This is a genomic window from Streptomyces sp. NBC_00691 (assembly GCF_036226665.1).
Lineage (GTDB): Bacteria > Actinomycetota > Actinomycetes > Streptomycetales > Streptomycetaceae > Streptomyces.
On the sequence record NZ_CP109007.1, the window covers coordinates 1,428,121 to 1,658,806 of the forward strand.

A 230,686-nucleotide genomic window follows, 5' to 3' on the forward strand; every position below is an offset into this window, starting at 1 on the left:
TGTCCTCGGTGGTGGCGTCCAGGGCCTCGATGTCGGCGGTCACGCCGAAGGCGCCCCACACGGCAGCGAGCTGGGCGCGCCCGGTGGTCTCGTCGCACGACATGGACACGTGGTCCGCGTCGACGCGGAAGAGGTTGACACCGGCCTCACGGGCGGCGGCCACGACCGCGTCGGCCTTGCCGGGCACACGGGCGGTGAGGGTGTCGAAGAAGGCACCCTGGGTGAGCTCCACGCCCCCGGCGGTGAGGCCGGCGGCCAGGATCGCGGCGTACCGGTGGGTGCGGCGCGCGATGCCCTGCAGCCCCTCGGGGCCGTGGTACACGGCGTACATACCGGCCATGACCGCGAGCAGCACCTGAGCGGTACAGATGTTGCTGGTGGCCTTCTCGCGGCGGATGTGCTGCTCGCGGGTCTGGAGGGCCAAGCGGTACGCGCGGTTGCCGTCGGCGTCGACGGAGACACCCACGAGACGGCCGGGCAGGGAGCGGGCGTGCTTGTCCTGGACGGCCATGTAACCGGCGTGGGGACCGCCGAAGCCCATGGGAACGCCGAAACGCTGCGTCGTACCGACGGCGATGTCGGCGCCGAGCTCACCGGGCGAGGTGAGCAGGGTGAGCGCGAGCAGGTCGGCGGCGACGGTGACGATCGCACCGAGCTCGTGAGCGGCGTCGATGAGCGGCTTGATGTCCCGCACGGCACCGGAGGCACCGGGGTACTGGAGGAGCACACCGAAGACACCGCGCTCGGCGACCTCGGCGGGGATGCCTTCGCTCAGGTCGGCGACGACGACCTCGACACCGGTCGGCTCGGCGCGGGTCTCGATGACGGCGATCGTCTGCGGCAGGGCGTCCGCGTCGATGAGGAAGACACCGTTCTTGACCTTGCCGACGCGCCGGGCGAGGGCCATGGCCTCGGCGGCGGCGGTCCCCTCGTCGAGCAGCGAAGCGCCGGAGGTGGGCAGACCGGTCAGGTCGGCGACGACGGTCTGGAAGTTCAGCAGCGCCTCGAGGCGCCCCTGCGAGATCTCCGGCTGGTACGGCGTGTACGCCGTGTACCAGGCGGGGTTCTCCATCACGTTCCGGAGGATCACCGGCGGCGTGAAGGTCCCGTAGTAGCCGAGACCGATCATGGGCGCGAGGACCTGGTTGCGGTCGGCGAGCGTGCGCAGCTCGGCGAGCACCTCGGCCTCCGTGCGCGCGGCCGGCAGGCCCAGCGCCTCGGTGTTCTTGATGACGTCCGGCACCGCGGCGGCCGTGAGCTCGTCGAGGGAGCCGTAACCGACCTGGGCGAGCATCTTGGCGCGCGCCTCGGCGTCGGGCCCGATGTGCCGCTGCTCGAACGGGATGCCCTGTTCGAGTTCGGAGAGCGGAATGCGGTTGGCGGTCATGTACGGAGGCCTCCTGGTCGTCACGACCTGCGAGGGGCACCACGGCGCGGGTACCCGGACGGCCTCCCCCTCTGTCATCTCAACCTGAGAGTTTCACCGGCACGCCTAGGGCACGCCGGCTTTCACCGTCGGTGAGAGCGCATGCCGTGGACACCGCTCTGCTTTCCAGAGTGACCTCGTCCGCGCGGTACAGGGGCCTGAGAGATTCCGGGGAGGATTTGCTCCTTCGGCGCCCTCCGGAAGGTTTCTCCGGGGGACTCTCCCGCACAGGGTCGACAGCCACAGCCAGCCTACCAGCGCGGTTGCGGCTTCCATCGCTCAAGTGGCCGACATCCCAGTTGTGCACTTTCGTAGGGGTGTAGAGCAGTTGCGACCAGTTGGAGGGACCGTGCAGACCGATATCGATCCGCGCAGCCTGATCGGCCGCAAGGCGTACGACCGGAACGGACACAAGATCGGAACCGTGGACGAGGTGTACCTGGACGACGCGACCGGCATCCCGGAATGGGCAGCGGTCCGCACGGGCCTGTTCAGCCGGGACGCCTTCGTCCCGCTCGAACCGAGCGAATTGATCGACAACGGCCTCCACATCCCGTACGAGCGAGCCCTGATCAAGGACGCGCCCGACTTCGGCGTGGGCCGCCATCTCTCCCCGGAACAAGAGCTCCAGCTCTACCGCCACTACAGCCTCGCCCTTCCCCCACCCCCCACGGACACCCCGGACACGGACTTCGGCCACCTGGCAGGCCAGTAACGGCCCACAGCCCCCTCCCCCGGCGGGGGGCAGAGCCCTGCCGGGACCAACGAAGTCCCGCCCCCGGGCGGGCCCATCGGCTCACCCGGCCAGAACCACCCCTCGATCCGGCCCGGCCGCCAGGCCGGGCACACCCCTGACGCCCGGCCGCCACCCCCCTCACCCCCGGTCCACCAACGGCAACGGCTCCCCCGGCTCGAGATCCGGATCGTCCACCGCGAAGGTCCGCACCCGCCCCGGCGCCGACCCCGGCTCCTCGAACCGCACGGTCACGCGTCCGACCCCGCTCCCCTGCACCCACCCCGCGCCGTACACGGCATGCCGCACGTCATGCCCGGGCGTCCAGCGCCGCTCCACGGGCTCAGGCGCCTCAGGCTCGACGGGAGCGGTCACCGCCGGCACGACAGGCACGGAGGACGCGGAGGACACGCCGGCACCCGCCTCGCCCTCCGCGCCCACCACCGAAGCCGCGGCAGCAGCGGCGGCCTCCGCGGCCGCCCCCTCCGCCTGAGCGAACAGATCCTCCTGCGTGTAGTCCGCGAGCCCGCTCACCCCGACCCCCAGCAACCGCACACCCCCGGTCGTGTCCACCGCCTCCAGGAGCCGCCCCGCCGCTTCCCGCACCACCCCCGGGTCGTCCGTGGGCCCCCGGAGCGTCTCGGACCGCGTGAGCGTCGAGAAGTCGAAGCGCCGCACCTTGAGGACGATGGTCCGCCCGGAGTGCCCGGAGGCCCGCAGTCTCCCCACGCACCGCTCCGCGAGCCGTTCGACCTCGACCCTGATCCGCACCCGGTCGTGCAGGTCCACGTCGAACGTGTCCTCGACCGAGACCGACTTGGCGTCCCTCTCGGCCACCACAGGCCGATCGTCGTACCCCTGGGCCATCAGGTACAGAGAGGCCCCGTGCGCCCGTCCCAGGAGCCGTACGAGCTCGTCCTCGCCCGCTTCCGCGAGATCGGACACGGTGGTCATCCCCGCCCGACGGAGGTGCTCCCCCGTCGCCGGCCCGACACCAGGCAGGATCCGCACCGAACGCGGGGCGAGAAGCTCCCGCTCGGTCCCGGGTTCGATCAGCACCAGGCCGTCGGGCTTCGCCTCCTCGGAGGCGATCTTCGCAATCATCTTGGATCCCGCGAGCCCCACGGACCCCGAGAGCCCCGTCGTCGCCAGGATGTCGACCCGCAGCCGCTCACCGGCCGCTCGCGCGCTCGCACTGTCGTCGGCCACGCCCCCGGCCTCCAGGTCGACGAAGGCCTCGTCGAGGCTGAGCGGCTCCACGAGCGGGGAGAGCCGTCCGAGCAGCTCCATGACCTGCTCGCTGATCGACCGGTAGAAGGAGAAGCGGGGCACGAGGTAGGCCGCGTTCGGCGCGAGCCGCCGCGCCTGGCCCATGGGCATGGCCGAGTGGACTCCGAACCGGCGCGCCTCGTACGAGGCGGTGGCGACCACACCCCGGGGCCCGAGACCCCCGACGACCACGGGCTTTCCGCGCAGACTGGGCTTCGACGCCTGCTCGGCGGCGGCGAAGAAGGCATCCATGTCGAGATGCAGGATGGTGGGCGCGGCTCTCACACGTCCGATGCTCCCTCACACCACTGACAACGGGCCCCACCACACCGCACGGCCCGAGCCCCCGACCGGAACACCGCGGCGGACCGAGACGCCTAACCCGACCAGGCACCGCGGCCGGACCGAGGCGCCCCACCGGACGGGCCTCTCAGACCGCCCGGTCCCGCCGCCTGCGCGCCAGCTCGTCCCCCGGGTTGTGCCCCACGAGCGTCTCGCCCGTGTCGACCCGTTCGCCGTGCAGCTGCGAGAGCGCCGCCTCGACGTCCCGCCAGACCACCCCGACGGCGATGCCGAAGACACCCTGCCCGCCCTGGAGCAGGTCGACGACCTCGTCCGGCGAGGAGCACTCGTACACCGTGGCCCCGTCGCTCATGAGCGTCATCCGCTCCAGATCGCGGAAGCCCCGCGCGCGCAGGTGCTGCACCGCGGCCCGGATGTTCTGGAGTGCGACCCCGGTGTCGAGGAAACGCTTGACGATCTTCAACACGACGACGTCGCGGAAGCTGTAGAGCCGCTGGGTCCCGGACCCGTACGCGGGCCGCACGCTGGGCTCCACGAGCCCCGTGCGTGCCCAGTAGTCCAGCTGTCGATAGGTGATCCCCGCCGCCGCGCAGGCGGTGGGGCCGCGATAGCCGACCACCTCGCCCGCCACGCCGGCACCTGCGCCGGAGGCATCCCCCGGCCCTGGGGCCGAACCCGCCCCCGAACCGACGTCCATACCGGTACCCCTACCCGTACCGAAGTCGCCCACACTGCCGTGAAGCGGATACGGACCGCTCTCTCCGGACACGCGTCCGAGCGAGCTCCCTGCCGTACCGTCCGCGCTGCTCATCACGCCGACCCTCCGTCCTTGACCTGCCCACACGAAGGTAGGCAGTCACTCGGGGTGCGTCAACGATCGCCACACTCGGCACGCCGAGTGATAATCACCCTGAGAGTGGTTTCCCGTCTCTCTCGCCGGGGAAAGGCTACTCGAATGCTCTGACAGCACCCCGCGAACGGCCGGTGGCCGCGCCGCGTCGGCTCACTGACTGTTGGTCCCGAAATCCTCCGGTGAGATCTGGTCGAGGAACTCGCGGAACTTCTCCACCTCGTCCTCCTGCTCGTCCGGAATCGCGATGCCGGCATCGTCCAGCACACCGTCACTGCCGTAGATCGGCGTTCCGGTCCGAAGGGCCAGTGCTATCGCGTCCGAGGGCCGCGCGCTCACCTCGACACCGCTGGCGAAGACCAGTTCGGCGTAGAAGACCCCGTCACGCAGATCCGTGATGCGGACTTCGGTGAGTTCCTGCCCCACAGCCTCCAGCACGTCCTTGAAAAGGTCGTGCGTCAGCGGCCGCGGAGGGGCCATCCCCTGCTGGGCGAAGGCGATCGCGGTAGCCTCACCCGGTCCGATCCAGATGGGGAGGTACCGATCGCCTCCCACTTCACGCAGGAGCACGATCGGCTGGTTGGAGGGCATTTCCACCCGGACACCCACAACGTCGAGCTCGTTCACACAGCAACCCTAGGACGTGCCCGACCGGTTTGGATAGTCGGGCCCTCCCAAGCGGGCCCCCGGACAGCCTCCGGCTCACCGCGAACCGGGCGTCGATCCGGCACGAACCCGCCCCGGAGAGCCCCTCACGGACTCACTGCGACCGAATGCCCAGCGCCGTCTGTACGAGTGCGGCGTGCAGTCGCACCGACTGTGCGGCGAGTTCCTGCGCGGTGGCCTCCGCATGGGCCCTGGTCTGCGGGTTACGGTGCCGGCGCAGCGGCGCGACGACCTGCTCGATCAGTCCGGCCTCGCGGTCCGCGGCGGCCTTGACGGCCCTCAGGTGCCGGGGTTCGAGGCCGAAGCGCCCCAGATCCGCGACGAGCCGCGCGACGGTCACGGTCTCGGGGTCGTAGCCGCCGCCGTCCGTCTCGGAGATCAGTCCGTACGACTCCCATTCCAGGAGCTCGGTCTCGGTGACCTCGGCCGCGGCCAGCAGTTCGGCCCGCCCGATCCGGGCGGCGGTGGGCGGCTCGGCATCCTGCTCCCAGGCCCCTTCGAGCAGGTCCCGCCGACGCCCGGGGGCCGGGAGCTTGATCTGCTCTCCCCTGGCGAGGGCGTCGAGGTGCTCACGGATGACCTTCAGCGGAAGGTAGTGGTCCCGCTGCATCCGCAGGATCTGAGCGAGCCGCTCGACATCCTGCGGGCTGAACTTCCGGTACCCGGAGGCCGTACGTCGGGGCTCCACGAGCCCCTCGGCCTCCAGGAACCGGATCTTGGAGATGGTCACTTCGGGAAATTCGTCGCGCAGCTGGTTCAGCACCGTGCCGATGCTGACCAGCCGGTCGCCCGCGGTGGCGGTGCCGGATCCGGCACCGCCCGTCGGTGTTCGCAGCATGGACCTTCCCTGAAGGCTTCTCCGAGGCGCTACATGCCCCGCTGGCTGGAGTAGAAGACCAGGCGGTACTTACCGATCTGCACCTCGTCGCCGTTCGACAGGACGACCGATTCGATCGGCTCGCGGTTGACGTACGTGCCGTTGAGGCTGCCGACGTCGGCGACGGTGAAGCTGCCGTCCTGGGCCCGCCGGAACTCGACATGGCGCCTGGAGACCGTGAAGTCGTCCAGGAAGATGTCGCTCTGCGGGTGACGGCCGGCCGTCGTCAGCTCACCGTCGAGGAGGAACCGGCTGCCGGAGTTCGGCCCGCGACGCACCACGAGGAGCGCGGAACCGGACGGCAGGGCCTCGACGGCCGCCAGCGCCTCCGGAGAGAGCGAGGGCAGCTGGGTCTGGCCGGTGACCTCCGCGTCGTAGGCCTCGAGGCCCGAGATGGAGATCGTGGACGTCGTCTCGGAAGCGCGCTCGGGGGCGACTCCGCCCCGCAGCGGCGTACCGCAGTGGGAGCAGAAACGGCTGTCCGCCGCGTTGCGATGACCGCACCTCGTGCACACCGGCATGGACGCATCCTCCTGCCGCGGCTGCCCCGCGGAGGTCTGTGTCGCGTACGGATCGGGGGTAAACCCTCCACCCGTACCTGAGGTTGATGGTTCCCCGAAACCTATGCGGGCGGCCCCGGCGGGGTCAACAGACGACGCGCCGTACGCGCCCGGAGCCTCACCGCCCTGGCCGCCGACCTCGTCGCGGAAGAGCGGGCGCTCGCCGCCCTGCTCCTCGCTCTGGGCGTGGCGAGACGCGCGGTGCTTGGCGTTACCGTCGTCCTCGCGTCCGCTCTTGCCGAACAACTTCGCAAAAAAACTCACGGGCGATTCCCCTTGACCGAAACAGACCCGCCCGTGGGGCAGGACGAACCGAGATCCATCACACCTGCCGACCCGGACACCTTCACAACGTCCGTATCCTCCGGACAGTTTCCACCACGCACCACCGATGTGGTGCGCCGACCCCCCGCAACGTCTTGCGCTTGTCGCGGGACCCCCCTGTGTCTCCCTCTCACTGCGAGGACGACTGAGCGTAGTCAGGCCGCTTCGCGGGTCGCAAGGCGTCGACGACGATCTTCGCCGACCGCTCCACCGTGGCCGTGGCCTGCTCCTTCTCCAGGGTCTGCACGACACCGCCGGGGATGTTGAGCGCGGGCTCGAGATCCTCCGGCTTGCCGATGACCTTGAAGACGTACGGAGCGGTCACCTTCGTTCCATCGATTCGCATGTCATCGCCGCCACCGGTGAAATAACTGTCCGCGACCACCCGGACACCGTTGACCTGGATCGCCTCGGCGCCCGCGGCGCGCAGCTCCTGGATGGCGTCGAGCAGCATGTCCGACTCGACGGCCCCGCTCGGGTCGCCGACGGTCAGCGTGATGCCGGGTCCCTCGGCCGCGACGGTGCCGGCCAGGATCCCGAGCTGCTGCTCCTTCTCCTGGGTCTGCTTCCGCGCCTCCTCGGCCTGGTCCGAGCTGGACTCCAGCTCGGTGCGCTGCTTCTCCAGGCGGGACTTCTCGTCCTCCAGTCGCTGCGTCCGGTCGTCGAGTTCGTCGAGGATCCGGACCAGGTCCTCCTGGCGCGCCCCGCGCAGCGCACTGTTGTCGCTGGTCGAGGAGACCTGGATGGCCAGGCCGAGACCGAGGACGAACAGCAGCAGCGCGACGACGAGTTGGGCCCGGGTCACCCGGGGCGGCCACAGCGCGGAGGCGAGCCGCCGACGCCCGCTCTGCTCGGCCGCGGGAGCGACCGGCGGCACGGGGACGCGGACGCCGTGGTCCGCGGTCGCGTCATGGACGGAGTCTGAGGGCCCCTCGGGCTCCCCCGCCGTACCGCCCCGCGCGGGCTCGCCGACGCCCTCGGGCCTCCCGGCGCTCTCGGACCTGTCGGCACTCTGCGGCTTCCCGGGGCCTCCCGGCTCCCGCTCGTTCCCGGAGTTCGAGGGAATCGACGGGTTCGACGGATTCGGGGAGTTCGCGGGGCCCGGAGAGTTCTCGGGGTCCCGGGGGTCCCGGGGGTCCCGGGCGTTCTCGGAGTTCTGCGGGTTCTCGCTCATCGGCCTCACGCCCGGAAGACATGGCGCCGGATGGCGGCCGCGTTGGAGAAGATCCGGATGCCCAGGACGACGACCACACCGGTCGACAGCTGCGCGCCCACGCCCAGCTTGTCGCCGAGGAAGACGATCAGGGCGGCCACGACCACGTTGGAGAGGAACGAGACCACGAAGACCTTGTCGACGAAGATCCCGTCGAGCATGGCCCGCAGACCGCCGAAGACCGCGTCGAGGGCGGCGACCACGGCGATCGGAAGATAGGGCTCGACCACCGCCGGAACCTCGGGGCGGACCAACAGTCCGACCACGACTCCGACGATCAGGCCCAGTACGGCGATCACGATGTGCCCTTCCCTGTGTCGGCCGTGGCCCGACCGGACGGCGTCGCCGCCCCGGCCCCCCTCGGCTCTGCGGTACGTACGGTCAGGCTCGGCGCGGCCGGCAGGCGTACGTCGCCCTCGGCCGTGATCCCGCTCCTGATCCCGAAGTTCTCCACCAGCGCGTGCAGATACTGCCCGTCGGCGCTGTCCTGGAACGCGGTGCTCAGCTTCTGTCCGTCCCCGATCGCGAGGATGGTGTACGGCGGCACCAGCGGCTTGTTGTCGACCAGTATGGCGTCGCCCGCGGCCCGGATCGCGGACAGCGAGGTGAGCCGCTGACCGTTGATGGCGACCGCCTCGGCGCCGGATTCCCACAGCCCGTTGATGACGCGCTGCATGTCCCGGTCGCGTACCCGGCCCGTGTCGGAGAAGCCGCTGCTCTCCCGCGGCCCGCCTCCCCCGGTGTCGGTGTTCTTGGCGTCGTTGACGACGAGTTTCACGCCGGGGCCGTGCACGGGCGTCGCGCCCGAGAGGAGCCCCACGAGCTCGGCCTGGTCGCCGCCGTGCTGCTGGAGTGCCTGCCGCTGGCGTTCGCCGACCTCGGACCGGATCCGCTCGACGTCCTGCTCCAGCTGCTCGGCCGAGGACGTCTCGCCCTCGATCCGGTCGATCAGCTCCTGCCGCTCCTTGGCGACGACGGGCGCGGAGATCCGCGCCTCGGCCGCACCCACGGTCACGACGGCGGCGGCGAGCAGCAGGCCGGCGGCGACACCCAGCTTGGCCCGCAGGCTACGGGGCAGCCCACCGCCCTCGGCCGCGCGCCGGGCGGTCGCCTCCGCGTAACCGTCGTCGAGCGCGTGGTCTATCACGTTGTTCAGCAGCGACATGGACGCGTCCGGGCGCGGCGGCGGTGATCCGGTGCTCCGAACGGGGGGCTGCTGCGACATGCCGCACATCGTCGCACGTCGCACGGCCTACCGCCGAATGGCCCCTCCAGCCGGCGGGGAGGCACCGCGTGGGTGCTCCCCGCCGGCCGGTCCGATCCGCTCAGCGACCTGCGCTGTCGACCACTTCGGCCCACTCGTCGAGCAGGGCCTGGGCGGAGGCGTCGTCCGGTCCCTCGGCCCACAGATGGGTGACGGCCTCGGCGGGGTCGGGCAGCACCATCACCCACCGCCCGTCGGCCTCGACCACCCGCACGCCGTCGGTGGTGTCCACGGAGCGGCTGCCCGCCGCCTCCACCACCCGGCGCATCACGAGCCCCTTCACGGCCCACGGCGTCGCGATGTCCCTCTTGAGGACGTGCGCCCGCGGAATCCGCGCGTCGATCTGGCTCAGCGTGAGCTGGGTCCGCGCGACGAGACCGATGAGCCGCACGAAGGCGGCGGCACCGTCGAAGACGCTGCTGAACTCGGGCACGATGAATCCGCCACGCCCGTCGCCGCCGAAGATCGTCGACTCCTCCCGCCCGACCCTCGTGAGGTCGTCCGGCGAGGTCGTCGTCCACTCGACCTGCGTGCCGTGGTACGCGGCGACCTGCTCGGCGATCCGTGTGGTCGTCACCGGCAGCGCGACCCGACCCGACCGCCGCTCGGCCGCGACCAGATCCAGCATCACCAGGAGCGCCCGGTCGTCCTCGATGATCCGTCCCCGCTCGTCCACGAGCGAGAGCCGCTCACCGACGGGGTCGAACCGCACGCCGAAGGCGGCCCGCGCCGAGGCCACGATCTCCCCGAGTCGTACGAGCCCGGCCCGTCGGCTCTCGACCGACTCGGTGGGTCTGGACTCGTCGAGCCCGGGGTTGATGGTCAGCGAGTCGACCTGGAGCCGTCCGAGGAGGCTGGGCAGTACGAGCCCGGCGCTGCCGTTGGACGCGTCCACGACGACCTTGAGTCCGGCCTCAGCGATTCCGGAGGTGTCGACGTTGCGCAGCAGGGAGCCGGTGTACGAGTCGAAGACGCTCGCCGGGAAGGAGAGGTCGCCGATCTCTCCGGGGAACGCACGCCGGTACTCCTGCCGGGCGAACACCCGGTCGAGCTTGCGCTGCCCGCCCTGCGAGAGGTCGGCACCCCGCTCGTCGAAGAACATGATGTCGACCGAGTCGGGCACTCCGGGCGAGGTCCGCACCATGATGCCGCCGGCGCTTCCCCGCGCGGTCTGCTGCCGCGCCACCGGCAGCGGCACGTTCTCCAGGTCCCGTACGTCGATGGCACTGGCCTGCAGCGCCGAGATCACCGCCCGTTTGAGGGCTCGGGCACCCCTGGAGTGGTCACGGGCCGTGGTGACGGTCGAGCCCTTCTTCAGGGTCGTGGCGTACGCCCCCGCCAGCCGGACGGCCAGCTCGGGGGTGATCTCCACGTTGAGGATGCCGGAGACCCCTCGGGCCCCGAAGAGATGGGCCTGCCCTCGGGACTCCCAGATGACCGAGGTGTTGACGAAGGCGCCGGCCTCGATCGTCTTGAACGGGTAGACCCGCACGTTGCCCTGCACGATCGATTCCTCACCGATCAGGCACTCGTCCCCGATGACGGCTCCGTCCTCGATCCGGGCGGCCCGCATGATGTCGGTGTTCTTCCCGATCACGCAGCCGCGCAGATTGCTCTGCTGTCCGACGTAGACGTTGTCGTGGACGACGGCCTTGTGCAGGAAGGCGCCGCTCTTGACGACGACGTTCGAGCCGACGACCGTGTGCTCACGGATCTCGGCGCCCGCTTCGACCTTGGCGTAGTCACCGATGAAGAGCGGTCCCCGCAGCACGGCGTCGGGGTGGACCTCGGCGCCTTCGGAGATCCACACACCCGGCGAGATCTCGAAGCCGTCGATGTCGACCTGGACCTTGCCTTCGAGGACGTCCGCCTGGGCCTTCACATAGCTCTCGTGGGTGCCCACGTCCTCCCAGTAGCCCTCGGCGACATAGCCGTAGATCGGCTTGCCGTCCTTCATCAGCTGCGGAAAGACATCACCCGACCAGTCGACCGACGCATCGGCCTGGACGTAGTCGAAGACTTCGGGCTCCATGACGTAGATGCCCGTGTTCACGGTGTCGGAGAAGACCTGGCCCCAGGTGGGTTTCTCCAGGAAGCGCTCGACCTTGCCCTCTTCGTCGACGATCGTGATGCCGAATTCCAGTGGATTCGGCACTCGGGTGAGACAGACCGTGACGAGGGCGCCCTTCTCCTTGTGAAAGGCGATGAGATCGGTGAGATCGAAATCGGTGAGCGCGTCCCCCGAGATGACGAGGAAGGCGTCGTCCTTCAACGCTTCCTCGGCGTTCTTCACGCTTCCCGCGGTACCGAGTGGTTTCTCCTCGTTGGCATACGTGAGCTCCATCCCGAGCTCCTCGCCGTCGCCGAAGTAGTTCCTGACGAGTGAGGCGAGAAACTGCACGGTGACGACGGTCTCGTTGAGACCGTGCCTCTTGAGCAGTCGTAGGACATGCTCCATGATCGGCCGGTTCACCACCGGCAGTAGAGGCTTGGGCATGCTCGAGGTCATGGGGCGAAGGCGTGTTCCTTCGCCACCGGCCATCACAACGGCCTTCATGTCGGAAGCGTCCTCCTTGAAGAGACGACGGTCCTGCCGACTTCACCTGTCCGCTCAGTGGCCCTCGGACGTCCACGTTGTTGCCGGCGACGCTGCTCGGCACAGGACGGACGGGCTCAATCGGCCGCGGTATCCGCCTTCACGAGTCGACGGACCTGGACCACGTAGAGGATCCCTGCCCACCAATACAGAGTTGTACCCCATCCGGCGAAGGCCCACCCGAAAACTTCAGCGAGTGACGAAAGCCAGCCCGTTCCGTCACTGAGAAGCAGCAACGGGAACGCGTACATCAGGTTGAAAGTCGCAGCTTTGCCGAGGAAGTTCACCTGCGGCGGCGGGTAACCGTGCCGCCGGAGGATTCCCACCATCACGAGGAGCATGGCCTCGCGCGCCAGGAGGGCCGCGGTCAGCCACCACGGCAGGATCTCGCGCCAGGTGAGGCCCACGAGAGTGGACAGGATGTACAGCCGGTCGGCGGCGGGATCGAGCAGCCGGCCGAGGTTGCTGATCTGGTTCCAGCGCCGTGCCAGTTTGCCGTCGAGATAGTCGCTGACGCCGCTGAGCATCAGGACGAGAAGCGCCCAGCCGTCACTGTTGGGGCCACCGAACTCCGGACGGAGAATCAACCACAGAAACAGCGGCACGCCGGCGAGGCGCGCCATGCTGAGAATGTTGGGGATGGTGAGGACCCGGTCGGTCTGAACGCGGGTCTCCTGGACCTCCACCCGGGGGCCTCCTGCTGGGAACGTACGGACGATGCCCCCTGACCTTACCCTCAGCCACGACACCCCGATGCACAGGGGCAGCCGGCCGGGCCCAGAACGCAAAAATGCCTCAACCCCCGGACATGGTCCGGGGGTTGAGGCTAAAAATTGTTCGGCGGCGTCCTACTCTCCCACAGGGTCCCCCCTGCAGTACCATCGGCGCTGAAAGGCTTAGCTTCCGGGTTCGGAATGTAACCGGGCGTTTCCCTAACGCTATGACCACCGAAACTCTATGAAGTTAACCAACCGGATATCGGCACAGTTCGTTACTTCAGAACTAACACAGTGGACGCGAGCAACTGAGGACAAGCCCTCGGCCTATTAGTACCGGTCAGCTCCACCCATTACTGGGCTTCCACATCCGGCCTATCAACCCAGTCGTCTACTGGGAGCCTTACCCTCTCAAGGAGGTGGGAATACTCATCTCGAAGCAGGCTTCCCGCTTAGATGCTTTCAGCGGTTATCCCTCCCGAACGTAGCCAACCAGCCATGCCCTTGGCAGGACAACTGGCACACCAGAGGTTCGTCCGTCCCGGTCCTCTCGTACTAGGGACAGCCCTTCTCAATATTCCTGCGCGCGCAGCGGATAGGGACCGAACTGTCTCACGACGTTCTAAACCCAGCTCGCGTACCGCTTTAATGGGCGAACAGCCCAACCCTTGGGACCGACTCCAGCCCCAGGATGCGACGAGCCGACATCGAGGTGCCAAACCATCCCGTCGATATGGACTCTTGGGGAAGATCAGCCTGTTATCCCCGGGGTACCTTTTATCCGTTGAGCGACGGCGCTTCCACAAGCCACCGCCGGATCACTAGTCCCGACTTTCGTCCCTGCTCGACCCGTCGGTCTCACAGTCAAGCTCCCTTGTGCACTTACACTCAACACCTGATTGCCAACCAGGCTGAGGGAACCTTTGGGCGCCTCCGTTACCCTTTGGGAGGCAACCGCCCCAGTTAAACTACCCATCAGACACTGTCCCTGATCCGGATCACGGACCGAGGTTAGACATCCAGCACGACCAGAGTGGTATTTCAACGGCGACTCCACCATGACTGGCGTCACGGCTTCAAAGTCTCCCACCTATCCTACACAAGCCGAACCGAACACCAATATCAAACTGTAGTAAAGGTCCCGGGGTCTTTCCGTCCTGCTGCGCGAAACGAGCATCTTTACTCGTAGTGCAATTTCACCGGGCCTATGGTTGAGACAGTCGAGAAGTCGTTACGCCATTCGTGCAGGTCGGAACTTACCCGACAAGGAATTTCGCTACCTTAGGATGGTTATAGTTACCACCGCCGTTTACTGGCGCTTAAGTTCTCAGCTTCGCCCTGTCGAAACAGAGCTAACCGGTCCCCTTAACGTTCCAGCACCGGGCAGGCGTCAGTCCGTATACATCGCCTTACGGCTTCGCACGGACCTGTGTTTTTAGTAAACAGTCGCTTCTCGCTGGTCTCTGCGGCCACCCCCAGCTCACGGAGTAAATCCGATCACCAGACGTGGCCCCCCTTCTCCCGAAGTTACGGGGGCATTTTGCCGAGTTCCTTAACCATAGTTCACCCGAACGCCTCGGTATTCTCTACCTGACCACCTGAGTCGGTTTAGGGTACGGGCCGCCATGAAACTCGCTAGAGGCTTTTCTCGACAGCATAGGATCATCCACTTCACCACAATCGGCTCGGCATCAGGTCTCAGCCTTAATGTGTGACGGATTTGCCTATCACACGGCCTACACCCTTACCCCGGGACTACCACCGCCCGGGTTGGACTACCTTCCTGCGTCACCCCATCGCTTACCTACTACCACCTTGGGTCAGCGGCTCCACCACTTTCCTTTCCCCGAAGGGTCCGGAACGGCTTCACGGCCTTAGCATTAATGGGCTCGATACTGGGCGTTTCAAAGCGGGTACCGGAATATCAACCGGTTGTCCATCGACTACGCCTGTCGGCCTCGCCTTAGGTCCCGACTTACCCTGGGCAGATCAGCTTGACCCAGGAACCCTTAGTCAATCGGCGCACACGTTTCTCACGTGTGTATCGCTACTCATGCCTGCATTCTCACTCGTGAACCGTCCACAACTCGCTTCCGCGGCTGCTTCACCCGGCACACGACGCTCCCCTACCCATCACAGCGGGCGTTGGCCCTCATGCTGCAATGACACGACTTCGGCGGTACGCTTGAGCCCCGCTACATTGTCGGCGCGGAATCACTTGACCAGTGAGCTATTACGCACTCTTTCAAGGGTGGCTGCTTCTAAGCCAACCTCCTGGTTGTCTCTGCGACTCCACATCCTTTCCCACTTAGCGTACGCTTAGGGGCCTTAGTCGATGCTCTGGGCTGTTTCCCTCTCGACCATGGAGCTTATCCCCCACAGTCTCACTGCCGTGCTCTCACTTACCGGCATTCGGAGTTTGGCTAAGGTCAGTAACCCGGTAGGGCCCATCGCCTATCCAGTGCTCTACCTCCGGCAAGAAACACACGACGCTGCACCTAAATGCATTTCGGGGAGAACCAGCTATCACGGAGTTTGATTGGCCTTTCACCCCTAACCACAGGTCATCCCCCAGGTTTTCAACCCTGGTGGGTTCGGTCCTCCACGAAGTCTTACCTCCGCTTCAACCTGCCCATGGCTAGATCACTCCGCTTCGGGTCTTGAGCGCGCTACTGAATCGCCCTGTTCGGACTCGCTTTCGCTACGGCTTCCCCACACGGGTTAACCTCGCAACGCACCGCAAACTCGCAGGCTCATTCTTCAAAAGGCACGCAGTCACGACCCATTGAGTAAACTCAATGAGCGACGCTCCCACGGCTTGTAGGCACACGGTTTCAGGTACTATTTCACTCCGCTCCCGCGGTACTTTTCACCATTCCCTCACGGTACTATCCGCTATCGGTCACCAGGGAATATTTAGGCTTAGCGGGTGGTCCCGCCAGATTCACACGGGATTTCTCGGGCCCCGTGCTACTTGGGTGTCTCTCAAACGAGCCGTCAATGTTTCAGCTACGGGGGTCTTACCCTCTACGCCGGACCTTTCGCATGTCCTTCGCCTACATCAACGGTTTCTGACTCGTCTCACAGCCGGCAGACTGTGAAAGAGAGATCCCACAACCCCGCATGCGCAACCCCTGCCGGGTATCACACGCATACGGTTTGGCCTCATCCGGTTTCGCTCGCCACTACTCCCGGAATCACGGTTGTTTTCTCTTCCTGAGGGTACTGAGATGTTTCACTTCCCCTCGTTCCCTCCACATGCCCTATGTGTTCAGGCATGGGTGACAGCCCATGACGACTGCCGGGTTTCCCCATTCGGAAACCCCGGATCAAAGCCTGGTTGACGGCTCCCCGGGGACTATCGTGGCCTCCCACGTCCTTCATCGGTTCCTGGTGCCAAGGCATCCACCGTGCGCCCTTAAAAACTTGGCCACAGATGCTCGCGTCCACTGTGTAGTTCTCAAGCAACGACCAGCCACCCATCACCCTGATCCATAAAGAATCAAGTTCACTGGGGCCGGCATCGCGAAGATACAAACCTTACGGCCGTACCCTCAGATACCCAACAACGTGCCAAGCACGACCCGTCGGCCCATCATCACGTTCCACGCCGAAGCAGTACTTGTGAAGTGATCCTCGAGATCGTGCCAACTAATCAACGTTCCACCCATGAGCTGACCGTGCAGAACATTTGCCTGCAATCGGTACTGTGCTCCTTAGAAAGGAGGTGATCCAGCCGCACCTTCCGGTACGGCTACCTTGTTACGACTTCGTCCCAATCGCCAGTCCCACCTTCGACAGCTCCCTCCCACAAGGGGTTGGGCCACCGGCTTCGGGTGTTACCGACTTTCGTGACGTGACGGGCGGTGTGTACAAGGCCCGGGAACGTATTCACCGCAGCAATGCTGATCTGCGATTACTAGCAACTCCGACTTCATGGGGTCGAGTTGCAGACCCCAATCCGAACTGAGACCGGCTTTTTGAGATTCGCTCCGCCTCGCGGCATCGCAGCTCTTTGTACCGGCCATTGTAGCACGTGTGCAGCCCAAGACATAAGGGGCATGATGACTTGACGTCGTCCCCACCTTCCTCCGAGTTGACCCCGGCGGTCTCCTGTGAGTCCCCATCACCCCGAAGGGCATGCTGGCAACACAGGACAAGGGTTGCGCTCGTTGCGGGACTTAACCCAACATCTCACGACACGAGCTGACGACAGCCATGCACCACCTGTATACCGACCACAAGGGGGGCACTATCTCTAATGCTTTCCGGTATATGTCAAGCCTTGGTAAGGTTCTTCGCGTTGCGTCGAATTAAGCCACATGCTCCGCTGCTTGTGCGGGCCCCCGTCAATTCCTTTGAGTTTTAGCCTTGCGGCCGTACTCCCCAGGCGGGGAACTTAATGCGTTAGCTGCGGCACCGACGACGTGGAATGTCGCCAACACCTAGTTCCCAACGTTTACGGCGTGGACTACCAGGGTATCTAATCCTGTTCGCTCCCCACGCTTTCGCTCCTCAGCGTCAGTAATGGCCCAGAGATCCGCCTTCGCCACCGGTGTTCCTCCTGATATCTGCGCATTTCACCGCTACACCAGGAATTCCGATCTCCCCTACCACACTCTAGCCTGCCCGTATCGGATGCAGACCCGGGGTTAAGCCCCGGGCTTTCACACCCGACGTGACAAGCCGCCTACGAGCTCTTTACGCCCAATAATTCCGGACAACGCTTGCGCCCTACGTATTACCGCGGCTGCTGGCACGTAGTTAGCCGGCGCTTCTTCTGCAGGTACCGTCACTTTCGCTTCTTCCCTGCTGAAAGAGGTTTACAACCCGAAGGCCGTCATCCCTCACGCGGCGTCGCTGCATCAGGCTTTCGCCCATTGTGCAATATTCCCCACTGCTGCCTCCCGTAGGAGTCTGGGCCGTGTCTCAGTCCCAGTGTGGCCGGTCGCCCTCTCAGGCCGGCTACCCGTCGTCGCCTTGGTAGGCCATTACCCCACCAACAAGCTGATAGGCCGCGGGCTCATCCTTCACCGCCGGAGCTTTCAACCAGCTCCCATGCGGAAGCCGGTGTTATCCGGTATTAGACCCCGTTTCCAGGGCTTGTCCCAGAGTGAAGGGCAGATTGCCCACGTGTTACTCACCCGTTCGCCACTAATCCACCCCGAAGGGCTTCATCGTTCGACTTGCATGTGTTAAGCACGCCGCCAGCGTTCGTCCTGAGCCAGGATCAAACTCTCCGTGAATGTTTACCCGTAATCGGGTGACACTCGCGTTGAGCGGGACAGTCATGCCGGAATAAGGCCGACTGTCCACAGCGTCCTCGCTGTGTATGTTGCCTGCAGAACCACAAGGGCCCGCAGGACTTTCAAAGGAACCTCGCCATCCGAAGATGGACGGGGTATCAACTAATCTGGCGTTGATTTTTGGCACGCTGTTGAGTTCTCAAGGAACGGACGCTTCCTTTGTACTCACCCTCTCGGGCTTTCCTCCGGGCTTCCCTTCGGTATTTCGTGTTTCCAGCCTAGCAGATCCGATTTCCCGTTTCTGCCACCCGCTGGAGCGGGTTTGCTGGGTAGGAATTCACTTTCGTGTTTTCCGTTCCCGGCGGGTTTGAACACTACCAGGCTTTCTCGGTCCCCCCGACCACGTCCCCTGCGAGCATGCAGAGGTGTAGACCACTGAGGTTAGGATCTGGCTTGATAGGTGCTGCCGACCCGCGACTCAATGCCGCGTTGGGGTCAGGCAGGAGTACGACAGTACATCCCACCGTCAGTCGAGGCAAATCGTTTCCGGTAGTCCCTAGCTCCGCCCAACTGGTACGTCTCGTGCGGAACTAGGACTTCTTATGACTTACGCTTCACAGCAGTACGCCGTCCAGGACAGGTAGTGACGGCGCCTACACAATCTCCGCCCCTGGGAGGCTTCCCATGACAACCGTGACGTCGCCGCTTGCCGGACGCGCCATCGGTCTCGCCGCAGTTCCCGACCCGGTCTTCTCCGGTGCGATGGTCGGGCCCGGCACCGCCATCGATCCCGTACGTGAGCCCTCGGAGGCCGTTTCCCCGATCGACGGGGTCATCGTCTCCATGCACCCGCACGCCTTCGTCGTGGTCGACGGTGAGGGCCACGGTGTGCTGACCCACCTCGGCATCGACACCGTTCAGCTCAACGGGGAGGGCTTCGAGCTCCTCGTGAACAAGGGTGACACCGTCACGCGCGGCCAGGCCGTCGTGCGCTGGGACCCCGCCGCGGTCGAGGCCGCCGGCAAGTCCCCCATCTGTCCCATCGTGGCCCTCGAGGCCACCGCGGACTCGCTCTCCCAGGTCGTCGAGGACGGCGAAGTGAAGGCCGGCGACCAGCTCTTCGGCTGGAGCTGAGCCGGATCGTCCCCGTGACGACCGCGAGTTCGACATTCAACGCGGCGGCAGGTGCCGCCGCTCAATCGGAGACGGGTGAGATGGAGACAACGCTGCGAGGCGTCGGCGTCAGCCACGGTGTGGCGATCGGCGAGGTCCGGCACATGGGCACGGCGGTTCTCGAACCGCCGGCCAAGCAGATTCCGGCGGACGAGGCGGAGCGCGAACAGGGGCGCGCCCGTCAGGCCGTCGAGGCTGTCGCCGCCGACCTCAACGCGCGCGGCAACCTGGCCGGCGGCGAGGCCCAGCACGTGCTCGAGGCCCAGGCGATGATCGCCCAGGATCCGGAGCTCATCGCGGATGTGGACCGTCGCATCGCCGTGGGCAGCACGGCCGAGCGCGGTATCTACGACGCCTTCTCGCACTATCGCGAGCTGCTCGCCGGTGCCGGTGAGTACATGGCCGGGCGGGTCGCCGACCTCGACGACGTGCGGAACCGGATCGTGGCGCGCCTCCTCGGTGTGCCGATGCCGGGTGTGCCGGACAGTGACGAGCCGTACGTGCTGATCGCGCGGGACCTGGCGCCCGCCGACACCGCACTGCTCGACCCCACGCTGGTGCTCGGTTTCGTCACCGAGGAGGGCGGGCCGACCAGTCACAGCGCGATCCTCGCGCGGGCGCTGGGTGTGCCGGCCATCGTCGCGCTGCCGGGCGCGGGCGAGCTCGCCGAGGGCACGATGATCGCGGTCGACGGTTCGACCGGTGAGATCTTCGTGGACCCGAGCGAGGAGAAGAAGGCAGAGCTGACCAAGGCAGCGGCCGCGCGCAAGGCCGCGCTGGCGACGTCCAGCGGTCCGGGCGCCACCTCGGACGGGCACAAGGTGCCGCTGCTCGCCAACGTCGGTGGTCCGGCGGACGTGCCGGCGGCGGTGGAGGCCGGTGCCGAGGGTGTCGGTCTGTTCCGTACGGAGTTCCTCTTCCTGGACGACAGCAAGAACGCGCCGTCCGAGGAGAAGCAGGTCGAGGCCTACCGCAAGGTGCTCGAGGCGTTCCCCGAGGGCCGTGTGGTCGTGCGGGTGCTCGACGCCGGGGCGGACAAGCCGCTGGACTTCCTGACTCCGGCGGACGAGCCGAACCCGGCGCTCGGTGTCCGGGGTCTGCGGTCGCTCCTGGACCACCCGGAGGTGCTGCGGACGCAGCTGACCGCGCTGGCGAAGGCGGTCGAGGGGCTGCCGGTGTACCTCGAGGTCATGGCGCCGATGGTGGCCGACCGTACGGACGCGAAGGCCTTCGCCGACGCGTGCCGTGAGGCGGGGCTGCGGGCGAAGTTCGGTGCGATGGTCGAGATTCCCTCGGCCGCGCTGCGGGCGCGCTCGATCCTCCAGGAGGTCGAGTTCCTTTCGCTGGGCACGAACGACCTGGCGCAGTACACCTTCGCGGCCGACCGTCAGGTCGGTGCGGTGTCGCGACTCCAGGACCCGTGGCAGCCGGCGCTGCTCGACCTGGTGGCGCTGTCCGCCGAGGCGGCGAAGGCCGAGGGCAAGAGCTGTGGTGTCTGTGGCGAGGCCGCCGCCGACCCGCTGCTCGCCTGTGTGCTGACGGGTCTGGGTGTCACCTCCCTTTCCATGGGTGCTGCCTCGATTCCGTATGTGCGGGCGACGCTGGCCAAGTACACGCTGGCGCAGTGCGAGCGTGCCGCGGCAGCGGCGCGTGCCGCGGACACGGCGCACGAGGCGCGCGTGGCCGCGCAGGCGGTGCTGTCCGGGGAGTGATTCCCGGGGGCGCGTGAACGAAGGGGCTTTCCGTCACCGAGGTGGCGGGGAGCCCCTTCGGCGTGTCAGGGGTCAGTGGTGGGTGGTCCAGTCGTCGTCGGGGTCGGGAGTGACGGGGAAGCCGGCCAGGTGGTCGACGCCCGGTTCCGGGGAGAGGGGTTCTCCGGTGCGGGCGTCGGTGCAGTAGGCGGCGAAGACCTCGGCCTCGGTGAGAGGGGTGAGGGTGCCGCCGGTGAGGCGCCAGCCGTGGAGTCGGTCGCGGGCGCCTGGGGCGGTGGTGCGCAGGACGAGTCCGCCGGGGGCGCCGAGGACGATGCCCGCGGCGAGGACGGCGGTGAACTCGGCGGCCGCGACGTCCTCGACGTCCGTGGCCGGGGTGGTGCCGTCGGCGTGGAGGACGGCGATGAGTTGGTCGTCGGCGGCCGGGACGCTGCAGACGAGGTGGTGGGTGCCGGGGCCGGCTGCGTCCAGGAGCCGGGCGAGGAGGCGGGCGGCGCGCTCGAAGGCGGCCCGGCCGATGTCCTTGCCGCAGGTGGCGCAGTCGCCGGCGGTGGCGAGGACGGTGGTGGCGTACTCCCAGGTGGCGTGGCGGACGGCGGTGTCGACCAGCTCGGGGAGGAGGGTGCTGAGGGGTTGCCCGGTGTAGGTGACCCGGGCGCCGGTGGCGGCGAGGTGGGCGGTAAAGCGGCTGCGGCTGGTGGGGTGGTCGGGGTCGAGGGCGGTCTCGGCGCAGTAGGCCGCGTACTCCTCGGGGTCGAAGAGGGTGACGGTGGTGTGGCCGCCCTGGGTGGCGAGGGTCCTGAGGAGGGCCTCGACCTGGCGGAGGTAGGTGGTGTGGTCGTCGAAGGCGAAGGTGCGGTACCGCCGCATGGCCGTGAAGTCGTGCTCGTCGGCGAGGAGGCCGACCGTGCTGGGTACTTCGCGGCGCAGGGCGCGGCGGAGGTTCGCCGGGGTGGTGCCGGTCCGTGTCATGTCTCCCCCTGGAATGCGGTCCGATCAGTGCTCACTCACCGTAACCTTCGCCACTGACAGTGACGTCCTGGGGAGGCGTCGGCGGACGAGGCGGTTCTGGGCGGCGGTGGTGGCGACGAGCGCGGCGCCGAGGAACGGCCAGGCCAGGGGGCCTGCGGCGACGAGGCCGGTCATGAGGAGGGGTCCGACGAAGCGCTGGGTGGACTGGGCGAGGCCGTGGACGCCGAGGTAGGCGCCCTGTGCGTCGTCGGGGGCGAGGGCCACGGAGATCTCCCAGGACGCGATGGTGTGGATCATCTCGGCGAACGTGAGGGCGACGGCCGCGGTGATCAGGGCGACGGTGGAGAGGGTCCGGCCGCCGAGGGCGGAGGCGGTCAGGGCGAGTGTGCCGACGACGAAGAGGACCGCGAGGGGTCGGAGCAGGCGGCGGGCGGCCTCGGTGGAGGAGCCGAAGCGCGAGAGCGGGACCTGGAAGAGCACGACGAGGGCGCTGTTGACGACCATCAGGAGCGGGGCGAGGCCCACGGGGGCCTCGGTGGCGTGGACGATCCAGAGGGGCAGGGCGACCTGGAGGATCGAGTCGTGGAGGTAGAAGACGGAGTCCGCGGCGGTGAAGCCGAGGAAGCCCCGGTCGCGCCAGGGGCTGGAGGGCTTCGTCGTCCGGGTGGCGTCGGTGGAGGCTGCGGCGATGCGGGAGGCGGCGGGGGCCGGGGGTTCGGCGCAGCGGAGGGTGAGCGCGGCCATCACGAGGTAGGAGAGGGCGTCTCCGACGAGGAGGAGGTGGAAGGCGGTGGTGCTGCCGACGGCGAGGGCCGCCGCGGCGCCGAGGCCGCCGAGGGTCCAGCCGATGTTGGACGTGGTGCGGTTGATGGCCTGGTAGCGGATGCGGTCGGGGCCCGCGACCCGGGCGGCGTAGAGCTTGGTGAGGACGTTGGTGGCGCGGTCCGGGAGGGCGCCGGCGGCCGAGAAGAGGACGAGCAGCAGGTAGTCGTCGGTGGTGAGGAGGGCGAGGAGGGCCGCGGCGCGGAGCAGTTGGGTGCAGATGATGACGCGGACGAGGGGGAAGCGGTCGGCGAGGCGGCCGCCGAGGGGTGCGCCGGCGATGCCGGCGGCGCCGGAGACGGCGATGAGGAGGCCGACCTGGCCGAGGTCGAGGCCGGTGACGAAGGTGAAGTAGAGGGCCATGGCCGTGGACCAGAGGCCGGTGCCGCACTTGTCGATGAAGCCGACGACGAGCATGCGGCGCCCGTCCCGGCCACCGGGGATGCGGTCTGTGAAGGGTGTTCGGGTGGAGTGGGTGGCGCGGCTCAATGGGTCCCCCTTGCGAACTGCTTTGTATTGATACATACTTGAGTACGTGGCAGCACAATATTCGATCGAAGGCACGACAGCCAAGGGGATTGCCGCGTCCGTGGAGCGGGGCGTCACCGAGGGTGGACTCTCCCCCGGTGACGCCCTGCCGCCCGTGCGGCGTCTCGCCGACGAGCTGGCGGTGAGTCCGGGGACGGTCGCGACGGCCTACAAGGAGCTGCGGCAGCGCGGCCTGATCGTCACGCGCGGACGGGGCGGGACGGTCGTCGCGGAGGTGCCGTCGGTGGCCTCCCGGCGTCCGCCGCGCGTCCCCCAGGGCCTGGTGGACCTGGCAGGCGGCCATCCCGACCCGGCCTTCCTCCCCGTACTGCGTCCTCCGTCGTCGGTCAGTCCGGTCTACGGGTCCCATCGCGCCGCGCCACGGCTCGCGGCGCTGGAGGAGGTGACCCGGCAGTGGTTCGCGCGCGACGGGGTGCCGACCCGGCACGTGACCTTCGCGCACGGGGCGCTCGACTGCATAGCGCGGCTGCTCTCCACCGAGCTTCGGCCCGGTGACGCGGTGGCCGTGGAGGATCCGGGCTTCCACCATCTGCTCGACCTGGTGCCCGCGTTGGGACTGCGGATGGTCCCGGTGACCGTGGACGGAGAGGGGCTCGTACCGGAGTCGCTGCGTGCGGCGCTGCGGGGCGGGGTCCGCGCGGTGGTGTGCAGTCCGCGCGGGCAGTGTCCGACCGGGGCGTTCTTCACCCGCTCGCGACGGGACGAACTGGTCGCGGTGTTGCGGGACTTCCCCGAGGTGCTCGTCGTGGAGGACGACCACAACGCGGAGATCGGCGGGGCCGCGGCGCACACGCTGGCCGCGGCGGGGCTCGAACGGTGGGCGCAGGTGCGGACCGCTTCCAAGCACCTCGGCATCGACCTGCGGTGGGCCGGCGTGGCGTGCGACGCGATCACGCTCGCCCGGCACGACGGGCGCATGCTGATGACCTCGGGCTGGGTCAGTCACGTCCTCCAGGAGACGGTGGTCGGCCTCTTCCGCGACAGCGCGGTACGGGCGCTCGTGGCGGAGGGCGAGGCGGCGTACACGGCGCGGCGCGCGGCCCTGGTCGACGCGCTCGGGGCGCACCGGATCCGGGCGGTCGGGGCCAGCGGGCTGAACGTGTGGGTGCCGGTGCGGGACGAGTCCGCCGTCGTCAACGGGCTGCGGACACAGGGCTGGTGGGTGGCCGCGGGGGCGCGGTTCCGGATCACCGCCCCGCCGGCCGTCCGGATCACCACGTCGACGCTCGCCTCCGAGGACGCGCCCCGTCTGGCGGCGGACTTCGCGGAGGTGCTGGGGGACGCGCAGGCGACGTACGGCGGTTGACGCCGTAGGGGGCGCTGCGGAGGGGGCCTCGGAGGTCGGTGGCGACGGGGCGTGGTGGTGGAGCGGCGGGGCGTGTCGCGGTGTGGCGCGGGTCACGGGAACCCGGACGAACCGGCGCCCAGTGCCTTGTGTGGAATCACCTATGAGAGATCGTTTCCGCGCCGGGGACCCCTCCGCGCTCGGTGAGGCGTACGACGAGCACGCCCGCGTGCTGTACCACTACGCCTACCGGGTGTGCGGGGACCGGGCGGCCGCCGAGGACGTCGTTTCCGCCGCGTTCCTCGAGGCCTGGCGCTGTCGCGGGAAGGTGCACGCCGAGGGCGGCAGTCTGCGCCCGTGGCTGCTCGGCATCGCGACCAACATCATGCGCGGGTCCGCCCGCGAGGCGCGACGGCGGGACGCGGCGCTGGCCCGGCTTCCCGAACGGGGCGTCCTGCCGGACTTCGCCGACGACGTGCTCGCCCGCCTGACCGACGGGGAGCAGATACGGGCCGCGCGCGCCGCCCTCGGGAAACTGCGGCGGCGTGAGCGGGAGGTCTTCACGCTCGTCGTGTGGGCCGGGCTCGACTACGCGGCAGCCGGAGAGGCGCTGGGGGTCCCGGTCGGCACGGTCCGGTCCCGGTTGTCGCGCGCGCGTGAACGGCTCCGGAAGCTCGCCGAGGCCGAACTGCGGTCGGCGCGCCGGGAGGAGCGGTCGGCGGCTGCCGCCGTCCGGTCCTCCGGCGGAGTGACGGGGGCGGCCGTCGGTCGCACCGCCGGCACCCGTGCCCGTACGGCTGCCGTGTCCGAGGCGATACGGCCGGAGGCCGGCTCCGGAGCCGCGCACCCGGTGGCCTCCCCCGACTCCGTGCGCCGCACCGTCGCACCCGATGCCGTGAGCCGAGCCGACGCGACGCCCCGCACCGCCTGTCCCGCCCTCGTACCCCGACCGATCCCGGAGAACCAGGCATGAACGCCTTCGCCCCCCGTCCGCCGCGTCACCGCGAGACGGACGCGCACGCCGACACCCTGCTGCGGGCCGAGCTCGCCGAGCTGCTGCCCCCGCCGCCGGTGCCCGAACTCGCGCCGGAGCGGAACCACGAGCTGCGGCACACCGTCCTGCGGACCGCACTCGCCTCGGACGACGCCGCCCCGGCCGAGCCGCCCGGTCGGAGCGGGTCGCGCGGCCGCCCGAGGCTCGGCTGGATCGTCGCACCCGTCGCCGCCTGCGCGGTCGTGGCCGGGGCCGTCGTGCTCGCTCCCCAGGACACGCCTACCGGGACTCCGGACCGGCCCTCGGCCGGGCAGCGCGCGGCGCCCGGCGCCGTGCAGGTGCTGTCCCGTGCGGCGCTGGCCGCTGCCTCGGCGCCCGCGCCCGATGCACGGCCGGAGGGGTACGTCTATGTGAGGAGCCTGGTCGCGTACGCGGGGCGCGGCGCCGACGGCGGGCCGCCGACGCTGCCGGCCGCCCATCGGCGCGAGGTGTGGCTGTCGGCGGACGGCAGCCGGCCCGGGCTGCTGCGCGAACCCGGTGCGGACGACACGACGCTCGGGCCTCCGCTGCCCGTGTACGAACTGGACCGTCGCGGCGCCACTCCGAGGAAGCGCACCACCGGGGCCGAGCCGCCGTCCGTCACGAACCCGACCCACGCGTACGTGGCGACGCTTCCGACGGATCCGGAGGCGCTGCTGCGGCTGGTCAGGGCCGAGACCCGGCAGGCCGGGGGCGATCCGGACCAGCGGGCGTTCACCGCGATCGGGACACTCCTCGCCGAGACCTGGGCTCCGCCGAAGGTGACGGCCGCGCTGTACGGGGCGGCCGCGCGGATCCCCGGGGTCACCGTGCTGCCGTCCGCGAAGGACGCGGCCGGGCGCGAGGGCGTCGCCGTGGCCCGTACCGCGTCCGACGAGCAGACCCAGTGGATCTTCGACCGTGCGACCTCGGCGTTCCTCGGGGAGCGCACGGTCCTCACCGGGACGACGTCGGCGGGCCACGCAGGCACCGTCCTCGGGGTGTCCGCCGTGCTCGCCAAGGCAGCGGTCGGCGCCCCCGGCGAGCTGCCGGAGGCGCCGAAGGGGTAGTCCGGGTCAGCCCCTGCGGGAGGCCGCCAGGGTCTCGTAGAAGTGCAGGAGGCCGAGGTCGTCGACCGAGCCCGCGTTGACGGCCTTGGCCAGGGGGGTGCCCTGGAGGAGGCGCTTGACCGGGACCTCGATGCGCTTGCCCGTGAGGGTGTGCGGGACGCCCGGCACCTCGATGATCTCGTCGGGGACGTGGCGCGGGGAGAGTTCGGTGCGGATCGTCCGCTTGATGCGGGCGATCAGCTCCTCGTCGAGGGTGGCGCCCTCGACGAGGTGGACGAAGAGCGGCATCCAGTAGCCGCCGTCCGGCTCCTCCAGGCCGATCACGAGGGACTCGCGGATCTCCGGGAGACGTTCGACGGCCTCATAGATATCGGCGCTGCCCATCCTGACGCCCTGACGGTTCAGGGTGGAGTCGGACCGGCCGTGGATGACGACCGAGCCGTGGTCGGTGATCGTGATCCAGTCCCCGTGGCGCCAGACGCCCGGGAACATCTCGAAGTAGCTGTCGCGGTAGCGGCTGCCGTCCGGGTCGTTCCAGAAGTGGATCGGCATGGACGGCATGGGGTTGGTGACGACGAGTTCGCCGACCTCGCCGATCACGGGCTTCCCGGAAGGGTCCCAGGCCTGGAGGTCGGTGCCGAGGCCCGCCGCCTGCAGTTCGCCGATGTGGACCGGGAGGGTGGGGACGGCGCCCGCGAAGCAGGAGCACACGTCGGTGCCGCCGCTGACGGAGGCGATCCAGAGGTTCTCGCGGACCTCGTCGTGGAGCCAGCGGAAGCCGTCGGGCGGCAGCGGGGAGCCGGTGGTGGCGACGCACTTCACCGCCGAGAGGTCGAAGTCGCGGCCGGGGTGCACGTCCGCCTTCGCGCAGGCCATCACGTACGCGGCGGAGGTGCCGTACAGGGTGGCGCGGGTGCGCTCGGCGACGCGCCACTGGGTGGCTGTGTCGGGGTAGCCGGGGCTGCCGTCGTACAGGACGACGGTCGTGCCGGTGAGCAGGCCGGAGACGAGGAAGTTCCACATCATCCAGCCGGTGGAGGTGTACCAGAAGAACACGTCCTCGGGGCCCAGGTCGCAGTGCAGGCCCAGCTGCTTGACGTGCTCGACGAGGATGCCGCCCTGGGACTGGACGATCGCCTTCGGCAGGCCGGTGGTGCCGGAGGAGTACAGGACCCAGAGCGGGTGCGAGAACGGGACCTGCTCGTAGACGGGCTCGACGTCCGCGGCGACCAGGTCGGCCCAGGCGAGGGTGCCCTCGGGCGCCGGGGTGCCGAGCAGGGGGACGTGGACGACGGCCCGGAGGGTCGGGAGCTCGGCGCGCAGTTCGGCGACGGTGTCGCGGCGGTCGTGCTCCTTGCCGCCGTAGCGGTAGCCGTCGACCGTGAACAGGACGACGGGCTCGACCTGCTGGAACCGGTCGAGGACGCTGCGGGCGCCGAAGTCGGGGGCGCAGGAGGTCCACACGCCGCCCACCGCGGCGGTGGCGAGGAGGGCCACGACCGACTGCGGGACGTTGGGCAGGTAGCCGCTGATCCGGTCGCCCGGCCGGACGCCCAGGGCACGGAGTTCGGCGGCGAGGGAGCCGACCTGGCGGCGGAGCTCGGCCCAGGTGATCGACGTCGGCTCATGTGTTTCGTCCACATGGAGCAGCGCCGTGTCATGGGGGCGCTCACCTGCGGCGCGCAGGGCGTGCTCGGCGTAGTTGAGGGTGGCACCGGGGAACCATTCGGCGCCCGGCATCGAACGGTCGCCGAGGACGCGCTCGTACGGGGTGGAGAAGCGGATGTCGAACCACTCGACGATCGCCTGCCAGAAGGCTTCGAGCTCGTCGACGGACCAGCGGTGGAGCGCCGGATATCCGCCGTCGGCCGGGGCGCCGTGGTGTTCGGCGGCCCACGTCTGGAAGCGGGTGACGGCTGCCGTGGCGATGCGTTCCTCGTCCGGCTGCCAGAGCGGCTCGGTCTGCGCTGATGTCATTGGGGTGGCTCCCTGGCTGTACGCGGGGTCGGCGTGTGTCCCGCGCACGTGCTGGGGTGTGCGCGTGACGCGGCTGACAGGACGATGCCATGTGATCGTCTTTCGCACCAGGTCTGCCCGCCCATGGTCGGGGAGTTGAATATGTGCTCCCACCACGGGTGAACGCCAGTTGAACGGAGCCTGTTCCGCCCCTTCCGGGTGGCAGGCTGAGCTGCATGGACGGTCGTGAACTGGTGCGTTCGATGAAGGTGTTCGGCTCGGTGCGGGGGTTGCGGACGGTACGGGCGGCGTGGCGGCAGCGTCGTACGGATGCGTGGGGGTTGCCGCCCAGGGGTGCGGAGCGGGCCCGGGTCCCGGGCCTGGCGACGGGTGCGGAGGCGGCGCCCGGTGGGGGGACCGTCCGGTTCGCGCGGTCCTCGTTGCGGATCCGCGTGACGGCGGGCGGCACCGTGTTCTGGGGGTGGGACGGGGCCGAGCCGCTTCCGTCGTACGCGCTGGCCGGTGACGCGCCGGAGCCGGATCCGCGGGCCTCCCTGGAGCCGGACACGGACGGCGGCTGGCGGATCGTGTCGGAGCGGGTGACGGTGGCGGTGTCCCGGCACGGTGCGGTGGAGATCCGGACGCCGGGCGGGGTGATGCTGCGCCGTGATCTGCCGCCGCGCTGGTGGGAGCCGGTGGCACAGCCCACTCCTGCGGATGCGAGGCAGGACTCCTCGGAGAGGTCGGCTTCTCCGCGTGCCGGGTCGGCGGCCGGCGCGGCCCCGGCCAGTGGGGCGGCGCGCTGGGTGCAGCGCAGTGAGGTGCCGGCGGACGCGCGGTTCTTCGGGCTGGGCGGCCGCTCGGCGGGACCGCGGCTCCGGGACGGCTCGTACCGCCTCTGGAACACCGACCCCAAGGGGAGCTTCGGTCCCGGCGACGATCCGCTCTACCTCACCATGCCCGTGCAGTTCGTCGTCTCGGACGCGGGGACGCACCTGGCCTTCCACGACAACTCCTGGGACGGCCGGGTCACCCTCGCCGAAGGGGAGGAGGGCGCGGGGTCCGGGCACGACCGGCCGGGGACCAGCGAGGTCCGGATGGGCGGCGGTCCGCTGCGCTGCTGGGTGGTGGTCGGCACCCCCGCGCGCGTGCTCCACGGCTGGGCGGCGCTCACCGGAGCGCCCGCGCTGCCGCCGGACTGGGCGCTCGGACCGCAGCACGCGCGCTGGGGCTTCGGCAGCGAGCGCGAGGTGCGGCGGATCGTGGCCGGATACCGGGAGCGGGGGCTCCCGCTGTCCGCCGTCCACCTGGACATCGACCACTACGACGGGCACCGGGTGTTCACCGTGGACCGGGAGCGATTCCCCGATCTGCCGGGGCTCGCGAAGGAGCTGCGGGAGCAGGGCGTGCGGCTCGTGTCGATCGTGGACCCCGCGGTGAAGGTCGAACCGGGGAACCCGGTCTACGACGGCGGGCGGGCGGCCGGGGCCTTCGTGCGGGACGCGCGGGGCAACGAGGTCCACGGGGTGGTGTGGCCGGGCGAGTGCGCCTACCCGGACTTCACCGATCCGGCGGTACGGGAGTGGTGGGGCGGGCTGTACGAGGAGCGGCTCGGGCAGGGCTTCGCCGGGGTGTGGCACGACATGAACGAGCCGGTCTCCTTCACGCCCTTCGGCGACATGACGCTGCCGCGCTCGGCACGGCACGACCTGGACGGACGGGGCGGCGACCACCGAGAGGCGCACAACGTGTACGGCCTGACGATGGCGCGGGCCGGGTACGAGGGTCTGCGCCGGCTGCGTCCCGACGAGCGGCCCTTCCTCTTCTCGCGTTCCGGCTGGGCGGGGATGCAGCGGTACGGGGGCACCTGGTCGGGCGATGTGTCGACCGGGTGGCCGGGGCTGCGGGCCTCGCTCGCCCTGGTCCTGGGGCTCGGACTGTGCGGGGTGCCGTACTCGGGCCCCGACGTGGGCGGTTTCGACGGCAGTCCGTCGCCGGAGCTGTTCCTGCGCTGGTACCAGCTGGGGGCGTGGCTGCCGCTGTTCCGCACCCACGCGGCGATCGGGGCGGGGCGGCGCGAACCGTGGGAGTTCGGTCCGGAGGTCCTGGAGCACGCGCGCGAGGCACTGGCCGAACGGGAGCGGCTGCGGCCGTACTTCACGACCCTGGCGCGGCTCGCCCGGATGACGGGCGCACCGTACGTACGCCCGCTGTGGTGGGGGACGCCCGAGGACCGGGTGCTGCGCGACTGCGAGGACGCGTTCCTGCTCGGCGACGCGCTGCTGGTGGCGCCGGTCCTCACCGGGGGCGCCGACCGGCGGGCGGTGCGGCTGCCGCGCGGACGCTGGTACGACACGGCGACGGGGCAGGCGTACGAGGGTCCCGGGCAGGTGCTGCTCGACGCACCGCTCTCCCGGGTGCCGGTCCTGGCGCGGGCGGGTGCGGTGCTCGCGGTACGGGGCGACGACGGCGAACCGGCCCTGGAGGTGTGGGCGCCCGCCGCCGGACGGACGGGCGGCGGGCTCGTCGTCCGGGACGCGGGGGACGGCTGGGAGACGGCCGAGATCGAGCGGTACCAGTCGCGGCTCGTGGACGGCCGGGTGGTCGTGGAGCGGGTGACGGACGACGGGGTGGAGGAGGCGGAGTTGCCGGTGCGGGTGCGGGGGGTGTGATCCCGCGGCGCCCTCGGTCTGATCCCGCCGCCGGAGGGCTCGTGCTTCGGCGGCGGGACCAAGGCCCGGGAGGTCGCGCTCCCGTGACCGGATCGGGTACGGAGGGAGCGCGGCCCCTCCGCAGGCCCGCCCGGCCGGTCACCGTCGGGCTCCGCTCAGCCGTACTCCCCCGCGAACCATTTCCGTACCGCCTCCGTGTGGAGGGGGAAGGCGAGTTCCCCGGGTGCGTGGAGCACGTGGTGGCCGCTCGTCTCGTCGGTGAGGACCGAGGGCGGGAGCGCGGCCGCCGGGCGGGGCGGGAGGATGCCGAAGAGGAGGAGGTGGCCGGCCGGGGAGCTCAGCGCGTCGGCGAGGCGCACCTCCTCGGCGACGGCCACGATCCCCGTCTCCTCCCGCAGTTCGCGGGCCACGGCGGCGCGCCAGTCCTCGCCGTGGTCGATGAAGCCGCCGGGCAGGGCGACCCCGCCGCGCGCCGGTTCGATGGTGCGGGTGATGACGACGAGGCCCGTGTCCGTTCCGTCCGTGACCGGGAGCAGGGCGACGGCGACGGGCAGCGGGTTGCGGTAGGCGGTCTGACCGCAGGCCGGGCAGGTGCGGGGCCAGCCGGCGTCGGCCCGGTGGGCGGCGCCGCAGAACGTGCAGTGGGAGTCCTTCACGGGCCGACCGTATGCGATCACCTTTCCCGGCGCTGCCGGAACTGATAGACGGTGCGCATGACAGGACTCGCTTCCGCTCTACGTACCCTCGCCGTCGCGGCCGCGGCCGGACTGCTCGCCGTCACCGGCGCCGTCGCGGCTCCCGCTCCCCCGGCGTCCGCCGCGCCGGAACCCAAGGCGCCACGGGAGTTCGTGGCTCTCGACTCGGTGGACCGGACGATCATCCAGGAGATGCGCTACACGACGGCGCACAACTTCGTGGGCGAGCCGGTGGACGGCTACCGGCAGCCGCTCTGCATCCTGACCCGGCCGGCCGCCGAGGCCCTGCACCGCGCGCAGACGCGGCTCCTCGCGCGCGGCTACACGCTCAAGGTGTACGACTGCTACCGGCCGCAGCGGGCCGTCGACCACTTCGTGCGCTGGGCGAAGGACCTGGCGGACGAGCGGATGAAGGGGGAGTTCTATCCGCTCGTCGACAAGTCGAGGCTGTTCGAGGACGGCTACATCGCGGCGAAGTCCGGGCACAGCCGGGGCTCGACCGTGGATCTGACGATCGTCCGGCTTCCGGCGGCGCCCACGCGCGCGTACGTGCCCGGCGAGCGGCTGACGAAGTGCTACGCACCGCGCGTGGAGCGGTTCCCCGACAACTCCGTGGACATGGGGACCGGGTACGACTGCTTCGACACGCTCTCGCACACCGACGACCCCCGGATACAGGGCGCGCAGCGGGCCCACCGGCAGCTGCTCGGGAGCGCGCTCGCCGAGCAGGGCTTCGTGAACCTGCATGAGGAGTGGTGGCACTTCACCTTCAAGCCGGAGCCGTTCCCGAGTACGTTCTTCGACTTCCCGGTGGCACGGAGGTCGGTGGCCGGTCACTGAACCTTTCGCCCGCGGGGCTCCCGTGCCACACTTCTGACGGATCGTCAGGTAAGGGTGGATCGACGGCAGGCACGGGAGGCCTCGATGGCACGGACACGCACACCGGTGGTGGCCGGATGGTTCACCGACGACACCGTGCCGGAGGCGGAGTTCCGGCTGCTCGGGACCCGGTGCACGGCCTGCGCCTCGGTCTTCTTCCCGCGCGCGGACGACGGCTGCCGCAACCCGGTCTGTCCCGGCGGCGGGGACCTCGCCGAGTTCCCGCTCTCCCCGCGCGGCCGGGTCTGGTCGTACACCGACGGGCGATACCGTCCGCCCGCCCCGTACGTCTCCGATCCGGACGCGCCCTGGGAGCCGTACACCCTCGTCGCCGTCGAGCTGGCGGCCGAGGCGATGGTCGTGCTCGGGCAGGCCGCGCCGGGGGTGACGACGGCCGATCTGGCCATCGGGACGGAGGTCGAGGTGGTGCCCGGGGTCCTCGACGAGGACGACGAGCACATCTGGACCACCTGGAACTGGCGGCCCGTCGCAGCGGAGGAGCGGTCGTGAACGACATCGCCGTCATAGGGGCGGGAATGCACCCCTGGGGCAAGTGGGGACGCAACTTCATCAGTTACGGAACGGCCGCCGCCCGCGCCGCGCTCGCCGACGCCGGTCTGGACTGGTCGGACGTCGGCTCCGTCGTCGGCGCGAACACCATGCGATGCGGATACCCGGGGTACGTGTCCGGGGCGACGTTCGCGCAGGCCCTCGGGTGGCAGGGCGCGCGGGTCGCCAGCGTGTACGCAGCCTGCGCCTCGGGCGCCCAGGCGATCGGGACCGCGCGGGCCCAGATCCTCGCCGGACTCGCGGACGTCGTCCTGGTCGTCGGCGCGGACGCGACGCCCAAGGGCTTCCTCGCCCCGGCCGGCGGCGAGCGCCCCGACGACCCGGACTGGCTGCGCTTCCGGGTGCTCGGGGCCACCAACCCCGCGTACTTCGCGCTCTACGCCCGCCGCAGGATGGCGCTGTACGGGGACACGACCGAGGACTTCGCCCAGGTGAAGGTGAAGAACGCGGCGGCCGGCGCGCTCAACCCGCTGGCCCGATACCGCGCGCGCGTGAGCGCCGAACAGGTCGCCGCCTCGGCCGTCGTCGCCGACCCGCTGCGGCTCCTCGACATCTGCGCCACCTCGGACGGGGGCGCCGCGCTCGTGCTGTCCAGCATGGAGTTCGCACGCGGCCACGGACATCCCGACCCGGTGCGGGTCCGGGCCGTGTCGACGGTCTCCCCCACCTACCCCAAGGCGGTGCTCGACCTCCCGGACATCGCGACCGACTCGGCGGTGGCCGCCGCGCCGGCCGCGCACTCCTTCCGCGCCTCCATCGCGCGTGCCGCCTACGAGGAGGCGGGGATCGGGCCCGAGGACCTGTCCCTCGCGGAGGTCTACGACCTGTCCACCGCGCTGGAACTGGAGTGGTACGAGGACATCGGGCTGTGCGCGGCCGGCGAGGGCGCCAAGCTGCTGCGGGAGGGGGCGACCGCGCTCGGCGGACGCGTACCCGTCAACACCAGTGGCGGGCTGGCCTCGTTCGGGGAAGCCGTGCCCGCCCAGGCGATCGCCCAGGTCTGCGAGCTGACGTGGCAGCTGCGGGGCACGGCCGGTGACCGGCAGGTGCCGGGGGCACGGGTCGGCATCACCGCGAACCAGGGGCTGTTCGGGCACGGGTCGGCGGTGGTGGCGGTGCGCTGAGGGACCGGGTGCCGGAGGAGCCTCGGCGGTGGGCCGAGGAGACTCGGCCCACCGGTGTCAGGGAGCGACCGTCGCGTGGCTCCGGTCCGCGAGGACGAGCGCGTGCTCGACCACGGCGACGAGGACGTTCTTCACGGACTCACGGTCCCGGGCGTCGCACATCAGCAGCTCGACCTCCGGGTCCAGGTCCAGCGCCCCGCGCACGCTCTCCGCGGGGAACCGCCGGGCGCCCTCGAAGCAGTTGACGGCCACCGTGAACGGGATGCCGCGCCGCTCGAAGTAGTCGATGGCCGCGAAGCTGTCCTCCAGCCGGCGGGTGTCGGCCAGGACGACCGCGCCGAGCGCGCCCTGCGCCAGCTCGTCCCAGAGGAACCAGAAGCGGTCCTGTCCGGGGGTGCCGAACAGGTACAGGACGAGGTCCTCGCGCAGGGTGATCCGCCCGAAGTCCATGGCGACCGTCGTGGTCGTCTTGGTCTCGACCCCGTGCAGGTCGTCGACGGGCCGCCCCGCCTCGCTGAGGATCTCCTCGGTCCGCAGGGGCCTGATCTCGCTGACCGCGCCCACCAGCGTCGTCTTGCCGACCCCGAACCCGCCCGCGACGAGGATCTTCAGGGTCACCGGCTCGACGTACGGCTTCTTGCGGCTAGAGCGCCCGAAGGCCATTGATCACCTCGCGGAGAATGCTCACATCCGGCAGCTCGGCCGGCGGAACGGGGCGGGTCACATGGACGAGTTCGTCCTCGACGAGGTCGCCGACGAGCACCCGGACCACCCCGACGGGGAGGTCGAGTCCTGCGGCGAGCTCGGCGATCGACTGGGGCTGCTCGGAGCAGCGTTCGACGATCTCCACGTGCTCGGGGGAGAGCGTCTGGTCCCGGCCGGGGTCGTCGGCGGCGGGTTCGGGCACGACCACCGCGATCAGGTCGAGGCGGTGGCGGGTGGCGGCGCTCGTCCGGCCGCGGGTCATCGCGTACGGACGGACCACCGGCCCGGCCTCGTCGTCGAACCAGTGGTGCTGGGCCGGGGTGGCGCTCTGGTCCTGCTCCGTGGGCCGGTTCAGCTGGTTCCGCTCGGCTGCGTCGCTCATGCCGTCCCCACTCACCCTCCCGCGGGCAGACCGGTCCGGGGCGCCGTCGCGAGGTGGGCCCCGACCCGCTTCACCATCAGCGTCATCTCGTAGGCGACCTGGCCGACGTCGGAGTCCGCGTCGGCGAGCACGGCCAGGCAGCTGCCGTCACCGGCGGCCGTGACGAAGAGGAAGGCGTCCTCCAGTTCGACGACCGTCTGGCGAACCCTGCCCGCCTCGAAGTGCCGTCCGACGCCCTTGGCGAGGCTGTGGAAGCCGGAGGCCACGGCGGCCAGGTGCTCGCCGTCCTCCCGGGTCAGGTCCTGGGACGCGCCGGTGGGGAGGCCGTCGCTGGAGAGCACCAGGGCCTTCCGGATGGACGCGACGCGCTGCACGAGCTCGTCGAGCAGCCAGTTCAGCTCGCCGTTTCCGTTGCCGGAGGTGGTGCTGGATGCTGCGGCGTTCGGTGCGGTCATCGACCGTCCCCCTCGGGTGTCGTTCCAGGTGCTGTCGGGTCGTCAGGGTCGGCGTTCTGCTGTCGTCCGCGCTGCCAGCCGCTCTGCATGGCGGCCATGCGCGCGCGTACCTCCTCGGCGTCACGCTCGAAGGAGTCGGCCTCCGCGGGTACGGCGCCGCCGCTCGCACCGGCGTCGGCGCGGTCGCCCGTACGGCGTTCGGCCGGGCCGTCGGTCGCGCGCAGCTGGGGCGCGAGGCTGGCCTGGCGGACGCGGCGGGGCAGTCCGCCGAACGGCTCGGGGCTCGCCGGCGGCACGGGACCCTCCGGTGGTACGGGGACGAGGGTGGGGCCGGTTCCGCGCGGGGCGAGGGGCAGACCGTGCTGCCGGCCGGTGCCGCGCGGGGGTACGGGCCGGCCGGTTCCGCCGGGGGGTACCGGCCGCTCGTCCTGCCCGGTGCCGTAGGCGTGGTGGTCGGCGCCGCCGGGGCCGTCCGTCGCCCCTGAGCCCTCGGTCACCCGGCCGTGGACGGGATGCGCCCGGCCGTTGAGGGGCGGCTCCAGGTCGGGGAGCGCGTGGGCCCGGTCGGTCCCGTCGGCACCCCGGCCGCGGTCCGGTCCTTCGATGCCCCGGCCGCGGTCGGGCTCGTCCACACCACGGCCGCGGTTCGGCTCGTCGAGGCGGCGGCCGTGGTCCACGACGAGCGTCGGGGTGCGGCGGCGCGGCAGCGGTACGGGGCCGAGGACGCCCGCGTCGGCGGGCTTCTCCTCCTCGTTGCGTCCGCCCGTCCGGTCGGTGGCCTGCTGGAGCTGCTCGCCCGCGGGCGCGAGCCCGGCGCGGCGCCGGCCGCGGGGCCGGAAGAGGCCGCCGCGCTCGCTCTCGGTGTCGAGGAGATCCGCCGCGCCGTCGAGGAGCACGTCGAACTCCTCGCTGCCGAGGGGTCCCTCCAGCTCGACGGGTCCGTCGAGCGGGCCCGTCGCGTCGGTCACGTCCGGGACGCGGGCGAGCGCCGGGCGGCGGCTGGGCAGGACGCCCTCGTCGGCGGGCCCGGGGCGCTCCAGGGTCTTGCGGTCCAGCCGGAAGCCGGCGCCCTGGGTCTCCGGCGCGTCGGTGAGCAGCGCGGCCGGGATGAAGACGACCGCGGTGGTACCGCCGTACGGGGAGGTCTGGAGCGAGACCCGGACGTTCTGGCGCTGGGCGAGCCGGCTGACCACGAAGAGGCCGAGCCGGTCGGTGTCCGAGAGCTCGAACTCGGGGGTCTCCGCGAGCCGGAGGTTGGCGTCGAGGAGGGCGTCGGGGTTCATTCCGAGGCCGCGGTCGTGGATCTCCAGCGTGAAGCCGTTGGCGACCCGCTCGCCGAGCACCTGGACGGCCGTGTGCGGGGGCGAGAACACCGTGGCGTTCTCGAGGAGTTCGGCGATGAGGTGGGTGAGGTCCGCGACGGCGGGGCCGCCCACGCCGAGGCGCGGGAGTCGGCGGACCTCGATGCGTTCGTAGTCCTCGACCTCGGCGACGGCGGCGCGGACCACGTCCATGAGCTGGACGGGCTTGCGCCACTGTCGGGAGGGCGCGGCGCCGGAGAGGATGACGAGGCCCTCGGCGTGCCGTCGCATGCGGGTGGTGAGGTGGTCGAGCCGGAAGAGGTCGGCGAGTTCGTCGGTGTCCTCGGTGCGCCGTTCCATGGTGTCGAGGAGGGTGAGCTGGCGGTGCAGGAGGACCTGGTTGCGGCGGGCGAGGTTGACGAACACCTCGGAGACGCCGCGCCGCAGCTCGGACTGTTTCACGGCGGCCTCGACGGCGGCGCGCTGGAGGGTGTTGAGGGCCTGGCCGACCTGGCCGACCTCGTCCTGCCCGTATCCCAGGTGGGGGACTTCGGTGACGATGTCGACCTGTTCGCCGGCGGCGAGCCTGCGCATCACGCTGGGCAGGCGGACACCGGAGACCTCCTGGGCCTCCTTCTGGAGGCGGCGCAGGTCGCGGACGAGGTCGCGGCCGATGCGGACGGAGATGACGATCGAGGCGAGCAGGGCGAGGAAGCCGAGGACTCCGGCGACGCCGGCCTTGAGGAGGACGCTGTACGCCGCGGGCTGGACGCGGTCCTGGTAGCGGTCGCCGGCCGCGGTGTTCTCCCTGGCCAGGTCGTCGAGGACGGGGCTGGCGTTGTCCTGCCAGTAGGCGGGGGTGACGGCGCGCGGGTTGTCGGTGGGGCCCTGCTCGATGATCGCGTTCTCGGCGGTGCGCAGCGGCTGGCTGTCGGGGCTGCGCCAGTACTTCTCGAAGCGGTCGCGCTCGGCGGCGGGCAGGAGTTCGAGGTTCACCTCGTAGAACTGCTCACGGTTGGCGACGAGGTCGGATATCGCGCGGATCTCCTGGGCGGTGACCCGGTCCGCGACGAGCGCGGAGAGGACGAGCGCGTCCTCGCGGGAGAGCAGCTCACGCGCGCGGGTGACGCCGACGAGGGCGCGGCCCTGCTTGTCCATCTCCACGCTCTCGAGGGCGTGGAGGGTGATGAGGAAGGCGTAGCAGGGGTCGACGAGCCGGTTGTAGAACTCGAGGGCCTGCATGCGGCCGATGTCACGTTTCTCCACCGAGCGGCGCAGCGAGGCGATGCCTTCGAGTGCTTCGAGGAGGGAGGTGAGCCGCTGGGCGGTGACGGGACGCATCTCCTCGCGTACGCCGGGGTCGGCGGCGTTGGCGCGGATGCGGGCGATCTGGCGGTCGGTCGCCCGGCGGGTCTCGTCGAGGGAGCCGAGTGCGTCGGAGCCCCGGGGGTCGGCGAGATAGATGAGGGACTGACGCCGTTCGAGCTGGATGACACGGGCGGTGTCCTCGAGGGGGTAGCCGACCTTGTCGACGATGTAGCCGACGTCGAGGAGCTGGTCGGCCTCGCGTCCGGTGAGGACCGTGGCGAAACCCCACAGGCACGTCAGCGAGACGAGTGGTACGAGCAGCAACGCCACGATCTTCCGGCGGATGGACTTCCCGCGAAAGCGCATGGCCTCCCCCAGCTCGACCTCCGTGGCCCCGGAGGTCCTTCACGTTCGTGACGTCCGGCGTCAACACGCGGCGTCAACCTTGAGATTCAACAAACGGCGGCGTGAGCCTACTACTGCATCACGGCCATCCCGAAGGCATGTCCGGGCTATTTTCAGCCTGTCGAGTGAGTCTTGATCATGAGATGTCCTGGTATTCGGGGAGTTGGGATTGGTCGATGTGGCGTAGGACACCTGACGATGCGCCATTTCTCCGGCCTGCGGAGATGGCTGGAATTGTGCGTTCCGCCCCCCTCCCGCTCACGTTCGTCCCAGGTCGGGCGAAACCTTTTCCCTCGCTCGTGCGTCAATAAGTACGGGGCGGTTTCTGTCCGTGTATAGGCGCTCAAGACGGGCAGTCGTTCCTGAAGACGGTCAGTGGTGGGGAGTGACGGGACAATGGAACACGAGGCGCGGTCGGCGCGGCAGTTGTGGGTGGAGGACGAGCGGGCGCGAAGGCGTATGCCGGATCCCGTGCGCACCTCCGCCGTACGGGCCGTGATGATCACATCGGTGACGCTCGTCCAGGGGGTCGTGGCGTTCTTCAGCACCGTGACGGGCTCATGGCTGGCGTTCCCGATGACCGTCAGCGCGGTGGTGTCCACCGTGGTGGCCACCTGGAGCGTGCTCGACGTCTGGATCACCCGTCAGGTGTGGCGCCAGCGCAACGGTGTGGTGTCGGAGCCGAGCAGCACGGCGCGTCCGCCGCTCCGTGCGAAGCGCGGGGAAGGCCGGGCGGAGCCCGCGTCGCTCTCCGAGGCGGCCTGACCCCGGCGGAACGAGACCGGCCGGCCCGGCCCGGGACACCGGGGCGGGACGCCGGGGCGGGACGCCGGAACCGGCGGAACGAACGTGAGCGGCCCGGCCCCCCGTCGAGGGGGCCGGGCCGCTCACGTCTGACCTAGAGGGACGCGGGCCGGCCGGCGTCGTCGGACGTGTGCCGGCGGTACATCCGCGTCGCCGTGATCTCGCCGTGGATCGTCTCGCCCTCCGCCGCGGTCTGCGGCAGACCCGGACGCAAGTGCTCCTCCACGCTGATGTACTTCAGGCCGGCCCGCAGGTCGGCGTCGTTGCGCAGCCGGATCACCAGCGGGAACTCGGCGAGCGCCGTCGTGTCGAACAGGCCCGTCGTGTACAGGAGCTGCACGCCCAGCGCGTCCGACACGGCCCGCTGGAGCTCCAGCAGGTACGTGGCGTTGGCGCGGCCGATCGGGTTGTCCAGGAACAGCGTGCCCGCGTGCCGGTGCCTGTCGCGGCCCCGGTCGTTGGAACGGAGCGCCGCCATCGTGCAGTACAGGGCGATGGCCGCGGTGAGCAGCTGACCTCCGGAGAAGACGTCGCCCATCTGCCCGACGGGCACCCGCTCGGCGCGCAGCACCGCGTCCGGCTTGAGGATCTCGACGGAGACGCCCTTGGGTTCGAGCGCCGCCTGGACGCCGCGCAGCAGCAGGGACATGCCGTCGCGGCGCAGGTCGGAGTTCTTCCTGACGGCGGCGCGGGTCGCCTCGTCGACGACCTCGCCGAGCCGCTCCGCGAGGGTGGCCTGGTCGGGCTCCTCGAAACGGATGCGCAGGAACTCCTGGCCCGACCACTCACCGAGGCCCTCGGGGAGGCGGGAGAGCCGCTGCGCCGAACGGAGCGTCGCGAGCGAGGACTCCACCAGGCCGCGCAGCCGGTCGACGATCGAGTCGCGGTTGCGCTCCAGCTGCTCCAGCTCGTCGGTGAGGACCCGCAGCCGGGGCGCGAAGGCCTCGGCCCACCTGGCGGCGTGTTCGGGCAGCGCCGACGCCGGGAGTTCGCGGATCTGCTGACGGGCCGGGGTGCGGACCTGCTCGTAGCGGGTGGAGTTGGCGTGCCGTACGAGGATGTCGCTCGCCTCGCGCACGGCGGCGTCGGCCGCCGACAGCTCGGCCGTGCAGGCGCGCAGCGAGCGGCGTGCCTCGGCGGCCGTCGTCCGGGCCTCCTCCAGGCTGCCGGGGTACGGCTCGGTCTCCTCCCGCTCCTCGTCCGTGTGGTCGCGGAGCAGGTCCCGCAGCAGGGCGGCGGTCTCGTCGAAGCCGCCCGCCGCGTCCTCGGCGGCCCGGTGGTCCCGGAGCAGTCCGGTGTGGGCGGCGCGGGCCGCCTCCAGGGCGTCGGTGCGGGAGGCGAGTCCGGCGGTGGCGGTACGGAGCAGGACCTGGGCCCGCTCGGCGTCGGCGGGGACGAGGTCCTCGGGCAGCTCGGTGTGCTCCTCGCCGTCCTCGGGGGCGAGTCGCTCGGCCTCGCCGCGCAGGCGGCCGAGCTTCTCGCTGGCCTCCGAGGCGCGGGTCTCCAGCATCTGCACGAGGGACTCGGCGCGCGCGGCGGCGGCCTGCCGGGACGGGCCGTCGGCGCCGTCCGTGGACTCCAGGAGCTGCTCGGCGCGGGTGCGGACCTTGTTGGTGAGGCGGTCGAGCTCGGTGAGGGCGGCGGACTCGTCGCCCTCGGCACGGGCCTGCTCGGCGCGCAGGTCGGCGCCGACGCCGACCTTCTCGTACAGCTGGGACGCGGCCCGGTAGGCCTCGCGGAGGGTGGGCAGCGCGGCCCGGGGCGCGGCGGCGTCGCCCTCGGGGAGGGTGTCGGGGGCGCCGGCGATCTCGGCGCGCTCGGCCCGCAGGGCGCGGGCGGTGCGGTGGGCGTCGTCGGCGGAGCGCTGGGTGGCGCGCCGGTCCTCGTCGGCGGCACGCGCGCGTTCCAGACAAGTCTGGGCGCGGGCCTCGGCCTCGGCGGCGTCGTCGGCGAGTTCACGGAGCTTGGCCTGCCAGGCCGACCGCTCGCGCAGCCGGAAGGCGAGGCCGGCGAGGGCGTCGGCGACCCGGCGGGCGCGCTGGGCCGCCTCCTGGCGCTCGTCCCGTACCTGGGCGGCTTCGGCGGCGGCCTCGTCGGCCTCCGCGCGCGCGGTGCGGGCCTCGTCGAGGGTGGCGGCCGCGGCCTCGGCGGTCTCGCGGGCGGTCGTGGCGACGGCCGCGAGTTCGGCGAGCATCCCGGGCGGGCAGTCGGCGCGCCAGGAACCGATCCGGGCCGCGAGGGAGCGGTCTCCGGCGAGGCGGGCGGCGAGGGTCCGGATCTCCTCGTCGCGGGCCGCGGCGCGGGCCCGCAGGGCGTGCCGCTCCTCGTCGGCCGCGTGCTCGTCGTGCATGGCCGGGTTCGGCGGGACGAGGAACACATGGTGGACGCCGCTGTCGTCCGCGGTGTCCCGCGCCGGTACCGGGGCGAGCAGGGCGGCGGCCGTGCCGACGGCCACGGCGGAGCGCGGCAGCAGCGCCGCGGTGCCGAGGACCTCGCGGGCACGCCCGTACGAGACGGGGTCGGTGATCACGACGCCGTCGACCAGCTCGGGGCGGGCGGCGAGGACGCGCGCGTGGTCGGCGGGGTCGACGGACTGGGCGAGGTAGCGCCAGCCGGGGAGGGCGGGGATGCCGTGCTCACCGAGGTACTCGACGGTGGCCAGGACGTCGGGGCCCGGCGGCAGCAGGCCGCCGTCGCCGAGGGCGCCGAGGATGCGGGAGTCGTCGGCCGCGGCGGTGCGCAGCTCGAAGAGCTGCCGCTCGGCCGAGGTGACGGCCTGGTCGAGCATGCCGCGGAGTTCGTCGGCGTACCGGTCGAACTCGGTGACGGTGAGCGGGCCCTGGGGCTCGTCGCCGGTGTCCGTCCCGGCGGCTTCGCAGGTGTCCGCGCCGCCGGGGGTGGCCGCGCGCTGACCGGGCAGGGGCGAGCCGGTGGACGGCAGGTGCGAGCCGGTGGACGGGAGGCTCAGGAGTTCGGCCAGCCGCCGCTCGCCCGCGAGGAACTCGGCGGCGCGGCGCTCCGCGTCGTAGGCGTTCCCGGCGGCCTCGGCGGCGTCCGCGGCGCGGGCCGCGGCGAGTTCGGCACGGGCCTCGGCGCCGGCGGTCTCACGCGCGCGGTCCGCTGCCGTACGGGCGGCCTCGCGCGCGGTGTCCCAGGCGGCGACCGTCGTCTTCTCGGCGTCGCTCGCGGCGAGTGCGGCACGGGCGGGGTCGGCGTCGGGCGCGGTGTCGTCGAGCCACCCGGCCCGTACCGCCTCGGCGGTCTCCTGCTCGACCTCGGCGAGGCGCTGGCGCAGGTGCCCGGCCTCGCTGCGGGCCCGCTGGGCCTCGGTCGCGGCGGACGTGGCGTCGCGGTGGGCGGTCTCGCCGGCCTCCTGGAGGGCGGTGGAGCGTTCCTCCTCCTCGGCCGCGTGGCGCTCGCCCTCCTCGGCGGCGGCGGAGAGGGCCCGTACGAGGTCGGCGGCGGCCTCGGCGCGGGCCGCGAGGGCCGGGGCGGCGTCCCGCTCGGCCTCGCGGATGGCCGCGGCCACGCGCGCGGAGCGGTCGCCGGCGGCGCGGTGGCGGAGGACGATCTCGGCCGCCTGCCAGGCGGCGTGCACGGTGCGGGCGTCGGTGAGCTCGCGGCGCTGGGACGCGGCGCCCTTCTCGGCGGCGGTCAGCGCCAGGGAGGCGTGCCGGTAGGCGAGTTCGGCGGCGATGAGGGCGGCACGTCCGCGGGCGGTCTCGGCCTCGGCGACGGAGTGTCCGGCGGAGGTGACCTGCTGGGCGAGTTCGGCGCCCCGCGCGCGTTCGACGGCGGCGCGGGCGGAGAGCCGGCGGGCCAGGGTACGGGTGCGGCGCTCGGCCGCCGTGTGGATCTCGCGCGCGGTGGCGCGGGTCCCGGCGGCGTCCACGATCCGGTTGAGGAGGTCCACGGAACCGGCGGTGAACTCGCGCTCGGCGGTGAGCTCGGCGCGGCGGCCCAGCTTGTTGCCGAAGCCGCCGACGAGGTCGGCGAGACCGTCGGTGTCCCGTGTGTCGGTGACGGCCCGCAGCAGCAGGTCGGTGAAGTCGGAGTCCTTCTTGACCGCGAAGAGACCTGCCGCCTCGCCCTCGTCGGCGTTCATCTCACGCTGGTAGCGGAAGAGTTCCGGGTCGAGACCGAGCTCGCCGAGGTGCTCGTTCCAGCGGTCGTGGATCTCCTCCCAGTAGACCTCCAGGTGCGGGTAGGCCTTGCCCGCCTCCGTGATCGCGTCGCGGAAGCCCTTCATGGTGCGGCGGCGGCCGGTCGCGCCGGAGGCCCCCTCGACGGGCGCGCGGACGGAGGTCGCCTCGGCGACGGGGAGGTTGTCCAGGCTGAGTCCGGGGCCGGGACGGAACGAGTACCAGGCCTCGGCGAACTTCCGAGGGTCCGAGGAGACCTGCCGGCCTCGCCACTCGCTGGCCTTGCCGACGACGACCAGTTCGCCGGTGAGGGTGTGCTGCCATTCGAGGGCCACGTGGCCGCAGTCGTCGGCGAGGAGGAACTTGCGCAGCACGCCGGAGCTGGCGCCGCCCAGGGTGTTGCGGTGGCCCGGGAGCATGACCGAGAAGATCAGCTTGAGGAGGACGGACTTGCCTCCGCCGTTCTCCAGGAAGAGCACGCCCGCGGGGGCGGGGCGGCGCGGCGGGCCGACCGGCTCCTCCTCGAAGAACTCCGCCTGGGTGGGGGCGGGGTGGGGCACGGGTGCGCCGACCCCGCGCAGGTCCAGGACGGTGTCGGCGTAGCGCGCACCGGCGGGGCCGATGGAGTACAGGCGGACCCGGGACAGCTCGTACATGGCGAGGAACTCTCGTGCTCTCGTGCTCGGGAAGAACGGTTACGCGGGGCGGTTACGCCGACGGTGGCGCGTGGAAGGGCAGGCCCGCGTCGGCCGCGATCTCCAGGTCGTCGCCCTCGGGCGGCGGCAGGAGGGTCGCGGAGCCGTCGCTGACGGGGACCACGCCGAGTTCGAGGAGTTCGGCCATGGCGGCGGAGCCGGCCATGTCGCGGACCTGGAGCTGGTAGCGGGCGGTGGTGCGGTAGGAGCCGCCGCCCTCGTCCCCGGTGCGCTGGAGGAATCCGGAGTCGGTCAGGAAGGCGGCCGCCTTGCCGACGATGCCGGTGGTGGATCCGGCGAGACGGCGGGCGTCCTTGGTGGCGCCGGTGGCGCTGCGGCGGGCGTAGATCCGCCAGGCGGCCTCCAGGCCGGGGGCGTCGGACGCCGGGTCGGTGTTCTCGCCCTGCTCCTCGGCGCGCTGTTCCAGACGCAGGCACGCCTGCCGTACGAACGCGTCGACGCCGTTGACGGTGAGACGGCCGATGTACGCGTCGTCCGCGAGGTCCTCGGGGCGGGGGAAGGCCATGGCGGCCACGGCGAGGTGGGCCAGACCGTGCAGGAAGCGGTCGGCCGAGTCGGTGGAGGCGCGGCGCGCGTAGTCGCCCATGCGGACGGCGAAGACGGAGTCCTCACCGGCGGTGACGGCCATCCCCGCGCGCGGGGAGACCTCCAGGACGATGAGGCCGAGACCGGTCGCGACGGCGTCGGCGAGGCGCGCGAAGGCGGTGTCCTCGCGGTAGCGGCGGAGCAGCTCCGCGTATTCGGCGTCACGGGCCGGGAGCAGCTTGGGCTGCAGCCCGAAGGAGACGAGGCGGGCCGCGTCGGAGGCGTCGGCGGGGGTGACGGCGGGCGTGGTGCCGCCGGTGGAGGCGGCCGGGGGCTGCGGGGGCTCCTGCTCGCCCCACGCGTCGGCGTACTCGGCGTGGGTTTCGCTCACGGCTGGGGCTCCTCGGTACGGCTCTCGGTCGACGGGGGGACGGCGGGGTTGACGGGTCCGGCGGGCAGGGCGGGTGCGGCGGGGCCGGCCGGTGTCGCAGAGCCGGCAGGTGCGGCTGGGCCGGGGCGTGTGCCGGGGGCGGCGGGTGCGGCGGGGCCGGCGGGCCTGGGTACGGGCAGCGGCACCGGTGTGACGCCCGCGGGGCGCTCGGCGGCACCGGACGCCGCAGCGGGGACGGCCGCGGCGTCCGTCAGGCGCACGGGACGCACGGACGGCGTGCCGCTCCGTCGGTCGGAGGCCGCACGGGACGGCTGGGGCACCGCCACGACCCCGAAGCGGGGCGGCGTGCCGGGGACCCTCGGCGACGGGTCGTCCGTCTCACCCCGCGCTCCGGCCGGGGGGCCGATCCGGACGTGACGGAGGCGGGGGCCGGGGGTGGGGGTGGAGACGGTCGGTTCGGGGGCGGATTCCGGGGCCGGGGCGGGCTCCGGGAGGAGAGCGGGCTCCGGGGCCGGGGCGGGCTCCGGGAGGAGAGCGGGCTCCGGGGCCGGGGCGGGCTCCGGGACAAGGCTGTCCAGGGCAGGGCTGTCCTGCGCAGGGCCGACCGCCCCGGGACTGCTCTCCGGGACCGCGTCGTCCGGCGCGGGGCCGTTCACGTCAGTGATGTCCGTGGCGGTGCCCTCCGGGGCCGCCGTCACGGTCGCGGTCGCGGGAACGGGCGGGACGAGGGTCACGAGGCCTCCGTGCGGCCGGCGGCCATGCCCGCCGCGTCGAGCAGGGCCGTACCGACGATGAGGTCGGCGCCGCCGAACTCCGGGTCGTCGAGCGGGGTGCCGTCGTCGACCGCGAAGAGCAGCCGCTCCTCGCCCTGGCGGTAGGCCGTGCCGACCGGGGGGCTCGCCGCGTGGACGGCGAGGAGGGCCACCAGGTACGGCAGGTCGCCGTCCAGCTCGCGGGCCTCGGCCAGCAGGCCGGAGAGGCGCCGAGGGGCGTCGTGCTCCAGGTCGAGCAGCCGCATGGCGCTCGCCAGCTGCTCCTCGCTGAAGCGGGAGTCGTCCGGGGTGGCGATGAGGTCGGGTTCGGGCATCTCGGCGCCGAGGTGCTCGCGCTCCACCGGCGGGGTCAGCAGCAGGTCGACCAGGTCGCCGAGCCGGACGGACGCCGGGGTGCGCAGACCGGTGCCGCGCGCGAAGAACGCGTCGGTGACCCTGGCCGCCTGCTCGACGGGGAGCGGCAGGGTCGGTGCCACGAGCTGCCCGTACAGGTCGAGGCCGGTGTACGCGGTGGGCGCGGCGAAGGCCTGCCGGTCCTGTTCGGCGCGGAAGAGGGGCCCGGCGTCCAGGAGGCGGGACTGGAGCTGGGTGTGGCGCCGGATGCAGTCCTTCACTATGTCGACGAGCTCGGCGGCACGCCGCTTGTGCTCGGCCGTCTTCGCGTCGGACGCGGCCTCGGCCTCGTCGCGGGCCTTGCGGATGTTGGTGAGGATCGCGTTCTCGTGGCGGTAGCGGTCGGCGACGTGGTCGAGCGCCTCGGCGATCATGTCCGGCACCGTGTTGAGCCAGTCCACCGCGCGCACGTTGCGCCGGGTGGCCTCCAGGGTCTTGCGGAGGGTCTCGGCGTACTGCACGGTCCGGTACCGGGCCTGCTCGGCGGCGAGCTGGGCGTCGGCGAGGCGGCCCCGGTTGATGAGGACCTCCAGCTTCACCTCGGCGGCGATCTGGGCGCTGGTGACGTCCGTGTCGAGGGCGCCGACCAGGACGTTGACCGCCTCGTCGGTGGTCCGGAGGTAGACACCGCCGCCGTACCCCGGGACCTCCTCGATGAGCTTGAAGTCGTAGTCCCTGCGGACGTACACGCCGTCGGTGCCGAAGGTGCCGTAGACGGCTCGGAAGCCGCGGTCGACGCTGCCGACGTTGATCAGGTTCTCCAGGACCCAGCGGGCCACGCGCTCGTGCTCGGCGGCGGGGCGGGTGGGGGCCTGGGCTGCGACGCGGGGCAGCAGGCGGGCGACGATCTGCTCGTGGTCGGCGCCGGTGTCGAAGTCCATGTTCAGTGTGATGAGGTCGATCGCCGAGAGGGCGACCTCGGCCATCGCGTAGACCGTGTACTCGCCGGCCAGGTTCGCCTTGCGCGCGTCAAGGTCGTGCAGCGGGGCGGTGCACGCGAGCGCGCGGAGGCGCCGCGCGAGCCCTTCGTCGGCGGCCGGACCCTGCGCGGGCCGCGGCCCCGCGCTGAGCTGGGGCGGAGCGAGGTCCGTCGAGGCAGGCGAAGTCACGGTGGACAGATTAGGTCCTCGAACTGACAACGGTCGAAACGGCGCAGATGCGACCGGCCCCGGAGGGGGCTCCGAGGCGGTCAGTCCGGCGGTCCGGCCGGGGTGACGACGGCCTTCGCGTACGCGGCGGCGACGCGGGTGCGGGAGCCGTCGAGGTAGCGGACGAGGAGCCTTTCGGCCGTGGTCCGCTCACCGGCTCGCAGGGCGTCCAGGATCTCGCGGTTCCAGGCCAGGTACGGCTCGTGCAGCGCACGCGGGTCGTCGACGACGTGGAACGCGAGACGGAGTTCGGCGAGGACGCCCCGCATCAGCTCGTCGGTGCGGGCGCTGCCCGCGAGGGCGACGAGTTCGCGGTGGAAGTGGATGTTGGCCGTGGAGACGTCCTGCCAGTCGCCCGCGCGGGCGGCGGTCTCGCCCGCCACCACGGCTGCGGCGAGCGCGCCGAGGGCGTACGGGGGCTGTCCGAGGCCGCGTACGACGGCGCACTCGACGAGCCGGCGGGTGCGGTAGATGTCGTCCACGTCGTCGACCGCGAGGACCCGGACGAAGACCCCGCGGTTGAGCTCGTGGACGAGGAGCCGCTCGTGGGTGAGGAGCCGGAAGGCCTCCCGCAGAGTGTTGCGGGACACACCGAGCGCGCCTCCGATGCTCTCCTCGGAGAGCCGCGTGCCGGGCGGGAAGCAGCCCTCGGCGACCCGGGTGCGCAGGATGTCCGCGACCCGCTCCGCCGTGCTCGCGCGCCCCAGCAGCACGCGGTCGTCGGTCAGGTCCCCGGATTCGCTCGCTGCCACGGCGCTCCCTGTCGTCGTCTCGTCACCGCCACGCCCCGCCGCCCTGCCGCGTCCTGGCGGGACGTCCGACGGCCGGACCTCATCTTGTCGGATCGTTCAACAATCCTCTACGTTGACGGCATCGTACGGTCCCCCGTGCCGCCCCGACCCGCTCCCCCTCTGCGAGGTGCCGATGCCCACGCCCCCGGACCAGAGCCCGGCCGAGGCCCTGGTCGACCTCAACGCCGACCTCGGTGAGGGCTTCGGACGCTGGACGCTCACCGACGACGAGCAGCTTCTGTCCGTCGTGACCAGTGCCAACGTGGCGTGCGGGTTCCATGCCGGGGACGCGGCCACCATGCGACGGGTCTGCGAGCTCGCCGCCGCGCGCGGGGTACGGATCGGGGCGCAGGTCTCGTACCGGGACCTGGCCGGTTTCGGGCGGCGCTCGATGGACGTGCCGGCCGCGGAGCTGGCCGCCGAGGTGGCGTACCAGATCGGGGCCCTCGAGGTCTTCGCGCGGGCGGCGGGCGCGCGCGTGGCGTACGTGAAGCCGCACGGCGCGCTCTACAACCGGGTGGTCCGGGACGAGGAGCAGGCGGCCGCGGTCGTGGAGGGCGTCCTCCTCGCGGACCGCACGCTGCCGGTCCTGGGGCTGCCCGGGTCGCGGCTGCACGAGGCCGCGACGGAGGCCGGGCTGCCGGTGGTTCCCGAGGCCTTCGGCGACCGGGCGTACCGGGCGGACGGCACCCTGGTGCCGCGCGGGCAGGCGGGGGCGGTCGTCAGCGACCCGGACGCCGTGGTGGAGCGGTCGGTGGCCATGGCCCGGTTCGGGGTGGTCACGGCGCAGTGCGGCAGTTCCGTCGCGGTGCGGCCGCGGTCGCTGTGCCTGCACGGTGACACCCCCGGCGCGGTGGACCTCGCCCGGCGGGTCCGCGAGCGCCTCCAGGGTTCCGGCGTACGGGTCGAGGCCTTCGCATGACGTCCATCGCCCCGCGCGCGTTGCGCGTGGGCGAGCGGGCGCTCCTGGTGGAACTGGCCGGGGGCGAGGAGGCGGAGGCGTTCCACGCGGAGCTGCTGCGGCGCCGGGCGGCCGGGTCACTGCCCGCCGTGCGGGAGATCGTGCCGGCGGCGCGGACGGTGCTGCTCGACGGGGTGGCGGACCCGGACCGGCTCGCGGCCGAGCTGAGCGGCTGGGAGGTGGCGCCGCTCCCCGCGCGCGTGGGAGCGGCGATCGAGATACCGGTCCGTTACGACGGGCCCGATCTCGCCGAGGTCGCAGCGCTGTGGGGGGTGTCCGTCGAGGCGGCGGTACGGATCCACGCGGCGGCCGAGTTCCGGGTCGCCTTCTGCGGCTTCGCTCCGGGCTTCGGCTATCTGACGGGGCTCGACGAGCGGTACGGGGTGCCTCGGCGGGCCACCCCGCGGACGGCCGTCCCGGCGGGCTCGGTCGCCCTGGCGGGGCCGTACACGGGCGTGTACCCGCGCTCCTCCCCCGGTGGCTGGCAGCTGATCGGCACGACCGACGTGGTGCTCTGGGACACCGGCCGGGAGCCGGCCGCGCTGCTGGCTCCGGGCACACGGGTCCGCTTCACGGCGGAGGTCGCCTCGGCGGGGGGCGGACGATGAGCGACCGGGCCGTGGTCGTGGTCCGGGCCGGGGCGCTGACCACGGTGCAGGATCTGGGGCGTACCGGGTACGCGCATCTCGGAGTGCCCCGCTCCGGCGCTCTCGACCCGGCGGCCGTGGGCCTCGTGAACCGGCTCGTCGGCAACGCGGAGACCGCGGCCGTCCTGGAGACCACCGTCGACGGCTGCGCCCTGAGGCCCCGGCGCGCGGTCACCGTGGCGGTGGGCGGCGCGCCCTGCCCGGTGCGGGTGGACGGGCACCCGGCAGCCTGGGGAGCCGCGGTCCGTGTGCCCGCCGGATCGGTCCTGGAGATCGGAGCGGCCACGCGCGGGCTACGCGCGTACGTGGCGATCGGCGGCGGGATCGACGTCGAGCCGGTGCTGGGCAGCCGCTCCACGGACCTGCTGTCGGGTCTGGGGCCGGCGCCGCTGGCCGTGGAGACGGTCCTGCCGCTGGGACCGGAGCCAGGGGGCACGCGCGCGGGCGCGGCGGTACGGGGTGCGGTCGACGCGGCCCCGTGGCCCGGTCCGCCCGGCGAACTCGTCCTGCGGATCCGGCTCGGTCCGCGCGAGGACTGGTTCACGGCCGCGGCGCTCCGAACCCTCGCCACGCGCGCGTACCGGGTGTCCCCCGCGAGCAACCGCATCGGACTGCGCCTCGAAGGCCCGGCCCTCGAACGGGCCCGCCACGGCGAGCCGGCGAGCGAGGGCATGGTCCTGGGCGCGGTCCAGGTGCCACCGGACGGGCGGCCCGTGGTGTTCCTCGCCGACCATCCGACGACCGGGGGCTATCCGGTGGTCGGAGTGGTGCGGGAGGCGGATCTGGGCGCGGCCGCGCAGGCGGTTCCGGGTACCCCGGTGCGGTTCGCTCCGGTGCGCTGACCGGGTCGGCGGTTCACGCCGGTGGGCCGAGCGCGTCCGGGGGTGTGCGGGGGCCGGCCGGACGGGGGGAGCCCCGTGGGCCGTCACTCCTCCTCGGGCGGCGGGCCGTAGCCACCGCCGCCGGGGGTGCGGAGGACCAGGACGTCGTCGGGGCCCACCTCCGTGGTGGCGGCGCCGCCGAGGTGCTCCACGGTGCCGTCCGCGCGTTCCACGAGGTTCTCGCCGAGGGCGCCCGGTTCGCCGCCCGCCATCCCGTACGGGGGGATCCTGCGGTGTCCGGTGAGGAGGGCCACCGTCATCGGCTCCAGGAACCGGATGCGGCGCTCCACCCCGTGGCCGCCCCGCCAGCGGCCGCGCCCGCCGTCGTCCTCCCGTACCGCGAAGGAGTCGACCCTGACCGGATGGCGCCACTCCAGGATCTCGGGGTCGGTGAGCCGGGAGTTGGTCATATGGGTCTGGACGGCGTCGGCTCCGTCGAAGCCGTCGCCCGCGCCCGAGCCGCTGGCGACCGTCTCGTAGTACTGCACGCGCGCGTTGCCGAAGGTGACGTTGTTCATCGTGCCGGAGCCCTCGGCCTGGACGCCGAGGGCCGCGTAGAGCGCGCCCGTGACGGCCTGGGAGGTCTCGACGTTCCCGGCGACGGTGGCGGCCGGCGGTTCCGGGGCGAGCATCGAGCAGGGCGGGACGCGGACCTCCAGCGGCTCCAGGCAGCCGCTGTTGAGCGGGATGTCCTCGTCGACGAGGGTGCGGAAGACGTACAGGACGGCGGCCATGACGACGGCCGTGGGCGCGTTGGCGTTGCCGGTCAGCTGCGGGGAGGTCCCGGTGAAGTCGATGACGGCGGAGCGCCGTTCACGGTCGACGCGGACGGCCACCTGGATGACCGCGCCGCCGTCGGTCTCGTAGCGGTAGGCGCCGTCGTCCAGACGGGCGACGATGCGGCGCACGGACTCCTCGGCGTTGGCGCGGACGTGCCGCATGTAGGCCCGTACGACGTCGATCCCGAACTCGTCGACGGTCCGGCGCAGTTCCTCGATGCCCTTCTCGTTGGCGGCGATCTGGGCGCGGAGGTCGGCGAGGTTGGTGTCCGGGTCCCGGGAGGGGTGGGGGGCGCCGGTGAGCAGGGCCCGCGTCTCTGCCTCGCGCAGGTGTCCGTCGCGTACGAGCAGCCAGTTGTCGAAGAGGACGCCCTCCTCGTCGACGGTCCGGCTGAAGGCGGGCATGGAGCCGGGGGTGATCCCGCCGATCTCGGCGTGATGTCCGCGTGAGGCCACGAGGAAGCGGAGTTCGGTGCCGGACGCGTCGAAGACCGGGGTCACGACCGTGACATCGGGCAGATGGGTGCCGCCGTGGTACGGGTCGTTGACCGCGTAGACGTCGCCGGGGCGGAGGTCGTCGCCGCGTCGCCGCAGGACCTCCTTGATGGACTCGCCCATGGATCCCAGGTGGACGGGGATGTGGGGCGCGTTGGCGATGAGGTTGCCCTCGGCGTCGAAGAGCGCGCAGGAGAAGTCGAGGCGCTCCTTGATGTTGACGGACTGGGAGGTGTTCTCCAGACGGACGCCCATCTGCTCGGCGATGGCCATGAAGAGGCTGTTGAAGACCTCCAGGAGGACGGGGTCCACGTCCGTGCCCGCCGCCACGCGCGCGGGGCGGGGTGTGACGCGGTGCAGGAGGAGGTGCCCGGTCTCGGTCGCGGTGGCCCGCCAGCCGCTGTCGACGACGGTCGTGGCGTCGGCCTCGGCGACGATCGCCGGCCCGTCCACGGTGCTGCCCGGCCACAGGTCCGCGCGCCGGTGGAGCGGAGCGTCGTGGGACGTGCCGGCGCTGGACATCCGGACGGTGGCGTGCGGGGCGGGTGGCTTCTCGGCGGGGCCCGCCGGTTGCTCCTCGGCGACGGGGGCGGCGTCGGCGGTGGGATCGGTGTGGACGGGTCCGTGCGGTCCCGCCCGGCCGACGGCCTCCACGGAGACGGCCTCGACGACGAGCGGCCGGTCCATGGTGAAGGCGTACCGCGCGCGGTGCGCCGCTGTGAACGCGGCTCTCAGGTCCTCCGGGGACGCGAGGTCGACCTGCAGGCTCGCGTCCGTGCCCGCGTACCGCAGGAGTACGCGCGCGTGGGTCGTGACCGCCTCGTCCGGCAGGCCGTCGGCGCGGAGCTCCGCGCGCGTGCGGTCGGCGAGTTCGGCGCAGAGCGCCGTGACGTGCGCGGGGGTGCCGGGCGCGTCGAGCTCCGCCTCGACGGACCGTTCCCGCATGGCGGTGGCGTCCGCGAGTCCGATGCCGTACGCGGAGAGCACTCCGGCGAGCGGGGGGACGAGGACGGTGTCGACGCCCAGGGCGTCGGCGACGGCGCAGGCGTGCTGGCCGCCCGCGCCGCCGAAGCTGGTGAGGGCGTAGCGGGTGACGTCGTGGCCGCGCTGGACGGAGATCTTCTTGACGGCGTTGGCCATGTTGAGGACGGCGATCTCCAGGAAGCCCGCGGCGACCTCCTCGGGGGTACGGCCGCCGCCGACCTCCTCGGCGAGGGCCGTGAACCGCTCCCGTACGACGTCGGCGTCCAGGGGCAGGTCGCCGTTCTCGCCGAAGACGGCGGGGAAATGGGCGGGCTGGACGCGGCCGAGCATGACGTTGGCGTCGGTGACCGTGAGCGGCCCGCCCCGCCGGTAGCAGGCGGGTCCGGGGACGGCGCCTGCCGAGTCGGGGCCCACACGGTAGCGGCGTCCGTCGAAGTGCAGCACGGACCCGCCGCCCGCCGCGACGGTGTGGATGCTCATCATCGGCGCCCGCATCCGTACGCCGGCGACCTGTGTGCCGAGTTCCCGCTCGAAGGCGCCGGCGTAGTGCGACACGTCGGTGGAGGTGCCGCCCATGTCGAAGCCGATGACCCGGTCGTGGCCCGCCCGGCCCGAGGTCCTGGCCATGCCGACGACGCCGCCGGCGGGTCCGGACAGGACGGCGTCCTTGCCCCGGAAGTGGGCCGCCTCTCGCAGTCCGCCGTTGGACTGCATGAACATGAGGCGGATTCCGGCGAGTTCGTGGGCGACCTCGTCGACGTACCGGCGGAGGATCGGCGAGAGATAGGCGTCGACCACGGTGGTGTCCCCGCGCGGGACGAGCTTGATCAGTGGGCTGACCTCGTGCGAGGAGCTGACCTGGGTGAAGCCGGTGTCGCGCGCGATCTCCGCGGTCCGGGCCTCGTGATCCGGATGGCGGTAGCCGTGCAGGAGGACGACGGCGGCCGAGCGGAGTCCGTCGCGGTGGGCGGCGGCGAGCGCCTCGGCGACGGCCGGCTCGTCCAGGGGCCGGACGACGTGGCCGTGGGCGTCGATGCGCTCGGGTACCTCGATCACGCGCGCGTAGACCGCCTCGGGGAGCACGATGTGGCGGTCGAAGAGCCGGGGCCGGTTCTGGTAGGCGATGCGGAGCGCGTCCCGGAAGCCCTCGGTGACGAGGAGGACGGTCGGTTCGCCGCGCCGCTCCAGCAGGGCGTTGGTGGCGACGGTGGTGCCCATCTTGACGACGGCGATCCGGTCGGCGGGGACGGGTTCGCCGGGCCGGAGGCCGAGGAGGAGGCGGATTCCGGCGACGGCGGCGTCGTGACGCCGGGTGGGGTCGTGGGAGAGCACCTTGCGCGTGACGAGCCGGCCGTCGGGCCGTCGGCCGACGATGTCCGTGAAGGTGCCGCCCCGGTCGATCCAGAACTCCCAGCGCCCGTTCATCTCCCCATTGTGGCCGCGAGGGCGGCGGCGAGGGCGGCGTCCTCGCGCGCGTCGAGGGGTGCGGTGCCGGTACCGTCCGCCCAATGGCGCAGTTCCGCGCCGGCGAGCAGCAGCAGCTGCGGGAGCAGGTCGCGGCTGCGCCTGAGGAGCCAGCCGGTGCCGGCGGTGGCGAGCCAGAGCGCGGCCTCCGCGCGGCTCGGTGGTGGCTGGGCGGGCTCCCGCGCGGGCGGGGCGCCGTGGGCGAGTCCACGGGCGGCGAGGAGCCGGTGGAAGCCTTCGGCGACGGCCCGGTGTCCCCGCTCGCCGGGGTGCAGCCGGTCGGCGCTCCACAGCGTGCGGTCCTCGGTCCAGGTGTCGTCGGCGAGGTGGAGATGGACGGCCCCGTAGGGCTCGGAGAGGGCGTGCACGACGGCGTTGACGGACCGCTGGCGGCGGGCGAGCGGCCTTGCCAGCGGGAGCGGCAGGCCGAGCATCCGGCCCGGGTCGGGCAGACAGGCGGTCAGGAGTACGGCTCCGGCGGCGTCGAGGTCGGCGCAGACACGGCCCAGGTGGCGGGCGAGCACCCCGATGTCGAAGGTGCGGCGCAGGGTGTCGTTGACGCCGACGACGACGGAGGCGAGGTGCGGCCGGAACGCGAGGGCGCGCGGGGCCTGCCGGTCGGCTACGTCGCGGCCGAGGGCCCCGCTGACGGCGAGGTTCAGGAACGCCGTGTCCTGCCCCTCGGCCGCGAGGCCCTCGACGAGCAGCGGTGCCCACCCGCGCCAACCGCCGTCCACCCGGTCGCCGACGCCCTCACTGAGCGAGTCCCCGAGCACGACGAACCTGATGGTGGCGACGGGGGCGGTACGGGGGCGGGGCGGAGGCACGCGCGCGGGGGCGGGCGGTACGGCGCCGTCCGGGATCGCCCCCGGATCCTGGAGAGGCGAGGGGTCCTGGAGGGACGTCGGCCCGTCAAGAGACGCCGGCTCCCGGAGAGCCGTCGGCCCGTCAAGAGACGTCGGCTCCCGGAGGGGTCTCGGGTCCCGAAGAGGCGTCGGCTCCCGGGCGGGGCTCGGAAGCCGGGCCGGGAGGACCGGGGCGGACGTCTGCTCCGGTGTCATCGCCGTACCTCCTCGGGGAGACGGGCCTCCGCGGCCGGGAGGGCGTCGTGGGCCCGGAGGAAGGCGGTGACCGAGCGCTCCCAGGTGAATGCCTCCGCACGCGCGCGTGCAGCGCCTCGGCGCGTGGCCTCCGGGGCCGCGAGAAGGCCTCGTACGGCGGACGCGAAGGCTCCCGGGGTGTCCACCGCGGCGGCCCCGGCCACGCCGACGACCTCGGGGAGCGCCGAGGAGGCGCTGACGACGACGGGGGTTCCGCAGGCGAGCGCTTCGAGGGCGGAGAGCCCGAACGTCTCGGCAGGCCCCGGAGCGAGGCACACGTCGGCCGCCGCCTGGAGGTCCGCCAGCGCCTCGCGATCCGCGACGTGTCCGAGGAACCGCACCGGAAGCCGCCGTTCGCGCGCCCGCCGCTCCAGGGCGCCCCTGAGCGGCCCGTCGCCCGCGACCACCAGCGCCGCCCCCACACCCGCGTCCCGCAGCTCGGCGAGGGCGTCCAGGGCGGTTCCGGGCCGCTTCTCGACGGAGAGGCGCGAGCAGAGCAGAAGCAGCACGCGCTGCCCGTCGACGTGCCGGGCGCGGAGCACGGAGCTGCGGCGGCCGGGCCTGCAGCGCTCCAGGTCCACGCCGAGCGGGGCCCGTACGACGTTGCGCGCCCCGATCCGTACGAACTCCCGCTCCGCCCACTCGGTCGTGCAGACGATCCGCGCGAACGCCCAGGCCGTACGGCGGTTGAGCCGGTCCGCCGCGCGGGCCGCGAGGGCGGGCGGCACACCCCAGGTGCGCAGCACGCCGTCCGCGGTCTCGTGGGAGACCATCACCGAGGGCACGCGGGCGCGTCGCGCCCACTCCCCCGTCCACCGGAGCGTCGTACGGTCCGAGACCTCGATCCGGTCCGGCGCGAGGTCGTCGAGGAGGCGGCGCACGCGGCGCCGGTCGGCGAGGACCCGGTAGCCGCCGGTGCCGGGCAGAACCGGGCCGGGGAGGGTGACGACCCGGCCCTGCTCGGTGCGGACGTCGCTCCCGGCCTCGCCGGGGACGACGAGGACCGGCTCGTGCCCGGCCTCCCGGTAGCCCCGGCCGAGCCGGTCGAGGGCGGTGCGGAGGCCGCCCGAGGTGGGTGTCACGAAGTTGGCGAGCCGCACGATGCGGAGCCCGCCGCCGTCGACGCTCATGCCGCCACCACCGTCCGCTCCCGCAGGACCTCCAGGTAGTGCCCGATGAGTTCGTCACCGAGGGCCTCCCAGGTACGGCCCTCGACGCCGGACCGGCCGGCCCGGCCGTACGCGGCCCGCATACCGGGTGCGGCCGCGAGCGTGGCGACGGCCTCGCGGAGCGCCTCCGGGTCGCCCGGGGGGACGAGGAGTCCGGTGCGCCCGTGGTCGACCAGGTCCAGGGGGCCGCCGGCGGCCGGGGCCACGACCGGGACGCCGCTCGCCATCGCCTCCTGGACCGTCTGGCAGAAGGTCTCGAACGGACCGGTGTGGGCGAACACGTCGAGCGAGGCGAAGATCCGGGCGAGGTCGTCGCCGGTGCGGCGGCCGAGGAAGCGGGCGTCCGGCAGGGCGCCGCGCAGCGCCGGCCCGCTCGGCCCGTCCCCGACGACCACCAGGCGTACGCCCGGGACCTTCGCCGCTCCGGCGAGGAGGTCGACGCGCTTCTCGGGGGCGAGGCGGCCCACGTACCCGACGAGGAGTTCCCCGTCCGGCGCGAGTTCCCGGCGCAGGGCGTCGTCGCGCAGCCCGGGGCGGAAGCGGGCGGTGTCCACCCCCCGGCCCCAGAGCCGTACGCGGCCGATGCCGTGGGCCTCCAGGTCGCGGACGGCGGCGGAGGACGGGGCGAGGGTGCGGTCGGCGGCGCCGTGGACGGCGCGGAGGCGGCGCCAGGCGGCGCCCTCGCCGGTTCCCACATAGGTACGGGCGTAGCCGGCGAGGTCGCTCTGGTAGACGGCGACGGCGGGGATGCCGAGCCGGGTGGCGGCGGTCATCCCGCGTACGCCGAGGACGAAGGGTCCGGCGAGGTGGACGAGGTCGGCGCGGTGGGCGGCGATGGCCGCGGCGACGCGACGGCTGGGCAGGGCGACGCGTACCTGCGGATAGCCGGGAAGGGGGAGGGAGGGCACCCGGACGACGGCACAGGGGGCGTCGGCGTCCGCGGCCGGGTCGGCGACGGCGGGGGCGATGACGAGCGGGGTGTGGCCCCGCCGGACGAGGTGGCGCGCGGTCTGCAGGGCGCAGTGCGCCACACCGTTGACGTCGGGAGGGAAGGATTCGGTGACGATGACGACACGCATACGGGTGTTGTCGTCGCGTTCGGCGTGTCCCCGCCAACGTCGATCTGGACGGGGAGGGAACGTCCCATGAGCGTTTCGCGCGGGGGTGGCGGGTGGCCGAGAACGACCGGACGCGGGGCCCGTCGCCCGGTGGCCGGAGGCCCTCGTCGCCCGGTCGGGGCGGACCGGACGAGCAGGGGCCTTCCTCGACCGGTTCTCCGGGGCGGGGCATTCCTCCACCGGTTCTCCGGGTCGGAGCCTTCCTCCGCCGGTCCTGCGGGGCGGGGCCTCGCGCGGCGGTTCTCCGCCGGGGGCCGCGCCGCCCCGGAGCCGGGTGGCGGGGCAACGACCGGGTCCGGCCGGTGGGGCCGGACCTCGACCGGGCCGCGTCAGACCTGGAGGTCCGGCCCTATGCGGTTGCGTACCGCGGTCTGGACCTCGACCTCCTCGGCCGGGTCCGCCGCGAGGCGGCGCAATCGCTCGGCGACGCGCACGTCACCGGTCTCGGCGTGCTGTGCCGCGACCTCGCGCGTGGTCTCCTCGCAGTCCCAGAGGCATTCGACGGCGAAGCCCGTCGCGAAGGTGGGGTCGGTGGCGGCGAGGGCGCGGGCCACGCGGCCGCGGAGCTGGGACGAGGCCGTCTCGCGGTAGACGTGGCGCAGCACGGGGGCCGCGCAGGCGATGCCGAGGCGGCCCGCGCCGTCCACGAGCCCGCCGAGCACGGGCGCGTCGGGGCCTTCGGTACGGATGGTGTCGCGGAGCGCGCCGAGGACGGAGGGGGAGTCCTGGGCGGTGCCACGGCAGGCGAGGACGTCCGCGGCGGCCGCGCCGAGGGCGTCGGTGCGGCGGACCCACGCGCGGGCGCGGGCGACGGCGTCCTCTCCGCACATGCGGCGGTACGCGGCGATCGCGGCTTCGGCGGCCTCGCGGGAGTCGCCGTCGGCGGCGGCCTCGACGAGGTCGAGCACGGCGGGGTCCCGTGACTCGGCGAGATGGTGCAGGGCGGCGCCCCGGGCTCCCACCGAGCCGTTCCGGGCCGCGGCGAGGAGTTCGGGCCGGTCCTCGGGTCCCGCGACGGCGGTGAGGCAGCGGGCGGCGGGGCCGTGGAGCACGGCTCCGCGCTCGTACCCCTCCTGTGCCCAGTCGAGGACGGCGCGCACGCTCCAGCCGGGGCGGGGCCCGGCGGGGCGCATCTGGCGCTGCCAGCGGTCGAAGGAGCCCTGTTCCTGGGCGGCCCTGACCCGGGCGCCGACGGCGTCGCGCTGGTCCTCGGCCCACAGGCGCCACGGTCGGGGCTCGAAGGCGTCCCGTACGACGCCGGCGAGTTCGGCGTCGCCCTCGGCGTCGGCCGGGAAGCGGGCGAGCACGGGAACGGCGAGCGCGCGGAGGCCGGCGTCGTCGTCGCGGAGCGCCAGCTCGTCGAGGGCCCAGGCCCAGTTGGTGCCGGTCGCCGCGTACCGCCGGAGCAGCAGCAGGGCGTCCTGGCGTCCGTAGGAGGCGAGGTGCCCGAGGACGGCGAGCGCGAGCCCGGTCCTGGACTCCTCGGTGTCGAGGACGTCCTCGGCGCCGAAGAGGTGCGCCTCGATCTCGTCGAGACCTCCGTGGAGGTCCAGGTAGAGACGGGCGTAGTAGAGGGAGCGGTTCTCGACCTGCCAGTCGTGGCGGGGGTCGTCGAGAACGCAGTGGTTGAGGGCCGCGAGGGCCTCGGCGCGTGGCGCGGCGAGTGCGTGCAGGGTGCCGTCGCCGCGGCCCCGCTGCAGCAGACCGAGCAGGGTGCCGCTCGGCGCTATGACTGGATCGAACATGGGGAGACGCCTCACATCAAGCTGTCGACACGACCGGGGGATACCGGGAGGACCCGGTTCGGGCGGTGCTTCGCCCGTACGCCTAGGCCGTGCGGCAACATGTCGGGCCGCTCGTCGTCCATCGCCTGCCAGTGACCATCTTCCTCAGCCTCTCGTCGGTGGCCCGTTTTGCCGGGCCCGACGTCATGATGACCCACCCATTTCGCCACCGCGACCACATTTACGACGCCGCTCTCACCTGGGGTTCAGCGCTCGTTCACCGGGATCCGAAGAGTTCGACGAGTTCAGCCTTGCCGAACATCCGTGCGGTGTCGAGGGCGGACGGAGTGCCGGCTTCCGGATTCGCGCCGCCTGCCAGGAGGGCGCGGACGACGGCGTCCTCGCCCTTGAAGACGGCTCCGGCGAGCGGGGTCTGGCCGCGGTCGTTGGCGCGGTCGGCGTCGGCGCCACGCGCGAGGAGGGCGGAGACCGCGGCGGCGTGACCGTGGTAGGCGGCGAGCATGACGAGGGAGTCGCCCTTGTCGTTGGTGAGGTTCGCGGGGACTCCCGCGTCGACGTAGGCGGCCAGCGCTTCGGCGTCCCCGGTGCGGGCGAGGTCGAAGACCTTGGACGCCAGCTCGATGACCTCGGGGTCCGGAGTCTCGCTCATCGGGTGGGCCCGCCTCTCTCCTGCGTTGTCGACCGGCGCACGGCAAGCGCGGCCGTACGAGTGAATCGACAGGGTACTGCCCGTTCGGTGACATGACCGCGCCCGGCCGAGGCAAAGATCACGGCAGTCCGCCGCCGGCCGCTCCTCTAGCGCACGCCGGGCATTTCGCCACTCGACAGCCCGTTCGACGTCCGCCGGTCAAGTGAAATCGCCCGTTTTTCACTCTAATGCACCTTTAGTCACATAGATACTTGCTGTGAACTTGGAAGGACTCATGGTGACTGTCCCCTCAACCAGGAGAACAACCAATGATCCTGTCCATCTCAGGCGTGGTCCTGCTCGGCATCATCTGCTTCCTGTTCTTCAAGAAGGACGGGATGAAGGCCTCGCACGCCCTCGTCAGCGCGCTGTTCGGCTTCTACCTCGCGGGTACGGCCATCGCCCCGAGCATCACGGCAGGCGGGCAGAGCCTCGCCGGCCTCCTGGGCGGGATCAAGTTCTGACGCCCTTCCGTCCCTTCCACCACCTCAGGAGTACTTCGTGGCCCGGCGACCACTCCCCCGCATTCTGAGCAGCGGCAGCGCACAGATCGCTCGAAGTCGAGAGATCGCGCGCACGGCCGCCGACAGTGCCACCGACGTGCTCCATCCACTGATCACGGTCTCCCGTGGTCTGCGGAAGCTGGCCGCGTCCGCGCGCGCCAAGTGGGCCGCGACCCCCAAGGAACGGCGTGGACCGACGCTGCTCCTGGTCGCGGCCTGCGTCCTGGTCGTCGCCCTCATGCCGTACGGGCCGCTCCTCGCGCTCGTCACGCTCATGGCCGCGGCCGCGTGGAAGGGGCGCGAGCGCCCGGTCGTCAGGACCGGACCCGACGACGCCGAGATCGCCCGGCTCAAGGGCCTGTACGAGGCCCTCGTGCCCTACTTCTCCGTCCCCGAGGACCCGGCCCCGCTCTTCGCCCACGGCGGCGACTGGAGCGGTGCCTTCACGGAGTACGCCTTCGACGAGGACGGGCGTCCCACCCGGCTGAAGATCGCCTACCCCCCCTACTTCACCGACGGCGAGCCCGCCGCACGCGCGCGCATCGAGCAGCTCCTGCACGCCAAGTCCGGGCGCGGCCGTGAGTACCGCTTCGACTGGGACGAGGAGGGCAACCGGCTCGTCATGAGCGTGCTGCCCGCCCTGCCCACCACCATCGCCGCCCAGCGCTTCGTCACCGTGCCGGGTGAGACCGTCCTGGGCTTCACCGACGCGGACGCCGTCCAGCGGACCGTCCCCGTGGTCGCGTCGGACGGTACGGAGGACGCGCCCGCCGTCGTCTGGCGTACCGGCCCCCGCTCCACCGAGCCGCACCTGCTGGTCGTCGGCCAGCCGGGCAGCGGCACCTCCTCCCTGCTGCGCTCGATCGCGCTCCAGGCCCTCGCCCACGGCGACGTGCTGATCGTCGAGGGCGGCGGCACCGGCGAGTACGCGTGCCTCACCGGCCGCGACGGCGTCCTGGCCGTCGAGTGCGGGCTCTCCGGCGCGCTGGCCACCCTGGAGTGGGCGGCGCACGAGACGGAGCGACGGCTGATCGCCGCCAACCGGGCCCGCCAGGCGGGCCGGCCCGCCCCCGAGGACACCCGGCGGCCGCTGTGGATCCTGCTCGACCGGCCGGGCGTCCTCGGCGACCTGGCGGCCGCCGACGGCCGCACCGACCCGCAGGAGCTGCTCCAGGTGCCGCTGCGGCACGGCCGTGCGGCCCAGGTCACGGTCGTGGTCGCCGAGCAGTTCGACAGCGCGGACACCCTGAGCGAGGCGGTACGGACCCACACCAGGGCCCGGATCGTGCTCGGCCCCGCCGCCCCCGACCAGATCGCCGCCGTCCTCGGCACCGCTCCGCACACCACCCCGACGCCCCAGGTCCCCGCGGGCCGCGGCTACGCCCGCCTGGGCAGCGGACCGGTGCTGCGCCTCCAGGTGCCGGCCACCCCCGACCCGTACGACGACGCGACGAGCGAGGCGCACCGGCAGGCGGTGCTCGAACTCCTCCCGGAGCGCCGCGACGCCGCGACGACCATGGCGATCGAGACGATCACCGTGAAGAGCCCCGAACCGGCCCCGGCACCCCGCGCCGAGCCGGACCCCGGCCCCGCCCCGCTGCACGCCCCCGTCGCCGCGGAGGGCTGAGCACCACGCGCGCGTGAAGAGGCCGGTACGGACCCCGGGGTCCGTACCGGCCTCTTCACGTGCCGCGCGATCGCGCGGGCGACTACGCCACGAACGAGCGCGGCGGCTCGGTCCCGCCGCCCGCGCCCGACTCCACGAGCCGGGCAGCGGCGGCCAGCCGGGCGGCGGCCTCGTCGGCGACCGGTCCGCCGACCGTGAAGGGCAGCCGGACGAAGCCCTCGAAGGCCCCGTCGACGCCGAACCGGGGCCCCGAGGGGACGCGGACGCCGACCCGCTCCCCCGCCTCGGCGAGCCGGGAGCCGGAGAGGCCACCGGTGCGGACCCAGAGGGTGAGGCCGCCGCGCGGCACCGAGAACTCCCATTCAGGGAGCTCCCTGCGGACCGCGGTGACGAGCGCGTCCCGGTTCTCCCGCGCCTGGTCGCGGCGGAGGGCGACGGCCTCCTCCCAGCCACCGGTGCGCATGAGCCAGTTCACGCCGAGCTGTTCGAGGACGGGGGTGCCGAGGTCGGCGTACGCGCGCGCGGCCACCAGGGAACGGATGACGTCGGGCGCGGCCCGGACCCAGCCGATGCGCATGCCCGCCCAGAAGGCCTTGCTGGCCGAGCCGACCGTGAGCACGGTGGAGCCGGCCGGGTCGAAGGCGCAGACCGGCCGGGGCATCTCCAGGTCGTCGTCCAGGTGGAGCTCGGCCATGGTCTCGTCGACGACGAGGACCGTGCCGGCCGAGCGGGCGGCGTCCACGAGCTGCCGCCGCTGGTCCTCGTCGGCCAGGGCGCCGGTCGGGTTGTGGAAGTCGGCCACCACGTACGCGAGGCGGGGCGCCGCGTCGCGCAGCACCTGCCGCCAGCGGCCCAGGTCCCAGCTGCCCAGCCCCTCGGACATGGCGACGGGCACGAGCCGGGCCCCCGCCTCCCGCATCAGCTGGAGGATGTTGGCGTACGACGGGGACTCGACGGCGATGCGCTCGCCGCGGCCCGCGAAGAGGTGACAGATGGCGTCGATGGCTCCCATGGCACCGGTCGTGACCATGATCTGTTCGGGCATCGTGGGGATGCCGCGCGCGGTGTACCGGTCGGCGAGCATCTGCCGCAGCGCGGGCAGCCCCGCCGGGTAGTCGCCGTGCGTGTGGGCGTAGGGGGGGAGCTCCTCCAGGGCGCCCTGGACACCGCGGGTGAGCCAGGGCTCGGGCGCGGGCAGCGCCGCGCAGCCGAGGTCGATCATCGAACCGAGGGCTTCCGGGGGCAGCGGTTCGAGTCCTCGCGCGGGCAGCGGGTTCCCGGCCGGTACGGCGGTCCAGCTGCCGGCGCCCCGCCGGGACTCCAGGAAGCCCTCGGCGCGGAGCGCCTCGTAGGCCGCGGCCACCGTCGTACGGCTGACGGTCAGGGCGAGGGCGAGTTCCCGTTCGGCGGGCAGCCGGGCGGCGACCGGGACCCGGCCCTCCAGGACGAGCAGCCGGATCCCGTCGGCCAGAGCACGGTAGGCGGGCGGCTTCCGCGTCCCGGGTCCGGCGGGCCGCGGCTGCTGCGCCTGGAGCTGCCGGGCGAGCTGGGCCGGTCCTACCGCCGAAGTCCACTGGGCCATCGAAATCAGTCCACCTTCCTGGAATTGGCCATGGTTGGCACCCGTTCCATCGCCACAGAGTGTCATGAGCCAGTCCACTACCACCACCCTGGGGGGAAGAACCTTGTCCATCGCCTCCGGCCGCCACGGCCGGCACCTCACCCGTCGGCTCGTCCAGCTCTACGTGGGGCTGACGCTGTACGGGGTCAGCTCGGCACTGCTGGTGCGCAGCGGTCTCGGCCTGGAGCCCTGGGGCGTGCTCCACCAGGGCCTCGCCGAGAAGTCGGGCCTGACCATCGGCGTGGTGTCGATCATCGTCGGGGCCGTGGTGCTGCTGCTGTGGATCCCGATCCGGCAGCGGCCGGGGCTCGGCACGGTGTCCAACGTGTTCGCGATCGGCCTGGCGATGGACGGCACGCTGGCGCTCGTCCCGGACGTCCACGGTCCGGCGGGCCGGATCGCGCTGCTCGTGGCCGGCATCGTCCTCAACGGGGCGGCCACCGGCCTGTACATCGCGGCCCGGTTCGGCCCCGGCCCGCGCGACGGTCTGATGACCGGTCTGCACCGGCTCACCGGCCGCTCGATCCGGCTGGTGCGGACGGCGATCGAGGTCGCGGTGGTCGCCACCGGCTTCCTGCTCGGCGGCTCGGTCGGTGTCGGCACGGTGCTGTACGCGCTGGCCATCGGGCCCCTCGCCCAGTTCTTCCTGCGCTGGTTCGCCGTTCCCGAGCCGGACTCCGGAAGCACCGCGGTCGCCCCCGCGACACCGGAAGGCGCCATACTGCGGCGGTGACTCGCGTACGCCACCCCTACCTCGACCATCCCGCGCCCCTCCCGTTCGCCCACCGCGGCGGCACGGCGAACGGCCTGGAGAACACCGCGGCCGCCTTCCGCCGGGCCGCCGCCGCGGGCTACCGCTACTTCGAGACCGATGTGCACACGACATCGGACGGGGCCCTCGTCGCCTTCCACGACGCGACCCTCGACCGGGTCACGGACGCCTCGGGCCGGATCGGCGACCTGCCGTGGGCGGCGGTGCGGGAGGCCCGCGTGGCGGGCAAGGAACCGCTGCCGCTCTTCGCCGACCTCCTGGACGAGTTCCCCGAGGCCCGCTGGAACGTGGACATCAAGGCCGAGTCGGCACTGGGTCCGCTGGTGGACCTGATCCGTGAGAGGGACGCCTGGGACCGGATCTGCGTGGGCTCGTTCACCGAGGCCCGGGTCGCGCGGGCCCAGAGGGCGGCCGGCCCGAAGCTGGCGACCTCGTTCGGGGTGCGCGGGGTGATCGGGCTGCGGCTGCGCTCGTTCGGCATCCCGGCGGCGGTACGGGCCGGGGCGATCGCCGCGCAGGTCCCCGAGCGGCAGGGCGGCGTCCGTGTGGTGGACCGCCGCTTCGTCCGGGAGGCTCACGCGCGCGGGCTCCAGGTCCATGTGTGGACGGTCAACGATCCGGCCCGGATGAACGCTCTCCTCGACCTCGGGGTCGATGGCATCATGACCGATCAACTGGAGACGCTGCGCTCGGTGCTGACCGAGCGGGGTGTGTGGGTCTGAGCGCGCGTCCCGGGGAGACCGGGCCCGGATCACCGGGGCCGTGCACGGGGACGAACGAGGGGGCGCGGCCTTGACCGCTGGAACCACCGAACCGGAGGAGTACACCTCCGATCCCGCCGAACGCAGGCGGGAACAGCGGGGCTGGTACTTCTACGACTTCGCGTGCTCGGTGTACTCGACGAGCGTGATCACCGTCTTCCTCGGCCCGTACCTGACCTCGGTGGCGCGGGCGGCGTCCGACGCCGAGGGCTACGTGCACCCGCTGGGCATACCCGTGCGGGCCGGCTCGCTCTTCGCGTACGCCGTGTCCGCCTCGCTCGTGGTCGCGATCCTGGTGATGCCGCTGGCCGGCGCGGTCGCGGACCGTACGGGCCGCAAGAAGCCGCTGCTCGCGGCCGCGGCCTACCTGGGAGCGACGGCGACGGCCGGCATGTTCTTCCTGGCGGGCGACCGGTACCTGCTGGGCACGTTCCTGCTGATCGTGGCGAACGCCTCGCTGTCCGTCTCGATGGTGCTCTACAACGCGTATCTCCCGCAGATCGCGGAGCCGGACGAGCGGGACGCCGTCTCCTCGCGGGGCTGGGCGTTCGGCTACACGTCCGGCGCGCTGGTCCTCGTCCTGAACCTGATCCTCTACTCGGGCCACGACTCCTTCGGGCTCACGGAGGGCGAGGCGGTCCGGATCTGTCTGGCCTCGGCCGGTGTGTGGTGGGGCGCGTTCACCGTCATTCCGCTGCGGCGGCTGCGGGACCGGCGCCTCGGCCCGGCGGTCCGGGACGGCGGCGCGGTCGGCAGCGGCTGGCGGCAGCTGCGGGAGACCCTCAAGGACATGCGGCGGCATCCGCTGACGCTGTCCTTCCTCCTCGCCTACCTGGTCTACAACGACGGTGTGCAGACGGTGATCTCGCAGGCCTCCGTGTACGGATCGGAGGAGCTGGGGCTCGACCAGACCACGCTCATCACCGCCGTCCTGCTGGTCCAGGTGCTCGCGGTGGCGGGCGCGCTCGGCATGGGGCGACTCGCCCGGTCGTACGGCGCCAAGCGGACGATTCTGGGATCCCTCGCGGTCTGGACGCTGATCCTGGTGGCGGGCTATCTGCTGCCGGCCGACGCGCCCGTGTTCTTCTTCTGCCTGGCGGCCGCGATCGGCCTGGTACTGGGCGGAAGCCAGGCTCTGTCGCGCTCGCTGTTCTCGCATCTGGTGCCGCGCGGCAAGGAGGCGGAGTACTTCTCGGCGTACGAGATGAGCGACCGGGGGCTCAGCTGGCTGGGTCCGCTCGTGTTCGGTCTCGCGTATCAGCTGACCGGGAGCTACCGGGATGCCATCATCTCCCTGGTGATCTTCTTCGTGGTCGGATTCGTCCTGCTCGCCAGGGTGCCGGTCCGACGCGCGGTGGAAGCCGCCGGAAACCCGATACCCGACCGTATTTAGACGTGGCAGTGAAAGGGCGGTAGTGTACGCGTTTGGCCTGCCAGGCGGACCGTTACTGCGTGCTGCTTCAGTGAAGACACTGGGTCACATCTGCCGTCAGAGGTGACAAAACGGGCACTGGTGGGTACAACAAGGGGCGGCACGACGGGCGACGCATGACCCGGCACGGGAATCTTTACCGCCGACCGGACGTTGACCGGATAACGACGACAGCGACACCTGTCCTGTGGGCGACAAGCCCGGGAGGCACGATTCATGAGTGAGCGAGCTCTTCGCGGCACGCGCCTCGTGGTGACGAGCTACGAGACCGACCGCGGCATCGATCTGGCCCCGCGCCAGGCCGTGGAGTACGCATGCGAGAAGGGCCATCGTTTTGAGATGCCCTTCTCGGTGGAAGCGGAAATTCCGCCGGAGTGGGAATGCAAGGTCTGCGGAATCCAGGCACTCCTGGTGGACGGGGACGGACCTGAGGAGAAGAAGGGCAAGCCTGCGCGTACGCACTGGGACATGCTCATGGAGCGACGCACCCGCGAGGAGTTGGAGGAGGTCCTCGCCGAGAGGCTGGCCGTCCTGCGCTCCGGCGCCATGAACATCGCCGTGCATCCGCGCGACAGCCGCAAGTCCGCCTAGCGGACGCACCGGCGGACAAGCACGACGCACAACGCCGCGGGGCCCGGTACACGAACTGTGTACCGGGCCCCGCGGCGTTCTCCGTGCCCGGCTCCCTCACCGCGGTGAGGGAGCCGGGCACGGGTGTGGGACATCAGGGCATCAGGGGCGGGCGGGGCTCGTCGGCCCGCCGCGGGCCCTGAGAGGCGTCCTCGCGGATGACCTCACCCTGGACGACCTTGCCGTCCGGGCGGTGGATACGAGCCTGCTGAAAGGCGTCCTGGAGGCTGCCGGGAGGCGCGGCGGCCATACGGCGCTCGGCGGCCCGGTCCGCGTACCGCCCGAGGAGCGAGCGGACCGGCGGGATCAGCAGGAGCAGGCCGAGGGCGTCCGAGATCAGGCCGGGGAGCATCAGGAGCAGACCGCCCAGCATCAGGAAGCCGTTGCGGTCCTCCGCGCCCGTCCGCTCCGGCGCCGGCGGCACGGCGCCCGCCTGCGCGGCGGCCTGGGCCTGCTGGAAGGTCGAGGTGAGGTTGCGGAAGGCACGGCGGCCCGCCCGCTTGACGACGGCGGCACCGAGCACGATGCCGCCGACGAGCAGGGCGAAGACGGTGAGTCCGCCCGCCACGTCCGCCACCACCGTGAGCAGCCAGATCTCGAGGACCAGCCAGGCGGCGACGGCGAGTGGAAGGAAGGTACGCGCGCGTGAGCGCTTGGGGGCGAGGGGAGGCGTTGCGCCGGTCGTCATGGTCCCCAGTGTGCCTGGGGCTCCGCCGGAACGTCGTAAAGGAAGGATCAGTACGGGACGCCCCGGCAGGGGGTCAGGAGGCCTTGCGGCCGAGCTTCCTGCCGACCTTCTCCGCCCGCGCCGACAGGCCCCAGCCGGTGACCCGCCAGAGCGCCTCGACGACGATGTTCCGGCTCATCTTCGAGTCGCCGATCTCGCGCTCCACGAAGGTGATCGGGACCTCGACGACATGGAAGCCGGCGGCGACCGCGCGACGGGCCAGGTCGACCTGGAAGCAGTACCCGGCCGAGGCCACGTCCTCCAGGCCCAGGCCCTCCAGGGTCTCCTTGCGGAAGGCCCGGTAGCCGCCGGTGACGTCGCGGATCGGCACGTCGAGCATCACGCGCGAGTAGAGGCTGCCGCCCCGGGAGATGAACTCGCGGGACTTCGGCCAGTTCACGATCCGGCCGCCCGGCACCCAGCGGGAGCCGAGGACGAGGTCCGCGCCCTTGAGGGCGGTGAGCAGCCGCGGGAGCTCCTCGGGCTGGTGGGATCCGTCGGCGTCCATCTCGACGAGGACGCCGTACCCGTGCTCGATGCCCCACCGGAAGCCGGCCAGGTAGGCGGCGCCGAGCCCCTCCTTGCCCTTGCGGTGCAGGACGTGCACATGGTCGTCGTCGGACGCGATCTCGTCCGCGAACTTGCCCGTGCCGTCAGGGCTGTTGTCGTCGGCGACGAGGATGTGCGCCTCGGGTACGGCTTCCCGCACCCGCGCGACGATCGGCTTGATGTTCTCCGCCTCGTTGTAGGTCGGAATGATCACCAAGGCCTTGCCGAGCGGGCCGTAACGCCTCTGGCCACCGTCGTTCACTACTGCCCCTTCGGATACATACACAGGCCCCCACCATAGCGAGGTCCCCGGAGTGCTCCGGCGCGGCGGGTCGGCCGTGAGGGGCGGGGGCGGCGGCCGGAGGGGCGGGAACCGCGGGTGAGGCGGTGGCCCGGCGGGGCCGTACACGCGTGTGACGTGCGGTGCGGGGCCCGTCGTCCTTCGGTCCGACCCGGGATCCGCTGGCGGCGGATCGACCGAAAGCCGTTGTCTACTGAACGTCCGGGCCCCACCCGGGTCGCACCTTCCGCCGGAGAAACCTTCCCTCGCGGCCGAGGCGCGGGCGGCGTTCGGCGCATGCGTGGAGATGCTGTCCGGTCGGACGTCCTGTGGTGGACGCGGAGAACCTACCCGCCCCCGACGGTCGACTGTCAACACCCGCTTGACCTGCGGATACTTCCCAAAAGGCCAGGCCGGAGGGGAAGATCCGCAGGTCGGGGACAAACGTGCGGAAGGGCTGTCCCTGGTGGGACATATCCCTACATCACTCGTTCGGCCGTACGAAGACCGGCTGCCCGTGCACCACCGTCCGCAGACAGACGGGGAGATCCACTCCGGGGGACAGATCGGGCAGACCGGGCGTTCCGGAGCGCGGGTCGGTGGACCAGCGGGCCACCCGGTCGTCGGGGGCCTGGACGACGAGCTCCTCGGTGCGCCAGACCGCGTAGTCGGCCGGTGCTCCCGGGACGAGCGTCCCCGCGTCGTCGCGGCCCACGGCCCGCCACCCGCCCCGCGTGTGGGCCGTGAAGGCGGCCCGGGCGGAGATCCGGTGCTCGGGCGTGCGGTGGAAGGCGGCGGCCCGGACGGTGCCCCAGGGGTCGAGCGGGGTCACCGGGCTGTCCGAGCCGAAGGCAAGCGGCACACCGGCGCGCAGCAGCGCCGCGTACGGGTTGAGGGTGCGGGCCCGCTCGGCTCCGAGCCGGTCGGCGTACATGCCCTCCTCGCCGCCCCAGAGCGCGTCGAAGGCGGGCTGGACGGAGGCGGTGAGGCCGAGCTCGGCGAAGGCGGCGACGGTCTCCGGGGTGAGCATCTCGACGTGCTCGACGCGGTGCCGGGCGGCCCGGATCCGCGCCAGGCCGAGCTTCTCGGCGGCGGCCCTGACGCCCTCGACGACGGCGGTCACGGCGGCGTCCCCGATGGCGTGGAAGCCGGCCTGGAGGCCCGCCTCGGTGCAGGCCACGACATGGAGGGCGATGGTGGCCGCCTCCAGGTGGGCGGCGCCGGTGTGGGCGGTGTCGGTGTGGTCGGCGTAAGGCTCGTGGAGGCACGCCGTGTGGGAGCCGAGGGAGCCGTCGGCGAAGAGGTCGCCGGCCGCGCCCAGGGCGCCGAGTGCACGGGCCCGCTCCACGTCGAGGTCCGCCCAGTAGCCGACGATCCGGGGGCCCGCCTCGTCGCGGGCCAGGTCCAGGAGGCCGGTGAAGTCGTCCTCGGAGGAGATCCGGGGGCCGCCGCACTCGTGCAGGGTGCCGATGCCGAGGGAGGCGGCGCGGCTCCGGGCGGCGCGCTGGGCCTCGGTGCGCTGGCGCGCGGAGACGGCGCCGAAGGCGGCGGCCCGCACGGCGTGGTGGGCGTCACCGGTGAGCGGCCGCTGCCCGTCGTGAAAGCCGTCCAGGGCGCGGACGCCGGGAACGAGGTCCAGGAGGGCGGTGGTGACGACGGCCGAGTGGACGTCGATACGGGTGAGGTAGAGCGGGCGGCCGCCGGTGAGTTCGTCGAGTTCGGCGCGGGTGAGCGGGCGGCGCTCGGGCCAGCGGGAGGCGTCCCAGCCGTGACCGATGAGGATGCGGTCCTCGGGGCGGGCTGCGGCGTGGGCGCGGATCAGCTCCGCCGCCTCGGCGAGCGAGGCGGCGGCGGACAGGTCGAGCCCGGTGAGGGCGAACCCGGTGGCGGTGGTGTGGACATGCGCGTCGACGAACGCCGGGGTGACGAGCGCACCCTCCAGGTCGACCACCTCGTCCACGCCGGTGGCGAAGGCGTCGGCCGCGCCCTCCGAGCCCACCCAGGCGACATGCCCGCGCTCCACCACCATGGCGGTGGCGAAGGGATCGGCGGGGCTGTGGACTTCTCCACCGCGCAGCAGCACCGTGCGGTGTTCGGCGGGAGACGCAGGAGGCATGGACTCACTCATGCGACCAGGCTAGGACCTGCCGGGACCCGGTTTGTCCGGCAGGTCCCCCTTGAGGGCCCCACGCGCGCGCGGGGAGCCGGCCGCGCACCTGTCGCCGCCACCCGCCGCTCGCACGAGGGCCCACGCGCGCGGGGAGCCGCACCCGGGCGCCGTACGGCCCCGCCCGGCGCGCCCGCCCCGGTCAGATGCGCGGCGGCCGCGCCTCGTACGGGGTGGAGAGGACGACGGTGGTGCGGCTGGAGACACCGGCCTGGGAGCGGATGCGGCTGAGCAGGTGCTCCAGCTCCAGCGGGGTGGCGACCCGGACCTTGAGGATGTAGTTCTCGTCACCGGCGACGCTGTGGCACGCCTCGATCTCCGGGATGTCGGCCAGCCTGTCGGGGGTGTCGTCGGGGGAGCTGGGGTCGAAGGGTTTGACCGAGATGAAGGCGGTCAACGGCAGGCCGACGGCCTCCGGGTCCACCACGGCCGCGTAGCCGCGGATGACTCCGCGCTGCTCCAGACGGCGGACGCGCTGATGCACCGCCGACGTGGACAGGCCCGTGGCCTTGCCCAGGTCGGTGTAGCTCATGCGCCCGTCCTTGACGAGCAACTCGACGATCTGACGATCCAGCTCCTCCATGCGGTGACCCTATTGCTCCCGGGGAGCGGCGGCACCGCCGGGGTCGACCGCAATCGGGCGGTATGGGTCATCACGGGGCACCTGCGGCGGGCATGTGACGAACGCCACAGGATTGCGTCCGGCCTGGGGTACTGCCACACGATTATGCGGACGGCCGCATGGGAAGTGCTTGCTGTGGTCGAGGCCGTACAGATCCGGCCGACCCACCCGAGGGGGAGATTCTCCATGCAGGAGCCTGTTGATTCGGTCGACACGTCCGAAGAGCTCGACGCGTACGACACCTTTGAGATGTTCCGGGTCATCTGCCCGGAGTGCGTGCAGCCGATCGCGCTGCTCGCGGACGAGGACGCGCTGCCGGAGCACGCGCTCTGCCCGACGCCGTGGAACCCCTTCGTCCTGACGGTCTGCCCGGGGACGGGTCTGTCGGCGACCGAGGCCCGCCCGGCCGACGACACCCTGGAGGTACAGGAGCAGGACACCGCCCTGCTCCTGACGCTGCCCCTGGGTCTCGACTGGCGCACACAGCCCTTCTCCCACGTCGGCGGACCGGGCTCCCGCCCGATCCGGGTGCCGCAGATGCGGCGCGCGGCCTAGGGAGTGTCCGGACGGGGCCTCCGGGCCCCTCCGCTCACCAGTAGCTTCCCCGCACCATCGCCGCCAGCGTGGCGTGGTGCAGGATCAGGCCGTCGGGGTCCGCGGGCACCTCGACCTCGCCGAAGTGGGCCTGCCGGTAGGCGATCCTGAGCATCACGATCGCGTGGCGCAGCGCCGCGTAGAGCGTGTGGAACTCCATGTCGCGCGGGATGTGCCCGGTCAGTTCCGCGTAGCGCCGTTCGACCGCGTCGCGCCGCAGGAATCCGGGCAGTCCGGGCTGCCCGAAGCCGACCGTCAGGTCCTGGAAGAAGCGGTGCAGGTAGACCGCCCATCCGAGGTCGACCTCGCGCGGCGCGCAGGCCGCCATCTCCCAGTCGAGGACGGCGGCGGGGACGAATCCGTCGTAGACGATGTTCCCGATGCGCGCGTCCCCCCAGACGAGGACGGCCGGGCCCTCGTCGGCCGGCCAGTGCGCCTCCAGCCAGTCGAACGCAGACTCGATGAGCGGCGAGGGGGCGAGACCCTCCACCACCCAGGCGTAGTAGGCGCGTTGGGCGTCGACGTGCCGGCGCAGCGGCGTTCCCGGACCGTCGGGCAGCAGGAACTCGGCCTCCTTCGCCGGGAACTGGTCGTGCAGGCGGGCGAGGACCGAGACGGACTCGGCCTCCAGCAGGGCGCGTTCGTCGTCGGTGGCGGCGTGCAGCCAGTTCCCCTCGTACGTATAGGGCATGACATCCGGCGGGACCCGGCCCTCGGCGCGGGCCATCACGAAGAAGGGGGCGCCGAGCGGCCCGGGGTCCTCTTCGAGCCACAGCACGCGCGGCACGGGGATGTCGGTGTGCTCGCCGACCAGCCGCATGACCCGGTGCTGGCGGGCCATGTCGTAGACGGGGAAGACGGTGTACGCCGCGGGGTCGGCGGCCAGCCGCAGGGCGCAGCCGCGTACCGGGGCGTCCGGGTGGTCCAGGTCGAAGAGCAGGGTCTCGCTGGACATGCCGTTGGAACCCGGAACGGCGAGCCCGGTGACGCGGGCGCCGGGCAGCTGCCGGTCCAGCCAGGCGGTGAGCCGGCGCCCGAGTTCCTCGGGGTCGCGGGTGGTGGTGCGGGGGCGGGGCGCGGAGGTCAAGGGGAGCTCCTCGGAGAGCCGTCGACAGGGAGGGTTCGGCATGGTGGGGCGGTCGGCGCGGGAGGTTCGGCGGCGCAGCCGGGCCGCCGGCGCGGGAGGTTCGGCGCGGGAGGTTCGGGTGGGGCGGTTGCCGTAGGAGGGCCGGCGCGAGCGGCCGCCGAGGACGCGGGAGGTTCGGCGCGGTTGGGGCCGCCGGGGACGCGTGCCTTCGGGTCGCCCGGCGCGAGGGAACGGGGACCTCTCGGCAGTCCGCCCGAAGCGCGGGGGTGACGGTTCCTCAGCGGGCGGTCGACGTGTGGTCGGCGAAGCCGCTGGGGTCGTGGCGGCCGAACGAGCCGTGCTCGAAGATGCCGTAGCCGGTGTGCCCGTCGAGGGTGAAGCGGGCTGCGTGGTCGGTCACGCCGTACGCCGCCATGGGGTGGGCGGCCGGGTCCGTGAGGTCGTAGACGCGCCGGTCGGTCCAGCCGCGGCCCTGCCAGGTGCCGTGCTGCCAGTCGGTGGCGGGCGGGTAGCCGGCGCCGACGGCGAGCGGGGAGGAGGCGAGGATGTCGACGCCGATCTCCAGGGGCTTCCCGGTCGGGTCGGTGAGGTGGATCGTGGCCCCTTCCGGGTGGCGGGTGCCTGTCCGGTAGGTGATCTCGGTGCGGGGCCAGCCGAGTTGGGTGTCGCGGTGGCCGTCGCGTACGAGCAGGGCCTCGTTGAGGGTGCGGTAGCCGTCGGCGTCCTCCTGGGCGATGACCATGAGGAAGCGGTCCTCGAAACGCATGGGTATCCAGAGCCAGTGGAATCCCTCGGGGCGGAACTCGGCACCGCGGCCGGGCTCCTCGCCGGGGATCGGGCGGACTCCCCAGCTGCGGTCGCGGGTACCGGTCCACTCCCCCGGGGTGACCGCGAACTCCTCGCCGCCCGCCCTGATCGTGCCCGCGCAGTGTCCGGCCTGGACGAAGCGGCGGCCCTCCAGGGTGAGGCGGCCGCCGTGTCGCTGCGTGTGGTGGGGTTCCCAGACGGCGGGGAAGGCGCCTGTCCAGCTCAGGTCGTACGAAAGGCCCTCGGGGTCGGCCGGGTCGGCCGCGCAGCTCAGGGAGAGGCGCTTGAGGGGCTCGTCGACCGTGATGGTGAACGGGCCGACGGAGAGGTTCATGCGGTCGTCGCCGAGCGCGTCGGAGGCCCGGACGGCGTGCAGCCGGTCGCCGGCGCGGAGGGTGGCGTAGGCGTCGACGACCCCGGTGTTCGGGTACACCCCGAGGCCGGCGATGAGCAGGGCGCGTCCGGTGTGGTCGAAGACGTGGAAGATGCAGCGGTCGTAGGCGTTGCGGTCGCCGCTGACGTGGTGCTTCATCGAGAGCGGGGCCTGGTGCACGGGGTATTCGTCGAGTGCGACGGGCCGGTCGTCGACGTGCCGGTGCACGGACATGGCTGACCTCCTGGTCGGCGAACGCGTGTCTTCCGCGAGAGGACCTGACGGTACGTCAGGTTCCTGTCGAGGGGCCAGAGCCGTGCACCGGGTACCGGACGAACTGCCGCTCGAATCCCCTCGGCGGTGACCACGGCCGCCGGGGCGCGTTGGTCCGGGCATGACCACGCTGTACACGACCCCCAGCGGAATCGGTCGGCACCGACAGGCCGAGCCGCGCCTTGAAGAATCGGTTCCTCACCCGCCGTCGGCGCCCGCGCCGACGGCCGCACCGGCACATCCGCCCGCGCCGGTCCCCGTACCCGTCCCGGTACCGGCGCAGGCGCCCTCGCCGACCCACCTCCCCGCCGACCCGCCCATCTACAAGGCCGTGCTCTCTCTCTGGGCGAGCCAGGGGCGCACCCTCCCCGGCCATCGCGACCAGGAATGGGCGCGGCTCGCCTCGGGCCCCGTCTGGGCGGACCGCACGGTACGGGTCAGCGGGACCCTGGTCCGGCCGGGCGACGGGCGGTGACCACCCGCCGATTCTGACGGGAAGGGACGCGCACACGCGGTGCGGCCGGCCGAACCCGGCCTGCCCGGCGTGCACTCCGGCGTGCCCGGCGCGTGAGCCCGTTCCGCCGGCGCGCGAACCGGTCGGCCAGCCCCGCCCGTGAACCGGGCGCCCTAGCGCACCACGCGGTAGCGCAGGTACACGAACCTGCGGCCGAACGTGCGGGTCTCGACGAGGTCGAGCTCCACCTGACGCTCGTTCCGGGCGAAGAACGGAATGCCACCGCCGACCAGCACCGGGTAGACGATGACCTGGTACTCGTCGATCAGGTCCAGCGAGGCCGCCTCGGCGGCGAGCGTCGCGCCGCCGATCGCGATGTCGCCCTCCCCCGGCTCGGCCCGCAACCGCTCGATCTCCTCCGCCACGCCACCGGTGGCCAGGCGCGCACGGCCCCGCACCTCCGTCAGCGTGCGGGAGAACACCACCTTCGGGAGCGGATTCCAGAGACCGGTCCACTCGCGTTCCGCCTCGTCGAGCGACCCCTCCTGCTCGGCGGTCTCCCAGTACAGCATCGTCTCGTACAGGCGCCGTCCCAGCAGATGGACGCCGACCCCCCGGATCTGGTCGATCCAGAAGCGGAAGACCTCGGCGTCGGGGACCGACCAGTCGAAGCCGCCGTCCGGGCCGACGATGTAGCCGTCGAGCGAGATGTTCATCGAGTACGTCACGCTGCGCATCAGAAGTCCTCCTCGGGGGCGGGAGACCCGCGCGGAGATCGTCGCGACGGCGGGTCCGGCTGCCCTGCTACTTTCCCCCCTTCAGCAGCTCCCGGCTGATCACCACACGCTGGATCTGGTTCGTGCCCTCGACGATCTGGAGCATCTTCGCCTCGCGCAGATACCGCTCCACGGGGAAGTCCGCGGTGTACCCGTACCCGCCGAGCACCTGGACCGCGTCCGTCGTGATCCGCATGGCGGCGTCGGAGCAGAAGAGCTTGGCCATCGCCGCGCTCCGGCCGAAGGGCCGCCCCTCGTCCCGGAGCCGTGCCGCCTCCAGGTAGAGCGCACGGCCCGCCTCGATCAGGGTCGCCATGTCGGCGAGGAGGAAGCGCAGCCCCTGGAAGTCGGCGATCGGCCGGCCGAACTGGCGGCGTTCCCCGGCGTACGCGACAGCGGCGTCCAGAGCCGCCTGGCCGAGCCCGACCGCGCAGGCGGCGATGCCCAGCCGCCCCGAGTCCAGGGCGTCGAGGGCGATGGCGAAGCCCTGCCCCTCCGCGCCGAGGCGCCGTGCGTCGGGGACCCGTACGCCGTCGAAGTGGAGCTGCGCGGTGGGCGAGCCCTTCATGCCCATCTTCCGCTCGGGCGGGGCCGCGCCCAGTCCCGGCGCGTCTCCCGGCACCAGGAAGGCGGTGATGCCCCGCGACCCCTCCTCGCCGGTCCGGGCCATCACGGTGCAGAAGTCGGCGATCCCCCCATGGGTGATCCACGCCTTGGTCCCGTCGATCACCCAGTCGCCGCCGTCGCCGTCCCGGACGGCCCGGGTGCGGAGCGCCGCCGCGTCCGATCCGGCGGAGGGCTCGGAGAGGCAGTACGCGCCGAGCAGGCCGCCGCCGAGCATCGCGGGGAGGTGGGCGGCGCGCTGCTCGTCGGTGCCGTAGCGGGCGAGCGCGTGACAGGAGAGGCTGTGGACGCTGACGCCGAGCCCGACGGTGAGCCGTGCCGCGGCCAGCTCCTCGAGGACCTGGAGGTAGACCTCGTACGGCTGACCGCCCCCGCCGTGCGCGGGGTCGTAGGGCAGTCCGAGCAGCCCCGAGCGGGACAGCAGGGTGAACAGCTCGCGGGGGAACCGCCCGGCTTCCTCCTCCTCGGCGGCGCGCGGGGCGATCTCCCGCCGCGCGATGTCCCGCGTCAGTGCGAGCAGCTCGCGGGCCTCGTCGGTGGGCAGCCGGCGCTGGACGCCGTCCGGGGTGCTGTCGGCCATGGCCGGGCGCTCCTCCCTGCCGGGCGCGCACACGGGCACGGGCGTGCGGGGCGCGCGCGGGGTCGCGGGGAGTATGCCCGTTCGAGGCGTCGGGATCACCCGGCGACCGGGGGATCACACGGACGCCGGAGAGGCTCCCGGGCCGCCCCCTACATGAGGCCGGCCCGCGTGACGAGCACGGCGAGCAGGACGACCAGGGTCCAGCCGAGGACGTGCTCGAGGAGCTTGGGGCCCTGGTCGTCCTTCGGACCGCCCGTCCGGGCGCGGAGGAGGAATCGGGTGGTGGCGGCGGAGGCGGAGGTCATGGCGACCACCTTGCGGTACGGGGGCGGCCCCGGGGTAGAGACGTCGGTCACGTCCCCCGGGGCCGGGCCGCCGCGTCAGACGACGCCGAGGGCCGCGAGCGCCTTGCGCTGCGCGGGCGAGGGCCGCTCGGGGAAGTAGAGGTAACAGACCCCTCCTGTGCCGGAGACCACTTTCCCGCTCGCGTTGTACCGCTTGGTGCGGAGCCAGATGTTCTCCACATGGGAGGGCGCCGCACACTACGCGGCACCCTCCTGCACAAACATGCAGGTCAGAGGCACGAACCATGCGAGGTAAATCGGGCGCAGATGCGCTGGTGCTGACCTGGTGCTGACTTCCGCCGGCGTCCGTTCCGGTCCGTTCGGGTGCGTCGTGCCGGATCGGTGCTGACTCCCTCCCCCGCCACATCTCCGTGCGGCGGTTCCCCGCCCGGGGCACGCGCAGGTGCTCGCACGCGTCATCGACACCGTCATGCGACGAGCAGAGACCTCCCCGCCGGACATCAGTCCGCTCCTTCCGTCCGACATCAACCGCATGGCACTCCTCCGGTTGGCTCGGATCCGCTCCATCGGCCGCGGCAGGTCGTTCCTGGACAACATTCCTTCCCGTAGGCATTGCTTCGGCGCCGCCCCCTTCCTCAACTTCACGTCGGCACGGGAGGCGGGCCGTCTCCGTTCGGGTGGTGTCTACGTCATGACAGCCATGGAGATCGGCTAGACCTTCAGCGCGCCCGCGCTTCGCCATTGAGGCCCACAGGGCGAGGCCGGCGCTGACGGAGCGGAGGTGGCGCGGACTTCCAGCGGCGCGAATCCGCACTGCGAATACGAGCGCGACCTGCCACGGCGGTTCAGATCGGTGTGCCACGGTTCAGTAGACGAGCGACTGACACTCGACAACAGAACCACAAGAACGTCTGCACGTTCAGTGCGGGTCTACTGAACTGGCTTCACCCTCTCATCTCCTCGCAATCAAAGCGTCCTTCATGCTTGACATGGATCCGACCGCGGGTGCCTCATGGTGGACACCCCCGACGTGCAGGCCAGCGGCTCGGTCACAGAACTCTGACAACGTTGTCTAGTCGTCGGAGTTCTGCGCGGACGGGCTCCTTCCACCATTTCTCACAAGGAGAGGCATGACCAAGTCACCGCGCAGGACGTGGCTCACGGCCGCAGGCAGCGCCCTCGCCGGCGTCGCCGGGCTGCTGCTGCCCGTCTTCGGCACCGCCGGAGCCGCCCAGGCCGCCGACGGCGGCATCCACGTCAGCAACGGCCGCGTGTACGAGGCCAACGGCAACGAGTTCGTGATGCGCGGGGTCAACCACGCGCACGCCTGGTACCCGACCGAGACCGGGGCCATCACGGACATCGCCGCCAAGGGTGCCAACACCGTCCGCGTCGTCCTGTCCAGCGGCGACCGCTGGACGGAGACGAGCGCCTCCCAGGTGTCGTCGATCATCGGCGACTGCAAGACCAGCAAGGTCATCTGCGTCCTGGAGGTGCACGACACCACCGGGTACGGCGAGGACGGCGCCGCCGCCTCCCTCGACCAGGCCGCCGACTACTGGGTGGGCGTCAGGAGCGCCCTTCAAGGCCAGGAGGACTACGTCGTCGTCAACATCGGCAACGAACCCTACGGAAACAGCGGTTACACCGCTTGGACCGGCGCGACCAAGAGCGCCATCGGGAAGCTCCGGAGCGCCGGCATCGAGAACGCGCTCATGGTGGACGCCCCCAACTGGGGCCAGGACTGGTCGAACACGATGCGCGACAACGCCGCCTCGGTCTTCGCCTCCGACCCGCGCCGCAACACGATCTTCTCGATCCACATGTACGGCGTGTACGACACGGCCGCCGAGGTCCAGAACTACCTCAACCACTTCGTGAACAACAGACTGCCGATCGTCGTCGGAGAGTTCGGCGACAACCACAGCGACGGCAACCCCGACGAGAACGCCATCATGGCCACCGCCCGCTCGCTCCGCGTCGGCTACCTGGGCTGGTCCTGGAGCGGCAACGGCAGCGGCGTCGAGTACCTCGACATGGTCACCGGCTTCGGTCCGAACGCGCTCACCGCCTGGGGCGACCGCTTCTTCAACGGCGCCGACGGCATCTCCGCCACCTCCACCCGCGCCACGATCTATGGCGGCGGATCCAACGGCGGCGGCACCGGCGGCACTGCCCCGAACGGCTACCCGTACTGCCTGAACGGCAGCTCCTCCGACCCCGACGGCGACGGCTGGGGCTGGGAGAGCAACCGCTCCTGCGTCGTCCGCGGCAGCACCGCCGACACCGGGTCGGGCGGCGGCACTGCCCCGAACGGCTACCCGTACTGCCTGAACGGCAGCTCCTCCGACCCCGACGGCGACGGCTGGGGCTGGGAGAGCAACCGCTCCTGCGTCGTCCGCGGCAGCACCGCCGACCGCTGAGGCACCGGGGTGCCCTCCCGTACTCGGCGACGGGAGGGCACCCCACGTCGTACTGCGGGTCAGGCCAGCTGGGTGGCCTGCAGACGGGCGTACGCGGAGTCGCGGGCGAGCAGTTCCCGGTGGCTCCCGGACTCCACCACCCGCCCCCGTTCCAGCACCACGATCCGGTCCGCCCGCCTGATCGTGGAGAGCCGGTGAGCCACGACGAAGACCGTCCGGCCGGCGACGAGGCGGGCGAGAGCCTCCTGGACCTGTGCCTCGGAGCGGGCGTCCAGCGCCGAGGTCGCCTCGTCGAGCACCAGCACCCGGGGGTCGCGGACGAGGGCCCGGGCGATCGCGAGCCGTTGGCGCTGGCCGCCGGAGAGCCGGGCGCCGCGCTCGCCCACGACGGTGTCGAGGCCGTCCGGGAGCGCGTCGACGAACTCCGCGGCGTTGGCGTCACGCAGGGCGCGCCGCAGTGTCTCGTCGTCGACGCGCTCCATGCCGTAGGTGACGTTCTCGCGGATGCTTCCCTCGAAGAGGACGGACTCCTGGGGGACGACGGAGACGAATCTGCGGAAGCTCCGCAGATCCAGCTCCGCCATGTCCTGTCCGTCGAGGCGGACCCGGCCGGCCGTGGGGCGGTGGAAGCCGAGCACCAGGTTGAGCAGGGTGGACTTCCCGGCGCCGGAACCGCCGACGATCGCGAGGGTGGTCCCGACCGGCACGTCGAGGTCCACGTCGCTCAGGGCGGGCTCGTCGGCGTCGCCGTGCGTGAGACCCACGCCCTCGAACCGGAACGCCCCGGCGACCGAATCGACCCGCCGCTTGCCGTCGTTCGTCTCCAGGTCGGGTGCCTGGAGGACCTCACCGACGGACTTGAGGGACTCCGCGGCCTTGCCCACCACGGGCGCGAGGGCGAGCAGGCTCGTCACGGCTCCGGTGAGGGTGGAGAAGTAGGCGCTGAGCATGACGACCTCGCCCGGTGTGACCGACGTCCACCCGTAGTAGGCGACGAGCGCCGCGCCCGCGAGACAGGCCGTGCCGAGGCCGTTGAAGACGACCCAGGACAGGGATCCGAAGCGGGCGTTGAGCAGGTCGAGCCGGGTCCCCTCGCGCTGCACCCGGTCGAGCTCGTGTCCGACGCGGCCCAGGGCCGCGCGCTCCAGCGCGTGGGCCCGGGTGATGGGGATGAGGGTGGCCATGTCCGTGACGGAGGCGGACATGCGCTCCACCGAACGCCGGTAGGAGGTGTTCCCCTCGCCGAGCCGCGCGCGCAGGGCCCCGATGAGCAGCACGGCCACGGGGACGAGGACGAGGAAGACCGGCAGGAAGACCGGGGTCACGACGGCGATGACGGCGAGGCCGCCGGCCAGCGTCGCGACGGCGGTGAGGCCGTTGTCCGCGGTCTGCTGGAGTCCCGTCTCCAAGGTCTCGACGTCCCGGACCACCTTGGCGTGCAGCACGGACGAGCTGGTGCGGCTGTGGAAGCCGATGGAGAGCTGCTGCATCCGGGTCACGAGGGCGGACCGCAGATCGCGGCCGAGCCGGCGTACCGCCCCGTGCATCCAGCGGACGTACAGCAGGTGCAGCGGTGGGTTCAGGAGGAGGACCGTGAGCATCACGGCGCAGTTCCCCCACAGTTCGGAGATCGGCCGGTGCTCGACGACGACGTCGATCACGTTCGCCGTCACCGGGGGGAGCAGCCAGACGGGCGCGTGCTTGGCGAAGAAGACCGCCACGGCCCCGGCGAGACGCGCGTGATCGGGCAGGAAGAGGTGGTGGACGGTGCGGATCGGGTGTTCGCCGCGGTAGCGGTGGTCGAGCGGACTGTTGTTCATGGCTTCTGCGGGCTTCCTTCGTCGGGGCCGGCCGCACCTCTCGCCGTGGCACGCGCCCGGTGACGGCGGGTGAGCCAGGGCAGAGGCCCGCCGCGTACGAAGGCAGCCCGGTTCCCCGGCCGTGGGACAGCCGGGTTCTCCCTGGGGCGAGGACGGCGGCGTGCTCTCCTAGAAGGATGCGTCGCGCGAACCCTTCGATTCCAGTGCTGACGGTGCCATTCGGAAGATTTGCGAAACCCTGGCTGAACCATCCCTCCGCCTCGCGGGTTCACGCGGAGCCAAGGCTCGGACGGGCAGGATGCAGCACCGGATCAGCCGGTCGGACAACCCGGCTTCCGGCAACCGAGGCAGGAAACGACAAGGCTGCTCCATTTGCGGACACCGGCGCGACGTCGATGGTCTTCACTGGCCGGCCCCGAACCGCCATCGTCGGGCAGCCAGTTCCTCCACCACGGCGCTGTCGTATTCCCCGTGAACTTCGGCTTCAGCGGCACGTCGGTGGCCGACACCAACAGGGTGTCGGCCGCGTTCACCCTGCCGCTGAGGAAGGCACCCGCGACCGTGCCGGTTCCCCCGCCCTGGGTGGCGTCCACAGGACTCCTTCCGAACCGGGCAGGGCCGGCGTAGCGGCGCGGGCCTCATGACGCGACCGGGCCGGGCACGGCCCTCCCGCACGGGCCGGGTTCCGGTGCCGCGGCTCTTCCAGGGGTCTCGCCCCCAGGGCTGGTGGTCGGACTTGTGCACCACCGCGGTCACGAGGTGGTTGCCGTCGACGGTGACCACATCTCGGTGGCAGATGCCCTGAGCGAAGAAGAAGAGGCAGGCCACCTCGAAGGTGTCCCCGGTGAGCCTGCGTACGCCGAGCAGCTCGCGCCATCCGTCCTTACGGACAGACAGGTCTGCCGGAATCCAGTGCAGGTGGGCGAAGGCGCGCTCGACAGAACATCGTTGGTTTCCGAGCCCGGAGCCGTGTTAGGTGCCGCGTCGCGCGATCAGTGGCTTCACGTCGAGCGCGCGGACGAGGCGACGGTACTTGTCGTGGTCGTAGCCGCAGTCACCGAGCACGACGTCGGGGCGGCGCCGGGGCCGGCCGCGCTTGCCCCGCACGGGCGGCACTGCCTGGAGCAGCGGGATCAACTGGGTGACGTCGTTGCGGTTGCCGCCGGTCAGGGTGACGGCGAGCGGGATACCGCCGGCATCGGTGATCAAATTCAGTCCCGGATACCGGACCCGACGCTGCCCCTTGGGCAGCAGCGGATCGATCACCGCCCCCAACTCGCCATCGACTTCCGACGGCTTCTGCCGAGCCACTCCACACCCCCGGATCAACTGTCCCGGAGCGACCTGACCACCTTGTAGATCATTTCGTCAGGAGTTCCAAGAGCATGACCTGGCGGTATGGTCGGGGTGTCGAGGGTTCAGGATGGAGCTGGGGTGGCAGTGAAGCGGCCGACGATGGCGGACATCGCACGTCGGGCGGGTGTGTCAAAGGTGGCGGTCTCGTACGCGCTCAACGACCAGCCCGGAGTCTCGGAGGCCACCCGTGCCTCGATCAAGAGCATCGCCGAGGAGCTGGGGTGGCGGGCTAACAGTGCGGCCCGGGCGCTGACCGGCGGGCGGGCGCAGGCGGTCGGGCTGGTTGTGCGGCGGCCGGCGCGGACGCTCGGGGTGGAGCCCTTCTTCATGGAGTTCATCAGCGGTGTGGAGGCGGTGCTCGCCGAGCGTTCGTACGCGCTGATGCTCCAGATGGCGGCCGACCAGGCGCAGGAGATCGAGGTATGCCGGCGCTGGTGGGGCGAGCGCCGAGTCGACGGCGTCTTCCTCATGGACCTGCTGACCGAGGACGAACGGGTCGGAGCGGTCCGGGAGATCGGACTGCCCGCGGTCGTGATCGGGCCGCCGGAGGGGGCCGGGGGCCTGCCGGCCATCTGGTCGGACGACGGCGAGAGCGTGTACGAGATCGTGCGGTACCTGGCGGCTCTGGGGCATCGGCGGATCGCGCGGGTGGCGGGCCCTGCCGGGCTCGCGCACACGGCGGCCCGCGACGCAGCGCTCGCTGAGGCATGCCGGGAGGTCGGCGTCCCGGCGGCGACGGTCGTGCACACGGACTACACCGGGGACGAGGGCGCGCGGGCCGCGCGGGCCCTCCTGATCGCGCCCGAACGGCCGACGGCCATCGTCTTCGACAACGACATCATGGCGGTGGCTGCGCTGTCGGTGGCACAGGAGCTGGGCCTGTCGATCCCCGCCGACGTGTCGATCGTGGCCTGGGACGAGTCTCCGCTGACGCAGGTGGTGCGCCCGATGCTGTCGGCGGTCACCCGCGACATCCCGGCGTACGGGGCCCGCTCCGCGACCGCGCTGCTCGCCCTGATCGGCGGGGAGGACGTCGGCAGCATGCGCGAGGGGTACGCACACTTCGTGCCCCGGGGCAGCACCTCTCCCCCGCCGTCGGAGCCGGGCCCGCGCTGATCGCCCGTCCACGGGCGGACCGTGCGGGGCCGGATCGTCCCCTGGTACGGCCCGGCCCCGCCTCATGGCTCCCCCTACTTGGTGGCTCCCTGGGCGAAGCCGTTGTAGATCCACCGCTGGAGGATCAGAAAGACGATCAGCGTCGGGACGATGACGAGGATCGCTCCGGCGGAGATGGCCTCCCAGTGGGCTCCGAAGGGGCCCTTGAAGCGGAAGAGAGCTGTGGAGATGGTCCCCAGGTCCTCGGAGTGCATGTAGAGAAAGGGGATGTAGAAGTCGTTGTAAGTGGTGATCCCCTTGATGATGACGACGGTGGCGATGGCGGGCTTGAGCAGCGGGAAGATGATCTTCCGGTAGATGGTGAAGGCGTTGGCACCGTCGAGCCGGGCGGCCTCGTCGAGTGAGACGGGGATGCCCCGGATGAACTGCAGGAAGATGTAGACCGAGACGATGTCGGTGCCCATGTAGAGGAGGATCGGGGCCCACCGGGTGTCGATCAGGCCGAAGCTGTTGATCACCTGGAAGGTCGCGACCTGGGTGGTGACGCTGGGCACGAGGGTGGCGATCAGGAAGCCGGCCATCACGAGCTTCTTGCCGCGGAAGTCGAAGCGGTCGACGGCGTACGCGGTCATCGACCCGATGACCACCGTGCCGCCGATGGAGAAGACGAGGATGAACGCGGTGTTCCCGAAGGCCGTGAGCATCTTGCCGTCGTTGAACGCCGTGACGTAGTTGTCGAGGTTCAGCCAGTTTCCCGGCAGGGACAGCGCGCTGCCCTCGCCCACCTCCTCCGAGGTCTTCAGCGAGGTGAGGAAGACGACCGCCAGCGGGAGCAGCACGACCACCGAGGCCACGATCAGCGACAGGTAGGTCAGCACGCCGCCGACGGGCAGGCGCCGGCGGGCGGAGCGAGCCGGACGGGCCGGGGCGGCGGTGAGGTCGGGGGAGGTCATACGAGTTCCACCTTGTCGTCGGGCACGAGCCGGCGCTGGATCCAGGTGATCAGCAGGATGATCAGGAGCAGCACCACGGCCGCGGCCGAGGCCAGGCCGGTCTTGTTGAACTGGAAGGCGAGCTTGATCGTCTGGATGACGAAGGTCTGGGTGCCGGTGGCTCCGCCGGTCATGATGTAGGGGATCTCGAAGACCGACAGCGAGCCGGAGATCGCCAGGATGGCGCTCAGGCTGATCACGGGCTTGATGCTGGGCGCGATGATGTGCCGGAACTGCTTCCACTTCCCGGCCCCGTCCAGCTCCGCCGCCTCGTACAGCTCGCCAGGGATGGACTGGATCGCGCCGAGGAAGAGGACGAAGTTCAGTCCGGTGAACCGCCAGACCGAGACACCGGCGAGGGAGACATTGGCCGAGGTGGGGTCGCCGAGCCAGGGGTGGTCGGTGGTCACGCCGAGCCAGTCGAGGACCGAGTCGAGGGTGCCGCCGTCCTGGAAGAAGTACAGGAAGACGAAGCCGATGGCGACGCCGTTGATCAGGTAGGGGAAGAAGAGGATCCCCTTGAAGAAGTTCCGGAAGCGCAGGTTGAAGCTGAGGATCACCGCGAAGTACAGCGCGACCACGATCTGGACCACGGACGCCGCGAGGTAGTAGCCGCTGACGAAGAAGACGCGAAAGAGCTCGGGCCGGGTGAAGATCTGGACGTAGTTGTCGAACCCCACGTTCTCCCGGTCCGGGCTCACGCCGTCCCAGTCGGTGAAGCTGTACGAGATCATGCTCGCGACGGGGACGTACGTGAACGTGATCAGCAGCGCCAGCGGGGCCGCCAGGAAGAGCCAGGGCGTGATCCGCCGGAGTGGCGAGTCACGCCACGACCTTGTGCGTCCGGCGGCGGGACCGCGCCGGCGGCCCTCTGTATCAGGCTTGGCCTTGTCCGTGCTGGATCGCCCTGTCATGGCGGCGCCCTCTGGTGCGGTGTCGGTGGTCTGGGTCATGTCGGCCTTTCGTGTCCGCAGCTGCGGGAGGTCCAGGGGCCCCGGCCGGTGTCGTGCGGCCGGGGCCCGCTCCGCCGGTCTCAGCTACCGACGGTCTTCGCCGCCTCGTCCCACCTCTTGTTGAGGTCGGCGAAGAAGTCCTCGAGGCTGCCCTTCGCGGCGCCGCGGGCCGTGTCGATCAGCTTCTGGCGGTAGTCCTGCTTGTTGAGGCCGATCTCCGAGGCGTCGTCGATGTCGTTGACTGCGGCAGTCTTCGCCTCGGAGCGGTCAAAGAACTTGACATCGTTGTCAACGAACTCTTTGAGCGTGGCGGGCATGGGAGCGGACTTGACCGCGGAGACCACGCCCTCCTTCTCCGCGAAGCCGGACTTCTCGGTGAACCAGTCGACCCAGGCGCGCGCGGCCGTCTTGTTCTCCGAGTAGATGCTCACGGCCTGCTGGTAGTCGGAGACGAGGGCCGCGCAGTGCTTGCCGTCCTCCTGGACCGGGAAGGGCATGAAACCGATGTCCTCCGCCGAACCGCCGGCCTGCTTCGCCGCGTCCTGCATCTGCGTGATCGACCAGGAGCCCAGCATCATCGTGGCGATCTTGCCCTCGCCGAGGAGCGTCTTGGACGTCTCCCAGTTGGTGGTCGTCGGGTCCTTCTCCGACAGCCCCTGCTTCACGATGTCGTACAGGAGGCCATCGGTGGTGTTCAGTTCGCTTCCGGCCTTCCAGGGCGAGACCGGACCGGCGAGGGCGTTGCCCGCCTGGGCGTCGCAGCCGGCGACGCCCAGGTTGCTGGTCCACTGGACCAGCGGCCAGCCGTCCTTGAAGTTGGTGTAGTACGGGGTCGCGCCCGTCTTCTCCTTGATCGCCTTCAGGCCGGCCAGGAACTCCGCCCGGGTCTTCGGCCACGCGGTGACACCGGCCTGCTTCCACAGTTTCCTGTTGTAGACGAAGCCGTTGGCGGTTCCGAACTGGGCGATGCCGTAGACCTTGCCGTCGACCTCGGCCTTGTCGCCGAAGCGGTACTTCGACAGCTCGGCGGTCGTGCCGAGGGGCGCGAAGAACTTCGGGTAGTCGCTCTTGGCCACCGCGCCGGGGATGAAGAGCACGTCACCGTACGCCTTGGTGTTCATACGGATCTTCACCTCGCCCTCGTAGTCGGTGATGCCGTCGAACGTGACCTTCACCTTCGGGTAGACCTTGTTGAACTCGGCCGCGTACTGCTTCAGGACCCCGTTCTGCACCAGGTCGGTCCGCTGCGTGAGGACCTTGATCTCGCCGGAGACTTCCTTCGGGTCCGAGGGCGGAGCGGCCACCTCACCGGTGGCGCCGCCGCCTCCGCCGCCGCACGCCGACAGCGCGAGCATCGCGATGGCCAGCACAGCACCCGAGAGCGCGGTCGTCTTCTTGTTCCCCATGGCCCAACTCCTTCAAAGTCACGGCTCAAGTCATCGGTGGGATGACGGCACTATGCCAGCCAGTTGTGAACCGGTAAAGTATTGATTTCCAGCGTGATGCCCAATCGTTACCAGGGCCAGGCGATTCACAAGGGCCGACGAAGCCCCGTGCTCGATGCGCTACACGCGATGCAGGTCGCGCTTCACCGGTTCATGGACAGTTAAGTAAATGTGCGGCTAACTTGTCGGCCCGTACACGCATCCCGCCCGCTGCCAGGCGATTGGAGCCGCACACCATGAAGGACGTCACCCAGCTGCACGAGGGGTGGAGCCTGCGCCACGAGGGCGCACTGCTCCCCACGCAGGTGCCCGGCTGTGTCCACACCGATCTGCTCACCGCCGGGGTGGTACCGGACCCGTTCATCGGCCTGAACGAGAAGGAGATCGCCTGGGTCGGGCGCCGGGCGTGGTCGTACGTGACGGAGCTCGCCGCCCACGCCGGGGGGCACGAGCGGAGCGAGCTGGTCTTCGAGGGACTCGACACCGCCGCCGAGGTCCTGCTCGGCGGCGAGACCCTCGGCTCGACCCGGAACATGCACCGCGTCCACCGCTTCGACGTCACGGGCCGAACCGGAACCCTGGAGGTGCGGTTCGACTCGGCGTACGAGGAGGCCGATCGGGTCCGCGCCCTCACCGGCGACCGGCCCAACGTCTACCCCGAGCCCTTCCAGTACATCCGCAAGATGGCCTGCTCCTTCGGCTGGGACTGGGGCCCCACGGTGGTCACCGCCGGCATGTGGCGGCCGGTACGGATCGAGCACTGGTCGACCGCCCGGCTCGCCGAGGTCCGCCCCCTGGTCACCGTGGACGGCGCGACCGGCCGCGTCGAGCTGCAGGTCCGGACCGCCCGCACCGAGAGCGGGAAGGACCGGCCCCTCACCCTGCGCGCCACGGTGGCCGGGGTGGTCGCCGAGACCTCCTTCGAGGGCGCGGAGACGGTGCTCCGCCTCGACGTGCCCGAACCAGACCTGTGGTGGCCGCGGGGCTACGGTTCCCAGCCGCTGTACGGGCTCGACATCGAGCTCCTGGACGAAAGCGGCGCACCGCTCGACTCCTGGTCGCGGCGGATCGGCTTCCGGACCGTCACCGTCGACCGCTCCGCCGACGCGCACGGCACCGGCTTCACCTTCGTCGTCAACGGCGTCCGGATCTTCGCCCGTGGCGTCAACTGGATCCCCGACGACATCCTGCCCTCCCGGGTCACGCCCGAGCGGTACCGCGCCCGCCTCACCCAGGCAGCCGAGGCCAACATCGACCTCGTCCGCATCTGGGGCGGCGGGATCTACGAGGACGACGTCTTCTACGACGTCTGCGACGAACTGGGCCTGATGGTCTGGCAGGACTTCCTCTTCGCCTGCGCCGCCTACCCCGAGGAGCAGCCCCTGCGCGGGGAGGTGGAGGCAGAGGCGCGTGACAACGTTGTCCGGCTGATGTCGCACGCCAGCCTCGTCCTGTGGAACGGGAACAACGAGAACCTCTGGGGCTTCCGCGACTGGGACTGGGAGAAGCCGCTCGGCGGCGACTCCTGGGGCGAGGGCTACTACCTCGGGATCCTGCCCCGGATCGTCGCCGAACTCGACCCCACCCGTCCCTACACGGCCGGCAGCCCCTGGTCCGGCTCCTGGAACCACCACCCCAACGACCCCCGGCACGGCACCCACCACTCATGGGAGGTCTGGAACCGGCAGGACTACGCCGAATACCGGGCCGATGTGCCCCGCTTCTGCGCCGAGTTCGGCTGGCAGGCTCCGCCCGCGATCAGCACCCTGCGGCGCGCCCTGCCCGGCGAGGACCTCTCCCCGGACTCCCCCGGCATGCTGCACCACCAGAAGGCCGAGGACGGCAACGGGAAGCTGAACCGCGGCATCGAGCGCCACTTCGGCCTGCCCGAGGGCGACTTCGACCGATGGCACTACCTCGCCCAGGTCGTCCAGGCCCGCGCGGTGGCGGCCGGCATCGAACACTGGCGCTCCCACTGGCCGGTCTGCGCCGGCACTGTCGTCTGGCAGCTCAACGACTGCTGGCCGGTGAGCTCCTGGGCCGCGATCGACGGCGACGGACACCTCAAGCCCCTCTACCACGAGCTGCGCCGGGTCTACGCCGACCGCCTCCTGAGCCTGGTGCCCGCCGAGGAGGGCCCGGTGCTGGCCCTCGTCAACCAGGCCGGCACTACCTGGCGCACCACCGTCACCCTGCGCCGCCTCACCGCCGACGGCACCGTGCTGAAGGAGACCGCGATCGGTCTGGAGGCCGCCGCCCGAACGGTGGTGCGGTTGGCCGTCCCGGCGTCGCTGCTGCCCGAGGCCGGCTCAGGCAAGGAGTTGCTGGTCGCCGACGCGGACGGTCTGCGGACGGTCCACCTCCCGGTCTTCGACAAGGAATTCGCCTACCCGATGCCCGTGTACGACGTCCTGGTCGAGTCGGCCGGCGACGGCGACTCGATCGTGACGGTCACTGCCCGCACTCTTGTGCGGGACCTCCTGCTCCAGGCCGACCGGCTGGACCCGGCGGCGAGCGCCGACCACGGGCTGGTCACCCTGCTGCCGGGTGAGGAGGTCCGGATCACCGTACGCGGCTGGACGGGCGACGACCCGGAGGTCGTCAGGGCCGCCCTGTTCAGCGTGGGAGCGTTGTGAGCACCGCAGCACCCCGCGGCCCCGGCACTCGTGTCACGATCAACGACGTCGCCGCGCTGGCCGGGGTTTCCAAAGGCGCCGTCTCCATCGCCTTCAACAACCGTCCTGGGGTGTCCCCGACGACCCGGGAGCGCATCTTCGCGGCGGCCCGGGAACTCGGCTGGAGCCCGAACCAGACCGCGCGCAACCTCTCCGGCCAGCGGGCGGGCATCGTCGGCCTGGCGATCTGCCGGCCGGCCCGGCTGCTCGGGCTCGAACCCTTCTACATGGAGTTCATCTCCGGCATCGAGGACGTCCTCGCCGAGCGCTCCTGCTCCCTCCTCCTCCGGCTCGTCCGCGACCTGGACGAGGAGACCGCCCTCTACCAGGAGTGGTGGCGCAGCAGGATCGTCGGCGGGGCGATCCTCGTCGACTTCCACCGGGACGATCCGAGGATCCCGCCTCTGCGAGCCCTCGGCATGCCCGCGGTGGCCGTCGGACACCCTGCCCTGACCGGTGGCTTCCCGTCGGTCTGGACGGACGACGCCTCGGCGGCCGCCGAGGCGGTGCGGTACCTGGCGGCGCTCGGGCACCGGCGGATCGCCCGCGTCGGGGGCCCGTCCGGGCTCGGCCACAGCGGGATCCGCGCCGCCGCGTTCGAGGCGACCATGGCCGAGCTGGGCCTGGACGGGCGGCGGCAGGTGGCGACCGGTTTCGTGGGTGAGGAGGGCGCGCGGGCCACCCGCAGCCTGCTGATGTCCCCGGACCGGCCGACGGCGATCGTGTACGACAACGACATCATGGCCGTCGCCGGGGCGGCGGTCGCCTCGGAGATGGGCCTGTCGGTCCCCGACGACGTATCCCTCCTGGCCTGGGACGACTCGCAGTTGTGCCGACTGACCCACCCGCCGCTGTCCGCGATGAGCCATGACGTGCACCACTTCGGCGAGGAGGTCACCCGGACCCTGTTCGGCGTGATCGAGGGGACCCACGTGGGTGCCCGGCAGGTGCCCACGCCGTCTCTGACGCCACGGGGGTCGACGGGGCCGCCGCGGCGGGCGTAGGCGTCACGCACGACGTCGAGGGGCTGCCCACGGGGGCGGCCCCTCGACGTCGCGCGTCCCCGGAGGGGCGCCGAAAACGGACGAGGAGCGGGTTACGGGGCAGGGGCGTGCCTCGGAACCCGCTCCTCTCGCGCCAGGTGCGGTGGGTGCGATACAGGGGTCAGCCCTTGGCGCAGGGAACGCCGTCGAGGCTGAAGGTGGCGGGCACGGTGCCGGGGCCCGCGACGTTGACGCCGAAGCTCACGGCCCCGCCGGCCGGGACGGACGCGGTCCAGGACTCGCTGGTGGCGCGGACCTGCCGGCCGGTCTGGGTGACAGAGGCGTTCCAGGCGGAGTTCAGCGTGGTCCCGGCGGGGAGCTCGAAGTCCAGCTTCCAGCCCTTGAGGGGCTGTTCGCCGGTGTTGCGGACGGTGATGTCGGCGTTGAAACCGGTGCCCCAGTCGTCGAGCCGGTAGGCGATGGAGCAGCCGCGCCGGTAGACGCCGGCCTCCTTCGAGGTCTGGCGGATACCGTCGGGGCCGCGGAAGAGGCGCTCGCCCCAGGAGGTGAGCCGGCCGGCGTCGAAGCCGGTGGCGAGGTCGAGGTATTCGACGCCGCCGCCGTTGCCGCTCCAGGACCAGCCGAGGTAGCCGAGGTCCAGCCGGCGGGCGGTGGCCATGATGGCGTCCTCGTCGGGGTTGCCGTCCGAGTGGTCGTGGCCGAACTCGCCCACGACGATGGGAAGTCCGCGGTCGACGAAGCTGCCGAGGTAGTCCTCGACCTCGGCGGCGGTGTCGTAGACGCCGTACATGTGGATCGAGAAGACGGTGTTGCGGTCGGGGTCGGAGGCGAAGACGGCGGGGGCGTTCTCGCGCATGGTGCCCGACCAGTCCTGGCCCCAGTTGGGGGCGTCGACCATCAGGGTGTGATCGAAGCCGGCCGCGCGCAGGCGGCCGATGGCGTCCTGCGTGTCCTGTGTCCAGGCGGTGTAGCCGGCGTTGCCGTGGGGCTCGTTGCCGAGGTTGACGATGACGTACTTCTCCTCTCCCTTGAGGGCGTTCGCCACTTCCAGCCAGTAGTCGACCGCCTCGGAGAGGGCGGCCGCACCGCCCTGCTCGCCGTAACCGGTGGTGTCGTGCGCCTCCAGGACGCAGACGAGCCGGTTGGCCTTGCACCGGGAGACGACGGCCGCGACGTCGGCGGCGTCGTTCTTCGTCCACCGGGTGCCGGTGGAGAGCACCACCCGCACCGAGTTGGCCCCGAGCGCCTTGACGTCGGCGAGGGACCGCCCGGTGCGGTCCGTGTACCAGGTGTGGGCGTGGTTGACGCCGCGCAGGACGAAGTCCTTGCCGGTGGCGTCGACGAGCCGTCCGTCCACGACGCGGAAGCCGTCGGAGCGCTCGGCGGCCTGGGCGGGGACCGAGACCGAGGTGATCGCGGCGGCGAGGGCGAGCAGCGTCGCTGCGGAGAGGACTCGTGTCCTGTTCATGGGGTGCTCCCAACTCGGTGCCACGCCCCGGGAGAAAAGCGGGCGCGGCGGCGCCTGACATGGAGAGAGACAGCGGCCGGTCGGGCCAATGGCCCCGGGCGGGCCCACGGGTGGTGGGCGGACCGCCGCCGGGCCCCACTGCCCAGATATTGCTGCGGCTCGATTCCGGGCAGTGGGGATTGACCGCAGGCGCGGTTCAGGTCGTCGCCTCGTCGATCGGCGAGTTCTCCTGCCGGTTCCTGGCGGCCGAGTTGAGGCTAGAGGCCGTGATGGCCGATAACAAGAGCCGGAACATAACCGGTTAAGTTTAGCGACGGTTTTGCTGACCGCCCCCACCGTTCACCCGAGGCGTTCCGCAGTGCCTGTCGTGGCGCGGAAGGCCGTGCCGGCACCTTCCAGTCCGACCTCGGCGCCCGCGGGCACGTACACGGCCTGTCCGGGGCCGACGTCGAGGCTCTCCCCGGACGAGGAGACGGTCACGCTCCCGGTGACACAGAGGAGGATCTGTGGGGCGTCCAGCGCCACGCGCCGCCGCGGTCCACCGGCGCGGAGGACGTACCGCGACAGGCGGAAGTCGTCCACGGGCGCCGGGTACACCTCTTCGCCCTCCTCCTCCCGGGGAGTCAGGACACGGGCCGGGAGCGCGTCGACGCGGACGACCCGGGTCAGCTCCTCCGCGTCGACGTGCTTGGAGGTCAGTCCGCACCGCAGGACGTTGTCGGAGCTCGCCATGATCTCCACGCCGAGCCCGGAAAGGTACGCGTGGGGGACCCCGGCACCGAGGAACAGCGCTTCGCCTGGGCCCAGTTCGACGTACCGGAGCATCAGCGCGGACAGCAGTCCGGAGTCGCCCGGATAAGCCCGCGCGATACGGTCGTAGGCGGCGATGTGGACCTCGTCCGAGCCCGCCGCCGCGACCGCCAGCGCTCGGGCGACGGCATCGAGCAGGTCCGGCGGCGGGCGGAGGAAGGCACGGAACACCTCCGCGACCGCCTGGGGCCCGGGCACGACGCGCAGGGTCTCGATGTACGGGCGCAGCGCGGGCGCCTTCAGGGAGCCGAGCAGGTCGGCGGTGTCCGCCGGGCTCCGGAAGCCGCAGAGGCCCCGGAACGGGGTGAGGGCGACGATCATCTCGGGCTTGTGCTGGTCGTCGCGGTAGTTGCGGTGCGGCGCGTCCAGGGGCACGCCGAGCGCGTCCTCGCGAGCGAATCCGGCTTGGGCCTGGGCGAGGTCGGGGTGCACCTGGACGGAGAGCGGCGCGTCGGCGGCCAGGAGCTTGAGCAGGAACGGGAGGCGGGGCCCGAACCGGCGCATGGTGACCGTTCCGAGTTCGCCCTCCGGATCCTCGGCGACCACCCGGTCCAGGGGCATCAGGGTGCCGTCCCTGGACACCCGGGAGGGCGCCGCTGGATGGGCGCCCATCCAGAGTTCGGCCTGGGGTGCTCCCGTGGGCGGCACGCCCATGAGGTCCGGCAGCAGGGTGCGGGAGCCCCAGTCGTAGGGCTGGACGGTGTTGCGGAGGAGGTCCATGGTCATTTCCTGGGGTGCGTGCGGTGAGCTGGAAGGGCAGGGACGTCACGACGCCCCGGAGGACGCCCGGTGCCGGTGGAGGACGCCCGGTGCCGGTGGAGGACGCCCGGTGCCGGTGTACGCGGGCACGAAGAGGAGGCCCGCCCTCGTCCGGTGGAGGCCGGACGTCAGGGTGCTGTCCGCCCCCTCGTGCCCGTTCCGGCGAGGGACAGCCCGGAGGCGGCGACGCCGGCGGCGGCCGCGCCGATCAGTCCGGCGTCGAGGGCCAGCCCGGCGGGCACGACCGGAACGTCACGGGTGAAGTCGAGGACGGCGTACGACTTCAGGTGGTGCCGCAGCGGCGCGAACAGCATCTCGCCCGCCTGGGAGACCCCACCTCCGACGACGACCAGGTCGAGTTCGACGAGCGCGGCCGTCGACGCGATGGCGGCGGCCAGTGCGCGGCCGGCCCGGTCGAACGCGGCGAGCGCCCTCGCATCGCCGGCGCGGGCCGAGACCTCGACCTCGCGGGCGGTGGCGGGAAGGCCGGCCGGAGGTGTCCAGCCCGATTCCAGTGCGCGGGCCGCGATCGCCGTACCGCTGGCGTAGCGCTCGACACATCCCCGGGCGCCGCAGGGGCACACGGGACCGTTCTGGTCGACGGTGATATGTCCGATGTGACCGGCGTTCCCGGTCATCCCCGCATGTACGGAACCTCCCAGGATCAGGCCGCCGCCCACGCCGGTCGAGACGACCATGCACAGGGCGTTCGCCGCGTCCTTCGCCGCGCCGATCCAGTGTTCCGCCGCCGCCATGGCGACCGCGTCGCCGACGAGCACCGGCTCGATGCCCGCGGGGACGGCGGGATGGCTCCGCACCCGCTCCACCAGAGGGAAGGAGCGCCAGGCCGGGATGTTGACCGGGCTCACCGTGCCCGCGGAGGTGTCCACGGGTCCGGCACTCCCGATCCCGAGGCAGAACAGCGAAGCCCACTCGGGGTGGGTGGCCAACTCGTCGACGACCGAGGTCACCGCGGCCATCATCGCCTCGGCGGACTCGCGCGCGGGCGTCGGCCGCTGCGCCCGCGCCACCACGCGCCCCTCGGCATCGACCAGCGCCCCGGCGATCTTCGTACCACCGATGTCCAGCGCTCCGTACACCATCCGCCCAACCTCTCCAGAACCTTCCGAACCGTGCGGAGCACTACTCTGCCGACGGATGACAACGTTGTCTAGAGAAGAACGGATCCGGTTAAGTCACATGACCGGGTCCTGAGGCGGACGCCTGCCGGACCCGGTCCTCCCCGCCGCACTGCGCCGGGATGAGCGGCTCGGCGCGAGCAATGCCGCGCCGCCGGCGCCGGTCGCGTCCGTCATGCCGTCCCTCGCGGCGGCGGCGAGCGTGGACGCTGCCCGCGAGCGTGATCGACGTGCGCCTGCGCCGCGGCGATGATCAGGCGGTTTCCGTCAAGGCGCCGCGGGCGGCGATCAGGATCTCCTCCGAGAGCGGGGAGCCCTTGGTGGCCCGGGACAGGACCAGCGCGCCGAACAGGGTGCAGAGACGGACGATGCCGCCCCGGTCGTCACCACCGAGGAAGTCGGCGAAGTCGGCCACCCCTTCGGTGTAGACACGCCGGGCCTCACGACCCCCGCCTTCGCGGGCGATGTCCGTGGCCAGCGCGGCGACCGGGCAGCCGTCCGCCGGGTCGTCGCGGTGTTCGACGGAGAGGTAGGCGTCGATCAGCGCCCGCCGGGCGGCGTCGTGCCGCCCTTCGTGCTGCGCGAGCCCTGCGGCATGAGCCCGGGCGAGCTCGTCGAAGGCGCGGACGGTGGCCTCGTCGACGAGTGCCTCCTTGGAGGGGAACTGCTTGTAGAAGGCGCCGTGGGTCAGTCCGGCCGCCTTCATCAGGTCGACGACGCTCACGTGAGTGCCCTGCTCCCGGAACAGCCGCGAGGCGGTGTCCACCACCCGCCTGCGGTTCTCCTGCGCCTGCGCCTGCGATACGCGACCCATGATCACCCTCCATTTGGATGTCGACTGGCATCTATCGTATCCCCATGTTTAGATTGAGTTCGTAATCTAAATATGGGGCGTGCGACTCGACGGCGCCCGCCGAACACCAGGAGCAGGCATGGAACTGAAGAACGCGGTCGCGGTCGTCACCGGCGCCAACCGGGGCCTCGGGCGGCACCTGGCCGCCCAGCTCGCGGAGCGCGGCGCGAAGGTGTACGCGGCGGCCCGCCGCCCCGAGACGGTCGAGGTGCCGGGCGCCGTCCCGCTGCGCCTCGACGTGACGGACGAGGCATCGATACGGGAGGCCGCCCGCATCGCGTCGAATGCCACCCTGCTGATCAACAACGCGGGCATCTCCACCGGTGCGACGCTGATCGAAGGCGACATCGACGAGGTGCGCCGGGAGATGGAGACCAACTTCTTCGGTCCGCTCGCCGCGACCCGCGCCTTCGCCCCTGTCATCGAGGGCAACGGCGGCGGCGCCGTACTCAACGTCCTGTCCGTCCTCTCCTGGCTGCACCCGGCCGGACTGGGCTCCTACGCCGCGTCCAAGGCCGCCGCCTGGGCGCTGACCGGCGCGACCCGCGACGAGCTGGCGCCCCGCGGCATCGCGGTCTCGGCGCTGCACGTCGGCTACATGGACACCGACATGGCCGCCGGCATCCCCGCAGACCAGAAGACCGCCGCCTCCTACGTCGCGGCCCAGGCCCTGCACGGCATCGAGACGGGCCTGCCCGAGATCGTCGCCGACGAGCTCACCCATCAGGTCAAGCAGAGCCTGGCCACCACACACCAGCCGAACCCTGCCTGAGCCTCCCGCCCGCGCCGCGCCACAGCCCCCTGGCCTACGCACCGAGAGCCTCGGGCTCGGCGCCGCCCTGTGGTCCCCACTCGACGGCGGACTCCTCACCGGCACGTACCGCACCTCCGCACAAGGGTGCCCGAGCGACCTGGGCGTGGTCGTCCACACCGAGAGCACCGGCCAGAAGACCGCCGCCGTCGACACCGTCCCGGCCATCGCCCAGGAGACCGGCGTGACGCCCGCCCAGGTGGCGGCGGCCTGGTGCGCGGGCGCGCCGTCCGGTCGTGCCGGTGGCCTGACGGGTGAACGCGGTGAAGGACACAGTGCGCCGGCACCGCACGCAGAAGGACAACACAGACCAGTTCGTACGGGGAGAAGCCCGGCGCGAACGGAAGCCCCGCCCTCCCCTGGAGGGAGACGGAACGGAGACGACGATGAAGGCATTCCTGATCGACAAGTACGGCGGCCCCTCCGAAATGCGCGCAACCGAGGTACCCGAGCCGCGGGTGGGCACCGAGGACGTCCTGGTCGAGATCCGGGCGGCGGGCGTGAACCCGCTGGACATCAAGCTCCGCGACGGGGCCTTCAAGGCGTTCCTGCCCTACCGGCTCCCGCTCGTCCTGGGCAACGACCTCGCCGGGAAGGTCATCCGGGTCGGCCCGTCCGTCACCCGCTTCGCCGTGGGCGACGAGGTCTACTCCCGGCCCGGCAAGGACCGCATCGGCACCTTCGCCGAACGCCTCGCCGTCCACCAGGACGACCTGGCCCCCAAACCGGCCGCCCTCACGATGACCGAGGCCGCCTCTCTCCCCCTGGTTGCCCTGACCGCATGGCAGGCGCTGGTCGAACGGGCACGTGTGCGACCAGGCCAGAAGGTCCTCATCCACGCGGGCGCGGGTGGCCTCGGCTCCATCGCGGTCCAGCTGGCCAAGGCACTGGGCGCGTACGTGGCCACCACCGCGAGCGCCGCCACGGCCGATCTGGTCAAGGAGCTCGGGGCGGACGAGGTCATCGACTACCGCACCCAGGACTTCGCGACTCTCCTCGACGGTTACGACCTCGTTCTGGACAGCCTGGGCGGCGAGAACCTCGCCAGATCCCTGGGGGTCCTCAAGCCCGGCGGAATGGCCATCAGCGTCGTGGGCCCGCCCGACGCCGCCTTCGCCCGCGAACTCGGCGTCAACCCGTTCCTACGCCTGGCCATGAGCGCACTCAGCTTCACGACCCGGCGCAGCGCCAAGCGTCGGGGCGTGACGTACTCGTTCCTGTTCATGAAGGCCAGTGGCGACCAGCTGCGCGAACTCACCCCACTCATCGACGCCGGAGAGATCCGCCCCATCGTCGACACCGTCTTCCCGTTCGACGACACCCTCCAGGCCGTGGAGTACGTCGAGAAGGGACGGGCCAAGGCCGGCAAGGTCGTCGTCGCAATGGCGTGACGACGGAATCGAGCCGACGCACCGGTCGTCGCCGGCGACGGGGGATCCCCTACGCCCCGCTCCCCGCCGACACCGTCCGGGAACCCGGTCGTGAGGACGGCGCGCAGTTCCCCGCCCGGCCCCGACGTCGTACGAGGAGCGTACGGACGACCGCGACACAGCCCTCTCGATACGGCGGAGCGAACGGCGCCCGCCGCGGTACTAGCGGGTCGCGGAGGCCGCGATGGCCGCCTTGTACCAGTGGTAGGACGCCTTGGGGGTGCGCGTCCCGGTCGGAAAGTCGACGTGCACCAGGCCGAAGCGCCTGCTGTAACCGAACGCCCACTCGAAGTTGTCCAGGAGTGACCACGCGGTGTAGCCGCGCAGGTCGACGCCGTCCGCGATGGCTGCGGAGACCGCTCGGAGGTGGCCCTCCAGGTAGGAGATCCGGTCGACGTCGTACACGGTGCCGTCCGCGGCGGGGGCGTCGTGCTCGGCGGAGCCGTTCTCCGTGATGTGGATCGGCGGAAGGAGGGCGCCGTAGCGATCGCGGAGGGAGACGAGCAGGTCCCTCAGGGCGTCGGGGACGACGGCCCAGCCCATGGCGGTGTGGCGGACGCCCGGGTGCGCCACACCTTCGAAACGGTTGTCCATCGCGGTGCGCAGGGCCGGATCGGTCTCGCGCCAGGGCGCCGCGCGCACGGTGGACGGCGTGTAGTAGTTGAGGCCGAGGAAGTCCATCGGAGCGGAGACGAGCGCGAGGTCACCCTCGCGGCGGAAGTCCTGGCGCTCGATCAGTTCTCCGAAGGCGTTCGTCTCACCGGGTGCGTAGCGTCCCGCCAGCAGGGGGTCGGTCCACATGAGGTTGCGCTGGGTCTCGGCACGCAGGGCGGCCGCGGCGTCGGCGGGGTCCGGCGTGGCCGGGCGGACCCGGTCGAGGTTGAGGGAGATGCCCGCTTCCTGGACCCCGGCGGCGCGCAGGGCGCCCATGGCCAGGCCGTGGCCGACCAGGAGGTGGTGGGCCGCGGCGAGCGCGGGCGTCCCCTCGCACGCTCCCGGAGCGTGCTCGCCGTTCGCGTATCCCAGGAAGGCACTGCACCAGGGCTCGTTCAGGGTGGTCCACCGGGGTACGCGGTCCCCGAGCTTCCCAACGACCAGGGCCGTGTACTCCGCGAAACGCTCGGCCGTGTCCCGGGACCGCCAGCCGCCCCTGTCCTCCAGGGGCTGGGGAAGGTCCCAGTGGTAGAGGGTGACGACCGGCTTGATGCCGGCCTCCAGCAGGTCGTCGACCAGGCGGGCGTAGAAATCGAGCCCCCGGGCGTTCACCGGTCCCGAGCCTTGCGGCTGGATGCGCGGCCATGCGACGGAGAAACGGTAGGCGGACACCCCGAGGTCCGCGAGGAGGGCCACGTCCTCCCGGTGCCGGTGGTAGTGATCGCAGGCCGTCTCGCCGCTGCCGCCGTCCGACACGGCGCCGGCGCGCCCCGAGAAGGTGTCCCAGATCGACGGCCCCCGCCCGTCCTCCTGTGTAGCGCCCTCGATCTGGTAGGCCGACGTGGCGGCACCGAATTCGAAGCCAGTGGGAAAGACCGGGAAGTCGCTCACGGAAACGGAGACCTCTCGTGCGGGGCGGGGACAACAGGTCCGAGCATGAAGGAATTCAGTTGCTCGATCCAGGGATTGCGGGTCCCGAAGAATCGGTTTTGCTAAACCCCGACTTAACCGGGAAGGCTTCGCTGGACATCGTTGTCAAGAACGGGGCAGAGTGATCCTCGGCAGCCGCTGCCGGGCTGTCGCGGAAAAGCGGAACGCGAGGGCCTACGGAGCACGACACCGTTCCACCCCTCCCGTCGTACGACGACCCCGCCCCGCTCCCGGGCGCGGTCACCCCGTTCCGAGGAGAACCCCTTCCCATGCCGTACACCGACCTGCCCCTTGACCACCCGGCCGCCCGGGACGAACCCCCGGTCGAGCCGGACGGCTTCGACGTCTTCTGGTCCGAGACCCTGCGGACGGCCCGCGAGGCCGGACGCGCTCCTGAGGTCCGTCCCGTGCCGGACTCCCCCCTGACCACCCTCGACACCTACGACGTACGGTTCTCCGGCTGGGGCGGTCACCCGGTCGCCGCCTGGCTCGTCCTCCCGTCGCAGGCCGAGGAACCGCTGCCGACGGTGATCACCTACCTCGGATACAGCGGCGGACGGGGCCTGGTGACCGACCATCTCCTGTACGCCTCCGCCGGCTACGCCCAACTCGTCGTCGACAGCCGCGGCCAGGGCCACGACACCCCGGACCCCCACCCGGACGCGGGCCCCCACTGGGTGCACGGCTACATGACCCGGGGCATCGAGGATCCACACGCCCACTACTACCGCCGCCTCGTCACCGACTGTGTCCTCGCCGTCGACGCCGCGCGCTCCATCCCGCACGTGGACCCGGACCGGATCGTCGTTCAGGGGGCCAGCCAGGGCGGTGGCCTCGCCCTCGCCGTGGCCGGTCTGGCCGGCGACGGCATCGCCGGAGCCCTCCCCGACGTGCCGTTCCTGTGCCACATCCGGCGGGGCGCCGAGACCGCGACCGAGGGGCCGTACACGGAAGTCGTCGACTACCTGCGCCTACACTCCCCGCACGCGGCCGAGCGTGCGTTCGGGACCCTCGCCCACTTCGACGGCGTGCACTTCGCACGGCGGGCGACGGCCCCAACCCTGTTCAGCGCCGGGCTGATGGACCCCATCTGCCCCCCGTCCACCGTGCTGACGGCCTACCGGAACTACGCGGGCGAGAAGGACATCAGGGAATGGCCCTTCGCCGATCACGCGGGCGGAAGGGGCGCGACTGCCCTCGAGCACATGCGCTGGCTGCGCCTGCGGGGACTCGCCCCCACGGAGCGCTGAGGAGCCGATCCGCCACCGGCTCCCACGACGCGGCGGCCGCGGGAGCCGAGCGGCTCCCGCCCTGCCCGTCAGCGTCCCGGACCGTTGCTCGGCCGGCGCCGCGTCCCGCCGGATCAACCCGTGCTGCTCACGGGAATGCCGACGCGCAGAGCTCGACGCGAGAGCCCGTGAGCCCTCGCCGCCCAGGAACGACCCCGCTTCGATCCGGGTTTCACCGCTCCCGAGCGGGCGCGCCAAGGGTCACAGCCCGTCCGGCCTGCGCGTCGCGCAGAGACCCGCGGTCCCCACGCGACGCGAAGGGCCTGCGGCATCGGCATGCGGGCGGCGGCCGTCGGGGGCGGTCAGTCGTCGAAGGCATCCATGACCTTGCCGAGGTCGACGAACTTGAAGTTGGTCGAGTCCCGGTCGCCGTCGCCGGGGGCGTTGTGCCCGTCCTGGACGACGAGGAGGCCGTGGGGGTACTTGGAGCCGAGCGGGGCGTTGAGGACGGCGGCGCCGTCGCACTCCTCGGAGCCGTCGAGGGTGTCGTTCGCGGCGGCGACCCGGAAGCCGCCCTCGTACTCGTTGGCGTCCTCCAGCTCGCGGTCGTAGGCGGCGAAGGTGTTGTCGCCCTGGCTGGAGGCGAGGAGGTAGCCGTCGCCGTCGGACTCGGTGAGCAGCGTCAGGCCCTCGACGTCCGCGGAGATCTTCTTGCCGCCGAAGCCGGGGTCGGCGCCCGGCGTGCACTCCTCGGTCTCCTCGTCGTAGACGCCGGGGACGCCGTACTCGCGGACCTTGTCGATCAGCTTCGGCGTGCCGGTGAGGTCGGCGCGCAGCCGCCAGATGCCGATGTCCTCCTGGCCGGCGTAGAGCATGCCGTTGGCCGGGTCGACGACCATGCCCTCGACCTGCGGCAGTTCGCCGGGCTCGCCGCACGGTGACCACGAGGTGCCGTCGGGCAGCCGGAAGGAGGAGGGCAGGTCCAGGGTGCGGACCTTGCGGTAGGTGACCTTGCCGTCCACGGCCGGCAGCAGTTCCAGCAGGGCGATGCTGGTGCGCTCGCGGCGGCTGACCAGGGCGTACGACTTCCCGGTCGCCGGGTCCGTCCAGGTCGCCAGGCCGTAGGCGGTCCGCTGGTCGTTGATCTCGGCCTGGTCCTGTGAGAACACGGGCGGTGCGGCGGGGCCGGTGACATCGGTCAGCGGACCGTCGGTGCGGTCGCGGTCGATGCGGTAGAACCGCAGCCGGTCGTGGCCCCGGTCGCTGGTGACGGCCAGGTCGGCCCTCCCCGAGGAGAGCCGCAGCCCGTGGACGAGGTCCACGTTGTTGAACCGGCCCGGGGCGTCGCCCCCGCCCTCGGCGGGTGGCGCGGCTATCGACTGCACCAGCCGCGCGTCCAGGTCGTAGACCCTCAGACCGCCCTCCTTGGCGGTGGCGACGACGAGACTGCGGCCGGGGGCCACGGCGTTGCGCCAGATGGCCGGGTCGTCCGCGTCGGCGTTGCCACCCGCGTCGTCGTCGTGCAGCACCGGCGTCTCCGCACGAGGCGTCACGACCGGCAAGGTCTCGGCGTACGCGCGGTACCGGGCCTCGGCGGGCACGGCCAGTGCCGCCGCCACGAGAGCCGTGGTCACGGTCAGGACGGCTGATCGGACGATGGTGGAGCGATTCACGCAAGTCTCCTCTGCAGGGGGGTGGTTGGACCGGCGAGAGCCTGGTTCCGCAGAGTGTCGGTAGGGCAGCCGCCGCACGGCGGGTAACGCCGGACTCCGGTGTACTTCCGGTGAACGAGCATCCGCCGCGCCGTCGCACACGCCCGTGGCCCTGTAGATGTGCGCGCGGATCGCGTGGCCCGTGCCGGGCAGGCTCCTGACGGTCGTTCCTGTCACCCTTGCCGTGGACACCGCCGCCGCGGTCCGCCTCGATCAGCAGGGCTTCATCACGGAACCTCTTCCCGGCTCACGTCGATGCGAGGTGAGGGACGAGAAACGCCTTCTCCCGGATCGTCCGCGTCGCCTCGGCCGGGGACGGGGCGATGACGGCCAGGGCCCCGACGGGTTCACGTACGGAGCGGCGGACCAGCACGCGAAGCTCCTGGCAGACGCGGGTGATCTCGGTCGAGGACCCGTCCAGCAGGAGCTTCGTCGTTGCGCAGGCATGCCCAGCTCGCGGTCGGCACCGCCGGCCTGGAAGAGGCTCCAGGTGTCGCGCCGGCTCGGACATCGTTCGATCAAGGTCACGGTGGACCGGTACGGCCACCTCACGCAGGACGGCCAGGAGCGTTGCCGTCAGGTCGTCGAGACGGCCGTGGGGCCGCACATGCTCAAAGCAGGCCGAGCTCCCGCAGCGCGCGGTGCTGACTTGGTGCTGACTTGACCGGCCAGAAGATGTAGCAGACACCCCCCGTACCGCTTCTGACCTTGCCGTTTGCGTCGTACCTCTTCGTACGCAGCCAGATGTTCTCCCACTCGCGCCGCCGGTAGACCCGGCGGACGGCCTCGTTGCTGGGTGAGGCGGGGTCGTTCGCGATGACGTCGCCGTCCGCCGTGAAGCCGATGACGGTCATGAGGTGGCCGGAGGTGCCGTACCCGGCGCCGGTCAGTTCCTCCTTGAGGAAGGACTGGGACGTTATGGCCGGGATGCCGGCCCGGATCAGGCTCTCCAGTTCGGTGAGCGAGCGCAGCCGGGTGACCACGGCGTTCATGTCGGGGTACGTGGCCGCGTAGGCGGCGTTGAAGGGCCAGTTGCCGCAGCCCTCGTACTGGTGGTCGAAGGTGAAGCGGGCCGCGTGGCAGACCTGGGGGTCGGCGAAGTCCGGGTTCACCCAGGCCAGCTCCTCGGCCGACGGCCGGCGTCCCCAGTACTCGACGATCATCTGGGAGGAGGTCGGGCTGCACCAGGCCTCGCCGCCGTTGTCGTACTCCGGGTACTGACCGACGTGGGTGTTCTGCGAGTAGCGCGGCACGGGCAGCTCGGCGGCCGGGCCCGGCGCGGAGGCCGGGACGGAGAAGCGGTCCGGGATGTCGGAGGCCATCGCGCCGAGCCGCCAGACCGTGGGCGTGAGACCGCTGCCCGGGGCGCGGTGGAGCGTGAGCCGCAACCGGTACGAGGTCAGCCGCACCCCGCTCGTCGCGTCGTCGATGGCGAAGGTGTCCGTCCAGACGGTGCTCCTGCCGTCGGTCTGGTCGTCGACCGAGGTCCGCCGGATGTCGTCGTCCCCGGAGGCCCAGCGGCCCAGGACGTACCAGGGGGTGGAGCTCGTGTCCGTGTACGTGCCGGAGAGCTCGACCTGGATCCAGGTGCCGGGCGGGGTGTGGGCGTTCCAGGAGGCGATGACCTCGGTGGCGGGCACCGTCGGGGTGTGCGTCGGCGAGGTCCAGGTCGCGTACTCCCACGCGGAGGTGCGCCCGGTGTGCGGGTCCGTGTAGTCGGTGCGCCCGGCCGGGGTGGCGAGGACCAGGGCCGGGCGGTGCCCGGCCACCGCCTTCGTACCGGCCGCGCTGCCGCACCTCCAGTCCGTGTACGAGGACCAGAAGCGGTTGTCGACGAGGCCGGGCGCGGGGGCGTGGCCGCGCCCCGTGCCCTCGGCGGTGGCCGGGTCCGGGGCCGCGGGTGGCCGGTCGGCGGCGCGGTCGGGAACGGCGGCCACGGCGGGAGCGGCCGCGGCGGCCGTGCCGGCGGCCGCGAGGGCCGCCGCGAGAACGGTTCTGCGCGGGGTGGAGCTGGTCATGGGCGGTGACCCCCAGTCGAGAACGGTGGACGTACGGACCTGTGGACGTGCCGGGTGAGGCGAGCGGGCGGCGGACCGAGTGCGTGGGCGGCGGACGGGGTCCGGAGGCGGGTGGACCTGCCCGCCGGGGCGGTCCCTCGGGCGGGCATGCGAGCGGTCGGACCTCCGGGCGCCGGGATCCCGTGGGGCGCACGGACGGGCCGCGCGCGCCCCACTATCGCGGCTTCCGCATGCCTCCGCCAGCACTTCGCCTCGCGTCGCCGCACCAATATTGGTCTCCACCACTGACGGCGGTACCTCGCTGACCTGCGGCGGTCCCCCACTCCCCTACCCTGGGCCCATGAACGACCTCGACCGCGCGGCCCACGCGCTGCTCCGGCTGCCGCCCTCCTGCGGACCGGTCCGGCTGATCGCGGTCGACGGCCACGCGGGCTCCGGCAAGTCCACGCTCGCCGCGCGTCTCTCCACCGCGCTGGGCGGGGCCCCCGTCCTCCACCTCGACGACCTCTCCACGCACGAGGAGCTCTTCGGGTGGACGGGGCGGCTGCGGGAGCAGGTCCTCGATCCTCTCGCCCGTGGCGAGAGCGCCTCGTACCACCCGTACGACTGGAACCTGCGTCGCTTCGGCGCGGTGCGCGAGCTCCCGCCGGCCCCGGTCGTCCTCGTCGAGGGGGTCGGCGCCGGCCGGGCGGCGGTGCGGCCGTTCCTCGCGTGGCTGCTGTGGATGGAGCGCGGTCCCGAGGAGTCCTGGACGCGGGGCCGCCATCGGGACGGCCCGGACCAGGCCGCTTTCTGGGACGGATGGACCGTGGCGGAGACTCGCCATTTCGCCGGGGACCCCTCCCGGCCCTTCGCCGACACCCTGGTACGCGAGTGCCGCGAGGGGTACGACTGGGTCCCCGGGCCGGGTGTGACAGCGGGCGCGGACCAGATCATCACGTACCGTGACGGCTTCATGTCCGTGAACTGAGGGGCCGGAAGTCCGCTTCCGCAAGTGCCTCAACTCCGCTTGACCCAAGGGGCGTACAGGTCTTACGTTCTGAATGTGCGGCTTTTCGGAGCCGCCGCGGACGCGAAGCCCCCGGTTGTTCCCCCGTGATCGGGGGCTTCGTTCTGCCCCTGACGGCCCCCTCCGGGGCCCTTCGCGACCCCTGACGCTCACCCAGGGTGACCGCTTCCGGATCATGCGCTTCTCCTTAAGTACGCACCCCCTGCGCAGGTACGATGCCCCCAGGTGCGGTCAAATCCCGTCCATGCGAAGACGGTTGTGGGGGACCCGATGGACATCGGCACGCAGGGCGCGCAGGCCCCGGCCGAGCTCGCCTGGCTGCGCGGAATCGACGCCTACACGATGGGCGCGTATCCGCAGGCGGAGGACGAGTTCCGGACGGCGGTAAGGATCGACCCCGGGATGGCGGACGCCTGGCTCGGGCTGCACGCGCTCCGGGTGGACACCACGACCGCGCTGCTGCGCATGTACCGCAACCGCGACCGCTTCGGCGAGCAGCGGACCCGGTACCGGCGCACCCTCAACTCCTGGTACTGGCTCGGCTGGTGGGTGCAGCCGGTACTGGAGAGCCCGCGCGACCTGCTGCTCGCGCACGCCTCCCACTGGCTCGACGGTCGCCACGTACCCGAGCTGGACCGGGCCCTCGCGGGGCTCCCTCCGGTCGACACCGACCCGCAGGTGCGTTTTCTGCATGCCTGCCGGGCCTATCTCGTCAAGGACTGGGACCAGCTCGTCCGGCACACCGAGACCCTCGTCGACGACCCGCTGCTCGGCATCGAGGCCGGGCTCTTCGGCGGCATGGCCCGGGTGCGCCTGGAGATGTACGGGCAGGCCGAGCCGCTGCTGTCGGCCTCGCTGATGCGCTGTCGCAGCGAGCAGCCCCAGCGCAAGGAGCTGCGGTACTGGCTGGCCCGCGCACACGAGGGGACCGGGCGCAGCGCCGCCGCGCTGCCCCTCTACCGCGCCGTGCACCGGATCGACCCCACCTTCATGGACACGGCCGCCCGGCTCGCGGCGATCGCCGAGTACGACGGCTTCGAGGGGTACGACGGCGTCGACGACCCGGCCGGGCTGGCGGCGGTCGCCCTGGGCACCGTCGGCGGCGGTCTCGGCCAGGACGCCGTGGACAGCGTGCCGGGTGCCGAGCCCGACCCGGCCGGGCCGCTGGGCGACGGCGTGCGGCTCGCGCCCGATCCCGTGCCGCCGGTGGCCCCGGCCACGCCGCCGGAGACCGTCCGGCAGAAGGCGCCGCTGCCGTCCCAGCCGGTGCCGCCGCGCTTCCCCGCGGGTCCCACCGATCCGGTGCGGCTCGCGGAGGCGCTCGCCGAGCTGGAGGGCATGGTCGGCCTGGAACCTGTGAAACGGCAGGTCAAGGCCTTGTCGGCGCAGCTGGAGATGGCGCGGCTCCGTGCCGGTCAGGGGCTTCCCGTCCAGCCACCCAAACGGCACTTCGTCTTCTCCGGTCCCTCGGGCACCGGGAAGACCACGGTCGCGCGGATCCTCGGCCGGGTCTTCTACGCCCTCGGACTGCTCGGCGGCGACCATCTCGTGGAGGCCCAACGGGCCGATCTGGTGGGCGAGTTCCTCGGCCAGACCGCGGTCAAGGCCAACGAGCTGATCGACTCGGCCGTCGGCGGGGTGCTCTTCGTGGACGAGGCGTACGCCCTCTCCAACACCGGCTACAGCAAGGGCGACGCCTACGGGGACGAGGCCCTCCAGGTGCTCCTCAAGCGGGCCGAGGACAACCGCGACCATCTCGTGGTCATCCTGGCCGGCTACCCGGAGGGCATGGACCGGCTGCTCAGCACCAATCCCGGCCTCTCCTCCCGGTTCACCACCAGGGTCGACTTCCCCTCGTACCGGCCCCTGGAGCTCACCGCCATCGGCGAGGTCCTCGCGGCGGCCAACGGCGACGGCTGGGACGACGAGGCCCGCGAGGAGCTGCGCTCGATCAGCGGGCACGTCGTCGAGCAGGGCTGGATCGACGAGCTGGGCAACGGCCGCTTCCTGCGCACCCTGTACGAGAAGTCCTGCGCCTACCGCGACCTGCGGCTCTCCGGGTACGCCAGCACCCCGACCCGGGACGACCTGGCGACCCTCCGGCTCGCCGACCTCATGCAGGCGTACGGCGAGGTCCTGTCGGGCCGCGGACCGATCGACCGCGGCCCCCAGCAGGAGCCCCCACCAGGCTACCAGTGACCTGAGTCGGAGTCCCGTCGTCGCCCGGGGGCGGCCTGGAGTGTGACGACAGGACCCGGCCGGTGCTCAGCCGCGCACTGCGGCCGGCACCGTCCTCACCCGGTGCGCGGGGTCGCGGACCTCACCCACCAGCATCTCCAGGACGTCCTCCAGGGCGACCAGGCCGAGCACCCGGCCCGAGCCGTCCGCGACCTGCGCCAGATGCGTCGCGGCGCGGCGCATCACGGTGAGGGCGTCGTCGAGAGGCAGTTCGGCTCGGACCGTGGCCATCGGCCGCCACAGCCGCTGGGGCACCGCCCGCTCCCGTTCGTCCAGGTCGAGGACGTCCTTCACATGGACGAAGCCCATGAAGGTGGCGCTTCCCCCGGCGCGGACCGGGAAGCGCGAGTACCCGGTGCGGACGGTCAGCTCCTCGATCTCGCGCGGGGTGACCGTCGGCGCGACCGTGACCAGGGAGGACGATGCGATGAGGACGTCCGTCACCGGGCGGGTGCCCAGTTCGAGGGCGTCCTCCAGACGCTCCTGCTCCGCCGGGTCGAGCAGCCCGGCCTGGCCGGCGTCCTCGACGAGCCGGCCGAGCTGGACGCTGGTGAAGACCGCCTCCACCTCGTCCTTCGGCTCGACCTTGAAGGCCCGCAGGACCAGCCGGGCGCAGGCGCCGAGCGCGGCCGTCACGGGCCGGCACAGCCGGGCGAAACCGACCAGGCCGGGGGCGAGCCAGAGCGCGGTCCGCTCGGGCGCGGCCATCGCCAGGTTCTTCGGGACCATCTCGCCGATGACGAGATGGAGGAAGACGACCGCGGCGAGGGCGATGACATAGCCGAGCGGGTGGATGAGCCCCTCCGGGACCCCGACCGTGTGGAAGACGGGTTCGAGGAGGCGGGCCACGGTCGGCTCGGCGACCGCGCCGAGCGTCAGCGAGCAGACGGTGATGCCGAACTGCGCCGCCGCCATCATCTGCGGCAGGTTCTCCAGACCGTGCAGGACCTGCTTGGCACGGGCGCCGCCGAGCGGCTCGATCTGGCTGCGGCGGACGGAGACGAGCGCGAACTCGGCCCCGACGAAGAAGCCGTTGGCCAGGACGAGGAGGACGGCGAAGAGGAGTTGCAGGGTGCTCATCGGACGGCCTCCGCCGGGACGGGAGCCTGGGCGGGAGCCGGGGGCGCGGAGGCCGCGGCCGGGGCGGCGGTGGCCGGGTCCGGGACGGAGGCCCCGCCGACCGCGGCCGGGTCCGGAACGGTACGGACGATCCGTACCCGCTCGGCGCGGTAGCGGTCGACCTGGCGCACCGAGAGCCGCCAGCCGGGCAGTTCGGCCCGGTCGCCGGGGGCGGGGATGCGCCCCAGGAGATCGGCGACGAGCCCGGCGACGGTCTCGTACGGCCCGTCGGGCACGTCGAGGCCTATCCGGCGCAGGGTGTGGACCCGGCAGGAGCCGTCGGCCTCCCAGGCGGGCCGGCCGTCCTCGGCGGGAGCGGCGGCCAGCTCGGGCCGTCCGTCGGCCGCCGTGTCGTGCTCGTCGCGGACCTCGCCGACGAGTTCCTCGACGATGTCCTCCAGGGTGACGACACCGGCCGTGCCGCCGTACTCGTCGACGACCACCGCGATCGGCTGCTCCCTGCGCAGCCGCTCCAGAAGGGTCTGGGCGGGCAGCGTCTCGGGCACGAGGAGCGGCGGGACCGCGATCCGGCCGACGGGGGTGCGCAGCCGGGCGTGCGGGGAGACGGCGAGCGCGTCCTTGAGGTGGACCATGCCGACGATCTCGTCGATGCGGTCGCGGTAGACGGGGAAGCGCGAGAGGCCGGTGGCCCGGGTGAGGTTGAGGACGTCGGCCGCGGTGGCGTCCCACTGGAGGGCGCTCACCTTCACGCGCGGGGTCATGACCTGCTCGGCGGTGAGGCCGCCGAGGGACAGGGTCCGTACGAAGAGGTCGGCGGTGTCCTGTTCGAGGGCTCCGGCCAGGGCGGAGTGCCGGGCCAGGGAGACCAGTTCGCCGGGGGTGCGGACGGAGTCCAGCTCCTCGGTGGGCTCGACGCCCAGGAGCCGTACGAGCCGGTTCGCGACCCGGTTGAGCAGGGAGATCACCGGCCGGAAGAGGGCGGAGAAGCGCCGCTGCGGGGTGGCGACGAAGCGGGCGACCTGGAGGGGCCGGGAGACCGCCCAGTTCTTCGGTACGAGTTCGCCGACCACCATCTGCACGGCGGAGGCGAGCAGCATCCCGATCACCACCGCGATCCCGGAGACGGCCCCGGCGGGCAGCCCGGTCGCGGTGAGCGGTCGGTGCAGCAGTCCGGCGAGCGCGGGCTCGGCGAGCATGCCGACGACGAGGGAGGTGATGGTGATGCCCAGCTGGGTCCCGGAGAGCTGGAAGGACAGCTCGCGCAGGGCGGAGACGACGGTGCGGGCGCGCCGGTCGCCGGCGGCCGCGGCCCGCTCGGCCTCGGCGCGCTCGACGGTCACGAGTCCGAACTCGGCGGCCACGAAGAAGCCGTTGGCGAGAATCAGGACAAAGGCCGCGAAGAGCAGCAGAAGGGAGATGATCATGCCGCCGCCTCCTGGGAGGGGGCGGCGCAGGTACTACCGGACGATCCGTCCATTGCTGGAGGGAGTCACTCCTCGGGTCGAAGGGTGGCCTCGCGGGCCGTGGAACCGTGGCCCTGCACATGCGAGGCGGTGGTGCCGCTCGGCACCACCGCCTCCAGAGTAGTCACGCGAAGGCCCCGAGGGGCAGGGGGTCGGCCCCGGATGGGGGACGGACGCGGGTCCGCCCGGGTCCCCGGCCGGGGCGGCGACCGCCCGTCGGTCAGGCCGTGCGCTCGGCGCCCGTGCCACGGCTGTCGGCCAGGGCCCGCAGGGCGCGGGCGTCACGGATGGCCGATTCCTTGGCGATCCCGGGCTGGATGCCCAGCGCGGGCAGGCTGGTGCCGTCGCTCAGGTCGAGGAAGACCCAGGGGTCGCCGGGGCGCAGGTTGACCTTGAGGATCTCCGCCCAGGCCAGCCGGCGGGTCCGGGTGATGTTGACGACCGTGACGCCCTCGTCGTCGGCGACCACCTTGGGCCGGCTCAGCAGCACCAGGCCCCCGGAGAGCAGCGCGGCGGTGAAGAAGAAGCTGGCGCGCTCCCCCGGGCCGAGCCGCTCCAGCATCACCGCGACGACACTGATGACAGCGAAGATCGCGACGCTCATCGTGATCAGGACGACCCGGGTGCGCCCGGGCCGGAACGTGACCGGCAGGACGGGCGTCTGTGCTTGGGACATCGGTGGTTCCTCGGGGCCTTCGGTGCGGGCGGTCCGTGCCGTCAGAGGCGGCAGGCGTGGATGGCGGTGGTGAGGATGGCGCGGGCACCGATCTCGTACAGGTCGTCCATGATCCGCTGCGCCTCCTTGGCGGGGACCATCGCGCGGACGGCGACCCAGCCCTCGTTGTGCAGCGGGGAGACGGTCGGCGACTCCAGGCCCGGGGTGAGGGCGACGGCCTGCTCCAGGTGCTCGGCACGGCAGTCGTAGTCCATCATCACGTACGAGCGGGCGACGAGGACGCCCTGCAGGCGGCGCATGAACTGCTGGACCTGCGGGTTGTCGTCGGTGGCGCCGTGGCGGCGGATGACGACGGCCTCGGAGGTGAGGATCGGCTCGCCGATGACCTCGAGTCCGGCGTTGCGCAGGCTGGTTCCGGTCTCGACGACGTCCGCGATGATCTGGGCGACGCCCAGCTGGATCGCGGTCTCGACGGCGCCGTCCAGGTGGACGACGGAGGCGTCGATGCCCTGGTCGGCGAGGTGCTTGGCGACGATGCCCTCGTAGGAGGTGGCGATCGTCATGCCGCCGAAGTCCTCGGGGCCGTTCGCGGTGCCCGGGCGGGTGGCGTACCGGAAGGTGGAGCGGCCGAAGTTCAGCGCGAGGATCTCCTCGGCGCTGGCGCCGGAGTCCAGGAGCAGGTCACGGCCGGTGATGCCGATGTCCAGCTTCCCGGAGGCGACGTAGATCGCGATGTCCTTCGGGCGCAGGTAGAAGAACTCGACCTCGTTGTCGGGGTCGATGACGACGAGCTCCTTGGACTCCTTGCGCTGGCGGTAGCCGGCCTCATGGAGCATTGCCGACGCAGGTCCGGAGAGGGAACCCTTGTTGGGAACGGCGATGCGCAGCATGGGGTGAGCTTCCTTTGCCTGGGAGTGGTGGGGAGTCCGGGCCGTACGCGCCCGGAGGGGTGTGCTCAGAGGTGGGCGTAGACGTCGTCGAGCGAGATCCCGCGGGCGACCATCATCACCTGGACGTGGTACAGCAGCTGCGAGATCTCCTCGGCGGCGGCTTCCTTGCCCTCGTACTCCGCGGCCATCCAGACCTCGGCTGCCTCTTCGACGACCTTCTTGCCGATGGCATGGACGCCCTTGTCCACCAGCTCCGCGGTGCGGGAGGTGGCCGGGTCGCCGGTCTCGGCCTTGAGCTTGAGCTCGGCGAAGAGCTCTTCGAAGGTTTTACGGGTTCCGTTCGCCATGATGGTCCTAAGAGTACGGGGTAAGGGTCGCGCACCTAGCGCCAGGGTTCGCTGACCGTGCGCAGCGTCGTCGCGGTGGCGACGGCGGCGGTGACGGCCTCGTGGCCCTTGTCCTCGCTGGATCCTTCGAGGCCGGCCCGGTCGAGGGCCTGCTCCTCGGTGTCGACGGTGAGGACGCCGAATCCGACGGGTACGCCGGTGTCGATCGAGACCTGGGTGAGGCCGTGGGTGACGCCCTGGCACACGTACTCGAAGTGCGGCGTTCCGCCGCGGATGACGACGCCGAGCGCCACGATGGCATCGTAGCCGCGCCCCGCGAGGACCTTCGCCACGACCGGGAGCTCGAAGCTGCCGGGGACCCGGAGGAGGGTCGGCTCGTCGATGCCCAGCTCGCTCAGGGCGCGCAGGGCGCCGTCGACGAGACCGTCCATGATCTTCTCGTGCCACTGCGCCGCGATGACCGCGACCCGCAGGTCGCCGCAGTTCTTCACGCTGAGGACGGGTGCGCCCTTGCCGCTCATGATTCTCCTTGCCGGTGTGGTGTACGTGATTACTGGTTACCGCAGGTGGAGGCCGTGGAGCCGTCCAGCCAGGGCAGGTCGTGGCCCATCCGGTCCCGCTTGGTGCGCAGGTAGCGGAGGTTGTGCTCGCCGGCCGTGACGGGCATGGGCTCGCGGCCCTCGACCACGAGGCCGTGCCGGGTCAGGGCGTCGATCTTGTCGGGGTTGTTGGTCATCAGACGCAGGCTCCGGACACCGAGGTCGACGAGGATCTGCGCGCCGGCCCCGTAGTCACGGGCGTCGGCGGGCAGCCCCAGTTCCAGATTGGCGTCGAGGGTGTCGCGGCCGCGCTCCTGGAGCTCGTACGCGCGGAGCTTGGACAGCAGGCCGATGCCGCGGCCCTCGTGGCCCCGGAGGTAGACGACGACGCCGCGCCCGGCCTCGGTGACGCGGTCCATGGAGGCCTGCAGCTGGGGGCCGCAGTCGCAGCGCAGCGAGTGGAAGATGTCGCCGGTCAGGCACTCGGAGTGGACCCGGACCAGGACGTCCTCGCCGTCGCCGATCTCGCCGTGGACGAGGGCGACGTGCTCGACGCCGTCGACGGTGGAGCGGTAGCCGTACGCGGTGAAGTCGCCGTGCGCGGTGGGGAGCCGGACCTCGGCCTCGCGGCGGACGGTCGGCTCGGCGGAGCGCCGGTAGGCGATCAGGTCCTCGATGGAGATGATCGTGAGGCCGTGCTTGCGGGCGAAGGGGACCAGCTCGGGGAGTCGCAGCATGACGCCGTCCTCGCCGGCGATCTCGACGATCGCGCCGGCCGGGCGGAGGCCCGCGAGGCGGGCGAGGTCGACCGCGGCCTCGGTGTGGCCGTTGCGGGCCAGGACGCCGCCGGGCTTCGCGCGGAGCGGGAAGATGTGGCCGGGCCGGACGAAGTCGGAGGGCTCGTGCCGTCCGCCCGCCAGCATCCGCAGGGTGGTGGCGCGGTCGGCGGCGGAGATGCCGGTGGTGACGCCGTGAGCGGGGGCCGCGTCGACGGAGACGGTGAAGGCCGTCCGCATCGACTCGGTGTTGTGCTCGACCATCTGCGGGAGTTCGAGGCGCTCCAGCTCGTCGTTCTCCATGGGCGCGCAGATCAGTCCGCGGCACTCGCTCATCATGAAGGCGACGACCTCGGGGGTGGCTTTCTCGGCGGCGATGACGAGGTCGCCCTCGTTCTCACGGTCCTCGTCGTCGACGACGACGACGGGCCGGCCGGCGGCGATGTCGCGGATGGCCTGCTCGACGGGGTCGAGGGCGAGGTCGGTGGCGTCCCAGATCGGCAGCGCGCTCATGCGTGGGCTCCTTCCAGAGCGGTGGCGGAGGTCGTGCGCGTCCGGAGCCACCAGTCGCGCATGCCCCAGACGACGAGGGCGAAGTAGATGACGTAGACCAGGCCGGAGAAGGCGAGGCCGCTGTTGAAGGCGAGCGGGACGCCGACGAGGTCGACGAGGAGCCAGGCGAACCAGAACTCGACCAGGCCGCGGGCCTGGGCGACCATCGCGACGAGGGTGCCGACGAAGATGTACGCGTCGGCCCACGGGCTCCAGGAGAGCGACGGGTAGAGGGTGAACAGGCCGCCGACGGCGAGGGTTCCGACGGCCGCGCCGGCGAGGAGCAGTCCGCGCTCCTTCCAGGTGGCGAACCGGATGGCGATGGATCCGTCCTGGGCCTGCCGCCTGCCGCGGTTCCACTGCCACCAGCCCCAGGTGGCGACGCCGATGACGAGGAGCTGCTTGCCGACGCCGCCGGAGAGGTGGGCGGAGGCGTAGGCGCCGACGAGGATCAGGCCGGAGAGCAGCTGGGCGGGCCAGGTGAGGATGGAGCGGCGCCAGCCGAGCGCGAGGGCTATGAGTCCGATCGTGTTGCCGATCATGTCGGACCACATGATGTGCTGACCGAAGGCGCTGAACGCCTCGGAGTTGAGCCAGCTCACTTGTCGCTCTCCTTGGCGTTCGGGCCGAGCAGCCGCTCGACGTACTTGGCGATGACGTCCACTTCGAGGTTGACCGGGTCGCCGGACTGCTTGATGCCGAGCGTGGTCAGGTCGAGGGTGGTGGGGATGAGGCTGATGGTGAACCAGTCGTCGGTGACCTCGACGACGGTGAGGCTGACGCCGTCGACCGTGATCGAGCCCTTCTCGACGACGTACCGGGAGAGGTGGACGGGCAGGCCGACCTTGACGAGTTCCCAGTGCTCGGACGGGGTGCGTTCGAGGATCGTGCCGGTGCCGTCCACGTGACCCTGGACGATGTGACCGCCGAGGCGGCCGCCCACGGCCATGGGCCGCTCCAGGTTGACGCGGGAGCCGACCTCCAGGGCGCCGAGGCTGGACCGCTTGAGGGTCTCGGCCATGACGTCGGCGGTGAACTCGCCGTCGCCGAACTCGACGACCGTGAGACAGACACCGTTGACGGCGATGGAGTCGCCGTGCTGGGCGCCTTCCGTGACCAGGGGTCCGCGCAGGCGGAAGCGGGAGGCGTCCTCCAGCTGCTCGACGGCGGTGACCTCGCCCAGTTCTTCGACGATTCCGGTGAACACGGTCAGGCTCCCTTGAGGGTGGCGGTGAGGTGCGGGGTGGCGGTGACGCGGAGGTCGGGTCCGACGCGCGTGGTCTCGGTGATGTCGAGCCGCAACGCGTCGCCGATGGTGCTGATTCCCGCGTCGGCCAGGGCGTTCGGGCCGGCGCCGAGGAGGACGGGGGCGAGATAGCCCACGACCTGGTCGACGGCGCCGGCGGCGACGAAGGCGCCCGCGAGGGTGGGGCCGCCTTCGAGGAGGACGGAGCGGACGCCGCGCGCGTGGAGGGCGTCGAGGAGGGCGGGCACGGACAGGCCGCGCTCGGCCCTGGGGAGGCGTACGACATCGGCGTCGAGGAACGTCTCGGCGTCCTCGGCGATCGCGATCAGGGTCGGGGCGGCGTCGTCCAGGACCCGGGCGCCGGGCTTCACGGCGGTCGCCTCCGTGTCGACGACGACCCGGAGCGGCTGGACGGCCCCCTCGATGCCGCGTACGGCCAGGTGGGGGTCGTCGGCGCGGGCGGTGCCCGAGCCGGCCACGACGGCGTCGGCCTCGGCGCGCAGCCGGTGGACGTCGGCGCGGGACTCGGCGGAGGTGATCCAGCGGGAGGTGCCGTCGGCGGCGGCGATCCGGCCGTCGAGGGTGGCCGCGTACTTCCAGCGGACGAAGGGACGGCCGTGGCGGACGGAGGTGAGCCAGGCGATGTTGCCCGCCTCCGCCTCGGCCTCCAGGAGGCCCTGCTCGACCTCGGCGCCGGCGGCACGCAGGGTGTCGGCACCGCCGGTGGCCTGCGGGTTCGGGTCGCCGACGGCGTACACGACCCGGCTGACCCCGGCCTCGATCAGGGCCTGGGCGCAGGGGCCGGTGCGGCCGGTGTGGTTGCAGGGTTCGAGCGTGACGTAGGCGGTTCCGCCGCGGGCGAGGACGCCTGCCTCGCGCAGTGCGTGGACCTCGGCGTGGGGGCCGCCGGCGCGCTGGTGGAAGCCTTCGCCTACCACGTGTCCGGAGGCGTCGGTGATGACGCACCCGACGACCGGGTTGGGGCTGGTGGCGCCGAGACCGCGTGCGGCGAGCTCGACGGCGCGTCGCATGGCGGTGATGTCGGCCTGCTGGGCCACCGGGTCCTCCTGCCTCTTCGGGCACGGACTCCGGGGCCTGTCGATGACGACAGAGAGCGGAACGACACTTCTCGCAGGGTGCGCCGGGGCCGCGCCCTGCGGGTACACCGATCGATGACGACACGGCGACCAACGGACGTACGGCCGGCACACCCCTGAAAAGGGGTCGCCCGCCGCGCACTGCCTCCCATCCGGACTTTCACCGTCGGTCCAGGAATCTCACCTGGTCAACCGGCCGCTGGCTGCGGACGGGTCGCGGACTATACCGCCGGTTCGGAATTACACCGACCCCGGAGTGCGCTGCTGCTGATACAGGGCCAGTGTGCCACGACCCGCGAGGGGCGATGCGACCGAGTTCCTGTGGCCTGGCTCACAGACTCCCAGAGAAGTCTTCTTTGGTCCAGACCTATTGACGCACTGGTCTAGTCCTCTTAATCTCCGTGTCACCTCCTAGGAACGGCCCGGCGGCGTGCGCACTCCACGGGCCCAACACGACCCACCCGCTTGTTCGTTGTGTTCTGCCGACTCCCCCTACGCCGCGAGAGCGTGGGGCACCCCACCCCAGGAGGACCCGATCGTGCTGTCCCCCACCGCGAAAAGAGCCTCGCTGCTCTCCTCCGGCGCGGCCGTCGCCGGGTTGCTGCTCAGCTCGCTCTCCGGCGGCGTCTCGTACGCGGCCGACAACGAGTCCTGTCGCCCCGACGGGCTCTACAAGACCCCGGGCGTCGACGTCCCCTACTGCTCGGTCTACGACGCCGAGGGCCGCGAGAAGATGGGCGCGGACCACCAGCGCCGGGTCATCGGCTACTTCACCGGCTGGCGCGACGGCAAGAACGGCCAGCCCGCCTACCTGGCGAAGGACATCCCGTGGGAGAAGATCACCCACATCAACTACGCCTTCGGTCACATCGGCTCGGACAACAAGCTCTCCGTCGGCACGGACGGTCCGAACAACGCGGCCACCGGGATGACCTGGCCCGGTGTCGCGGGCGCCGAGATGGACCCCGCGTTCGCCTACAAGGGCCATTTCAACCTGCTCAACAAGTTCAAGAAGCAGCACCCGAACGTGAAGACGCTGATCTCGGTCGGCGGCTGGGCGGAGACCGGCGGCTACTTCGCGGACAACGGCAACCGGGTCAACTCCGGCGGCTTCTACTCGATGGCGACCAACGCCGACGGTTCGGTCAACCAGGCCGGGATCGACACCTTCGCCGCCTCGTCCGTCGACTTCATCCGCAAGTACGGCTTCAACGGCGTCGACATCGACTACGAGTACCCGACGACCATGAAGGACGCCGGCAACCCGCTCGACTGGCAGCTCGCCAACGCGCGGCGCGCCGGACTCGTGCAGGGCTACGCGGCCCTCATGAAGTCCCTGCGCGAGAAGCTGGACGTCGCGGGCGCCGCCGACGGCAAGCACTACCTGCTGACCGTCGCCGCCCCCTCCTCCGGCTACCTGCTGCGGGGCATGGAGACCTTCCAGATGCAGAAGTATCTGGACTACGTCAACATCATGTCCTACGACCTGCACGGCGCCTGGAACGAGTACGTCGGCCCCAACGCCTCCCTCTTCGACGACGGCAAGGACGGCGAGCTCGCCGCCGCCAACGTCTACGGCTCGGCGCAGTACGGCAACATCGGTTACCTCAACACCGACTGGGCGTACCACTACTTCCGCGGCTCGATGCCGGCCGGCCGGATCAACATCGGCCTGCCCTACTACACCCGCGGCCACAAGAACGTGCAGGGCGGCACCGACGGACTGTGGGGCAAGGCCTCCGCGACCACCTGCCCGGCCGGAGCCGGTCTGACCAAGTGCGGCGACGGCGCCACCGGCATCGACAACCTGTGGCACGACAAGGACACCAACGGTGTCGAGTCGCCCGCCGGCTCCAACCCGATGTGGCACGCCAAGAACCTCGAGAAGGGGATCGTCGGCGACTACGTCACCCAGTACGGCTTCCCGGCGAACACCACCCTGACCGGCACCTACGCCCGCAAGTACGACTCGACCCTGGTCGCGCCGTGGCTGTGGAACGCGCAGAAGAAGGTCTTCCTCTCCACCGAGGACGAGCAGTCGGTGGCCGCCAAGGCCGACTACGTGGTCAACAAGGGCATCGGCGGCACGATGGTCTGGGAGATGGCCGGCGACTACGCCTGGAACGCCACCAAGGGCCAGTACGAGACGGGCTCGACGCTCACCTCGCTGATGTACGACAAGTTCAAGGCGGCCGCCCCGTACGGCGCGAAGAAGTCCAACGCGTCCCTGCCGACGCAGGCCGTGAAGATCGACGCGCAGTTCACCGAGTTCAAGCTGGGCGACTCGAACTACCCGATCACCCCGAAGATCAAGATCACCAACAACACGGCGGCCACCCTCCCGGGCGGCACGGAGTTCCAGTTCGACTACGGGACCTCGGCCCCGGCCAACGCCTCCGACCAGTCGGGCTTCGGCACCAAGGTGATCAGCAGCGACCACACGGGCGGCAACGTGGGCGGCCTGAAGGGCGACTTCCACCGCGTCTCCCTGAAGCTCCCGGCCTGGCAGTCGCTGGCCCCGGGCGCCACGGTCGACCTCGCGTTCAACTACTACCTGCCGGTGTCCACCCCGTCCAACTGGACCGTGAACATCAACGGCACCACGTACGCCCTCGCCGGTGACCTGGCGCGCGGCACGACGGTGGTGGAGCCGGGCACCACGACCCCGCCGACCACCCCGCCGACGACGCCGCCCACCACGCCGCCGACGACCCCGCCCACGACTCCCCCGACCACGCCTCCGACGACGCCGCCCACGGGCTGCGGCACGGTCCCGGCGTACGTGGCCGGCACGGTCTACAACGCGGGCAACGAGGTCTCCCACAACGGCCGCAAGTACAAGGCCCAGTGGTGGACCCAGAACGAGACGCCGGGCACGACCGGCGACTGGGGCGTCTGGAAGGACCTGGGTCCCTGCTGACGCACCCCCTCTGAACCCCCGGCGGCGGAACATCACGGCCCTTGCCGCCGCCGGGCTCCCACAGCGCCGCGCCCCCCTGTCCGGGGCGCGGCGCGTCCGTGTGTCGCGGCCGGCGCGCCCGCCGCGTGTGCGGAGCACGGCCGGGACCGTCAGGCTGGAGACATGAGCACCATCCTGGTGACCGGTGGCACGGGAACACTCGGGCGGCCCGTCCACGAGCGGCTGCGCGCGGACGGCCACGACGTACGGGTCCTCAGCCGGCACTCACCGCCCTACGCGGTCGACCTCCGGCAGGGCGGGCCGCTGCTCGACCGGGCCGTCGACGGGGTCGACGCGATCGTCCACTGCAGCAACATCATGCGCGGGGACAAGGACGCCGCCCGCCACCTGATCGAGGCGGCCCGGCGGGCCGGAGTGCCGCATCTGCTCTACATCTCGATCATCGGCGTCGACCGGGTGCCGCTCGGCTACTACCGCACCAAGTACGCGGTGGAGCGCATGATCCAGGGCTCCGGGATCGGCTGGACGCTGCTGCGCACCACCCAGTTCCACGACCTGATCCTCCAGCTGCTCCAGGGCCTGGCCAAGCCGCCCGTGATGCTGCTGCCCAAGGAGGTGCGGGACCAGCCCCTGGAGGTGACGGAGGCGGCCGCGCGCCTCGCCGCGCTGGCCGCGGGACCCCCGGCGGGCCGGGTGGAGGACATGGCCGGACCCGAGATCCGGACCTTCGCCGAGCTGGCCGGCTCCTATCTGCGGGCGAGCGGCAGACGGCGGCGCCTCGTCGAGGTGCCGCTGCCGGGCCGGGTCTACCGGGGGCTGCGGCGCGGCGAGCACCTGGCACCGGACCGTGCGGTGGGCCGGGTGACGTTCGACGAGTTCCTGGCGCGGCGGTTCGGCGGAGCGGGCGGGCCGGAGACGGACGCCTGAGACGCCGCACGGGGACCCTGTCCTAGAGTCCCGCGTTCGGCGCTCCGAAGAGCGCGTCCTGCGCCGCGTCCCGGGCAAGGAGCAGGGCGCCGCGCAGCACCGCCGCGCCGCCCAGGGCCGTCGCGCGGACCTCCGTACGGAGCGGGGAGAGGGCGGCGAGTTCGGCCTCCACGCGCGCGGCGAGCGCGGCGCCGCCCTGGTGTCCGGTCTCCCCTGCCAGGACCACACAGCCGGGGTCGAGGACCGAGACGACGGCGGCCGCGCCGATGGCGAGACGGCGGGCCAGGGCGTCGAGGAAGGCGTCACGGCCCGGGGCGGGCGCCTCCCCCGGAGTCCCCGGAGCGCGGCCCGGAGCGAGCGGCTTCCCGGGAGTGTCACCCGGGGCGAGCGGTTCTCCCGGGGCGTGGTTCCCCGTCCCCGCACCCTCCGTCCAGGCGTCCCCCGACGCGAGCGCCTCCGGCGCCGTCAGGCCGTGGGCGGCGGCCAGGGACTCGACGGCCGCCGCGCAGGCCAGTTCGTGGAAGCCACCGTCGCAGCCGGTGGCCGAGGGGAGCCCCGAGGTGCCAGGCACGGGCAGGAAGCCGATCTCGCCCGCGCCGCCCGAGGCCCCGCGGCGCAGCCGCCCGCCGAGGACGACGGCCGCGCCGACGCCCTGGCCGAGCCAGAGCAGGACGAAGTCCTCGCGGTCGCGGGCCGCGCCCTCGCGCAGTTCGGCGACGGCGGCGAGGTTGGTCTCGTTCTCGACGAGGACGTGCGCGGACAGTCGTTCCTGGAGGACGCCGACGAGCCGCCGGTGCCAGGCGGGCAGCCCCGAGGAGTCGCGGAGTTCGCCGGTGTCCGGGTCGATGAGGCCGGGGGCGCCGACGGCCACGCTGTGCAGCCGGTCCGCGCCCGCCTCCTTCACGGTCCGTTCCAGGAGGGTGACCGCCTTCTCGACGGCGGGTCCGGTGTCGCTGTCGTCGCCGACGGGCACGGAGGCCTCGGCGAGGGTGGTGCCGAGGAGGTCGGCGACGGTGACGGAGACCGACCGGGTCCGTACGTCGAGGGCGGCGAGGTGCGCGCGGTCGGCGACGAGTCCGTACAGCTTGGCGTTGGGGCCCCGGCGTTCCGCTCCGGACTCCCCCACGACATGGACGAGCCCGGAACCCTGGAGCCGCTCGACGAGGTCGGCGACGGTGGGCCGGGAGAGTCCCGTGAGGGTCTTGAGCTGAGTGGCCGTCAACGGGCCTTCGTCCTGGAGCAGTCGCAGGGCGAACCGGTCGTTGATGGCTCGTGCGGTGCTCGGGGATGCGGCCATGCGGCGATCCTCTCAGACGCGTCCGGGTGGGGATGACGTCCTGCGGTCTATTTATCAGGCAGGGTTCCTGATAGTTTACGGCCGCACGATCCGGCCGCACCACCCGGCCACGCCACACCACCACCCAGGGAGGGCCCATGGCGGCGGAGACCGTCACCAGCACCGATCGCCTGCGGCGGGCGCGCTTCGCCGTCGCCGCCGTCTTCTGCGTCCACGGCTCCGTCACCGGCAGTTTCGCGACCCGCATCCCCTGGATCCAGGAGCACGCGGGCGTGAGCGCGGGTCAGCTCGGACTCGCACTCGCCTTCCCGGCCCTCGGCGCCTCCCTGGCGATGCCGCTGGCCGGGGCCGTGTCGCACCGCTTCGGCGCCCGCACCGCGCTGCGCGGACTGCTCAGCCTCTGGACGCTCGCCCTGACCCTGCCCGCGCTCGCCCCGAACATCTGGGGTCTGTGCGTCGCGCTCTTCGTGTACGGAGCGACGGCCGGCATGTCGGACGTGGCGATGAACGCGCTCGGGGTCGAGACCGAGAACCGGCTCGGGAAATCCATCATGTCGAGCCTGCACGGCATGTGGAGCGCGGGCGCCCTCATCGGCTCCGCCGCCGGTACGGTCGCCGCCCACCTCGGCGGCGACGCCCGGCTCCACCACCTGATCGCGGCCCTGGTCCTCACCGCCCTCGGCCTGGTCTTCTGCCAGGGCGTCCTGGACATGCGCAGCACGCCGGACGAGGAGCCGCCCCCGCGCTTCTCGCTGCCGCCGAAGTCCGCGCTGGTCATCGGCGCGATCGGCTTCTGCGCGGTGTTCGCGGAGGGCGCCAGCCTCGACTGGTCGGCCGTCTACCTCCGGGACGAGCTGGGCAGCTCCGCCGGGCTCGCGGCGGCCTCCACGACCGCCTTCGCGCTGACGATGACCGTGGCACGGCTGGCCGGCGACCGGGTCGTGGACCGCTTCGGGGCGGTCCGTACCGTACGGGTCGGCGGCGCCGTCGCCACCCTCGGCGGGGTCATGGTCGTCGTCGCCCCGCACGCCGCCCTCGCCATGGCCGGATTCGGTCTCATCGGGCTCGGAGTCGCGGTCGTCGTCCCGCTCGCCTTCGCGGCGGCCGGGCGCAGCGGACCGAATCCGAGCCAGGCGATCGCGGGCGTCGCGACCATCACGTACACCTCGGGGCTCATCGCCCCCTCGGCGATCGGCGGCATCGCCGACGCGACCTCGCTGGTGTTCTCGTTCGCCCTGGTCACACTGCTCGCCCTGGGGCTCGTCGTGGGTGCGGGCGTCCTGAGGTCCGGCGGGCGGGAGTCCACGCCGGCGAAGCCCGCCCCGGAGAAGGCGCCGGGTCCCGTCGGGTAGCGGTCACGGGGAGAGCGGGGCCCGGGCGGGGAGCGGGAGCCGGGGCGGACGTCCCCGGCCTCCGGCGGCGCATAGCATGTGGCTGATCTTTTGCGGTCACGACACGGCCGCCGGAACCGGAGAACGGGAGCCACCTCATGAACCTCGGCGTGCGCTGGACCTTGCACGGCGACGGGAAGACACCGGCCCCCGGAGCCGTCGTCCGCCCGGACGAACGGCTCTCCTGGCCCCGTACGGTCGGCCTCGGCGCCCAGCACGTGGTCGCCATGTTCGGGGCGTCGTTCGTGGCTCCGGTCCTCATGGGTCTCGACCCGAACCTCGCGATCATGATGTCCGGTGTCGCGACCGCGATCTTCCTCCTCGCGACCCGCGGCACCGTCCCCTCCTACCTGGGCTGCTCGCTCTCGTTCGTCGGGGTCGCCGCCGCGATCCGGGCCTCCGGCGGCACCAGCGCCACCGTGACCGGCGCGGTCCTCGTCGTCGGCGCGGTGCTCTTCCTCGCCGGTCTCGCGGTCCGGAGGTTCGGCGCGCGGATCATCCACGCGGCGATGCCGCCGATCGTGACCGGCGCCGTCGTCATGCTGATCGGCTTCAACCTGGCCCCGGTCACCGCGGCGACGTACTGGCCGCAGGACCAGTGGACGGCGCTCCTCGTGATGCTGTTCACCGGCCTCGCCGTCGTCTGTCTGCGCGGCTTCTGGTCCCGGATCGCGATCTTCCTCGGCCTGATCTTCGGCTACGGCATCTCGTGGATCTTCGACCTGGTCTTCGGCAGGATCAACTCGATGTCGCCGAGCGGCCAGGTCACCGACCACTGGCGGCTCGACCTCTCCGGTGTCTCCCAGGCCGACTGGATCGGTCTGCCCTCGTTCCACGGACCGAGCTTCGAGTGGTCCGCGATCCTGGTCGCACTGCCCGTCGTCATCGCCCTGATCGCCGAGAACGCCGGGCACGTCAAGGCGGTCGGCGAGATGACCGGCAGGCCGCTGGACGACCAGCTCGGCACCGCGATCGCCGCCGACGGCGCCGCCTCGATGCTGTCGACGGCCGTGGGCGGCCCGCCCAACACCACGTACTCCGAGAACATCGGTGTCATGGCCGCCACCCGGGTCTACTCGACGGCCGCCTACTGGGCAGCCGCCGGGTTCGCGCTGCTCTTCGGTCTCTGCCCGAAGTTCGGCGCGGTCGTCGCCGCCATCCCCGGCGGCGTCCTCGGCGGCATCACCGTGATCCTGTACGGCATGATCGGCCTGCTCGGCGCCCAGATCTGGATCAACGCCAAGGTCGACCTGCGCAACCCGCTCAACCTGGTCCCGGCCGCCGCGGGCATCATCATCGGCGTCGGCGGGGTGAAGCTGACCTTCACGGACACCTTCGAGCTGGGCGGCATCGCGCTCGGCACGATCGTCGTCATCACCGGCTACCACGTACTGCGGGCCTTCGCCCCGGCCCACCTCAAGCAGCAGGAGCCGCTGCTCGACTCCGGCACCAGCTCGTACGAGGGCACGACCGGCGAGAGCACGACCGGCGAGAGCGCCCTCGGTGAGAGCACCACGGGCGAGAGCACGTCCGGCGACGGGCCGCTGTCGAAGAACTGAGTGATTCGCCCGTTCTGGGTAAGCCGGGCCGGAGGAGTTCCCTCCCGGGCCCGACGGCTGGGAGCCTGCCCGCATGGCGCAGACCCAGCAGATCGGGCAGAGCGAGCAGACACGGCGGGTCGGGTGGCAGCCCGGCCCGTTCCTCGCGGTCGACCCCGTGGTGAAGCGGATGCGGGCCTTCCGATCGGCCTGGCATCCGGCCGACGGGGTCGCCGTCTTCAACCGGGTCTACCTGACCGTCACCGAGGAGATCGGCCACGCCATCGAGGCGGGCGGATTCGCCGACCGGCGTGCGGCGACCACCCTCGACGTGCGCTTCGCCGAGCGGTACCTGACCGCCGTCGACGCGGCCGCGACCGGCCGCCCCTCCCCCGCCTGCTGGCGGCCGCTGTTCCGCTACCGCCGCCATCCCGGCGTACGGCCGCTGCAGTTCGCGCTGGCCGGGATCAACGCCCACATCGGCCACGACCTGGCCCTCGCGGTGGTCGACACCTGCCGGGCCCTGGAGTGCGCGCCCGCCGACCTGGAGGACGAGTTCGACCGGGTCGGCGACGTCCTGGTGCTCCTGGAGGAGCGCATCCGGGAGGAACTGATGCCGGGCCCGGACCTCCTGGAGGTCGCGGACCCGCTGACCCATCTGCTCGGCTGCTGGAGCCTCGACCGGGCCCGCGACGGAGCCTGGCTCGCGGCGCGCTCGCTGTGGCAGCTGCGCGGCCTGCCCGAGCTGGCCGAGGAGTTCACGGAACGCCTCGACCGCTCGGTGGGCCTGGTCGGACGGATGCTCCTCACGCCCCTGACCAGGCCCTGAACCGCAGCCGTACGGCTCAGTCCTCGGGCAGCTCGACCGGGGCGATCTCGTCGTACACGTCGCCCGGACCCGGGTTGGTGGCGTCGGTGCCGCCGCCGAAGTGGTGCATCACGCCCCACACCGCGTTGAGCGCCGTCTGCACCGCGCCCTCGGCCCAGCCGGCCGTCCAGGAGATGTCGTCGCCCGCGAGGAAGATGCCCCGCTTGTCCTCGGGCAGCCGGTCCTGCATGAAGTGGGTGAACAGGCGCCGCTGGTAGCGGTAGTGACCGGGCAGGTTGGCCTTGAACGCGCCCATGAACCAGGGCTCGTTCTCCCAGGAGACCGTCACCGGGTTGCCGATGATGTGCTTCCGGATGTCGACCTTCGGGTAGATCTCGCCGAGCGACTTCAGCATGACCTCCATCCGCTCGTTCGCGGACAGCGGCAGCCACTTCAGGCTGTCGTCGCACCAGGTGTACGACAGGCAGATCGTGGCCGGCTTGTCCGGGCCGTCGTCCAGGAGGTACGTGCCGCGGGTCATCCGGTCGGTCAGCGTCATCGACATGACGTCACGCCCGGTCTCCTCGTCCTTGTCCAGCCAGAAGGGCCGGTCCACGGGCACGAAGAGCTTGGACGACTCCATGTAGTGGGTGCGCTCCATCGCCGTCCAGTGGTCGATCGGGAAGAGCGAGTCGTCGCAGGCGATCTTGGAGAGCAGCAGCCAGGACTGGGCGGTGAAGATCGCCGCCGGGAAGGTACGGATGTCTCCGGAGGCGTCGGTGACGGTGATCCGGTTGCCGGCGGTCCGGTTCAGCCGGGTCACGGCCGGCTTCGGCGCGCCCTCGTGCAGGGAGCTGAGCGAGGTGCCCTGCGCCCAGTGGATGATCTTCTCCGGCTCGCGCTCCCAGAGGCGCAGCGGCAGCTGCTGCGAGCCGCCGACGATGCCGCGGTGGTGGTCGTCCGCCTCGGTGTAGACGACGCGGAGGATCTCCAGGATGGAGTTGGGGAAGTCGGTGTCCCAGCCGCCGGTGCCGAAGCCGACCTGGCCGAAGATCTCGCGGTGCCGGAAGGACTTGAAGGACTCCGACTCGCAGAGGAAGCCGTAGAAGGTCTGGTTGTCGAGCTTCTCGACGAGCTTCGACCAGATCTCGCGGATGCGCGGGACGTCGCGCTCGCGCATGGCCTGGTTCATGTCGGAGAAGTCGGCGCCCTCGTCGAGGCAGGCGTTCCACGCGTTCATCACGTCGCGGTAGACCTGCGGGAGGTCGTCGACGGTGGTGGCGTAGTGCGACTCGCCCTTGAGGTCGACGACGGTCGAGGGGGTGGTCTCGGCCAGCGGGTTCGGGAAGGGCGTGGTCTCCAGGCCGACCAGGTCGATGTAGTGCTGGAGCGCGGTCGAGGAGGGCGGGAAGCGCATGGCGCCCATCTCGGCGGTGAGGCCCTCGGTGGCGGTGCCCTCGAAGCCGACGGTACGCAGCCGGCCGCCGATCTGGTCGGCCTCGTAGACGACGGGCTTGAGGCCCATCTTCATCAGCTCGTACGCGGCGATGATGCCGGAGAGCCCGCCGCCGATGACGGCGACCTCGGTGCCGTGCTCGGTCGCGGGTATCTGGCCGAGCCCGGCCGGGTGGGCCAGGAAGTCGTCGTAGGCGTACGGGAAGTCCGGACCGAACATGGTGATCGGCGGCTGGCCGTCGCTGTGGGGGACGGCGGTCGTGGGCACCGTGGACGTCATGGGGTACGGACTCCTTGCACGGAAAAAAGGGTGAGGCCTGGCGACTGCGCGAGGTGGGGCGGAGCGGTTCAGACGAGCGGACCGTAGAGGCCCGGGCGCCGGTCGCGGAGGTAGGGGTTCTCCTCGCGGGAGGCCGCGAGGAAGGCCGGGTCGACGTCGCCGAGGACGAGGTCCTCGCCTCGCCCGGCGCGAGCCCGGGCGGTTCCGTCGGGGCCCGCGAGGGTGGAGAGCCCGACGAACTCGAACTCCTTCTCCGGGCCGGTCCGGTTGGCGTACGCGATGTAGAGCTGGTTCTCGAAGGCGCGGACCGGCACCACGGAGAGGGGCACCACCTCGGCGGGGTGCATGAGCGCGGTCGGTACGAGGAGGAGGTCCGTACCGGCCAGCGCGTGCGCCCGCACGTTCTCCGGGAACTCGACGTCGTAGCAGATCATCATGCCGACGGTGAGGCCGTCGAGCTCCGTCTGGACGACGGCCCGGTCACCGGGGGTGAACCAGGTCAGCTCGAAGTCTCCGAAGAGGTGGGTCTTGCGGTACCGCATGAGCGGGACGCCGTCGGCACCGATGAGCTGCGCGGAGTTGTACAGGACCCCGTGCCGCTCGGTGTCCCGCTCCGGGTAGCCGTAGCCCACGGCCAGACCGTGGCGTACGGCGATCGCCGCTACCGCGCGGGTGGAGGGGCCGTCGGCCGGCTCGGCGAGGCGCGCGATGTCGGCGCCGATGGCGTACCCGGTGAGGAAGAGCTCGGGGGCGAGGAGCACTCCCGCCCCGGCTGCGGCGGCACGCCCCGCGGCCTCGTCGAGGATCTTGAGATTGGCGGCCACGTCACCGAGTTCGCCGGAGCTCTGGAGCAGGGCGGTGCGCAGCGCGGGCATGCGTGATCCTCGGGGGGTCGGAGTACAGGGGGAAGACGTCAAAAACGGTACGGTTTCGCGCTCGGTCGGGACAAGACGGCAGCGTTGCGGACCGACCGTCGAACCGTTGCGCGATCGGCCGTCCACGCGGCGATTCATTGCGTACGACTCCGCCCGGGGTCGCAGAAGTCCCCCGCCGCGCGGCGGAGGCGGAACCGTCCTGCGGCGCGACGCCGTGCGGCGGGCGTCGCGGAAGAGTGGTGGTCGTCCGGTTGACCTGCCGAAAGGAACCAGAAGACATGAACCGCCGCACGAAGATCACCGCCGTCGCCGCCGCTCTGCTGATCTCCGCGGGGGCGGCGGGGTCCGCCGTCGCCTCGAGCGAGGGAGGCGGTGGCGGGCACGGGAAGGGCGGGGTCCGGGAGGCCGCCGCGCTGACCGGCTCGGCCAAGCTGTACCGCCCGGCCGGTGATGACATCACGTTCGCCTTCGACGCGCATCTGTCGGCCGCGAACCGGAACGATCCGCTGGCGGCGACGGGCACCTTCCGGTACAGCCACCACAAGGACGGCGGGGGCGGTTCGGCGGACGTGAAGGTCGACTGCCTCGCGACGGGCGGCACGGTGGCCACCGTGACGGGCATCGTCACGAGGACCGACGTGCCGGGGCTGCTGCACAAGAGGGTCGGGGTGTCGGTGCACGACGACGGCCGGCACGACCGGCTCGGCTACAGCTGGCTCGCCTCGAACCCGTTGCAGGACGAGGTGCCGCCCTGCAACGCCGCGGCGCCGTACGAGCGGGTCGAGGCCGGCACCGGCGACTTCCAGGTCCTGCCGTGGAGGTTCGACTACCCGACCGAGTAGACCGCCCCACGGGGGTGGGCGGCCGAAGGGCGGTGCGGGAACCACGGCCCGCACCGCCCCGGCCCGGAGGCCCTCGCTACGCGGGCGAACCCGAGGAGAAGCGGCGCAGGAGCGGCGACAGCACCAGGACGGACTTGGTGCGCTCCACGAAGGGCTCGCCCGCGATCCGCTCCAGGACCCGCTCGAAGTGGCGCATGTCCGAGGCGAAGACCTGGACGACGGCGTCCGCGTCACCGGTGACGGTCGACGCGGACACCACCTCGGGATACCGCTCGAGACCGCGCCGGATGTCGTCCGGCGAGGTGTTGTGGCGACAGTAGATCTCGACGAAACCCTCGGTCTCCCAGCCGAGCGCCGCCGGGTCCACCCGTACGGTGAATCCGGTGATGGCGCCCTCGGCCCTGAGCCGGTCCACGCGCCGCTTCACGGCGGGGGCGGAGAGCCCGACGAGCGAGCCGATGTCGGCGTAGCTGCGGCGGGCGTCTTCCGCGAGGGCGTGGACGATGCGTTCGTCGAGGTCGTTGAGTCGCACTACGGGTGGATCACTTCTCTGCTGAGGTCTCTGCCACGGCCGGCGCGGAGGCCAGCCGGGAGCGGCGCATGCCGTACAGGAAGTAGAACACGAGGCCCGCGGCCATCCAGCAACCGAAGACCACCCAGGTGACCGAGTCGAGGCTGAACATGTTGTAGACGCAGAACAGGAAGCCCAGGATCGGGAAGGTCCAGCCGAGCGGAACGCGGAAGGTGCGGTCCATGGCCGGGCGGGTGCGGCGGAGCACGATCACCGCGATGTTGACCAGGGCGAAGGCGAACAGGGTGCCGATGCTGGTGGCGTCGACGAGCTTGCCCAGCGGGATGACCGAGGCGAGGGCGCCGCAGAACAGCGACACGAGGACGGTGTTCACCCGCGGGGTGCCGGTCTTGGCGTTGACCTTGCCGAAGACCTTGGGGACGAGGCCGTCGCGGGACATCGCGAAGAGCACGCGGGTCTGGCCGTAGAGCACGGTGAGCACGACGCTGGCGATGGAGATGACGGCGCCGGCGGCGAGCAGGGTGCCCCAGAACTTCTGGCCGCTGACGTCGTTCATGATCGCGGCGAGCGTGGCCTCGGAGCCGTCGAAGTCCTTCCAGTTCCACGCGCCGACGGCGACGGCCGCGACCAGGACGTAGAGGACCGTGACGATGAGCAGCGAGAGCATGATCGCGCGGGGCAGGTCGCGCTTCGGGTCCTTCGCCTCCTCACCGGCGGTGGAGGCGGCGTCGAAGCCGATGTACGAGAAGAAGAGGCTCGCTCCGGCGGCGCTCACGCCGGTCATGCCGAGCGGCATGAAGTCGGCGTAGTTGCCGGACTTGAAGCCCATGAAGCCGATGGCGCAGAAGAGCACCAGCGCGGCGATCTTCACGAAGACCATGATCGTGTTGACCACGGCGGACTCGCGGGCGCCGCCGAGCAGGAACACCATGGCGAGCAGCACCACGACGAGGCCGGGCAGATTGATCACGCCGCCCTCGCCCGGGGCGGAGGAGAGCACGTCGGGGATGGTGACCCCGATGGTGCCGTCGAGCAGCTCGTTGAGGTACTCGCCCCAGCCGACGGCCACGGCGGCGACCGAAACGCCGTACTCCAGGACCAGGCACCAGCCGCAGACCCAGGCGACGAGTTCGCCCATCGTTGCGTACGCGTACGAGTAGGAGGAGCCCGCGACCGGTATGGAGCCGGCCAGCTCGGCGTACGAGAGAGCGGAGAAGAGAGCCGTGAGACCGGCGATGACGAAGGCGAGGGTGACCGCGGGGCCGGCCTTCGGGACGGCGTCGCCGAGGACGACGAAGATGCCGGTGCCGAGCGTGGCACCGATGCTGATCATGGTCAGCTGCCACATGGAGAGCGAGCGGCGGAGACTGCCACCCTCGCCCTGTCCACCCTCTGCGACCAGCTGTTCCACCGGCTTGCGCCGGGTCAGTGCGCCGAGAGCGGAGGTCTTGCGGGGGGTCGATTCCTCGACCGGCGGGGCTGCGCCATGGTCCAGCACTGCGGAGGCTCCTTATCGCTGCCTGTCGTCGTGACGGGGGACCGCAGCGGTACGCGGGCATGCCGAAAGAGGCCCACGGGGGAGGGGAACCGCCGAGCAGGCGGTCCGCGCCACTCCTGGTACGAGGCATGAGCCTAAGGGGCGGAGGTTCGCACTCGTAATGCAGGGTTGTTGCGCACTGTCGAATGATCATTGCGCGCTCGGGTCGCAGACGGGGAAACATTGCGCTCCCCCGCATGAATCCACACATTGGGGGTGTGAACCGGCCTGGTGCGAGCATTGACTCCTCATGCCCCATGACCCACGCTGCGAGGCCGTGACGACCCCCCGATCGGAGGCACAGGTGGGCTGGCTCGACCCGGCGCCGTTCCTGCGCGGTACGGCCTGGCTGGACGGGAACCGGCCGGTCCGCGCCGATCCCGACGACCTGGAACGGCTGCCGTGGGACATCGCCGAGCGGGCCGCGCTGCCCATCGGCGTGCGGATCGAGTTCACGGCCGCCCCCGGCACGCGCGCGGTGCTGCTGCGCTACCGGGCGGCCGTCCCGGAGCCCGGCGACCCGCTCGCCGGACTCCGCCACTCCTTCGCCCTCTGGAGCGGTACACGGCTCGTCGGCGAGGCCTGCGCCGCCCCGGCCCCCGAGGCCACCGTCACGCTCCCGCTTCCCCCGGGCGGCGGTGTCTTCACCGTCCACCTCCCGGAAGGCCAGGCGCCGGTGCCACTGGCCCTGCGGGCCCTCGGCGGGGCCCTGTCCCCCGCCCCCGCACAACCCCGCTGGCTGGTCCACGGCGACTCGATCACCGAGGGCTGGTGGTCGACCCGCCCGGCCCTCTCCTGGCCCGCCACGGCGGGCCGGATCCTCGGCCTCGACGCGGTGAACCTCGGGTACGCGGGCGGGGCACGCGGCGAACTCCCGCTCGCCGAACACCTGGCGCGGCTCCCCGGCGACGTGATCACCCTCGCCTTCGGCACCAACTGCTGGTCGAAGGCGCCCGCGACGGCCGACTGGCTCTACGCCACCGTCCGGGCCTTCGTGGGCCTGGTCCGCCGGGGCCACCCGGACACGCCGCTGCTGATCGTCTCGCCCGTGCTCCGCCCCGCGGCCGAGCACACCCGCAACGCCCTCGGAGCGACCCTCACAGAGCTGCGCAGGGCCATGGAGCGGGCCGGGCGGGATCTGGCGGCCGAGGGCGACAGACGGCTCCTGGTCCTCCCGGGACGGCCACTGCTGGGCCCGGAGCACCTGGCCGACGGACTGCACCCGGACGACCGGGGCCACGCCAGGATCGCGGCGGCGGTCGCGGAGACCCTCGGCGGGGTCCTGGAGCCCCCGCTCAGGCGTCCGGCGCCGTGAGGTCCCTCACCAGGAAGGTGCACGGGTCGGCCTCGTCGTGCGGGTGTCCGTCCGCGTCCGTCCAGCTCCAGCGGTCCGTGTAGGCCACGACGGGCGTGTAGCCGAGGCGCGCGTACAGCGCCGCCGCCCGAGGGTTGCCGTGCCCCACACCGAGCCCCAGGAGGCTCAGGCCGCGCTCCCGCGCCAGCTCCTCGGCCGCGTGGATGAGCGCCGTGCCGATGCCCTGTCCGCGGAGGTCCGCCCGTACGTCCAGTCCGTTGAACTCCGGGCACTCCCCCGCCACGGCCCGCACCTCGGGGGCGGCGCAGCCGTCCCAGCGGACCTGTCCGTGGCCGACGGGCAGCCCGTCCCGCCAGGCGAGGAGGTACGTGCCCGCCCCGGCCTGCTGGCGCGCGAACCGGTCAGCGTGGCGCGCCGGCGCCCCGGGCGCGGGAAGGTGCCGGTCGAGCAGGGACAGGTCGGCGGCGCGGCAGGGCCGGATCTCCGTGGGGTCCGCAGGGTCCATGCGGCGACCGTACGGGACGACGGCGGGCCCCCGGGAAGGATTTCCCGGGGGCCCGCTCATGTCACGACGTGACGGGACTAGCTCCAGCTGGCGTGCAGCGGCTTGCCCTCGGCGTAGCCCGCGGCGGACTGGATGCCGATCACGGCCTTCTCCTCGAACTCGGCGAGCGAGCCGGCACCGGCGTAGGTGCAGGAGGAGCGGACGCCCGCGATGATCGAGTCGATCAGGTCCTCGACGCCCGGACGGGCCGGGTCGAGGAACATGCGCGAGGTGGAGATGCCCTCCTCGAAGAGACCCTTGCGGGCGCGGTCGTAGGCCGACTCCTCGCTCGTGCGGTTCTGCACGGCGCGGGCCGAGGCCATGCCGAAGGACTCCTTGTACGGACGGCCGTCGGCGGTGTGCTGCAGGTCGCCCGGGGACTCGTACGTCCCGGCGAACCAGGAGCCGATCATCACGTTGGACGCACCGGCGGCGAGCGCCATGGCGACATCGCGCGGGTGCCGGACGCCGCCGTCGGCCCACACGTGCTTGCCGAACTTCGCGGCCTCGGCGGCGCACTCCAGGACGGCGGAGAACTGCGGGCGGCCGACGCCGGTCATCATGCGCGTGGTGCACATGGCGCCGGGACCCACACCGACCTTGATGATGTCCGCGCCGGCCTCGATGAGGTCGCGGACGCCCTCGGCGGCGACGATGTTGCCGGCGACGATCGGGACGTGCGGGTCGAGGGCGCGCACGGCCTTGATCGCGGCGATCATCGACTCCTGGTGACCGTGCGCCGTGTCGATGACGAGCGTGTCGACGCCCGCGTCGAGGAGCTGCTTGGCCTTGCCGACGAAGTCGCCGTTGATGCCGACGGCGGCGGCGATGCGCAGCTTGCCCTCGGCGTCGGTGGCCGGGGTGTACAGGGTCGCGCGGAGGGCGCCCTTGCGGGTCAGGATGCCGACCAGACGGCCGTCCTTGTCCACGGCCGGGGCGTAGCGGCGGTTCGCGTGGTCGAGCGTGTTGAACGCGTCGCGCGGCTCGATGTCGGCGTCGAGGAGCAGCAGGTCCTTCGACATGACCTCGGAGAGCTGCGTGAAGCGGTCCACCCCGGTCAGGTCCGCGTCGGTGACGACACCGACCGGACGCCGGTCCTCGTCGACGACGACGGCGGCGTCGTGCGCCCGCTTGGGCAGCAGCGAGAGCGCGTCGGCGACGGTCTGGTGGGGGGCGAGGACGATCGGGGTGTCGAGCACGTGGTGACGGCTCTTGACCCACGAGATGACGTCGGTGACGACCTCGATAGGGATGTCCTGCGGGATGACGACCAGTCCGCCCCGGCGGGCGACGGTCTCGGCCATGCGGCGGCCGGCGATGGCGGTCATGTTCGCCACGACCAGCGGGATCGTGGTCCCGGTTCCGTCCGGCGAGGAGAGGTCCACCGCCTGGCGGGAACCGACGGCCGAGCGGCTCGGCACCATGAACACATCGTCGTACGTCAGGTCGTAGGGCGGCTTGACGTCATTGAGGAAACGCACGTGCTGACATCCCAGTCGTTCGGATCGGCCCCTAGGCATTTCAGCCAGGGGAAAAAGCACGTAGTTCATTGTCCCACGTCTGTACGAATACCAGTCCAGGGCGAATCATCCGAGGCTCCCGGCAGGGGCTTCGTCGGATCCTCCGAAAGCCGCCCCCAGGGCGACGAGAACCGTGAGGCGGCCGGGGCGCTGGTCCACGGCTGTGGCGAAGACGTCCTGGGCGGTCCGCCACTCGCGCGGGCGCGTCCCGGCGTACTCCCGCCAGCCGGTGACGACGAGGGTGACCGGCTCGGGCAGATCGGTGAGGCAGTCGGCGAGGGCGTCCCAGTTGCGGCCGAACCAGTCGGGCAGGGCGAGGACGGCGGCGCACCGGTCCATGAGTCCGGCCTTGTCCGTGACGCCCGTCAGATCGAGCACGACGGGATCGTCAATCCTCATCCGTGATCACCTCCCGGAAGCTCTCGTAGTGGTCGTCGGTCCAGTAGATCTCGCCGCCCCGCCCGGTGACGATCCGGCGCGCCCCGCGGTCGCGTTCGCCGGGGGTCCGCACGGTGTACTCGCGGTAGTAGCCGCGCTGCTCGCGGGGCAGGAGCCGCTCGAAGTTGCCGAAGACGGCGCCGTCCTTGGCGTACGGGTAGGGGCCGCCGCGCGCGATGAGGCCGAGGGTCTTCCGCGCCTCGGGCGGCAGGTCGGCGGCCCGCACGGTGGGCAGTCCGGAGGTGCCGGTGGGCGCGGAGGCCCCGGCCGTGGCGCCGGCGGTGGTGCGGGCGGGTGCGACCGGTCCGGCACCGCCGCCCGACGAGGAGCACCCGGCCAGGAAGACGCAGAGGACGAGCGCGAGGAGCACGCGCGAGGGCCGGAGCGGGGCGAGCACGCGCGAGGGCCGGAGCAGCATGTCCCGCAACATACCGTTACGGGATGGCTCAGGCCCTCGATCGACTCGGTCCGCGGCGTCCTCGCTCAGACGCCGTCCGGGTCCGTCCGGTCGAGCGCCGGGTGGGTACCCGGGCTGGACTCGGTGAGCAGGTAGTCCGCCGCGGCGCGGTCGGTGACCAGGCTGGTGACGAGGCCCGAGCGGAGCACCGCGCCGATCGCCGCCGCCTTGCGCTGGCCGCCCGCGATGGCGACGACCTCGGGGATCCGGCGCAGCCGGTCCGCCTCGACGGTGATGCAGCGCTCGCCCAGGTCACGGCCGACCCGGCGGCCCTCGGCGTCGAAGAGGTGCGCGGACATCTCGGCGGCGACGCCGAGCGAGGCGTAGTGGGCGCGCTCCTCGTCCGAGAGCATGTCGTGGACGGTGGAGATGCCCGGCTCCCAGGAGCCGATGGAGACGCAGGCGACGGTCACCTTGTCGAAGTACTCGAAGGCCCGCGCGATACCGGTCTGGCCGCGCAGCGCGGCCGCGGTCGCCGGGTCCGGCAGCAGCATGGGCGCGTAGATCGGGTGCGCCTCGCCGCCGGAGACCTGCGCGGCACGGCGGACGGCCTCGACGGAGCCGCGCTCGGCGGTCCCGGCGTCGTACACACCGGTGAGCTGGACGACGGTGCACGGGGGCAGCCGGTCGAGCGCCGCCGCCATGTGGATGGTGGAGCGCCCCCAGGCGAGGCCCAGGACGTCGCCCTCGGTGACCAGCTCGCCGAGCAGGTCGGCCGCGACCTCGCCGAGGTTCTCGGGGTCGGGCGACTCGTCCTCGCCCTCCGCCGGGGACTCGACGACGACGGCGTGGCGGAGCCCGTAGCGGGCGCGGAGCGCGTCGGAGCGCTCGGCGTCCAGCTCGGCCGGTACGCGGATCTCGATGCGTACGAGATCGCGCTCCAGGGCGGTCTCCAGGACCCGGGCCACCTTGAAGCGGCTCACGCCGAACTCCTCGGCGATCTGGATCTTCGACTTGCCCTCGAGGTAGAAGCGGCGGGCCATGGCCGCCGCCTGCACCAGCTCCGCGGGGCCCATCCGCAGGGCTGACCGTCCCGCCGACATACCCGCCACCGCGATCTCCTCACCTGTTCACATACCGCTGTTCACGTACCGACGTCGATCTACCGCTGTTCGCGTACCGCTGTCGTTCACACTCTGGACTCGCCGTCCATCCTGTCAGATACGGCGGGCCTTGATCAGTCCTGTCGGCGGCCCGACGGACCGCGTTCATCAGCCGGAGGCTCAGTGGCCACACGCCCACGGGGCGACGGCCGTCACGGCCTCCGCGCGGGTCCGCAGCGAGGCGACGGCGGCGGCCGGGTCGGCCGCGCCGTAGACCGCGGAACCCGCCACGAAGACATCGGCGCCGGCCTCCGCGCACCGCTCGATCGTGGATTCGGAGACCCCGCCGTCGACCTGCAGCCAGAGCTCCAGACCGTGCTTGGAGATCAGCTCACGGGTGCGCCGGATCTTGGGCAGCATGATGTCGAGGAAGGCCTGGCCACCGAAGCCGGGCTCGACGGTCATGATCAGCAGCATGTCGAGCTCGGGGAGCAGGTCCTCGTACGGCTCGATGGGCGTGGCCGGCTTGAGCGCCATCGAGGCGCGCGCACCCTTGGCCCGGATCTCGCGCGCGAGCCGGACCGGCGCGGCGGCCGCCTCGACGTGGAAGGTGACCGAACCGGCACCCGCCTCGACGTACTGGGGCGCCCAGCGGTCGGGGTCCTCGATCATCAGATGGCAGTCGAGGGGGGTCTCGGTCGCGCGGGCGAGCGACTCCACGATCGGCACACCCAGGGTCAGGTTGGGCACGAAGTGGTTGTCCATCACGTCGACGTGGAGCCAGTCGGCCCCGTCGACGGCCTTCGCCTCATCGGCGAGCCGGGCGAAGTCCGCGGACAGAATGCTGGGGTTGATCTGCGCCATGAGCCAAGCCTCCCACGTTCTTGGGTACTTCTTTGCCGCCGAGCGGTTTCGGATGCGGTCCAGACCATTTTCGGTGCGAAGCGACGAGTCGGGACCGGCGCAGACCGGGAGATTACGGTCAGGTGATCGAAGGGTCGGCGGGCCGCGAGGTCACGCCGTGCGACGGATGAGCGCCAGATACATGGCGTCCGTCCCGTGCAGATGCGGCCAGAGCTGGAGATCCGGGCCGTCACCGAGCGCCGGTACGCCCGGCAGCAGCGGGCGGGCGTCGATCAGCTCGCCGCCGCCGACCTTCTTCAGGACGTCGTCGACGACCACCCGGGTCTCGGCGAGGTGCGGGGAGCAGGTCGCGTACCCCACGACGCCGCCCACGCGGACCGCGGCGAGCGCCTCGGTGAGCAGGGCGCGCTGGAGCGGCGCGAAGCCGTCCAGGTCCTCGGGGCGACGGCGCCAGCGGGCCTCGGGCCGCCGGCGCAGGGCGCCGAGGCCCGAGCAGGGCACGTCCATGAGGACCCGGTCGAAGGAACCGGGGCGCCACGGCGGACGGGTGCCGTCGGCGGCGATGACCTGGTAGGGGCCGGGATTGCCGGCGAGGGCTCGCTCGACGAGGCGCGCGCGGTGCGGCTGCTTCTCGGAGGCGAGCAGGGCGGCGCCCCGCTCGGAGGCGAGGGCCGCCAGGAGCGCGGCCTTGCCTCCCGGGCCCGCGCAGCCGTCGAGCCAGCGCGCGTCGGAGCCCTCGACGGGGGCGTTGGCCAGGGCGATCGCGACGAGCTGGCTGCCTTCGTCCTGGACGCCGGCCCGGCCGTCCTTGACCGCCTCGATGGCGCCGGGCTCGCCGCCCTCGGCCATCCGCACGGCGAACGGCGACCAGCGGCCCGGCAGGGTCTCGGTGGCCTCGGCGAGCTCCTCGGTGGTGGAGCGGCCGGGACGGGCGACGAGGGTGACCTCAGGGCGCTCGTTGTCGGCCTCCAGGAGGTCCTCGATCCCCGCGCGGCCGCCGCCGAGGGAGTCCCAGAGCGCCGAGACGACCCAGCGGGGGTGCGAGTGGACGACGGCCAGATGGTCCTCCGGGTCCGCGTCGTACGGCGGGGCCACCTGCGCGACCCAGGCGTCGAGGTCCTGCTGCGAGATCTTCCGCAGCACGGCGTTCACGAACTTGGCCCGACCGTCGCCGAGCACGACCCGCGCCAGCTCGACGCTGGCGGAGACGGCGGCGTGGGTGGGGATCCGGGTGCCGAGGAGCTGGTGGGCGCCGAGCGCGAGCACGTCGAGCACGGGCGGGTCGACCTCGCGCAGCGGCCGGTCGATGCAGGCCGCGATGATCGCGTCGTACGTGCCCTGGCGGCGCAGCGTCCCGTAGACCAGCTCGGTCGCGAGCGCCGCGTCCCGGCCGTCGAAGTTCCCGCCCTCGCGGGCCTTCTTGAGGAGCGGCGGCAGCACCAGGTTCGCGTAGGCGTCCCGCTCGTCCACCGCCCTCAGCGCCTCGAAGGCAAGCATCCGGACGGGGTCCTTCTGGGGCCGCCGGTAGGGCTTGTGGGGACGGCGACGTGCCTGCTCGCTCAAAGGTGCTCCGCGTGACGAAATGACGAGGTCGAACCCCCCAAGCCTACGTCCGCCGCGCCCCCGCCCGCTCCAGGGCCCGGGGGACCGCGCCGCCCGCCGGCGCCGGGGCGCGCGGGGCCCCGTCGGCACGCGCCCCGTGGCGGGTGCCGTCGGGGCTCAAACCCCGAGGACCTCGCCCGGCGCGATGCGCACGCCACGGGCCCAGTCGGCGGCCTTCATCGGCTTCTTGCCCTGGGGCTGGACCCAGAGCAGCTCGACGGCGTACGAGCCGGTGCCCGCGTACACGTTGTTCTTGCCCGCGGCGAGCTCCCCCGGGGCCAGGTCGGTGCGGTCGGGCAGCGGGGTGACCTGGATCAGCTTGAGGCGCTCGCCCCGGAACACCGTCCAGGCGCCGGGGGCCGGGGTGCAGCCGCGGACCACGCGGTCCACCCGCAGCGCGGGGGCGGCGAAGTCGACGTGGGCGTCCTCGACCTGGATCTTCGGAGCGAGGGTGATCCCTTCGACCGGCTGCGGCACGGCCTGGAGAGATCCGTCCTCGATGCCGTCCATGGTGGCGGCGAGCAGCCCGGCACCCGCGAAGGCGAGCCGGGTGAGCAGGTCGCCGCTGGTGTCGGTCGGCCGGACGTCCTCGGTGACCACGCCGTACACCGGACCCGAGTCCAGGCCCTCCTCGATCAGGAAGGTGGACGCGCCCGTGACCTGGTCGCCCGCCATCAGCGAGTGCTGCACGGGGGCCGCGCCGCGCCAGGCCGGCAGCAGCGAGAAGTGCAGGTTGACCCAGCCCCGGGCGGGGATGTCGAGGGCGACCTTGGGCAGCAGCGCGCCGTAGGCGACGACCGGACAGCAGTCCGGGGCGATCTCCCGCAGCCGGGCGAGGAAGTCCTCGTCACGGGGCCTGGCCGGCTTCAGGACCTCGATCCCGGCCTCCTCCGCCCGCTGGGCCACCGGACTGGCGACCAGCCGCCGGCCGCGCCCCGCCGGGGCGTCCGGCCGGGTGACGACAGCGGCGACCTCGTGCCGGCCGGAGGCGAGCAGGGCGTCCAGGGCGGGAACGGCGACCTCGGGGGTGCCTGCGAAGACGAGCTTCATGAGTGGCGACTGCCTGTCTCTCCGGGGGCTTTACGGGCAGCGCACCAGTCTAGGTCCTGTCGTCGGACTCCCGTCGTCGCCCGGAGGCCGGCCCCGCGGCGTCGGCTGCGTGCTGCCGGCGCCGGACCCCGCGGCGTCAGGTGCGTGCTCCCGCCGCCGGTGAGAGAGGGGGCGTACGAGCGGTCGAGCGCCCCGCGCATATGCGTGTACGCCCCCGCAGCGTGACCCAACCCCGGGTGGCGCGTTGGTCAAGAGAGATTGACCGAATCGGGTCGCCGTTCCCCCCTGCGGCCCTTCCCCTTACATGCCGGTTCGAGAGGCTTTCACATGGCCGACCACGCAACCCACGACGCCCAGGCTCGGGCGAGTCTGCACCTGTTGGTGCGGGACATCGAGCGGGTCCGGCGGCAGGTGGACGCACTGCGCACGCTCACGGCCCAGCTGGGCAATGTCTACCGCCCTCGCCGCTCCGGCCCGTCCACGGGCTTCGTCGTCTACGGGCGGGCCCCCGCCCCCACCGTTCGTCTCGCGCAGGAGCTGCGGGACAGTGTCGAGACCCTGGTGACCGCGGCGGTCGACTTCGACCGCTCGCTCGGGTTCTCCTGGGACGCGGTGGGCTCCGCGCTCGGAGTCACCAAGCAGGCCGTCCACCGCCGTTACGGTGCCCGGCGCGCCCCCCAGCCGGGCGTCGGCCTCGACCAGGACCCGATCGTGGAGCCGAGCGCGCCCCGCACGCTCCCCTCGGTGCCCGCCGCCCGCTCGATGCCCCCGCAGCCGACCTCGGGCAGCGCCTCCCTCCGCGAGGAGCCGCGGACCTCGGCCTTCCCCGGTCCCCGCAACGGCTGACCCGCCCACGCCGTACGGCCGCCCGTCCCCCAGGGGGCGGGCGGCCGTCCCATGTGGGGCGGGGCGGCACCGGGCAGCCGTCCCCATGAGGCTCTCCCGCGTACGGCCGTCCCGGGTGCCCGGGTGACCGCCCCGCCGTCGGCTGTCAGCCGATGTCCGGCGGGTCCACCCGGATCCGCACCGGGTCCCCGCCGCCCCGTGTCATCCGCGCCGCCCTGGCCTGCTTGAGCGCGGTCGCCAGGGCCGCGCCGCTGCCCGGCGGGACCCGGACCAGGGCACGCTCCCACTGCTCGCCCGGCGGCGGGTCCCCCGGCCTCCGGGGTCCGCCGGGGCGGACCACCGGCAGCGGCACCGGGCCGAGCACCTCGGCGTCGGCGGGCAGCCCGGCCGCCGCGAGCAGACCTGCGACGGCCTCCGGCGGCCCGGTGACCGCGGCCATCCGGGAGACCGGCGGGAAGCCCAGCTCGGCCCGCTCGGCCAGCTCGCGCTGGGCGTGCCCGACCGGGTCCCACCGGACGAGCGCCTGGACGGGCCGGAGCGTGGGCTCGGCGACGACGACCACCGTGCCGCCCTCGGGCTGGCCCCGCACCAGCGAGGCCGCGTCGATCCAGCGGCGCAGGGCCTCCTCGCCCGCGCGCAGATCGGGCCGGCCGAGCATGGCCCAGCCGTCGAGGAGCAGCGCGGCCGCGTAGCCGCCCTCCGCGACCGGCTCGGCCCCGGGGGTGCAGACCACGAGCGCGGGACGCCCGGGCACGGTGTCCAGGATGTGGTCCCGCCCCGAGGTCCTCACCGGGACCGCCGGGAACGCCCGGCCGAGTTCCTCCGCCGTCCGGCGCGCGCCGACGACCTGGGCCCGCAGCCGGGTCGCGCCGCACTCCACGCAGTGCCAGTCGGAGGCCCCGCGCCCGCACCAGCCGCAGTGCAGCTCCTGCTGCTCGGGGGCCTCCAGGGGCCCGGCGCAGTGACGGCAGCGGGCGGGCGTACGGCACCGCTCGCAGGCGAGTCGCGGTACGTATCCCCGGCGGGGCACCTGGACCAGGACGGGACCGGTCCTGAGCCCCTCGCGCACGGTCTGCCAGGCCAGTGAGGGCAGCCGGGCCGCGCGCGCGGCCTCGTCACGGGCCAGTTCGCCGTCGCCCACGGTCCGGATCAGGGGGGCGGCCCGGCGGACCTGCTCGCGTCCGGCGAAGAGCGCCTTGGCCCAGCCGGACTCGACGAGCTGGGCGGCCTCGACCGTGCAGCCGGTACTGCCGAGGAGGAAGGCGCAGCGGTCGTGGGCGGCGCGGAGCAGCAGGACCTCGCGGGCGTGCGGCTGCGGGGCGTGCGGCTCGCTGTGGCTGCCGTCACCGTCGTCCCAGATGACGACGAGACCGAGGTCGCGGACGGGGGCGAACATCGCGGCCCGGGTGCCGACGACCGCGCGTACCGCGCCGCGCCGTACGGCGAGCCACTGCGCGTACCGCTTCTCGGGGCCCGCCTCGGCGGTGAGCAGGGCGTGCCGCCCCTCGCCCAGGACGGTGGTGAGGGCCGCGTCGACGCGCCCCGCCGCGCGCCCGTCGGGGACGACGACCAGGGCGCCCCGGCCTGAGGCCAGGGCGGCGCCGACGGCCCGGGCGATCTCCTCGGCCCAGTGCGGTCCCGGGAGCGCGTTCCAGACGGCCCGGGGCGACCCGCCGCGCGCGAGGGAGTCGAGGAACGCGGGCCCCCGCTCGTACCGGGTCCAGCTTTCCGGCTCCGGCGCGGCCGGCGGTGGCAGCGGCTCCGGCGAGGGGCGGCCCTCGGCACGGGCGCTGCGCGGCGGCACGGCGAGCTGGAGCACGTCGGCGAGGCTTCCGGCGTACCGGTCGGCGACGGCGCGGGCGAGTCCGAGCAGTTCGGGTCCGAGGACCGGTTCCGGGGAGACGACGTCGGCGAGCGCGGCCAGGGGGCCGGAGTAGTCGGAGGTGGCCCGGCGCTCGACGAGGAAGCCGTCGATGAGCCGTCCGCCCTCCCGGCGTCCGTTCTTGACCTGGTGCGCCCCCGCGCCGAACCGCACCCGGACTCGCACGCCCGGCCGGGCGGCCTCGTCGAGCTCTTCGGGGACCGCGTAGTCGAAGAACTGGTCGAGATGGAGCGATCCCTTGTTCACCACGACGCGCGCGACGGGCAGTTCCTTGGCCAGCGCCGCCCCGCGCCAGGTCCGCGGCTTGGCGCGGGGCACCTTCGCCTGCCGCACGGTCTCCCGGATGAGCGCGAGCTGCTCGGGTTCAGCGGTCTCGTCGGGATTCTCTTTCTCGCTGCTCACAGCCCCATACCTACCAGACGCCACCGACAGTCGGACATGCCGAAGCCCGGCACCGCGAGGGGTGCCGGGCTTCGGTCGGGTGCGTCCGGGGCCTCAGAGGCCGGCGGCCTGCTTCAGGGCGTCCACGCGGTCCGTGCGCTCCCAGGTGAAGTCCGGCAGCTCACGGCCGAAGTGGCCGTAGGCGGCGGTCTGGGAGTAGATCGGGCGGAGCAGGTCGAGGTCACGGATGATCGCGGCCGGGCGGAGGTCGAAGACCTCGGCGATGGCGTTCTCGATCTTCTCGTTGTCGACGGTGTTGGTGCCGAAGGTCTCGACGAAGAGACCGACGGGCTCGGCCTTGCCGATCGCGTAGGCGACCTGGACCTCGCAGCGCGCGGCGAGGCCGGCGGCGACGACGTTCTTGGCGACCCAGCGCATGGCGTAGGCGGCCGAGCGGTCGACCTTGGACGGGTCCTTGCCGGAGAAGGCGCCGCCACCGTGACGGGCCATGCCGCCGTAGGTGTCGATGATGATCTTGCGGCCGGTGAGGCCGGCGTCGCCCATCGGGCCGCCGATCTCGAAGCGGCCGGTCGGGTTCACCAGGAGGCGGTAACCGTCGGTGTCGAGCTTGATGCCGTCCTCGACGAGCTGCTTGAGCACGTGCTCGACGACGAACTCGCGGATGTCGGGCGCGAGCAGCGACTCCAGGTCGATGTCCGACGCGTGCTGCGAGGAGACGACGACCGTGTCGAGGCGGACGGCCTTGTCGCCGTCGTACTCGATGGTGACCTGGGTCTTGCCGTCGGGGCGCAGGTACGGGATGGTGCCGTTCTTGCGGACCTCGGTCAGCCGGCGGGAGAGCCGGTGCGCGATGTGGATCGGCAGCGGCATCAGCTCGGGGGTCTCGTCCGACGCGTATCCGAACATCAGGCCCTGGTCGCCGGCGCCCTGCTTGTCCAGCTCGTCCTCATCGCCCTCGACCCGCTGCTCGTACGCGGTGTCCACGCCCTGGGCGATGTCCGGGGACTGAGACCCGATGGACACCGACACGCCACAGGAGGCGCCGTCGAAGCCCTTCTTCGAGGAGTCGTAACCGATCTCGAGGATCTTGTTCCGGACGAGGGTCGGGATGTCCGCCCACGCCTTCGTGGTCACCTCACCGGCGACGTGCACGAGGCCGGTGGTGATCAGCGTCTCGACGGCGACGCGCGAGGTGGGGTCCTCCCGCAGCAGTGCGTCGAGGATGGTGTCGCTGATCTGGTCAGCGATCTTGTCGGGGTGTCCCTCGGTGACGGACTCCGAGGTGAACAGACGACGGGACACAACGCTCCCTGGGGTTGCAGCGGCTGCTGGCTCTTCGTTGACGGACCGGCAGGGGGCTGCGCCCCAAGACGTTCCGCGGACAGTCTATCGGTCGTGGTCGCGGGATGGACCAGGTGTCTCGCCTGGCGAATGCCCTGAGCGGGTGAATCCGGCCGCTTCGCGGCGGGTGAACGCCCTGATGGGGCGTACATCACACGCGCCGCGCTGGATTCCCGGTCCTCGTGGGACCGGACGGGTCAGGTCGTGGCGCGCAGCCGCGGCAGGACCAGGTCCCAGACCGTCTCGGCGAGCGCTTCCTTCGGACCGTGCGGTACGGGGGTCTCGGCGCCGTCCGAGGCGAGCACGACCGCCTCGTTCTCCTCGGAGCCGAAGGTCTTGCGCTCCCCCACCTCGTTGACGACGAGGAGGTCGCAGCCCTTGCGGCGGAGCTTCTCGCGGCCGTTGGCGAGGACGTCGTCGGTCTCGGCGGCGAAGCCGACGACCACCTGACCCGGCAGGGCCCGGTCGGCGGAGATCTCGGCGAGCACGTCGGGGTTGCGGACGAGTTCGACGGTGGGCGCTCCCCCGTCGTCCTTCTTCTTGATCTTCCCGGTGGCGTAGACGGCCGGCCGGAAGTCGGCCACGGCGGCCGCCATGACCACGGCGTCCGCGTCGGCGACGGCCTTGAGCACGGCCTCGCGGAGCTGGACGGCGGTGCCGACATGGACGACGTCGACCCCGGCCGGGTCCGGGATACCGGTGTTGGCCTCGACGAGGGTGACCCTGGCGCCCCGGGCGGCCGCGGCCCGCGCGAGCGCGTACCCCTGCTTCCCGGAGGAACGGTTGCCCAGGTAGCGGACGGGGTCGAGGGGCTCCCGGGTGCCGCCGGCGCTGACCACCACGTGGCGGCCGGCGAGGTCGGGGGCGAGGGCGTCCGCGCCGCGCGCGAGGACGCGCCGGCAGACCTCGAAGATCTCCGCCGGGTCGGGCAGCCGGCCCTTGCCGGTGTCGACGCCGGTGAGGCGGCCGACGGCCGGCTCGATGACGACGGCGCCGCGGCGGCGCAGGGTCGCCACGTTCTCCTGGGTCGCCGGGTGCTCCCACATCTCGGTGTGCATGGCGGGGGCGAAGACGACGGGACAGCGCGCGGTGAGCAGCGTGTTGGTGAGCAGGTCGTCCGCGAGGCCGTGGGCGGCCTTGGCGAGCATGTCGGCCGTGGCGGGGGCGACGACGACGAGGTCGGCGGCCTGGCCGATCCGGACGTGCGGCACCTCGTGGACGCTCTCCCACACCTCGGTCGAGACGGGGTTCCCGGAGAGCGCGGACCAGGTGGCCTCACCGACGAAGTGGAGGGCGGAGTCGGTGGGGACGACGCAGACGTCGTGGCCCGACTCGGTGAGCCGCCGGAGCAGCTCGCAGGCCTTGTAGGCGGCGATGCCGCCGCTGACCCCCAGAACGACCTTCGGCTTGGTCACCACTGCCACTCCCCGCACTCGGATGCCTACGACTCCATGAGACACCACAGGCCCGGCGGATGTTCCGCCGGGCCTGTGGTGAAGGAACGTGACGCGCTTACGTGGCCGGGCCCTCGATGGCCTCGGACGTCAGCAGACCCGCGTTGATCTCGCGCAGGGCGATCGAGAGCGGCTTCTCGTGGACGTGGGTGTCGACCAGCGGACCCACGTACTCCAGCAGGCCCTCGCCGAGCTGGGAGTAGTACGCATTGATCTGACGCGCGCGCTTGGCCGCGTAGATCACGAGGCTGTACTTCGAGTCCGTGGCCTCGAGCAGCTCGTCGATCGGCGGGTTGATGATGCCCTCGGGCGCGGTGATGGAAGAGGACACGCTCTACCTTCCGAAGATGGAGAAAAGGATCGGACAACCGTTGGGTGTCCGGGGGAACAAGTGGATCATTCCCCAGAAGTCAACAGCATCAACGTTAGCAGCTCGCGCGCAACGTCCTCGACGGAGGTGTTGACGAGCGTGGTGTCGAACTCCGACTCGGCGGCCAGCTCGACCTTCGCGGCGGCCAGTCGGCGCTCGATGACCTCGGGCGACTCGGTGCCGCGGCCGGTGAGGCGGCGGACCAGTTCCTCCCAGCTCGGCGGGGCCAGGAAGACCAGCTGGGACTCGGACATCGAGTCCTTCACCTGGCGGGCGCCCTGGAGGTCGATCTCCAGGAGCACGGGCTCGCCGGCGTCGAGGCGGTCGAGGACCGCGCGGCGCGGTGTGCCGTACCGATTGCCCGCGAACTCGGCCCATTCGAGGAGTTCACCGTTGGCGATCAGCTTGTCGAACTCGTCGTCCGTCACGAAGAAGTAGTGGACGCCGTGCTTCTCGCCGGGGCGGGGCTTCCGTGTCGTCGCCGACACCGAGAGCCATACCTCGGGGTGGACCTTGCGCATATGAGCGACGACCGTGCTCTTGCCGACCCCTGAGGGGCCGGAGAGCACGGTCAGCCGCGGACGTGCCTCTGCTGCCATGCAGCGATTATTCCAGCTTCACCGGGGTGCCCGGGACGCGTGTCCCGGATCCGGAGCCGGACCGGTCGCCGGATCAGGCGCCGGTGCTGCCGAACTCGCGCTCCAGGGAGGCGATCTGGTTGGAACCGAGACCGCGCACCCGGCGGCTCTCGGAGATGCCGAGGCGCTCCATGATCTGCTTGGCGCGGACCTTGCCCACGCCGGGCAGGGACTCGAGCAGCGCGGAGACCTTCATCTTGCCGATGACGTCGTTCTCCTGGCCGGTCTTGATGACCTCGTGAAGAGAGGCGCCGGAGTGCTTGAGTCGATTCTTGACCTCGGCCCGCTCCCGGCGAGCCGCGGCGGCCTTTTCGAGCGCGGCTGCGCGCTGTTCAGGGGTAAGGGGCGGAAGAGCCACGCCTACGTCACCTCGGATGTCGATCTGTCGGATACGGACCGGTGAGGAACCTCGCGCCCCACACCAGTGGAGCAACGCTCAACGGAGTGGTCGTTGAACGCCTGCTCTGCCCCGGAGACTAGCGGCCGAGGCCGCTCCAGTCAGCGAGAACGAAGGAAAAGTCCTGGTCAGCATCGACCGACCGGGACTTTTCCGGCAAAACGACCCGGTTTTGAGCCAAGTTTTCGTCAAGGAGTGAGACGGCCCGGTGGGACGGGTCGTCCCACCGGGCCGAAACAGTGCCGACATCCGGGTCGATCCGCTCCGACCTGCGGAGAGACCGAGAAGCTCGTTACCCGCCGACCGCCGCGCGGATCTCGTCCGCGTACCGGTGCGCCGAGTCCCGCAGGGCGGAGGCGTCGGGGCCGTGCCGCAGGACCCCGCGGCTGACGTTCGGGACGACGTTGCCCACGGCCGCGCCGAAGACGGCCGGGAGGTCGGCCGGGGTCGCGCCCTGGGCACCGATCCCGGGGGCGAGGAGCGGACCGTTGATGTCCAGGTCGAACGAGGACAGGTCGCTGAGCGTGGCACCGACGACCGCGCCGAAGGAGCCCATCGGGGTCTCCCCCGCGTTCTCCGCGGCGAGGTGGCCCAGCATGGTGGCGCCGATCGTGCGGCCGTCCTCGCGGACGGCCCGCTGGACCTCCGCGCCCTCCGGGTTGGACGTCAGGGCCAGGACGAAGAGACCCGCGCCGGACTCGCGGGCCAGGTCGACGGCCGGCTTGAGGGAGCCGTAGCCGAGGTACGGGGAGACCGTGAGCGCGTCGGAGAAGAGCGGGGAGTCCTTGCGCAGGTAGGTCTCCGCGTACGCGGCCATCGTGGAGCCGATGTCGCCGCGCTTGGCGTCCATGACGACCAGGCCGCCCGCCGCGCGCAGATCGGCGACGGCGCGCTCCAGGACGGCGACACCGCGCGAGCCGAAGCGCTCGAAGAAGGCGGACTGCGGCTTGAACACGGCCACGGTGTCCGCGAGCGCCTCGACGACGGTGAAGGTGAACCGCTCCAGACCGGCGATGTCGTCGGTCAGGCCCCAGGAGTCGAGCAGGGCGGCGTGCGGGTCGATGCCGACACAGAGCGGGCCGCGTCCGTCCATGGCGGAGCGCAGACGGGTGCCGAAGGAGAGGGTCACTTGGCGGCCTTTCGGGAGTCGGCGCCGACGGCCTCGGCGAGGGTGGCGTAGGGGGAGGCCGCCAGACGCGCGGCGAGGCCCTTGTGGATCGCGCGGGCGTAGAACGGGCCCTCGTAGACGAAGGCGCTGTAGCCCTGGATCAGGGTGGCGCCGGCGAGGATCCGCTGCCAGGCGTCCTCGGCGTTCTCGATGCCGCCAACGCCGACGAGGACCAGCTGGTCGCCCACGCGCGCGTGGAGGCGCCTGAGGACCGCGAGGGAGCGCTCCTTGACGGGCGCGCCGGACAGCCCGCCGGTCTCCTTGACCAGCGCGGGGTCGGACAGCAGGCCGAGGCCCTCGCGCGCGATGGTGGTGTTGGTGGCGATGATCCCGTCGAGGCCGAGCTCCAGGGCGAGGTCGGCGACCGCGTCGACGTCCTCGTCGGCCAGGTCGGGGGCGATCTTGACCAGGAGCGGGACCCGGCGGTCGGTGACCGTGCGGTCGGCGGCCTCGCGTACGGCGGTGAGGAGCGGCCGCAGGGACTCGGTGGCCTGGAGGTTGCGCAGACCCGGGGTGTTCGGCGAGGAGACGTTCACGACGAGGTAGTCGGCGTGCGCGGCGAGGCGCTCGGTGGACTTCACGTAGTCGGCGGCGGCCTCGGCCTCGGGGACGACCTTCGTCTTGCCGATGTTGACGCCGACGACGGTCCTGAAGACCGGAACGCGCGCGTGGAGGCGCTCGGCGACGGCGGCGGAGCCCTCGTTGTTGAAGCCCATGCGGTTGATGAGCGCGCGGTCCGGGACCAGCCGGAAGAGGCGCTTCTTGGGGTTGCCGGGCTGGGCCTCGCCGGTGACGGTGCCGATCTCGACGTGGTCGAAGCCGAGCATCGACATGCCGTCGATGGCGACGGCGTTCTTGTCGAAGCCGGCGGCGAGCCCGAAGGGGCCGTGCATCCGCAGGCCGAGGGCCTCGGTGCGCAGCTCCTTGTACCGGGGGGCGAGGACGGCGGCGACGAAGGTCCGCAGCACCGGGACGCGGGCCGCGAGGCGGATCCAGCGGAAGGCCAGGTAGTGGGCCTTCTCGGGGTCCATGCGCTTGAAGACGAGGTTGAAGAAGAACTTGTACATGTGGGTGTCCTCAGCAAGAGGGGGACACCGTTTCCGGTGTCCCCCTCATTGGCTTGCTAGTCGCGGGCCGCGGTCAGGTGTTCCGCGTGTTCCTGGAGCGAGCGGACCCCGACATCGCCCCGGTTGAGCGCGTCGATGCCCTGGACGGCCGCGGCGAGCGCCTGGACCGTGGTGAGGCACGGGACGCTGCGCGCCACCGCGGCCGTACGGATCTCGTAGCCGTCGAGGCGGCCACCGGTGCCGTACGGGGTGTTGACGATCAGGTCGACCTGGCCGTCGTGGATGAGCTGGACGATCGTCTTCTCGCCGTTCGGGCCCTCGCCCTCGCTCAGCTTGCGCACGATCGTGGCGTTGATGCCGTTGCGCTTGAGGACCTCGGCGGTGCCGGAGGTGGCGAGCAGCTCGAAGCCGTGGGCGACCAGCTCGCGCGCCGGGAAGATCATCGAGCGCTTGTCGCGGTTGGCGACCGAGATGAACGCGCGGCCGCTGGTGGGCAGCGGGCCGTAGGCTCCGGCCTGCGACTTGGCGTACGCCGTGCCGAAGACCGCGTCGATGCCCATGACCTCGCCGGTGGAGCGCATCTCCGGGCCGAGGACCGTGTCGACGCCGCGGCCGTGCACGTCGCGGAAGCGCGACCACGGCATCACGGCCTCCTTGACGGAGATCGGCGCGTCGAGCGGCAGGGTGCCGCCGTCGCCGGTCTTCGGCAGCAGGCCCTCGGCGCGCAGTTCGGCGACGGTGGCGCCGAGCGAGATGCGGGCGGCGGCCTTCGCGAGCGGGACGGCGGTCGCCTTCGAGGTGAAGGGGACGGTCCGGGAGGCCCGCGGGTTCGCCTCGAGGACGTAGAGGATGTCGCCGGCCATGGCGAACTGGATGTTGATCAGGCCGCGCACGCCGACGCCCTTGGCGATGGCCTCGGTGGAGGCGCGCAGGCGCTTGATGTCGAAGCCGCCGAGGGTGATCGGGGGCAGGGCGCAGGCCGAGTCGCCGGAGTGGATGCCGGCTTCCTCGATGTGCTCCATGACGCCGCCGAGGTAGAGCTCGTGGCCGTCGTAGAGGGCGTCGACGTCGATCTCGATGGCGTCGTCGAGGAAGCGGTCGACCAGGACCGGCCGGGTGGGGCTGATCTCGGTGGACTCGGCGATGTACGACTCCAGGCGGGTCTCGTCGTAGACGATCTCCATGCCGCGGCCACCGAGCACGTACGAGGGGCGCACGAGGACGGGGTAGCCGATCTCGTCGGCGATGGCCTTGGCGCCGGCGAAGGTGGTCGCGGTGCCGTGCTTGGGGGCCGGGAGGCCGGCGTCGGCGAGGACCTGGCCGAAGGCGCCGCGGTCCTCGGCGGCGTGGATGGCCTCCGGGGAGGTGCCGACGACCGGCACGCCGTTGTCCTTGAGGGCCTGCGAGAGGCCCAGCGGGGTCTGGCCGCCGAGCTGGACGACGACACCGGCGACGGGGCCGGCCAGCGTCTCGGCGTGGACGATCTCCAGCACGTCCTCGAGCGTCAGCGGCTCGAAGTACAGACGGTCGGAGGTGTCGTAGTCCGTGGAGACGGTCTCCGGGTTGCAGTTGACCATCACGGTCTCGTAGCCGGCGTCGCTCAGGGCGAAGGAGGCGTGGACGCAGGAGTAGTCGAACTCGATGCCCTGGCCGATGCGGTTCGGGCCGGAGCCCAGGATGATCACCGCGGGCTTGGTGCGGGGCGCGACCTCGGACTCCTCGTCGTACGAGGAGTAGAAGTACGGGGTCTTGGCCGCGAACTCGGCGGCGCAGGTGTCGACCGTCTTGTAGACCGGGCGGACGCCGAGCGCGTGCCGGACCTCGCGGACGACGTCCTCGCGCAGGCCGCGGATCTCGGCGATCTGGGCGTCGGAGAAGCCGTGGCGCTTGGCCTCGGCGAGGATCTCCGGGTCGAGCTTCTCGGCACCGGCCAGCTCGTCGGCGATCTCCTTGATCAGGAAGAGCTGGTCGACGAACCAGGGATCGATCTTCGTGGCGTCGAAGACCTCCTCCGGGGTGGCTCCGGCGCGGATGGCCTGCATGACGGTGTTGATGCGGCCGTCGGTCGGGCGGACCGCGTCGCGGAGCAGCTCGGCCTTGTCGCCGGGCTCACCGACGAAGGTGAACTGCGAGCCCTTCTTCTCCAGGGAGCGCAGGGCCTTCTGGAGGGCCTCGGAGAAGTTGCGGCCGATCGCCATGGCCTCGCCGACCGACTTCATGGTCGTGGTCAGCGTGGAGTCGGCGGAGGGGAACTTCTCGAAGGCGAAGCGCGGGGCCTTGACGACGACGTAGTCGAGCGTGGGCTCGAAGGACGCCGGGGTCTTCTCCGTGATGTCGTTCGGGATCTCGTCCAGCGTGTAGCCGACGGCGAGACGGGCGGCGATCTTGGCGATCGGGAAGCCGGTCGCCTTGGAGGCGAGCGCCGAGGAGCGGGAGACGCGCGGGTTCATCTCGATGACGATGATCCGGCCGTCGACCGGGTCGATCGCGAACTGGATGTTGCAGCCGCCGGTGTCGACGCCGACCTCGCGGATGATCGCGATGCCGATGTCGCGGAGCCGCTGGTACTCGCGGTCGGTGAGGGTCATCGCCGGGGCGACGGTGATCGAGTCACCGGTGTGGACGCCCATCGGGTCGAAGTTCTCGATGGAGCAGACGACCACGACGTTGTCGTTCTTGTCGCGCATCAGCTCCAGCTCGTACTCCTTCCAGCCGAGGATGGACTCCTCCAGGAGCACCTCGGTGGTCGGGGAGAGCGTCAGGCCCTGGCCGGCGATGCGGCGCAGCTCCTCCTCGTCGTGGGCGAAGCCGGAGCCGGCGCCGCCCATGGTGAAGGAGGGACGGACGACGACGGGGTAGCCGCCGAGGGTGTCGACGCCCTTGATGACGTCGTCCATCGTGTGGCAGATCACGGAGCGGGCGGACTCGCCGTAGCCGATCTTGGCCTTGACGGCCTCGACGACGCCCTTGAAGAGGTCGCGGTCCTCGCCCTTGTTGATGGCCTCGACGTTGGCGCCGATGAGCTCGACGCCGTACTTCTCCAGGACGCCCTGCTCGTGCATGGAGATCGCGGTGTTGAGCGCGGTCTGGCCGCCGAGGGTGGGCAGGAGGGCGTCGGGGCGCTCCTTGGCGATGATCTTCTCGACGAACTCGGGGGTGATCGGCTCGACGTACGTGGCGTCGGCGATCTCCGGGTCGGTCATGATCGTGGCCGGGTTGGAGTTGACCAGGATCACCCGCAGGCCCTCGGCCTTGAGGATGCGGCAGGCCTGGGTGCCGGAGTAGTCGAACTCGGCGGCCTGGCCGATGACGATCGGGCCGGAGCCGATGACCAGGACGGACTGGATATCGGTGCGCTTAGGCACGCTCGGCCTCCATCAGGGAAACGAAACGGTCGAAGAGGTACGCGGCGTCGTGCGGGCCCGCGGCCGCCTCGGGGTGGTACTGGACGGAGAAGGCCGGCTGGTCGAGCAGCTGGAGGCCTTCCACGACGTCGTCGTTCAGGCAGACGTGCGAGACCTCGGCACGCCCGAAGGGGGTCTCGGAGACCTTGTCGAGGGGCGCGTCGACGGCGAAGCCGTGGTTGTGCGCGGTGATCTCGACCTTGCCGGTCGTACGGTCCTGGACGGGCTGGTTGATGCCCCGGTGTCCGTACTTCAGCTTGTAGGTGCCGAAGCCGAGCGCGCGGCCGAGGATCTGGTTGCCGAAGCAGATGCCGAAGAGCGGCGTCCTGCGCTCCAGGACGGCCTGCATGAGGGCGACGGCGCCGTCGGCGGTGGCCGGGTCGCCCGGGCCGTTGGAGAAGAACACGCCGTCCGGGGCGACCGCGTACACGTCCTCGACGGTCGCGGTGGCCGGCAGCACGTGGACCTCGATGCCGCGCTCGGCCATGCGGCGCGGCGTCATGCCCTTGATGCCGAGGTCGATCGCGGCGACCGTGAACTTCTTGGTGCCGATCGCCGGGACGACGTACGTCTCCTTGGTGGCGACCTCGGCGGAGAGGTCCGCGCCCTTCATCTGGGGCTGCGCCTTGACCTTGTCGAGCAGGGCCTCGTCGCGGACGCCGGTCCAGGCCTCGCCGGAGAAGATGCCGACGCGCATGGCGCCGCGCTCGCGCAGGTGGCGGGTGAGGGCGCGGGTGTCGATGCCGGAGATGCCGACGACGCCCTGGCGCTCCAGTTCCTCGTCCAGCGAGCGCTGGGCGCGCCAGTTGGAGGAGACGCGGGCGGGGTCGCGGACGACGTAGCCGGAGACCCAGATCCTCGCGGACTCGGGGTCCTCGTCGTTGACGCCCGTGTTGCCGACGTGCGGGGCCGTCATCACCACGACCTGGCGGTGGTAGGACGGGTCGGTGAGGGTCTCCTGGTAGCCGGACATGCCGGTGGAGAACACGGCCTCGCCGAAGGTCTCCCCCACGGCCCCGTAGGCGCGGCCGCGGAAGATGCGGCCGTCCTCCAGGACGAGTACGGCGGGAACCTTGCTGGTTCCCCGGGTGGAGGTCGTCATCGTGCGATGCCTTCCGTCGTGGTGGTCATGGAGTGGATGGCCTCGACCCAGGCGGTGTGCTCGGCCGCCCGGTCGGACCGGAAACCGGAGTCGAGCAGTGTGTCGCCGTGCGCCCAGGTGACGATCAGCAGGCCGCCCTCGGCGAGGACCTTGCCCGCGATGCCCTTGTCGAGACGGGCTTCGCGCAGGGCCTCGGCCGGGACGAAGAAGTCGTTCGCCCCGGGGCGTACGACCACGAGCCCGGCGTCGGTGAGCGTGAGCTCGACGCGGCTGCGGGTGCCGAGACCGTGGGCCACGATCCGGTCGAGCCACTGCCCGGCGGTCGTGGAGCCGTGGTAGCGGCCGCTGAGGGTCAGTTTCGCCGTACCGGCCGTCTGGGGCGCGGTGGGGAGTTCGGGGAGGCCCGACTGGAGGCTGCCGCGCCACTTCCAGCCCTGGCGCATCAGCCAGTACACGAAGGCGATGAAGAGCAGCAGTCCGGCGACCCAGCCGAGCCGTCCGGCCCAGTCGGTCACCTCCGCCGACTTCTGATCGGCAGCCTCTGCGGCGATTGCGATGAGTGGTGTCACGCCAGCTTCCCGTCCACGACCGTTGCCCGGCCCCGCAGGAAGGTGTGGGTGACGCGTCCCGGCAGCTCACGGCCCTCGTAGGGGGTGTTTCGGCTGCGGGAGGCGAAGTCCGCGGGGTCCACGACACCACGGTAAGCCGGATCGACCAGCGTCAGGTTCGCGGGCTCACCAGCCGAGACGGGTCGTCCGTGGCCCGTGGCCCGTCCGATGCGGGCGGGCGCGAAGGACATCCGGTCGGCGACGCCGGCCCAGTCGAGGAGGCCGGTCTCCACCATCGTCTGCTGGACGACGGAGAGCGCGGTCTCCAGGCCGACCATGCCCATGGCGGCCGCGGCCCACTCGCAGTCCTTGTCCTCGTGGGGGTGCGGGGCGTGGTCGGTGGCGACGATGTCGATCGTGCCGTCGGCCAGGGCCTCGCGGAGCGCGAGGACGTCCTTCTCGGTGCGCAGCGGCGGGTTGACCTTGTAGACCGGGTTGTAGCTCCGGGCCATCTCGTCGGTGAGGAGGAGGTGGTGCGGGGTGACCTCGGCGGTGACGTCGATGCCGCGGGACTTGGCCCAGCGGACGATCTCGACGGAGCCGGCGGTGGAGAGGTGGCAGATGTGGACGCGGGAGCCGACGTGCTCGGCGAGGAGGACGTCGCGGGCGATGATCGACTCCTCGGCGACGGCCGGCCAGCCGCCGAGTCCGAGTTCGGCCGAGACGATGCCCTCGTTCATCTGGGCGCCCTCGGTGAGGCGGGGCTCCTGGGCGTGCTGGGCGACGACGCCGCCGAAGGCCTTCACGTACTCCAGGGCGCGGCGCATGATCACGGCGTCGTCGACGCACTTGCCGTCGTCGGAGAAGACGGTGACGCCGGCGGCGGAGTCGTGCATGGCGCCGAGTTCGGCGAGCTTCTTCCCCTCCAGGCCGACGGTGACGGCGCCGATGGGCTGCACGTCGCAGTAGCCGGACTCCTTGCCGAGCCGGTAGACCTGCTCGACGACACCGGCGGTGTCGGCGACCGGGTGGGTGTTGGCCATGGCGAAGACGGCCGTGAATCCGCCGGAGGCGGCGGCACGGGTGCCGGTGAGGACGGTCTCGGAGTCCTCGCGGCCGGGCTCGCGCAGATGGGTGTGCAGGTCGACGAGGCCGGGCAGCAGGATCCGGCCCTCGGCCTCGATCACGGTGGCGCCCCCGGCGGACAGGCCGGTGCCGACCTCGGCGATGGTCTCGCCGTCGATCAGGACGTCCTGGACCTCGCCGCCCAGCACCTGCGCACCGCGGATAAGGATCTTGCTCATGGTTACTTGTTCTCCTCGGTGCGGGTGTGGGTGACGGCGGAGTCGTTGCCGCCCAGAAGCAGGTAGAGGACCGCCATCCGGACGGAGACGCCGTTGGCGACCTGCTCGACGACCGTGCAGCGGTCGGAGTCGGCCACCTCGGCGGTGATCTCCATGCCGCGGACCATGGGGCCGGGGTGCATGACGATGGCGTGCTCGGGCATCTTCGCCATCCGCTCGCCGTCGAGCCCGTACCGGCGCGAGTACTCGCGCTCGGTGGGGAAGAAGGCGGCGTTCATCCGCTCGCGCTGCACACGCAGCATCATGACCGCGTCGGACTTCGGCAGCACGCGGTCGAGGTCGTACGAGACCTCGCAGGGCCAGGTCTCGACGCCGACGGGGACCAGGGTGGGCGGGGCCACCAGGGTGACCTCGGCGCCGAGGGTGTGCAGCAGGGCGACGTTGGAGCGGGCGACCCGGCTGTGCAGGACGTCGCCGACGAGCGTGATCCGCCTGCCCTCGAGGTCGCGGCCGAGTCCGGCGTCCCGGCCGACCAGGCGGCGGCGCATGGTGAAGGCGTCCAGGAGGGCCTGGGTGGGGTGCTCGTGGGTGCCGTCGCCGGCGTTGATGACGGGGGCGTCGATCCAGCCGGAGGTGGCGAGCCGGTACGGGGCTCCGGAGGCGCCGTGGCGGATGACGACCGCGTCGACGCCCATGGCCTCCAGGGTCTGCGCGGTGTCCTTGAGGGACTCGCCCTTGGAGACGCTGGAGCCCTTGGCCGCGAAGTTGATCACGTCGGCGGAGAGGCGCTTCTCGGCCGCCTCGAAGGAGATCCGGGTCCGGGTGGAGTCCTCGAAGAACAGGTTGCAGACGGTCCGGCCGCGCAGGGTCGGCAGCTTCCGGATGGGCCGGTCGGCCACCCGGGCCATCTCCTCGGCGGTGTCGAGGATCAGGACGGCGTCGTCGCGGGTGAGGTCGGCGGCCGAGATGAGGTGACGCATCATCGGTGAGTCTCTCCGTGGTGGGGAGGTGTGAGGGCATGCGGGGGCGCGGGGAGGTGCCCCGGCCCCGCGGGGGAAAGCCGGTCCGGCTAGGCGGTGGGCCGGGCACCGAGCAGGACGGTGTCGCGACCGTCCTCCTCGGCGAGCTGGACCTTGACCGTCTCCCGCAACGACGTGGGGAGGTTCTTGCCGACGTAGTCGGCGCGGATCGGAAGCTCGCGGTGGCCGCGGTCGACGAGGACGGCGAGCTGGACCGCACGGGGGCGGCCGATGTCGCCGAGGGCGTCGAGGGCGGCGCGGATGGTGCGGCCGGAGAAGAGCACGTCGTCGACGAGGACGACGAGGCGGCCGTCGACGCCGTCACCGGGGATCTCGGTGCGGCCGAGGGCGCGGGCCGGCTTCATCCGCAGGTCGTCCCGGTACATGGTGATGTCCAGGGAGCCGACGGGGACCTTGGTGCCGGTGATCGATTCGAGCTTCTCGGCCAGCCGGCGGGCGAGGAAGACACCGCGGGTGGGAATGCCGAGGAGAACCACGTCGTCCGCGCCCTTGGCGCGCTCGACGATCTCGTGTGCGATGCGGGTCAGGACCCGCGCGATGTCCGGGGCCTCGAGAACGGGCCGCGCGTCGTCGCCGTACTGCTGCTGGGTGTCCATGAAGAAACGGACCTCCTTCTCCGCCTCACGGGACGGCTCTTAAAGGACGTCGGATTTGCGACGTCAACGATACCAGGGGTGGACGGAGACCTCCCTCGCACCCCTGGAGCCGTTCCGGGCGCCGTCCCCCGGGAGGAGGCGGTACGGACCATTCGGCTTGACGGGAAAGAGTAACGCTGCGTAACCTCACAGTGAGTTACCAGCCGCGCGGCGCAGCCGCATGTCGTCACAGCGTCCGGGAGCGTTATGTCCAGCGAATACGCAAAGCAGCTCGGGGCCAAACTCCGCGCCATCCGCACCCAGCAGGGTCTCTCGCTCCACGGGGTGGAGGAGAAGTCCCAGGGCCGTTGGAAGGCCGTGGTGGTCGGTTCGTACGAGCGTGGCGACCGCGCAGTGACCGTGCAGCGTCTTGCCGAGCTGGCCGACTTCTACGGAGTGCCGGTGCAGGAGCTCCTGCCGGGCACCACGCCGGGCGGGGCCGCCGAGCCGCCGCCGAAGCTCGTCCTCGACCTGGAGCGCCTGGCGCACGTCCCCCAGGAGAAGGCCGGCCCGCTCCAGCGGTACGCCGCGACGATCCAGTCGCAGCGCGGCGACTACAACGGCAAGGTGCTGTCGATCCGTCAGGACGACCTGCGCACCCTCGCCGTCATCTACGACCAGTCGCCCTCGGTCCTCACCGAGCAGCTCATCAGCTGGGGCGTCCTCGACGCGGACGCGCGCCGCGCCGTCGCCCACGAGGAGAACTGACCCCTTCCGGGGACCCAGCAGAAACGTACCGCCGGGCCCGTGGACGTCATCCGACGTCCACGGGCCCGGCGCTTTTCCCCGTCACGGGTCCCGGCCGTGCACGCCCTCGCGAACCCTGCCGTGCCAGCCGTCACGAACCCTGCCGTTCTCTCCCTCGCTCGCGAACGGCGGGCCGGGGTCATGCCGAAGGGGCCCGCAGCACGAGTGCTGCGGGCCCCTTCGACTGCCGGTGACGTCGGACCGGCCCTTACGGGCTCAGGCGTCCGCGTCCCGGCGCAGACGCGGCTTCAAGTCCTTGAAGCGCGCCAGCAGACCGTTGACGAAGGTCGGGGACTCGTCCGTGGAGAACTCCTTGGCGAGCTGTACCGCCTCGTCGATCGCGACCGCGTCCGGCGTGCCGTCCTCCCAGATCAGCTCGTACGCACCGAGGCGCACGATGTTCCGGTCGGCGACGGGCATCCGGTCGAGGTCCCAGTCCACCGCGTAGGTCGCGATGAGCTCGTCGATCCGTGCCACATGGGACGCGTAGCCCTCGACCAGCTGCATGGTGAAGTCGTTCACCGGCGGCTGGCGGTCGTCGGACCGCGCGTGCCGGACCTGGTCCGCGAGAACCTCCTGGACGGAGGCACCACGCTGGTCCGCCTCGAAGAGGATCTGGAAGGCGCGCTTGCGGGCCTTGCTCCGAGCGGCCACGGTTACTTGTTCACCCGGCCGAGGTAGTCGCTGGTGCGGGTGTCGACCTTGACCTTCTCGCCGGTGGTGATGAAGAGCGGGACCTGGATCTCGTGGCCGGTCTCCAGCGTGGCGGGCTTGGTGCCGCCGGTGGAGCGGTCGCCCTGGACGCCCGGGTCGGTGTGCTTGATGACCAGCTCGACGGCGGCCGGCAGCTCGACGTAGAGCACCTCGCCCTCGTGCTGGGCGACCGAGGCGGTGAAGCCCTCGATCAGGAAGTTGGCGGCGTCGCCGACCGACTTGCGGTCGACCATCAGCTGGTCGTAGGTCTCCTCGTCCATGAAGACGAAGTAGTCGCCGTCCATGTAGGAGAACTGCATGTCGCGGCGGTCGATGGTGGCCGTCTCGACCTTGGTGCCGGCGTTGAACGTCTTGTCGACGACCTTGCCGGAGAGCACGCTCTTCAGCTTGGTGCGCACGAAGGCCGGGCCCTTGCCGGGCTTGACGTGCTGGAACTCGACGACGGACCAGAGCTGGCCCCCGTCGAGCTTGAGCACCATGCCGTTCTTGAGGTCGTTCGTGGAAGCCACGGTTGCGAAATCTCCTGGACTGACGTGGGACCGTGGAGGCGTACGCGCCCTACAGCGCGAGCAGCTCCTTGGTCGTGATGGTGAGTAGCTCGGGTCCGCCGTCCGCCTCCTGGCGCACGACGAGCGTGTCATCGATCCGGACCCCGCCCCGGCCCGGGAGGTGGACCCCCGGTTCGACGGTGACCGGCACACAAGCGTCCAGTTTACCCATGGCCGAGGGTGACAGCTGCGGGTCCTCGTCGATTTCGAGCCCCACCCCGTGCCCGGTGAGGGGTACGGCCGCCTCCCCGTGGCCCGCCGCGTCCAGGATCTGGCGCGCGGCCCGGTCCACGTCCCGGTACTCGGCGCCGGGTACGAGAGACTCCCTCCCGGCCCGCTGAGCGGCGAAGACGAGCTCGTACAGCTCGATCTGCCAGTCGGCCGGCGTCGTGCCGATGACGAAGGTGCGGCCGATCTCGCAGCGGTAGCCGCGGTAGTCGGCACCGAGGCAGACGGAGAGGAAATCGCCCTCCTCGACCCGGCGGTCGGAGGGCCGGTGGCCCCGGCGGCCGGAGTTCGGGCCGGTCGCCACCGAGGTCGGGAAGGCGGCCCCGTCGGCGCCGTGGTCGACGAGCCGCCGCTCCAGTTCCAGGGCGAGGTGCCGTTCGGTCCGCCCCACCAGAATCGACTCCAGGAGTTCGCCGAGCGCCTGGTCGGCGATCTCCGCGGCGATCCGGAGGCAGGCGATCTCGTCCTCGTCCTTGACGATCCTCAGCTGCTCCACGGCGCAGGCGAGGTCGGCGAGCCGCAGCCCGGGAGCGACGGAGCCCATGGCCCGGTGCCGGGTGACGGTCAGATCGTGCTCCTCGACCGCCAGCGCGTCGGCGCCCGCCCGGCGGGCGAGGTCGACCGCGGCCACGGCCGGATCTCCGCCGCCGGCGGGCAGGACCTGCCGTCGGAGGAGTTCGTCGAGCCGTCCGTCGGCCGGTTCGCCGGTGGGCGCGACCGGGCAGAGCAGCACGTCCGCGTCGGGCTCGGGCCCGACGAGGAGGACCGCGCCCGGGGGCGATCCGCCCGCGAGATAGCGGACGTTGGCGGGGCGGGAGACCAGGGCCGCCGGGCTGCCCGCGGCCGCGCAGCGATCGCGCAGCCGTACACGGCGGTCCGCATACACCTCTGACATGCTCCGAGCGTACGAGCAGCGGGGCGCGGCGGCCTGTTCAGAACGGCCGACCGGGCGGTCCCCCCGCCGGGACGCGGCCGCGCGCCGCGGGCCGGGCCGGATCTCCCGGTCCGGCCCGGGGGTCACCAGGTCGGCGGGCTGGCGATCGCGCGGGCCAGGACGTCGTCGAGGACGCGCGCGGTGGTCTCGACGTCGTACGTGGAGTTGTCGATGATCGGCAGGCCGGAGCCGTACCAGCCGGCCATCCGCCCGTGGATGGCGGCGACCTCCTCGTCCGAGAGGCGCCGGTTGCCGCTGCGCTCGGCGTTGCGCTCCAGGACGACCTCCAGGCCGGGCAGGAGCACCACGGGCAGCAGCCCGGGGCCGACGTGGCGCTTCCAGCCGCCGAGGCCGACGACGGGCCGGTCGGGGAAGACGGCGTCGTCGACGATGCAGGAGATGCCGTTGGCGAGGAAGTTGCGCGCGGCGAAGCCACAGGTGCGGCGGGCGAGCCGGTACTGCGCCTCGGAGTGCTCGTTCCACCCGGACTGCGGGTCGGCGAAGCCGGAGCAGACCCACTCGCGGACGTCGTCGAGGCTGATGTGCGCGGTGGGCACCCGGCGGCGCTGCGCCCAGTGCCGGGCGACGGTGGTCTTGCCGGCGCCCGCCGGGCCGATGAGCAGCACGGCGAGGGTCGCGGCCCCGGTACCGCCGCCGTGCTCCACGGCGGGCGCGAGCGGCGCGCTCACGGGCGGCAGGGGCACGTGTCCGGTGAGGTCGACGCGCGGGGGCTGCTGCCCGCCGGGGTACTGCGATCCGCCCGGGTGCCGGGGGCCGCCGGAATGCTGCGGTACGGCTCCGGGGCCGCCCCAGCCGGCCGTCCCGGGCCCCGCGGGAGGCGGGGCGGAGTGCGGGGGCGGGGCGGAGTGCGGAAGCCGGGGCGCGCCGCTCCGGACGGTGGGGTGCACGCCCAGCCGGGGTCCGGTGGCCGGACCGGGACCCGGGTACGGGGCGCCGGGCGGAGTCGGCGGTATCGGCGGCCGCCCGCCCGGGACGCCGCCGGGCGTGGTGGACCCGGGTCCGGCCGCCGATCCGGTCCCGGCCCCCTGCCCCTGACCCGTGCCGGGGACGCCCCCGGGCAGGGAGGCGGAATCGGGAACGGGCCCCGGGCCGGTGCCGGGGCCGGTCGCCCCGTCCGGTCGCTCCGACGGTGGCAGCGGACCCCCCACTGCGTGCTGCATCCGGCCCCACTCCGTCTCGTACGCCTGATGTATCCGGTGTATCCGGTGCGCCGGAACGTTACCGTCCCCGGCCCCCACGAGGGGAGCGGCCGGGGCGTCCCCCCGGTGCCCTGTCAGTCCGTCAGTTCCTCGGCGAGCGCCCGCAGCGCCAGCCGGTAGGAACCGATCCCGAAGCCGGCCACCGTCCCGGTCGCCACGGCCGCGACGACCGAGGTGTGCCGGAACTCCTCCCGGGCGTACGGGTTCGAGATGTGGACCTCGATCATCGGCGCGGTCCGCTGGGCGGCCGCGTCCCGCATCCCGTACGAGTAGTGCGTGAACGCACCCGGGTTGATGACGACCGGGGTCGAGCGGTCCGCCGCCTCGTGCAGCCAGCGGATCATCTCGCCCTCGTCGTTCGTCTCCCGCACCTCCACGTCGAAGCCGAGCTCCGCGCCGAGGGTCTTGCAGGACTCCACGAGCCCCTTGTAGGAGGTGGCGCCGTAGATGTCGGGCTCGCGCGAGCCGAGCCGGCCCAGGTTGGGGCCGTTGAGCACCAGCACGGGACGGGGCTCGCTCACGCGGACACCTCGCCGTAGGCCGCGATCAGGACGGCCGGGTCGGGGCCCTCCAGGACGGTCGGCTTGCCGATCCCGTCGAGCACGATGAAGCGCAGCAGGTCGCCGCGGGACTTCTTGTCCACCCGCATGGTCTCCAGCAGCTTGGGCCACTGGTCGCCGCGGTAGGTGAGCGGCAGCCCGACGGACTCCAGGATCGCCCGGTGCCGGTCGGCGGTGGCGTCGTCGAGGCGCCCGGCCAGACGGCCGAGCTCGGCGGCGAAGACCATGCCGACGGAGACGGCGGCACCGTGGCGCCACTTGTACCGCTCGTTCTTCTCGATGGCGTGGGCGAGGGTGTGGCCGTAGTTGAGGATCTCGCGGCGGCCGGACTCCTTGAGGTCGCCGGAGACGACCTCGGCCTTGACCTGGATCGAGCGGACGAGCAGCTCGGCGGTGTGGGGGCCGGCGGGGGTACGCGCCGCCTGCGGGTCCTCCTCGATGAGGTCGAGGATCACCGGGTCGACGATGAAGCCGGCCTTGATGATCTCCGCGAGGCCGCTGACGTAGTCGTTGACCGGCAGCGAGTCGAGCGCGGCCAGGTCGCAGAGGACCCCGGCGGGCGGGTGGAAGGCGCCGACGAGGTTCTTGCCCTCGGCGGTGTTGATGCCCGTCTTGCCGCCGACGGCCGCGTCGACCATCGCGAGGACGGTGGTCGGTACGGCGATCCAGCGGACGCCCCGCAGCCAGGTCGCGGCGACGAAGCCGGCCAGGTCGGTGGTGGCGCCGCCGCCGACGCCCACGATGACGTCGCTGCGGGTGAAGCCGGTCTGGCCGAGCGCCTTCCAGCAGTATGCGGCGACCTCGGCGGTCTTCGCCTCCTCGGCGTTCGGCACCTGGATGGCGACCGTCTCGTAGCCCTGGTCGGCGAGGTCCGCGCGGAGCGCCTCACCGGTGTCGGCGAGCGCCTCGGGGTGGATGACCGCGATCCGCTTGGCCTGGCTGCCGATGAGGGCCGGGAGCTCGCCCAGCAGCTGCCGGCCGACCAGCACCTCGTACGGATCCGTGCCGGCGCTGCCCGCGACGTGGATACGGGTGACTTCCTGGTCCGTCGTCATGCGTCCTTCTTCAGATCCAGTGCCGCGAGGACCGCGTCGGCGACCTCTTCGGGGGTGCGGTCGTCGGTGCCGACGACGGCCCGCGCGACTTCGGTGTACAGGTGGCGGCGCGCCTCCATCAGCTCGCGCCACTGACGGCGCGGGTTGACGGCGAGCAGGGGGCGCGCGGTGTTGAGGCCGACGCGCCGGACCGCCTCGTCGACGTCCATCGAGAGGTACGCGACGGGCAGCCCGGCGAGCAGGGCCCGGGTTCCGGCGTCGAGGATCGCGCCACCGCCGAGGGAGAGGACGCCCTCGTGCCCGGCGAGCGCCGCGGCGACCGCGTCCCGCTCCAGGGCACGGAAGTGCTCCTCGCCGTCCTCGACGAAGATGTCGGAGATCTCTCGGCCCTCGGCGGCGACGATGTCGGCGTCGGTGTCCCGGTAGGGCGCGCCCAGCCGTTCGGCCAGGAGCGCGCCCACCGTTGACTTGCCGGAGCCCATGGGCCCGACGAGGACGACCAGGGGACCGCCGGTCACCGGATGCGCAGGTTGTCGAGGTACGACCGGACGTTGCGGCGGGTCTCGGGGACGCTGTCTCCGCCGAACTTCTCGACGACGGCGTCCGCGAGGACGAGCGCGACCATGGCCTCGGCGACGATGCCGGCCGCGGGGACGGCACACACGTCGGAGCGCTGGTGGTGGGCCTGGGTGGCCTCGCCGGTGACGACGTCGACGGTGGCGAGGGCGCGCGGCACGGTCGCGATGGGCTTCATCGCGGCGCGGACGCGCAGCAGTTCGCCGGTGGTGAGGCCGCCCTCGGTGCCGCCGGAGCGGCCGGAGGTGCGCCTGATGCCCTCGTCGGTCTTCACGATCTCGTCGTGGGCCTGGGAGCCGGGCACGCGGGCCAGCTCGAAGCCGTCGCCGACCTCGACGCCCTTGATGGCCTGGATGCCCATGAGGGCGGCGGCGAGCCGGGCGTCGAGACGCCGGTCCCAGTGGACGTGGGAGCCGAGGCCGACGGGCACGCCGTAGGCCAGCACCTCGACGACACCGCCGAGGGTGTCGCCGTCCTTGTGGGCCTGGTCGATCTCGGCGACCATCGCCTTCGACGCGTCGGCGTCGAGGCAGCGGACCGGGTCGGCGTCGAGCTTCTCGACGTCGGCGGGGGTCGGGTACACGCCGTACGGCGCCTTGGCGGCGGCCAGTTCGACGACGTGCGAGACGATCTCGATGCCCGCGGTCTCCTTGATGAAGGAGCGGGCGATCGCGCCGAGGGCGACGCGGGCGGCGGTCTCGCGGGCGCTGGCGCGCTCCAGGATCGGCCGGGCCTCGTCGAAGCCGTACTTCTGCATGCCGGCGAGGTCGGCGTGGCCGGGACGCGGCCGGGTCAGGGGGGCGTTGCGGCCCGTCTCCTTGAGTTCGGAGGGGTCGACGGGGTCGGCCGCCATGACCTTCTCCCACTTGGGCCACTCGGTGTTGCCGACCATGACGGCGATCGGGGAACCGAGGGAGAGCCCGTGCCGGACTCCGCCCAGGAAGGTGATCTCGTCCTGCTCGAACTTCATCCGGGCGCCACGCCCATAGCCGAGGCGTCGCCGCGCGAGGTGGTCCGCCACCAGCTCAGTGGTGACCGGGACGCCGGCGGGAAGACCCTCCAGTGTCGCGACCAGCGCGGGTCCGTGGGATTCCCCAGCGGTCAGCCAACGCAACCTGCTCAACGATGCTCCTCATGCTCGCGCCTGGGTACTGCGACGGCGCGACCGGGTGCGCGGCCCTGGCCCGCCATCCCTGATCCTCCCACGTCCGCGGGACGAACCCGTCCTCCGGTCCAGCTGTCGGACGCGGATCGCGCCGTTCTGGACGTTCTCGGCCGGGACGAGCGCCGACCGGGCGCCGGCCCGACCGGGCGCCCGGGGGCCGCGACGGTCACCCTCCCGGGTGCTTCCCCGCCCGACCCCGGACCCGCGGTGGCCCTAACGGGCCGCCAGGGCCTGCTCCCCGGCCGCCCGCATCGCCGCGAGCGGCGCCCTGGGGACGCCGGTCATCTGCTCGACCTGCAGGACGGCCTGGTGGACGAGGAGGTCGAGGCCGCCGACCACCTTGCCGCCCCGTTCGGACCAGGCCGCGGCGAGCGCGGTCGGCCACGGGTCGTACAGGACGTCGAAGAGGGTGCCGACGGCGTCGGGGACGGCCGCCGCGAGGGCGTTCGTCGTGCCGGCGGGGGTGGTCGCGACGACCAGCGGCGACGCGAAGGCCTCCGCCGCGTCGTCCCAGGCGGCGGTACGGACGTCCACGCCGAGCCGCTCGCCCCAGCCGCGCATCTCCTCGGCCCGCGCCTCGCTCCGTACGTACGCGGTGACGGGTCCGGCGCAGATCCTGGCGAGCGCGGCGAGCGCGGAGGAGGCGGTGGCACCGGCCCCGAGGACCGCAGCCGACTCCACCTTCTCGACACCCCGCTCCCGCAGGGCGGAGAGCATGCCGGGGATGTCGGTGTTGTCACCGACGCGTCGGCCGTCTTCGTGGAACACGACCGTGTTGACGGCCTCGACCGAGGCGGCCGTGTCGCTGATCCCGTCGAGCAGCGGGATGATCGCCCGCTTGAGCGGCATGGTCAGCGAGAGCCCGGCCCAGCTGTCGTCCAGCTCCCCGACGAAGCCGGGCAGCCCGGCCTCGTCGACCTCGAAGCGCTCGTACGACCAGTCGTCGAGCCCGAGCGCGGCGTACGCGGCCCGGTGCAGGACCGGGGAGAGCGAGTGCGCGATGGGCGATCCGAGGACGGCCGCGCGCCGGCGGGACAGGGTCATCGTCAGTTCCCCGCGTTGAACTTGTCGACGAGCTTCTGGTGCTCGGCGAGCGTCTTGGCGAATTCGGTCTTGCTCATGCCGTCGGTGGCGACGAAGTAGATCCAGCCGTCCTTCGTCGGGTCGAGCATGGCGGCGAGGGCGTCGTTGCCCGGGTTGCTGATCGGACCGGGCGGCAGTCCCTTGTGCTTGTACGTGTTGTACGGGTCGGTGTTGCTGTTCGCCTCCTTCTCGGAGATCTTGATCTCCGATTGACCCTTCAGATAGTTGAGGGTCGAGTCGAACTGCAGCAGCTGGAACGTCTCACGGTTGTCCGGCGCCAGGCGGTTGTAGATGACCTCGGCCATCTTCCGGAAGTCGTCGTGCGTCTTGCCCTCGGCCTGGACGAGGCTGGCCACCGTCAGAAGTTCCCACGGCCCCTTGAGTCCGAGCCCCTTCGCCTTTCCTTCGAGGTCGAGCTTCGTGTACTCCTGGTTGGCACGCGTGACCATCTTGCGGAGCGCGTCCTCCGGCTTCCCGCCCTTCGCGACCGGGTAGCTCGCCGGGAAGAGGAATCCTTCCAGCGGATCCTTGATGTCGGGGTGTTGTCCGGCCCAGGCAGGCAGGCCCAGGCTGCTCGCCTTCGCGAGCGCGACCTCCTTGGTCGTACCCGGCTTGAGGTCCAGACGCTCATCGAGCTTCTCGTAGACCCAGGCGTTGCGCCTGCCCTCGGGGATGATCAGGTTGGCCTGGCTGGCCGGATTCAGCATCAGCGTCACGGCGCTCTCCGCCGACATCTCCTTCTTCAGCGTGTACACGCCGGCCTGGATGGAGAGGCCCTTGGGATTGCGTCCCTGCGCCGAGACGAAGGCGTCGACGCTCTTGACGACGCCCGCCTTCTTCAGGGCGTTGCCGATCTCGTTGCCCAGCGCGCCCTTCGGGATCTCGACCTGGACCTCACCCGAGCCCGTGCCCGCGTAGTCCTCGGCCGCGCCGAACTGGCCCTGCCAGAACTGATAGCCGAAGTAGCCGACGCCGCCGACGCCGCCCGCGAGGACCAGCGCGACGACCAGGCACGCCACACCGTTCTTGCCCTTGCGCTTGTTCGCCTTGCTCCGGCTTTCGCGGTCGCCGCCGCGGGAGCCCCGGCCCCGGCCCGGCTCCTCGTCGTACTCGTCGTCGTCCGGATCGTCCTCGCCGGTGAAGAAGGGGTGCTTCTCCTCCTCCGGCTCCGGCTCGGGCTCCGGCCGGGCCTCTTCCTCCGGCGCCCAGTCGATCACCGGCTCCGGCGGATTCTGCCGGCGGCCGGGAGGCTGGGGCGGGGGGTACGCCTCGGGCGTGCCGTACAGGTCGGGGTTCTGGCCGCCGTACGGAGCGGCCGGAGGGCCGCCGTACGGCATCGCCGCCTGGCCCGTCTCCCAGTGGCCGTCGTACTGCTGTCCGAGGTGCCCGGGCGTGTCGTACCCGCCCTGGTCCTGGTACCCCGTCCCGTACTGCTGCTGATGTTGCTGCTGCTGGTACTGCTGGTGCTGCTGCTGTTCGTACGCCTGCTGGTACTGCTGCTGCGCCGCGTGCTGCTGCGCCTGCTGCTGGTACTGCTGCTGCGCCTGCGGATCGACGTACCCCTGCGCCTGCTGCTGATACTGCTGCTGCTGGTGCTGGTTCTGCTGGTACGGGTGGTACGGGTCGCCCTCGTACGCCTGCGGGACCTGACCGGTCTGGCCGCCCTGCCCGTACGGGTCCTGGTAGCCCTGAGCGCCCTGGCCGTACTGGTTCGCCTGCTGCGGGTGCGGGTAGTGCGGCTGCTGGCCCTCCCACCCCTGGTCCCCGAAAAGCGGGTCCCCGGGGTGCCACGGTTCGGAGCCGGGGCTCCGGCCATACTCAGTCATCGATCCCCAAAACAGCCGCGAGGCTTCCGGACGATCCGCCTCTACGTAGTGCGGCAGCTGTTCGAACACCGCCGCATCGCGCGGAACGTTACCGTATCGCGATCAGATGACCACTTCGACGCCCTCACCGGGCGGATTACCTGATACCCGTTCGGACTCAAGAGCGTTCTGCAGGATGATCACAGCGGCGGCCTGATCGATGACGGACCGCCCCTTCTTGGCCTTCACGCCGGAGGCCCGCAGCCCCTGGGTCGCGGTGACCGTGGTCATCCGCTCGTCGACCAGCCGGACCGGTACCGGAGCGATGCCCTTCGCCATCTCCCCCGCGAAAGCACGGACCTTGGTAGCGGCCGGACCCTCCCGCCCGCTGAGCGAGCGGGGCAGGCCCACGACGACCTCGATCGGCTCGTACTCCTCGACGATCTGGCGGAGCCGCCGGTGGGCGGCCGGGACGTCGCGTCCCGGCACGGTCTCCACCGGCGTGGCGAGGACCCCGTCGGGGTCGCACGAGGCGACCCCGATCCGGGCGTCCCCGACATCGACCGCGATACGGCGGCCGCGACGCATCGTCACGCCGTCTCCACCACGAGACGCTCGACGGCGGCGATGGCCTCGCCGACGGCCTGCGGGTTCGTACCGCCGCCCTGGGCGACGTCCGGCTTGCCGCCGCCACCGCCACCGAGGGTCTTGGCGGCCGTACGGACCAGCTCGCCGGCCTTGAGACCGCGCTCACGGGCGGCCTCGTTGGTGGCGATGACCGTGAGCGGCTTGCCGTTGGCCGTGGTGAACAGGGCGACGACGGCCGGACGGTCGGACGGGAAGCGGCCGCGGACGTCGAGGACCAGCTTGCGCAGGTCGTCGGCGCCGGTGCCGTCCTGGACCTGGCCGGTGACGAGGGCGAGGCCGCGGATGTCCTGGGCGGAGTCGACGAGACCGGCGGCGGCCTGGAGGACCTTCTCCGCGCGGAACTTCTCGATCTCCTTCTCGGCGTCCTTCAGCTTGCCGAGCATCGCGGAGATCTTCTCCGGCAGCTCCTCGGGACGGCCCTTGACCAGCTCCTGGAGCTGGGCGACGACCGTGTGCTCACGGGCGAGGAAGTTGTACGCGTCGACACCCACGAGGGCCTCGATACGGCGCACGCCGGAGCCGATGGAGGATTCGCCGAGCAGCTTCACCAGGCCCAGCTGGGCGGTGTTGCCGACGTGCGTGCCGCCGCACAGCTCCTTGGAGAAGTCGCCGATGGTGACGACGCGTACCTGCTCGCCGTACTTCTCGCCGAACTCGGCGATGGCACCCTGGCGCTTGGCCTCGTTGATCGGCATGACCTCGGCGTGGACCTCCAGCTCGCGCGAGAGGACCTCGTTGATCTTCTGCTCGACATCGGTGAGCACCGCGCCGGGGACGGCGTTGGGCGAACCGAAGTCGAAGCGGAAGCGGCCGGGCTGGTTCTCGGAACCGGCCTGGGCGGCCGTCGGGCCGAGGGCGTCGCGCAGCGCCTGGTGGGTCAGGTGGGTGGCCGAGTGGGCGCGGGCGATGGCCCGGCGGCGGCGCACGTCGATGCTGGCGTAGGCGGTGGCGCCCACGGTCACCTCGCCGACCTGCACGGAGCCCTTGTGCACGGAGACACCGGGAACGGGCTGCTGGACGTCACGGATCTCGATGACCGCGCCGCTGTGCAGCCTGATCCGGCCCTGGTCGGCGATCTGGCCGCCGCCCTCGGCGTAGAACGGGGTGCGGTCGAGGACGACCTCGACCTCGTCGCCCTCGGAGGCGGCCGGCGAGGAGACGCCGTTCACGAGGAGACCGACGACGGTGCTCTCGCCCTCGGTGTTGGTGTAGCCGGTGAACTCGGTGGCGCCGTTGCTGTCGGCGATCTCCCGGTACGAGGTCATGTCGGCGTGGCCGGTCTTCTTCGCCTTGGCGTCGGCCTTGGCCCGGTCCCGCTGTTCCTTCATCAGGCGGCGGAAGCCGTCCTCGTCCACGGAGAGGCCCTGCTCGGAGGCCATCTCCAGGGTGAGGTCGATCGGGAAGCCCCAGGTGTCGTGGAGCAGGAACGCCTTGTCGCCGGAGAGGATCGTGCCGCCGGCGGCCTTCGTCTCGGTGACGGCGGTGTCGAGGATGTTGGTGCCGCCCTTGAGGGCCTTGAGGAAGGCGGCCTCTTCGGCGAGGGCGACGGTCTCGATCCGCTTGCGGTCGGTGACCAGCTCCGGGTACTGCTCACCCATGGTGTCGATCACGGTGTCGACGAGGTCCTGGACGACCGGACCGGTGGCGCCGAGCAGGCGCATGTTGCGGACGGCGCGGCGCATGATGCGGCGCAGCACGTAGCCGCGGCCCTCGTTGCCCGGGGTGACGCCGTCGCCGATGAGCATGACGGACGTGCGCATGTGGTCGGCGACCACGCGCAGCGAGACGTCGCTCTCGTGGGCCTTGCCGTAGGCGACGCCGGTGAGTTCGGTGGCCTTGTCGATGACGACCTGGAGGGTGTCCGTCTCGTACATGTTCTGGACGCCCTGGAGGATCATCGCCAGGCGCTCCAGGCCGAGGCCCGTGTCGATGTTCTTCGACGGCAGCTCGCCGAGGATCGGGAAGTCGTCCTTCCCGGTTCCCTCTCCGCGCTCGTACTGCATGAAGACCAGGTTCCAGATCTCCACGTACCGCTCGTCGTTGACGGCCGGGCCGCCCTCGACGCCGAACTCGGGACCGCGGTCGTAGTTGATCTCGGAGCACGGGCCGCAGGGTCCGGGGACGCCCATCGACCAGTAGTTGTCCTTCTTGCCGAGGCGCTGGATGCGCTCGGCGGGGACGCCGACGACGTCGCGCCAGATCTGCTCCGCCTCGTCGTCCTCCTGGTAGACGGTGATCCAGAGCTTCTCCGGCTCCAGCCCGTAGCCGCCGTGCTCCACCGGGGTGGTCAGCAGCTCCCAGGCGAGCTTGATGGCGCCTTCCTTGAAGTAGTCGCCGAAGGAGAAGTTGCCGCACATCTGGAAGAACGTGCCGTGGCGGGTCGTCTTGCCGACCTCTTCGATGTCCGGCGTACGCACGCACTTCTGCACGCTGGACGCGCGCGTGAAGGGCGGCTTGACCTCACCCAGGAAGTAGGGCTTGAAGGGCACCATGCCGGCGGGGACGAGCAGCAGAGTCGGGTCGTCCGCGATGAGCGACGCCGAAGGGACGACGGTGTGCCCGCGCTCCTCGAAGAAGCTCAGCCAGCGGCGGCGGATTTCAGCCGACTCCATCAGTGGTCCTCATTCCGGTTGTACGAGATCGTGGGAAGTGAATGCGTGGTCGGGTACGGGGCGGGGCCGAGCGCGCCCCTGCGGCGCGGCTCCGGAAGCTCCCGGGCCTGGGCCGGGCCCGGCTCGACGGGTGCGTCGAGGCCGAGCGCCTCCTCCAGTTCGGCCTCCCGCTGGACCATGCCGTCCCTCACGTCGAGGGCGAAGTCCTTGAGGCGGTGGCCGGTCTCGATCGCCTTGTTCGCCGCCTGGGCCGCGAGGCTCTCGGGGGTCAGCTGCTTGAGCTTCCGGTTGACCTTGGTGGTGGCCCACACGCCGGCGGCTGCGCCGGCCGTGAACCAGAACGTGCGGCGGAACATCGCGGCTCAGCCCTTCTGCTTCCGGCGTCGCGAGGACGGCACGGTACGGCCGACGATCACAGTACGTCGCGAGGAGGTCCGCGGCGCGTCGGCGCCGTCCCCGCCGCGGCCCAGCGCCTTGCGCACGCCGTAGCCGAAGGCCGCGACCTTGACGAGCGGGCCGCCGAAGGTGGAGGCGACGGTGGAGGAGAGCGCGGAGGCGTTGGAGGTGACCTCCTGGACGTCCGAGGCGATGGCGTCGACCCGGTCGAGCTGGGTCTGTGCCGAGCGGACGGTCGCGGAGGCGTCGGCGAGCAGGGGAACGGCCTGCTCGGTCACGTCCGCCACCATCTTGGTGGTCGCCCTGAGCGTCTGCGCCAGCCTCACCAGAACCACGGCGAGGAAGGAGACCAGGATCGCCCAGAAGACGGCCACCAGAATCCCGGCAACCTCTCCACCGGTCACTCTGCACCGCTCTCTGCTGTCGTTGGGCCCTTGCGAAAAGTCGTCCCCCGACCCTATCGCGCCCGGGCTGTCGCCCCGTACCGCATTACCGCCTGTGCGACGGGAGTTACGGGAACCGATTGTACGGAGCGCGCGGGGGTGAGTACGCTCCGTGTCCCATGCGACGGAGCAATCTCCCGGCGGAGCTCAACCGGTTCGTCGGACGGACCACCGAGCAGGCCGCACTGACGGCGCTCCTCGACGCGTCCCGCCTGGTCACGGTCGTGGGCATGGGCGGGGTCGGGAAGACCCGGCTCGCCCTGAGAGCCGCCTCGGCGGCGCAGAAACGCTACAGCGACGGGGTGCGGCTCGCCGAGCTCGCACCGCTGCGCGACCCCGAGCTGATCGAGTACGCCCTGGTGGAGGCGTTCGACCTGACCGACCACACCCCCCGGCCCCCGCGCGAGGCGCTCGTCGAGCATCTCGCCGAGCGGCGGACGCTGCTGGTCGTGGACGGTTTCGAGCACGTGGTCGAGGACTGCGCGCCGCTGCTGCGCGAACTCCTGGAGCACGCTCCGGGACTCGCGGTCCTCGCGGTCGGCCGACGGCCCCTCCGGGTGGCGGGCGAGGCCGTGTTCCCGCTGGCGCCGCTGGGCGAGGAGGACGCGATGACACTCCTCGCGGAGCGGGCGGCGGAGGCGGGCGCACCGGTCCTGCCGGGGGCGGGCGCCGGGGCGGGGGCCCTCGTCGGCGTGCCGACGCCGACGGGCGCGCCGGCCCGCCCGGGCGCGGCCGCGGCCCGGCCCGCGGCCCCGGAGGGTCTGCCCGGGGCCCGGGGAGCCCGGTCCCCGGGCCCGGCCCGGTCCGGCGGCCGGGACGCCGTACGGGAGCTGTGCCGGCGCCTCGACGGGATTCCGCTCGCCCTCGAACTGGCGGCCGGGCGGCTGCCGCTGCTCTCCGTCGAGCAGATGCTGTACCGCCTCGACGACCGCTTCCGGCTTCTCACGGACGGTGCGCGGGGGGCGCTCCCCCGCCATCAGACGCTGCGCACCGCCATCGGCTGGAGCCATGAGCTGTGCACTCCGGAGGAGCGGCTCCTCTGGGCGCGGCTCTCGGTCTTCCCCGGCCCGTTCGACCTGGAGGCGGTGGAGTACGTGTGCGGGGGCCCCGAGCTTCCGCCGGAGCGGATCCTGGACCTGCTCGGCGGGCTGCTCGCGCAGTCGCTGCTCACCCGGGAGGACACCCCGGCCGGTCCCGCGTACCGGATGCTCGACACGGTCTCGGCGTACGGGGCGGAGTGGCTCACGGCGCTCGACGACACCGAGCGGATGCGGCGGCGGCACCGCGACTGGTACATGGGGCTGGCCACCTGGTGCGAACTGGAGTGGTTCAGCCCGCGCCAGCCCGAGGTGGCGGCCCTGACGGAGGCGGCGCTGCCCCATCTGCGGGCGGCCCTCGAACTCTGTCTGGAGCTGCCGGAGGACGCGCATCTCGCCCAGCACCTGGCGGGCACGCTCTGGTTCGCGTGGGTGGGCTGCGGGCGCCTCTCGGAGGGCCGGCACTGGCTGGACCGGGCGCTGGCGCTGGAATCGGGCCATGAGGAGGCGCGGCTCAAGGCGCTGTGGGTGCTCGGGTACGTGGCGGTGCTGCAGGGGGACGGCACAGCGGCGGTGGCGGCGCTCCACGAGTGCGGGGAGCGGGCCAGGTCCTCGCGGAACGCGCTGGCGGAGGCGTACGCGACGCACCGGATGGGCTGTCTCGCGCTGCTCACGGACGACATGCCGCGGGCCGAGGAACTGATCGGGCGGGCGCTCGACGCGTACCGGGAGCTCGGCGAGCTGAACAGCAATGTGCTGATGGCGCAGATCGAGCTGGCGATGGCGCGGGCGTTCCGGGGCGACGAGGAGGGGGCGGGCGCGCTCTCCCGGGAGGTCAGGGAGGTCTGCGAGGAGCGGGGCGAGCTGTGGGCCCGGGCGTACGCCCTCTATGTCCTGGGGTATCTGGCATGGACCCGGGGTGCGTACGGGGAGGCGCGGGAGCTGCTGACCGAGTGCGTGTCGATCAACGACAGCTTCCGCGACCTGGTCGGCCTCGTGCTGGCGATCGAGCTGCTGGCCCTGGTGACGGTGAGCGAGGGCGATCCCGCGGAGGCCGCGGTCCTGCAGGGGGCGGCGGTGCCGGTGTGGGACACCGTGGGTGTCCGGCTCTTCGGCTCGGAGGCGTTCGGCGTGCCGAGGGCGCGGTGCCGGCGGCAGGCGGAGGAGGCGCTCGGCGCGGAGGCGTACGGCGCCGCGTTCCGGGTGGGCCAGGGGCTCTCGGCGGCGGAGACGGTCGAGCGCGCGCTCGTGGCCGGCCGGAGTCCGGGCCTCGGCGCCCCGGCGGATGCGTCCGCCCCGCGTCCGTTCCGTACGGGCGGAGCGGCGGCGGTCCCGGGAACGCGGAAGCCCGCCGGCTCCCCCACCGGCAAGGGCGGGGAAGCGGCGGGCTGAACACCGCGGGGGTGGCACTACGTCCCCCGGCTTCCGCCGGGGGCCCGGATCAGCGGGCGTAGTACTCGACGACCAGCTGCTCGTCGCAGATGACCGGGATCTCCTTGCGGTTCGGGTCGCGGTCGAGGCGGAAGGCCAGGGCCTTCAGGTTGACCTGCAGGTAGCGCGGGGTCTCACCGTCGGCGGCGAAGCCACCCTCACGGGCGACCTCGAACAGCGGCTTGGTGCGGCTGCGCTCGCGGACCATCACGACGTCGTCGGGACGGACGCGGAACGACGGCTTGTCGACCTTGCCACCGTTGACCTGGATGTGGCCGTGGACGACCATCTGGCGGGCCTGGTAGATGGTGCGGGCGATGCCCGAACGCAGGACCAGGGCGTCGAGGCGACGCTCGAGCTCGACGACCAGCGCCTCGCCCGTCTTGCCTTCGGCCTTCTTGGCGCGGTCGTAGGCGCGCGCCATCTGGCGCTCGCTGATGTCGTACTGGGCGCGCAGACGCTGCTTCTCGAGCAGACGGACCTTGTAGTCCGAGTTCTGCTTGCGGCCACGGCCGTGCTCGCCCGGCGGGTAGGGGCGGGCCTCGAAGTACTTGACAGCCTTCGGGGTCAGCGCGATGCCGAGGGCACGCGACTTCTTGACCTTGGGACGGGACTGGTTCGGCATGAACCAACCTCTCTACTGGTACGAAACGGCTTCACCAGGGTTAGGGGAGGTCGCATCCGCAGCCCGGGAAACCCGCCGGGTCCGTACGAGACGGACCGTGCCGGGCAGCCGCTCCCAGGTCTGGGCACATACGTGCAGCACGCGAACGACCCACCGCCGCTCCCGGGAACCCGGGTGGTGGTGGGTGGCACGCGACACCCTCGAAGGTGCGCGACGCTCCTGGAAACCCCGCCCGAGGGCCGGGTCTCCGGCTGACTGTCCCGTTCTGGTGGTGCCGACCGGAGCCGGACACGGGACGCAGCAATCCGGACCAGTGTACCGGCTCCGCGGGACTCCTCCACACGCGGTCCCGTCCGCCTCAGCGGCAGGTGGCGAGCAGCTCCTCGACGGCCTTCTTCTCCGGCGGGGACACCGTGAGGCCGTACTTCGCCTTGATCCCGGTCCAGCGCCGGCCGTACTCGCACCCGTACGCGCTCCTCGGCGGCCGCCACTTGTCCGGGGTCCTGCTGCTCTTGTCGTGGTTCGTCTGTTTGTCGGTGGCGACCAGCACGTCCAGGTCGTTGGCGTAGGCCAGCCGCCGCTCGGGCGTCCACGCCCAGGCGCCCGCCCGCCAGGCCGCGCCGAGCGCGACGACGTGGTCGGTCTGGATCTGCGAGGCCCTGCGGTACGAGTAGGGCAACTCCTTGCCCGTGTACGGGTCGTGCAGGACTCCGGAGAGGACGACGCACGGGTTCCGGTCGCCGAGCCGGACGTCGTCGAGGTCCCGGCGCAACACGTCGTCCCGGGTGTCACAGCCGTTGCGCCCACCGGGGGCATCGGTCTCGTCGGACCAGCCGTCCCCGAATCTCGCCCGCTCGTACGTCTGCCGGTTCTCGCCCCAGGCGACCCTGAGCCCGGCCAGCCGGGTCCTCGCCTCCGCGGGGGTCGGCGGGAAGCCGGGGCTGACGAGGGGGACGGCGGAGTGCCGTGCCGCCCCGGGCTCCGGTCCCGTGGTGGGCCCGCACGCGACGGCCCCCAGGACCAGAGCCAGTACGCCCGCTTCACGGATCACGGGGCGAGGTGAGGCGCGCGGGGCGCGGGTCCGGGCGAAGGGCGCGCGTCTACTCGTCACCCTTGAGCCGTGCCCTCACCCGGTCCACCACGTCCGCGTAGCGGGCCTCCGCGCCGTAGCGGGTGGGCTCGTAGTACCGCTTGCCGTGGATCGTGTCCGGGGCGTACTGCTGGGCCGCGATGCCGCCCGGGACGTCATGAGGGTAGACGTACCCCTGGGCGTGGCCGAGCTTGGCCGCGCCCTTGTAGTGGCCGTCGCGCAGATGCGGCGGGACCGCGGCCGCGAGGCCGCTGCGCACGTCCGCGAGGGCGGCGCCGATCGCGGTGGTCGCCGCGTTCGACTTCGGGGCCAGGGCCAGGGCGATCGTCGCGTGGCTCAGGGTGAGCGCCGCCTCGGGGAAGCCGATCATCGCGACGGCCTGCGCGGCGGCGACGGCGATCGGCAGCGCGTTCGGGTCGGCGAGCCCGATGTCCTCGCTCGCGGAGATCATGAGGCGCCGGGCGATGAACCGGGGGTCCTCCCCCGCCTCGATCATCCGGGCCAGGTAGTGCAGGGCCGCGTCCACGTCCGAGCCGCGGATCGACTTGATCAGCGCGCTGGCCACGTCGTAGTGCTGGTCGCCGTCCCGGTCGTACTTGACGGCCGCGCGGTCGACGGTCTCCTCGACCGTCTCCAGAGTGATCTCCGGCTCGCCCTTGGCGATGGCCGCGCCCGCGGCCGCCTCCAGGGCGGTGAGGGCGCGCCGGGCGTCGCCGCCCGCGACCCGCAGGAGATGGGCCTCGGCGTCCTCCGGGAGGGTCACGGCCCCGCCGAGTCCGCGCTCGCCGGTGAGCGCCCGGGCCATCAGGCCGCGCAGGTCGTCGTCGGTCAGCGGCTCCAGGGTGAGGAGCAGGGAGCGGGAGAGGAGCGGCGAGATGATCGAGAAGTACGGGTTCTCGGTGGTGGCCGCGATGAGCGTCACCCAGCGGTTCTCGACGGCGGGCAGCAGCGAGTCCTGCTGGGCCTTGGAGAAGCGGTGGATCTCGTCGAGGAAGAGGACGGTCTCCTTGCCGTAGCCACCGACGGCGCGGCGGGCTCCGTCGATGACGGCACGGACCTCCTTGACGCCCGCCGTGATCGCCGAAAGCTCCACGAACCGCTTGTTGGTCGCCTTGGAGACCACGTACGCCAGGGTCGTCTTCCCGATCCCGGGCGGACCCCAGAGGATCACGGAGGAGGCGCCGGCGGGGCCGCCGTCACCGTCCCCCACGAGTCGGCGCAGCGGCGATCCGGGCTTGAGCAGGTGCTTCTGCCCCACCACCTCGTCGAGGGTGCGCGGGCGCATCCGGACGGCCAGCGGGCTGCTGGCGGGGTCCTTCTCCTGGCGGTCTTCGGCTGCTGCGGTAAAGAGGTCGGGCTCCACAGTCATGAAGCCTAGGTCACCCCACCGACAGCGACGTCTCCGCCGGCGGTCCGCCGGCGGAGGGTCAGCTGGTCCAGAAGTCCCACCAGCGGGTCAGGATCAGCATGCCGATGATCCCGATGTGCAGGACGGGGAGGACCCAGGTGAACTCGTCGAAGAAGGTCCGGAGGGCGCGGGGGGCGGGGACGGCGCCGCTGCGGACGTTGTGCGAGGTCACGTACCAGAACATGACGATGGTGGCGACCCAGGCCAGGCAGCACCAGAGGCACAGCGAGTTGATCTCGTACAGCGACTGGTACATCAGCCAGGTGCAGAATCCGACGCCGAAGAGGGTGCCGGCGTTGAGGCCGAGCCAGTACCAGCGGCGGTAGCGGGCCCCGGCGAGCAGGCCGACACCGATCGCGATCACCATGGCGTACGTGACGAGGCCGAGCATCGGGTTGGGGAAGCCGAAGACCGAGGCCTGCTCGCTCTTCATGATGTTGCCGCAGGAGACGATCGGGTTGAGGCTGCACCCGGGGACGAAGTTCGGGTCCTCGAGGAGCTTGAACTTGTCGATCGTGATGACCCAGGCGGCGAGCACCCCGGCCGCCCCGGTGATCACGAGCATCCAGGCGAAGGCCTTGCTCGCCCCGATCGTGCCGTCGTCGTGCCGGCCGGACGCGGCCTCGTCCACCGCTGCCTTCGTCATGTCGCCATTTCCCTCGCTCGCGAGCCTTGTGGGCACGGTCATTCTGCCGTACGGGGGACGGCGCCCACCGTTCGCCGGAGATAAGTGAGGCGAGCGTGAGGACGACGTGAAGGGGCCCGGGCCCACGCGCGTGCGCGGGCCCGGGCCCCATCACGGGAGAGTCCGTCGGACTCTCCGGAACGTCCGTCAGGCCAGCTTGGCCCGTACCGCGTCGAGCAGGGCGTCCACGGCGACCGCCTGCTGCTCGCCGGACTCCATGTCCTTGAGCTGGACGACGCCCTCGGCGAGGTCGCGCTCACCGGCGACGACGGCGAAGCGGGCACCCGAGCGGTTGGCGTCCTTCATCGCGCCCTTGAGGCCCTTCCCGCCGAACGAGAAGTCCGCGGAGATGCCCTCCTTGCGCAGTTCGGTGACCTTGCCGAAGAGGATCCGGCGCGCCTCCTCGCCGATGGCCACGGCGAAGACGCTGGTGACGGCGGGGAGGTCGAGCTCGATGCCCTCCGCCTCCAGGGCGAGGACCGTGCGGTCCACCCCGAGCGCCCAGCCGACGGACGGCAGCGCGGGGCCGCCGATCATCTCGGAGAGGCCGTCGTAGCGGCCGCCGCCGCCGACCGCCGACTGCGAGCCGAGACCGCCGTGGACGAACTCGAAGGTCGTGCGGGTGTAGTAGTCCAGGCCGCGCACCAGCTTGGCGTCGTCCTCGAACTCCACGCCCGCCGCGGTGATCAGGGCGCGCACCTCCTCGTGGTACGCCTTGCACGCGTCGCAGAGGTAGTCGCCGAGCAGCGGGGCGCCGACGAGCTGCTTCTGCACGGACTCGCGCTTGTCGTCGAGGACGCGCAGCGGGTTGATCTCGGCGCGGCGCAGGGTCTCCTCGTCGAGGTCGAGCCCGCGCAGGAAGCCCTGGAGCGCCTCGCGGTAGACGGGACGGCACTCCTTGTCGCCCAGCGAGTTGAGCAGGATGCGGAAGTTCCGCAGGCCGAGGGAGCGGTACGCCTGGTCGGCCAGGATGATCAGCTCGGCGTCGAGCGCCGGGTCCTCCGCGCCGATCGCCTCGGCACCGACCTGGGAGAAGTGGCGGTAGCGGCCGGCCTGGGCCCGCTCGTAGCGGTAGTACGAGCCGGAGTACCAGAGCTTCACCGGCAGGTTGCCCTGCTTGTGCAGGTTGGCCTGGAGCGCCGCCCGCAGCACGGACGCGGTGCCCTCGGGACGGAGGGCGAGGTGATCGTTGCCCTTCGTGGTGAGGGTGTACATCTCCTTGGTCACGATGTCGGTGGACTCGCCGACACCGCGGGAGAACAGCTCGACGTTCTCGAAACCGGGCGTCTCGATGTAGCCGTAGCCGGAGTTCCTCAGCGGCGTGGAGATCGCGTCCCGGACCGCCAGGAACGTGGCGGAGCGGGGCGGGATCAGGTCGTACGTGCCCTTGGGGGCCTGAAAGGTGCTCACGAAAGTCTGGTCACATTCCTCGTCGGGGAGCGTCCGGGCTGCTGCTCCCGTGGCGGCCGGCGGCCACGTCCCGCAGATAGGGGTTCGTGGCGCGCTCCTGGCCGATGGTCGTCTGGGGACCGTGTCCCGACAGCACCACGGTCGAGTTGTCGAGCGGCAGGCACACACGGGCCAGCGAAGCGAGCATCTCGTCCATGTCACCGCCGGGAAGGTCGGTGCGTCCGACGGAGCCGGCGAACAGCAGGTCCCCGGAGAAGAACACGGAGGGGATCTCCGTGGTCTCCGGCATCCTGAAGGTCACCGACCCCTTGGTATGACCGGGCGCGTGGGCGACGGAGAAGTCCAGACCGGCGAGCTTGAGCGCGGCGCCGTCCGTCAGTTCTCGCACGTCGTCGGGTTCTCCCACGGTCAGCTCGCCCATGAGGGGCATCCCGATGGAGCGGCCGAGGGCCTTCTCCGGGTCGCTCATCATGTAGCGGTCGGACGGGTGGATCCACGCGGGGACGTCATGGGCGCCGCACACCGGGACGACGGAGGCGACGTGGTCGATGTGTCCATGGGTCAGGACGACGGCGACGGGCTTGAGCCGATGCTTCTTCAGCGTCTCCTCGACACCCTGGGCGGCCTGGTGGCCCGGGTCGATGATCACGCACTCCTCGCCTGCGGCGGGGGCGACCAGATAGCAGTTGGTCCCCCAGGCCCCGGCGGGGAACCCGGCAATCAGCACGTTCGTCCTTAGATGTCGTCCGGCACGAGGGCGCGGAATTCGCGGAAACCGCGGGAAACGCGGAATACGGCAGATCAGAGCCTACCGGCGGTGCCGGTTCCACAGCCAACCCGTATACGGTACGGGCACACCCGGCCAGGACAGGAACAGACGAGCGACAGGAGCGGAACCGGTGGTCACCAGCGATCAGCGGCGGCGGCAGCTTGCCAGGGAGAAGTACGCGCGGCAGCAGCAGCGGCGGGAGGAGAACCGACGCAAGGCGAAGCGCCGCAACACCGTCATCGCGGCCGCCCTCGCGGTGGTCCTCGCGGCGGGCGGCGCGGTGTACGCGTCCGTGGCGCTGACGGGCGACGACTCCCCCAAGGACGACGCGGCGGGCTCCGGCAGCTCGGCGAGCAGCTCGCCCAGCAGCCCGGCGCCCTCACAGAGCGCGTCGTCGAGCGCCGAGCCGAAGATGTCGGTGGACGCCAAGGCCACGTACGCCATGGCGCTCAAGACGAACGAGGGCGACATCACGATCACCATGGACGCGGCGAAGACCCCGCGCACGGTGAACTCCTTCTCGCACCTCGCGGGCAAGAACTACTTCGACGGCACGAAGTGCCACCGCCTCACCACCAGCGGCATCTTCGTGCTGCAGTGCGGTGACCCCAAGGGCGACGGCACCGGCGGCCCGGGCTACACCATCCCGGACGAGAACCTGGACGCCCTGGGCAAGGCGGGCGCGAACGGCTCGGTCACCTACCCCGCGGGCACCGTGGCGATGGCGAACACCGGGCAGCCGGGCAGCGGCGGCTCGCAGTTCTTCCTGGTCTACAAGGACAGCCCGCTGCCGCCCAGCTACACGCCGTTCGGGAAGATCGACGCGGCCGGCCTCCAGGTGGTCGAGGACGTCGCCGCGGCCGGTGTCACCGGCGGCGCCGCCGACGGTGCCCCGAAGAAGGCCGTCACCATCGAGAAGGCGACCGTGGCGAAGAAGTGAGCCGGGGTCCGCACGCAGGCGTGACCGCCGAATCTCGGTCGCGCTGAGTGCGGACAGCCGGGCCGCCGTTCGCCTAGATTGGCGTTGTGCAGCGTTGGGCCGTCGGCCGCGCTGCGGAAGGCGGGCGAGGCCCGCCGGGAAACTGTGGACGATGCCCGGGGGGTACGACCCCGCGACGGCATCATGGTGAGGAGGCGCTGTGAGCAGCGACCCGTGGGGCCGCGTCGACGAGACGGGCACCGTGTACGTGCGGACGGCCGAAGGCGAGAAGGTCGTCGGATCGTGGCAGGCCGGCACCCCTGAGGAGGCTCTGGCCTACTTCGAGCGCAAGTACGAGGGCTTGGTTGTCGAGATCGGCCTCCTCGAGAAGCGGGTGAAGACCACCGACCTCTCGGCGAAGGACGCCACCGCGGCGATCGAGCACATCCGGCACCAGATCGACGAGCACCACGCCGTCGGCGATCTGGCCGCGCTCGCGACCCGCCTCGACAAGCTCGTCGAGACGGTCGACTCGCGCCGTGAGGAGCGCAAGGCCCAGAAGGCCAAGCAGACCGACGAGGCGCGCTCCGCCAAGGAGAAGCTCGTCACCGAGGCCGAGGAGCTGGCCCAGAGCGAGCAGTGGCGCTCCGCCGGCGAGCGGCTGCGGGCGCTCGTGGACACCTGGAAGGGCCTGCCCCGGCTCGACCGCAAGTCCGACGACGAGCTGTGGCACCGCTTCTCGCACGCCCGCTCGGCGTTCTCGAAGCGCCGCAAGGCCCACTTCGCCTCGCTCGACGCCCAGCGCGAGGACGCCCGCAAGGCCAAGGAGCGCCTGGTCGCCGAGGCGGAGTCGCTGTCGAACTCCACCGACTGGGCCACGACGGCGGCCCGCTACCGCGACCTCATGACCGAGTGGAAGGCGGCCGGCCGCGCCCAGCGCGAGCACGAGGACGACCTGTGGAACCGCTTCCGCGGCGCCCAGGACGTCTTCTTCGCGGCGCGCGGCGAGGTCTTCGCCGAGCGGGACGCGGAGCAGACCGAGAACCTCAAGCTCAAGGAGGAACTCGCGACCGAGGCCGAGAAGCTGCTGCCGGTGTCGGACCTCAAGGCGGCGCGCGCCGCCTTCCGTTCCCTCAACGAGCGGTGGGAGGCCGTCGGCCACGTCCCGCGTGACGCCCGCCCCAAGGTCGAGGGCCGGATGCACACGGTGGAGCGGGCCATCCAGGAGGCCGAGGAGACCGAGTGGCGCCGGACGAACCCGGAGGCGCGCGCGCGTGCCGCGGGTCTGACCGGTCAGCTCCAGGACGCGGTCGAGAAGCTCCGCAAGCAGATCGACGCGGCCCGTGCCGCAGGCAACGACGCCAAGGCCGACAAGCTCTCCCGTGAGCTGGAGGGCCGCCAGGCCCTGCTCGACCAGGCCATGAAGGGCCTGGAGGAGTTCGGCGGCTGACCCGGCCGAGACCGTACGAGGAAGGCCCCCCGGCTCAGCGCCGGGGGGCCTTCCTCGTACGGTGCGGCCGCGGGGAGACTTCCCCTAGGGCCTGCGGGCCGAGGTCACGCGGTACACGTCGTAGACGCCCTCCACGCCCCGTACGGCCTTCAGGACGTGGCCCAGGTGCTTCGGGTCGCCCATCTCGAAGGTGAAGCGCGAGGTGGCCACCCGGTCGCGGGAGGTCTGGACGGCCGCCGAGAGGATGTTGACGTGCTGGTCCGAGAGGACCCGGGTGACGTCGGAGAGCAGCCGCGACCGGTCCAGGGCCTCGACCTGGATGGCGACGAGGAAGACCGAGGACTGGGTGGGCGCCCACTCGACCTCGAGGATCCGCTCCGGCTCCCGGGAGAGGCTCTCCACGTTGACGCAGTCGCTGCGGTGAACCGATACGCCACTGCCGCGGGTGACGAAGCCGATGATCGGGTCGCCGGGCACGGGGGTGCAGCAGCGGGCCAGCTTCACCCAGACGTCCTCGACGCCCTTGACGACGACACCGGGGTCGGCGTTGGAGCGGCGCTTGGAGCGGCCGCGGGTGGGCGGTGTCGCCTCGTCGATGTCCTCGGTGGCCGCCTCCTCGCCGCCGAGCGCCTGGACGAGCTTCTGCACGATCGACTGGGCGGTGACATGACCCTCGCCGATCGCCGCGTACAGCGAGGAGATGTCGCTGTAGCGCATCTCGTGGGCGAGGGTGACGAGCGAGTCGCCGGTGAGGATCCGCTGGATCGGCAGGTTCTGCTTGCGCATGGCCCGCGCGATGGAGTCCTTGCCCTGCTCGATGGCCTCGTCGCGGCGCTCCTTGGAGAACCAGGCCCGGATCTTGTTGCGGGCGCGCGGGGACTTGACGAAGCCCAGCCAGTCGCGGGAGGGCCCGGCGCCGGCCGCCTTGGAGGTGAAGACCTCGACCAGGTCGCCGTTGTCGAGGGTCGATTCGAGCGGCACCAGCCGCCCGTTGACCCGCGCTCCTATGGTGCGGTGGCCGACCTCGGTGTGGACGGCGTACGAGAAGTCGACCGGGGTCGCGCCGGCGGGCAACGCGATGACGTCGCCCTTGGGTGTGAAGACGAAGACCTCGTTGCGCGAGAGGTCGAAGCGCAGGGACTCCAGGAACTCGCTGGGGTCCTCGGTCTCCTTCTGCCAGTCGAGGAGCTGGCGCAGCCACGCCATGTCGTTGAGGTGGTCGTCCTTGCCGGCCTTCTTCGGCACGTCGGCACGGACCTTGGAGGCACCGGCGACGGCCTCCTGCTTGTACTTCCAGTGCGCGGCGATGCCGTACTCGGCGCGCCGGTGCATGTCGAAGGTGCGGATCTGCAGCTCGACGGGCTTGCCGTTGGGTCCGATGACCGTCGTGTGCAGCGACTGGTACATGTTGAACTTCGGCATCGCGATGTAGTCCTTGAACCGGCCGGGGACCGGGTTCCATCGCGCGTGGACGGTGCCGAGGGCCGCGTAGCAGTCGCGGACGGTGTCCACGAGGACGCGGATGCCCACCAGGTCGTAGATCTCCGCGAAGTCACGGCCGCGGACGATCATCTTCTGGTAGACGCTGTAGTAGTGCTTGGGGCGGCCGGTCACGGTCGCCTTGATGCGGGCGGCGCGCAGATCGGCCTGGACCTCGTCGGTCACTATGGCGAGGTACTCGTCCCGCTTGGGGGCGCGCTCGGCGACGAGCCGGACGATCTCGTCGTACATCTTGGGGTAGAGGATCGCGAAGGCGAGGTCCTCCAGCTCCCACTTGATGGTGTTCATGCCCAGGCGGTGGGCCAGGGGCGCGTAGATCTCCAGGGTCTCGCGGGCCTTCTTCTCCTGCTTCTCCCGCTTGAGGTAACGCATGGTGCGCATGTTGTGCAGGCGGTCGGCGAGCTTGATGACCAGGACCCGCGGGTCCTTGGCCATGGCGACGACCATCTTGCGGACGGTCTCCGCCTGCGCGGCCTCGCCGAACTTGACCTTGTCGAGCTTGGTGACGCCGTCGACGAGCAGCGCGACCTGGTCGCCGAAGTCCCGGCGCAGGGTGTCGAGGCCGTACTCGGTGTCCTCGACGGTGTCGTGCAGCAGGCCGGCCATCAGCGTCGCCGGGTCCATGCCCAGCTCGGCGAGGATGGTCGTCACGGCGAGCGGGTGCGTGATGTACGGGTCGCCGCTCTTGCGCTTCTGGCCGCGGTGCCAGCGCTCGGCGACCTGATAGGCCCGCTCGACCTGGCGGAGCGTCGCCGTCTCGATCTTCGGGTCGTTGGAGCGGACGATCCGCAGCAGGGGTTCGAGGACCGGGTTGTACGGGGAGGAGCGCTGGACGCCCAGCCGGGCGAGACGGGCACGGACGCGGTTGGACGAGCCGCCCGAGCGGGCGGGCGCCGCCGGGGCGGGCCGCGTGGGCGCCGGGGCCTCGGGCGCCGGCGGCTTGGGGGCCGGCGGCGCGGCGGCGGCAGGCGCGGGCCCGGTCTCCGCGGGCTTGTTCTGGGGCGTGCCGGTCCCCGGCGCGGCCTTATCGGCCTTCGGGTCGGGCTGCGCGGCGGAGAGTGACTGGGCCTCGTCTGGCAAGAGCGCTCCTCTGGGGTCCCCCCGGACGGAGTCTGGGGGAGGTACCGGGTCCCCCGGTCAGGCCCGGAAAGGCCATGGTATCGAGCCCTGACACGCACTGCTCACGGGGCCGGGGCGGGGAACGGGACCGACGGCGGGCCCGGCAGGCCCCTCGGGCCCGGACCGGGGTACTCCGGAAAACCGAAGGGGCGCTCCGGGGATTCCCCGGAGCGCCCCTTGCGGGGTGAAGCCCGATGTCAGACGGTGATCAGCGCCGTGAGCGGAGCGCCGTTCAGAGCCGGCTCCAGCCGGGAGCGGCCCGGGAGGAAGCCGAGTTCCATCAGGACCGCGACGCCCGCCACCTCGGCGCCCGCGCGGCGGATGAGCTCGATCGAGGCCTCGGCCGTACCGCCGGTGGCGAGGACGTCGTCGATGACCATGACGCGGTCGCCCGCGGCCAGGTCCTCGGCGTGCACCTCGATCTCGGCGGTGCCGTACTCCAGCTCGTACGCCTGGCGGAGCGTCGCCCCGGGGAGCTTGCCGGCCTTGCGGACCGGGATGAAGCCCAGTCCCGCGCGGACGGCCACCGGGGCGGCCAGGATGAAGCCGCGCGCCTCGAGACCGACGATCTTCGTCGCACCGTGCGCGGTGCACAGCCCGGCGAGGGCGTCGGTGAGCGCCGTGAACGCCCCCGGGTCCGCGAGCAGCGGCGTGATGTCCTTGAACAGCACGCCCGGCTTCGGGTAGTCCGGTACGTCGCGGATGCGGCTGAGCAGGAGGTCGGTGACGTCCTGGGCCTCGGCGGTCATCCTCGCTGCTCCGAGGAGCGGCCGCGACGGCTCGCCCGCGGACCGACGACGGCGACCTCGTGGTCGTCCGAGGGGTCGTCCGACCCGTCGTACGACTCGCCCTTGGCGGCCGCACCGGCCCGCTTCGCCATGATGCGCTTCTTGAGCGCCCTGATCGCCGGCTCGCGCTCCTTGAGGTCGGCGACGAGCGGGGTGGCGATGAAGATCGAGGAGTACGCACCGGCGGCGAGACCGACGAACAGCGACAGCGAGATGTCGTTGAGCATGCCGGCGCCGAGGACGCCACCACCGATGAAGAGCAGGCCGGCGACCGGCAGCAGCGCGACGACGGTGGTGTTGATCGAACGGACCAGGGTGCCGTTGATCGAGCGGTTGGCCATCTCGCTGTACGTGAAGCGGGTCTGCTTCGTGATGTCCTTCGTCTGTTCCTTGAGGGAGTCGAAGACGACGACCGTGTCGTACAGCGAATAACCGAGGATCGTCAGCAGACCGATGACCGTACCGACGGTCACCTCGAAGCCGACCAGCGAGTAGATGCCGACCGTGATCGTGAGGTCGTGGATCAGCGCGATGAGCGCGGCGACCGCCATTCTCCACTCGAAGGCGATGGCCAGATAGATCACCACGAGGATCATGAAGACCCCGAGGCCGGTCCAGGCCTTGGTGGCGATCTGCTCACCCCAGCTGGGGCCGACGAGCTCCGCCGCGATCTTGTCCTCGGGGACGTTCAGGTCCTTGGCGAGCTCCGAGCGGACCTTGTCGGACTGCGCGGTGTCGAGGCCGCCGACCTGGATGCGCAGGGAGCCGTTGCCGAGCTGCTGGACGATCGCGTCGTGGCCGGAGGCCTCTTCCGCGTACTCCTGCGCCTGGCTGACGGAGACTTCCGACTTCGGGGTGGTGAAGACGGCACCGCCCTGGAACTCGATGCCCATGTTGAGGCCGCGGACGGCCAGGGCGACGATGGCGGTGATGGTGATCAGGATGGACAGGCCATACCAGATCTTGCGGTTGCCGATGAAGTCGTAGCCGACCTCACCACGGTGGAGCCGGGCGCCGAGATCGCCGAGCTTCGACATCTCACGCCTCCTTCGGGTCGACAGGGCCAGCGACAGAGGCATTGGCACGGCGGGTGCGGCGCAGCGGCGGCTTGGCGCCGAGTCGCTTCGGGTCCAGGCCGGACCAGGCGTGGCCCTCGCCGAAGAACTTGGTCCGCGCGAGGAGCGTCATGACCGGCTTGGTGAAGAGGAACACCACGACGACGTCGAGCAGGGTGGTCAGGCCGAGCGTGAACGCGAAGCCCTGGACCTTGCCGACGGTGACGATGAAGAGCACGGCGGCGGCCAGGAACGACACGAAGTCGGAGACCAGGATGGTACGACGGGCGCGCGGCCAGGCGCGCTCGACGGCCGGGCGGAGGGTGCGGCCCTCGCGGAGCTCGTCACGGATGCGCTCGAAGTACACGATGAACGAGTCCGCGGTGATACCGATGGCGACGATGGCGCCACAGACGGCGGGCAGGTTCAGCGCGAAGCCGATGGCCGGGCCGAGCAGGGCCATGATCACGTAGGTGAGCAGCGCGGAGACGCCGAGGCTGAGGATGGCGATCAGCGACAGGCCGCGGTAGTAGGCCACCAGGTAGATGATGACGAGGGCGAGACCGATGGCGCCGGCGATCAGACCGGCCTCCAGCTGGTCGCCACCGAGCGCGGCGGTGACGGTGTCGACGCTCTGCGTCTCGAAGGAGAGCGGCAGGGCACCGTACGACAGGATGTTGCCGAGGTCCTGGGCCGACTGCTGGTTGAAGTTGCCGGAGATCTCGGCGCTGGCGCTCAGCGTCTGGCGCACGGACGGGGCCGAGACGACCTCGCCGTCCAGGACGATCGCGAACCGGTTCTGCGGGTCGGCCTGCGAGGAGAGCTTGCCGGTGATCGACTGGAACTTCTTGGAGCCGCCGTCCGTGAAGTCCATGGTGACGATCCACATGCCACGCTGCTGGTCGAAGACGCCCTTGGCGTCGTCGACGTCCTTGCCGTCCACCTCGGCCGGGCCGAGGAGGTACTTCGACCACACACCCGGCGCGTCCTCGCCACAGGCCACGGCGGGCTGGGTCGGGAGGGCACCCTGGCCGGCGGTGGAGCGCTGCTTGGGGTCGAGGCAGTTCAGGGAGGCGAACTTCTGCTGGAGCGCCGCGGTGTCGGCATCCGGCGCCGGGGTCGCCGACGGGGTGCCGGTGGCCTTCGGCTTCGCGGACGACGAGGCGCTGCCGGTGGGCGTCGGGGACGGGGCCTTGAGGGCCTCGGTGAGCGCACGGCCCTGGGCGGAGCCGGTGGCGGTCGGGGTGGCCGGCTTCTCGCCCACCGACGAGCCGGAGGTGGAGGCGGACGGCTTCGGCGTGGCCGAGGGGGAACCGGAGGAGCTGGCGCTGGGCGCCGGCGCGGGTCCGCCGTTCGTCACCGCGAGAACGGGCCGGAAGTAGAGCCGGGCGGTGGTACCGACCTGCTCACGGGCCTGCTTCTCGTTCGTCCCACGCGGGATGTTGACGATGATGTTCGCATCGCCCTGCGTCTGGACCTCGGCCTCGGAGACACCGAGACCGTTGACACGGCGCTCGATGATGCCGACGGCGGTGTTCATGTTGGTCTCGTTGACCGCCGAGCCCTGGCCAGGATCAGCCTTGGCCTTGAGCGTGATCGACGTACCGCCGGCGAGGTCGATGCCCAGGCGCGGGGTGGTGTGCCCCGACCAGAACATGCCGCCGGTGAGTGCGACCATGGCGATCAGGATGAGTGCCAGGGCGCGGCCCGGCCGGCTCTGTCCCCCCGCCGGCCTTCGGCCCTTCTTCGGTGCTGCCACCTGTCGTATCTCCCTGTCCAACCGTCCCGCGCTCTGTGTGCGCGGGACGGCCACGAAGTGTGTGTGGGGACCTTCCCCCGCAGACGTGGAACCGTTCCGAGCACCGCGCACGCCGGTGGGCGCGCGCGGTGTCCTCGACCGCGACTACTTCGCGTCGGTCTCGCCGTCGGCCTTGCCGTCTTTCTGGCCCTCCGCAGCGTCGGACACGTCCGACTTCTTCGTCAGATCGGCCTTCGGCGCGTCCTCGACCGTCTCCGTGGCCTCGGCGGTCTCGGTCAGCGACGACGCGTCGTCCGGGACGACGGTGTCGGAGTCCGAGCTCTCGTCGTCACCGTGGACGATGCGGTTGTACTCGGAGTCCTCGAGGACGGCGCCGATCGCGTTCTTGGCGTAGACGGCGTGGACGCCGGGCGCGACCTCGAGGAGGACGGTCTCGTCGCCGATCTCCTTGACGGTGGCGTACATCCCCCCGATCGTCCGTACGCCGGTGCCGGGCTGCATCTCGTTGCGCATCTGCGCCGCCGCCTGCTGCTTCTTCTTGGCAGAGCGGGTCATCAGGAACATGGCCCCGATGAGGACGATGAAGGGGAGGAGGGTCACGATGCTCACGGGACGGGTTTCCTTCGCACGGTCGCGGAGAACCCGCGGCCTGATCTTCGGGGGTGGGCGCGCCGACCAGAAAGGGCGGCATCGGCGGAGTCTAGGCGAGTCCGCATCGACTGAACAACGTCCAGCATCGCACCCCGGTTCCTCTCCGGGCGAGTGTCAGCCCCGTCACGCCCCGAAGAGCCCCTGTTGTCCGCTTCCGGCTGCCCCCGGGCCCGCTGCCTGCGGCGGAACCAGTCCGAGGTGGGCCCATGCCGCGGGGGTGGCGACCCGGCCACGGGGCGTCCGGGCCAGCAGACCCTCCCTTACGAGGAAGGGTTCGGCGACCTCCTCGACGGTCTCGCGCTCCTCCCCCACCGCCACGGCCAGCGTCGAGAGACCGACCGGTCCGCCGCCGAAGAGCTTGAGCAGGGCCTCCAGGACGGCGCGGTCCAGCCGGTCGAGGCCGCGGCCGTCGACCTCGTACACGCTGAGGGCCGCCTCGGCGATCTCCCGGGTGATCACGCCGTCGGCCCTGACCTGTGCGTAGTCGCGGACGCGGCGGAGCAGCCGGTTGGCGATGCGGGGGGTGCCGCGGGACCGGCCGGCGATCTCGGCGGCACCCGCCGGGTCGATCTCGACGTCGAGGAGTCCGGCGGATCGGTGGATCACGCGCTGGAGCTCGGCCGGGTCGTAGAACTCCATGTGCCCCGTGAAGCCGAAGCGGTCGCGCAGCGGCGGCGGCAGCAGACCGGCCCGGGTGGTGGCGCCGACCAGGGTGAAAGGCGGGAGTTCCAGCGGGATGGCGGTGGCGCCGGGGCCCTTGCCGACGATGACGTCGACGCGGAAGTCCTCCATCGCCATGTAGAGCATCTCCTCGGCGGGCCGGGACATCCGGTGGATCTCGTCGAGGAAGAGGATCTCGCCCTCCTGGAGGGAGGAGAGGATCGCGGCGAGGTCGCCGGCGTGCTGGATGGCGGGGCCCGAGGTGATGCGGATCGGCGCGTTCATCTCGGCGGCGATGATCATCGAGAGGGTGGTCTTGCCGAGGCCGGGCGCGCCGGAGAGCAGCACGTGGTCGGCGGTGGCACCGCGCTGGCGGGCGGCCTTGAGGACCAGGTCGAGCTGCTGGCGGACCTTCTCCTGGCCGACGAACTCGCTGAGGTCCTTGGGCCGCAGGGCCGCCTCGACGGCCTGGTCGTCACCCTCGGCCGATGCCCCGACGATGCGCGCCTCGTCGTCGCCGGTGGTCTCGTCGTCCCAGTTCACGGTTCTTCTGCCTTCTCGGTGGTGGTGCGGTGGTCGGTGCGGCGGGGTGTGGGAAGGGCCCGGCGCGCGGCGGAGTCCGTCAGCGGGCGCGGTTCAGGGACTGCAGGGCCGCCCGCAGAAGCTGCGGCACCGGCGCCGAGCCGCCCGCGGCGATGGCCTCCTCCGCCTGCGGCGTCACCGCCGCCACCGCCTCCTCCGCGTCGCGCGACGCGTAGCCGAGGCCGATGAGCGCGGCGGACAGCTGCTCGGTCCACGGCGCCGGCCCGGAGGCCGCCGCCCGCTGGGCGCCGACCATGCCGCTGCTGCCGAGCGGAGCGCCGAGCTTGTCCTTCAGTTCGAGGAGGAGTTTCTGCGCGCCCTTCTTGCCGATGCCGGGGACGGACATGAGCGCCTTCTCGTCACCGGTGGACACGGCCAGGCGCAGGGCGTCGGGGCTGTGCACCCCGAGCATGGCCTGGGCGAGGCGGGGCCCGACGCCGCTGGCGGTCTGGAGGAGCTCGAAGACCTGCCGCTCGTCGTCGTCCGCGAAGCCGTACAGGGTGAGGGAGTCCTCCCGTACGACGAGGGAGGTGGCGAGCCGGGCGTCCTCACCGATCCGCAGTCCCGCGAGCGTTCCCGGGGTGCACTGGACGGCCATGCCCACTCCGCCGACCTCGATGACGGCCGTGGTGGGGGCGAGCGCGGCGACCGGGCCGCTGACGAAGGCGATCATCGGGTTCGGCCTTTCACTGCGGCCGCCTGCCGGGCGACCGCCTGCTGGAGACGGTTCTCGGCGACGGCCTGCTGGAGACGGTTCTGGGCGGGGGCGCGCCAGATGTGACAGATGGCGAGGGCGAGGGCGTCGGCGGCGTCGGCCGGCTTGGGCGGGGCGGAGAGCCGGAGCAGCCGGGTCACCATGGCCCCCACCTGCGCCTTGTCGGCGCGCCCGCTGCCGGTGACGGCGGCCTTGACCTCGCTGGGGGTGTGCAGGGCCACGGGGATGCCGCGGCGCGAGGCGCAGAGCATCGCGACGGCACTGGCCTGGGCCGTGCCCATCACCGTACGGACGTTGTGCTGGCTGAACACCCGCTCCACGGCGACCAGTTCGGGCGAGAAGCGGTCGAGCCACTCCTCGATGCCGCGCTCGATGCCGACGAGGCGCACGCCGATGTCGTCGTCCGCGGCCGTCCGCACCACGCCCACCCCGAGCATGGTGAGGGGCCGTCCGGCGACGCCCTCGACGACGCCGACGCCGCACCGGGTCAGGCCCGGGTCCACCCCGAGAACACGCACGCCGTGATCCCCTCCTCGCTCACCTGTTTGTGCAGGCTATCCGCTGCCACCGACAACGCCGCACGAACGACAACGGGCCGACGGGGGTGTGTCCCCGTCGGCCCGCTGCGGAACCGTGTCGATCGACGGTCCGGATCAGACGTCGACCTTCGCCATGACCTCGTCGCTGACGTCGAAGTTGGCGAAGACGTTCTGCACGTCGTCGCTGTCCTCCAGCGCGTCGATCAGCTTGAACATCTTGCGCGCGCCCTCTTCGTCGAGCTCGACCTGCATGGTCGGCACGAAGCTGGAATCGGCCGAGTCGTAGTCGATGCCGGCCTCCTGGAGGGCGGTACGGACCGCGACCAGGTCGGTGGCCTCGCTGATGATCTCGAAGGAGTCACCGAGGTCGTTGACCTCCTCGGCACCGGCCTCGAGCACCGACTCCAGGACGTCGTCCTCGGACAGCTCGCCCTTCGGGAGCACGACGACGCCCTTGCGGTTGAACAGGTACGAGACCGAGCCCGGGTCGGCCATGGAGCCGCCGTTGCGGGTCATGGCCACGCGCACGTCCGAGGCGGCACGGTTCCGGTTGTCGGTGAGGCACTCGATGAGCACCGCGACACCGTTCGGGCCGTAGCCCTCGTACATGATCGTGGCGTAGTCGGCGCCGCCGGCCTCGAGACCCGCACCGCGCTTGAGCGCGGAGTCGATGTTCTTGTTCGGGACCGACTGCTTCTTCGCCTTCTGGACGGCGTCGAAGAGCGTCGGGTTACCGTCCAGGTCGGCGCCGCCCGTGCGGGCCGCGACCTCGATGTTCTTGATCAGCTTCGCGAAGAGCTTGCCGCGCTTGGCATCGATCACGGCCTTCTTGTGCTTCGTCGTAGCCCATTTAGAGTGGCCGGACATCTGCCTGTCTCCTTCGCGTAACCCATTTCTGAACGAACCCCAGAGATCCTACCGGGATCGGATCAGCGTGCCGCGCGCACCATGTCGACGAACAGGGCGTGAATACGGTGATCCCCGGTGAGCTCGGGGTGGAACGAGGTCGCCAGCACCCGGCCCTGCCGTACGGCGACGATGTGGCCCTCGTGCTCGGCGAGGATCTCGACCTCGGCGCCGACGGACTCCACCCAGGGGGCCCGGATGAAGACGCCCTCGACGGGGCCGTCCTCGATGCCCGCGACGGTGACGCCGGCCTCGAAGGACTCGTTCTGCCGCCCGAAGGCGTTGCGGCGGACGATCATGTCGATGCCGCCGAAGGTCTCCTGGCCCGAACGCGGGTCGAGGATCTTCTCGGCGAGCATGATCAGACCGGCGCAGGTGCCGTAGACCGGCAGGCCGGCGGCTATCCGCTCGCGCAGCGGCTCCGCCATGCCGAACAGCTCGGCCAGCTTGGAGATGGTGGTGGACTCCCCGCCGGGGATGACCAGACCGTCGATCTCGGCCAGCTCTTCGGGGCGCCGGACCGGCCTGGCCACGGCGTCAGCCGCGGCCAGGGCGATCAGGTGCTCCCGTACGTCGCCCTGGAGAGCCAGGACACCGATCACGGGTGTCGTCATGAGTGACTACCAGCCGCGGTTGGCGTAGCGCTCGGACTCGGGGAGGGTGTCGCAGTTGATGCCGACCATGGCCTCGCCCAGGTTGCGGGAGGCGTCCGCGATGATCTTCGGGTCGTCGTAGAAGGTGGTGGCCTTCACGATGGCGGCGGCGCGCTTGGCCGGGTCGCCCGACTTGAAGATGCCGGAGCCGACGAAGACGCCCTCGGCACCGAGCTGGCGCATGAGCGCGGCGTCGGCGGGGGTGGCGACGCCACCGGCGGAGAACAGCACGACCGGGAGCTTGCCGAGCTCGGCGACCTCCTTGACGAGCTCGTAGGGGGCGCGCAGGTCCTTGGCGGCGGCGAACAGCTCGTTGTTGTCGAAGCCGCGCAGGCGGGCGATCTCGTTCTTGATCTGACGCAGGTGGCGGACGGCCTCGACGACGTTGCCGGTGCCGGCCTCGCCCTTGGAGCGGATCATGGCCGCGCCCTCGGCGATGCGGCGCAGGGCCTCGCCCAGGTTGGTGGCGCCACAGACGAAGGGGGTCGTGAAGGCCCACTTGTCGGAGTGGTTGACCTCGTCGGCCGGGGTGAGGACCTCCGACTCGTCGATGTAGTCGACACCGAGGGACTGCAGGACCTGGGCCTCGACGAAGTGGCCGATGCGGGACTTGGCCATGACCGGGATGGAGACCGCGCCGATGATCTCTTCGATCATGTTCGGGTCGGACATGCGGGCCACGCCGCCGTCCTTGCGGATGTCCGCGGGGACCCGCTCCAGGGCCATGACGGCCACGGCGCCGGCGTCCTCGGCGATCTTCGCCTGCTCGGCGTTGACCACGTCCATGATCACGCCGCCCTTGAGCTGCTCGGCCATGCCGCGCTTCACACGGGCGGTGCCGGTCTCGGGGGACTGGGGGGAAACGGAAGGCGTGGTGGACACGGGGACCTCACTCGTGACAACGGGGGTTGACGACTAGGTCGAGGAAACAGTCCACGTGCAGTCCACAGCAAGGGCCAATGTGGACCCGGTGGATCGTTTTCGCAGGCTGAGAGCGTCACGCCGGGCGGTCGGCAAGGGCCACCGGCGCCTCGTCGTCCATTTCGAAGGCCAGCGGGAAGGGCGCGTGGCCCGCGAGCCGGAACCAGCGGACCGTGCGGTGGCGCCGCAGGGCGCGGGCGGCACGGACGGCGTCGTTGTGGAAACGGCGGGCCATCGGCACCCGGCGGACGGACGCCGCCAGCTCCTCGGCGGCCTCCTCGCCACCCGGAGCCTCCCGTACGAGCTCCACCTGCTCGGGCTCGCCGAACACCACCCGCAGGGCCTGGCTCAACTCGCTCTCGGCGACCTCCCGGTGGTCCTCCTCGGCCTGCCGCGCGGCGTGCGCGGCCTCGTACAGCACGATGGAGGCGGCGGGGTCGAGGACACCGGAGGTGGCCAACTCCTGGGTGACCGAGGCCCGGCGCAGCAACTGCGCGTCCAGGGCCGCGCGGGCGGCGTCGATACGGGAGTGCAGCCGGTCGAGCCGTCCGGCGGTCCAGCTGAGATAGACGCCGATGAGAATCAGCGCGACGACGGTCCAGATCAGGGTTTCGGTCACGGGCGCAAAGGCTACCGGGGCGGCGGCAGCACCCCTTCCCAAAGGTCGTGGTCATGGGCGAACAGGACACGCGCGGGCCGGCCCGCGGCGAGCTCGGCGAGCCGGTCGAGCCACGGGCGGTGGGGAGTGCCGAACTCGTGGGCGACGTCGTACGCCTGCCCTGCGAGGACGGTCACGCGGTCGCCGTGGTCGAGGAACAGCGACTGGTGGCCCTCGGTATGGCCGGGGGTGGGCACGATCCGTACGCCAGGGGCGATCTCGTGCTCGCCGTCGAGCTCCACGTACCGCACGCCGGGCAGCAGCGAGTCGATGGTGTGCCCGCCGGCGAGGGCGAGGGCCAGCTCGGTGCGCTGGACGAGGACGGGGGTGCGGGGGAAGAGCCGGTTGCCACCGATGTGGTCGAAGTGGAGGTGGCAGTTCACGACGGTGTCCACGTCCGCGGGACCGACGGTGAGGGGCTTGCGGACGGGCCGGTAGTGGGCGTCGGTCTCCGGGGAACCGGTCCCCACCCCGGTGTCGAAGAGCAGGCTCCCTCGGGCGTGCCGCACGAGATACCCGAGCACGGGCTCCACGCGCGCGTGGAGCCCGCCCCATTCGGTGGCGGGGCGGGTGAGGTGCCCGAGATCGAGGGTGTCGACGGAGATCATGCGACGAGCCTGCCCGGGGGCGGCCGCGGCAAGCACGACGGAGCGACGGACCCCGCCCGGACGCCCGCAACGCGGGCGTCCGGGCGGGGCGGTGGGGGTCCGGGGCGTTACAGGCCCAGCCTCGCCCGCAGGCCCACTCGTTCGTCCGTGTCCACCGCCGCCGCCCCGTCCGTCACCGTCTCGTAGACCGCCAGGATGTCCGCGCCCACCGTCGTCCAGTCGAAGCGGCGTACATGGGCCGAGCCCCGGACGCTCAGTTCCGCGCGGCGTTCCTCGTCGCCGAGGAGGCGGATCGCCGCGTTCGCGAGCGCATCCGCGTCCTCGTTGGTGAAGAGTTCCCCCGCCGACCCCTGGTCCAGGACCTGCGCGAACGCGTCCAGGTCGGAGGCGAGGACCGCCGCGCCCGCCGACAGCGCCTCGACGAGGATGATGCCGAAGCTCTCACCGCCGGTGTTGGGCGCCACATACACGTCGACGCTGCGCAGCAGCCGCGCCTTGTCCTCGTCGCTGACCATGCCGAGGAACTCCACCCGGGAGCGCATCTCCCGGGGCAGCGAGGCCACCGCCTCCTCCTCGTCCCCGCGCCCGGCGACCAGGAGCCGCGCCCCGGGACGTTCGGCGAGGATCCGGGGCAGTGCCCGCATGAGGACGGGCAGGCCCTTCCTCGGCTCGTCGATACGCCCGATGAAGCCGAGCGTCTCGCCCTGCCACTCCTTCTTCGGCTCGGCGCGCGCGAAGAAGTCCACGTCGACCCCGTTGGGGATGACGACGGCGTCGCCGCCGAGGTGCTCGACGAGCGTGCGCCGGGCGTACTCGCTGACCGCGATCCGGGCGCTGATCTTCTCGAGCGCCGGCTGGAGGATCGGGTACGCGGCGATCATCGCCCGCGAGCGCGGGTTCGACGTGTGGAAGGTGGCCACGATCGGCCCCTGCGCCGCCCAGCAGGTCAGGAGCCCGAGCGACGGCGAGGTCGGCTCGTGGATGTGGACGACGTCGAAGGTGCCGTCGTGCAGCCAGCGCCGTACCCGGGCCGCCGAGAGGAAGCCGAAGTTGAGCCGCGCCACCGAGCCGTTGTAGGGCACGGGCACGGCCCGGCCGGCCGACACCACGTACGGCGGCAGCGGTGTCTCGTCGTCGGCGGGCGCGAGGACGGAGACCTCGTGGCCGAGCCGGATGAGGTGCTCGGCGAGGTCACGGATGTGGAACTGGACGCCGCCCGGCACGTCCCACGAGTACGGGCAGACGATCCCGATCTTCACTCGCCGCGCTCCCCGCCCCGCTCGGTACCGGAGGTCCCGGCGCTCGCGCCGGGCTCCGGGCGTTCCTCCAGGTCCGCGAGCCACAGTCTTTGCAGCATGTGCCAGTCCTCCGGGTGGTCCGCGATGCCGGTGGCGAAGGCGTCGGCCAGCGCCTGTGTCATCACGGACGTCTTCTCGGCCCGCGTACCCGACTCGGGTACGTCGATCGGCGCGTGGATGCGCCCCCGCATGACCGCCGTGTCGTCGTACCAGAGCGTCACCGGCAGGAGCAGCGCGCCCGTCTGCTGGGCGAGGATCGCCGGTCCCGCCGGCATCCGCGCCGTGTCCCCGAAGAAGGTCACCTCGGTGCCGGACGCCGAGAGGTCGCGGTCGGCGACCAGGCAGACCAGGCCGCCGGCCCGCAGGCGGCGCGCCAGCGTGCCGAAGGCGGATCCCCCGGTGTGCGGGAGGACCTCCATGCCGAGGGACTCGCGGTAGGCCACGAAACGGTCGTACAGCGTCTCCGGCTTGAGCCGCTCCGCGACGGTGGTGAACGGTACGCCGAGGCAGCGGGTCACCCACACGCCCGCGAGGTCCCAGTTCGCCAGGTGCGGCAGGGCCAGGACGACCCCGCGTCCGGCGGCGAGACCCTCCTGGAGATGGTGGACGTCCTTGATGTCCGTCCCGCGCTCGACCCGCTCCCTGCTCCAGGTCGGCAGCCGGAAGGACTCCATCCAGTACCGCATGTACGAGCGCATGCCGGCCTTCGACAGCTCGGCGAGCCGCTCGGGCGTGGCGTCCGGCACCACGCGCGCGAGGTTGGCCTCGAGGCGCAGGACGCTCTTGCCCCGCCGCTTCCAGGTGAAGTCGGCGATCCGCCGGCCGAGGCCGGCGGCCACCGGCTCGGGCAGCTTCTTGACGGTCGCCCAGCCGGCGCCGTACAGCCCGTCGCTCAGTCGCTCCTTCAAGGTGCCGCCCCCGGACGCGCCGCCCTGGGACACGCCGCCCTCCGGTACCCCGCCCCCGGACGCGCCGCCCCGCGACGTGCCGTCCTCCGGTGTCCCGTCCTTCAACGTGCTCATGTCGTCGCCCCGCCCCCGCCGGCCGCGGCGGCGTCCGCCTCGGCCGATTCCCGTCGTACGGTCACGACCCGCTGGCCCAGCGTGACGGCGCTGCCGACGGCCACGATCCACAGCGCGATCGGCAGCAGGATCTCGATCCCGGGGACGCCGAAGGTGTGCAGTCCGGCCAGGCCGGCCGCGACGAGCGAGATCACCAGGCGTTCGGCGCGTTCGATCAGACCGTTGACGGCGACGGGCAGGCCAATCGATTCGCCTCGGGCCTTCGTGTACGACACGACCTGACCGCTCGCCAGGCAGAAGATCGCCACGGCGCACAGCACGTTGTCGTCGCCCTTGCCCGCGTACCAGAGCGCGAAGCCGCCGAAGATGGCGCCGTCGGCGACCCGGTCGAGCGTCGAGTCGAGGAAGGCGCCCCAACGGCTGGAGATCCCCGCCTGCCGGGCCATGTTCCCGTCGACGAGGTCGGAGAAGACGAAGAGCGTGATGACGATGGTGCCCCAGAAGAACTCCCCGCGCGGGAAGAAGACCAGTGCACCGGCCATCACTCCCGCAGTGCCGATGAGCGTGACCGCGTCGGGGCTGACGCCCCTGCGGAGCAGAAACGCGGCGAACGGTGTGAGGACACGCGTAAAAAATGCACGCGCGTACTTGTTCAGCATGGCCTTCCCGAGGTTCGGTGGGCCGCGCGGCCCCTACGACCACCGGCTCACCCATCGTAGCCACGCGCGCCCCGGCGTACGGGCGGCACCCGCCCCGCCGCGTCCGCGTCCCCCTCGGGGCCCCTCCCGTGTACGACGTATGGACGCCTCCCCGGGTCGGTGCAAAGCTCGAAGGACCACCGCGGGCACCCGCCGGAGCCGTACCGCGACACACCACTCCCCCGTGGCACCCGTCGTACCGCCGCACCGTGCGAGCAGTCGGGAGGAACACATCATGGGTGACAAGGCGAACACGGCCGCCGGAGCCGCCGGCAGGGCTTTGACGGCCGACCGGCCCACGGCCGTACGGAACGTGGTGCTGGTCGGCCACAGCGGATCCGGAAAGACCACCCTGGTCGAAGCGCTCGCGCAGACCGCCGGAGCACTCAACCGGGCGGGGCGCGTCGAGGACGGCGGCACCGTCTCCGACTACGACGAGATCGAGCACCGCCAGCATCGGTCCGTACAGCTCTCCCTCGTTCCGGTCGGCTGGGACGGGTACAAGATCAACCTCCTCGACACCCCCGGGTACGCCGACTTCGTCGGGGAGCTGAGGGCCGGTCTGCGCGCGGCGGACGCGGCCCTCTTCGTCATCTCGGCCGCCCAGGAGGCCGACTCCGTCGCCGCCTCCACCCGGATGATCTGGGAGGAGTGCGCCGCCGTCGGCATGCCCCGTGCCATCGTCGTCACCCATCTCGACACCGCCCGCACCGACTTCGGCGAGCTCACCGAGGTCTGCGCCTCGCTCTTCGGCCGCGACGACCCGGACGCCGTCCTGCCCCTCTACCTCCCGGTGCGCGGCGAGGAGGGCGCCGACGGGCACGCGCCCGCGACCGGTCTCGTCGGCCTGCTCTCGGAGCGGATCTTCGACTACTCGACGGGGGTACGGCAGGAGAACCCGCCCGACGAGGGGCAGCGGGAGCTGATCGCGGAGGCCCGGGCCCGGCTGATCGAGGGGATCATCGCCGAGAGCGAGGACGAGACCCTGATGGACCGCTACCTCGGTGGCGAGTCGATCGACGTGGAGACGCTCGTCGACGACCTGGAGAAGGCCGTCGCCCGGGGCACCTTCCACCCGGTGCTCGCGGCCGCCCCCGCCACCGGCGGCGGAACGCAGGGTCTGGGCACCCTCGAACTCCTCGAACTCATCACGGGCGGCTTCCCGTCCCCCCTGGAGCACGAACCGCCCGCCGTGACCACCCCGGACGGGCAGCCCCGTCCGCCGATCACCTGCGACCCGGAAGGCCCCCTCGTCGCCGAGGTCGTGAAGACCGCCGCCGACCCGTACGTGGGCCGGGTCTCCCTGGTCCGGGTCTTCTCCGGCACCCTGCGCCCCGACGAGACCGTCCATGTCTCCGGTCACGGACTGGCCGACCGGGGGCACGCGGACCACGATGTCGACGAGCGGATCGGCGGCCTCACGTCCCCCTTCGGAAAGCAGCAGCGGCCCATGGCGCACTGCGTCGCCGGGGACCTCGCCTGTGTGGCCCGGCTGGGCCGCGCCGAGACCGGTGACACGATCTCCGCCAAGGACGACCCGCTGCTGATGGAGCCGTGGAGCATGCCGGAGCCGCTGCTCCCGCTGGCCGTCCAGGCGCACGGCAAGGCCGACGAGGACCGGCTCTCGCAGGGGCTCGGCCGGCTGGTCGCCGAGGACCCCACGCTGCGTCTCGAACAGAACCAGGACACCCGGCAGGTGGTCCTGTGGTGCCTGGGCGAGGCCCACCAGGACGTCGTCCTCGAACGCCTGCGCGGCCGGTACGGCGTCCAGGTCGACGCCGTGCCGTACAAGGTCTCGCTGCGGGAGACCTTCGGCGGCGCCTCGGCCGGCCGGGGACGGCACGTCAAACAGTCCGGCGGGCACGGCCAGTACGCCATCTGCGAGATCGAGGTGGAGCCGCTCCCGCCGGGCAGCGGCGTCGAGTTCGTCGACAAGGTGGTCGGCGGTGCGGTCCCCCGGCAGTTCATCCCCTCCGTCGAGAAGGGCGTACGGGCCCAGGCCGCGCGCGGTGTCGCGGCCGGCTACCCCCTCGTCGACATCCGGGTCACCCTCAAGGACGGCAAGGCCCATTCGGTGGACTCCTCCGACGCCGCGTTCCAGACGGCCGGGGCGCTCGCCCTGCGCGAGGCGGCGGCCGAGGTCGCCGTCCACCTCCTGGAGCCGGTCGCCGAGGTCCAGGTCCTGGTGCCCGACGAGTACGTCGGCCCCGTGATGAGCGATCTGTCGGGGCGTCGGGGCCGGGTCGTCGGCACCGACCAGGCCGGTCCCGGGCGGACGATGGTCCGGGCCGAGGTGCCGGAGATCGAGATCGGGCGGTACGCGATCGATCTGCGCTCCGTGTCGCACGGCACGGGCCGGTTCGACCGTGCGTACGTCCGGCACGAGCCGATGCCGCAGCATCTCGCCGAGAAGGCCCGCGAACAGGCCTGAAACGGCGCCTGGTCGGGCGAGCGGCCGGGGAGCGGCCGCGGTGGACGTTCGCCCGACACGTGTCGGGCGAACGTCATTCGGCCCGGATATCCACAGGCCGTGACGCACACGGCGGTACCCGGTTACGCTGTGGTGCCCAGCTCAGAAGGTGTGCGGGGCGCGGCAGTTGGGAACAGCCCGCACAGGTAACCGCGGCGATGGGGGCGGCAGTGGCGATCGATGGCTTCGGACCCGGGGCGCAGGTCCCCCTCATGGGCACGGGCGGTGGTACGGGCGCGACGAACGCACTCGCGTCCGCCGCGTACCGCGACAGCCCGCTCGACACGATCCAGCAGGCCGACAACGACCTCTACAAGACGACCCTCAAGAGCGGGAAATGGGAGAAGCTCTTCCGCCCCGACCTCGGCGAGGCCTTCTCCCGGGCGGTACAGGTCCGGATGCTGGGAGGCGGCCGCAAGGCCCTCATCCAGTCGTTCGGCGCCGAGCCGCAGCCGGTCGTCGAGCACTGCCTCGCGGCCACCCACATCCGGCGCCGGCGCGACGCCCAGCTGACGCTGGTCACCGTGGTCTGCGGCGTCCTCTTCCTGCCCGGTCTGCTGCTCTGGCTCGGCGTCATCCAGCTGCGCCGCCTCGCCGCGGGCTCCGAGAACAAGCGGACGAGCATCGTCGGCACCGTCCTGCTGTGGGGGGCGGGCATCTCCGCGGCGCTCGTGCTGCTCAAGCTGCCCTTCGACGGGATCCTGCCGAACTATCTGCGCGCCATGCTCGTGGCCCCGGTCATCGGCTGGTTCCTGGCCCGCCGGATCTGTGACCGGTCCGCCGTCGACCTGCGGGCGCGCTGGACGGGTCTGCTCAGCGGCGGTGGCGCCGGACCGCAGGTCCCCAAGTCCGTTCCGCAGGACCCCGGCGAGAAGGCGGCGGAGGAGCTGCGGCTGAACCTGGAGAAGCTCTCGGCCGAGCAGCAGTCCAACATCGCGTTCTACGCGGGGCCGAAGGGCATTCTCGGTCTGGGCACCCGCTGGGGCAGCTGGACGCTCGCCGAGGAACTCGTCCCCGTGGCCGGCCGGGAGATCCACGACTTCCGCGCCTGGGACGTCATCCGCAAGATCCACGACCAGCTCACGCTCCTGGAGCGCGGATCGCTCAAGACCGGTTTCCCGAAGCCGACCGTCAAGCACTGGATCGTCTCCGCCGTCGGTGAGGGCGCCGACGAGGTCACCCGGCCCGAGGGCGACACCATCGTCCACTTCCAGGTCAAGCCGCACGAGATACAGCGCATCTGCAACGACCAGCAGTTCGGCGCCGGCAACCGCCACTACCTCGGCGTGCAGTTCACCCTCTGGGACGGGAACCTCGTCCTCACCATGATGGTGACGGTGACCTCGCTGCACCACACGCTCAGGATCGAGGTCACCGGCCACGCGCTGGGCCCCGTGCACGGCCTGTTCACCGCGAAGCCGAAGGCCAAGACCAAGGAGGTCTCGAAGGCGGTCCGTTTCTGGGAGACCAAGGAGATCCAGCAGCCGCTGCTCACCACCGACGACGTCGTCCGGCTGGCGGTGCGCGCCCCGTTCACCTGGTACCCGCCGGTCCTTGAGTTCCTCGGCGGCAAGATGGTGCTGCCCGAGCCGTTCGGTCTGCGGCACGTCTGGGCCGGTCCGCTCTGGAAGAACCGCTTCATGGCCGACGACGCCATAAGGATGGCGACGCCGGTGCTCCGCGCGGTCCACTCCGCGACCCTCAGGTTCCTCGACGAGCACAACGTGGACACGGAGCGCTTCACCAACCGGTCGCTGGTCCTCAGCGGCGGCATCCAGGAACCGGGTCCCAAGAAGGCCGACGTCTACGACGCGTGACGGGCCGGGCTCCGCGCGAGGGTCTCCGGCCGCGGGGCCGTGACCGGACCACACGGATCCACCGCGACCGGTACACGGCGAAGGGCCCGGGCCACTGCTGTGGCCCGGGCCCTTCGCCGTACGGATCAGACGGTGGCCGGCCAGGCGTCGGCGAGCATCTTCCGGGTGTCCGCGAGGAGCTGCGGCAGCACCTTGGTGTGCCCGACGACCGGCATGAAGTTGGTGTCCCCGCCCCAGCGCGGCACCACGTGCTGGTGCAGATGGGCGGCGATCCCGGCGCCCGCGACGGCGCCCTGGTTCATGCCGATGTTGAAGCCGTGCGCGCCGGAGGCCGCCCGCAGCGCGATCATGGCGCGCTTGGTGAAGTCGGCGAGCTCGGCCGTCTCCGCCGCGTCCAGATCCGTGTAGTCGGCGACGTGACGGTAGGGGACGACCATGAGGTGACCGCCGTTGTACGGGTACAGGTTGAGGACCGCGTACACGCTCCGGCCCCGGGCGATCACCAGCCCGTCCTCGTCCGACTTCGACGGAATCGAGCAGAACGGACAGCCGTCCTCGGCGCCCGGCCCGGTCGGCTTGTTCTCGCCCTGGATGTACGCCATCCGATGAGGCGTCCACAGGCGCTGGAACGCGTCCCGCGTCCCCACTCCGATCTGCTGTTCCGGCTCAGTCGTCATGCTGTGCAGCATATTGCGTCGCCCGTTCGGAACGTGTCGCCGGGGCGGAAGATCCATGCAGCGGCCATGCTGATCCGATGGACGTGAGACCCGAGAAGCAGGAGCGCTGGGACCGTCGCATGGAGAAGCCGCTCGCGGTGGCGTCCCTGCTCTTCCTCGCCGGGTACACGGTACGGGTGCTCGCCCACGGCATGGACCAGGTCTGGCTGGACCTCTGCCTGGCGGTCACGCTCGGGTCGTGGGGCGTCTTCGTCCTCGACTACGTGGTGCGGCTCCGGCTCAGTGGCCTCGGTCCCCTGCGCTTCCTCCGCGCGCATCTCCTGGGCACCGTCGTGCTGCTGCTGCCGCTGCTGAGGCCGTTGCAGATGGTGAAGATCTACGAGCAGATCCAGCGCCGCCACGACAAGCCGCGCCTGACCCTCTACGCCCGCGTCATGGCCTACTCCAGCCTCACGGTCGCGCTGCTCGGCTTCGCGGGCGCGCTCGCCGTCTACCAGCACGAGCGCGGCGCCCCGGGGGCCACGATCCGCACGTTCGGCGACGCCCTCTGGTGGGCGGCCGAGACGCTGACGACGGTGGGATACGGGGACGTGACCCCGGTGACCGCGATGGGCCGGTTCATCGCGGTGGGCATGATGGCGTGCGGAGTCGCCCTGATCGGGGCCGTCACGGGTTCGTTCTCGTCCTGGCTGATCCAGACGTTCAGGCGGGAGGACGAGAAGAGGCCCCCGGGGGGTACCCCGGGGGCCTCCTGAGTCCGTGCGACCGGCGGATCAGACCTGGACGCGGTCCTCGACGACCTTGGCGATCTTGGCGATGGCCTCGTCGACGGGGATGCCGTTCTCCTGCGAACCGTCGCGGTAACGGAAGGAGACGGCGCCGGCGGCCATGTCCTCGTCACCCGCGATGATCATGAACGGGACCTTCTGCTTCTGCGCGTTGCGGATCTTCTTCTGCATCCGGTCCGAGGACGAGTCGACGTCCACCCGCAGGCCCTGCTTCTTCGCCTTGGCGGCGAACTCGTGCAGGTAGTCGACGTGTGCGTCGCCGATCGGGATGCCGGTGGCCTGGACGGGGGCCAGCCACGGCGGCATCGCGCCCGCGTAGTGCTCCAGGAGCACGGCGAAGAAGCGCTCGATCGAACCGAACAGCGCGCGGTGGATCATGACCGGGCGCTGCTTGGTGCCGTCCGGGGAGGTGTACTCCAGGTCGAAGCGCTCCGGCAGGTTGAAGTCGAGCTGCACGGTCGACATCTGCCAGGTACGGCCGATGGCGTCGCGCGCCTGTACCGAGATCTTCGGGCCGTAGAACGCGGCGCCGCCCGGGTCGGGGGTCAGCGGGAGGCCCTGCTTCTCGGCGACCTGCTGGAGGACCGCGGTGGCCTCCTCCCAGATCTCGTCCGAGCCGACGAACTTCTCCGGGTCCTTGGTGGACAGCTCCAGGTAGAAGTCGGTCAGACCGTAGTCGCGCAGCAGGTTCAGGACGAAGGTGAGGGTCTTGTCGAGCTCCTCCGCCATCTGCTCCTTGGTGCAGTAGATGTGGGCGTCGTCCTGGGTGAAGCCCCGGGCCCGGGTCAGGCCGTGCACGACGCCCGACTTCTCGTACCGGTACACGGTGCCGAACTCGAAGAGGCGCAGCGGAAGTTCACGGTACGAACGGCCGCGCGCGTCGAAGATCAGGTTGTGCATCGGGCAGTTCATGGGCTTGAGGTAGTAGTCCACGCCCTCGTCGAGCTGCATGGGGGGGTACATGCCCTCGGCGTACCAGTCGAGGTGGCCAGACTTCTCGAACAGCTTGCCCTTGGTGGCGTGCGGCGAGTAGACGAACTCGTAGCCCTCCTCCTCGTGGCGCTTGCGCGAGTAGTCCTCCATGACCCGGCGGATGATGCCGCCCTTGGGGTGGAAGACGGCGAGGCCGGAACCGATCTCGTCCGGGATGGAGAAGAGGTCCAGCTCGTTGCCCAGCTTGCGGTGGTCACGCTTCTCGGCCTCGGCGAGGAAGTCGAGGTGGGCCTTCAGCTCGTCCTTCGACGGCCAGGCAGTGCCGTAGATGCGCTGGAGCATCGGGTTCTTCTCGCTGCCGCGCCAGTAGGCGGCGGCGTTGCGCATCAGCTTGAACGCCGGGATGTTCCGGGTGGTGGGCAGGTGGGGACCGCGGCAGAGATCCTTCCAGCACAGGTCGCCGGTCTTGGCGTCGATGTTGTCGTAGATGGTCAGCTCGCCGCCGCCCACCTCGACGCTGGCGCCGTCGTCGGTCGACGCGGAGCCCTTGATGCCGATGAGTTCCAGCTTGTACGGCTCGTCCGCCAGCTCCGCGCGGGCGTCCTCGTCGGTCACCACACGGCGGGCGAAACGCTGGCCGCGCTTCTGGATCTCCTGCATCTTCTTCTCGATGACCTTGAGGTCCTCGGGGGTGAAGGGCTTCTCGACGTCGAAGTCGTAGTAGAAGCCGTCCCGGACCGGCGGGCCGATGCCCAGCTTGGCCTCGGGGAAGAGCTCCTGCACGGCCTGGGCCATGACGTGCGCGGTCGAGTGGCGCAGGATGTCGAGACCGTCCGGGGAGGAGATCTCGACGCCCTCGACGACGTCGCCGTCGGCGAGCTCGTACGACAGGTCCTTCAGCTCGCCGGCCACACGGGCGGCGATGACGGTGCGGTCGTCGGCGAACAGTGCGCCGGCGGTGGTGCCCGCGCTCACCGCCCTCTCCTCTGCTTCCGAGGCGGACTGGACGGTCACACGGACTTCAGACACGGGTACTCCGTACATAGGGGCGCAAGCAGACACGAGGTGCCGGCGCCGGCGGTGCGCGACAGGTACGAGGTGCCGCGCACGGCCGATCCTACCGAGGCGGCCGGTCCGCCCGCGAAACGGTTTCCCGCCCGCCGGGCCCCCGCCGGCCTACCCCTCGTCCGGCCCGCACGCCTCCTCGAAGAAGTCCGCGTCCCCGGCGTTCCCCTGGAGCGACTTCATCAGCCGGTCCCGTTCCGTCTCGTCGACCTGCACGGGGACGACCCCGGAGGCGTCCGTGAGACGGCGGAAGCCGCCCCGGCTCTCCAGCCGTCCCACCACCCGGATCGGCAGCCCGACGAGATGGGCGTGCCCGGCGGTGCGGTACGCGTCCTCGTCCAGGCTGACACGGACGTGCGGGACCTCGGCGCCGCCGAGCACCCGGAGCCGTACGGTTCCCTCGCCGCGCGGCCCGGAGCGGCGCATGCGGACGACGGCGCCGGTCAGCCGGACCGGCACGGAGGGCTCGTCGGTCAGGTAGCGGGCGCTCGCCTCGCGCAGCGCCGGCAGGTCGCCGGGCGAGAACTCGACCGGTTCGGGCCGGGCCGCGCAGCCCCCGGGCGCCCCGGCGGAGGGGGCCCACTCCAGGGCGATCCTGGCTCCCTCGGTGCCCCGCACCAGGGCCACGAGGGCCTCGGTGAGTTCGCGGCTGACACCCGCCTCGACGGCGGCGTCGAAGGCCTCCATGCCGCCGGTGGCCCGCTGGTAGTCGGTGGCCTCGCGGGCCGCGTGGAGGGCGTGGTAGAGCCGGACGGCGATGGGACGGCCCGGTGCGACGGGCAGGAAGGCGGTGAGTCCGCGTCCGCCGGGCGCGGCGCCGACGACGACGGTCTCCAGGGAGGCCTGGGCGGGGCGCCGGTGCCGGGCCCCGTAGTAGCCGGCCCGGCCGCGGACGGCGAGGGCGCCGGCGAGGAGGAGCTGGCGGGCGGCGGACCTGAGCTGCTCCTGCACGGTCCAGGGGACGATGCCGGCCGGGCCGGGGGGCACGTCGCGCCACCAGCGGATCTCGTCGCTGGGCACGGCGAGGCCGGTGAGGACCTCGCGGGCGGAGGGCGTGGCGCTGCGGGCGAGGGCGGTGAGCGCCTCGCCGAGCAGGTCCTCGCAGTCCGGGAAGGCGCGGCTCTCGGGCACGAGCAGGCTGGTGCCGGTGCCGCTGCCGGGCGGCGTCCAGCGGCTGTAGCGCCCGGCGGCCCCGCCCCGCCGCCGCCATCCGTGGCGGGCGAGCAGGGCACCGAGGACGCGCGGGTCGACCCTGCCGGGGTCGGGTGTGCCCTGGCTGTCGGCCCAGGGGCCGGTGGGCGGGGCGGGGACCCCGGTCCAGGGCCCGGGGGTGTCCCCGGGCGCCGGATGGGGACGGTAGGGCGGAGGAACGGACACGGGGCCGTGTCCGGCCCCGCTCCCCTCGTCCCCGAACCCCGGTTCGTCGATCGGTCGGTGCATCAAGGTCTCCCTCCCACGCCGACCCGGGTCATGATCTCGCAGAGCGCCCGGTCGTCGAAGATCCGTGCCGTCGGTACGCGCACGGTGGTCCGGCTCCGTCCCGTGACCGGGTGTCCGGCCAGGTTGATCCAGTAGCAGCAGTGCCGCAGGTCGAGCCGGTCGTGGCTCGCCCTCAGCCAGTCCTCCTGTGACCTCGGGGCGAGCATCACGACGAGGATCTTGTGCACGGCCACCGGGGTCCTGGCGAGCTTCACCAGGTGGTCGTTGTCGAGGGTGAACGAGAAGGTCTTCCCGGGCGGGCGCGGCGGTATCTGGTAGGTGCACTTGAGCTGCACCTTGATGGTCACCTCGTCGTCGACCGTGTGGCCGGGCGAGCCGTGGCTCACGTGCCAGTCGATGCCGTTGTCCGGAAAGGGCTGGGAGAGCGAGCAGCCGGCCGCGGCGGCGACGGCGTGCAGGTATCCCACCTGGAGGGTCTCCATGCAGGCGGTGGTGGCGAGTGAGCCGCGCGTCGGTGCCAGCCGCTGGGGCGGCAGCCCTCCCGACTCGGGCTGGGCGAGCGCCATGTCGTCTTCCTTCCCCGTCCCTTGTGTTGTGACCGGTCCGCGTACGGCGCAAACAGTCCGGGTATCACCGTTTCGGGGCAGGGGGTTGGCCATCTGCCGCACGTGTGCAGGGAGTTCAGGGATGACGATGCACTGGTACGAAGGGCCCCTGGCCGCTTTCGACACGGAGACCACAGGAGTCGACGTCGAGGGCGACCGGATCGTGTCCGCCGCCCTCGTCGTACAGGACACGATGGGAGCGCGGCCGCGGGTGACGCGGTGGCTGGTCAATCCGGGCATACCGGTGCCCGAGGGGGCCACCGCCGTGCACGGACTGACGGACGATCACCTCCAGCGGAACGGCCGGTGGCCGGCTCCGGTGATGGAGGAGCTGGCGCGCGCGCTGGCGGAGCAGAGCGCGGCGGGGCGTCCGCTGGTGGTGATGAACGCGCCGTTCGATCTGACCATCCTCGACCGCGAGCTGCGCAGGCACCGGGCGTCCACGCTCGGCGACTACCTGGGGGGCACCCCGCTGGTCGTCCTCGATCCGCGGGTCCTGGACAAGCATCTGGACCGCTACCGGAAGGGCCGGCGGACCCTCACGGACCTGTGCGCGCACTACGAGGTGGAGCTGGCGGGGGCCCACGACGCGGCGGCGGACGCGACGGCGGCGCTCGATGTCGTACGGGCGGTGGCGCGGCGCTTCTCGTCGCGGCTGGAACGGCTGTCGCCGGCGGAGCTGCACACGCTGCAGGCGGTGTGGCACGCGGCGCAGGCGCGGGGTCTCCAGGCGTGGTTCACGCGGCAGGGGACGCCGGAGACGGTGGACCCGTCGTGGCCGCTGCGGCCGGAGCTCGGCACCGCGGCCTGAACCGGGCCCGGCGGCACGGCACATGACAGAGGCCGGTCCGTCTTTCGACGGACCGGCCTCTACCCGGTGGGCGATACTGGGATCGAACCAGTGACCCCTTCGGTGTGAACGAAGTGCTCTCCCGCTGAGCTAATCGCCCGGGAACGGGTTGAACCATACAGGCCTTCAAGCCCTTCGTTCAAACCGCTCGCAGGTGAGCCGCGATCCCCCGCCTCCCGCCCCGCATCATCAGGGCGTGGTTGGCGCGGAAGACGGGGCGGCCGGGGACGGCGAGGGTGCGGAGCAGACGGGTCCGGACCTCGACCTCCTGCGCGTACAGGACATGGGTGCCGGTGCCTTCCGGGGTGAGGGTCCAGCGGGCCCAGCCCTCCAGATCGCCGTCCAGCCCGACCTCCAGGACCCGTGCCACGGGGTCGCGGCGCAGGGCGCGGGCCGTGACGACGAGGTCGTACGGGAGCAGGGAGCGGAAGCGGGCGGTGCCGGTGGTGTCGTCGACGGGGACGACCTCGCGGACCTGGGGCCACCAGCGCGGGTACTCCTCGGCGCGCTCCAGGACGGCGTAGACCGCGTCGGGCGGGGCGGCGAGCCGCCAGACGCTGCGGAAGCGGTACCGGCACCAGTCCATGCCCCCAGTGTGGACGTACTCAGACCGCGGGAGCCGGAAGATGAGTACCCGGACGCATTCCCGCCCGGTGTGGCGGGGGACACACTCCGGTCATGGACAACTCCCTGCCGCCCGCGGACGAGCTCGCGCTCGTCGACCGCGAGCTGGCCCGACTCGACGCACGCCGGTCCCAGTTGCTGGCGCGGCGGGCCTGGCTGCTCCGGGTGCTGTACGCACCGTCGGCGCCGACGGCGCCCGGCCCCTCCCCTGCGGCGCCCGGCCCGTTCCCGCCGGTGTCCGGCCCCCGCCCGCCGGTCGCGGACTCGACGCCGCGGAGCGCGCAGAACGTGCTGCTGACGCTCGGCGGCACGCTGCTGACGATCGCGGCGATCGCCTTCACGCTGGTGAGCTGGGGATCGATGGGGATCGGCGGCCGTTCGGCTGTGCTGTTCGTGGTCACCTCGTGCACGCTGGCGGCGCCGGTGGCGCTGCTGCGCCGGAGCCTGGTGTCGACGGCCGAGGCGGTGGCGGCGCTGGGTCTGGTCCTGATGGTGCTCGACGCCTACGCGCTGCACCGGGTGGCGCTGCCGGAGGCGGACGGCCTCGGATACACGGCGGTGGCCGCCGCCGTCCTCGCGGGCGCGTGGACGGCGTACGGCTCGGCCCTGTCCCGGCTGCGGATCCCGCTGCCGGTCGCGGTGGTCGCGGGACAGCTGCCGCTGCCGCTCGGCGTCCTGGCCGCCGGGGGCGGCCCGACGGCCTTCGCGTGGGCGGCGCTCGTCACGGCCGCGGCGGACGGAGCGGTGATCCTGTGGACCCGCCCCGCGGCGGTCCGGATCACGGCGGCCGTCGGCGCCACGGCCCTGGGCGGCTGGGCGCTCCTGACGGGCGGCTGGCTCTCGCTCACCTCTCCGTGGAGCGGCGCGCCGCTCCTCCTGGCGGCCGCGGCGCTGGCGCTGTTCGCGGCCCGGCGCCTGCCCACCCCGGCGGTGGCGGCCTCGGTCGTCGCCGGACTGGCGACGGTCGCGGCGGTGGGCGGCCTGCTCCGCCCGGCCGTCGCGGCGGAATGGATCGTGCCGGTGTACGTCCTGTGCGGCCTGGCCCTGGCATCGGTGTGGCGCCTGAGCCCGGCCGACGCCGGGGACGGGACCGTCGGGGGGGCCGGGCGGCGGCTGCCGGGCGGCATCCGGCTCGGGCTGGCCGGCGCGGGTGCCGGGGTCGCGGCGCTCGGCGTGGTCTGGGCACTGCCTCCGGTGGCGGTCGGACTCCTCGGACCCCTGGCCCGCACGACGGAGGTGTGGTCCGGCGAGCACGCCGGGCGGGCCCTCGACTCGTACCCGGGGACGGCCGTCCTCGTCCTGGCGGTGGCCGCCGGCGTCCTCGCCGCCGTACCCCGGCTGTGGGCCCGCTGCGGCGCCCTCGCCCTGGTATGGGCGCTGCTCACGGCGCTGCCGGTCGCCCTCGGCCTGCCGTACGCGGCGACGCTCACCCTCCAGCTCCTGACGACCGCAGGGGCGCTCGCGAGCGCCGTGCGTCCGGGCCCCCTCACGCGCGGCCTGCGCACCCCCGAGCCGGCCGAGGGTCCCGGCACGCCGGGGTCGCGGCCGTCCACCGCCGCCCAGGCTGCTCCGGGCGCTCCGGGCACCCCGTGGGGGCCGTGGGCGCCGTCCCGGCCCCGCCCCCAGGCTCCCGCCGCGGAGCCCGGGGCCGTCCTGGGGTGGATCGCGTACGCCGCCGGGCTGGCGTCCGCCCTGAGCACGGTCGCGCTCGCCCTGGACGTACGGGAGGCCACGTTCGTGGCACTCGGGACCCTGCTCCTGCTCCTCGTGGGGGTGGCGGTGCTCGGGGCGGGTGCGCGCCGGGTGGTGGCCGCCTGCGCCGCGGTGCTCACCGCGACCGCGCTCGTGGTCGCGGTGTCCGCCGCCGCCGGCTTCGAGGACCACTGGACGGCGCTCGCGCTGCTGCTCGTCCCTGCGGCGACGGCCGTCGTCGGCGCCAAGGCCCGTCCGGTGGCCCTGCCGGTCGAGATCACGGGTGCGGTCGTGGCGCTCCCGGCATTCGCGCTCGCCACGTCCCGGCCGGCGTTCCTCTCCCTCGCCCTGGCCCTCGGCGGGGTGATCGCGGCGGCGACGGCCGTGCGCCCGGAGCGGCGGCGGTTCGCCTCGTGGACGGCGGCGGTGCTCTTCCTGCTGGCCGCCTGGGTGCGGCTCGCGGTGTGGGAGGTGACGACCCCGGAGGCGTACACCCTGCCGGTGACCGTGCCGGCCCTCGTCGTCGGCTTCCTGCGGCGGCGCCGGGACCGGGAGGCCTCGTCCTGGACGGCGTACGGTCCGGGTCTCGCGGCGACGCTGCTGCCCGGCCTCGTCGCGGCCTGGACGGACCCGGAGTGGCCGCGGCCGCTGGCCCTGGGGGTCTCGGCCCTGGTCGTGACGCTGCTCGGGGCACGCTTCCGGCTCCAGGCGCTGCTGGTCCTCGGCGGTTCGGTGCTCGCCCTGGACGGGCTGCACGAGCTGGCGCCCTACGTGGTGCAGGCGGTGGGCGCGCTGCCGCGCTGGCTGCCGCCGGCCCTCGCCGGGCTCCTGCTGCTCGCGGTGGGCGCCACGTACGAGCAGCGGCTGCGGGACGCCCGCCGGCTCCGGGACCGGGTCGCGCGGATGCGGTGAGGACGGGGGCACGCCGAAGGCCCGAGACGATGTTCCGTCTCGGGCCTTCGGACCGGGTGGTGGGCGATACTGGGTTCGAACCAGTGACCCCTTCGGTGTGAACGAAGTGCTCTCCCACTGAGCTAATCGCCCCGGTGCACCGCAAACATTACCGCATGTCAGCGGGGCTCCCGCACCATCCCGAGGTCACTCGTCGATCTTCCACGGCATGACGAAGCCGAACTTCCACAGGTAGACGCCGAGCAGGGCGGCGATGATCACCAGGCCGACGGTGGTGAGGATGATGTTCCTGCGGCGGACCTTGGGGTCGAGTGCGCGCTGTGCGGCCTCGGTGACCTTGCGCTTGGTCCAGCGGAGCACCAGCTGGGCCCAGACGAACTCGGTCGCCCAGATCGCCATGCCACCGAAGATGACCAGCCAGCCGGGCCCCGGGAGCGGCAGCATGACCACTCCGGCGCCGACCACGGCGAGTCCCACGATGAAGACGCCGACCTGCCAGCTCAGATGGAGGCCTCGTCGGGACTTGATGAACTCCGGTGCGCGGGATCCCAGTTCGGCTTCCTGGCCGTCTGCGGACTCCCCGGTGCGCTCGTCACTCTCCGCATTCATGGTCCCCAACTTACCGGACCCGCGACCCTCACCGGAACGGCCGTATTACCGCAGGTCACACGCCCCCGAACGAGCTACCTGAACGATCACAAAACCGACAGAGGGGTTTACAACGGCACCGGAGGTGGCATGTCGATTTCGCCGACGTGCGAATCCCCGAGCGCACACTGAGCGAAAGGCCCTGGCGCTTATGAACACCACGGTCAGCTGCGAGCTGCACCTGCGCCTCGTTGTGTCGAGCGAGTCCTCACTGCCTGTACCCGCGGGCCTGCGGTATGACACGGCCGATCCCTATGCCGTGCACGCCACCTTCCACACCGGAGCCGAGGAGACGGTCGAGTGGGTCTTCGCCCGCGACCTTCTCGCCGAGGGGCTGCACCGGCCCACCGGCACGGGCGACGTCCGCGTCTGGCCGTCCCGTAGTCACGGTCAGGGAGTCGTCTGCATCGCGTTGAGCTCCCCCGAGGGAGAAGCCCTGCTCGAGGCCCCGGCGAGGGCCCTGGAGTCGTTCCTGAAGCGGACCGACGCCGCCGTGCCACCGGGCACCGAGCACCGGCACTTCGATCTCGATACGGAGCTCTCCCACATCCTGGCCGACAGCTGAGCCAGGCCGAGAGCCGCACGGCGCCGTCCGACTCGGGGCGACGGCGCCGCGCGGGCAGCCACATAGGCACGACAACGGCGCTCCCCACCGCGCAGCCGGCGCGGTGGAGGGCGCCGTCGTCCTTTTCCCGGTCGCGCTAAAGTCAGCGCCATTCCGCGGGCGCCCGCCCGCGGCCGGCCAGGGAGCGAATCGTGCTGATCCCCCACGACACCCGGATCGCCCTCGACACAGTCGTCGATCTGATGAACACCGCGCCGCAGGGCGACCGGGCCGACGAGCTCGCGGACATCCACGGGCTGCGGACCTTCGTACACGCGCACAAGATCAGCGACGTGGGCGACCTCGGCCCGGCCGATCTCCGCGCCGTGCGCGCGGTGCGCGAGAAGTTCGCGGCGGTCTTCTCGGCCCCCGAATCCCGGATCGCGGCCCCCTTGATCAACCAGCTGGTGGCGGGTGCGGGGACCACGCCCCAGCTCACCGACCACGACGGCTACGACTGGCACGTGCACTACTTCGCGCCGGGCGCCTCGGTGGCCGACCACCTCGCGGCCGACTGCGGCATGGCGCTGGCGTTCATCGTGGTGGCGGGCGAGCAGGAGCGGCTGCGGCGCTGCGAGGCGCCGGACTGCGGCCGGGCCTTCGTCGACCTCTCCCGCAACCGCTCGCGCCGCTACTGCGACAGCCGCACCTGCGGCAACCGACTGCACGTGGCCGCCTACCGGGCGCGCCGCAAGGAGGCCGCGGGCTGAGGCGGCGGCCCCGCCCGGGGGCGTCACAGGACGAAGAGATCGTGCACGGCGGCCATGAGCAGCAGACAGCCGATCACCCCGAGAAAGATCATCAGCGGGGGCTGGGAGAGCGCGAACAGACAGCCGCGCGGCTCTTCGGCAGGGGCATCGGGGGCGGCGGGGACGGTCTCCCGCGAGGTATCCAGCATCTCGGGGGGATGATCGCGCACGCCGGACCCCGGAAATCCCGCAACACGCCCCACAGCAGGGGCTGTTCACCCCTTCCCGTGGATCGCCGGACGATCAAGGCCACGGGAACGGCCAGAAGCGGTCAGATTCCGTGCTTCTTCAGAATCGCCTCGATGTCGCTGAAGTCCTCGCCGGCCGGCGCGCCGGTCTGCGGCTTCTTCGCCGTCACGGCACGCGAGGGCGACGACGCCGCCGGCGCCACGGCGCCCGGATCCACCCCGCCGGCGATCTCCTGGCGGCCGCCCCGGCGTCGCTCCACGGCCCGGGTGGACATGAAGAGCAGCCAGGCGGCGCCCAGGACACCGAAGCCCGCCCAGGCGACCGGGCTGAACGCGGTGTCCACGAGCCATTCGACGGCGCCCGTCATCACCAGACCGAGCGGCACCAGGGAGTAGGCCGCGATCCGGGCCGCGGACAGGAACTTCTTCCGGTACGCCGTGATCGCGGCGATGCCCAGGCCCGCAGCGGACACCGCGGAGCAAATGGTCTCGGCGAGCATGCGGTCCTCCAGGTCCGGGTGATACGTCCCTTCCATCCTGCACCGCCGGGGCCCTCCGCGGCCATGTCCCGGGCCCGGTCTCAGGGAGATCTCCGGGTCGCCCCCACCCCCATCTCCTCCCCAGGTCCCGGTCGGGAGACGACCGCTCCTCCCTGGTGAGGGAGACTGCTGTCATGAGCGACTCCACCACCGCACCCGCCTCCCCCGTCGTCCTCGAGGCGTGGTTCGACCTCCAGTGCCCCGACTGCTTCCAGGCCCTCGACGACGTCCGCGCGCTCCGTGAGAAGTACGGCGACCGGCTCGACGTGCAGCTGCGGCACTTCCCGCTCGCGAAGCACAAGCACGCGTACGCCGCCGCGCAGGCCGCCGAGGAGGCCTTCGAGCAGGGCAAGGGCTGGCCGTACGCGGAGGCACTGCTCGCCAGGACCGCGGAGCTGGGCGAACGGGGCGAGCCGGTACTGATGGAGGTCGCGACCGAACTCGGCCTGGACGCGGAGGAGTTCGACACCGCGCTGATCGACGGCCGGCACCTCCTGACGGTGGACGCCGACGAGGCCGAGGGCAAGGCGATCAAGGTCACCGGCACGCCCACCTACGTCGTCGACGGCGAGCGGCTGGACGGCGGCCAGAGCCAGGACGGTCTGCGCGCACGCATCGAGGAGATCACCGACCGGCTTCTCGGCGGCTGACGGCCGGGGCCGGTGGTCGGGGCCGGTGGTCGGGGTTCCGGAGCCCCGACCGCGCCGTCCCGCCCTCCCCTACCGCAGTTCCTTCGCGCTGTTGACGTAGGTCGTGCGGTAGCCCAGCGACTCGTAGAGCCGGATCGCCGGGGTGTTGCCCGCGAAGACGTGCAGTCCGATCAGGGTCTCCCCGGCCTCCCGCGCGAGCCGCTCGGCGAGCACCATCAGCGCCCGGCCGAAGCCGTGCCCGCGCTGCGCCTCGTCGACCTCGATGTCGTACACGAAGGCCGCCCAGCGGTCCGGCTCCAGCTCGATCCGGCCGGTCCACAGGAAGCCGGCGGGCCGGCCGTCCCGGACGACCACGTGGATCGCGATGCCAGGGGTGGCGAGGCCCTCCGGGAGGTACTTCGCGTGGCTGCTCTCGGCCTTGGCGCGGGCCTGTTCCTCGGGCACCCCGCGGTCGATCCAGCTCCGCGCGAAGCCCTCCTTGGCCCGCGCCTCCCACGCCGCGTACTCGGCCTCGGTCATCGGACGCACCTCGACGCCGTCCGGCAGGGCCGGCGGCTCGGCCGGCAGCTCCTTGACCATGTTCCGGCTGCGCTCCGTGTAGCCGAGCGAGCGGGCCATGCGCAGTGCCGGTTCCGCGTCGGCGGGCACGGAGATCTGGACCTCGACACACCCCCAGCCCCGCAGCACCTCCTCGGAGGCCAGCGCCGCGACCGTGCCGCGACCCCGTCCCCGGTCCGGCTCGTGGACCCCGAGACGGCTGATCACGCCGGAGGCGGCACCGAAGCCGGGGTCGGTGGAAAGGTGGACGGAACCGACGCGGCGGCTGTTCACGCACACGTCGTAGGTACGGGAACGGCCGCCGTCGGGCGTCTGCTGAAGCGGCCCGGCCGGCCGCAGGGTGGTGGTCATCAGTCGTGTTCTACCCACCCGGGGGCCGTGCGTCATCAGGTTTTGCGCGAGGCGGCTACGCGAGGCGCGGATCCCGGTCCCGCGCGGTGTGCTCGTCGAAGATCCGCATCGCCTTGGCGGTGACCGGGCCGGGCGCCGAGGACAGCTCGCGTCCGTCGACACGGTGCACGGCCTGGACGTCGCGGAGCGTCGAGGTCAGGAAGATCTCGTCGGCGCTCTCCAGGACGTCCAGCGGCAGATCGGTCTCCTGCGCGCCGGTCCACTCGACGGCGAGGGCACGGGTGATGCCCGCGAGGCAGCCGGAGGAGACGGGCGGCGTGTGGATCCGGCCGTCGACCACGACGAAGACGTTGGAGCCGGTGCCCTCGCAGAGCTGCCCGACGGTGTTGGCGAAGAGCGCCTCGGAGGCACCCCGCTCGCGCGCCCGGGCGAGGGCGACCACGTTCTCGGCGTACGAGGTGGTCTTGAGCCCGGTGAGGGCGCCGCGTTCGTTCCGCGTCCAGGGCACGGTGATCACCGCGGTCGAGTCGGCGCGCCGGCCGGTCTCCCCCAGGCCGACGACCAGGCTGGCCCCCGCGTCACCGCGCTCCGAGCCGAGCGGCGACAGCCCGCCCGTGTACGTGATGCGGAGCCGGCCGAGTTCCATCGGGTTCGCGTCGAGGACGGCGGCGCAGGCGCGGCGGACCTCGTCGAGGTCCGGGTCGGGCAGGCCGAGGCCGCGGGCGGAGCGGGTGAGGCGCTCCAGGTGGAGGGTGAGGGCGAAGGTCTCGCCGCGTACGGCCTTGACCGTCTCGAAGATGCCGTCGCCGACGGTCAGCCCGTGGTCCAGTACGGAGACCAGGGCGGTCTCCGCGTCGTGCAGCCCGCCGTTGACCCAGATTTTCATCGAGAAGTGGCCTTTCCGCTCGCCTCAAGGGCGCCTGACTCGTAGGCGCCCGACGCTATCGCGACCAGCCGGGACGCCTTCAGCTCGGTCTCCTCCCACTCGCGCTCCGGGTCGGAGCCCCAGGTGATCCCGGCGCCGGTGCCGAAGCGGAGCACGCCCTCGGGACGATCGATCCAGAAGGTCCTTATCCCGACGGCCAGCTCCGCCGTGCCCGCGTCGGCGTCGACCCAGCCGACGCCTCCGCAGTACGGGCCGCGGGGAGCGGCCTCCAGGGCCTCGATGATCCGCAGCGCGCTGGACTTGGGCGCGCCGGTCACGGAGCCGGGCGGGAAGGTGGCGCCGAGCAGCTCGGGCCAGCCGGCGTCCTCGCGCAGCAGGCCGGTGACCGTGGAGACGAGGTGGACGAGGCCGGGGTGCTCCTCGACCGCGCAGAGGGCGGGGACGGCGACGGAGCCGGTCTCGCTGACGCGTCCCAGGTCGTTGCGGACCAGGTCGACGATCATCACGTTCTCGGCGTGGTCCTTGGGGAGGAGGTCGGCGGCGGTACGGCCGGTCCCCTTGATGGGGCCGGAGGAGATCAGGGCCCCTTCCCTGCGGAGGTAGAGCTCGGGCGAGGCGGTGGCGATCTCCACCCCGTGCGCGGGCAGCCGGATCGTCCCGGCGTAGGGGGCGGGGTTGCCCCGGGCGAGGAGCGCGGTGAGGGCGTCGACGTCGGCGGCCGCCGGGTCCGGCAGCGGCGCGGTCAGGACCCGGCAGAGGTTCGCCTGGTAGACCTCGCCGCGCGCGATGTGCTCGCGCACCCGCCGGACGCCCGCGATGTACGCGGCGCGGTCGAGGGAGGACGTCCAGTCACCGGCGGCGGGACCGCGCCAGCCGCCGGGGACGGGCGCGGGGACGGGGTCGGGCCGCACGTCGCCGAAGCGGGCGCAGGTCAGACGGCCCTCGAAGTCCGCGCAGACGGCCCAGAAGCCGGCGGAGTCCAGGGCTTCGGGGTCGTGGGTGACGTCCCGGAGGTCGGTCGCGAGGAGGCCGCCGAAGCGGGCCAGCGGAGCAAGGTCGTACACGCATCGAGTCTAGGTCCGCCGGAGGAGCGGCACCGGGGCGCGGGCGACGGGGGCTCCGCGCCACCTCGGGAACACGGCGAGTGAACGTGGCGCGAACGCTCCGGGACGCCCGGCCGGGCACCCGGATCGGTCCGCAGGTCAGCACGCTGCGGAAACGCGTTTTTGTGCTGGCCCAGGAATCCGCTAGAGTTCAACACGTCGCCGGGACGCGCAAGCGAAACGGAAACGACAAGCGGACGTGGCTCAGTTGGTAGAGCATCACCTTGCCAAGGTGAGGGTCGCGAGTTCGAATCTCGTCGTCCGCTCGATGTGGGGGATCTTCCCGAACCCCTGTATTCACTCCTGGTGGAGTGGCCGAGAGGCGAGGCAACGGCCTGCAAAGCCGTCTACACGGGTTCAAATCCCGTCTCCACCTCCAAGCGCGATTAGCTCAGCGGGAGAGCGCTTCCCTGACACGGAAGAGGTCACTGGTTCAATCCCAGTATCGCGCACGCAGAACAACCGAAGATCCGGTCCGTACGGACCGTCCCGCGCGATTAGCTCAGCGGGAGAGCGCTTCCCTGACACGGAAGAGGTCACTGGTTCAATCCCAGTATCGCGCACGCAGCAGGCAGTACCTCCGGGTACGCCGTGTGCACCACCCGCGCGATTAGCTCAGCGGGAGAGCGCTTCCCTGACACGGAAGAGGTCACTGGTTCAATCCCAGTATCGCGCACCACCGAAGAAGCCCCCGGCCGCAACTCGCGGCCGGGGGCTTCTTCATGCGCGGACAGGCTCGTCATGCACCGGGAGCCCCGCACGCGAGGCCCGGTGCACACTCCGCTCAGGAGGAGAAGAGCATCCGGCCGAAACCACGCTGACGGTAGTGACCGCCGCCGTGGTGGCCACCGTGGTGCGGGGCGCCCCAGGCGGGGGCGGCGGGCTGCGCGGCCGGGTAGGCCTGCGGGGCCGGCGGGGCGGGCGGAGCCTGCTGGACCCACTGGGACTCCAGGCGGGTCAGGGACTCCAGCTCGCCGTAGTCCAGGAATATCCCGCGGCAGCCGCTGCACTGCTCGATCTGGACACCGTTGCGGTTGTACGTGTGCATGGCCGCGTGGCACTTGGGACACTGCATCGTCGGCTCAACTCCCTGACTTCGCCGTTCGAATGGTGGCTTCACCTTACGTGGACGCCACCGCGGCCCCGTCGGTTCGACGTCCGGCGATACGGGCGCAGGTGTCGATCATCACGTCCTCGACCTCGTCGAGCGGCCGGCCCTCGGCCGTCGACTTGGCGACGGCGAGCGCCGCCGTCTGGACCGTCAGGGCGCGGGCCGGCACGTCGAGTCGGACCCACGGGTCCGCGCCCACGGCCGGGCCGCCGGCCCGCTGGTACGCGCCGAGGAAACGGGACCAGATCTCCGGGGGCAGGATCCCGGCCGCGAACCAGGCCGCGGGGCGGGCCAGGTCCCACGCGGGGTCGCCGAGACCGGCGTCGTCCATGTCGATGAGCCGCCACGGGGCGCGGGACGCGGGCGGCGCACCGGGAGACTCCGCGGGCCCCGGGGCGCGGACCAGTTGGCCCAGATGGAAGTCGCCGTGACAGAGGAGCCGGGGGCCGTCCGGCGCGACGCCGTCGGGGACCGACCGCCAGGCGGCCAGGACGGTCGCGGTGGCCGGATGGTCCGATGCCGTCCGGCGCATCCGTTCCACGGCGAGGGCCGCCTTGACGGGGGCCCTCATCTCCGGGAGCCGCCCGGCCGGACCCGCGGGCGGCGGGGTGCGGTGCAGCAGTGCGAGGAGCGCCGCGGCCTCCTCCCAGGGGGCGGCGTCGGGGTCGGCCGGGTCGACGGGCGAGCCGTACGGCCACACGCTGACCGGCCTGCCGTCGAGTTCGCCGGGTGCGGGAGCGGAGGGCGACGGGAGGGAGAGCGGTCGGAGAGAGGGAAGTGGCGGGAGGAAGACGGCGCGGAGGTCCGGGTGGGCGGCGAGCGCGATCCGTGCCCGGTGCGCCTCGGGGTCGGTGCCGGGGGCGTGCGCCTTGGCGACCAGCCGCCCGTGCCGTACGACCGTCCCGTCGTCCCGGTCCGCCAGCACACCGACGAACTCGCCCGCACAGCCACAGGGTGTGCCGGGGCGGTGGGCGGCGGCGTGCGCGTACGCGGCGAGGCCGTCGAGGAGGGGCCGGTCGGGGAAGTCCACGGGGGCGAGCGTACGGGGCGGGGACGCACGAGAGGTACGGGGCCGGGAAGGGGCGGGCGGGGTGGAGTGGCGGAAGCGGGCGGGGATGCGCGAAGGCCGGTCAGCTCCCCAGCTGACCGGCCTCACGCTGCCGTCCGCCGCACCCCCGTCCCCACGGGGTTGATGGCCGGATGTCCCGACCCGGGCCGCTCTCCCGGGTCCGGGGCGCTGATCAGCGCCCCAGCATCACGCCCGCGGACGACGCCTGTGTGACCACTGCGTCCCAGCCGCCGAAGACGACCACGAGCAGGGCCGCGAGAGGGAGGACCATGGCGGTGGCCACCAGCGGATGACGCCGGCTCGAAGGCTGGGAGCTCGTCCGCGATGCCGTGATAGCCATGGTTCCTCTCCTGTCGTGTCTGGCGCGGCGGGTGCTTGACCTCGGGGGACGAGTGCTGCACCCGCCGCTTGACATCAACATTAGGGAGCCGGGAGCCCCCGGACGTCATGCCCGCGTACCGACTTGCTGGCCTCCCGGAGGATGACGCCCGGTCGTACGGCGTACTCCCCTGGGTGGAGACAGGGACCCGGAACCCCGGGTCTTCCCTGAGGGGTTCCGGGCTCCCGGCGGAGGGGCGGCCGGGGCGTGACTTCGCTCACTTCCCCGGGCGTCGCGCGAACGCCCTGGTCGGAGGGGGTCGGGGGCGCCTCCCGGAACGCGCCGGGACCGACCTCGACAGATCGTCAACTGGGTTGAAGCGGAGGCAGGTTGGGGTGACGACCGGAGGCTCGCGTTCCCCCCGCGTACCCCTCAGCACTGACAATCGATCCGGGTGCGAGGGCGCGGCCTATGAGCGCGTGCGGGCGCCACTACGTAAGCTGTGCCACGTCGAACGGACGAGGGGACGGACATGGCGATGATGCGGCTCCGGCGCGAGGATCCGCGGATCGTCGGGTCGTTCCGGCTCCACCGCAGGCTGGGGGCCGGCGGGATGGGCGTCGTGTACCTGGGATCCGACCGGCGCGGCCAGCGGGTGGCCCTCAAGGTGATCCGGCCCGATCTCGCCGAGGACCAGGAGTTCCGGTCCCGGTTCGCCCGGGAGGTCTCGGCCGCCCGGCGGATCCGCGGCGGCTGTACGGCCCGGCTCGTCGCCGCCGACCTGGAGGCCGAGCGCCCCTGGTTCGCCACCCAGTACGTGCCCGGCCCCTCGCTGCACGACCGGGTCGCCGAGGAGGGATCGCTGCGCGCCGCCGACGTGGCCTCGATCGGGGCCGCGCTCTCGGAGGGGCTCGTCGCCGTGCACGAGGCCGGGGTCGTGCACCGGGACCTCAAGCCCTCGAACATCCTGCTCTCCCCCAAGGGCCCCCGGATCATCGACTTCGGCATCGCCTGGGCCACCGGGGCCAGCACGCTGACCCATGTCGGTACGGCCGTCGGCTCCCCCGGCTTCCTCGCCCCCGAGCAGGTGCGCGGTGCGGCCGTCACCCCCGCCACCGACGTGTTCTCGCTCGGTGCCACGCTGGCGTACGCGGCGATGTCCGACTCGCCCTTCGGGCACGGCAGTTCCGAGGTCATGCTCTACCGGGTCGTGCACGAGGAGCCGCAGCTGCACGGCGTGCCGGACGCGCTGGCACCGCTCATCCGGGCCTGCCTCGCGAAGGACCCCGAGGACCGTCCCAGCACCCTGCAGCTGTCCATGCGGCTCAAGGAGATCGCGGCGCGCGAGGCACAGGGGCTGCCGGTCTCCCGGCCGCCCGTGCAGCGGGATCGCGTCGAGGAGCGGAACACGCTCCGGCCGACCGAGCGCTACACCGAGCGGGACGTACCCGGCCGGGCGCCGGAGCGGGGTGCGGACCGCGGCGCCGAACGGGTCGGCGAGCGTGGCGCGGACCGGGGCACGGAGCGCGGCACGGAGCGGGATCGCGGAGGGCGTGGGCCCGGGCCGTCGTCCCGTCCCTCCGGCGGACCCCGGACCGGTGGCCGGCCCGCGACCCGGCCGGGTGCGCGGTCGACGTCCACGGGCCGCCGGCCCGCCAACCCGCGGCTGCTGCGGCAGCGGCTCTTCGTCTTCGTGGTGGTGACGCTGGTGGTGGCCCTGGGCATCGCCGCCGCCCAGGCGCTTCAGGGCTAGATCCCTGGGGCCGGGACCGGGCTTTGACCGGTCCGGGGCCCGGCCGAGCCGTCGGACGCGGGCCTTCGGCCGGTGCCGGGGCCGGGTTCAGGACAGGCCCTAGGTGTATTGACCCGCAGCGTTGTTGACACGGCTGATCGGCGGGTGTCCGCCCAGTGCGGTGTGGCAGCGGTGGTGGTTGTAGGTGTGGAGGAAGTCTGCCAGGGCCTCGGTCCGCTCGTCGTTTGAGGTGTAGGGCCGCAGGTAGGCCCATTCGTCGAGCAGGGTGCGGTTGAAGCGTTCGACCTTGCCGTTGGTCTGTGGCCGGTAGGCACGGGTCAGCTTGCCGGTCGCACCGAGCTCGGCCAGGACTGCCTTCCATGCCAGGCCCTTGCGGTAGGCCCAGGCGTTGTCCGTCAGCACCCGCTCGATGCGGTCGATGCCATGGGAGTGGAAGAACGCGGCCGCGCGGGTCAGGAAGGCCGCGCAGGTTGCGACTTTCTCGTCGGGGTGGATCTCGCTGTAGGCGAGTCGGGAGTGGTCGTCGACGGCGGAGTGGACGTAGTCGAAGCCCATGGCGGAACGGGTGGCCCGGCCGGCCTGGCGGCCCAGAACCTTGTGACCGCCGCCGGTGGGGATCCGGCCGAGCTTCTTCACGTCGACGTGGATGAGTTCGCCCGGACGTTCGCGTTCGTAGCGGCGGATGATGGTGCCGGTCGGGCGGTCGAGCCAGGCCAGCCGGTTGAGCCGGTGGCGGGTCAGGATCCGGTGGACGGTGGAGGCGGGCAGGCCCACGATCGGGCCGATCCTGGCGGGGCCGAGCTTGCGGCTGCGCCGCAGAGCGCAGACGCGGTCCTCCACCGCGGCCGGGGGCCGGTGCGGCGTCGTGCGAGGCCGGCTCGCCCGATCATGCAGACCGGCGTCGCCCTCGGCCCGCCACCGGCGGATCCACTTGTGGGCCGTGGCCCGGGAGATGCCCATCTCGGCGGCCACATGAGCGACCGGACGGCCTGAGCAGACACGTTCGACCAGCAGTCTCCTACCGAAGACGGTCAGCCGGGCATTACGGTGGGCCACGAAGACCTCCGTGCGGTGAGTTCCTAGACAGCTCCCACCACACCGGAGGTCTTCGCCATGTTCAAGACCACACCAGTGTCAACAACGCTCGTGATCAATACACCTAGGACTCCGGGCGGCCCGTCGCCACCGCGTAGAAGGCCACCGCCGCCGCCGCGCCCACGTTCAGCGAGTCGACGCCGTGGGCCATCGGGATGCGGACCCACTCGTCCGCGGCCCGCAGCGCCTGCGTGGACAGGCCGTCGCCCTCCGCGCCCAGCATCAGGGCCACCCGCTCCATCCGGTGCGGGGCGGCCTCGTCGATCGACATCGCCTTCTCGGCCGGCGTCAGCGCCAGCAGCTTGAAGCCCGCCTCCCGTACCGCCTCCAGGCCCCGCGGCCAGGTGTCGAGCCGGGCGTACGGCACGGAGAACACCGCACCCATCGACACCTTCACCGAGCGGCGGTACAGCGGATCCGCGCAGTCCGGCGACAGCAGCACCGCGTCCATGCCGAGCGCCGCGGCGCTGCGGAAGATCGCTCCGATGTTGGTGTGGTCGTTCACCGACTCCATCACGACCACCCGGCGCGCCCCGACGAGCAGCTCGGCGGCGTCCGGCAGCGGCTTGCGCTGCATCGAGGCGAGCGCGCCCCGGTGCACGTGGTAGCCGGTGACCCGCTCCGCGAGGTCCGGCTGGATCGCGTACACCGGTGCGGGGACCTCGTCGATGACGTCCCGCATCGCGTCGACCCACTTGGCGGAGAGCAGCATCGACCTCATCTCGTACCCCGCCTGCCGGGCCCGGCGGATGACCTTCTCGCCCTCCGCGATGAACAGGCCCTCGGCCGGTTCCCTTCTGCGGCGGAGTTCGACATCGGTCAGACCGGTGTAGTCGCGCAGGCGCGGGTCGTCGGGGTCGTCGATCGTGATGAGTTCGGCCACGAGGTGATACTGCCTTGTCCGGGGTGTGGTGCCAATGTGTGTGCGGCTGTGCGTCGTCCGCTCCGGGGACGTCCTACGTGACCAGGCGGTCCGGGCCCTCCGTCACGACCTCGCCGATCACGATGACCGCCGGCGGGCGGACCTCCCGCGTCCGTACCGTCTCCGCCACCGTCGCCAGCGTCGCGTCCACCCGGCGCTGCGCGGCGGTCGTGCCCTCCTGGACCAGGGCGAGCGGCGTCTCCGGGCTCTTGCCGTGGGCGATGAGCGTCTCGGCGATCTTCCCGATCTTGTCCACGCCCATCAGGATCACCAGCGTGCCCGTGAGCTTCGCGAGCGACGCCCAGTCGACCAGCGAACGCGGGTCCTCCGGGGCCACGTGCCCGCTCACCACCGTGAACTCGTGCGCCACACCCCGGTGCGTCACCGGGATGCCCGCCGCGCCCGGGACCGAGATCGAGCTGGAGATGCCCGGCACCACCGTGCAGGCGATGCCCTCGACGGCCAGCGCCTGCGCCTCCTCCATGCCCCGGCCGAAGACGAACGGGTCGCCGCCCTTCAGCCGGACGACCGATCTGCCCGCCTTCGCGTGCTCGATCAGCGCGTTGTTGATGGCCTCCTGGGCCATGAACCGGCCGTACGGGATCTTCGCCGCGTCGATCACCTCGACGTGCGGGGGCAGTTCGTCCAGCAGGTCGCGCGGGCCCAGGCGGTCGGCGATCACCACGTCCGCCTCGGCCAGCAGCCGTCGGCCGCGCACCGTGATCAGGTCCGGGTCGCCGGGGCCGCCGCCGACCAGCGCCACGAAGGGGGTGCGCGCGCGATGCTGCGGCGCCGCGATCGAACCGTCCCGCAGGCCCTCGACGATCGCGTCCCGCACGGCGGCGGAGCGGCGCGGGTCGTGGCCGGTGAGCACCGCGACGGTCACACCCTCGCTGCGGCCCGTCGCCGGGGTCCAGGCCGTGGCCGCCTCCGCGTCGTCGGAGCGTACGCACCAGGTCCTCGTGCGCTCGGCCTCCGCGGAGGCCGCGGCGTTCGATGCCGGGTCGGTCGTGGCGACCAGGGCGTACCAGGCGTCGGCGAGGTCTCCGTCCTCGTACCGGCGCCTGGTCCAGGTGATCTCTCCGGCCTCGGCCATCGCCTCGACCGAGGGGGTCGCGGAGGGGGAGATCAGCGTGATGTCGGCGCCCGCGGCGATCAGCGCGGGGAGGCGGCGCTGGGCGACCTGGCCGCCGCCGAGGACGACTACGCGGCGTCCCGCCAGGCGCAGGCCCACGGGGTAGGCGGGGTGCGTCGTCGGCTGGGCGGTGTGATCGGCGTGCTCGGCCATGGGTGAGCGGCTCCTCGGAGGGCGGGTGCTGGCCGCTGCTGCGGTGAAGCGGCTGGTGGGCGGCGGCGGGGCGCCTGGTGACCACGATATCGGTGTGTTCTCGCCGTCACGCTGTGACGGATGTCCCGGGGGCTGGGCCGGGTCTTGCCTCGCGAGTTGTGAGGGCCGGCCGGTCGTGCGGCCGCCTTCTCCCGCGCCACGCGTCGCCCTTCACGTGCTTCACGTGCGGAGCACGGGCCCCCACGCGTCCCCCCGCTCCCGTCGTGGGCGGGGGGACGCGCTCGGGTGCTACTTCTCGGTGACGCCCGCCGAGTCGAACGTGGCCACCTCGTGCATCGCGCGGGCCGCGCTCTGCACCAGCGGGAGGGCGAGCAGGGCGCCCGTGCCCTCGCCGAGACGGAGGTCCAGGTCGACCAGGGGGCGCAGGCCCAGCTTGTTGAGCGCGGCCACGTGGCCCGGCTCGGCGCTGCGGTGTCCGGCGATGCAGGCCGCGAGCGACTCCGGCGCGATCGCACGGGCCACCAGGGCCGCGGCGCCGGTGGAGACGCCGTCGAGGATCACCGGGGTACGCAGGGAGGCCGCGCCCAGGATCAGGCCGACCAGAGCCGCGTGCTCCAGGCCGCCGACCGCCGACAGGACGCCGATCGGGTCCGCCGGGTCCGGCTTGTGCAGGTCCAGGGCGCGCCGGACGACGTCCACCTTGCGGGCGTGCGTCTCGTCGTTGATGCCCGTGCCCCGGCCCGTCACGTCGGTCGGGTCGACGCCCGTGTAGACCGAGATCAGGGCCGCGGACGCCGTGGTGTTCGCGATGCCCATCTCGCCCGTGAGGAGGGCCTTGTTGCCGGCGGCCACCAGGTCGCGGGCCGTCTCGATGCCCACCTCGATCGCCGCCAGCACCTCGTCACGGGTCATCGCGGGACCCGTGGTGAAGTCGGCGGTGCCGGGGCGGACCTTGCGGGGCAGGAGACCGGGCGTGGCCGGGAGTTCGGACGCCACGCCCACGTCGATGACGCAGACCTCCGCGCCCACCTGGTTGGCGAAGGCGTTGCAGACCGCTCCCCCGCCGAGGAAGTTGGCCACCATCTGGCCGGTGACCTCCTGCGGCCAGGGCGTCACGCCCTGGGCGTGGACGCCGTGGTCGCCCGCGAAGATCGCGACGGCCGCCGGCTCCGGGATCGGCGGCGGGCAGACCCGGGAGAGACCCGAGAGCTGGGCCGCGATGATCTCCAGCATGCCGAGCGCGCCGGCCGGCTTGGTCATCCGCTTCTGGCGCTCCCACGCCTCGCCGAGCGCCTTCGCGTCCAGCGGGCGGATGTTGGCGATGGTCTCCTGGAGGAGGTCGTGCGGCTCCTCGCCGGGCAGCGCCCGTCGGCCGTAGGTCTCCTCGTGGACGACCCAGGCCAGCGGGCGGCGCTTGGACCAGCCCGCCTGCATCAGCTCGGGCTCCTCGGGGAACTCGTCGACGTAACCCACGCAGAGGTACGCGACCACTTCGAGGTGCTCGGGCAGGCCCAGGGTGCGGACCATCTCGCGCTCGTCGAAGAAGCTGACCCAGCCGACGCCGAGGCCCTCGGCGCGGGCCGCGAGCCAGAGGTTCTCGACGGCGAGGGCCGAGGAGTACGGGGCCATCTGCGGCTGCGTGTAGCGGCCGAGGGTGTGGCGGCCGCCGCGGGTCGGGTCGGCGGTCACGACGATGTTGACCGGGGTGTCGAGGATGGCCTCGATCTTGAGTTCCTTGAACTGCTTCGCCCGGGCCTTCGGCAGCGACTTGGCGTAGGCCTCGCGCTGTCGCGTGGCCAGCTCGTGCATCGACTGCCGGGTCTCGGCGGAGCGGATGACGACGAAGTCCCAGGGCTGCGAGTGACCGACGCTGGGCGCCGTGTGGGCCGCTTCCAGGACGCGGAGCAGCACCTCGTGCGGGATCGGGTCGGAGCGGAAGCCGTTGCGGATGTCGCGGCGCTCACGCATCACGCGGAGGACGGCCTCGCGCTCGGCGTCGTCGTAGCCGGGGGCGGGGGCCGACTCGGCTTCCTCGGCGACTGGGACCGTCTCCTCGGCGGCGGAGACCGTCCCCTCGGCGACCGGCACCGTCTCCGGCTGGGTCTCGGGGGCGGCCTCAGCGGCCTCTTCGGCCTCCGTGAGCGCAGCGGGGGTGACCGCTTCCTCGGCCTCGACCGGCTCCTCGGCCTGCGCCGCCTCGGCGACGGGCTCCGTCTCGGGCTCCGGGGCCGTCTCGGGCAGGGCCTCGGGGGCCTCGTCCGCGACGAAGGGGATCTCCTCGGCGACCGCCTCGACGGGAGCCTCCTCGGGGAGCTGTCCCTCCGCGGGCTGCTCCTCCGTCGCGGCGAGCAGCTCGGCCGGGACCTCGGCGACGGGCTCCGTCTCCTCGGGCCGCGGCTCAAGCTCCTGGGCCGGCACGGCCGCGGGCTCCTCGGCCACGGGCTCCAGGGCCACGAGCTCCTCTGCCGGCGCCGGCGCGGGCTCGGGGGCCTCGGCCGCCGGCTCGCCCTCTCGCGGGGCGGGTACGAGGGCCTGGACCTCGGGCGCCTCGGCCGGTGCCTCGGGTGCGGTCTCCTCGA

At 71.9% G+C, this 230,686-nt stretch carries 197 protein-coding genes, 7 tRNA genes, 3 rRNA genes, 2 pseudogenes and 2 riboswitches (2 of these 211 running past the window's edge); of the genes and pseudogenes, 58 read left to right on the top strand and 151 right to left on the bottom strand.

Annotated features, from left to right (window positions below):
* A protein-coding gene (gene gcvP / locus OG392_RS06330; RefSeq protein ID WP_329276496.1) for an aminomethyl-transferring glycine dehydrogenase crosses the window boundary here: on the bottom strand, positions 1-1,387 show its 5' portion. 1,499 nt of this gene lie to the left of the window's left edge; the window shows 1,387 of its 2,886 coding nt (coding positions 1-1,387); the start codon lies at positions 1,385-1,387; the stop codon falls past the left edge of the window.
* A 175-nt stretch (positions 1,388-1,562) separates the two neighbouring features.
* A riboswitch (glycine riboswitch) is annotated at positions 1,563-1,662 on the bottom strand.
* A 113-nt stretch (positions 1,663-1,775) separates the two neighbouring features.
* On the opposite strand from gcvP, the gene OG392_RS06335 reads away from it, so the two are divergent.
* Positions 1,776-2,141, top strand: coding sequence for a PRC-barrel domain-containing protein (locus tag OG392_RS06335; RefSeq protein WP_073901970.1), 366 nt, complete (start codon positions 1,776-1,778; stop codon positions 2,139-2,141).
* A gap of 159 nt (positions 2,142-2,300) precedes the next feature.
* Here OG392_RS06335 and OG392_RS06340 read toward each other — a convergent pair whose 3' ends face one another.
* From OG392_RS06340 to OG392_RS06400, 13 genes are all read right to left on the bottom strand, one after another.
* On the bottom strand, positions 2,301-3,713 hold the full coding sequence (locus OG392_RS06340) for a DNA polymerase IV (RefSeq protein WP_329276501.1): 1,413 nt from the start codon (positions 3,711-3,713) through the stop codon (positions 2,301-2,303).
* Positions 3,714-3,858: 145 nt separating this feature from the next.
* Entirely contained in the window at positions 3,859-4,542 is a 684-nt protein-coding gene (locus OG392_RS06345; RefSeq protein WP_329276503.1) for a MerR family transcriptional regulator, read from the bottom strand.
* Positions 4,543-4,734: 192 nt separating this feature from the next.
* Positions 4,735-5,208 carry a bifunctional nuclease family protein gene (locus OG392_RS06350; RefSeq protein WP_015032172.1) on the bottom strand — a complete coding sequence of 158 codons (474 nt, stop codon included), beginning with the start codon at positions 5,206-5,208 and terminating at the stop codon, positions 4,735-4,737.
* Between the two features lie 133 nt (positions 5,209-5,341).
* A complete protein-coding gene (gene ftsR / locus OG392_RS06355; protein WP_329276505.1) occupies positions 5,342-6,085 on the bottom strand; it encodes a transcriptional regulator FtsR in 744 nt (247 codons plus the stop codon).
* Between the two features lie 29 nt (positions 6,086-6,114).
* Positions 6,115-7,077, bottom strand: coding sequence for an FHA domain-containing protein (locus tag OG392_RS06360; RefSeq protein WP_329287099.1), 963 nt, complete (start codon positions 7,075-7,077; stop codon positions 6,115-6,117).
* 61 nt (positions 7,078-7,138) lie between these two features.
* Positions 7,139-8,182 carry a DUF881 domain-containing protein gene (locus tag OG392_RS06365; RefSeq protein ID WP_443054691.1) on the bottom strand — a complete coding sequence of 348 codons (1,044 nt, stop codon included), beginning with the start codon at positions 8,180-8,182 and terminating at the stop codon, positions 7,139-7,141.
* A gap of 5 nt (positions 8,183-8,187) precedes the next feature.
* The gene (locus tag OG392_RS06370; RefSeq protein ID WP_015032176.1) at positions 8,188-8,520 is read right to left on the bottom strand and encodes a small basic family protein; all 333 of its coding nucleotides are present in this window, start codon (positions 8,518-8,520) and stop codon (positions 8,188-8,190) included.
* Complete coding sequence (locus OG392_RS06375) at positions 8,517-9,446, bottom strand: DUF881 domain-containing protein (protein WP_329276508.1); 930 nt, start codon at positions 9,444-9,446, stop codon at positions 8,517-8,519. The genes OG392_RS06370 and OG392_RS06375 overlap by 4 nt, the downstream gene beginning before the upstream one ends.
* 100 nt (positions 9,447-9,546) lie before the next feature.
* Positions 9,547-12,042 (bottom strand): mannose-1-phosphate guanyltransferase, encoded by a 2,496-nt coding sequence (locus tag OG392_RS06380; protein ID WP_329276510.1) that lies wholly within the window; start codon positions 12,040-12,042, stop codon positions 9,547-9,549.
* 116 nt (positions 12,043-12,158) lie between these two features.
* Positions 12,159-12,767 (bottom strand): CDP-alcohol phosphatidyltransferase family protein, encoded by a 609-nt coding sequence (locus tag OG392_RS06385; protein ID WP_189831299.1) that lies wholly within the window; start codon positions 12,765-12,767, stop codon positions 12,159-12,161.
* A gap of 149 nt (positions 12,768-12,916) precedes the next feature.
* Positions 12,917-13,033: ribosomal RNA gene (gene rrf, locus OG392_RS06390) — 5S ribosomal RNA — on the bottom strand.
* Between the two features lie 74 nt (positions 13,034-13,107).
* A 23S ribosomal RNA gene (locus tag OG392_RS06395) occupies positions 13,108-16,229 on the bottom strand.
* 288 nt (positions 16,230-16,517) lie between these two features.
* A 16S ribosomal RNA gene (locus OG392_RS06400) occupies positions 16,518-18,043 on the bottom strand.
* The 16S, 23S and 5S rRNA genes sit together here, the layout of an rRNA operon.
* Positions 18,044-18,727: 684 nt before the next feature.
* Here OG392_RS06400 and OG392_RS06405 point away from each other — a divergent pair.
* Positions 18,728-19,177 carry a PTS sugar transporter subunit IIA gene (locus OG392_RS06405; RefSeq protein ID WP_329276514.1) on the top strand — a complete coding sequence of 150 codons (450 nt, stop codon included), beginning with the start codon at positions 18,728-18,730 and terminating at the stop codon, positions 19,175-19,177.
* Positions 19,178-19,257: 80 nt separating this feature from the next.
* Positions 19,258-20,928 (top strand): phosphoenolpyruvate--protein phosphotransferase, encoded by a 1,671-nt coding sequence (ptsP, locus tag OG392_RS06410; RefSeq protein WP_329276516.1) that lies wholly within the window; start codon positions 19,258-19,260, stop codon positions 20,926-20,928.
* Between the two features lie 72 nt (positions 20,929-21,000).
* Here ptsP and OG392_RS06415 read toward each other — a convergent pair whose 3' ends face one another.
* Together OG392_RS06415 and OG392_RS06420 are read right to left on the bottom strand one after the other, a co-directional pair.
* Positions 21,001-21,900 carry a hypothetical protein gene (locus tag OG392_RS06415; RefSeq protein ID WP_329276518.1) on the bottom strand — a complete coding sequence of 300 codons (900 nt, stop codon included), beginning with the start codon at positions 21,898-21,900 and terminating at the stop codon, positions 21,001-21,003.
* Between the two features lie 24 nt (positions 21,901-21,924).
* A complete protein-coding gene (locus tag OG392_RS06420; protein WP_329276520.1) occupies positions 21,925-23,211 on the bottom strand; it encodes an MFS transporter in 1,287 nt (428 codons plus the stop codon).
* Positions 23,212-23,257: 46 nt separating this feature from the next.
* On the opposite strand from OG392_RS06420, the gene OG392_RS06425 reads away from it, so the two are divergent.
* The 3 genes from OG392_RS06425 (at position 23,258) to OG392_RS06435 (ending at position 26,638) form a co-directional block, all read left to right on the top strand.
* Positions 23,258-24,577 carry a GntR family transcriptional regulator gene (locus OG392_RS06425; RefSeq protein ID WP_329276522.1) on the top strand — a complete coding sequence of 440 codons (1,320 nt, stop codon included), beginning with the start codon at positions 23,258-23,260 and terminating at the stop codon, positions 24,575-24,577.
* Positions 24,578-24,719: 142 nt separating this feature from the next.
* Positions 24,720-25,529 carry an RNA polymerase sigma factor gene (locus tag OG392_RS06430; RefSeq protein ID WP_329276524.1) on the top strand — a complete coding sequence of 270 codons (810 nt, stop codon included), beginning with the start codon at positions 24,720-24,722 and terminating at the stop codon, positions 25,527-25,529.
* Positions 25,526-26,638 carry a CU044_5270 family protein gene (locus OG392_RS06435; RefSeq protein ID WP_329276526.1) on the top strand — a complete coding sequence of 371 codons (1,113 nt, stop codon included), beginning with the start codon at positions 25,526-25,528 and terminating at the stop codon, positions 26,636-26,638. Before OG392_RS06430 ends, OG392_RS06435 begins: the two co-directional genes overlap by 4 nt.
* Positions 26,639-26,644: 6 nt before the next feature.
* Here OG392_RS06435 and OG392_RS06440 read toward each other — a convergent pair whose 3' ends face one another.
* Positions 26,645-28,615, bottom strand: a complete 1,971-nt coding sequence (locus tag OG392_RS06440) for an acetoacetate--CoA ligase (RefSeq protein ID WP_329276528.1) — start codon at positions 28,613-28,615, stop codon at positions 26,645-26,647.
* A gap of 215 nt (positions 28,616-28,830) precedes the next feature.
* Between OG392_RS06440 and OG392_RS06445 the strand changes: the two genes are divergently transcribed.
* On the top strand, positions 28,831-31,266 hold the full coding sequence (locus OG392_RS06445; RefSeq protein WP_329276529.1) for a glycoside hydrolase family 31 protein: 2,436 nt from the start codon (positions 28,831-28,833) through the stop codon (positions 31,264-31,266).
* A 155-nt stretch (positions 31,267-31,421) separates the two neighbouring features.
* Here the strand turns inward: OG392_RS06445 and OG392_RS06450 are convergent, their stop codons facing one another.
* Positions 31,422-31,943, bottom strand: coding sequence for an NUDIX domain-containing protein (locus tag OG392_RS06450; protein ID WP_329276531.1), 522 nt, complete (start codon positions 31,941-31,943; stop codon positions 31,422-31,424).
* A 36-nt stretch (positions 31,944-31,979) separates the two neighbouring features.
* On the opposite strand from OG392_RS06450, the gene OG392_RS06455 reads away from it, so the two are divergent.
* From OG392_RS06455 to OG392_RS06465, 3 genes are all read left to right on the top strand, one after another.
* Positions 31,980-32,801: a M15 family metallopeptidase gene (locus tag OG392_RS06455; RefSeq protein WP_329276533.1), complete on the top strand. Its 822-nt coding sequence runs from the start codon at positions 31,980-31,982 to the stop codon at positions 32,799-32,801.
* An 84-nt stretch (positions 32,802-32,885) separates the two neighbouring features.
* The gene (locus OG392_RS06460) at positions 32,886-33,350 is read left to right on the top strand and encodes a Zn-ribbon domain-containing OB-fold protein (protein WP_329276535.1); all 465 of its coding nucleotides are present in this window, start codon (positions 32,886-32,888) and stop codon (positions 33,348-33,350) included.
* On the top strand, positions 33,347-34,534 hold the full coding sequence (locus tag OG392_RS06465; protein WP_329276537.1) for a lipid-transfer protein: 1,188 nt from the start codon (positions 33,347-33,349) through the stop codon (positions 34,532-34,534). The genes OG392_RS06460 and OG392_RS06465 overlap by 4 nt, the downstream gene beginning before the upstream one ends.
* A 57-nt stretch (positions 34,535-34,591) precedes the next feature.
* Here OG392_RS06465 and OG392_RS06470 read toward each other — a convergent pair whose 3' ends face one another.
* Genes OG392_RS06470 through OG392_RS06485 form a run of 4 tightly spaced genes read right to left on the bottom strand, consistent with a single transcriptional unit; the run spans position 34,592 to position 39,051 of the window.
* Positions 34,592-35,197: a GTP-binding protein gene (locus OG392_RS06470; protein WP_318206704.1), complete on the bottom strand. Its 606-nt coding sequence runs from the start codon at positions 35,195-35,197 to the stop codon at positions 34,592-34,594.
* The gene (locus tag OG392_RS06475) at positions 35,178-35,621 is read right to left on the bottom strand and encodes a DUF742 domain-containing protein (RefSeq protein WP_329276541.1); all 444 of its coding nucleotides are present in this window, start codon (positions 35,619-35,621) and stop codon (positions 35,178-35,180) included. Before OG392_RS06475 ends, OG392_RS06470 begins: the two co-directional genes overlap by 20 nt.
* An 11-nt stretch (positions 35,622-35,632) precedes the next feature.
* Complete coding sequence (locus OG392_RS06480) at positions 35,633-36,076, bottom strand: roadblock/LC7 domain-containing protein (RefSeq protein WP_329276543.1); 444 nt, start codon at positions 36,074-36,076, stop codon at positions 35,633-35,635.
* Positions 36,073-39,051: a sensor histidine kinase gene (locus OG392_RS06485; protein WP_329276544.1), complete on the bottom strand. Its 2,979-nt coding sequence runs from the start codon at positions 39,049-39,051 to the stop codon at positions 36,073-36,075. Before OG392_RS06485 ends, OG392_RS06480 begins: the two co-directional genes overlap by 4 nt.
* Positions 39,052-39,561: 510 nt before the next feature.
* Here OG392_RS06485 and OG392_RS06490 point away from each other — a divergent pair.
* Positions 39,562-39,855: a hypothetical protein gene (locus OG392_RS06490; RefSeq protein WP_443054693.1), complete on the top strand. Its 294-nt coding sequence runs from the start codon at positions 39,562-39,564 to the stop codon at positions 39,853-39,855.
* A 133-nt stretch (positions 39,856-39,988) separates the two neighbouring features.
* Here the strand turns inward: OG392_RS06490 and OG392_RS06495 are convergent, their stop codons facing one another.
* From OG392_RS06495 to OG392_RS06515, 5 genes are all read right to left on the bottom strand, one after another.
* Entirely contained in the window at positions 39,989-44,692 is a 4,704-nt protein-coding gene (locus tag OG392_RS06495) for a hypothetical protein (RefSeq protein WP_329276548.1), read from the bottom strand.
* A gap of 52 nt (positions 44,693-44,744) precedes the next feature.
* Positions 44,745-45,668, bottom strand: a complete 924-nt coding sequence (locus OG392_RS06500; RefSeq protein WP_329276550.1) for a hypothetical protein — start codon at positions 45,666-45,668, stop codon at positions 44,745-44,747.
* Positions 45,665-46,402 carry a hypothetical protein gene (locus tag OG392_RS06505; protein WP_329276552.1) on the bottom strand — a complete coding sequence of 246 codons (738 nt, stop codon included), beginning with the start codon at positions 46,400-46,402 and terminating at the stop codon, positions 45,665-45,667. Before OG392_RS06505 ends, OG392_RS06500 begins: the two co-directional genes overlap by 4 nt.
* Positions 46,399-47,943 (bottom strand): hypothetical protein, encoded by a 1,545-nt coding sequence (locus OG392_RS06510; protein WP_329276554.1) that lies wholly within the window; start codon positions 47,941-47,943, stop codon positions 46,399-46,401. The genes OG392_RS06505 and OG392_RS06510 overlap by 4 nt, the downstream gene beginning before the upstream one ends.
* 80 nt (positions 47,944-48,023) lie before the next feature.
* Positions 48,024-48,734 (bottom strand): GntR family transcriptional regulator, encoded by a 711-nt coding sequence (locus OG392_RS06515; RefSeq protein WP_329276556.1) that lies wholly within the window; start codon positions 48,732-48,734, stop codon positions 48,024-48,026.
* Positions 48,735-48,906: 172 nt separating this feature from the next.
* On the opposite strand from OG392_RS06515, the gene OG392_RS06520 reads away from it, so the two are divergent.
* The 3 genes from OG392_RS06520 to OG392_RS06530 are packed head-to-tail and all read left to right on the top strand — an operon-like array spanning position 48,907 to position 51,223.
* The gene (locus OG392_RS06520) at positions 48,907-49,695 is read left to right on the top strand and encodes a LamB/YcsF family protein (RefSeq protein ID WP_329276558.1); all 789 of its coding nucleotides are present in this window, start codon (positions 48,907-48,909) and stop codon (positions 49,693-49,695) included.
* On the top strand, positions 49,692-50,342 hold the full coding sequence (locus OG392_RS06525) for a 5-oxoprolinase subunit B family protein (protein ID WP_329276560.1): 651 nt from the start codon (positions 49,692-49,694) through the stop codon (positions 50,340-50,342). Before OG392_RS06520 ends, OG392_RS06525 begins: the two co-directional genes overlap by 4 nt.
* The gene (locus OG392_RS06530; protein WP_329276562.1) at positions 50,339-51,223 is read left to right on the top strand and encodes a biotin-dependent carboxyltransferase family protein; all 885 of its coding nucleotides are present in this window, start codon (positions 50,339-50,341) and stop codon (positions 51,221-51,223) included. Before OG392_RS06525 ends, OG392_RS06530 begins: the two co-directional genes overlap by 4 nt.
* Before the next feature lie 83 nt (positions 51,224-51,306).
* On the opposite strand, the gene OG392_RS06535 is transcribed toward OG392_RS06530, so the two are convergent.
* The 6 genes from OG392_RS06535 to OG392_RS06560 form a co-directional block, all read right to left on the bottom strand.
* Positions 51,307-54,945: a hydantoinase B/oxoprolinase family protein gene (locus OG392_RS06535; protein ID WP_329276564.1), complete on the bottom strand. Its 3,639-nt coding sequence runs from the start codon at positions 54,943-54,945 to the stop codon at positions 51,307-51,309.
* On the bottom strand, positions 54,942-55,811 hold the full coding sequence (locus OG392_RS06540) for an SGNH/GDSL hydrolase family protein (RefSeq protein WP_329276566.1): 870 nt from the start codon (positions 55,809-55,811) through the stop codon (positions 54,942-54,944). Before OG392_RS06540 ends, OG392_RS06535 begins: the two co-directional genes overlap by 4 nt.
* Before the next feature lie 230 nt (positions 55,812-56,041).
* Complete coding sequence (locus OG392_RS06545) at positions 56,042-57,214, bottom strand: glycosyltransferase (RefSeq protein ID WP_329276568.1); 1,173 nt, start codon at positions 57,212-57,214, stop codon at positions 56,042-56,044.
* On the bottom strand, positions 57,211-58,332 hold the full coding sequence (locus OG392_RS06550) for a glycosyltransferase family 4 protein (protein ID WP_329276570.1): 1,122 nt from the start codon (positions 58,330-58,332) through the stop codon (positions 57,211-57,213). Before OG392_RS06550 ends, OG392_RS06545 begins: the two co-directional genes overlap by 4 nt.
* A gap of 368 nt (positions 58,333-58,700) precedes the next feature.
* Positions 58,701-60,116, bottom strand: coding sequence for a HEAT repeat domain-containing protein (locus OG392_RS06555; protein WP_329276572.1), 1,416 nt, complete (start codon positions 60,114-60,116; stop codon positions 58,701-58,703).
* A gap of 256 nt (positions 60,117-60,372) precedes the next feature.
* Positions 60,373-60,765, bottom strand: coding sequence for an ankyrin repeat domain-containing protein (locus OG392_RS06560; RefSeq protein WP_329276573.1), 393 nt, complete (start codon positions 60,763-60,765; stop codon positions 60,373-60,375).
* Positions 60,766-61,073: 308 nt separating this feature from the next.
* Between OG392_RS06560 and OG392_RS06565 the strand changes: the two genes are divergently transcribed.
* Both OG392_RS06565 and OG392_RS06570 read left to right on the top strand, forming a co-directional pair.
* Positions 61,074-61,268: a hypothetical protein gene (locus OG392_RS06565; RefSeq protein ID WP_015032212.1), complete on the top strand. Its 195-nt coding sequence runs from the start codon at positions 61,074-61,076 to the stop codon at positions 61,266-61,268.
* Positions 61,269-61,305: 37 nt separating this feature from the next.
* On the top strand, positions 61,306-62,934 hold the full coding sequence (locus OG392_RS06570; protein WP_329276576.1) for a hypothetical protein: 1,629 nt from the start codon (positions 61,306-61,308) through the stop codon (positions 62,932-62,934).
* Between the two features lie 82 nt (positions 62,935-63,016).
* On the opposite strand, the gene OG392_RS06575 is transcribed toward OG392_RS06570, so the two are convergent.
* Entirely contained in the window at positions 63,017-64,516 is a 1,500-nt protein-coding gene (locus OG392_RS06575; RefSeq protein ID WP_329276578.1) for an SCO1417 family MocR-like transcription factor, read from the bottom strand.
* Between the two features lie 64 nt (positions 64,517-64,580).
* On the opposite strand from OG392_RS06575, the gene yczE reads away from it, so the two are divergent.
* From yczE to OG392_RS06595, 4 genes are all read left to right on the top strand, one after another.
* Positions 64,581-65,288, top strand: coding sequence for a membrane protein YczE (gene yczE / locus OG392_RS06580; RefSeq protein ID WP_329276580.1), 708 nt, complete (start codon positions 64,581-64,583; stop codon positions 65,286-65,288).
* The gene (locus OG392_RS06585) at positions 65,285-66,049 is read left to right on the top strand and encodes a glycerophosphodiester phosphodiesterase family protein (protein WP_329276582.1); all 765 of its coding nucleotides are present in this window, start codon (positions 65,285-65,287) and stop codon (positions 66,047-66,049) included. The genes yczE and OG392_RS06585 overlap by 4 nt, the downstream gene beginning before the upstream one ends.
* A gap of 70 nt (positions 66,050-66,119) precedes the next feature.
* Positions 66,120-67,481: an MFS transporter gene (locus OG392_RS06590; RefSeq protein ID WP_329276584.1), complete on the top strand. Its 1,362-nt coding sequence runs from the start codon at positions 66,120-66,122 to the stop codon at positions 67,479-67,481.
* A 255-nt stretch (positions 67,482-67,736) separates the two neighbouring features.
* Positions 67,737-68,111: an RNA polymerase-binding protein RbpA gene (locus OG392_RS06595; protein ID WP_015032218.1), complete on the top strand. Its 375-nt coding sequence runs from the start codon at positions 67,737-67,739 to the stop codon at positions 68,109-68,111.
* Between the two features lie 133 nt (positions 68,112-68,244).
* Here OG392_RS06595 and fxsA read toward each other — a convergent pair whose 3' ends face one another.
* The 4 genes from fxsA to OG392_RS06615 form a co-directional block, all read right to left on the bottom strand.
* The gene (fxsA, locus tag OG392_RS06600; protein ID WP_329276586.1) at positions 68,245-68,838 is read right to left on the bottom strand and encodes an FxsA family membrane protein; all 594 of its coding nucleotides are present in this window, start codon (positions 68,836-68,838) and stop codon (positions 68,245-68,247) included.
* 73 nt (positions 68,839-68,911) lie between these two features.
* Positions 68,912-69,688 (bottom strand): polyprenol monophosphomannose synthase, encoded by a 777-nt coding sequence (locus OG392_RS06605; RefSeq protein ID WP_329276588.1) that lies wholly within the window; start codon positions 69,686-69,688, stop codon positions 68,912-68,914.
* Positions 69,689-70,190: 502 nt separating this feature from the next.
* Positions 70,191-71,834 carry an amidohydrolase gene (locus OG392_RS06610; RefSeq protein ID WP_329276590.1) on the bottom strand — a complete coding sequence of 548 codons (1,644 nt, stop codon included), beginning with the start codon at positions 71,832-71,834 and terminating at the stop codon, positions 70,191-70,193.
* Between the two features lie 181 nt (positions 71,835-72,015).
* Positions 72,016-72,456, bottom strand: a complete 441-nt coding sequence (locus OG392_RS06615) for an Lrp/AsnC family transcriptional regulator (RefSeq protein ID WP_073818744.1) — start codon at positions 72,454-72,456, stop codon at positions 72,016-72,018.
* A 225-nt stretch (positions 72,457-72,681) separates the two neighbouring features.
* Between OG392_RS06615 and OG392_RS06620 the strand changes: the two genes are divergently transcribed.
* Positions 72,682-73,050: a hypothetical protein gene (locus OG392_RS06620; RefSeq protein ID WP_329276594.1), complete on the top strand. Its 369-nt coding sequence runs from the start codon at positions 72,682-72,684 to the stop codon at positions 73,048-73,050.
* 34 nt (positions 73,051-73,084) lie between these two features.
* On the opposite strand, the gene OG392_RS06625 is transcribed toward OG392_RS06620, so the two are convergent.
* A complete protein-coding gene (locus OG392_RS06625) occupies positions 73,085-74,176 on the bottom strand; it encodes a phosphotransferase family protein (RefSeq protein WP_329276596.1) in 1,092 nt (363 codons plus the stop codon).
* Between the two features lie 277 nt (positions 74,177-74,453).
* Positions 74,454-75,590: a DUF7064 domain-containing protein gene (locus OG392_RS06630; protein WP_329276598.1), complete on the bottom strand. Its 1,137-nt coding sequence runs from the start codon at positions 75,588-75,590 to the stop codon at positions 74,454-74,456.
* Positions 75,591-75,750: 160 nt separating this feature from the next.
* Here OG392_RS06630 and OG392_RS06635 point away from each other — a divergent pair, with 160 nt between their 5' ends.
* Positions 75,751-76,104, top strand: coding sequence for a hypothetical protein (locus tag OG392_RS06635; protein ID WP_329276600.1), 354 nt, complete (start codon positions 75,751-75,753; stop codon positions 76,102-76,104).
* Positions 76,105-76,256: 152 nt separating this feature from the next.
* Here OG392_RS06635 and OG392_RS06640 read toward each other — a convergent pair whose 3' ends face one another.
* From OG392_RS06640 to OG392_RS06655, 4 genes and pseudogenes are all read right to left on the bottom strand, one after another.
* The gene (locus OG392_RS06640) at positions 76,257-76,820 is read right to left on the bottom strand and encodes a dihydrofolate reductase family protein (protein ID WP_329276602.1); all 564 of its coding nucleotides are present in this window, start codon (positions 76,818-76,820) and stop codon (positions 76,257-76,259) included.
* A gap of 67 nt (positions 76,821-76,887) precedes the next feature.
* Entirely contained in the window at positions 76,888-78,063 is a 1,176-nt protein-coding gene (locus tag OG392_RS06645; RefSeq protein WP_329276603.1) for an acyl-CoA dehydrogenase family protein, read from the bottom strand.
* A 149-nt stretch (positions 78,064-78,212) separates the two neighbouring features.
* A complete protein-coding gene (locus OG392_RS06650; RefSeq protein ID WP_329276605.1) occupies positions 78,213-78,368 on the bottom strand; it encodes an SCO1431 family membrane protein in 156 nt (51 codons plus the stop codon).
* Positions 78,369-78,443: 75 nt separating this feature from the next.
* Positions 78,444-78,584 (bottom strand): annotated as a pseudogene (locus tag OG392_RS06655) (peptidase C39 family protein); the annotation flags it as partial.
* Between the two features lie 253 nt (positions 78,585-78,837).
* On the opposite strand from OG392_RS06655, the gene OG392_RS06660 reads away from it, so the two are divergent.
* Together OG392_RS06660 and OG392_RS06665 are read left to right on the top strand one after the other, a co-directional pair.
* Positions 78,838-79,083, top strand: a complete 246-nt coding sequence (locus tag OG392_RS06660; protein ID WP_329276607.1) for a hypothetical protein — start codon at positions 78,838-78,840, stop codon at positions 79,081-79,083.
* Between the two features lie 415 nt (positions 79,084-79,498).
* Positions 79,499-80,791 carry a cellulase family glycosylhydrolase gene (locus OG392_RS06665; RefSeq protein WP_329276609.1) on the top strand — a complete coding sequence of 431 codons (1,293 nt, stop codon included), beginning with the start codon at positions 79,499-79,501 and terminating at the stop codon, positions 80,789-80,791.
* 59 nt (positions 80,792-80,850) lie between these two features.
* On the opposite strand, the gene OG392_RS06670 is transcribed toward OG392_RS06665, so the two are convergent.
* The 3 genes and pseudogenes from OG392_RS06670 to OG392_RS06680 form a co-directional block, all read right to left on the bottom strand.
* Positions 80,851-82,611, bottom strand: coding sequence for an ABC transporter ATP-binding protein (locus OG392_RS06670; protein ID WP_329276611.1), 1,761 nt, complete (start codon positions 82,609-82,611; stop codon positions 80,851-80,853).
* A 311-nt stretch (positions 82,612-82,922) separates the two neighbouring features.
* Entirely contained in the window at positions 82,923-83,204 is a 282-nt protein-coding gene (locus OG392_RS06675; protein ID WP_329287695.1) for a hypothetical protein, read from the bottom strand.
* A 319-nt stretch (positions 83,205-83,523) separates the two neighbouring features.
* Positions 83,524-83,823: pseudogene (locus tag OG392_RS06680) on the bottom strand (transposase); the annotation flags it as partial.
* 228 nt (positions 83,824-84,051) lie between these two features.
* Here OG392_RS06680 and OG392_RS06685 point away from each other — a divergent pair.
* Positions 84,052-85,083 carry a LacI family DNA-binding transcriptional regulator gene (locus OG392_RS06685; protein ID WP_329287103.1) on the top strand — a complete coding sequence of 344 codons (1,032 nt, stop codon included), beginning with the start codon at positions 84,052-84,054 and terminating at the stop codon, positions 85,081-85,083.
* A 74-nt stretch (positions 85,084-85,157) separates the two neighbouring features.
* Here the strand turns inward: OG392_RS06685 and OG392_RS06690 are convergent, their stop codons facing one another.
* The 3 genes from OG392_RS06690 to OG392_RS06700 all read right to left on the bottom strand — a co-directional run bounded on the left by OG392_RS06690 (position 85,158) and on the right by OG392_RS06700 (position 88,434).
* On the bottom strand, positions 85,158-86,036 hold the full coding sequence (locus tag OG392_RS06690; protein ID WP_329276613.1) for a carbohydrate ABC transporter permease: 879 nt from the start codon (positions 86,034-86,036) through the stop codon (positions 85,158-85,160).
* The gene (locus tag OG392_RS06695; RefSeq protein WP_443054694.1) at positions 86,033-87,028 is read right to left on the bottom strand and encodes a carbohydrate ABC transporter permease; all 996 of its coding nucleotides are present in this window, start codon (positions 87,026-87,028) and stop codon (positions 86,033-86,035) included. Before OG392_RS06695 ends, OG392_RS06690 begins: the two co-directional genes overlap by 4 nt.
* An 80-nt stretch (positions 87,029-87,108) precedes the next feature.
* Positions 87,109-88,434: an ABC transporter substrate-binding protein gene (locus OG392_RS06700; protein WP_329276615.1), complete on the bottom strand. Its 1,326-nt coding sequence runs from the start codon at positions 88,432-88,434 to the stop codon at positions 87,109-87,111.
* A gap of 275 nt (positions 88,435-88,709) precedes the next feature.
* Between OG392_RS06700 and OG392_RS06705 the strand changes: the two genes are divergently transcribed.
* Together OG392_RS06705 and OG392_RS06710 are read left to right on the top strand one after the other, a co-directional pair.
* A complete protein-coding gene (locus OG392_RS06705) occupies positions 88,710-91,109 on the top strand; it encodes a glycoside hydrolase family 2 protein (protein WP_329276617.1) in 2,400 nt (799 codons plus the stop codon).
* Positions 91,106-92,152: a LacI family DNA-binding transcriptional regulator gene (locus tag OG392_RS06710; protein ID WP_329276619.1), complete on the top strand. Its 1,047-nt coding sequence runs from the start codon at positions 91,106-91,108 to the stop codon at positions 92,150-92,152. Before OG392_RS06705 ends, OG392_RS06710 begins: the two co-directional genes overlap by 4 nt.
* Before the next feature lie 160 nt (positions 92,153-92,312).
* Here OG392_RS06710 and OG392_RS06715 read toward each other — a convergent pair whose 3' ends face one another.
* From OG392_RS06715 to OG392_RS06730, 4 genes are all read right to left on the bottom strand, one after another.
* Positions 92,313-93,620 (bottom strand): cellulase family glycosylhydrolase, encoded by a 1,308-nt coding sequence (locus tag OG392_RS06715; protein ID WP_329276621.1) that lies wholly within the window; start codon positions 93,618-93,620, stop codon positions 92,313-92,315.
* Between the two features lie 339 nt (positions 93,621-93,959).
* Positions 93,960-95,150 carry a mannose-6-phosphate isomerase, class I gene (gene manA / locus OG392_RS06720; protein ID WP_329276623.1) on the bottom strand — a complete coding sequence of 397 codons (1,191 nt, stop codon included), beginning with the start codon at positions 95,148-95,150 and terminating at the stop codon, positions 93,960-93,962.
* Between the two features lie 167 nt (positions 95,151-95,317).
* Entirely contained in the window at positions 95,318-96,292 is a 975-nt protein-coding gene (locus tag OG392_RS06725; protein ID WP_329276625.1) for an ROK family protein, read from the bottom strand.
* A gap of 289 nt (positions 96,293-96,581) precedes the next feature.
* Positions 96,582-97,142 carry a TetR/AcrR family transcriptional regulator gene (locus tag OG392_RS06730; RefSeq protein ID WP_329276627.1) on the bottom strand — a complete coding sequence of 187 codons (561 nt, stop codon included), beginning with the start codon at positions 97,140-97,142 and terminating at the stop codon, positions 96,582-96,584.
* 118 nt (positions 97,143-97,260) lie between these two features.
* On the opposite strand from OG392_RS06730, the gene OG392_RS06735 reads away from it, so the two are divergent.
* Together OG392_RS06735 and OG392_RS06740 are read left to right on the top strand one after the other, a co-directional pair.
* Positions 97,261-97,953, top strand: a complete 693-nt coding sequence (locus OG392_RS06735) for an SDR family oxidoreductase (protein ID WP_329276629.1) — start codon at positions 97,261-97,263, stop codon at positions 97,951-97,953.
* 425 nt (positions 97,954-98,378) lie between these two features.
* Complete coding sequence (locus OG392_RS06740; RefSeq protein ID WP_329276631.1) at positions 98,379-99,383, top strand: NADP-dependent oxidoreductase; 1,005 nt, start codon at positions 98,379-98,381, stop codon at positions 99,381-99,383.
* A 201-nt stretch (positions 99,384-99,584) separates the two neighbouring features.
* Here the strand turns inward: OG392_RS06740 and OG392_RS06745 are convergent, their stop codons facing one another.
* A complete protein-coding gene (locus tag OG392_RS06745; RefSeq protein ID WP_329276633.1) occupies positions 99,585-100,967 on the bottom strand; it encodes a GH1 family beta-glucosidase in 1,383 nt (460 codons plus the stop codon).
* Positions 100,968-101,275: 308 nt separating this feature from the next.
* On the opposite strand from OG392_RS06745, the gene OG392_RS06750 reads away from it, so the two are divergent.
* A complete protein-coding gene (locus OG392_RS06750) occupies positions 101,276-102,256 on the top strand; it encodes an acetylxylan esterase (protein WP_329276635.1) in 981 nt (326 codons plus the stop codon).
* Between the two features lie 341 nt (positions 102,257-102,597).
* Here OG392_RS06750 and OG392_RS06755 read toward each other — a convergent pair whose 3' ends face one another.
* From OG392_RS06755 to OG392_RS06765, 3 genes are all read right to left on the bottom strand, one after another.
* Entirely contained in the window at positions 102,598-103,908 is a 1,311-nt protein-coding gene (locus OG392_RS06755) for a phytase (protein WP_329276637.1), read from the bottom strand.
* A 286-nt stretch (positions 103,909-104,194) separates the two neighbouring features.
* Entirely contained in the window at positions 104,195-104,320 is a 126-nt protein-coding gene (locus OG392_RS06760; protein WP_329276639.1) for a hypothetical protein, read from the bottom strand.
* A gap of 238 nt (positions 104,321-104,558) precedes the next feature.
* Entirely contained in the window at positions 104,559-105,965 is a 1,407-nt protein-coding gene (locus OG392_RS06765) for a peptidase C39 family protein (protein ID WP_329276641.1), read from the bottom strand.
* Between the two features lie 340 nt (positions 105,966-106,305).
* Between OG392_RS06765 and OG392_RS06770 the strand changes: the two genes are divergently transcribed.
* Positions 106,306-106,935, top strand: coding sequence for a uridine kinase family protein (locus OG392_RS06770; RefSeq protein WP_329276643.1), 630 nt, complete (start codon positions 106,306-106,308; stop codon positions 106,933-106,935).
* A 309-nt stretch (positions 106,936-107,244) separates the two neighbouring features.
* A complete protein-coding gene (locus tag OG392_RS06775; RefSeq protein ID WP_329276645.1) occupies positions 107,245-109,173 on the top strand; it encodes an AAA family ATPase in 1,929 nt (642 codons plus the stop codon).
* 66 nt (positions 109,174-109,239) lie between these two features.
* On the opposite strand, the gene OG392_RS06780 is transcribed toward OG392_RS06775, so the two are convergent.
* The 10 genes from OG392_RS06780 to ribD all read right to left on the bottom strand — a co-directional run bounded on the left by OG392_RS06780 (position 109,240) and on the right by ribD (position 117,839).
* Positions 109,240-110,292: a hemolysin family protein gene (locus OG392_RS06780; protein ID WP_329276646.1), complete on the bottom strand. Its 1,053-nt coding sequence runs from the start codon at positions 110,290-110,292 to the stop codon at positions 109,240-109,242.
* Entirely contained in the window at positions 110,289-111,716 is a 1,428-nt protein-coding gene (locus OG392_RS06785; RefSeq protein WP_329276648.1) for a hemolysin family protein, read from the bottom strand. Before OG392_RS06785 ends, OG392_RS06780 begins: the two co-directional genes overlap by 4 nt.
* Before the next feature lie 259 nt (positions 111,717-111,975).
* Entirely contained in the window at positions 111,976-112,431 is a 456-nt protein-coding gene (locus OG392_RS06790) for a PH domain-containing protein (RefSeq protein ID WP_329276649.1), read from the bottom strand.
* 41 nt (positions 112,432-112,472) lie between these two features.
* Complete coding sequence (gene hisG, locus OG392_RS06795) at positions 112,473-113,321, bottom strand: ATP phosphoribosyltransferase (RefSeq protein ID WP_030316372.1); 849 nt, start codon at positions 113,319-113,321, stop codon at positions 112,473-112,475.
* A gap of 65 nt (positions 113,322-113,386) precedes the next feature.
* Positions 113,387-113,668 carry a phosphoribosyl-ATP diphosphatase gene (locus OG392_RS06800; protein WP_030316370.1) on the bottom strand — a complete coding sequence of 94 codons (282 nt, stop codon included), beginning with the start codon at positions 113,666-113,668 and terminating at the stop codon, positions 113,387-113,389.
* Between the two features lie 35 nt (positions 113,669-113,703).
* Entirely contained in the window at positions 113,704-114,189 is a 486-nt protein-coding gene (gene ribH / locus OG392_RS06805) for a 6,7-dimethyl-8-ribityllumazine synthase (protein ID WP_125665105.1), read from the bottom strand.
* Between the two features lie 29 nt (positions 114,190-114,218).
* Entirely contained in the window at positions 114,219-115,496 is a 1,278-nt protein-coding gene (locus OG392_RS06810; RefSeq protein WP_329276650.1) for a bifunctional 3,4-dihydroxy-2-butanone-4-phosphate synthase/GTP cyclohydrolase II, read from the bottom strand.
* Complete coding sequence (locus tag OG392_RS06815; protein WP_329287107.1) at positions 115,493-116,089, bottom strand: nicotinamide mononucleotide transporter family protein; 597 nt, start codon at positions 116,087-116,089, stop codon at positions 115,493-115,495. The genes OG392_RS06810 and OG392_RS06815 overlap by 4 nt, the downstream gene beginning before the upstream one ends.
* 44 nt (positions 116,090-116,133) lie before the next feature.
* On the bottom strand, positions 116,134-116,742 hold the full coding sequence (locus OG392_RS06820) for a riboflavin synthase (protein ID WP_329276652.1): 609 nt from the start codon (positions 116,740-116,742) through the stop codon (positions 116,134-116,136).
* 2 nt (positions 116,743-116,744) lie between these two features.
* On the bottom strand, positions 116,745-117,839 hold the full coding sequence (gene ribD, locus OG392_RS06825) for a bifunctional diaminohydroxyphosphoribosylaminopyrimidine deaminase/5-amino-6-(5-phosphoribosylamino)uracil reductase RibD (RefSeq protein WP_329276654.1): 1,095 nt from the start codon (positions 117,837-117,839) through the stop codon (positions 116,745-116,747).
* Between the two features lie 173 nt (positions 117,840-118,012).
* Positions 118,013-118,142: riboswitch (FMN riboswitch) on the bottom strand.
* 274 nt (positions 118,143-118,416) lie between these two features.
* On the opposite strand from ribD, the gene OG392_RS06830 reads away from it, so the two are divergent.
* Positions 118,417-120,798, top strand: a complete 2,382-nt coding sequence (locus tag OG392_RS06830) for a chitinase C-terminal domain-containing protein (protein WP_329276656.1) — start codon at positions 118,417-118,419, stop codon at positions 120,796-120,798.
* Between the two features lie 162 nt (positions 120,799-120,960).
* Positions 120,961-121,725 (top strand): SDR family oxidoreductase, encoded by a 765-nt coding sequence (locus OG392_RS06835; RefSeq protein ID WP_329276658.1) that lies wholly within the window; start codon positions 120,961-120,963, stop codon positions 121,723-121,725.
* Positions 121,726-121,747: 22 nt separating this feature from the next.
* Here the strand turns inward: OG392_RS06835 and OG392_RS06840 are convergent, their stop codons facing one another.
* On the bottom strand, positions 121,748-123,022 hold the full coding sequence (locus tag OG392_RS06840; RefSeq protein ID WP_329276660.1) for an ROK family transcriptional regulator: 1,275 nt from the start codon (positions 123,020-123,022) through the stop codon (positions 121,748-121,750).
* A 137-nt stretch (positions 123,023-123,159) separates the two neighbouring features.
* Here OG392_RS06840 and OG392_RS06845 point away from each other — a divergent pair, with 137 nt between their 5' ends.
* The 3 genes from OG392_RS06845 (at position 123,160) to OG392_RS06855 (ending at position 126,780) form a co-directional block, all read left to right on the top strand.
* Positions 123,160-124,374, top strand: coding sequence for an MFS transporter (locus tag OG392_RS06845; protein ID WP_329276662.1), 1,215 nt, complete (start codon positions 123,160-123,162; stop codon positions 124,372-124,374).
* Positions 124,375-124,511: 137 nt separating this feature from the next.
* Positions 124,512-125,972 carry a uracil-xanthine permease family protein gene (locus OG392_RS06850; RefSeq protein WP_329276664.1) on the top strand — a complete coding sequence of 487 codons (1,461 nt, stop codon included), beginning with the start codon at positions 124,512-124,514 and terminating at the stop codon, positions 125,970-125,972.
* 73 nt (positions 125,973-126,045) lie between these two features.
* Positions 126,046-126,780 (top strand): DUF5995 family protein, encoded by a 735-nt coding sequence (locus OG392_RS06855; protein WP_329276666.1) that lies wholly within the window; start codon positions 126,046-126,048, stop codon positions 126,778-126,780.
* A gap of 16 nt (positions 126,781-126,796) precedes the next feature.
* Here the strand turns inward: OG392_RS06855 and OG392_RS06860 are convergent, their stop codons facing one another.
* Positions 126,797-128,494, bottom strand: coding sequence for a flavin monoamine oxidase family protein (locus OG392_RS06860; protein ID WP_329276668.1), 1,698 nt, complete (start codon positions 128,492-128,494; stop codon positions 126,797-126,799).
* Between the two features lie 68 nt (positions 128,495-128,562).
* On the bottom strand, positions 128,563-129,369 hold the full coding sequence (locus tag OG392_RS06865) for a carbon-nitrogen hydrolase family protein (protein WP_329276670.1): 807 nt from the start codon (positions 129,367-129,369) through the stop codon (positions 128,563-128,565).
* 278 nt (positions 129,370-129,647) lie between these two features.
* On the opposite strand from OG392_RS06865, the gene OG392_RS06870 reads away from it, so the two are divergent.
* On the top strand, positions 129,648-130,211 hold the full coding sequence (locus tag OG392_RS06870) for a Repetin (protein ID WP_329276672.1): 564 nt from the start codon (positions 129,648-129,650) through the stop codon (positions 130,209-130,211).
* Positions 130,212-130,287: 76 nt separating this feature from the next.
* Here the strand turns inward: OG392_RS06870 and OG392_RS06875 are convergent, their stop codons facing one another.
* Both OG392_RS06875 and OG392_RS06880 read right to left on the bottom strand, forming a co-directional pair.
* Complete coding sequence (locus OG392_RS06875; protein ID WP_015032260.1) at positions 130,288-130,743, bottom strand: Lrp/AsnC family transcriptional regulator; 456 nt, start codon at positions 130,741-130,743, stop codon at positions 130,288-130,290.
* A gap of 10 nt (positions 130,744-130,753) precedes the next feature.
* Complete coding sequence (locus OG392_RS06880) at positions 130,754-132,241, bottom strand: amino acid permease (RefSeq protein WP_329276675.1); 1,488 nt, start codon at positions 132,239-132,241, stop codon at positions 130,754-130,756.
* A 343-nt stretch (positions 132,242-132,584) separates the two neighbouring features.
* On the opposite strand from OG392_RS06880, the gene OG392_RS06885 reads away from it, so the two are divergent.
* Positions 132,585-133,595 (top strand): GDSL-type esterase/lipase family protein, encoded by a 1,011-nt coding sequence (locus OG392_RS06885; protein ID WP_329287108.1) that lies wholly within the window; start codon positions 132,585-132,587, stop codon positions 133,593-133,595.
* On the opposite strand, the gene OG392_RS06890 is transcribed toward OG392_RS06885, so the two are convergent.
* The 8 genes from OG392_RS06890 to fmt form a co-directional block, all read right to left on the bottom strand.
* Positions 133,576-134,100: a GNAT family N-acetyltransferase gene (locus OG392_RS06890; RefSeq protein ID WP_329276676.1), complete on the bottom strand. Its 525-nt coding sequence runs from the start codon at positions 134,098-134,100 to the stop codon at positions 133,576-133,578. The two genes, OG392_RS06885 and OG392_RS06890, sit on opposite strands and share 20 nt — an antisense overlap.
* A gap of 77 nt (positions 134,101-134,177) precedes the next feature.
* Positions 134,178-135,620 carry a GuaB1 family IMP dehydrogenase-related protein gene (locus OG392_RS06895; RefSeq protein WP_329276679.1) on the bottom strand — a complete coding sequence of 481 codons (1,443 nt, stop codon included), beginning with the start codon at positions 135,618-135,620 and terminating at the stop codon, positions 134,178-134,180.
* Between the two features lie 105 nt (positions 135,621-135,725).
* The gene (locus OG392_RS06900; protein ID WP_329276681.1) at positions 135,726-136,058 is read right to left on the bottom strand and encodes a barstar family protein; all 333 of its coding nucleotides are present in this window, start codon (positions 136,056-136,058) and stop codon (positions 135,726-135,728) included.
* On the bottom strand, positions 136,048-136,515 hold the full coding sequence (locus OG392_RS06905; protein ID WP_329276683.1) for a ribonuclease domain-containing protein: 468 nt from the start codon (positions 136,513-136,515) through the stop codon (positions 136,048-136,050). Before OG392_RS06905 ends, OG392_RS06900 begins: the two co-directional genes overlap by 11 nt.
* 65 nt (positions 136,516-136,580) lie before the next feature.
* On the bottom strand, positions 136,581-137,597 hold the full coding sequence (locus OG392_RS06910) for a sugar-binding transcriptional regulator (RefSeq protein ID WP_329287110.1): 1,017 nt from the start codon (positions 137,595-137,597) through the stop codon (positions 136,581-136,583).
* A gap of 180 nt (positions 137,598-137,777) precedes the next feature.
* Complete coding sequence (rpe, locus tag OG392_RS06915; protein WP_329276685.1) at positions 137,778-138,461, bottom strand: ribulose-phosphate 3-epimerase; 684 nt, start codon at positions 138,459-138,461, stop codon at positions 137,778-137,780.
* Positions 138,462-138,611: 150 nt separating this feature from the next.
* Entirely contained in the window at positions 138,612-140,024 is a 1,413-nt protein-coding gene (locus tag OG392_RS06920; RefSeq protein WP_329276687.1) for an RsmB/NOP family class I SAM-dependent RNA methyltransferase, read from the bottom strand.
* 156 nt (positions 140,025-140,180) lie between these two features.
* Positions 140,181-141,113 (bottom strand): methionyl-tRNA formyltransferase, encoded by a 933-nt coding sequence (fmt, locus tag OG392_RS06925; protein ID WP_329276688.1) that lies wholly within the window; start codon positions 141,111-141,113, stop codon positions 140,181-140,183.
* Between the two features lie 327 nt (positions 141,114-141,440).
* On the opposite strand from fmt, the gene OG392_RS06930 reads away from it, so the two are divergent.
* Positions 141,441-141,959 (top strand): hypothetical protein, encoded by a 519-nt coding sequence (locus tag OG392_RS06930; RefSeq protein ID WP_329276689.1) that lies wholly within the window; start codon positions 141,441-141,443, stop codon positions 141,957-141,959.
* A gap of 145 nt (positions 141,960-142,104) precedes the next feature.
* On the opposite strand, the gene OG392_RS06935 is transcribed toward OG392_RS06930, so the two are convergent.
* The 14 genes from OG392_RS06935 to pyrR all read right to left on the bottom strand — a co-directional run bounded on the left by OG392_RS06935 (position 142,105) and on the right by pyrR (position 158,672).
* Complete coding sequence (locus OG392_RS06935) at positions 142,105-144,243, bottom strand: primosomal protein N' (RefSeq protein WP_329276690.1); 2,139 nt, start codon at positions 144,241-144,243, stop codon at positions 142,105-142,107.
* 93 nt (positions 144,244-144,336) lie between these two features.
* A complete protein-coding gene (gene metK / locus OG392_RS06940) occupies positions 144,337-145,545 on the bottom strand; it encodes a methionine adenosyltransferase (protein ID WP_030316322.1) in 1,209 nt (402 codons plus the stop codon).
* Positions 145,546-145,781: 236 nt separating this feature from the next.
* Positions 145,782-146,999 carry a bifunctional phosphopantothenoylcysteine decarboxylase/phosphopantothenate--cysteine ligase CoaBC gene (gene coaBC / locus OG392_RS06945; protein WP_329276692.1) on the bottom strand — a complete coding sequence of 406 codons (1,218 nt, stop codon included), beginning with the start codon at positions 146,997-146,999 and terminating at the stop codon, positions 145,782-145,784.
* Positions 147,000-147,096: 97 nt separating this feature from the next.
* Positions 147,097-147,369 (bottom strand): DNA-directed RNA polymerase subunit omega, encoded by a 273-nt coding sequence (rpoZ, locus tag OG392_RS06950; RefSeq protein WP_030316319.1) that lies wholly within the window; start codon positions 147,367-147,369, stop codon positions 147,097-147,099.
* 65 nt (positions 147,370-147,434) lie between these two features.
* The gene (gmk, locus tag OG392_RS06955) at positions 147,435-148,007 is read right to left on the bottom strand and encodes a guanylate kinase (RefSeq protein WP_329276694.1); all 573 of its coding nucleotides are present in this window, start codon (positions 148,005-148,007) and stop codon (positions 147,435-147,437) included.
* 73 nt (positions 148,008-148,080) lie between these two features.
* Positions 148,081-148,404 (bottom strand): integration host factor, encoded by a 324-nt coding sequence (locus OG392_RS06960; RefSeq protein WP_030204477.1) that lies wholly within the window; start codon positions 148,402-148,404, stop codon positions 148,081-148,083.
* 331 nt (positions 148,405-148,735) lie between these two features.
* Positions 148,736-149,572 (bottom strand): orotidine-5'-phosphate decarboxylase, encoded by an 837-nt coding sequence (gene pyrF, locus OG392_RS06965; protein WP_329276696.1) that lies wholly within the window; start codon positions 149,570-149,572, stop codon positions 148,736-148,738.
* A complete protein-coding gene (locus OG392_RS06970) occupies positions 149,569-150,678 on the bottom strand; it encodes a quinone-dependent dihydroorotate dehydrogenase (protein ID WP_329276698.1) in 1,110 nt (369 codons plus the stop codon). The genes pyrF and OG392_RS06970 overlap by 4 nt, the downstream gene beginning before the upstream one ends.
* Positions 150,679-150,734: 56 nt before the next feature.
* Positions 150,735-154,043 (bottom strand): carbamoyl-phosphate synthase large subunit, encoded by a 3,309-nt coding sequence (gene carB / locus OG392_RS06975; protein ID WP_329276701.1) that lies wholly within the window; start codon positions 154,041-154,043, stop codon positions 150,735-150,737.
* Complete coding sequence (gene carA, locus OG392_RS06980; protein WP_329276703.1) at positions 154,036-155,184, bottom strand: glutamine-hydrolyzing carbamoyl-phosphate synthase small subunit; 1,149 nt, start codon at positions 155,182-155,184, stop codon at positions 154,036-154,038. The genes carB and carA overlap by 8 nt, the downstream gene beginning before the upstream one ends.
* Positions 155,181-155,753, bottom strand: coding sequence for a PH-like domain-containing protein (locus OG392_RS06985; RefSeq protein ID WP_329276705.1), 573 nt, complete (start codon positions 155,751-155,753; stop codon positions 155,181-155,183). The genes carA and OG392_RS06985 overlap by 4 nt, the downstream gene beginning before the upstream one ends.
* The gene (locus OG392_RS06990) at positions 155,750-157,036 is read right to left on the bottom strand and encodes a dihydroorotase (protein ID WP_329276707.1); all 1,287 of its coding nucleotides are present in this window, start codon (positions 157,034-157,036) and stop codon (positions 155,750-155,752) included. Before OG392_RS06990 ends, OG392_RS06985 begins: the two co-directional genes overlap by 4 nt.
* A 2-nt stretch (positions 157,037-157,038) precedes the next feature.
* On the bottom strand, positions 157,039-158,019 hold the full coding sequence (locus OG392_RS06995) for an aspartate carbamoyltransferase catalytic subunit (protein WP_329276709.1): 981 nt from the start codon (positions 158,017-158,019) through the stop codon (positions 157,039-157,041).
* Between the two features lie 86 nt (positions 158,020-158,105).
* Positions 158,106-158,672, bottom strand: coding sequence for a bifunctional pyr operon transcriptional regulator/uracil phosphoribosyltransferase PyrR (gene pyrR, locus OG392_RS07000; protein WP_329276711.1), 567 nt, complete (start codon positions 158,670-158,672; stop codon positions 158,106-158,108).
* 246 nt (positions 158,673-158,918) lie between these two features.
* On the opposite strand from pyrR, the gene bldD reads away from it, so the two are divergent.
* Positions 158,919-159,419, top strand: a complete 501-nt coding sequence (gene bldD, locus OG392_RS07005; protein ID WP_015032294.1) for a transcriptional regulator BldD — start codon at positions 158,919-158,921, stop codon at positions 159,417-159,419.
* Between the two features lie 255 nt (positions 159,420-159,674).
* Here the strand turns inward: bldD and nusB are convergent, their stop codons facing one another.
* The 14 genes from nusB to OG392_RS07075 all read right to left on the bottom strand — a co-directional run bounded on the left by nusB (position 159,675) and on the right by OG392_RS07075 (position 173,406).
* The gene (gene nusB, locus OG392_RS07010) at positions 159,675-160,112 is read right to left on the bottom strand and encodes a transcription antitermination factor NusB (protein ID WP_189832318.1); all 438 of its coding nucleotides are present in this window, start codon (positions 160,110-160,112) and stop codon (positions 159,675-159,677) included.
* A gap of 2 nt (positions 160,113-160,114) precedes the next feature.
* Positions 160,115-160,681: an elongation factor P gene (efp, locus tag OG392_RS07015; RefSeq protein ID WP_266889643.1), complete on the bottom strand. Its 567-nt coding sequence runs from the start codon at positions 160,679-160,681 to the stop codon at positions 160,115-160,117.
* A 49-nt stretch (positions 160,682-160,730) separates the two neighbouring features.
* Positions 160,731-161,843, bottom strand: coding sequence for an aminopeptidase P family protein (locus tag OG392_RS07020; protein WP_329276714.1), 1,113 nt, complete (start codon positions 161,841-161,843; stop codon positions 160,731-160,733).
* 122 nt (positions 161,844-161,965) lie between these two features.
* Positions 161,966-162,790 (bottom strand): AAA family ATPase, encoded by an 825-nt coding sequence (locus OG392_RS07025; RefSeq protein WP_443054696.1) that lies wholly within the window; start codon positions 162,788-162,790, stop codon positions 161,966-161,968.
* 386 nt (positions 162,791-163,176) lie between these two features.
* Positions 163,177-163,623 (bottom strand): type II 3-dehydroquinate dehydratase, encoded by a 447-nt coding sequence (gene aroQ, locus OG392_RS07030; protein ID WP_329276718.1) that lies wholly within the window; start codon positions 163,621-163,623, stop codon positions 163,177-163,179.
* Positions 163,620-164,717, bottom strand: a complete 1,098-nt coding sequence (aroB, locus tag OG392_RS07035; RefSeq protein ID WP_329276720.1) for a 3-dehydroquinate synthase — start codon at positions 164,715-164,717, stop codon at positions 163,620-163,622. The genes aroQ and aroB overlap by 4 nt, the downstream gene beginning before the upstream one ends.
* Entirely contained in the window at positions 164,714-165,235 is a 522-nt protein-coding gene (locus OG392_RS07040) for a shikimate kinase (protein ID WP_329276722.1), read from the bottom strand. Before OG392_RS07040 ends, aroB begins: the two co-directional genes overlap by 4 nt.
* Complete coding sequence (gene aroC, locus OG392_RS07045) at positions 165,232-166,416, bottom strand: chorismate synthase (RefSeq protein WP_329276724.1); 1,185 nt, start codon at positions 166,414-166,416, stop codon at positions 165,232-165,234. The genes OG392_RS07040 and aroC overlap by 4 nt, the downstream gene beginning before the upstream one ends.
* A gap of 255 nt (positions 166,417-166,671) precedes the next feature.
* A complete protein-coding gene (locus OG392_RS07050; protein ID WP_329276726.1) occupies positions 166,672-167,502 on the bottom strand; it encodes a shikimate dehydrogenase in 831 nt (276 codons plus the stop codon).
* Between the two features lie 2 nt (positions 167,503-167,504).
* On the bottom strand, positions 167,505-169,367 hold the full coding sequence (mltG, locus tag OG392_RS07055; protein WP_329276728.1) for an endolytic transglycosylase MltG: 1,863 nt from the start codon (positions 169,365-169,367) through the stop codon (positions 167,505-167,507).
* Between the two features lie 102 nt (positions 169,368-169,469).
* Complete coding sequence (ruvX, locus tag OG392_RS07060) at positions 169,470-169,934, bottom strand: Holliday junction resolvase RuvX (RefSeq protein WP_030316278.1); 465 nt, start codon at positions 169,932-169,934, stop codon at positions 169,470-169,472.
* A 2-nt stretch (positions 169,935-169,936) separates the two neighbouring features.
* Positions 169,937-172,606, bottom strand: a complete 2,670-nt coding sequence (gene alaS, locus OG392_RS07065; protein WP_329276730.1) for an alanine--tRNA ligase — start codon at positions 172,604-172,606, stop codon at positions 169,937-169,939.
* Positions 172,606-172,962, bottom strand: coding sequence for a DUF6167 family protein (locus OG392_RS07070; RefSeq protein WP_329276732.1), 357 nt, complete (start codon positions 172,960-172,962; stop codon positions 172,606-172,608). The genes alaS and OG392_RS07070 overlap by 1 nt, the downstream gene beginning before the upstream one ends.
* 6 nt (positions 172,963-172,968) lie before the next feature.
* Positions 172,969-173,406, bottom strand: coding sequence for a DUF948 domain-containing protein (locus tag OG392_RS07075; protein ID WP_329276734.1), 438 nt, complete (start codon positions 173,404-173,406; stop codon positions 172,969-172,971).
* Positions 173,407-173,564: 158 nt separating this feature from the next.
* Between OG392_RS07075 and OG392_RS07080 the strand changes: the two genes are divergently transcribed.
* Entirely contained in the window at positions 173,565-175,874 is a 2,310-nt protein-coding gene (locus tag OG392_RS07080) for an ATP-binding protein (protein WP_329276736.1), read from the top strand.
* Between the two features lie 49 nt (positions 175,875-175,923).
* Here the strand turns inward: OG392_RS07080 and rpsD are convergent, their stop codons facing one another.
* The 6 genes from rpsD to OG392_RS07110 form a co-directional block, all read right to left on the bottom strand.
* The gene (rpsD, locus tag OG392_RS07085; RefSeq protein ID WP_024758279.1) at positions 175,924-176,538 is read right to left on the bottom strand and encodes a 30S ribosomal protein S4; all 615 of its coding nucleotides are present in this window, start codon (positions 176,536-176,538) and stop codon (positions 175,924-175,926) included.
* Positions 176,539-176,896: 358 nt separating this feature from the next.
* Positions 176,897-177,589, bottom strand: coding sequence for a GmrSD restriction endonuclease domain-containing protein (locus tag OG392_RS07090; RefSeq protein WP_329276739.1), 693 nt, complete (start codon positions 177,587-177,589; stop codon positions 176,897-176,899).
* Positions 177,590-177,638: 49 nt separating this feature from the next.
* Positions 177,639-178,991 carry a replication-associated recombination protein A gene (locus tag OG392_RS07095; RefSeq protein WP_329287111.1) on the bottom strand — a complete coding sequence of 451 codons (1,353 nt, stop codon included), beginning with the start codon at positions 178,989-178,991 and terminating at the stop codon, positions 177,639-177,641.
* 64 nt (positions 178,992-179,055) lie between these two features.
* Positions 179,056-179,682 (bottom strand): vitamin K epoxide reductase family protein, encoded by a 627-nt coding sequence (locus OG392_RS07100; RefSeq protein WP_329276742.1) that lies wholly within the window; start codon positions 179,680-179,682, stop codon positions 179,056-179,058.
* Positions 179,683-179,868: 186 nt separating this feature from the next.
* Positions 179,869-181,131, bottom strand: coding sequence for a histidine--tRNA ligase (hisS, locus tag OG392_RS07105; protein ID WP_329276744.1), 1,263 nt, complete (start codon positions 181,129-181,131; stop codon positions 179,869-179,871).
* A gap of 10 nt (positions 181,132-181,141) precedes the next feature.
* A complete protein-coding gene (locus tag OG392_RS07110; RefSeq protein WP_329276747.1) occupies positions 181,142-181,858 on the bottom strand; it encodes an MBL fold metallo-hydrolase in 717 nt (238 codons plus the stop codon).
* Between the two features lie 172 nt (positions 181,859-182,030).
* On the opposite strand from OG392_RS07110, the gene OG392_RS07115 reads away from it, so the two are divergent.
* Both OG392_RS07115 and OG392_RS07120 read left to right on the top strand, forming a co-directional pair.
* Entirely contained in the window at positions 182,031-182,840 is an 810-nt protein-coding gene (locus tag OG392_RS07115; RefSeq protein WP_329276749.1) for a peptidylprolyl isomerase, read from the top strand.
* Positions 182,841-183,039: 199 nt separating this feature from the next.
* Complete coding sequence (locus tag OG392_RS07120; RefSeq protein ID WP_329276751.1) at positions 183,040-184,269, top strand: DUF349 domain-containing protein; 1,230 nt, start codon at positions 183,040-183,042, stop codon at positions 184,267-184,269.
* Positions 184,270-184,353: 84 nt separating this feature from the next.
* Here the strand turns inward: OG392_RS07120 and OG392_RS07125 are convergent, their stop codons facing one another.
* From OG392_RS07125 to pgsA, 16 genes are all read right to left on the bottom strand, one after another.
* Positions 184,354-186,849: a RelA/SpoT family protein gene (locus tag OG392_RS07125; RefSeq protein WP_329276753.1), complete on the bottom strand. Its 2,496-nt coding sequence runs from the start codon at positions 186,847-186,849 to the stop codon at positions 184,354-184,356.
* A 236-nt stretch (positions 186,850-187,085) separates the two neighbouring features.
* Positions 187,086-187,637, bottom strand: coding sequence for an adenine phosphoribosyltransferase (locus tag OG392_RS07130; RefSeq protein ID WP_329276755.1), 552 nt, complete (start codon positions 187,635-187,637; stop codon positions 187,086-187,088).
* The gene (secF, locus tag OG392_RS07135) at positions 187,634-188,713 is read right to left on the bottom strand and encodes a protein translocase subunit SecF (protein ID WP_329276756.1); all 1,080 of its coding nucleotides are present in this window, start codon (positions 188,711-188,713) and stop codon (positions 187,634-187,636) included. Before secF ends, OG392_RS07130 begins: the two co-directional genes overlap by 4 nt.
* A 1-nt stretch (position 188,714) precedes the next feature.
* Positions 188,715-190,490 carry a protein translocase subunit SecD gene (gene secD / locus OG392_RS07140; RefSeq protein WP_329276758.1) on the bottom strand — a complete coding sequence of 592 codons (1,776 nt, stop codon included), beginning with the start codon at positions 190,488-190,490 and terminating at the stop codon, positions 188,715-188,717.
* A 144-nt stretch (positions 190,491-190,634) separates the two neighbouring features.
* A complete protein-coding gene (yajC, locus tag OG392_RS07145) occupies positions 190,635-191,099 on the bottom strand; it encodes a preprotein translocase subunit YajC (protein WP_329276760.1) in 465 nt (154 codons plus the stop codon).
* A 165-nt stretch (positions 191,100-191,264) separates the two neighbouring features.
* A complete protein-coding gene (gene ruvB / locus OG392_RS07150) occupies positions 191,265-192,344 on the bottom strand; it encodes a Holliday junction branch migration DNA helicase RuvB (RefSeq protein ID WP_030316238.1) in 1,080 nt (359 codons plus the stop codon).
* 79 nt (positions 192,345-192,423) lie between these two features.
* Positions 192,424-193,056, bottom strand: coding sequence for a Holliday junction branch migration protein RuvA (gene ruvA, locus OG392_RS07155; RefSeq protein ID WP_329276763.1), 633 nt, complete (start codon positions 193,054-193,056; stop codon positions 192,424-192,426).
* Positions 193,053-193,616 (bottom strand): crossover junction endodeoxyribonuclease RuvC, encoded by a 564-nt coding sequence (gene ruvC / locus OG392_RS07160; protein ID WP_073914711.1) that lies wholly within the window; start codon positions 193,614-193,616, stop codon positions 193,053-193,055. The genes ruvA and ruvC overlap by 4 nt, the downstream gene beginning before the upstream one ends.
* A 135-nt stretch (positions 193,617-193,751) precedes the next feature.
* A complete protein-coding gene (locus OG392_RS07165; RefSeq protein ID WP_329276765.1) occupies positions 193,752-194,504 on the bottom strand; it encodes a YebC/PmpR family DNA-binding transcriptional regulator in 753 nt (250 codons plus the stop codon).
* A gap of 62 nt (positions 194,505-194,566) precedes the next feature.
* Positions 194,567-195,157, bottom strand: a complete 591-nt coding sequence (pdxT, locus tag OG392_RS07170; protein ID WP_329276767.1) for a pyridoxal 5'-phosphate synthase glutaminase subunit PdxT — start codon at positions 195,155-195,157, stop codon at positions 194,567-194,569.
* Positions 195,158-195,163: 6 nt separating this feature from the next.
* Positions 195,164-196,078 carry a pyridoxal 5'-phosphate synthase lyase subunit PdxS gene (pdxS, locus tag OG392_RS07175; protein ID WP_030204560.1) on the bottom strand — a complete coding sequence of 305 codons (915 nt, stop codon included), beginning with the start codon at positions 196,076-196,078 and terminating at the stop codon, positions 195,164-195,166.
* A 115-nt stretch (positions 196,079-196,193) separates the two neighbouring features.
* Positions 196,194-196,736: a membrane protein gene (locus OG392_RS07180; RefSeq protein WP_030316227.1), complete on the bottom strand. Its 543-nt coding sequence runs from the start codon at positions 196,734-196,736 to the stop codon at positions 196,194-196,196.
* 11 nt (positions 196,737-196,747) lie between these two features.
* Positions 196,748-197,383, bottom strand: coding sequence for an MBL fold metallo-hydrolase (locus OG392_RS07185; protein WP_329276769.1), 636 nt, complete (start codon positions 197,381-197,383; stop codon positions 196,748-196,750).
* Positions 197,384-197,490: 107 nt separating this feature from the next.
* Positions 197,491-198,642, bottom strand: a complete 1,152-nt coding sequence (locus OG392_RS07190; RefSeq protein ID WP_329276770.1) for a glycosyltransferase family 4 protein — start codon at positions 198,640-198,642, stop codon at positions 197,491-197,493.
* On the bottom strand, positions 198,639-199,589 hold the full coding sequence (locus tag OG392_RS07195) for a phosphatidylinositol mannoside acyltransferase (RefSeq protein ID WP_329287113.1): 951 nt from the start codon (positions 199,587-199,589) through the stop codon (positions 198,639-198,641). Before OG392_RS07195 ends, OG392_RS07190 begins: the two co-directional genes overlap by 4 nt.
* Positions 199,590-199,699: 110 nt before the next feature.
* Positions 199,700-200,362 carry a phosphatidylinositol phosphate synthase gene (pgsA, locus tag OG392_RS07200; protein ID WP_329276771.1) on the bottom strand — a complete coding sequence of 221 codons (663 nt, stop codon included), beginning with the start codon at positions 200,360-200,362 and terminating at the stop codon, positions 199,700-199,702.
* A 274-nt stretch (positions 200,363-200,636) separates the two neighbouring features.
* On the opposite strand from pgsA, the gene OG392_RS07205 reads away from it, so the two are divergent.
* Together OG392_RS07205 and OG392_RS07210 are read left to right on the top strand one after the other, a co-directional pair.
* On the top strand, positions 200,637-202,832 hold the full coding sequence (locus tag OG392_RS07205; protein WP_329276773.1) for an elongation factor G-like protein EF-G2: 2,196 nt from the start codon (positions 200,637-200,639) through the stop codon (positions 202,830-202,832).
* 197 nt (positions 202,833-203,029) lie between these two features.
* The gene (locus tag OG392_RS07210) at positions 203,030-204,688 is read left to right on the top strand and encodes a hypothetical protein (protein ID WP_329276775.1); all 1,659 of its coding nucleotides are present in this window, start codon (positions 203,030-203,032) and stop codon (positions 204,686-204,688) included.
* 125 nt (positions 204,689-204,813) lie between these two features.
* Here OG392_RS07210 and OG392_RS07215 read toward each other — a convergent pair whose 3' ends face one another.
* Entirely contained in the window at positions 204,814-205,377 is a 564-nt protein-coding gene (locus tag OG392_RS07215; RefSeq protein ID WP_329276777.1) for an HIT family protein, read from the bottom strand.
* A 65-nt stretch (positions 205,378-205,442) separates the two neighbouring features.
* On the opposite strand from OG392_RS07215, the gene OG392_RS07220 reads away from it, so the two are divergent.
* On the top strand, positions 205,443-206,120 hold the full coding sequence (locus tag OG392_RS07220) for a potassium channel family protein (RefSeq protein WP_329276779.1): 678 nt from the start codon (positions 205,443-205,445) through the stop codon (positions 206,118-206,120).
* Positions 206,121-206,138: 18 nt separating this feature from the next.
* On the opposite strand, the gene thrS is transcribed toward OG392_RS07220, so the two are convergent.
* The 3 genes from thrS to OG392_RS07235 form a co-directional block, all read right to left on the bottom strand.
* Positions 206,139-208,115 carry a threonine--tRNA ligase gene (gene thrS / locus OG392_RS07225; protein ID WP_329276781.1) on the bottom strand — a complete coding sequence of 659 codons (1,977 nt, stop codon included), beginning with the start codon at positions 208,113-208,115 and terminating at the stop codon, positions 206,139-206,141.
* A gap of 147 nt (positions 208,116-208,262) precedes the next feature.
* Positions 208,263-209,591, bottom strand: coding sequence for a hypothetical protein (locus tag OG392_RS07230; RefSeq protein ID WP_329276783.1), 1,329 nt, complete (start codon positions 209,589-209,591; stop codon positions 208,263-208,265).
* A complete protein-coding gene (locus OG392_RS07235; RefSeq protein ID WP_329276786.1) occupies positions 209,591-210,157 on the bottom strand; it encodes a DUF4365 domain-containing protein in 567 nt (188 codons plus the stop codon). Before OG392_RS07235 ends, OG392_RS07230 begins: the two co-directional genes overlap by 1 nt.
* 121 nt (positions 210,158-210,278) lie before the next feature.
* On the opposite strand from OG392_RS07235, the gene OG392_RS07240 reads away from it, so the two are divergent.
* Positions 210,279-211,007, top strand: a complete 729-nt coding sequence (locus tag OG392_RS07240; RefSeq protein WP_329276788.1) for a 3'-5' exonuclease — start codon at positions 210,279-210,281, stop codon at positions 211,005-211,007.
* Positions 211,008-211,074: 67 nt separating this feature from the next.
* On the opposite strand, the gene OG392_RS07245 is transcribed toward OG392_RS07240, so the two are convergent.
* A tRNA-Val gene (locus OG392_RS07245) sits at positions 211,075-211,146 on the bottom strand.
* A gap of 39 nt (positions 211,147-211,185) precedes the next feature.
* The gene (locus OG392_RS07250; RefSeq protein WP_329276790.1) at positions 211,186-211,632 is read right to left on the bottom strand and encodes an SRPBCC family protein; all 447 of its coding nucleotides are present in this window, start codon (positions 211,630-211,632) and stop codon (positions 211,186-211,188) included.
* A gap of 92 nt (positions 211,633-211,724) precedes the next feature.
* Here OG392_RS07250 and OG392_RS07255 point away from each other — a divergent pair, with 92 nt between their 5' ends.
* A complete protein-coding gene (locus OG392_RS07255) occupies positions 211,725-214,274 on the top strand; it encodes an SCO7613 C-terminal domain-containing membrane protein (protein WP_329276792.1) in 2,550 nt (849 codons plus the stop codon).
* A gap of 57 nt (positions 214,275-214,331) precedes the next feature.
* Here the strand turns inward: OG392_RS07255 and OG392_RS07260 are convergent.
* Positions 214,332-214,406: transfer RNA gene (locus tag OG392_RS07260), tRNA-Val, on the bottom strand.
* A gap of 54 nt (positions 214,407-214,460) precedes the next feature.
* Positions 214,461-214,883 carry a TIGR02611 family protein gene (locus OG392_RS07265; protein WP_073914771.1) on the bottom strand — a complete coding sequence of 141 codons (423 nt, stop codon included), beginning with the start codon at positions 214,881-214,883 and terminating at the stop codon, positions 214,461-214,463.
* Positions 214,884-215,073: 190 nt separating this feature from the next.
* Here OG392_RS07265 and OG392_RS07270 point away from each other — a divergent pair, with 190 nt between their 5' ends.
* Together OG392_RS07270 and OG392_RS07275 are read left to right on the top strand one after the other, a co-directional pair.
* The gene (locus OG392_RS07270) at positions 215,074-215,487 is read left to right on the top strand and encodes an SsgA family sporulation/cell division regulator (protein WP_015032345.1); all 414 of its coding nucleotides are present in this window, start codon (positions 215,074-215,076) and stop codon (positions 215,485-215,487) included.
* A gap of 191 nt (positions 215,488-215,678) precedes the next feature.
* Positions 215,679-216,236 (top strand): CGNR zinc finger domain-containing protein, encoded by a 558-nt coding sequence (locus OG392_RS07275; protein WP_329276794.1) that lies wholly within the window; start codon positions 215,679-215,681, stop codon positions 216,234-216,236.
* A gap of 23 nt (positions 216,237-216,259) precedes the next feature.
* Here OG392_RS07275 and OG392_RS07280 read toward each other — a convergent pair whose 3' ends face one another.
* Entirely contained in the window at positions 216,260-216,424 is a 165-nt protein-coding gene (locus tag OG392_RS07280) for a hypothetical protein (RefSeq protein WP_167346850.1), read from the bottom strand.
* Between the two features lie 122 nt (positions 216,425-216,546).
* Positions 216,547-216,999, bottom strand: coding sequence for a hypothetical protein (locus OG392_RS07285; protein ID WP_329276797.1), 453 nt, complete (start codon positions 216,997-216,999; stop codon positions 216,547-216,549).
* Positions 217,000-217,136: 137 nt separating this feature from the next.
* Between OG392_RS07285 and OG392_RS07290 the strand changes: the two genes are divergently transcribed.
* On the top strand, positions 217,137-217,652 hold the full coding sequence (locus OG392_RS07290; RefSeq protein WP_329276799.1) for a DsbA family protein: 516 nt from the start codon (positions 217,137-217,139) through the stop codon (positions 217,650-217,652).
* A gap of 69 nt (positions 217,653-217,721) precedes the next feature.
* Here OG392_RS07290 and OG392_RS07295 read toward each other — a convergent pair whose 3' ends face one another.
* The 3 genes from OG392_RS07295 to OG392_RS07305 are packed head-to-tail and all read right to left on the bottom strand — an operon-like array spanning position 217,722 to position 220,511.
* Entirely contained in the window at positions 217,722-218,561 is an 840-nt protein-coding gene (locus OG392_RS07295) for a GNAT family N-acetyltransferase (RefSeq protein ID WP_329276801.1), read from the bottom strand.
* A gap of 55 nt (positions 218,562-218,616) precedes the next feature.
* A complete protein-coding gene (locus OG392_RS07300) occupies positions 218,617-219,447 on the bottom strand; it encodes an aminotransferase class IV (protein WP_329276802.1) in 831 nt (276 codons plus the stop codon).
* Complete coding sequence (locus OG392_RS07305; protein ID WP_329276804.1) at positions 219,444-220,511, bottom strand: chorismate-binding protein; 1,068 nt, start codon at positions 220,509-220,511, stop codon at positions 219,444-219,446. Before OG392_RS07305 ends, OG392_RS07300 begins: the two co-directional genes overlap by 4 nt.
* Before the next feature lie 232 nt (positions 220,512-220,743).
* On the opposite strand from OG392_RS07305, the gene OG392_RS07310 reads away from it, so the two are divergent.
* The 5 genes from OG392_RS07310 to OG392_RS07330 all read left to right on the top strand — a co-directional run bounded on the left by OG392_RS07310 (position 220,744) and on the right by OG392_RS07330 (position 221,229).
* A tRNA-Gly gene (locus tag OG392_RS07310) sits at positions 220,744-220,816 on the top strand.
* Positions 220,817-220,855: 39 nt separating this feature from the next.
* Positions 220,856-220,929, top strand: a tRNA-Cys gene (locus tag OG392_RS07315).
* Between the two features lies 1 nt (position 220,930).
* Positions 220,931-221,002 (top strand) — tRNA-Val (locus OG392_RS07320).
* Positions 221,003-221,041: 39 nt separating this feature from the next.
* A tRNA-Val gene (locus OG392_RS07325) sits at positions 221,042-221,113 on the top strand.
* A gap of 41 nt (positions 221,114-221,154) precedes the next feature.
* Positions 221,155-221,229, top strand: a tRNA-Val gene (locus OG392_RS07330).
* A 105-nt stretch (positions 221,230-221,334) separates the two neighbouring features.
* Here OG392_RS07330 and OG392_RS07335 read toward each other — a convergent pair.
* The 3 genes from OG392_RS07335 to OG392_RS07345 all read right to left on the bottom strand — a co-directional run bounded on the left by OG392_RS07335 (position 221,335) and on the right by OG392_RS07345 (position 223,070).
* Positions 221,335-221,625, bottom strand: a complete 291-nt coding sequence (locus OG392_RS07335; protein ID WP_187622671.1) for a TFIIB-type zinc ribbon-containing protein — start codon at positions 221,623-221,625, stop codon at positions 221,335-221,337.
* Positions 221,626-221,671: 46 nt separating this feature from the next.
* Positions 221,672-222,691: a phosphotransferase family protein gene (locus tag OG392_RS07340; RefSeq protein ID WP_329276806.1), complete on the bottom strand. Its 1,020-nt coding sequence runs from the start codon at positions 222,689-222,691 to the stop codon at positions 221,672-221,674.
* 211 nt (positions 222,692-222,902) lie between these two features.
* Positions 222,903-223,070 carry a hypothetical protein gene (locus tag OG392_RS07345; RefSeq protein WP_329276808.1) on the bottom strand — a complete coding sequence of 56 codons (168 nt, stop codon included), beginning with the start codon at positions 223,068-223,070 and terminating at the stop codon, positions 222,903-222,905.
* A gap of 511 nt (positions 223,071-223,581) precedes the next feature.
* On the opposite strand from OG392_RS07345, the gene OG392_RS07350 reads away from it, so the two are divergent.
* Positions 223,582-224,802: a serine/threonine-protein kinase gene (locus OG392_RS07350; protein ID WP_329276810.1), complete on the top strand. Its 1,221-nt coding sequence runs from the start codon at positions 223,582-223,584 to the stop codon at positions 224,800-224,802.
* A gap of 99 nt (positions 224,803-224,901) precedes the next feature.
* On the opposite strand, the gene OG392_RS07355 is transcribed toward OG392_RS07350, so the two are convergent.
* From OG392_RS07355 to cobT, 4 genes are all read right to left on the bottom strand, one after another.
* Positions 224,902-225,858: an IS481 family transposase gene (locus OG392_RS07355; RefSeq protein WP_329276812.1), complete on the bottom strand. Its 957-nt coding sequence runs from the start codon at positions 225,856-225,858 to the stop codon at positions 224,902-224,904.
* A 103-nt stretch (positions 225,859-225,961) separates the two neighbouring features.
* Complete coding sequence (locus tag OG392_RS07360; RefSeq protein ID WP_329276813.1) at positions 225,962-226,780, bottom strand: TrmH family RNA methyltransferase; 819 nt, start codon at positions 226,778-226,780, stop codon at positions 225,962-225,964.
* A gap of 73 nt (positions 226,781-226,853) precedes the next feature.
* Entirely contained in the window at positions 226,854-228,107 is a 1,254-nt protein-coding gene (gene cobA, locus OG392_RS07365) for a uroporphyrinogen-III C-methyltransferase (RefSeq protein ID WP_329276815.1), read from the bottom strand.
* Between the two features lie 288 nt (positions 228,108-228,395).
* Positions 228,396-230,686, bottom strand: the 3' portion of a protein-coding gene (gene cobT, locus OG392_RS07370; protein ID WP_329276817.1) for a nicotinate-nucleotide--dimethylbenzimidazole phosphoribosyltransferase. The gene runs 1,207 nt beyond the window's last position; 2,291 of the gene's 3,498 nt are visible here — the last part of the coding sequence; its start codon lies off the right edge, out of view — the gene reads right to left on this strand; its stop codon occupies positions 228,396-228,398.

Bases quoted from the DNA above. Each gene is read 5' to 3' on its own strand.
- OG392_RS06990 (WP_329276707.1), bottom strand. From the start codon at position 157,036: ATGAGCAAGATCCTTATCCGCGGTGCGCAGGTGCTGGGCGGCGAGGTC.
- OG392_RS06380 (WP_329276510.1), bottom strand. From the start codon at position 12,042: ATGAAGGCCGTTGTGATGGCCGGTGGCGAAGGAACACGCCTTCGCCCC.
- OG392_RS07345 (WP_329276808.1), bottom strand. From the start codon at position 223,070: ATGGCTATCACGGCATCGCGGACGAGCTCCCAGCCTTCGAGCCGGCGT.
- OG392_RS07080 (WP_329276736.1), top strand. From the start codon at position 173,565: ATGCGACGGAGCAATCTCCCGGCGGAGCTCAACCGGTTCGTCGGACGG.
- OG392_RS06485 (WP_329276544.1), bottom strand. From the start codon at position 39,051: ATGCGCTTTCGCGGGAAGTCCATCCGCCGGAAGATCGTGGCGTTGCTG.
- ruvA (WP_329276763.1), bottom strand. From the start codon at position 193,056: ATGATCGCCTTCGTCAGCGGCCCGGTCGCCGCGCTCGCCCCCACCACG.
- pdxT (WP_329276767.1), bottom strand. From the start codon at position 195,157: ATGACGACACCCGTGATCGGTGTCCTGGCTCTCCAGGGCGACGTACGG.
- OG392_RS06640 (WP_329276602.1), bottom strand. From the start codon at position 76,820: ATGCGCAGCGTGACGTACTCGATGAACATCTCGCTCGACGGCTACATC.
- OG392_RS07335 (WP_187622671.1), bottom strand. From the start codon at position 221,625: ATGCAGTGTCCCAAGTGCCACGCGGCCATGCACACGTACAACCGCAAC.
- OG392_RS06495 (WP_329276548.1), bottom strand. From the start codon at position 44,692: ATGTACGAGCTGTCCCGGGTCCGCCTGTACTCCATCGGCCCCGCCGGT.
- OG392_RS06905 (WP_329276683.1), bottom strand. From the start codon at position 136,515: ATGCTGCTCCGGCCCTCGCGCGTGCTCGCCCCGCTCCGGCCCTCGCGC.
- OG392_RS06690 (WP_329276613.1), bottom strand. From the start codon at position 86,036: ATGACCTCCCCCGACCTCACCGCCGCCCCGGCCCGTCCGGCTCGCTCC.
- OG392_RS06520 (WP_329276558.1), top strand. From the start codon at position 48,907: ATGCCCACGCCCCCGGACCAGAGCCCGGCCGAGGCCCTGGTCGACCTC.
- OG392_RS06375 (WP_329276508.1), bottom strand. From the start codon at position 9,446: ATGTCGCAGCAGCCCCCCGTTCGGAGCACCGGATCACCGCCGCCGCGC.
- OG392_RS07235 (WP_329276786.1), bottom strand. From the start codon at position 210,157: ATGGCGCTCGCCCAGCCCGAGTCGGGAGGGCTGCCGCCCCAGCGGCTG.
- OG392_RS06555 (WP_329276572.1), bottom strand. From the start codon at position 60,116: ATGTTCGATCCAGTCATAGCGCCGAGCGGCACCCTGCTCGGTCTGCTG.
- ftsR (WP_329276505.1), bottom strand. From the start codon at position 6,085: ATGCTGCGAACACCGACGGGCGGTGCCGGATCCGGCACCGCCACCGCG.
- OG392_RS06815 (WP_329287107.1), bottom strand. From the start codon at position 116,089: ATGTGGTCCGACATGATCGGCAACACGATCGGACTCATAGCCCTCGCG.
- OG392_RS06850 (WP_329276664.1), top strand. From the start codon at position 124,512: ATGAACCTCGGCGTGCGCTGGACCTTGCACGGCGACGGGAAGACACCG.
- OG392_RS06530 (WP_329276562.1), top strand. From the start codon at position 50,339: ATGAGCGACCGGGCCGTGGTCGTGGTCCGGGCCGGGGCGCTGACCACG.
- OG392_RS06770 (WP_329276643.1), top strand. From the start codon at position 106,306: ATGAACGACCTCGACCGCGCGGCCCACGCGCTGCTCCGGCTGCCGCCC.
- OG392_RS07205 (WP_329276773.1), top strand. From the start codon at position 200,637: ATGGGTGACAAGGCGAACACGGCCGCCGGAGCCGCCGGCAGGGCTTTG.
- OG392_RS06715 (WP_329276621.1), bottom strand. From the start codon at position 93,620: ATGAACAGGACACGAGTCCTCTCCGCAGCGACGCTGCTCGCCCTCGCC.
- alaS (WP_329276730.1), bottom strand. From the start codon at position 172,606: ATGGAGTCGGCTGAAATCCGCCGCCGCTGGCTGAGCTTCTTCGAGGAG.
- OG392_RS06860 (WP_329276668.1), bottom strand. From the start codon at position 128,494: ATGACGTCCACGGTGCCCACGACCGCCGTCCCCCACAGCGACGGCCAG.
- OG392_RS06725 (WP_329276625.1), bottom strand. From the start codon at position 96,292: ATGGTGTACGGAGCGCTGGACATCGGTGGTACGAAGATCGCCGGGGCG.
- OG392_RS06475 (WP_329276541.1), bottom strand. From the start codon at position 35,621: ATGAGCGACGCAGCCGAGCGGAACCAGCTGAACCGGCCCACGGAGCAG.
- OG392_RS06855 (WP_329276666.1), top strand. From the start codon at position 126,046: ATGGCGCAGACCCAGCAGATCGGGCAGAGCGAGCAGACACGGCGGGTC.
- OG392_RS06645 (WP_329276603.1), bottom strand. From the start codon at position 78,063: ATGGCCGACAGCACCCCGGACGGCGTCCAGCGCCGGCTGCCCACCGAC.
- OG392_RS07265 (WP_073914771.1), bottom strand. From the start codon at position 214,883: ATGAATGCGGAGAGTGACGAGCGCACCGGGGAGTCCGCAGACGGCCAG.
- OG392_RS07050 (WP_329276726.1), bottom strand. From the start codon at position 167,502: ATGACCCTGTCCCGCCGGCGCGCGGCCGTCCTCGGATCGCCCATCGCG.
- OG392_RS06440 (WP_329276528.1), bottom strand. From the start codon at position 28,615: ATGACATCAGCGCAGACCGAGCCGCTCTGGCAGCCGGACGAGGAACGC.
- OG392_RS06595 (WP_015032218.1), top strand. From the start codon at position 67,737: ATGAGTGAGCGAGCTCTTCGCGGCACGCGCCTCGTGGTGACGAGCTAC.
- gmk (WP_329276694.1), bottom strand. From the start codon at position 148,007: ATGGCAGCAGAGGCACGTCCGCGGCTGACCGTGCTCTCCGGCCCCTCA.
- OG392_RS06790 (WP_329276649.1), bottom strand. From the start codon at position 112,431: ATGTCCCAAGCACAGACGCCCGTCCTGCCGGTCACGTTCCGGCCCGGG.
- OG392_RS06900 (WP_329276681.1), bottom strand. From the start codon at position 136,058: ATGAGGATTGACGATCCCGTCGTGCTCGATCTGACGGGCGTCACGGAC.
- OG392_RS06565 (WP_015032212.1), top strand. From the start codon at position 61,074: ATGATCCTGTCCATCTCAGGCGTGGTCCTGCTCGGCATCATCTGCTTC.
- OG392_RS07350 (WP_329276810.1), top strand. From the start codon at position 223,582: ATGGCGATGATGCGGCTCCGGCGCGAGGATCCGCGGATCGTCGGGTCG.
- OG392_RS06560 (WP_329276573.1), bottom strand. From the start codon at position 60,765: ATGAGCGAGACTCCGGACCCCGAGGTCATCGAGCTGGCGTCCAAGGTC.
- secF (WP_329276756.1), bottom strand. From the start codon at position 188,713: ATGTCGAAGCTCGGCGATCTCGGCGCCCGGCTCCACCGTGGTGAGGTC.
- OG392_RS06415 (WP_329276518.1), bottom strand. From the start codon at position 21,900: ATGACACGGACCGGCACCACCCCGGCGAACCTCCGCCGCGCCCTGCGC.
- OG392_RS06480 (WP_329276543.1), bottom strand. From the start codon at position 36,076: ATGACCGCACCGAACGCCGCAGCATCCAGCACCACCTCCGGCAACGGA.
- carA (WP_329276703.1), bottom strand. From the start codon at position 155,184: ATGACGACCTCCACCCGGGGAACCAGCAAGGTTCCCGCCGTACTCGTC.
- pyrR (WP_329276711.1), bottom strand. From the start codon at position 158,672: ATGGACACCCAGCAGCAGTACGGCGACGACGCGCGGCCCGTTCTCGAG.
- OG392_RS06700 (WP_329276615.1), bottom strand. From the start codon at position 88,434: ATGGGGAACAAGAAGACGACCGCGCTCTCGGGTGCTGTGCTGGCCATC.
- fxsA (WP_329276586.1), bottom strand. From the start codon at position 68,838: ATGACGACCGGCGCAACGCCTCCCCTCGCCCCCAAGCGCTCACGCGCG.
- OG392_RS06845 (WP_329276662.1), top strand. From the start codon at position 123,160: ATGGCGGCGGAGACCGTCACCAGCACCGATCGCCTGCGGCGGGCGCGC.
- OG392_RS07020 (WP_329276714.1), bottom strand. From the start codon at position 161,843: ATGTCAGAGGTGTATGCGGACCGCCGTGTACGGCTGCGCGATCGCTGC.
- OG392_RS07295 (WP_329276801.1), bottom strand. From the start codon at position 218,561: ATGACCACCACCCTGCGGCCGGCCGGGCCGCTTCAGCAGACGCCCGAC.
- ribH (WP_125665105.1), bottom strand. From the start codon at position 114,189: ATGAGCGGCAAGGGCGCACCCGTCCTCAGCGTGAAGAACTGCGGCGAC.
- OG392_RS06545 (WP_329276568.1), bottom strand. From the start codon at position 57,214: ATGAGCGTCGACGGCGGCGGGCTCCGCATCGTGCGGCTCGCCAACTTC.
- OG392_RS06445 (WP_329276529.1), top strand. From the start codon at position 28,831: ATGGACGGTCGTGAACTGGTGCGTTCGATGAAGGTGTTCGGCTCGGTG.
- OG392_RS06910 (WP_329287110.1), bottom strand. From the start codon at position 137,597: ATGTCGGCGGGACGGTCAGCCCTGCGGATGGGCCCCGCGGAGCTGGTG.
- ptsP (WP_329276516.1), top strand. From the start codon at position 19,258: ATGGAGACAACGCTGCGAGGCGTCGGCGTCAGCCACGGTGTGGCGATC.
- OG392_RS06800 (WP_030316370.1), bottom strand. From the start codon at position 113,668: ATGGCGAACGGAACCCGTAAAACCTTCGAAGAGCTCTTCGCCGAGCTC.
- OG392_RS06970 (WP_329276698.1), bottom strand. From the start codon at position 150,678: ATGTACAAGTTCTTCTTCAACCTCGTCTTCAAGCGCATGGACCCCGAG.
- OG392_RS06890 (WP_329276676.1), bottom strand. From the start codon at position 134,100: ATGGACCCTGCGGACCCCACGGAGATCCGGCCCTGCCGCGCCGCCGAC.
- OG392_RS06470 (WP_318206704.1), bottom strand. From the start codon at position 35,197: ATGGCCTTCGGGCGCTCTAGCCGCAAGAAGCCGTACGTCGAGCCGGTG.
- hisG (WP_030316372.1), bottom strand. From the start codon at position 113,321: ATGCTGCGCATCGCCGTTCCCAACAAGGGTTCCCTCTCCGGACCTGCG.
- OG392_RS06455 (WP_329276533.1), top strand. From the start codon at position 31,980: ATGACAGGACTCGCTTCCGCTCTACGTACCCTCGCCGTCGCGGCCGCG.
- OG392_RS06610 (WP_329276590.1), bottom strand. From the start codon at position 71,834: ATGAGTGAGTCCATGCCTCCTGCGTCTCCCGCCGAACACCGCACGGTG.
- OG392_RS06430 (WP_329276524.1), top strand. From the start codon at position 24,720: ATGAGAGATCGTTTCCGCGCCGGGGACCCCTCCGCGCTCGGTGAGGCG.
- OG392_RS06810 (WP_329276650.1), bottom strand. From the start codon at position 115,496: ATGAGCGCGCTGCCGATCTGGGACGCCACCGACCTCGCCCTCGACCCC.
- OG392_RS07230 (WP_329276783.1), bottom strand. From the start codon at position 209,591: ATGCACCGACCGATCGACGAACCGGGGTTCGGGGACGAGGGGAGCGGG.
- OG392_RS07270 (WP_015032345.1), top strand. From the start codon at position 215,074: ATGAACACCACGGTCAGCTGCGAGCTGCACCTGCGCCTCGTTGTGTCG.
- OG392_RS06550 (WP_329276570.1), bottom strand. From the start codon at position 58,332: ATGCGTGTCGTCATCGTCACCGAATCCTTCCCTCCCGACGTCAACGGT.
- aroB (WP_329276720.1), bottom strand. From the start codon at position 164,717: ATGACGACGGACCAGGAAGTCACCCGTATCCACGTCGCGGGCAGCGCC.
- OG392_RS06740 (WP_329276631.1), top strand. From the start codon at position 98,379: ATGAAGGCATTCCTGATCGACAAGTACGGCGGCCCCTCCGAAATGCGC.
- OG392_RS07280 (WP_167346850.1), bottom strand. From the start codon at position 216,424: ATGCTGGATACCTCGCGGGAGACCGTCCCCGCCGCCCCCGATGCCCCT.
- OG392_RS06630 (WP_329276598.1), bottom strand. From the start codon at position 75,590: ATGTCCGTGCACCGGCACGTCGACGACCGGCCCGTCGCACTCGACGAA.
- OG392_RS07240 (WP_329276788.1), top strand. From the start codon at position 210,279: ATGACGATGCACTGGTACGAAGGGCCCCTGGCCGCTTTCGACACGGAG.
- OG392_RS07285 (WP_329276797.1), bottom strand. From the start codon at position 216,999: ATGGAAGGGACGTATCACCCGGACCTGGAGGACCGCATGCTCGCCGAG.
- OG392_RS06670 (WP_329276611.1), bottom strand. From the start codon at position 82,611: ATGAACAACAGTCCGCTCGACCACCGCTACCGCGGCGAACACCCGATC.
- OG392_RS06785 (WP_329276648.1), bottom strand. From the start codon at position 111,716: ATGATCATCTCCCTTCTGCTGCTCTTCGCGGCCTTTGTCCTGATTCTC.
- OG392_RS06405 (WP_329276514.1), top strand. From the start codon at position 18,728: ATGACAACCGTGACGTCGCCGCTTGCCGGACGCGCCATCGGTCTCGCC.
- OG392_RS06775 (WP_329276645.1), top strand. From the start codon at position 107,245: ATGGACATCGGCACGCAGGGCGCGCAGGCCCCGGCCGAGCTCGCCTGG.
- OG392_RS06735 (WP_329276629.1), top strand. From the start codon at position 97,261: ATGGAACTGAAGAACGCGGTCGCGGTCGTCACCGGCGCCAACCGGGGC.
- OG392_RS06620 (WP_329276594.1), top strand. From the start codon at position 72,682: ATGCAGGAGCCTGTTGATTCGGTCGACACGTCCGAAGAGCTCGACGCG.
- OG392_RS06765 (WP_329276641.1), bottom strand. From the start codon at position 105,965: ATGACCAGCTCCACCCCGCGCAGAACCGTTCTCGCGGCGGCCCTCGCG.
- OG392_RS06835 (WP_329276658.1), top strand. From the start codon at position 120,961: ATGAGCACCATCCTGGTGACCGGTGGCACGGGAACACTCGGGCGGCCC.
- OG392_RS06730 (WP_329276627.1), bottom strand. From the start codon at position 97,142: ATGGGTCGCGTATCGCAGGCGCAGGCGCAGGAGAACCGCAGGCGGGTG.
- OG392_RS06695 (WP_443054694.1), bottom strand. From the start codon at position 87,028: ATGACCCAGACCACCGACACCGCACCAGAGGGCGCCGCCATGACAGGG.
- OG392_RS06780 (WP_329276646.1), bottom strand. From the start codon at position 110,292: ATGAGCACCCTGCAACTCCTCTTCGCCGTCCTCCTCGTCCTGGCCAAC.
- OG392_RS06750 (WP_329276635.1), top strand. From the start codon at position 101,276: ATGCCGTACACCGACCTGCCCCTTGACCACCCGGCCGCCCGGGACGAA.
- OG392_RS06705 (WP_329276617.1), top strand. From the start codon at position 88,710: ATGAAGGACGTCACCCAGCTGCACGAGGGGTGGAGCCTGCGCCACGAG.
- OG392_RS06435 (WP_329276526.1), top strand. From the start codon at position 25,526: ATGAACGCCTTCGCCCCCCGTCCGCCGCGTCACCGCGAGACGGACGCG.
- OG392_RS06525 (WP_329276560.1), top strand. From the start codon at position 49,692: ATGACGTCCATCGCCCCGCGCGCGTTGCGCGTGGGCGAGCGGGCGCTC.
- ruvX (WP_030316278.1), bottom strand. From the start codon at position 169,934: ATGCGTCGCGGCCGCCGTATCGCGGTCGATGTCGGGGACGCCCGGATC.
- OG392_RS06460 (WP_329276535.1), top strand. From the start codon at position 32,886: ATGGCACGGACACGCACACCGGTGGTGGCCGGATGGTTCACCGACGAC.
- OG392_RS07290 (WP_329276799.1), top strand. From the start codon at position 217,137: ATGAGCGACTCCACCACCGCACCCGCCTCCCCCGTCGTCCTCGAGGCG.
- OG392_RS07130 (WP_329276755.1), bottom strand. From the start codon at position 187,637: ATGACCGCCGAGGCCCAGGACGTCACCGACCTCCTGCTCAGCCGCATC.
- fmt (WP_329276688.1), bottom strand. From the start codon at position 141,113: ATGAAGCTCGTCTTCGCAGGCACCCCCGAGGTCGCCGTTCCCGCCCTG.
- OG392_RS06865 (WP_329276670.1), bottom strand. From the start codon at position 129,369: ATGCCCGCGCTGCGCACCGCCCTGCTCCAGAGCTCCGGCGAACTCGGT.
- OG392_RS06650 (WP_329276605.1), bottom strand. From the start codon at position 78,368: ATGACCTCCGCCTCCGCCGCCACCACCCGATTCCTCCTCCGCGCCCGG.
- OG392_RS07100 (WP_329276742.1), bottom strand. From the start codon at position 179,682: ATGACGAAGGCAGCGGTGGACGAGGCCGCGTCCGGCCGGCACGACGAC.
- OG392_RS07185 (WP_329276769.1), bottom strand. From the start codon at position 197,383: ATGATCTCCGTCGACACCCTCGATCTCGGGCACCTCACCCGCCCCGCC.
- OG392_RS07070 (WP_329276732.1), bottom strand. From the start codon at position 172,962: ATGTTCCGCCGCACGTTCTGGTTCACGGCCGGCGCAGCCGCCGGCGTG.
- OG392_RS07165 (WP_329276765.1), bottom strand. From the start codon at position 194,504: ATGTCCGGCCACTCTAAATGGGCTACGACGAAGCACAAGAAGGCCGTG.
- OG392_RS06615 (WP_073818744.1), bottom strand. From the start codon at position 72,456: ATGGAGGAGCTGGATCGTCAGATCGTCGAGTTGCTCGTCAAGGACGGG.
- OG392_RS06840 (WP_329276660.1), bottom strand. From the start codon at position 123,022: ATGGCCGCATCCCCGAGCACCGCACGAGCCATCAACGACCGGTTCGCC.
- OG392_RS06535 (WP_329276564.1), bottom strand. From the start codon at position 54,945: ATGAACGGGCGCTGGGAGTTCTGGATCGACCGGGGCGGCACCTTCACG.
- bldD (WP_015032294.1), top strand. From the start codon at position 158,919: ATGTCCAGCGAATACGCAAAGCAGCTCGGGGCCAAACTCCGCGCCATC.
- OG392_RS06635 (WP_329276600.1), top strand. From the start codon at position 75,751: ATGACCACGCTGTACACGACCCCCAGCGGAATCGGTCGGCACCGACAG.
- OG392_RS07210 (WP_329276775.1), top strand. From the start codon at position 203,030: ATGGGGGCGGCAGTGGCGATCGATGGCTTCGGACCCGGGGCGCAGGTC.
- manA (WP_329276623.1), bottom strand. From the start codon at position 95,150: ATGGACCTCCTCCGCAACACCGTCCAGCCCTACGACTGGGGCTCCCGC.
- OG392_RS07300 (WP_329276802.1), bottom strand. From the start codon at position 219,447: ATGAAAATCTGGGTCAACGGCGGGCTGCACGACGCGGAGACCGCCCTG.
- OG392_RS06660 (WP_329276607.1), top strand. From the start codon at position 78,838: ATGCGACGAGCAGAGACCTCCCCGCCGGACATCAGTCCGCTCCTTCCG.
- OG392_RS06575 (WP_329276578.1), bottom strand. From the start codon at position 64,516: ATGGCCCAGTGGACTTCGGCGGTAGGACCGGCCCAGCTCGCCCGGCAG.
- OG392_RS06930 (WP_329276689.1), top strand. From the start codon at position 141,441: ATGGCCGACCACGCAACCCACGACGCCCAGGCTCGGGCGAGTCTGCAC.
- rpe (WP_329276685.1), bottom strand. From the start codon at position 138,461: ATGGCGCAGATCAACCCCAGCATTCTGTCCGCGGACTTCGCCCGGCTC.
- OG392_RS06995 (WP_329276709.1), bottom strand. From the start codon at position 158,019: ATGATGCGTCACCTCATCTCGGCCGCCGACCTCACCCGCGACGACGCC.
- OG392_RS07255 (WP_329276792.1), top strand. From the start codon at position 211,725: ATGGACAACTCCCTGCCGCCCGCGGACGAGCTCGCGCTCGTCGACCGC.
- OG392_RS06345 (WP_329276503.1), bottom strand. From the start codon at position 4,542: ATGAGCAGCGCGGACGGTACGGCAGGGAGCTCGCTCGGACGCGTGTCC.
- OG392_RS07215 (WP_329276777.1), bottom strand. From the start codon at position 205,377: ATGCTGCACAGCATGACGACTGAGCCGGAACAGCAGATCGGAGTGGGG.
- OG392_RS07250 (WP_329276790.1), bottom strand. From the start codon at position 211,632: ATGGACTGGTGCCGGTACCGCTTCCGCAGCGTCTGGCGGCTCGCCGCC.
- OG392_RS07220 (WP_329276779.1), top strand. From the start codon at position 205,443: ATGGACGTGAGACCCGAGAAGCAGGAGCGCTGGGACCGTCGCATGGAG.
- pgsA (WP_329276771.1), bottom strand. From the start codon at position 200,362: ATGCTGAACAAGTACGCGCGTGCATTTTTTACGCGTGTCCTCACACCG.
- cobA (WP_329276815.1), bottom strand. From the start codon at position 228,107: ATGGCCGAGCACGCCGATCACACCGCCCAGCCGACGACGCACCCCGCC.
- OG392_RS06665 (WP_329276609.1), top strand. From the start codon at position 79,499: ATGACCAAGTCACCGCGCAGGACGTGGCTCACGGCCGCAGGCAGCGCC.
- mltG (WP_329276728.1), bottom strand. From the start codon at position 169,367: ATGACTGAGTATGGCCGGAGCCCCGGCTCCGAACCGTGGCACCCCGGG.
- OG392_RS06365 (WP_443054691.1), bottom strand. From the start codon at position 8,182: ATGAGCGAGAACCCGCAGAACTCCGAGAACGCCCGGGACCCCCGGGAC.
- yczE (WP_329276580.1), top strand. From the start codon at position 64,581: ATGAGCCAGTCCACTACCACCACCCTGGGGGGAAGAACCTTGTCCATC.
- rpsD (WP_024758279.1), bottom strand. From the start codon at position 176,538: ATGCCGAACCAGTCCCGTCCCAAGGTCAAGAAGTCGCGTGCCCTCGGC.
- OG392_RS06870 (WP_329276672.1), top strand. From the start codon at position 129,648: ATGAACCGCCGCACGAAGATCACCGCCGTCGCCGCCGCTCTGCTGATC.